We start from the raw sequence: 230,686 nt of genomic DNA on the forward strand, positions 1-230,686 counted from the left end.
GTATCTCCTGCAGCCACGTCCAACCTCTCTTAAAAGCAGTGTGTGACGCCCAGTGCTGTGGCTCTGGGCGTGTACAGACACTCTAGACCGCAGTGGCGCCCTGTGCGTAGCCTTGACCGTTGCATGAACACGCCGGAAGGCACTTGAATCGTGGACTCTGGGGAACCGTGCACAAAGTGAGTAAGGTAAATCACAATATCCGTCAGGGTCTTTGAGTCCGCCGGCCGCTGGTACTGCGTTAAGTGGAGGCAATGCGGGCTCACCCCCTAGACTGGGGTTATTGACCAACAAACCAGCGTGCAAGCGCTGACCGCAGGAGGAAAAACGTGAGTGAGGCCGACGCCGGCACTGTTGCCAAGGTGGCAGGCAATTTAGGGTTCAAGGATGGAGATCTCATCCAGGAACTCGGATACGACGACGACGTTGATTTTGATCTACGCGAGAGCATTGAGGCCCTCATTGGGTCCGAAATGTTTGACGAGCATGATCATGACGTAGTGGATTCAGTCATTTTTTGGTGGCGAGAAGACGATGGTGACCTCGTGGATTCCCTCGTTGATTCACTGACAACCTTGGATGAAGGTGGGGTGGTGTGGATCATGACACCCAAGCAGGGGCGCGATGGTTACGTCCCGCCGTCGGACATTCAGGAAGCTGCTCCCACGGCAGGACTGCATGTCACCACCACTGCGGGGGTTTCTGCTGACTGGGCCGCAACGCGCCTAGCGCCGCGCAAACGCCAGTAAGGCTGGCTGGCCACAGATGGATGCCGCCAGGCAACCGTGCTTGAGCATTGGGGACCTTGCCCCAGATTTCACTCTGTCTAATCAGTTTGGTGAGCCTATTGCGCTTGCTGAATTGCGTGGCACCCCGGTGGCCTTAGTGTTCTACCCCTTCGCGCACTCCGGTATTTGCACGGGGGAGTTGGGCGTGCTGCGCGATAACCTCGGTGACTTCCAGGCCGCGGGGGTGCGCATCCTGGCGGTGTCCGTGGATGCGAAGTACACGCTTCGCGCCTATGCCCAGGCTCAGGGTTACGCTTTTGACCTGCTGGCCGATTTCTGGCCGCACGGCGCAGTGGCGCAACGTTACGGGGTTTTTGATCCGGTGCGTGGCATGGCAGGGCGAAGTACTTTTTTGATTACGGCCGGAGGCGTCATTGCCGATCTCTTTAGTACGCCTTCCGGGCAGGCGCGGCCGCTGGCCCGTTACCGGCAGGCGTTGGGGTTGTTGTAGCAATGGACAACGTGCGCCCTGGTATTGGGCAGACGGGTTTTGTGCAGCAAAGATCGGGGCTGGGTGCGGCCAATAATGCTGCCTCGGTGCTGAACGAAACGGAGCTAGACACCTTGGACGGTGTTGCTGCGTTGCTGGGTGAGAAGAAATTTGCGCTACTCACCGGGGCTGGAATCAGTACCGATTCCGGCATCCCGGACTATCGGGGACCGCAAGCTGTCCCGCGAACCCCGCTGACCTACCAGGAATTTATGGGCGATGTCCGGCTTCGCCAGCGTTATTGGGCCAGAAATCATGTGGGCTGGTCACATCTGAGCGCCGCCAAGCCAAATACTGGGCACTTTGCCACGGTTGCTCTGGAGCGCAGCGGGATTCTGACGGGGATTGTGACCCAAAACGTCGACAGGCTCCATGAAGAAGCTGGGGCCGAAAATGTGGTGGATCTACATGGCAGGTTCGATCAGGTCCTCTGCATGGACTGCGGCAATCACTACTCACGGGCTTTTCTCGCCACTATCTTGAATGAACTCAATCCAGGATTCCTTGATGCCATCTCGGCAGCTGGCGGGGCACCTCAGGCGCCAGACGCGGACGCTGACGTGGTGGCTGAGAGCCTCATATCCACCTTCAATGTTGCCAAGTGTCCGCTATGTGGTGGTCTCATGAAGCCGGATTTCGTCTTCTTCGGTGAAAATGTTCCCAAGGACAGGGTTCTCCGATCCTTCGCTATGGTTGACGCGGGAGCAGCCCTCTTGGTGGCAGGGTCTTCGTTGACTGTCCTGTCCGGTCTGCGGTTCGTCAAAAAGGCCGCCAAGGATGGCAAGCCCGTCATCATCATTAACAAGGGCCAAACCCGCGGGGATTCCTTGGCAACCATCAAGGCCGAAATAGGAGTTGGGGAAGCTATGAGCTATCTCACACACGTATTGACTCCCCGATTGGCGCAATAGGCAAAACATCGTGTACAGTAGTTTCTCGTTGGTCAGCCCAACAAGCGCAATGCTTGAAGAGCTGGTTAGCGAATGGGTCTTTAGCTCAGCTGGTAGAGCGCCACGTTTACACCGTGGATGTCATCGGTTCGATCCCGGTAGGACCCACCACAGAAGAACCCCGCCATTCCGGCGCCAAACGGCTACGGACAGGCGGGGTTCTTTGCGTTGACGCATGGTTTGACGCCCACTTGCGCTCCCATCCTCGAATGCGCGCCGCTATGAAGTTTCTGCTGTGGTTTGAACCATAGCGAGAACGTCAAAGTACAGCTCAAGCGGCTCCGGATGGGAAGATGGTCCGATGCCTGGGGCGGCCTTGGGGTATGGAACTGCACCAGATGCACGCAATAACTTGCACAGAATAAGACGGGGACGCCATGGATGGTATTTCATTTACCGCGATCGATTTTGAAACAGCCAATAACTACCGCGCCTCCGCGTGCGCAGTGGGGTTGACCAAGGTCAAATCCGGTCAGGTGGTGGAGCAGGTTTCATGGCTCATGAAGCCGCTGCCAGGCTATGCGGACTTTCTTCCCATAAACGTGGGTATCCATGGCATTACGGCCGCGCACGTGCGCAACATGCCGGACTGGCGTGGCATTCACGGCCCCATGATGGACTTCATTGGCGGCGACGCCCTAGTGGGCCACAACGTCAGCTTTGAAAAATCAGTCATATCCAAGGCCAATGAGGCCAGTGGTTTGCCCGCCACCAACTTGGACTTTCACTGCACCTTGACCCTTGCCCGCAAGCACCTGCAACTGGACCACTACACGCTTTCAGATGTGGTGGGTGCCTTGGAGTTGCCCGCCTTCAACCATCATGACGCCGGCGACGACGCCCGTGCCAGCGCCCTCATTGCGATTGAACTGGCCAGGCGCAGCGGAGCGGCCACACTTTCAGCCCTATGGCCAGAAGCGAAGAACGAAGCGGCTAAGCTGCCTAGCTACTACGCGGTAGGCTACACGCGTAAGCTGGCGGACTTGCCACCGCCCAACCCCCAGGCGAACCCCTATGGGCCCCTCTTTGGCCAGACAATCGTCTTTAGCGGGGATCTTGCCGCCATGCCCAGGGTTCAGGCACAGGATGCGGCTGCGGCCAAGGGTGCAACTATTGCCAACAGCACAACTAAGAAGGTGACCATGGTAGTCAGCGCAGAGGTCCTGGGAGGCGGGCGCCCTAGCGCCAAGGTCAAACGAGCTGCGGAACTGGCCTCGGCCGGTCAGGATATCCGAATCATCAGTGAGTTACAGTTCCTGCGGTTGCTGGCCTTCAAGTAACTCTGCGGCCACCTTCAAGCGTGGGGCTGTGCCGGGCTCAAAGGTGGGCAAACTAAAAAGGTTCCCCGCCACAGCTATTGGGGGACGCTGTGGTGGGGAACCAGTAATAAAAATATATCCTGCGACGGTGCAAGATGCAAACTGACACTGAACATTTTCAGATCGCTCCCCAGCCTGGCGCGGTAGCCACGGAAAGTAGTGCCGTGGCAGCCAATTTAGAGCCGGGGAGTTGGCGGGAAAGTCCTTAAAATGGATGATCCTCCACTGTGGCTATTGGGGGACGCCACAGTGGAGGATCTGGATTTAATATACAGTCTCTGCGCCCAAAGCACAATGGCGGGACGTTCTACCTCTCAATCTGGGGTACTTGGGGTTTGCGTTTGGCAATGCGGGCGCCAAGTTGCAAGTCATTTATGACAGGCTGCGAGTGCCCAAATCTTGGAAGCTGCTGCGGAACGGGTCCCAACACGGATAAGCTTGAGGAAACCCGATATTTTCTCTGGAGGTACTATGTCTGCACAAATTGGAACAGCACAGATTGGCGTCACCGGCCTGGCCGTCATGGGCGCAAACCTGGCCCGCAACCTGGCTCGCAACGGATACACCGTGGCGCTGCACAACCGCTCGGTCGAAAAGACTGACGCGCTGCTTAACGCACACGGCAGCGAGGGCGCTTTTGTTCGTACCGAGACCCTGGCCGAGCTCGTGGAGTCCTTGGAGAAGCCGCGCCGCGTGCTCATCATGGTCAAGGCTGGCGGTCCCGTTGACTCCGTTATCGATCAGCTCGTCCCGCTGATGGAAGCTGGCGATATCATCATCGACGGCGGTAACTCCAACTTTCAGGACACCCGACGCCGTGAAGCGGATCTGGCCAAGAAGGATCTCCACTTCGTAGGCGTCGGCGTCTCCGGTGGTGAGGAAGGTGCCCTGCTGGGTCCGTCCATCATGCCCGGTGGTTCCAAGGAATCCTACGATGCCCTGGGCCCACTGTTGGAGAAAATTTCTGCCAAGGTCGACGGCGAGCCCTGCTGTGCATGGATCGGCACCGATGGCGCTGGTCACTTTGTGAAGATGGTCCACAACGGGATCGAATACGCCGACATGCAGGTCATCGGTGAGGCTTACGATCTCCTCCGCAGCGCTGCTGGCATTGAGCCGGCAGAGCAGGCAGAGATCTTCGGTAAGTGGAACGAAGGCCAGTTGGCCTCCTTCCTGATTGAAATCACCGCTGAAGTTCTTGGCCATGTCGACGCCAAGACCGGTAAGCCGCTGGTTGACGTCATTGTTGACTCGGCAGGCCAGAAGGGTACGGGCCGCTGGACCGTTCAGTCCGGTCTGGATCTGGGGTCACCCATCTCAGCCATCGCCGAGTCCGTGTTTGCGCGCGGCCTGTCCTCACAGCGCGATCAGCGTGCCATTGGCCAGGAAGTTCTGGCTGGCCACGAGGTTGCCGTTGAACTGGGCGCCGACTTCGTTGAGGACGTTCGCCAGGCGCTCTACGCATCCAAGCTCATCAGCTACGCGCAGGGCATCGACATGCTCACCAGCGCAGCCACCGAGTACAACTGGGATCTGAAGCTGGATGAGATCGCCTCGCTGTGGCGCGGCGGCTGCATCATCCGGGCCGAACTGCTCAAGGACATCACCAAGGCCTACGCCGCAGAGGACAAACCGGCAAACCTGCTGTTCGCCCCGGCCTTCGCAGCGGAAATCGCCGAGGTCCTCCCGGCCTGGCGCCGCGTGGTCTCCACTGCAGTCCAGCTGGGAATCCCCGTACCCGTATTCTCCTCCTCGCTGGCCTACTATGACGGCCTGCGCCGCAAGCGTCTGCCCGCAGCCCTGACCCAGGGCCTGCGCGATCTCTTCGGCGCCCACACGTACAACCGTGTTGACGAAGAAGGCACCTTCCACACCCAGTGGAGCGGCGACAAGACCGAGATCTCAGCGGTAGACACGCACTAGTCCCCGACTCCTCCCAAGGACCAGCCGCTAGCGCGTCTGCTCCTTGGGGCCCTCGGAGTCGTGGGCCCACCTACCCGCTCCCACTGCTCGCAAGCTCGCAGCGGGTCCCTCGCGGGCGTGGGCCCATCCACCCGGACCACCGCAAGCTCGCAGCGGGTCCCTCGCGGGCGTGGGCCCATCCACCCGGGCGTGGGCCCATCCACCCGGACCACCGCAAGCTCGCAGCGGGTCCCTCGCGGGCGTGGGCCCATCCACCCGGACCACCGCAAGCTCGCAGCGGGTCCCTCGCGGGCGTGGGCCCATCCACCCGCACCACGTGGGTATGAAGCACTACGGCGGCCGGCAACTTTCCATAAGAAAGTTGCCGGCCGCCGTCGTTTCTTAACAGTGCTTGTGCCTTTGAGTAGGGTCAGGCTGTGAGGATCTCCGGGCCATTTTTGGTGATGGCCACCGTGTGCTCGGTATGGGCTGTGCGGGCCCCGGTGGCGCTGCGCAGGGTCCAGCCGTCGGGGTCCATGACAAGTTTGGCGGTGTCCACCATGGCCCAGGGTTCGATCGCGAGCAGCAGTCCAGCCTTGAGCTTGTAGCCTTGCCCAGCCTTGCCGTTGTTGGCGATATGGGGTTCCTGGTGCATGGTGGAGCCCACCCCATGCCCGCCAAAATCGGTGTTGACGCTGTATCCGGCGGCCTTGAGAACCTTGCCAATAGCAGCAGAAATATTACCCACCCGTGCACCGGGCTTTGCGGCAGCAATGCCGGCCGCCAATGCGGCCCGGGTGGCATCGATAAGGCGCTGATCCTCGGGATCGCGCGGGGTGCCAACAATGAAACTGATGGCGGCGTCAGCCACAACACCGTTGAGGGACACGGCGAAGTCGAGGGTGAGCAAATCGCCGTCGGCAATAGTGTAATCGTGGGGGAGCCCGTGCAGCACGGCGTCGTTGACGGACGTGCAAATGACATGACCAAACGGGCCGCGGCCGAAGGCAGGCGCATAATCCACGTAGCAGGAGATAGCCCCTGCCTCGGCGATCATCTCTGCAGCCCAGGCATCAATTTCCAGCAGATTTGTGCCGACAACCACGCGTTCCTGAAGACTCTTAAGTACCTGGGCAACGAACGCCCCGCTCTTCTTAGCCAGTTCAAGCCGTGCAGGGGTGAGGATTTCGATCATGGGCTTCCTTTACATATTTCTAGTAACTGTCTCGGTATAACAATATCTTCGAGCCAGCCCCCTGGCGTGCGTCAAACGGGCCTAGATCCACATAGCGGGGTCAATATATTCGGCCGGATCCACAGCAGGGGCCATTTCCCGGCGCGCATCTCGGTGCCGAGATTTGGCGGGGATACCGGTGAGGATGGACTCGGCCGGCGCATCCTTAACCACGACCGCGTTGGCCCCTACCGCTGAATCGTCACCAATGTAGATGGGGCCCAGGATCTTTGCACCAGCGCCGATGGTGACCCGGTTGCCGATGGTGGGGTGGCGTTTGGTTTTTGCCAGCGAACGGCCGCCGAGCGTGACGCCGTGGTAAATCATGACGTCATCACCGATCTCGGCGGTTTCACCAATGACAACGCCCATGCCGTGGTCAATGAAAAACCGTCTGCCAATAGTGGCGCCTGGGTGTATCTCAATACCGGTGGCAAAACGGGTCAGTTGTGAAAGTACCCGGGCCGGGAAACGCAGGGCAGGCGTAGCCCACATCTTGTGTGTCAGCCGGTGCACCCAGATGGCGTGCAGGCCGGAGTACACAAAAAGATTCTCCATGGAACCCCGTGCTGCGGGGTCATGCGAGCGTGCCGATTCGAGGTCTTCACGTATTCTGCTGAAAAATCCCACAGACTTCTTTCAGTTGATCGCCACAAACGCATTGTGGCGCAGGTTTTAGGGTGCCGGTCCCACATACCAGAAGACCCGCACCACTGACACAGCGTCAGTGATGCGGGAAATATTCCGGTTTAACAGGTCCTCACATAGGGTATGGGCTTAGCCGCGGATATCGTCGTAGAGCACAGTTGAAATGTAGCGCTCACCAAAATCGCAAACAATTGCGACGATGAGCTTGCCAGCGTTTTCCGGGCGCTTGGCCAATTCAAGGGCTGCCCAAACAATGGCGCCGGAGGAAATGCCACCCAAAATTCCTTCGCGCATACCCAGATCGCGCGCTACACGGACAGAGTCCTCCAGCGTGGCGTCCATGACTTCGTCGTAGATTTTCTGGTCAAGAATCTCGGGAATGAAGTTTGCCCCCAGGCCCTGAATCTTATGGGGGCCGGGGGCTCCACCGTTAAGAATGGCGGAGTCAATGGGCTCGACGGCCACAATTTGTACCCCTGGTTTGCGATCCTTCAGGACCTGGCCCACGCCGGTGACCGTACCGCCGGTACCAACGCCGGCAACAAAAATATCCACAGCGCCGTCGGTGTCATTCCAAATTTCTTCGGCCGTGGTGAGTCGGTGGATGGCCGGGTTAGCCTCATTGGCGAACTGCTGGGCCCAGATGGCGTTCTCGGTGTTGGCCACAATTTCCTTGGCCTTCTCCACTGCCCCACGCATGCCCTCAGAACCCGGGGTCAGAATAATTTCAGCACCATAGGCGCGCAGCATGACACGGCGTTCGGTGGACATGGTCTCCGGCATGGTCAAGATGACCTTGTAACCGCGGGCGGCACCCACCATGGCCAAGGCGATGCCTGTGTTACCGGAGGTGCCTTCAACAATGGTTCCACCAGGCTTGAGTTCACCGGAGGCTTCGGCGGCATCAACAATGGCCACGCCAATCCGGTCCTTCACGCTGTTAGCCGGGTTGTAGAACTCCAACTTCACAGCGACGGTGGCGTTCAGGCCTTCAGTCAGGTGGTTCAGGCGCACCAAAGGGGTGCCGCCAACCAGCTGTGTGACATTGTCATAGATACGTGCCATGGGTGGTCCTTCGTCGTTCTAATGGGTGTTGGTAGCGGGAGTTCACGCAAGGGAACTTCATACTGTGCTTTGTGGCCAGCGTAGTCAGTACCAAGACGTGGTTCTAGGCGGTCAGCCACTTCGCGTAATGTTTTCTAACTTTCGCAATTTTTGGGTTGATAATGACCCGGCAGTAGCCCACCTCGGGACGCTGCGCATAGAAATCTTGGTGATAATTCTCTGCCTCATAGATGGTCCCTAGCCTGGTGACTTCCGTGACTATGGGGTCTTTCCACAGCGGCTGATTGCGCACAATTGCTGCACGGAATTCTGCTTCTTCACTCTCATCACGGTAGAACATGGAAGAGCGGTACTGGGTGCCGGTGTCATAACCCTGACGGTTCAAAGTAGTGGGATCGTGCTGAACAAAAAACATGTCCAAAATGGTCTCAGAAGGGATGATGTTCTCGTCAAAAGTGACTTGAACAATTTCTGCGTGACCTGTCATGCCCGTGCAAATTTGATCATAACTGGGGTTGGGTAGAGCGCCGCCGGTATAACCGGACACTACCGATTGAACGCCCCGGGTCATCTGATACACGGCGTCGAGGCACCAAAAGCAACCACCGCCCAATACAAAAGTCTTCATGTTCATTTATAAGTCATTTCTGTGCCAGATGATTCCCAACCCTCACAAAGTGTGCTCGGCACCTGCCGCCCGCAAGTAAGGTAGGAACATGAGCGAGGAACCAACTTTCCCCCCGTCAGAGACCGGATCTGATGAAGTTGCCCCGAGGGGCGATACCCCGGAGCTGTCCGAGGATGCTAGCGATATGGCTGAAGCCGATGTGTTGGACAGCCAACAAAACGGCATCGCGGAAGAATCACCGGAGCATGACGGGGCCGGCAACGCTGAGGACACAGCGCACGATGCCCCTGAGCCCCCCGTCCTCTCTGATGTTCTGCTCGCTGCGGAAGAACTCTGGCCAGAATCTCTCGCCGAGGAATGGGACCGTGTGGGCTTGGTAGTGGGCCGCCCCGAAGCCGAGGTGGACAGGATCATGTTTGCCGTGGACCCTACCTTGGAAGTGATTGAGGAAGCCCTGGAATGGGGCGCCCAATTACTGATCACCCACCACCCGCTGCTGTTGAAAGGGGTCAACTCTGTGGCCGCCACAACAGGGAAAGGGAGGGCCATCCACCGGCTCATTGAGGGTGGCTGCGCTCTCCTGACGGTTCACACCAATGGCGACAGCGCCGTTGGCGGTGTCTCAGACGTCTTGGCGGACATCTTAAAACTCGGTGACGTGCAGCCACTCATGCCAGCCGTCAACGGACTCGTGGAAGAAGGCATTGGGCGCGTAGGTTTCTTGCCAGCTCCGGAAAAACTTGGTGACCTGGCCGCAAAGGTGTTCCTCACCCTGCCCGCCGTAGCCGGGGGAGTGCGGGTCTCTGGTGAGCGGGATGCTCTAGTGCGCAAGGTAGCTGTATGTGGCGGAGCTGGTGACTCTCTCTTTGACGCCGTACGGGCAAGCGACGCCGATGTGTTTGTCACGGCAGACCTCCGCCACCACCCAGCCTCCGAAGCCCGCGAGGCGCGACTGGACGGGCGGCCCTACCTCATTGATCTTTCACACTTTGCCAGCGAATGGCTGTGGCTACCCAACGCCATGGTGGCTCTGGGAAACGTGCTTGCCGATCAGGGATTTGCCGCAGAATTGGCATTGAGCCAGACCAACACGGACCCGTGGGACTTTATTCTGACTCCCGGGAACTAGGCTTGTTCTAAGAACTATTGTCATCACGTGATGCAGCAGGAGGAGTTACATGGCTAAGGCAGCACCGGCCGAGCAAATGCGTTTGCTGGATATTGCGGTATTGGACGGAAAATTGCGCGGACTTGATGTCCAGGCAAAGGCGTTGAAGGAAGATCCCAGGCTGCCAGATCTGCATGCCGGGGTCACCGTGGCGAAGAGCGATCTGGTTGTCCTTGACACGGCTGTCAGCGATTGCCACCGGGCCTTGACCAAGGCAGAGGACGATGTTGCCGCCGTCGTAGCGCGGATTGAACGTGATGAGGCCAAGCTCAATAGTGGCACGGGGCTCTCTAAAGATCTCATGGCACTGCAGAGTGAAATTGAATCACTGACCAAGCGCCGTAGTGACCTTGAAGATACAGAACTTGAAGCCATGGAGGCGTTCGAGGCGGCAACATCTGACCAGGCTGCCCAGCAAGGGCTCGTAGCGCAGATGCAGTCAGTGCTGGATGAGGTCCTTGATGAGGTGCGGAGCAAGTTGGTCGGGTTGAAGCTTGAGCGCGATGCCACGCTAGGCGAGCGCACCGAACTGACGGCCACCTTCGATCCGGCACTGCTGGCCATCTACGACCGTTCGCTGGCTAAATATGGGGTGGGTGCGGCACGGCTCTTCCACGGCAAGTCAGAAGGTTCGGGCATGCAGCTTAGCGCCGGTGACTTGGTAGATATTAAAAAAGCTCCGGCTGACACCATTGTCTTCTGCCCGGACTCCGGCGCCATTTTGGTCCGCTCGGAGGAGTGGGGCTAAACCGCTCCCTGATCTCATTCCTCGAATGAGCCCCTTACGTGGGCCCCATTCGAGGAATGAAAAGTAAAAAGCTGGTGATCAGTCCGTCAGAATGATGTTCAGCGCGTGCGCCTTGCGAGCCGTTCCTGGGACCAGCTCCACAACCCACCGTTCCGCAGCAACGTGTGCCAGCTGGGCGGGTGTTTCGGGGGTTTTGCCTCGGCGGGTGAGCAAGTGCCTAGCCAGTTCCCCTCGAGTATGTTTGGCGAAGTGGGAGACAACCTTGCGGGCGCCGTCGCGCTCGGTGAAAACATTCACGGCCACAGTGCGTTCCGGGTCAGGCACCCAGGCAGCCGCGTAACTACTGGAGCGGCAATCCACCAGAAGGTGGCCCTCCGCATGCTCCGCCAGCGCCTGCGCCAGTTGCGGTTTCCAGAAACTGGCCAGCTTTCCCAGTCCGGGCAGGCCCACCGACATGGAGAGCCGGTACGCGGGAATGCTGTCGGCGAATCCCACTGCACCCCATAGCCCGGAGATAACCACGACGGCGGCATCGGCCTTGCGCTTCTGCGTTGCCGTCATGCTGTTGTAGCCAAGGGCATCGAAGAGCACGCCCGTGTAAATACTGTGGGCGGGGGCTGCCGGCTCTTGGTCCAGGCGGGTATTGCGGTGCACTTCATGCCCCAAGGAGGCACCCACACCCAATTGATTGAGGGCATCATCCTGGCCGGAGACTAAAGCCAAAGCGGTGGACACGGCCTGCCTTGCTGTGGTGAGTGAGGGGAAACTCAAGGTGGCCAGATCAACGGGGGATCCGGAATCGGCGGGGGTCTTGCCTTCAGAAGGCGGCAACAGAATCAGCACCCTAGGAGCTTATCGCCTCAAAGCTGCGCCGCTTTCAAGCGCACCGCATTCCAAAGTGCTGCTAAGGCACGTGCTTGGAGGACAGACAGCGGAATTAACTCTACGTTCGGCAGGAGAAGTAGGGGCGAGTAGCTGCCAGGTGACCAGGGGCTAGACCGGTCTAGTGAAGTGGTTCACGTAACTCGCGGGTAAACACGGAGCGCTGTCACACTGGGAGCAGGCTTAAACCAAGGGTGTTTTGGGCCAGGAAAGGTAGTTTGACGTGACGATCAACCAGGCTCCGACACACACGGATGCCGCATTACAAACCTGGATCCAACGCGAGAGTATGGCCGAGGCCATGATTCCGCTGATCGGACGCCTGTACCGTGAGAACAATGTTATTGCTAATGTTCACGGGCGCTCACTGATCAACAAGTCCCCCTATGACATCCTCAAGGCACACCGCTTTGCCCGGCACATTGACAGCTGCGAACTGCCCCTAGAGCAGACGCTGCCCCTCATTGAAGTCTTGGACAAGCTCGAGCTGGGTCCGGCATCCCTGGATGTTGCCCGCCTCAACGCTGCTTTCAAGGCCTCCGGCGAGGCTGATCTGGAAACGTTCCTGCGCACTGAGTTGGCCTCTATTGTTGGCCGCCGCGGAGAAGACGGACGCACCAGCACCGATGTGGTGTTGTACGGTTTTGGCCGGATTGGGCGCCTGCTGGCCCGCATCCTCATCGAACACAATGGCGGTGGCCACGGCTTGCGTCTGCGTGCCATTGTGGTCCGCAAGGGTGGCGAGACAGATTTGGCCAAGCGGGCCAGCCTGCTGCGCCGCGACTCCGTGCATGGCCCCTTCGACGGCACCATCACCATAGACACCGAAAATAACATCATCCAGGCCAATGGCACATCCATCCAGGTGATTTACTCGGATAGCCCCTCAACCATTGACTACACCGCGTTTGGTATTACGAACGCGATCATTGTGGATAACACGGGCCGCTGGCGCGATGAAGAAGGCCTGTCCCAACACCTGTTGTCCAAGGGTGCTGCCCGCGTCCTGCTGACAGCCCCGGGCAAGGGCGCCCTGAAGAACATTGTGTACGGTATCAACCACCACATGATCGAGGCCGGGGACAAGATTGTCACCGCTGCCTCCTGCACCACTAACGCCATCACGCCCGTGCTGAAGGTCCTCAATGACAAATACGGGATTGTGCACGGACATGTGGAGACGGTGCACTCGTTCACCAATGATCAGAATCTCACTGATAACTTCCATAAGGGTGACCGGCGCGGCCGTTCTGCCGCCCTGAACATGGTCATTGCCGAGACCGGTGCTGCCAAGGCCGTGGCCAAGGCGTTGCCCGAGTTGGAAGGCAAACTGACGGGCAACTCCATCCGCGTACCAACCCCCAACGTGTCCATGGCTATTTTGAACCTGACACTGGAAAACGGGACCACCAAGGATGAGGTCAACGCGTTTTTGCGGGACATGTCACTGAACTCTGACTTCCGTAAACAGATCGATTACATTGATTCACCCGAGGTGGTCTCCTCGGACTTCGTGGGCTACCGGCGCGCCGGGATTGTTGACGGCCTGGCAACCATCAGCACCGATAAAAACCTTGTCCTCTACGTCTGGTATGACAACGAGTTTGGCTACAGCTGCCAGGTAGTGCGTGTCATGGAGGAAATGGCCGGCGTGCACCCCCTCCAATTCCCGGCGCTCGAGTCAAGTGCCGCATTGATCAGCTAGGTACCCCAGGTGCGTACCGGCGTCGTGCTTAAACGTACGACGCCGCTACGCACCTTTGCGCACCTTGCCCTGTACACTTAGTAGCTGGATAGGGCAGTTGGGCAACCGCGCGTCACGTAAGTGGCTCGAGGAACGTCCGGGCTCCGCAGAACGGGGTGGTGGGTAACGCCCACTCGGGGTAACCCGCAGGAAAGTGCCACAGAAAGTAGACCGCCGGCACGGTTCGCAAGGACTGTTGCCGGTAAGGGTGAAACGGTGGTGTAAGAGACCACCAGTTCCCCAGGTGACTGGGGAAGCTCGGTAAACCCCACCCGGAGCAAGGCCAGACAGGGCATGATTGAGGGCTGTTCGCCCGAGTGCCTGGGTAGGCTGCTAGAGGGCGTCGGCAACGGCGTCCGTAGATGGATGGTTGCCTCTTCGCCGCAGGTAACTGCGGCGGACGACAAAACCCGGCGTACAGACTGCCCTATCCACTTTTTGCATTTTTATGGTGCGTTTCGCCCGTTTTTTCAAGGGGAAACGTGCCATATTTATTTGGTTTGCGGGCACCTTCGGTGCATGCTCAGAGGTCTGGCCCCAACACCGCGGGCAGACGGGGCAAATACGGAATCTTGGCGAGATAGAAAACTGCCCAACAACCAGTGCGTACCCCACTACATCTCCTTCACTCCATCTGCATCGCCTACTGAACAGATCCTCGACGCAGAAGGGAAGCGCTGGCTAAGAAGAGGTGCGGGCATGAAAAAGGCCGGCCGCTTGAAGCGACCGGCCCAACTCTCGATTACTTGTTTAGCGCGTTACGCCGTACCCAACCAACCGCAGCCGTAACCACGAACAATACAACGCCAATAATGGCCAGCCACAATAGCCCCTTGACTACAAAGCCCAGGACAGCAAGGACTAGCCAGATGATAAGAAGAACAGCAATGATTTGTACCATTCATCAAATCTACGCTACCCACTTTGCTGAGTAAAATTCGGCACCATGATCACAGCCATAGAAATCCGGGCGGCACTTCTGAGGAGAATAATTGATGTGTAGTTGTTCGGTTTGCGGCAGCAACGCACGTTTCTTTGGATCGTGGTCCTGCCCAAGGGCTCCCGGTGGGCGCTCTTCCTGTGGACAACCCCGCTGTGGACAACCCCGGACGCGCTGGCAGCCAAACTCCTAGACTTAAGGCAACTGGTCAAAGGGGTGTTTATGGCACGGCATGCACGCCTGCTGCCGCGGCGCACACAGCTCCGGGGCCGGCAGCGCCGGGACACCCTGCACCCGGAGCCCCGAGCTCCCACGCGCACCATGGCGGTTTTTGTGATCATTGTGCTGGCGCTGCTGACTGGGTGGCTGCACAGCTCCGGGAGGTGGCCCTTTGAGCCGGATCCGGGACCGCCACCGGCCGTTGCCACCCCGCCGGCTGCCTTGGGGCAACCCGTGCTGGTGGTGGGCTCTGCCTCCGCGCTGGCAATTCTTCAAACGCTGCCGGTCAAAGGTAAGGCGGCACGCAACAATTATGACCGCAGCGCCTTTGGAGAGGCGTGGATGGACGCGGACTCCAATGGCTGCGATACCCGCAACGACATCCTGCGCAGGGATATGACGGCTGTGAAATTCACGGCCGGGTCCCGGTGTCTTGTCGCATCGGGAACGCTCGCCGAGCATTACACCGGTAAGGAGGTTGCCTTCAAACGGGGCAAAGACACCAGCGGTGCGGTGCAGATCGATCATGTGGTGGCCCTCGGTAATGCCTGGCAGACAGGGGCCCAGGTGCTGACCACTGTCCAGCGCCAAAGCCTGGCCAATGATCCGTTGAACCTCCTTGCAGCAGACGGGCCCGCCAATCAAGAGAAGTCAGATGGCGATGCGGCCACTTGGCTCCCACCAGATAAGAAGTTCCGTTGCCACTATGTGGCCCGCCAAATTTCTGTGAAGGCCGCCTACCGGTTGTGGGTCACCCCGGCAGAGAAGGCCGCCATGCAACGGGTGTTAGGGCTGTGCCCGAAACAACAAAGCCTGCCCTCCGGCTATCTCCCCTGAAGGGAAAATACCGGAAGGGCAGGCTTTGTCTGCGGGCTGGCCAGACTACTTTTGCATCGAGGTGCCGATTTCACTCAACGGCAGATCCGGATGGTTCTTTTCCACGCGGCGCATGGCCCAAATATCGTTGAACAGAGCCAGGAACTCTCCGTCACTGCGCTCGAGGACCTCAGCGCCATGAACGTTGGCCAACACGGCCGTTGCATCAGCCGTGGTCAATCTGGCCAAGGAGTAGGGGAGTCGTTCTAAACGCATGGGCGCGTTGAAGTCGTGGTGCATGCGGTCCTCAACCACCTCAAATTGCATGGGGCCCACGGCGGCGAGCACAGGTGCCTGGTCGCCGCGCAGGTCAGAGCGCAGCACCTGGATGACGCCTTCGTGCTCGAGCTGCTCAATGCCACGGCGGAACTGCTTGTACTTACTGGGGTCCTTGGAGCGTGCCACCTGGAAGTGTTCAGGCGCGAACAGCGGGATGGCCGGGTACTCCACGGATTCTTCCACGAACAAGGAGTCGCCCACGCGCAAGGATGAGGCGTTGACCAAACCCACCACGTCACCCGGGAATGCGGTGTCAATGACTTCGCGTTCGCGGCCAAACACCTGCTGGGCGTACTTGGTGGCGAAGGACTTGCCCGTGCGTGATTGAGTGACCACCATGCCGCGCTCAAACATGCCCGAGCAAACCCGCACAAAGGCCACATGATCGCGGTGGGCCTGGTTCATACCGGCCTGGACCTTGAAGACGAACCCGGAGAAGGGAGCGTCAACGGGGCGCTCGGTGCCTTCTATATCCGCACGGGGCGTGGCCGGAGGGGCAAAGTCCACCAGGGTGTCCAAGATCTGCTTCACACCGAAGTTCAAGGCGGCAGAGGAGAACAGCAGGGGAGTGGCCTTGCCCGCGTAGAAAGCGTCCAAGTCCAACGGGTTGGCCTCATCCACCACCAGGGAGGCCTCGTCAGTGGAATCCGTCCAGGCATCGCCTTCGGAGATGGCGGCCTGTTCCGGGGTGAGGTACTCAGTCAGCGCAATCTGGGCACCGGAACTATTGCGGGCAAACTTCGCGAACTCATTGCGGCGGATGTCCCACACTCCGCGGAAGTCTCCGGCAATGCCAATGGCCCACGTCAACGGCATAGGGGTCAGGCCCGTGCGCTCGGTGATCTCATCCATGAGTTCCAACGGATCAAGACCCGGACGGTCCCATTTGTTGATGACAGTGATGATGGGAAGGTTGCGCTGGCGGCACACCTCAAAGAGTTTCATGGTCTGGGTTTCCAGGCCCTTACCGGCGTCTACCAGCATGACGGCACAGTCCACGGCGGCCAGCACCCGGTAAGTGTCTTCGGAGAAGTCGGCGTGGCCGGGGGTGTCCAGCAAGTTGATGACAGTATCTCGGTAGGAGAACTGCAGCGCCGCAGAGCTGATGGAAATACCGCGGTCCTTCTCCATCTGCTGCCAGTCAGAGATGGTGTCCCTGCGGTTGGATTTGCCGTTTGTAGCCCCTGCCGTACCAATCACCTTTGCGTGCAAGGCCAACGCCTCGGTCAGTGTGGATTTTCCGGCATCGGGGTGTGAGATGACGGCGAAGGTTCGCCGACGCTCCGCCTGGCCGGAAATTTCGGTGGCGAGGGCGGGGGACTGAGCCGGAGAGGACACGAGACTACTTTCTAGCGGTAAAGACTTAGTTTATGCATGGGCAGGGCGCAACTATCAAGTTTAGCGCAGGGTGCAGGTGGGCGCTTCCGTGTGCTCCATCACTCGCGGCAGGGAAGGGATAGATATCCAAAACCCAACTGCCAAGTACCTCCGGCATCGATCCGGTTCAAGACGGTCTGTTGCAACGCCGTGGTGCGGGGCAGCGCCCCCAGATTGTCCATGCTGCGGGTGCGGAAGGTGAAGTACACGGCGTCCGTGGGTTCGTTGCGCGGCTCACCATAGGGGGTGAAGAGTCCCGCGAAGGCAGCAATGTTGGACGCCGGGTCCAGATGTGTGCTCAGGTACGGGTCCAGAAGCCATGATTCACAATTGCCGGTACGTACGGGCTTCTCCGGAAAATACTCGGCAAAGAATGCTGCTGCCAAGGCCAGGCTTTCCTGGACGGCCGCGGTACCCAGACCGCCGCCTTCGGGGATATGGATGCCCAGAATCCATTCCTCGGCTTCCACGCCTGGGATGCTGGCCACAGGTTGGTGGATCAGGTATTGCAACCGGCCCAGCTGGTAAATGCGGCCGGAGCAAACGTGATTGAGCCACTTGTAAGTATCCATACCGAAGCGGTTGTGGACGCGGCGGTTGATGAGCATATTGCGGCCAAAGTCTGCCAAGGTGGCATTGGAGACTGCCTCGGGGATGTTCTTGGCCCTGTGCCACTGAAGGAGTTCGGGGGAGAAGCGCAGCATGGCGCTGAGCCAGTCGAACTCGGTCACGGGGGCTTCGGCGGTGCCAAGTTCCGGGACGGAATCATCGGAACTGCCCAGCCGGGACCTCAGGTGGGCCAAGACTTTTTCAACGGCGGGAGTTGCCGGCCCCTCGAGTAGCGCAATAGATTCCGCACGGTCTTCGGGAGCAATGCCCAGGACGTCCAGGGTCTGTTTAGGGTTCAAGGCGGTGCGAGAGGTCATGGAACCAGTTTAGCGAATCAGTGGCTGCTGGTGATCCGGCGGTTATGCGCCTTGCCACGGTGCTGGCGGTGCGTAGGGCGAAAGTGACATAACTCGTGCAACGCCGTGGAGTTCAGCGTGGCGCCAGTGCGTCAGTGGCGCCGCGTTAGCCCCTGACGGGACGCATACGGAAAGTCTGTGCGGAGGCAGATGGAATACCAGGCGCCGCAGCGGTCAGTGACCGAAAGGGTCCGGGTCCACGCCGGGCATCCAGGTCAGCCCGGGCACGCCCCAGCCGTTGTTCTTGGCCGCACGCTTGGATTTCTTGGAGTAGCGGGCGTTGAGCCGGTCCACGTAAAGTTTTCCATCAAGGTGATCGAACTCGTGCTGCATGCAGCGGGCAAACCAGCCGGTTGCTTCAAAGTCCAGGGCGTTGCCGTCCACGTCGAAGCCACGCACACGCACCCATTCGGCCCGTTTGAGCGGGAAGTCGATGCCAGGAACTGACAGGCACCCTTCCACCTCGTCATCCACGCTGGGAGGGTTGCCGGAAATTTTCCCCACAGTCAGCGTGGGGTTGATGAGCACGCCCCGGGCGGGGACGTCGTCGTCGTTCTCCAGCTGGTAGGTGAAAATACGCAGACCCACCCCAATCTGAGGTGCTGCCAAGCCAACGCCGTGGGCGGCATCCATGGTCTGGTACATATCAGCCACTAGGTCCTTGAGGTCCTGATCGAAGGCAAGAACCTCATCGGCGCGGCGGTGAAGTACTGGCTCACCCAAGATGGTCACGGGACGGATGGTCATGACTGATTCCTTTTCAGGCTCGAAACAATGCCAAGTTTTAGCGCATTCAGGCAATGAAAAACACCCCGATCAATTGACCGGGGTGTTTAGTGATTCGTAATGAACCACACATGGGGTGAGATACGGGGGTTGAACCCGCGACCTCCTGGACCACAACCAGGCGCTCTGCCAACTGAGCTAATCCCACCATGTCCGCCGCTGCGTAGCATGACATCTTGCGATGCCCTGCGCGCTTTTGGCAACGACAAATAGTCTACCCGAAATAAAAGGGGGTCAAGACCAAAGTGGTCTCTTTTGCCCTATTTGTGATTCAAGTCGCATTATTGCAGCGGTTCAAGTGCGTCAAGTCGCGGAAGTTATCCCGTATTTATCCGGAATTTATCCGGAATATTTGGCCGAAATCTTCTTGGCGGTGGCTGTGTCGGGCCCCGGAGCGGGCACAAAAACGGCCTCTCGGTAGTACTTAAGCTCATTGATGCTGTCAATGATGTCCCCCAGCGCGCGGTGGCCCCCGGTCTTGGCCGGCGACTGGAAGTAGGCGCGCGGGAACCAGCGCCGGGAAAGCTCCTTGATGGTGGAGACATCAATGACCCGGTAGTGCAGGTGCTCCACGAGCTCGGGCATGTCACGGGAGAGGAACACCTTGTCGGTGCCAATCGAGTTCCCAGCCAGGGGGGCCTTGTTAGCCACGGGCACATGCTTGCGAATGTAGGCCAGCACCTGCTCCTGGGCGTCCTCGATGGTGGTGCCACCGGCCAGCTCATCCAACAGTTTGGACGTGGTGTGCATGTTGCGCACAAAATCACTCATCTGCGCTAATGCCTCGTCGCTGGGCTTGATCACCACATCAACGCCCTCACCCAGAATGTTCAATTCGGAGTCGGTTACCAGCGACGCCACCTCAATCAAGGCGTCATTGACGGCATCCAAGCCGGTCATTTCACAGTCAATCCACACAATGCGTTCATTAGTAATAGCCACCGCTCCAATGTACCGTGAACCCTGCGCTCACCGCCGCCTGAGCTAAAATTGGGTCTTCGGGACCGTGGTGCGGTCCTGGGAACCTAAATGGACGACGACGGCCGGAGACTTTCAATGACAGCGTTGGAGCCCGCTGTGCCTGAGCATGGAACGGCCGACCGGCGCCCTTGGATTGCTGTGGTGCAGGGCTTTATTGGCTCAACCATGATCCTTTTTGGCTCCTTTGGCGTGGGCTGGATAGCCAATGGCTCGCCCATGGTCCGCAATCCGATGGTTATTGCACTGCGCACCGAGGGCGCAGGTGTGCTCATTTCAACTACCCTGCTGACCCTTGGCGCAATGCTCCTGCTGCGCTCCTGGCTGAGACTGGGCCAGCATCTCCGCAACTGGGAGGCCGGCTCCTTGGGCACCGTTGTGGCGGCGGTGGCTGCCTGGGGTGCGCCGCTTTTTGTTGCTGTACCCATCTTTTCCCGTGATGTTTACGCCTACGCTGGTCAAGGCCGGCTCATGGCTGAAGGGTTGAACCCTTACACCACGGGAATCTCGGCGTTGAGTAACTGGTTCATGCTTGGCACGGACCCGTCCTGGGCTGAAAACCGTACCCCGTATGGGCCGCTATTCCTCTGGCTGAGCCGCGGTGTTGTTGCCGTGACGGGAGGTCAACCCGATGTTTCGGTGCTGTTTTTCCGGGGCCTTGCGTGCGTTGGTGTGGTGCTTTGCGTGATCTATGTACCCAAGCTGGCAGCCCTGCACGGCGTTGACGGCGCCCGGGCGCTCTGGATTTCCGTGGCAAATCCGTTGTTCCTCATCTCCTTCATTGCTAGCGCCCACAATGATGCGCTCATGCTGGGACTGGCCGTGGCGGGTACGTATTTTGCTGCGACCCGGCGGGGGTTGCTGGGTGTTGTACTGGTCACCGCATCCATCGCCGTCAAACCCATCACCATAGTGCTGCTGCCCTTTATTGGGCTTTTGTGGGCCGGCACGTCAGCTGGCTGGGGCCGGCGGTTCCTGTTCTGGGCTGGCACGGGATCCTTGAGCCTGCTGTTGTTGTGGCTCATGGGCATTGGGCACCAGCTGGGCCTTGGCTGGACGTGGGCGCTTACCGATACCACCCCGGGCTACACCGGCTATTCGCCTTCTGGGTTCGGTGGCCAGATGGTGGAGTTGGCGGCTAACGCCGTGGGCCTGGACGGTCTGGCGGTCAGCGGGGGATTCAGGACCGTGTTGACGGCAGTCAGCATACTGATAGCGGCCTGGTTGGTACTCTTCGGTGACCGCAGCAAGGTGGTGCGCCGGATGGGGTTGGCGTTTGCCGCCGTGGTGCTTCTGGCCCCCATCATCCAGCCCTGGTACATCCTGTGGTTCTTGCCCTTTTTGGCCGTGACGGGAATGCGCAACAACTGGCAGATTAAGGCCTGCTACGTAGCGGTTGCCTTCTTTGTGGTGTTCGGCGCCCAAGACCAGCTCTTTGTCTGGAACTTTGTGCAACTACCGGTTCAAACCCGGGTGCTGTCAACGGCCGTGGCGTTGGCCGGGGTGGTGTATTTGCTGGTGTTGGATGTGCACACCCGCAAGCTATTGAACAGCCGCGAGAGTGACTTTGCGCCTGTTACGTTGAGGTAGCGGCTCTGCACCGAGGTGGTGCCTACTTCGCAGAGCGAGCGGGGATGGCAGAGCGGCCCAGTTCAACTGTTCGGCGCACAGCCCACACCAGCAGTGTCACAAGGAGCACGTTCCGGGCGGTCAGCACAGCCGCCATGATCGGGTTCGCGTGAATCAGTGGCGTGTAGAACAGCGGATAGATGATGAAGGTCATGAAGGCGATCCCCATGAGCAGAGTTGCCGGTACCTTCCAACGGTTCCAGTCATGAACCAACCCGGCCACCACCACTGGCAGCAGCCAGATGATGAATTGCGGGGAGCCCACCTTGTTGAACACGATGAACGCGGTGACCATCAGCAATGAGCCTTCTAGCAGGAGTTCTTGACGCTCGGCGCCGCGGCGCAGGGCCCACACCATCAGCAGTGCCCCCGCCAATGCGGCAACAATGAGCAGCGGCTGCATCAAGAAGGCTGCCACCTCGGCGCCGGGACCATAAACTTCGGTGGAGTTAATGGCCACGTTGTCTGCAATCTTGGAACCACCTATGTTGAACACGCTGAGCCAGACCCACGGGGTGGAGAAGGTGGCCTCAAGTTGCATGCCACGGTCACCCTGGTTGATGGCAAAATCAAGCAGGTGCGAGCCAGCCCCCGTCAATACCGCAAACGCGGCAACGCCAGCGCTGACCACCACGCCCGTGAGAAACACGTGGAAACGCCGCGCGCTGGCAATGAGCAGGGGAGCAATAACAGCGGCCGGCCAGACCTTGATCCACGTAGCCAAAGAGAGCAGCAGTCCCGCCACCACAGGGCGTTCGGAAGCGTAGAGCAGAGCCACCAATACGAATGAGGTGGTGATCCCTTCCACCCGGGCAAAGCTGAGGAAACCCATGAAAATGGTGAAAAAAAGCCAGAACCAGGCCGGGGCAATACCCGTCTGGGACCGTGTGCCGCGCACTAGGAACGCCATGCCCACAGCATTCAAGGCCGTGATGATCAATGTCCAGCCCAGCAAATACAGGGATGGTCCAAACATATTGGCAGCGAAAATGGGCAGCTGTGCCAGCAAGGGGTAGACCCACGGGCTGATCGCATCGCCTAGAACTGCTGGGTTGTAGCCTAGTTGCGCCCATTGCCGGTATTGCTCGGTGTCACTGAAAGTCTCGCCGTGGATGATGAAGCTCATCATCCACGCCAGGAAAAAGCCGTGGACTGCGGCGAATCCCCACCACACGCTGGCAGGGGTCCGGAACCAGGCAATAGCCGAAGGAGACAGGAGGCGGCCGCGCACTGCCACCGCCCGTTCCAGAACTGTGTCAAACAAGGGAGCTGAAATCTTAGGACTCCTCGGTCACAGCGGCCGGGCCCGTGTGTGCGGCGCTATCCGGAGCAGCGCCACTATCCACGGCCGCGGCGGTGTCCGGGCCAGCCAGTGCGGTAGCTTCGGTGGCGGCGGGGGAGGTGACGGCGTCGTGCCTGGGAATAGCTTGGGGGTTGCGGCCCATGATGACCAACTGACGTACGCTCCACACAAACAGGATCACCAAGAGGGCATTGCGGGCCGTTAGGACACCTGCCATGAGGGGGTTGTTGTGGGAGAGGGCGTCGTAGAAGAGGGGGTAGACCAGGAACGTCAGGACGGCCACGCCAATGAGCATGGTGGCGGGGACTCGCCACGCCTTCCACTGATGGGCCAAACCGACGGCAACTGCCGGGGCAAGCCAGACCATGAACTGGGGGGAGCCCACCTTGTTGAAGACCACGAAGGCGGTGACCAGGGCGAGTGAGCCAAAGAGCAGCAGCGCCGTCCTGTCGGCACCGCCATTGCGCTTGCCCGTGTGAAGCGCCCAGAAAATGAGCGCCGCCACCAACAGTGCGGCGGCGATGAGTAGGGGTTGCATCAAAAAGCTCATGAACTCCGAGCCCGGACCGTCCACTTGCATGGAGTTGATATCCCGGTTCATGTACATGCGCGCCCCGCCAATGCCCAGCACGCTCATCCACAGCCACGGGGTGGTGAAGGTGGCCTCAAGCTGCATGCCGCGATCGCCCTGTTCTAGGAGGAAGTTCAGCAGCAGCGGCATGGCGTTCATGCTTAACGCCAGCGCCACCACGAACGCCGTCACCAGCACACCGGCCAGAACCACCTGCACCCGCTTTTTCACCACGGTGAAGAGCGCCAGCACCACGGCAGCCGGCCACACCTTGGTCCAGGTGGCCACGCTCAGGATGAACGAGGTCAGGAACGGGCTGGCCACGCCCAGAGACAGTGCGATCAAAACCACGGGTGCGGTGAGCCCGTCAACGCGGGCAAAGCCCAGCCAGGCCAGCAAGGTGGTGAAGGCGATCCACCACAGTGCCGCCGGAATAGCCTTGGTGTTGCGGCCCCAGCTGGTGAGTTTGCCCAAGGCCAAGGTGTTCAATCCGGCAATCATCAAAACCCACAGGAACAAGAACGGTGCCGGGCCAAAAATGTAGGCCACAGACATGGGAACCAGCGCCAGAATCGGATACACCCAGGGGCTGGGACCCAGAACGCGGTCGCCGTTGAAGTCCACTGAAGCCCAGATGCGGTAAATGAACGTGTCGCTAAAAGCCTCCCCGCGGAGCGAGAGCACGCCCGCCAAGACAAGGAAAACAAGGTGCACGCCAGCGAAGACCAGCCACATACCGCGAGGGGTTTTTAGCCAGTTCTGGGTCTTCGCGGGCAGCAACGCATCCCGGGTTCGGCTGAGAGCGGCAAAGAATTTGTCCGTGGAGATGGTCCGGTCCTTCTCGAGAGTGGGGTGGTCCGGGCCGGGCCCGGGCCAGAGCAGCTGCAGCAAGATCACACCAATTCGATGGCGTTGCTCCTGCCGACTGCCCAGATGAAGTGGGTAGAATGCCAAGAACGGGGTCCGCAGCTGCTTATATGTTAGCGCAGCGCCACCAAATTGCCCGGGCTGGTCAGAGCGAGATCATGCCAGCCGCAGCCGCCACCACCGGCGGAAACGATCAGGAGTTAGTTGTTGACCAGCACGCACAGCGCCCGGCCGGAGGTGTCAAACAAGGTGTCAAGCAAATCCTTGCGGAAGCTTCCGTTCCGCACGGGAACAGCCGATTCGGCGCTCTGGCAAGGTTTCGCAGGATCCGTGATGCTGCTACTGGGCTCCTTCGGGGTGGGGTGGCTGGCCAGCAGTTCGGTGTTGATCCGGAATCCGTTGTTCATTCTGGCCAGAACCACGCCTGTGGCTGTTATCACCGCAACCGTGCTGCTGTGTGTTGGTGCGGTATTGATGTTGCGGGCCTGGTTGCGGTTGCGTGCGCATTTGGCCGGTTGGGATGCCAGCAGCCGCCCTATCCTCATCAAGGCTTTGATCCTGTGGGTTGCGCCCATGATGCTGGCGCTGCCCTTGTTCAGCCGAGATTCCTACGCCTACATTGGGCAGGGCCGGCTCATGCTGGAGGGGTTGAACCCTTACACGGACGGCATCTCCTCACTCAATAACTACTACTTGCTGGGCCCGGACACGCTCTGGACCGAAGCGCCCACACCCTATGGCCCGCTGTGGTTATGGCTGGAACAAATTGCCGTGCTGCTGCCTTCACACAGCCCCGAAATTGCTCTCATCCCGTTCCGGCTCGCCTGCCTGGCCGGGGTTATTCTCTTGGCCATCTACGTGCCCAAGCTTGCCGCCCGCCACGGATTCAACCCGCAGCAGGCCCTGTGGCTGGTGGTGCTGAACCCTGTTGTTCTGATCAATTTCATTGCCAGCGTTCACAATGATGCGCTCATGCTGGGGCTGGTGGTGGCGGGTATTTATTACGCCTCGGCGAAACGTCCGGTACTGGGCATCTTGCTGGTCACGGCCTCGATTGCGATTAAACCCATCACCTTGATCGCCCTGCCGTTTGTGGGCTTGTTGTGGGCCGGCTCGCAGGCCGGCTGGGTGCGCAAGTTTGGTCTGTGGGCAGCCACCCTTGGCATCTCCACCGCCATCATGGCCTTCATGGGTGCCATCAACGGGCTTGGCTTCGGCTGGCTCGCGGCACTGCAAACGCCCGGCACGGTCTGGATTTGGTACGCCCCCGTGGGGTTGTTCTCCAACGTGGTGGGCTTTGTGGTGGGATTCTTTGGCAGTGCCGGCCCTGCTGTCACCGATGTCATTCAAAACATGGGACAGATCGCCTCGATTCTGCTCGTCATGGCGTTGGCATTCCTGCCGGTCAAGGCCGCAGCGGCACCTTTTACTGAAAAGTTCGACGCCGGCACCCCCGTCCTGGAGGAAGCGCAGCGTTACAGCCAAGCAGTTCTGCGACGCATGGCGTGGGCCTTCGCCGCCGTGGTTCTCATGGCTCCCATGATCCAGCCCTGGTACATGCTCTGGTTGTTGGCGTTCTTCGCCGTGACGGGGATTGCCGAAGGGTGGCAGTTGCGCACGGCGCTGTACCTCACGGCGTTCTTCACCATGATCGCCCTAACGGACCAGCTCAGCGTCTTCCCGTGGATTCCGGTGGTGCTGATCCGTGCCGTGGCCATTGTGGTGGGCTTGGCGGGCGTGCTCTACATCATGTTCTGGGACACGAAGACGCGGGGGCTCTTCGTGCCCAGGCGCGGACTCGTCGGGGCCGGGGAAGCTCCCCAGAACTAGCCAGTGTTCCCACCCTTAGCCAAGGTGTTTGAGGGCCTCACGGCGGGAGAGCGGGCTAAGGTTTTCATGCGCCGCCACGTAGCCGCGCACCCAGTCCGGGTCGCTCCGTGCGTACTGGCGCAGCGCCCAGCCTATGGCTTTGCGGATGAAAAAATCCTTATCCGCAGTATTGACAGCGATGACGTCGCTGAGCAATTGCGTGTCCGTGGCGTTCTTTGCCGGAAGTTGGGAAATGATGGCGGCCCGGCGGAACCACAAGTTATTGTGCTGGCTCCACTGGCGCAGGAGCGGTTCCATGAGTGTGCGGTCCTTTTGCAAAAGCTCGAAGATGCGCGGGGCCACGGCGTCCACGAAATCCCACCATTGCCCCGTTTCAATGACCAGCGTGTAGAACGGCAGCAAGGCTTGTTCACCGCGGCCCAGCCGGGAGTCGGTGAGCATGATGGCGGCGTAGCGTTCTTCCCGATGTGCGGCGTCATTCCAAAGCGTCATGCAGGTGCCTGCCAGCTCGGCGAGACTGTTGAAGGGATGTGTTTTGGCCAGTTCCCGCACGCTCTGGCGAACCATGGGGGAGGGCACCCCCTTGAAGGGCATCGATGATTTCATGTAAGCGGCCATGCCCTCAGCCTTCTCCGGGATGGCGGCTAGATCCAGCGCCGGGCGCAGGGCAGCAAGAAAGCCCTCATTGGGTGGCATTGCTGAATTTCTCATGCCCATAGCGTAGTGGCAGGACTATCATGTGGTTGGTATGGGGCAAAGCACACGGCTGAAGAGGGCGGAGATTGTTGCTGCGCTGTGCGCCGCCGGATGTGTCTACGCTGAAGAAGAAGCCGCGATCTTGGATGTGAGTGCTGCCACGGCCCAGGAACTTGCTCACATGCTTGCCCGCAGGGTGGAGGGCTATCCCTTGGAACACATTGTGGGCTGGGCCCTGTTTTGCGGGCTGCACATTGCGGTGGACCCGGGGGTATTCGTCCCTCGGCGGCGCAGCGAGTATTTGGTGGAACGAGCCTTGGCGGTACTCGGTTCGCACAGCGGGGGAGGGACTCTGCCACGCATCCTTGACCTGTGCTGCGGAAGCGGCGCAGTGGGAACCGCAATCGCCACGGCTCTGGTGTTCGACGCCGGTGCCGCTCGCGTCATGGCTTGTGAGGTGCACGCGGCGGATGTAGACCGGGCCGCCGTGGTGTGTGCCACCAAAAACCTGGCACCATTTGGTTCTCACGTTTATTGGGGGGACTTATTTGCCCCCATTCCGGCCCTGTTGCGCACAAGATTCGATCTCATTGTGGCCAACGCCCCTTACGTTCCATCGGCTGCCATTGCGTTCATGCCGCCGGAAGCCCGGATCCATGAGCCGGACGCAGCCCTGAACGGAGGCCGCGACGGGTTGGAACTGCACCGGCGCATTGCTGCAACAGCCCCGGACTGGTTGCGGCCAGGAGGATCCCTGCTCCTTGAAAGCAGTCTCAGGCAGGCGCCCGTCAGCGCAGCGATTCTGGCGGCACACGGATTCAGCACCAGCATTTCTAGAAGTGCCGAACTTGCCGGCACCGTGGTGACCGGTACTCTGCCTTGATGCTCCGGACGCTGATGCTCCGGACGCTGAGCCGCCACGTGGCGAGCCTCTTCATTTTGGCTGCGGAACTGGCTAGCCTCGGTGTATCCGTACCATCCGCGGTTTAGCAGGGAGCAGCATGAGTTTGCACAGGCACCACAGCAATCGCGATGCAACAATCCAGGACGCAGCCTTCGATGGGGGTCTTGGCTCCATTCCCCGTCACAAACTGCCGCAGCGTACCTCCGATGCCAATGCTGCCCTGGAATTTGTGCGCGATGAGCTCATGCTCGACGGCAATGCGCGGCAGAACCTGGCCACCTTTGTCACCACGTGGATGGAGCCACAGGCTGTGGAGCTGATCCAGGAGTCGCTGGAGAAGAACATCATCGACAAGGATGAATACCCGCAATCGGCCGAGATTGAGCGGCGCTGCGTGAATATTCTGGCGAACCTGTGGCACGCCCCTGAGCCCACTGGGGGAGCCGACGCCGTGGGTTGTTCCACCACGGGTTCTTCCGAGGCTGCAATGCTGGCCGGGATGGCGTTGAAGTGGCGCTGGCGTGCACGCCGGGCGGCTGCCGGGCTGGATGCCACCGAACCCAATCTGGTCATGGGCGCCAATGTGCAGGTGTGTTGGGAAAAGTTTGCACGCTACTGGGATGTTGAGGCACGGCTTATCCCGCTCGACGGGGCAACTCACCTCACCCCGGCGCAGGCCGCTGCGGCGTGTGATGAGAACACCATTGGGGTGGTGGCCGTGCTGGGCTCAACATTTGATGGTTCCTATGAACCCGTAGCGCAGATCGCGGCAGCGCTTGATGCGCTCGCGGCCAGCACCGGTCTGGATGTGCCACTGCATGTGGATGCAGCCTCTGGCGGGTTCATTGCCCCCTTCCTTGACCAAGACTTGTTATGGGACTTCCGCCTCGATCGGGTGAAGTCCATCAACTCTTCAGGCCACAAATACGGGCTCGTGTATCCGGGCGTGGGCTGGGTGCTGTGGCGCAGCGCGGAGGACCTGCCGGCGGACTTGATCTTCAGCGTGGACTATCTGGGCGGCTCCATGCCCACCTTCGCCCTGAACTTCTCCCGCCCGGCGGCCCAGGTGATTGCCCAGTACTACACCCTGGTCAGATACGGGTTTGAGGGGTACCGCAGCATCCAGCAGCGCTCGCGGGACATTGCCGGAGCCATCGCCAAGGGCGTCGCGGACTTTGGACTGTTTACTTTGCTCAGCCGGGGAGAGGAGTTGCCGGTGCTTGCCTTTAGTGTGAGCGCCCCGGATGGCTGGAGCGTCTATGACCTCTCACACGAGCTGCGCAGCTTTGGCTGGATTGTGCCCGCCTACCCCATGCCCGAGGGCATGGCTGAGATAGACGTGCTGCGTGTGGTGGTGCGTAATGGCTTCACTTTTGATCTGGCAGGGATGTTCTTGGCGGACCTTGACAAGTCAGTGGAAAGGCTCAACGGTAAGGTGCCGGACAAGGTGGCTTTCCACCACTGAGCTGGACCGGTATAGCTGTTGCGGGCCCTCTTAATGGCTGGGAGCCAGGCCCTAGGTAGTGTGGTGGGCGCTAGGCGTCCCGGACGCTGTTGGGGAGCCTCAGGTGCGGTCCGCACAGAAAAGGACCAGACTAAGGGTTATGGAGAATATTGTGCAACGCTGGCGCAGGGAGTTGCGCGGCACTTTCAGTAACAACTCGGCCACCATCCCCCAGTGGGAACTGGACCTGGAAAAGGGTGAAGACGGCGGCTACTTTGGGCCTGACTCTGCCGCATGGGCGGTGCACGGGTCAATGACAACCCTGGTTGCCGGCATCCAGTCCCTACTGATTCAGGCCCTGCATCCGGGTGCGCTGGCCGGCGTCCACGATCACTCCAGCTACCGCAGCGATCCTTTGGGCAGACTGGCAGGGACCATCCAATGGATCTTTACCATCAGTTATGGTGACACGCAGGCTGCCCGGACGGCCTCCAACAAGGTGCTGCGCATCCATGAGTACATCACCGGCAGCTACACCGCCAACAACGGGGAGGTGCGTCCCTATACGGCGAACGACCCCGATCTGTTGCGCTGGGTACATTTGGCCTTCACCCAGGCATTTTTGGCAACCCATGAAGCGTATGGGGCCCCCATTGCAGCAGGCGCGGATGCTTATGTGGCTGACTGGGCTGTGGCAGGGACCCTCATGAGGGTGGCGAGCCCGCCCACCACCGTGGCTGAACTGCAGGCGCAGCTGGCCGCGTTCAGCCCCGAGCTGCGCTATGACGAGCGTGTTGAAGAAATTGTTGCCTTCATCAAGAACCCACCGCTGCCGCGCTCGCAGCAGGCGGGGTACAAAGTTCTTTTCGCCGCCGCGGTGGCCTCCTTGCCGCCGGCCTACCAGGAGATGCTCAAACTGCGTGCGCCGGCACTTGGCCCGCTCCCGTTACCGGTGACGGTACCCACCAAGGCTGTGCTCGCCGTCGTGGGGTGGAGTTTGGGATCAACCGCGCCCAGCGAAGCCTCGGCGCGGGCCCGCAGGAAGCGGCTGGGTGTGCAGGATCCTCCCAGAAATCACCGCTAGTCTGGACATGGCATTTTGCCGACACTCTGTCACCCACGATTCCTAGGACTGTATTCAGCCCATGTCTCCACGCACTTTCTACCGCACCCTTGCCATTGCCGAGGCCATCACCTGGACGCTGCTGATTGCCGCAATGATCATGAAATACGTGTTCAAAGTGGGCGATTGGCCCGTCACGGTGGGCGGTTTTGCGCACGGGCTGGTGTTCATCGCCTATGTGACTACGGCGGTTTTGGTGGGCTTGAACCAACGCTGGCCTGTGCGGCTGATCCTTGGCGCGGCAGCCACGGCCGTGGTCCCGTACCTGACCATCCCCTTTGATAGGTGGCTGGAGAAGAAGAACAGGCTCGACGGCGAATGGCGCACGCAAGCCACGGCGCACCCGCACGACGGGCATTGGGTTCAGGTGGTGCTGCGCTGGATGCTCAACCGCCCGGTGCTGTTGAGCGTGGTGTTTGTGGTGTTTGTTGGCGGCATCATGTCCACCATGATGTTCGTTGGTCCTCCCGGCGGCCGCGCCTAAGCTGATCCGGGCGCTTGTTTAGCCGTCCCGCCGGTTGTTCGCCTGCCCTCAGGTTCAATCGTCCTCAGGGTTAACAGCGTCGCTGAGCCGGACTGAGAAGATATCCAAATCCGGGTGGGCGAAGAGATCCTTCAAGCACGGCCCACTGACGCCCAACAAAACGCTGCGGGCGTAAATGTCCTGCCCCATGCACCAGGCTCTGTCCTGCGGCCACCAATACAGTGGGCGCCGGCCCCCGTGTGCGCCGCTGGGGTGTTCCATGCCGGAGCTGCCGGGACTGCCCGTGGGCTGTGCGCCGTCGCTGAGCGGGCCGGCCAGGATTTTCATCTCCCGATCCGGGGGAAATGTCACCAAGCCGTTGTTGCCCGTAACCGGCGCATAGCCGTCCCACTGGGCAAAAAAGCACTCCTCCGGTGTCCTGGTATGTTGTTCCAACACCTCAACGAGGGCGCGGGCTCTCACCTGGTCCAGATCGCCCATGGCGGGAGATGTCCACTCCCGGGGGAGGGCGCCGCCGGCAGCAAGAACCGTCTCGTGCCACTGCATCCAGGGGTAGACGGGCGCACCCACGCTCGCTGCAGCCTCGCTCCACGCCAGCCGCCGTGGCTCTGAGCCGAAGCCTTCAACGCCCACAGGGTTCAGAATCCGGGCATAAAACGGGTACCCGACAGGGACGAATCCGGCAACGGTGTGGCCCTCTGGATCCAGCGTGTCGCGGAGCCAAAATCCAGGTGTTGCATCCGGGGTGGGCGTTGCCATGAGAGTCCTCTCGCAGTGTTTGCCCCAGCCTAGCGGGAGCCGCAACAGCGTAGTGGCACCCGCAACGCCTCGCTCGGAAAAAGGTGGCAGGACGTTCATCAGATTCCGGTTGACCCAACTATTAAGCGGATGCCCCTGTGCCCGCTTCAGTGTGCCTTTGTAGACTGGAGGAACACTGTCCAATTTGTTGGGCGCGGGATGGGAGTCAACGGTGGCCACTTTTCTAGAGCTGCACCACACGGGGGTGCCACTGCTGCTGCCCAACGCGTGGGACGTTGGCTCTGCACTGGCCTTTGCGGCGGCAGGTTTCCTCGCCGTGGGAACCACCAGTTTTGGTATCGCGGCAAGCGCTGGCATGCCCGACGGCGGCCGGGCCAGCAAGGCGGCAACCGCAGCACTCGCCTCGCAGCTGTGCCGCCTGCCAGTGCACATCACGGCGGACATTGAAGACGGCTACTGCGACGATCCCCCCGAGGTTGCACAGTTTGTGGCTCTGCTGGTGGCGGAGGGAGTTGCTGGCATCAATATTGAGGACAGCCGGGACGGGCGCCTGGTAGATCCAGCCTTAGCAGCCTCTAAGATTTCTGCCATTAAGGAAAGCAGCCCGGCCGTATTTATCAATGCCCGGGTGGACAACTTCTGGTTTGGCGAGGAGGCAACCGTGGATGCTGTTCTACGCCGTGCCCGCAGTTACGCAGAGGCCGGGGCTGATGGCATTTTTGTCCCCGGGCTTGTGGTCCCGGAAGATATCCGGAGCATCACTGCCGGGATTGAACTGCCTGTGAACGTGCTGGCACATCCCTCGCTGAGCGTTGCAGAGCTGGGCGAACTGGGGGTCCGGCGGGTGAGCTCCGGCTCCCTGCCGTACCGGGCAGCCGTGGACGCGGCGGTCAACGTTCTCAACGCCCTGCGCGAGGGGAAACCAGTTCCGCCGGCCACACCCTACGGGGAAATGCAGGAGCGTCTCCAGAGATTCAACCGAGGCGATGAAGGCTGAAGCGGACTAGAACAGCACGTTTCAACAAGCGTGCCGTACTGGTCTCTGCCAACGGCAGTTCCGGTGAAACGGCCTCGGATTTCCGCTATGAAAAGAAGCGCCAGATTCCCAAAATCGGTGCAGGGAATTTATCTGATCCCCACACCGAGGACGGACCCTCCCCGTAGGGAAGTCAAAGAGAAACATAGATCTGCGCGGATTGAACGAGCTTGATATGTCCCACAGGAACCACTTTCAGTTCAGTATTCTCCGGGTATTCAGAGCTGCGGCAGGCTCGCCCACTACCTCACTCACACCCACATGGTGCCGTTTAGTCTTCGTCAGCAGCGTACGGGTTCACCGCGCGGCCGTTGAAGGGGGTGAACCACGCGGACAGGTTCAGATCTGCTATTCCAAGCGATTCGTTTAGGGGGCTGGAACTGATGCCGTCCATGGCCGGATCATACAGTAGCTCGTGGTCCAGATCCTCATAGAGGGTGTCCTCCGCCATGCCGCGCCAATCCTGGGCCAGTGCCATGTTTGGCAGCATGGATTCAAGTGCCTCTACCTGATCGAGAACTAGTTTCAACGCCAATTCCTGTGCCACGCAGGACGGTGCCGCAAACTCTGTTGCCAGGGCCGAGCCTAGTTCAATGGCAACGGTCAGGAACTGCTGGGCAAAAAGCGGTCCATAGCTGGCAGCGTGCAGGGGAGGGAGGTTGGCGATTTGCTGGGTCTCGGCTGCACTTTCGGTGCTCTCGCGCAGAAGTGAGAGGTCCTCAAAGAGCTCATCGATCAAGCTCACATAGGCCCAATTGATGGCGCCGCGCAACATGGTGGCTTCGCGAAGCTGGCTGCCACGCCTGTCCGGGTTGCTCTCTTCCGGGTCATAGCCCAGGCGCACCAGATCGAGTCCGGGCAGCTTGGCTCCATCGCTGAAAATCTTCTCCAGCCACTCATCTTCGCTGTCTTCATCCTCTTCGCCGTCTTCGCTCTCGAGGGCTCCGCTCCCGTGCGCGTGGGGCGTGCTGAGTGTGAAGTCGTCCTCGTCGGCCAATGTGCTATCTGTGCCCTCTGCGTCCTCGTCCTCTTCGCTCTCGTCCTCGGTTCCTTGCACCCACATGGTTGCGCCAAGGGCCTGAACACCAGGAATGCCGGCTACCACCTCAGAGGGCTCCACCAGCATCATGAGGGCCGATTCGGCACCCTCGCCAACCTGCTCCACCATCCCGGCCAGGGTCTGCGCATTCTCTCCGGCGTTATCCCGAGCCCAGGCAAGGGCGTGAGCCTGTACCGCGCCGGGATTGGTGAATTCAAGGTCAAGTTCAAGGTGCAGCCGTGCTGTGTGAGAGGTTTCCATGCACGAAATCCTATCTCGGCACGGAGCCCCGCCCGTCCGTGGTGGGAGGGCCTGAACGTTATTCGTTCCAGACGGCGTGCAAGACCCGGACGGCGTCGTCAAGGCTCACGCCGGCGTGCTTGCCGGCCTGGGCCAGTTCAATGGCTGCCTTGAGGACATCCCGGGGTGTGGCACAAGCCTGGGCGCTGACTCGGGTGCCGCTGCCGATCCGGGTGAGTAGAAAGCCTTCAGCCTCGAGAGACCTATAGGCTTTTGCTACCGTTCCGGGGGCCACGCCAAGGTCACCCGCCAGTTGGCGCACCGAGGGGAGCCGCTGATCGGCAGCAAGGAGGCCTGTAGTGATGAGTCCGCGAATCTGGTCCCCGATCTGCTTGACCAGCGGAGCTCCGGACTTGGTGAGTGTGATGATCATGCCGGCACTGACGGAATCAGCTGACGCGTACGGGCCGGCAGGGTCCGTAAAAGAACGGAGAACCACAGGGCCAGGCCGAGAATGAGCGTCAGGAGGGCAGCCAAGGAGAGGGCGGGGCCCAGTGCGGCGAAGGACGTGCCCTGATCCACCCAGCCGGCCGCTCCTGCAGTGAAGCCGGAGCGCAGAGAAGACGTGCTGGCCAATGATTCCAGGATGGAGCTGAGGTGGAGAAGGAGCCCACCAGTGGTTGCAGCCAAAATGTTGCGAACACGTGCTGCTCTCAGTGCGGTATCTGCGCCACCATCAAGGGCAAGTGCCGGGCGGGACATGACAGAGAGGCCCGCAAACGTCAACGCCGCGAGCAACACTAAGAAGAGCGCCGGCGGCAAAGCCCACCCATCCTTGGGATGCGAAGGTCACAAGCGAGCGTGGAGCCAGAGCTGCGGTTCCGCCTGGCCCCGGTGACGGCGCCGGCAGGATCAGGAACACTAGCGCCAGAATGCTCAGCGCTAGGGGTAGGCCGTACCGGATCAGCTGAATCACCAAGAAGCTATTGCTGTCAAAGGTTGGAAACCACCAGGGGGATATAGTCCAGCTCTGGTAGGTAATCATGGTGCCAAGAGCTCGAACCATGCCAATGGCCGTGAGGCTACGCTCACATGGAGGCAGGCTCGGCCGGAGAGCTTCCCGCGCTCGCCGTCGGAGCAAGGGGGCGGCGGCCAGGAGAAGTGCAAGCAACACCGGGACGGTCAGGTAAAGAAAAACAATCATCGTCAAGAACCCCCATAATGTGTCAATGCAGTGGTACATAGTGCGCCATGGGTAGGGAACACAGTGATGCCCTGAATCCGGCTCCACACAGTTCCCTACCTTGTGATGAGAATAAGTTTCCACATATTCCGAACAGACTTGGGGACTAGTCAGCGATCATCACCGGTAGGCCGTGACTAGCCAGGGACTGGGTGCTTACACTAGGCAAAGGAGAGGGGTACTCATGTCCAAGAAGTTCGCTGTAGGGGATCACGTTTCATGGAATTCTGAGGCAGGGCGGGTAACAGGTCACATCACCAAGGTTCATACGTTTGATTTTGACTACAAGGGGCATACTCATAGAGCCTCGGAGGAAGATCCGCAGTACACAATAAAGAGCGATAAAACCGACCACATTGCCGCGCACAAGGGTGGTGTTCTACGCCTCATCAAAGAGAAGTCCGGCAAGTGACTTAGCCCTCCTAGGAAGCATGCCGCCGTTTTGTGGGCGGGGTGCAGGTCGGCGACCTTGGTGGCATAGACGAAGCCAGCGCAGACCGAGACGTACGTACAATCCGTGCCCCCTACCTGGTTCGGTGCCGGTAGCTCTAAGTTGCGGTTGAGCAGGTTAGAACCTCGACGTGTATCTTCAAGGTGCGCAGGGCCGGCATTTAGCTGTGATTAGATCAGCCAGCGGCGCAGCGGCTCGAGCCAACTCCGAGCTTCGGAGCCACCAACCGAGAAGAGCCACATACACACTGCACGGCCACAAACTCTCGGGGGAGAATTCTTGGCCCTAATCACCACCCTTTTCAATAAAAGACAGCTGCATCAAACTGGAACGGTTCAGTGTGGGGCGAGCTTTCCGTGAGAAGCAACCCAAGCCTTTGAGGCCGTGAAACACTGCAGCGAGCGGGACGCTCAAAAGTCGGCAAATACGCCTGTTTGACACAGTAAGGGCTTGGGAAGCAAAATAATTTGCCTCCCAAGCCCTTACCTTGAACGAACCTGATCTGAGGATCAGGCCCGCCATTTTCCTACGTCAAGAAGACGTACTAAATCGCTGAGACGATCCAGATGATCAAGGCGACTGCCAGGAGTACTCCGACTATTGTCCATACAAGACTGCTTCCGCGCATGTTGGTCATTTCCGTTCTCTCGAGTGGGAATTACTTATCGCTTTTTATGCGACAAGTGAATAACTATAGCGGAACATTCCTCATGCGTTTGCCAAGGAAATGCCAATGTGACGTCCAGTCGAATGTTAGAGTTTGGCCCCAGAGTAGGCAACAGTGCGCTACATTTGATACAAAACCGGGGCACGCCCAGCATGCACGGCAGTAGAAGTGGATAACTCTACCGTTGTGGGTGTCAGGGTTCGCCTCCCACACTTTGAGGAGATAAACATAATGAGTATTGGTTCTGGAATATTTCTGGTCGTCATCGGCGCAGTCTTGAGATTTGCGCTCAACATGGAGCTCAGCTGGATTGACCTTGACCTTGTTGGCAATATCCTTATGGGCGCGGGCGTGGTGGTGTTCGTCTTGGGTTTGGTATTCATGTTCCGCAAACGACGTTCGGTTTCAACACGGCGCACCGTTGTAAACCCTCAAGAAGGAGTAAACGAAGTTCGCCGCACCGACAGGATTGATGACACTCAGCTCTAAGGTTGTGCGCCGAGCCGGTTGTGTGCCGCGCCGGTTGTGTGCCGAGCCGGGCAAGACCCTCTGGTTCGGGTCCACCTGACTACGCTCCAGGGGCATCCATGGGGACGGTCTCGATGAGGATCATCGGGACCGTCCCCATCGCTTTCGCTCTGGCGCCGGATAGCAAGCGAAACCCATGACCGGCCTTACAGGTTGTGGCTGCTCAGTTTTCAGAGGACAGAAGCAGCTGCGGGCTGGTGTGGCTCTGGCGCCCGCTCACTTCGGATTCACTCTTTTTCTCTGATGAGGCACTCATCTTGATGGTCAGTGCCAATGGATCAACACTTACCAAGAGGTGAGATACCAAGCCCACAGGGTCGCCGTCGATCTGGAATTCTTGCGGGCTGCTCAGGGTGATCTCTGCTCTCTTGCCCGCAAGGGACCGTACCGCGCGGCTCTTTCCTCGGCCCAAGACCCCGGCCACTACGCCTAGCCACCCAAATTTTTGCTGCGGAGAGAATGTCATGAGATCCAGAATTCCATCTGTTGGAACCGCGCCCTGGAAAATTTCTAGGCCACCCATAACTTTTCCACAATTACCCACCATGACACCTCGAACCTTGTGATGCGTCTCTGACTTTCCGTCCATGGAAATATGGGCAGTGACAGGCTCCCCCCGCAGGTTCCGGATGCCCGATTCTACATAAGCGAGCCAGCCCACGCGGTCCTTGAGGCCTTCCATGGTGTTGGACATGATGGCCGCATCGTAACCGAGTCCGGCTGCGACCAAGAACGTCAGTTCTTTCGCACCATGGTCAAGCGCTGCCACGATGACGTCGATCTTGCTCTCGGCCCCTTCCAACACTCCCAGCACTGCTTTCGCCGGGTCCTCGATATCAATCCCCAGGTTGCGCGCTAGTAGGTTCCCTGTCCCCAAGGGCAGCAATCCCATGGGGGTGTCCTGACCGGCAAGAACCTCGGCCACAGCGCGAATAGTGCCGTCCCCGCCGCCGGCAATTACGACGTCGACCCCGGCCTCCAGCGCTTCTGCGGCCTGGCCACGTCCTGGATCGTCCTGGGTAGTTTCCAGCCAGAGTGGTTCATCCCATCCTGCGTTGATGCACAGTTCCGTGATGGTTGCCTGGAAATGTTCGTCGGGGGACTTCATGGGATTGATAACCACGGCGGCTCGCTTGCCCTGCTGCGGGTTGTTCTTTGTCATCGGGGCCTCATGTTTTCGGGGAATCGAGCGGTGAACTTAATTATTAGCCTAGCTGGAGCCCGGAGGTGTCCGCTTGACGGTCAGGAACAGGCGATGTGCCGTGATGACCATGACCAGCCACACGGTACCGAGAGTCCAAGCCACGAGAACATCCGTGAACCAGTGGTGCCCCAGATAGATGCGGCTCAATCCCACTGTGAAAGCAAAGGCTCCAGCCGCGAGCACTGCAACGATTCGGCCCCGACGGCTTTCTAAACGCAGGATGATCAGGTAGGCCACAACACCGGCGATCACAGTTGCATTCAACGTGTGTCCGCTCGGGAACGATGGCGAGTATTCGTAGGGCGGGATGGCGTCAGCCAGTGGCGGGCGTGCCCTACCAAAAAGATGCTTGCCAACAATGGTCATCAGCAGCGATCCCGCGGCTGCGGTGAGAAGAAGAATCACCGGAGTCCACGAGCGGCGTTTGAGCGCTAATACAACCATGATGGTGGCAGCCACGATGGGCATACCGATGGTTCCGGCGATGTCGGTGTAACCCGTCGCGATCGCATCCATCCAGGGCGAGCGTACGCTCTTGGCGGCCTCCAGCAACGGATGATCCAGCGCTGCAACTCCATCTGCCTCAGCGACAGCCTCGTAAACTTCTGCGGAAACGTAAGTCAAAGCTGCCGCAATTACTGCGCCGGCGGTGAGCGTGAGAATCAGCGAGGCGTGTGGGCCTAGCCGGGCGCTGAGCCACCGCACAACACCGACGAGCCAGCGTCCCAGGGGTGCCCGCCAACTGGTGAGGTCAGTCTGCCCAACAAAACGGTCGCTATCCAGTTCACCGGAACTGCCGGACTGCGGGTCCCTGGATTCGGGGTGTGGTGGTTTCTTCATACTTTAGCCTTCCCGTTTCTGGTTGCACCGAAAAAAGTGCATTATGTGCGGCATCAGAGAAAACCAAGGTCCTGCAACTGTTGGGCGAGTCCGGCCCCGTCAGGAGCAGATACCCATGCAGCCTCGCCGCGGAGGAACTCTGATCTGGGCTCGTGGGCACGGCCTCCAGCTAATAATGCTTCCCCGGGGGAGAGCTCTCGGATGGCAACCGCGGCTGTCTGTGCGGCGTGAGAACGTGCAAAGTCAGCATAGATTTCCGGGTCATGTTGACCGTCGTCGCCCACTAGCAACCACTGGATGTTGGGGAATTCCTTGGCCAACCGTTTCAAATTATTGTTTTTGTGTTCTTGTCCGCTGCGGAACCAGCGTTGACGGGTGGGCCCCCAATCGGTGAGCAGCAGCACGCCTTTTGGATAGAGGTTCCGCTCCAGGAATCGCACCAGCGCCGGGGCTACGTTCCACGGTCCGGTCGAGAGATACAGGACAGGAGCGCAGGGGTGTTTATCTATGAGCCTATCCAGCAGAACGGCCATGCCCGGAGTGGGTGTGCGCGCCTTTTCGCTCAGAACAAGGGTGTTCCACAATGCGAGGAAGGGCCTGGGCAGTGCCGTGACCATGACGGTGTCATCAATGTCGGAGACGATCCCGAAGGTAGTCTCCGGAGCAACAATGAGGATGTGCGCCTCCGCAGGGGGCGCCTCTTTGCTGCGCAGGATGATGGTGTGCCATCCAGGATCCAAGGAAGCTTCTACTACTACGTCCACAAGCCCGCCGGAATCGGCGTGCACAGTGTGGATAGCGCCGTCGATCTCCACCTCTACTTGGCTGTTGCGGACGTGCACGCTGGTGAACGCCCGCCAACCCCGGAGCTTGCCGTTGGTTGCAGGGGGCTTAGATTTTAGGACCACGCGCGCTAGAACACGCACCCACGTTGTAGTGCCGTAGCCGGGGTAGGCGACGATGGTGGGAGTGAAACCAGTGGCGCGGGCCACCCGTGTTCGTAGTCCGTGGAGAACATCCGCCGTCTGCATCACCAGCCCGAGCACCGCTGGCGCTGCGGGGGTAGTGTCCTGATCCTGCTCTTGTTCGGAGGAAGTTTGTTGCGCTGATTGGTCTGAAGCTGAGGCCATGGTTCTACTTTGCCATGTAGTGGGCCAAGAGACGTACTAGCACGAGCCTAGGAGGGCGTGAAAATTTTTGCGCAGCTTACTTCTACAGACTGCTGGGCATGATCTGGAATGTCCTAGGGCGCACGAACCTATGAAGAACACACGAGCGTGGCCGCTAGGCTGTCCAGCGGTCCGGGAACGAGTGAGTAGTAGGCCCAGACGCCACGCTTTTCGCGATTGAGCAGGCCTGCGTCCACCAGGATCTTCAGGTGGTGCGAGACAGTGGGCTGGCCCAGCCCCAGCGGTTCGGAAAGGTCACACACGCAGGTTTCCGCATCCGGGGATGAAGAAATAATAGAGAGGATGCGCAGCCGGTTGGGATCGGCCACGGCTTTGAAGCGCGTGGCGAGGGATTCGGCGTCGGAGACGCGCAACAATTCTTTTCCGAGGGAAGGGGTGCAGCACACAGCTTGCGATTCCGCGGCAGAAGCCGGCGCCTGTACCTTGTCTAGTACCGGGAGAACTTGTACCGGGACAACAGGTGAGCTCACGTGGTGTGCCTGGCTTTCTCAGCATTGAAGCTCGGGACATCTTGGGAGATTGACAATCATCGATGTACGTCACCATATTCGAGATATTGATGTTCATCGATGTCTGATTTTTCTGCAGACCGTGCCGTGACGCTTGCCGCCGCACCTGTACAGACGGGGCCGCTCAGCGCCAAGCGTTCTCCCGTGGACCGCTTCTTTGCGGTGTGGGTTTGGCTCCGTCTTTTATGGTGATGCTGGCCTATGTTGCCCTCTGGTCTCGCAAGTACTTCACCACCGTCACCCCATAGAAGGTCAGCGCATGAATACTTCACCCAAGCCGTCCGTCCTGTTTGTCTGCATTCACAACGCCGGACGCTCGCAAATGGCGGCTGCCTTCCTGCATCACCTCTCGGGCGGGCAAATTGAGGTCCGCTCCGCGGGTTCAGCCCCGGCTGACATGGTTAACCCCGCCGCAGTGGCGGCGATGAAAGAGGTAGGCATTGACATATCCGCCGAAACTCCCAAAATCCTGACCACTGAGGCTGCCAGGGAATCCGACGTCGTCATCACCATGGGATGCGGGGACACCTGCCCCATCTTCCCGGGTAAACGCTACGAAGACTGGGAGCTCGAGGACCCCGCGGGACAAGGCGTGGATGCTGTGCGCTCTATCAGGGATGACATCCATGCGCGCATCGAAACCCTCATTTCAGAGCCTCTGCCCGCCACCAAATAGCACCCCTGCCGCCCCAGGAGGAGACGAGAATGAAGCAGATATACCCCGTAGTCATCATCGGAGCAGGTGCTGCCATCCGGGAGTGGGGGCATATCAAGCTTTTCTCTACATGGCGGTATAACATCGATGCCGCGGCACGCAGGCTGCTGGAAACTTCTGCCGGGAACTATGCAGGTGGCTGGGAAACACCGAGGGAAACCCGTCTGCCCACCGGTGCGGAACTGGTCCCTGAATACCTCCAGCCTCTGGCCAACCACCCGGTACTGGCTCCCGTGATCAGCTACGGCCACCGCGTCATTCACATCACCCGTGTCAGTGAGGATGGCAAGGGCGTGGACAAAACACGCACCCAAGGCCGGGAGGATTCGCTCTTTCTGATCCGCACGGAAACCGAAGCCAAGGATGCAGGATTCATCACCTCACCGTTGCCGGATCCACTGAGCGTGGACCGAGACCAGTTCTCAGGAAAAACCATCCTGGTATTGGGGGCGGGGCATTCGGCGGCGAACACGCTGATCAACCTCGGCCGGCTGCGCCATCAGAGCCCCGGATCCACCATTTTGTGGGGACTGCGCGGGACAGCAAACCCGGTACGCCTCTACGGCGGCGGAGCAGTAGACCAGTTGCCAGCCCGTGGGCAACTGGGCACGTCTCTGCGCCGCTTTGTTGACAATGGTGACATCACCATCGTGGAAAATGCCTCCGTAGCCTCATGGTTGACCTGCTGGTTCCTGCCACGGGGTTCCGCCCCAACCTGGCCATGCTTTCCGGGCTCCGCCTGGGCCTTGATCAGATTGTCGAAGCCCCTGTGCCCTGGGGCCGCTCATTGACCCCGAATGCCATAGCAGCGGCACGGTCACCGCGCATGGAGAACGCATCCTGGCACACCCAGAACCCGGCTTCCACATTGTTGGCATGAAGAGCTACGGTCGCGCCCCTACCTTCCTTCTGGCTACCGGATACGAGCAGGTCCGCTCCATCGCAGCAGCCTTGGCCGGGGACCGGACGGGCGCCTGCACTGTCAAATTGCAGCTACCCGAAAGCGGTGTCTGCTCCACCGATCTGGGAAACACCTGCGATGCGCCGGCAACGAGCGGCTACACACCGGAGGCCGATTCCTGCGCCGGCACCTCCGAGCCAGTTTCACCTGCGCTCAGGTGCTCCGCAGTCAGGCGAGGTGGCTTCGCAGTCATAGTGATCGGGCTACTAGTTCCTTCATGATCTCGTTGGTGCCACCGTAGATCTTTTGAACGCGCGCCGCCGCATACCGGCGCGCAATGGGGTACTCGGTCATGTAGCCGTAGCCGCCGAAGATCTGAAGGCAACGGTCAGTGACCTTGTTCTGCATGTCGGTGGACCAGAACTTTGCCAGAGAAGCAGTGGCTGCATCGAGGTCCCCGGCCATGTGCTCCGAGATGCAGTGGTCCACGAGTGTTCGGGTGGCTAGGGTGTCCGCAACACACTCTGCGAGTACGAACCTGGTGTTTTGGAATGACATCAGGTTCGCACCGAAGGCATCCCTGTCAAGGGCATACGCTGAGGCTTCGCGCACGGCGGCCTCGCACTCGGCCGCGGCCGCGACGGCGATCGCAAGCCGCTCCTGGGGGAGCTGCTGCATGAGCTGGACAAAGCCCTGGCCTTCAACGCCGCCCAGCATATTCTCTGCCGGAACCCGCATGTCCACGAAGGCGAGCTCACGAGTGTCTTGCCCGTGCATACCGATTTTCTCCAGAACGCGGCCACGTTCAAACCCTGCCAGGCCCGCAGTCTCGGCCACAATGAGCGATAAACCCTTGCCACCCTTTTCATCGCCGGTACGTGCCACGATGATCAGGAGGTCGCAATGGGTTCCGTTGGTGATGAACGTCTTCGAACCATTGATCACGTAGCTCTCACCATCGAGGGTGGCTCGAGTGCGGATACTCTGGAGGTCTGAACCTGTTGAGGGCTCGGTCATGGCAATAGCGCCGACCAGTTCGCCGGAGGCCATGCCGGGGAGCCAGCGCTGTTTCTGCTCTTCGGTACCACATGCGGCAATGTAGTGGGCCACGATGGCACTATGAACAACATTGGCCCAGGCGGAGTCGGCAATGCGGGCCTGCTCCTCCATGATGACCGCTTCGTGGGCAAAAGTGCCGCCACCGCCGCCATATTCCTCCGAGATGCTGATGCAGAGCAGCCCGGCCTCGCCAGCTTGGCGCCAGAAGTCCCTGTCCACACAGTGTTGCTCGGCCCAGCGCGCATGATGCGGCAGGGATTCCTTGTTCAGGAATGTGCGGGCCATGTCCCGCAGATCGTCGAGTTCCTCGGTCAGCCAAGGTGAACGGTAATTATCCAAGATCATGTGCGTGCTCCTATTTTCCCAAGAAGTGCGGCGTGCGCCGTTCGGTGATTGGTACGCGGCCCGTGCGGAAGCGGTGGCAAGGGTTTGCGGGAGCTTCTGCTTGCGGGAAGTACGGGGCGGAAAGTGCGGATCTCAGCCACGAACTTGATCCCGCAGGTGATGCTTGAGTATTTTTCCGGAAGGGTTGCGTGGAATCTCGGCGATGACGAGCTCGCGCGGCAGCTTGTAGGCGGAGATTTTATCGCTGGCATACTCGCGCAGTTCCTCGAGGGTGACGGTGTGATTTTCCCGTGGGGTGATCACGGCCACCACGGTCTCACCGTAGATCTCGTGCAGGCGGCCCACGACGGCGACGTCGGCCACCGCCGGGTGGCCGGAAATGGCACTTTCAACTTCGGCGGAGTAGACGTTGTGCCCGCCTGCGATGATCATGTCCTTCATCCGGTCAACAATGGTGATGTAGCCGTCGGCGTCTATTTGTGCCAGATCACCGGTGTGGACCCAACCGTCCCGGATGGTTGCCGCGGTTGCTTCAGGGTTGCGCCAGTACCCCTTCATCATGGTTTCCCCGCGCATGATCATCTCGCCTACCGTTCCCGGTTCGGCGTCGTTCCCGTCCGGGTCAACAATGCGCACCTCGGTGTTCGCGATGGGGAAGCGGCCGCTGGCCGAAGGGCGCTCCAGCACCTCTTCATGCGTGAGCAGGATCCCACCGGGCCCGCCTTCGGTCTGCCCACAGGCTTGGACGATCCACGCATTGGGCAGGGCAGCAACAATTTGCTGTGCCAGTCCTGAGGGCATGGGTGCGGCGCCGTACATGCAGATGCGCAGGCTGGAGAGATCCCGCGTAGCCAGGCTGGGGGTCCGCATGAGGAATGCGTACATGGTAGGCACCCCGAAGAAGAATCCGATCCGCTCCTTCTCGATGGTTTCCAGTACCTTTTCTGGGTCGAAGGAGGGCAGGATGACGTGTGTGGCACCGAGCATCATGCCCGGAATCAGCACCAGGTTAAGGTCCGCGGAATGGAACAGCGGCGCCACATGCAGGAGTTTCTCGCCCACTCGCAAGCCAAAGCCGGCCATCGAGTTGATGCTGACCCAGATGATGCGGTGGTGATCGAACAGGGCTCCCTTGGGTTTTCCTGTGGTGCCGGAAGTGTAGATGATGAGCGCGTCGTCATCCTCGGCAACCTCGACGGCGGGTGGTTCACTTGGCTGTTGGGCGGCGCAGGCCAGAACATCCTCATAGCCGGTTGCGCTGCCGAGGGCCAGCACCGGCACCTCCACTTGATGAGCATCGGATGATTGCCAGGCTGAAATTACTCCGGCAACCTCGGTCCCAAAGACCAGCAGTTTTGCCTGCGTATCGTTGAGGAAGTACTCAATCTCCGGCGGAGCGGACCGCGGGTTCACAGGCACCACAATGGCCCCGGCGCGGAGGCCCGCATAGAGGGCAATCACGAATGCGTCGCTGTTCCCCGAAACAATCAGGAGCCGGTCTCCCTTGGCCAGGCCGCGGGTGATAAATTCGTTGGCGAGTTGACTGACCCGCCTATCCAGCTCGGCATAGCTGTGCGTCACCGCGCCAAAGCTAAGTGCCGTTCGGTCTGGGCAACCCCGGGCGGTGCGGGCAAGAATTCCTGCAAGATTGGGCATCATGACTCCAATGAGGTTGTGCCGGCGGTATTGACGGTGTTGGCGGTGTTGGCGGAATGCTGGTGGGCAAAGACTGGTTCGGCAACTGCTCTGTGTGGTTCGCGGACGGCCACGAGCGGGATGTCGTACTCGATTCCCAAGGCTGTCCAGTGAGAGGTGGTCTGTGCGGCGAATGCGCGTGTCAGGTCCTCGCGGGTGGAACCCACCTGCGCGGCGAGACGGGCAGCAAAATGTGGTTCGATCGCGGCGACGGCAACGTATCCGTCTGAGGAGGCATAGAGGCCGTATTGCGCTATTGCCCCGCCAAGGGGGGATCCGGGGGCGGTGAGACCATGCCGGACAGCGGCCGCGGCTGCGTGGGCTGCCTCGTCCAAAACTACTCTCTCGTGCACGTACCCAAGGCCTTGGTCCCGCTGGCGCAGCGCCGCAAAGGTGGCCACTACTGCGCGTTCGGAGCCGAGCAGATCTGCAACGGGTACAAGGGGCATAGCCGGGGCCAGTATGGTTCCATGGACGGCCTGGTAGGTCAGATCGTGGCCAGCCTGCTCAGCCTCGGCGCCGTCGTGGCCAACAATCTCAACGAGTGCGATTCCCTTGTCCCTGAGGGTTCCTTCAAGGTTCATTCTTGCCAGTGCTGAGGGGCGCATCGAGGTCAGTAGTACCTGTGCACCAGCGAGCAGGCCCTCAAGCTGGGTCCGTCCGGTTGCTTCCTTCAAGTCCAAGGAGATGACTTCCTGGCCTTGCGTCAGTTCGGCATACCAACCCGGCGCCACGCTTTTGAGCGGGTCGCCGTGGGGTGGCTCCACTTTGATGACACGGGCACCCAGCTCGGTCAGCCGCGAGGCAGCGAGTGGTCCGGGAAGGTTGATGGCAAGGCTGACTATGGTGGTGCCAGCCAGTGGGTGGGACATAGGTGCTCCTGACGACGGTGTCTCCAAGCTCTCTGTACAGTTGTACAGTATGCGTTACGTTAGTTCAATAGTTTGTGGTCTAACATTGCAGTGTGAGTAAAGAGAGTGTGAACAAAGAGTTTGAAGCAAGCCCTGAAGCTGCCCCGAAGGCTTGGCTTGCCGGAGACCTGACCGCCAAGGCGCGCATTCGTAATGCCGCGCTCAGTCTGTTCGCTCAGCATGGTGAGGACGGGACATCCATGCGCGCTATCGCGGCGGCGGCGGATGTCACAGTGGGGCTCGTAGTCCATCATTACCGGACCAAGGACGGGTTGCGTGAGGCAGTGGACACGCTCATCGTTGAGCTCTTCGCCACTACTCTGAGCTCCACACCAACCACCGGCGCTGCGCGGGAGGTTGTGGGACTCCGCGATGCCGCTGTGGAGCAGATGCTCCGCGAGAACCCAGCCATTGTGGACTATTTGCGTCGGGCACTTTTAACGGGACCGGGCTACCCCGGGGATGTACTGAGCCGGCTTGCGGCGCTCACAGCTGATCAAGTCAGGGACCTGCGCGGGACAGGATTGGCCTCGACGGATCGCAGCGTGACAGAACAAACCGTCACCACCTTGGTCCGCCAGTTTGGGCGGTTGCTGCTGCAGCCACTTGTGGTCCGGATTGTGGAGGAGTTCGGGGAACCAGGTGAGCATGCGCCAGAGCTGGTTGTGGGCGTAAAAAGCCCAGAATGACCCGGCACGGGATGAACAAGATCAACTGAAACCTGAAAATTAATGGTTGACTGCAGTTTCTGCCGACGTTCTACTGACCTCTTACTGATCTTTTACTGACGTTCCGGTGACGGGCTCTAGCCCTACCTCACGGCCACAAGCGCTGCTTTTCCCACGCAGAATCGGTCCGTAGATAGCGCAGGCGTTGGTGGTTGCGGTGAGGATCGCCCTGCCAAAATTCCACGGATTTAGGTACAACAGTCCATGCCGCCCACTGGGGAGAAACAATCTCCGGATCGAGCTCCATGGCGGCTTGAGCTTGTTTGATGAGTTCCTCGCGTGCGGCATCTGTTGCAAAGGTGGAGCTCTGTGGAGCAGCCAAAGCATTGACTCTGGTTTGCGGGTGTCGTGTCAAGAAGTCAGCGGCTGATTCTGCTGCGGTAGCCCGGTGCGCGGTTCCGCGGATTCGCACAACGCGGTTGAGCGTACTCCAGTAGAACGTCAGAGCGCACTTTGGATTTGCCAATAGTTGGGCCCCTTTTGTCGAGTCGTCACCCGTTGCGATCCTGAAACCACAATCGCCGTTCACGTCCTTGACGGTTAGCACCCTGGCATCGGGCATCCCGTCCGCATCGACAGTGGAAAGTATCGCTGCGTACGCCTCAGTCAAACCGGCATGGATCGCGTCCTGACGCCAGCGCAGGAAGAGCTCATGAGGGAGGTCCGGGGCTGACGCCACAGCGAAACCTGGCTCCTGCCCAACAGTTGGTGGAACCGCTCCGAACCCATCGCCACGTGTCTGCATGCTCTCATTCTCCACAACAGCACACCATTGGGAAAGCCCGAAGCGGCTGATGGCAGAGCGGCCTACGGCTGTTCGCGATTGGATATTCCGGCGGTGAGCGGCGGTGAAGGCATCGAGAAATCTTGGATAAGCTCGTAGCATTCCTCGATGCCCGGCAACCGGGCATCGAGAAAATCCAAACAAACTGTGTGATCTGAGGAGTATGAAATGGCTGTAGTGATTGCCGGCTGTGGTGACCTCGGAACTGAAGTTGGACTCCGGTTCGCTTCTCTGGGCCACCGGGTAATAGGGCTTCGGCGCTCGGCTGCGAAGCTGCCAGCCGAAATCGAGGGACAGGCTGTTGATCTGTCCGCAGAGGTGCCGAAGCTACCAGCGGAGACCACCATCGTGGTGATTGCCATGAGCCCCGATGAGCGCAGCGTGGAAGGCTACAGGTCCGCCTACGTAGAAAGCGTCCTGCGCGTTGCCGAGGCAATCCGTGAAGACTGCGCTGCTCCACCGCGCGTGCTGTACGTGTCATCAACAGCGGTGTACGGCGTTGACGATGGATCTTGGGTTGACGAGACAACGCTTGCCCAACCCACCTCGCCTACTGCAGTGGTGCTGCTAGAAGCAGAGGAGACCTTGCTCAAGCTGATTCCCGAGGCGGTTATCCTGCGCCTTGGAGGAATTTACGGGCCAGGCCGTACTCGGGAAATTGATCGTGTACGTCAGGGGATCACGACTATCTCCTCTGAGCCAGAATTCAGCAGTCGGATTCATCGTGACGATGCGGCAGCCGCAGTCATCCACCTCATGACCCGCCAGGATTGGCCTGAGAGTGTCTATATCGGCGTTGACGATCACCCGGTTGATCGTCGCGAAGTTGTTGAATTCTTGGCACGCAGCCTTGATTTGCCCGCGCCGGAAGTCACCAACAATTCCTCGAGCGGGCAGGGGAGTCACGGCAAACGATGCCGCAACAACAAGCTACGGGAAACTGGATTCGTGTTTTCCTACCCCTCATATCGGGAAGGCTACGCGGCCGTTCTTGACGGGGCCGGAGTCCGCCACGCCTAAGGGATCCGGTGCTCGGATGGGTCCGAAAGGCTGTATCAGTCACATCACGTTCTGGGATTTGAGATGCGGTATCTTGGGGAGAGGTTTGCCGCCGAAAAACTACCACGAGGACACTCATGCCTGCCCTGCCGCATATTGACCATCTGGCGCTGACGGTGACGGACATAACCGTCAGTACAAGCTTCTATTCTCGACTATGGGAAACCGAACCTACGGGGTATATGGATGATGGTCCGTTCATACGCCGCATCTTCACGCTCGCCGGCGGACTCACCTTGGGGCTGACCCAGCACACCATCAGTTCGGCAAAGGACTTCGATGAAAAAAATCCCGGCCTCGATCACATCGGATTCGCGGTGAAGGGTAGAGCAGGGTTGCTCGAGTGGCACGACCATCTCGAAAAACTTGGTGTCGAGCACAGCGGGTTGGTTGAGGCATCCTACGGAACAGCCCTCAGTTTCAAGGATCCGGACGGAATAGCTCTGGAATTCTTCTTAGCGGCAGACTAGCCGCATTCACGAGGGTGCAGCTCACCTCACCCTCGTTGCCTCAATCGTGGCGACAAGATTCGACTTTTGGATTGCAGAACAGCCGGATGCGTGCAGTGATCTTGTGGGTAAACTGTGACACCCCGTTTGGCATATTTGACCTGTCAGTGATTATTATCATTGTTGTAGGTAAGTTGCTATCCTGGCGAGAAACTATCCATGAAGAGGTAAACGCGTGAGGGTTCAGAACTGTCTTGACGCCTTGAAGCATGCTGATCGTCTCGTTGATGCCTTGCGGCTAGCAGACGATCTGGCAGTACAAGCGAGCCAAAACGGTGGTGTGCGAAACATCCGCATCCTCCGCAACGCCATCAGTTCCAAGGACCAGATTGTTGCGATTGCAGCAACGCATGCATTGGGACAGATGGTGGATGAGGAGGCCGACAGTGTTCTTTCTGACCTCCTCTCCAGCGAACACGGTTTCATTCGTGAGCATGCGGCGTGGGCACACCGTTCCCGCTCTCCCCATCTAGAATCCATGGGCAGGCTTGTTGGGCTCGTTGCTTCTGGCGGATTTGCGGGGATGTTATCCCAGCGGACTCTTGAAGCGTGGGGTACTTCCGTCCCTGAAATGGTTTCCGTTTCCCTGGAAAGTGCACTACTGGGTGTAGCTAGAGTTGAAAGCCGCTACCGGTTGGTGGAGACGCTGGGTTTGGTGCAACACGCCATCTCCACGACGCTGCTGTTGCGCCTGGCCAATGACCCTGGCGAGGACATGTCCGTACGCAGTGCGGCTGTTGCAGCCTTGGGGCAAAGAAGGGGACAGCCTAAAGTAGTAGAACTGCTGACACTTCTCGTTGAGGGAGGAGGCCATCTCGCGGAGGTTGCCAGACTCTCTCTCATGGACCTCGATGTCCACGACGTTCCAGATATTGACCTGGACATGCCGCAACAAGGTTCAAATCTGACAGTTGCCCAACTTTTTCTGAACGCTGATATCGATGCGCACCTAAGCCATTCCGGAAGCGGTGACAATGGCGGCATTGCCACGTTGTTGGTGCGTCTTGGCGACGCCCTCGTGGCTGGTCAGCAACGCAATCCAGATGACGTTCGGGTGGGCGGGGGCCGTAACCTGCAGGTTGACCGTGTGCTCACCCTTTCTCGAGGAAAAGCGGAAGCTGCATCACAGAGCATGGCAGCATTGGGCAACATCGAGCAAGGCCACGTCTACGGCCATATACCGTTGCTGCAGGACCCCAAACAATCAGCGAATCCCTGGACTTTTTGGGTCGCTGCCCGGCGTGGCATCAGCCGCCTACTCAGGGCTGCCGGGAACGTTGACGTGCTTCACTTGCGAATGGCAGATGTAGGCAGCCTTGCCGCCTTCGACGTTGCCCGGGCCCTCGATATCCCGGTGGTGTTCACGGTGGCACCGGATCCGCACGCAGTCATCAACTCCATGGATCTTGCTGGCACTCTCAACCGGGAAAACTTTGGAACCACTGACGAGATTGAACATTTTTGGTTCCGCGCCCGCCTTGTTCAACGACTCGCCGCCAATTCAGCCCATACCGTTTTTTTCCCCCGGCCTAATCTTCGGCACGACATCAACGAGCTGATTGGAATTGATATTGGCAAGGAACCACAGCGGCACACCATTGTTCCTGAGGGCATTGATCTGGGCGTGATTGACCAGGCTGTTCTTGAAGCCGAGTCCCTCGTCTCCGGGGGTCCAGCTAGCCCGGCGCTGCTGGAACTTCGGGACCTTCTCAACGCTCTTCCCGCCGAACGGCGCGCGCTGCCGCTACTGACAAGTGTGGGCCGGTTGCACCGGGTCAAGGGGATGTCAACGATAGTTGAAGCCTGGGCAGGTTCTGATCTGCGTCACCGGACCAACCTTTTGATCATTGGCGGGAATCTCCAAGATCCTTCAGCGGATGAACGCGAACAGCTCCAGCTCATCAACGGAACTCTCAGTCCTGAGGTGCAAAGCCAGGAAGGGCTGTTGATTGTCGGTCATCGCCCGAACGACACAGTTGCCCGATGGATCGCAGCAACCCGCACTGGAATTCCTGGTTTTGCCGGTCCCAATGGTGTGTATGTTTGCGGGAGCCTAAAGGAAGAGTTTGGCATTGCGCTTTTGGAGGCCATGGCAACAGGCTTACTGGTGGTTGCCCCGGATGCTGGTGGCCCCGCGACGTATGTGGAACAAGAGCGGACTGGATTTCTTACCACCACTTGGGACACTGCGTTGCTGGCTGGGGCCATTAATGATGCGCTGGTGTGTGCGGCTAATGAAGTAACAGACACACGGGCGCTCTACTCCCGCAGTGTTGTCCAAGATCGCTTCACTATAGAGGCGATGGCCCACACACTGAACCAGGTGTACAGCAACGTGCACCAAAACGATGTTCAATTGCGACGAGAATTGATGGCCAGCGCATGACACTTTTGATCATTAGCCCAGACTACGCCTCACACCTTTATCCTCTGGCGGCCTTGGGAACTAGCTGGTTGGCTGCTGGCGAGAGGGTTGTGGTTGCGACCGGGCCTGCCACAGCATCCATCGTGGAGTCCTTTGGCTTTGAACACACACCCCTGCAACTTAGCCGTGGCTCAAACCCAGGTGTTATCCGTGCCGAGGAACAGCCTCAAGGTGAGGATGATGCACTGCGGGGCTTCTTCTCAGCCACGCGCAACGGGATGATAGACACCCTGACCTTCCAGGCTGAGGCCCGCATGAACGATCTGATGTGGGAGCCTGTCAGCACAGCTAGGGCGGTGCAGGCCATCATTGAGGAGATCCAACCACACACAATCATTGTGGATCATTTGGCGTTCAGCGCGCGTCTTGCCATGGTTGCTGCAGGGGTCCATCACATCGACGTGGTCCTGGGCCATCCCACGGCATTGCCCTTGCCCCTGGCCGCGGAAGTCTATGGGTATCCTCCGGCATGGCCGGCTGCATTCTCTCCTGACGAGAGCGAACTGCAAGAGCTGAAGAACTTGTGTTTGCAGGTCAGTGAATCATTCACCACCGAGTGGAACCAAGCGTTGGCCGAGTTGGCTCCCCACCTCCCACCTTCACCTGACGCCTTCGCCGAGCACGGGGACCTACTCGTTTTTAACTACCCTGAGGAGTTGGTGCCAATGGAAAGGAAGGAGCTGCTGCAACAACACTTGTTCCTGGGCTCCTCCGTGCGTGCTGAGCCAACCGATCCGCGCGTCTCACAGTGGATTGCCTCCACCAATGAACCCTATGTATACGTCAGCTTCGGCAGCTTTCTTTCCGTGCGTTCGGACGTCCTGATCAAAGTTGTCGCGGCACTACGTGAATCTGGGATTAGAGCTGCTATCGCCTATGGTTCTACGGAATTGGAGTCCCTCGGTGAAATTCCGGACCATTGGTTGGTGGGTGAATTCCTGCCGCAAGTTACCTTGCTGGAGTCTGCTGCCGTAGGTGTTACCCATGGGGGCAACAACAGTGTCACTGAATCAATGACGTTTGGTGTGCCGTTGGTGGTTTTACCCTTCTCCACTGACCAGTTCGCCGGCGCCGCTGCTCTTGAATCCACCGGCTTTGGTGCAGCCCTCGCACCAAACACAGCCACCGTGGAAGAGATCAAACGTGCTCTTGAAACCATGTTGGCACTGCCAATGGATAAGCGCACGGCGTTGCATGAGCTCGGGCAAACACTGCGCCAAGGAGATGGGCCGAACCGGATACGTTCTGCTCGGAATGCCTAGTTTCTGACCCCTGCTTTGGCTCGTTATGGGGTTAACGCAGCAGAGAACTTGGCATCGAAAATGTTTGGATTCCTCAGTTGGGGGAATTGTAATGGTTGAGGCTCGTGGCGCCATTGCCGCTGAGCCCGGGAAACGGATCGAAAAGCAGCGGCCGGGTGGCCTCTGATGCTTTTCGTTCCCTGAAGGAGACAACCATGGGTATCGCAGACAAGTTTGAGAATAAGGCCGAAGAGCTCAAGGGCAAGGCCAAGGAGCACATCGGTTCAGCCACGAATGATCAGGGCCTTGAAGCGGAGGGCCAAGCGGACCAGGCCAAGGCCGGTGTCAAGCAGGCTGGTGAGCACATCAAAGATGCTGCCAAGGACGTCACTGACCGCTAACGGTTGCGCCGTCACCTGGGTGAACCCACATTGGGCACGCCCCTCGATCTGAGAAGTTGAACTAAAAGGAGTTATTTCATGGGTTTTATTGCGTTCCTGATACTGGGACTCATTGTTGGTGCGATAGCAAAAGCTATCCTCCCCGGCCGCCAAAGTGGCGGCATCCTGATCACCATGCTTTTAGGAGTGGTGGGGGCCTTGCTCGGGGGATGGATCGGTAGTGCGATCTTCGGCGTCGGGCTTGAGAATTTTTGGAGCCTGCAAACCTGGCTGGTCGCTATTGTAGGTTCACTGGTGGTCTTGGGCATCTATGGCGCCATTGTGGGGCGCAAGGCCTGAGATTAGGGTGAGCCTGTCCGCCATCCTCTACGGAGGATGGCGGACAGGCTCACTTCAAGCTATTTACAGCGTTTTCGTCTACTTATCCGCGGGATCGGTCAGCCGACGCCCGAGGCGGTCGAGTAACCGTTGGAGGCGTCGGGAAATTTGCATTTGACTGACCCCGAATTCCTGAGCAATCTGCCCTTGCGAGAACTCAAGCACGAAGCGCAAATGAAGTAGGCGCCTATCTTCCTCGCTCGTGTCCCGCAAAGCCGCTTCAAGCGTTAGCTTTTGCTCAACTCGTTCATATCCGGGGTCCTCCGTCGCCAGACAGGCGGCATGGACTTGGCCCTCGTAGCTTGTTGGCGCGTCATTTTGTTCAATCGGCTGGGCCACCATTGCCATCTCCGCTAACAAGGCCAGTGTGGTTTCCGCCACTGATAAGCCAGCTGCCACACTCAGGTCGGCAGTTGAGGGAGCCTTGCCTAGATGCTGCGTCAGCTCGGGGCGCACCTGCCTGATCTTGAGCCTGGCTTCCTGGATGGGCCTAGGCGGCCGCACCACCCAAGAATGATCCCTGAGATACCGTTTGAGCTCCCCAGTGATGGTGGGCACGGCAAAGGCCATGAACCCATGATTTCCGGATTCGCGATACCTTCTGGCAGCCTTTACGAGTCCAAGCCTGGCTACCTGCTGCAAGTCTTCGGCCTCACACCCGGGCGCACTATAGCGGCGCGAGAGAGCATCGGCTAGACCCATGAACTGCAGCACCAATTGAGCCGCGCCCGCCCCGGACTCTGAAATCGCTGCGTGTGGGGAGAGGGGAAGGTCAACAGGCGAGGGTCCTAGTGAAAAAGTGCGAGAGGCTGACTCCTGCAAAGCACTTCCCGGTTTGGAATCACGGGACAAGGGAGAAATGCTGACTTGTTGATAAACAGTGGGCATTCTCTGCTCCGGACGTACGCTCTCTTGAAGTCTGGACCGCTGAGTTTGCGAGAACAGCATGCTGCACACTTCCGCCGCGGTCAGTGCGCTGCCGGACGTAGGGCAGCGAGTTTCTCGAAAGGGATCGGGTATCCGTCCCAGGCGTGGCCGAATCCTGACAGGAAAACGTTATCGGCCGAGAAAGTACGCTGACGGTGCCGGCCGGATGCTACAGCCCACACAATAGAAACGTGGTTCCCCTCGCGTGCAACCGCATATCCGTGAATCTCGATGCCGGCATCCCTAACCACCACCCTTACGGCGGTTGCTTGCAGGTTTTTCGATGATCGAATATACGGATACTCCTTCTGACTCGGAGTTAGCCGTTTCTTGGTCTCTGCTGACACTATTTACCCACTAGGTTTTCAGCGGAGAAATCTGTTGACAGACCAAGTTTGTGTGGGCTGACCAGGGTTGTGATCCCCAGTCCATTTCTTTGTAACGCCCCGATGATTGCTTGTTCGCGCCGGGTCAGTGCAGCGATCTTCCTGGGGTTTGCGGTGTTTCGATGCTCATCCTCGGCTAGGGCCAACTGAACAATAAGTTCCCGAACGCTCGCCTGGCCGAGATCGTCGTCCTCAGGCGTGCTTTGGTTCTGGGTTTGTGCTGAATTCATCCCTAAAGCCTAATTTTCGGATGGGGTAACGTCTTCACCCTAAGGGGTGGACTCTTGCGCCCCCTGCTGCTCTACAGTGGAAGAATGGTAAACCTTCGCGTCGCTCTGGTAGATGACTATGAAATCGTGCTTCGAGGGCTGGAGATGATGCTTCGGTCTTATGGGGATACCGTGGAGGTGGTTGAACTGGACCTCAACCGAAATGTGGCCAAGACTGCCGATATCACGCTTTATGATACGTTCGCGGCTTTGCCGGGAGACGGTGTGGATGTGCATGAGTTGGCAAGCAATCCGCTGGCAGGCAAGGTGGTTGTCTATTCGTGGGACCTTGATGAAACACGGATCAAGGCGGCACTGGCCAACGGCGCAAGTGGGTACTTATCCAAAGGCCTTCCCGCTGCCCGCCTTGTTAGTGCTCTTCACGATATCCACCGTGGTGTAAGTCAGGTTTTCCACGGACCCAGTGGACAGTCGAAATCGAGCCTCGGTGATTGGCCTGGCCGCGAAGAAGGCCTGACTCAACGCGAGGCTGAAGTCCTTGCCCTCATCACCCAAGGCCTCAGTAACGCGGAAATAGCCGAACGAGCCAGGTTATCCATCAATACCGTCAAGACCTTCATCCGAAGCTGTTACCGCCGTATCGGCGTAACGGACCGCTCCAACGCCATCCTCTGGGGACTCGAGCATGGATTCTTCCCAGACCACAAACGCGTCCGGCCACGACCGTCACCTGCACAGAAGCCCGGGGACTAGCTAGTTCAAGGCCCAGCGGGTTGGCTCCACTACATCCCGTCTCTAGCAATCTCATTACTGACCGATACCGCTGGAGACTATTCTGCCGGGCCGTCGTTTTCTTCATAGGGGGGATAGGTGATTTTTTCTCGTTCTACGCGGGCAAAAGGGCGGAGCACATGCTCTGTTGCGCGCTTTTCGGTCATAATGTCAAGGACTCTCACGCCGCGGACCACAAGAGCATCACCGATCATTGACCGGTGACAACGCCACGGCACCGCTTCAGCACACATGATGGCAAGATCGTTGTGCTGGGCGCGTTGGATGAGATTCTCCAAGGCCTCACGAAACTCATCAGTTTGCATGTAGTCGGCGTAGCCTTGAAATGACTTGTTGCGCCAGCCACCATTGGGACTATCCGGCTTGACATGGCGCAAACCACCCAAGGAAGCAACCCGCCGATACGTCAACCCTGCCGCCCGCAGGCTGGCCGCTAGGGAATGCTCCATGAACTGGGGGTTGTGTCGGGACTTGGGTATGGTGCGTACGTCAACAACCTTCTTCACCCCGTGAGCCTTCAAGAGGGCAATGAATTCATCCATCGAGTGGGTGGAGTGTCCAATGGTGAAGAGTGTGATGTCCGCCATTAACCTACCGTATCGGGTGGAGGCCGGAGGTTCCAAACTTCGGCGCAGTCACAGCAAACCCAAGGTGCAAATGTCCTTGATAACGCAGGGGAGTCTCTTTACCATCACGGACTAAGTTATGTCAGGCCTGTGCTGCAGTTCTAGTTACCTGTGGTCGCGGTGGTGCTGTGGTGTCACATTTTAACGAATCTGGCCTTGGCAATTTGGTAGAGCCCGTAACAGATTAGGCCTGCGCCAATGAGGGTCAGGAGATAGACCCCATACGGTTGCTCCCGCACGGCTTTTAGCGCACCATCTAATCCGGTGGACTCCTGGGGCCGTGCCTGGAGGGTGGCAATGATGAAGAGCAGTCCCACCAAAAACAACGCGATACCTTTTGCAATGTATCCAATGAGCCCTAGGCCGGTGATGATTGCTCGTAAAGCGTCTGAGGAGGGTAAGGAAAGGTTCTTCTTAAAAGTGGTGCGGATACCCCTGACAGCGAAGACCACCCCTGTCACGATGAGGCCAACACCAACGCAGATCAACAGCAGCGGTCCCAATGGTAACTTCATAATCTCGGCTGTGGAGTCGCTTGTGGACCGTCCACTATTTTTTCCGTTACCAACAGCGAACGAGCTAAAAGCTATGGCCATAGCCAAAAAAACTACCGCCTGCCCTGCTGCGGCAAGCTTTTTCCACAGCTTTGATTTGGGTTCACGTTCGCGATACCCAAAAACAACTTCACTGAGTTGCCATAAGGCCAGTGCCGCACAGGCCGTGAAACCAAGCCAAAGCAGGAACGCACCGGCGGTTCCTTGGGCAAGTTGGGCCATGGCACCACCTTGGTCTGCCTGTGCGGCTTTACCGAAGGCTAACTGTATGGCGATCAAGCCGATCAAGACATGCAAGGCACCACTGACGGCAAAGCCTGTTCGGGCGGTGATGACAAAGATCCGAGAGTTCGCGGCGTTCTCGGCGGCACCTGCAGCGTCCTTCAAATCTTTTTTAATGGTGTTGCCTTTCATCGAGTGGCCACATGACACCGTGCTGTGTCATGTTACCTATTTTGTCACTGGCAGTCACTGGCAGTCACTGGCAGGTAGGGGAATGCTGAGCCTTTTCACGCCAGCTGAGCGTAGCGCAGACCGCATCACTCAAGCGGTGTTGCCATGCTGGCCCTAGGGGCGAGTAGCTAATGCGGTACCTGTTGGTGGCGGGTAATCCACCCTTGGACTGAACGGGCAACGGCCGCCCTTCAAGGGAAGGACGGCCGTTGCCTGAAGGTGCTTGTAGCGTTAGTGCTCAGTATCCGCCGCAGCAGCTGCAGCAGCCGCCTTCTCGGCGTCCTTCTTTGCACGTAGAGCTTGTGCTTCCTGCTCTAGCACAGCTTTTTCTTGGTGGATTACCTCGGCAAAGAGCTTCTCCATCTCCTTTGCCACCCCCGCGGCTGAGGCTGGGTTCTGTCCGGTTACCAGCCGGTCATCAACCACAACTTTTTCCTCGAAGACGTCGGCAAAGACGTGGGTTGCACCCTTCTCCTCCAGGCGGTCCGCCAGGAAGAAGGGGATAACTTTGTCCTTGCCCGCGGCTACCTCTTCGTCATTGGTGAAGGCAGCGACCTTCCGTCCATTGACGAGGTGTATCCCGTTCGCCAGCTCCACGTTCACCAAGCCAGCTGGGCCGTGGCAGACCGCGCCCACCACGTTGCCCGCGTTGTAAACACTGGCTACCAGTTGCTGAAGGCCCTTGCTTTCCGGGAAATCCCACATGGTTCCGTGGCCGCCTACCAGATAGACGGCGTCGTACTGCTCTGGATCTACGACGTCGACGCGGGCTGTGTTGTAGAGGCCGGCGCGCGTAGCCTCGTCCTGGGTGAAGGCCACCTGGATGGGATCGTCGGTGTCCACCTCGTCCTGCGGGGGCTGACCTCCTTGGATAGAGGCGAAGTCAACGAAATGGCCGGAATCCTTGAAGACCTTCCAAGGATGAGCGGCTTCGGCCACGTTGTAGCCAGTCTTCTCGCCCGTACCGGGAATCTCTGAAACGCTGGTCAGTACCATGAGGATTTTCTTCATGAAATGTTCCTTTCGTCCTTGCCCACCCTAGGCGAATCGAGGACGAAGTGCATAGACCATGCCGAGTCAGGACAGATTTGACACTGCTATTTTTGGCCTCAGCTGGTCCGGGATCAGTGTTGGTTTGCGCCGTCCAAGGCTTGCTGGGCGAGAACATCCTTCACCGTGGTCCAAGGATGTTTGCCATAGCGGTTGTTCTCAACATGGCGCAACTGTGATTGGCCAGAGAACGTGCTCATGCAGTACTGCATTCCCTGCCAAGCGGGAAACGTGGCGAGCGGATCCTTCCAGAAGCGTTGGGCAACCTTGCTGATGGCTGAGAGCACATTCGTGGTGCCAGCCCACAGCAAATTGTACGGAGTTCCGCTCAGATCGGACATGGTGCGGGCGATGTCGGGGGCAGTGACCCGGTCGCCGAAGAGATCACCGTCTCAACGCCTAAATGGGCGGCAGATAGGGCTGACCGATCGGAGTAATGTACCTCGACGATCTCCATGCGGTTGTTATTGCCGTACATTGCTTGTGCTTTTCCACTGCCCGGACGGGTGAGAACCCTCATGTGGGTATCCCTCAGCAGAAGTTCGCGCATGATCCGGCTCCCAAGATCAACGGTAGCACCGGCAACGAGGACCTGAGTTGTCATAGTCAGATCATACTCAAACACGCCCCGCAGGATGGGTGCATTTGTTCAGGGTGGTTCACGCTCCTCATGCAGTCCGGGTCCGCTAACCGGCGCGGCTAGGGCAACTTAGCTTGCCAGTTGAATGCCGCGCAAGAAAGCACTCACTGCAGCGGCCATTCGGGGCTGTACTTGGGGGACATTGCATAGCTTTTCTTGATACTAGTATTGCCATAGTTGTGGGATTTGGTACCTCGATCATGTTGGCCGTCGGCTCACTTGCTGGCGGGCTCTTGCCCTAATTCTGTGTGTAGTTGCCGACCATTACGGACCTTTTGGCAAAGCTTTAGAAGAAGAGGAACAGGCTGTTTATGTCCACTAAGCGTCGGGTAATTCTGATGGTCAACCCCAACACGAACCCAACAACTACAGCAATGATGCAAGATTTAGCAACGCTTGAACTGCGCGGTAGCGGCTTAGCAGCTGTGGGCATTACAGCGTTTCATGGGCCCAGAATGATCATCGATCCAGCAAGTCTCGAGGCTGCAGCAACCCATGTTCTCGACGTGGTGCGAACCTACTTAGCCGGTCCTGACGGGCCGGATGTAGTGGCAATCATGGTTGCTGCCATTGGTGATCCTGGGCGTCAAGAACTTAGCGAAGAGGTGACGGTCCCGGTAGTGGGAATAGGTGAAGCCTCGATCTTGGCCGCGTCTGAGGGCGGCAGAACTTTCGGTATGGCAACCAGTACCCCGTTGCTAGTGCCCTCGCTGAGGCATCTGGTTATGAATCATGACCGAGCCGAGTATTTCCGCGGGGTCAAGCTGACAACCAGCGGACCGTTGGCACTCGCTGCAGATCCGCAACAGCAATTACTTGAGCTGCGTCAAGCTGTAGGGGAATCGGTTGCTAGTGGCGCTCAGGCGGTAATAATTGCTGGTGGGCCGCTCAGTGAAACGGCCCGCAGGCTCTCTGCTGAAAACATTGCGGTCATCATTGAGCCCATCCCCAGCGCCTGCCGGCTTGTTCTGACGAGGTTGGGTACTGATCTGTTTACAGCGGACTGATCTTTCTTATTCGTCCAACAATGGTGTGGTGCGGACGTGATTCCCTGAGTAATGCATTGCTGTGCCCAGGCGGAATATCACGGTGTTGGCAGAGTAAAATTGCTCCGGAGTAGTGGCGTTGGAGTCACTGCTGAAGGCAGGCTCATTTGCCTTTCCATACAATTTTTCAGACGCAAGCAAATTCTCCTCCGTAGACATCAAGGACCCTGAGATGACACTAATTTTGACAGCTTCCGAACTCGATTCCTTAGTTGATATGCCGCGCACCATCGAGGCTGTGGAACGAGCATTCGCAGAGATTTCCGATGGGTTAGCCCACCAGCCAGCCCCGGGATCGCTTCACCTGCCTGCTTCTGACTCACGGTTCCTTCCGATGGCGGCGGTTTCGGGCCCTAGCGGCCTAGCTTCAGTGAAGTTACTTTCCGATATCCCCGGAAACGTGGAGCGCAGCTTGCCAACACAGCGTTCAACCCTTTTGTTGGTTTCCCAAACTACAGGGGAGACTCTAGCTATCCTGGACGGACGTATCCCCACACGCATCCGCACGGCAGCGGCCAGCGCTGTGGCCAGCAAAGCCCTCGCGAGAGCTGAGAGTTCCGTTCTCGGGCTTGTTGGTGCTGGAGCTTTGGCTGTGGCGCATGTTGAGGCAATGCTTGCTGTTCTTCCAATACGGACGGTGGTGGTTTGGTCCCGGAAAGCTTCAACCATCGAAGCATTCCAGCGTCAGATCGCACATTTGGAGCTTAACGTGGTTATTGCTCCGTCTGCCCAATTTGTTGTGGAGTCCGCGGACATTCTGTGCACACTCACACCGGCTTCTGAACCGCTCGTTTTTGGCAAATGGTTTCAGTCTGGTCTGCATGTCAACGCTGTAGGTGCAAGGCCCCGGCCTGACGAGCGTGAAATAGATTCTGAAGGAATGATCCGTTCCCGGGTATTTGTGGATAGCTTGTCAACAGCGCTCACAAAGTCCGGAGACCTGCTGATTCCGATCAACGAAAAGGTCATGACAGCGGAGCAGGTCCAAGGCGAACTTGGGGACGTCATCACAGGGAAAACGCCAGGGCGTACAGATTCAGATGACATCACCTTGTTCAACTCCGTGGGAATCGGAATGCTAGACCTCGCCATCGGACGAATTCTCTATGACCGTGCGCTCCAGCAATCCGTGGGCCTCGAAGTGGACCTTAGCAGTTAACTTCTCCTCCACCTCGGCATTGGCCGTACCTATTAACATGGCAGGGTAGGCCTGGTGATCACCGGCGCCTGTGTCGTCATTCACCATGAAACCGGGGAAATCATTGCCGAATTCCCCCTGGATGATGCCAAGGACTACCAAGTAAAAAAAGAAAAAACCCGGTCCTAGGAACGGGGTGAGGCGTTGAGGATTCTGAGAGGGATGTAATCGTTCGGCAAGCCACTAGGCTCTTGTGTTTACCAAGGATTTTGCTGTTTCAGGCTCGTTGGATGAGTTGAGTTCCGCTGATCCGGGGCTTGTTGCTAAGACGGCTTGACACCGCCGTGTCGTATTCACTGCTATCGGGCTATCGACACGGCCAGCGGAATCAAGCGGCGAAAGCGTTGGCGGATTCCGGGCCATAGGATCAGAATGATCGCGTGGTGTGGCCTCACCCCGGTTGCTGGGCACCGGATTGAGGCCAAGAGGGTGCATAATTTAGGGCATGGAGATGGTTGGAGCGGGTCGGGTTGCGCGAGTGCTGGAGCAGTGAGGCGGTGGAGTGCGGGTACACGATCCGGGTCGAGGAAAGTGTTGACGTCTGAGGTAAGCCCATATGGCAAGGCGGTCAGCGCAGTCCGGGCTGGTGAGCTCGATGCGGATGAGGCTGCGGATCAGCTGATCGACAGGATGACTGATCGGGAGCTCCTTGGACTGCTTGACGGCGACTCTCCCAAGCAGCTGCTGCCGCTCATCCCGGTGCTGCTGGATCGGCGGCCTTTCGTGGCCGGGGCGGTCCCGCGGCTCGGCATCCCGGGAATCCGGTTTAGCGACGGCCCCCGCGGCGTTGTGATTGGCACCTCCACTGCCTTCCCTGTGACGATGGCGCGCGCCGCGACGTGGGACCCGTCTCTGGAGGAGCGGGTAGGTCACGCTATCGGGTTGGAGACCAGGGCACGGGGCGCCAACTACTCCGCCTCCGTGTGTGTCAACCTGCTTCGCCACCCCGCGTGGGGCCGGGCGCAGGAGTGTTACGGGGAGGATCCGGTGCTTACCGGCCGGATGGGGTCGGCCCTGACCCGAGGCGTACGTGTGAACGTGATGGCGTGTGTGAAGCACTTCGCGCTTAACTCGGTGGAGAACGAGCGCTTCGAGGTCGATGTCTCGGTCGGCGAGCACGCCCTCCACGAGGTGTACCTGCCGCACTTCAAGGCCGTTGTGGATGCGGGCGTCGATTCCGTGATGAGTGCCTACAACAGGGTGCGGGGCGAGTATATGGACGTCAATCGTCCACTGCTCACCGATGTGTTGCGGGACGAGTGGGGCTTCTCGGGGTTCGTGACGAGCGACTGGGTGTTCGGTACCCATGATGCGGTCCTGAGCCTTCAGGCGGGGATGGACGTGGAGATGCCGCTGCGGTTGGTGCGAGCCCGCGATCTGCCGGCCGCGCTCCACCGGGGTGAGGTGGCCCGTGCGACCGTGCTGCGCTCAGCGCGCCGGATCCTGCGCACCAGCGTGCTGCATGCCGCGACGCGCGAGGAGGCGGTGCCGAGCCCGGCCCTCATTGCCTCGCCGGCGCATCGGAAGCTGGCCTACCAGGTAGCCGCAGAGTCGATCGTATTGCTGAAGAACGAGATCACCGGCACTGCGCCGTTGCTACCATTGGCTCCCACGACCGGGCACCTCGCGGTGATCGGGCGCCTCGCGGGGCAGGCGAACCTAGGTGATCACGGTTCCTCACGCGTTCGGCCCCCCTCCACGGTCTCGCCGCTGCAGGGGCTAAGGGACGCGCTTCCCCAAGTACGGATCACGAGCACCTCCGGTAAAAACTTACGTGCCGCAGTCGCTGCGGCGGCCGCAGCGGAAACGGTCATCGTCGTCGTCGGCCTGGACCAGCACGATGAGGGCGAGTCGGTCGTCACCGCTGGTGTGGACGTGGGCGTGCTCGGCCGGGCATTTGGCTCGGGTCGACTCCAAGGGCCGCTCATTGCCCTGGCACACTTTGCGTCACGGTTCGTCCGTGGTGGTGACCGCGACTCGCTCGATCTGCGCCCCTCCGATGTGCGCCTTATTCGCGCAGTCGCAGCAGTAAATTCACGGACCGTCGTCGTGCTGATCGGAGGCAGCGCGATCTTGACGGAGAAATGGCGAGACCGCGTGCCGGCGCTCCTCCTCGCCTGGTACGGAGGGATGGAGGGCGGCCATGCGCTAGCGAGCGTGCTCACCGGCGCCGCGGAGCCCGGTGGACGGCTGCCGTTTGTGCTGCCGACGGACGCCGCACATCTCCCGCCGTTCGACAGCGCTGCGAAGTCCGTCATCTACGACGACAAGTGGGGTCAACGCATGCTCGACGGTGATGGGCACGCGCCAGCATTCCCGTTCGGGTTCGGCCTGGGCTACACGACAATCGAGCACCGGCTCCTCGACCACAAGTTCGACGACACGGGAGGCAGCGCTGACGTTCTCGTGACGAATACCGGTGATCGCGAGGGATCGACCGTCGTGCAGGTCTACGCCGCGGACACCTCCCTCCCCAGGCCGGTAGCGCAGCTGCTGGGCTTCCAGAAGGTCACGCTGCAGCCAGGGGCGGAGTCGACCGTCCGGGTCACATTGGATGCGGGACCCACTCTGCAGCGCGATCCGGCGACACAGCGCTGGGCTCCCCGCGCCGGCGACTGGGGTTTGCTTGCTGCCCAGCACAGCCCCAACAGCTGGGAGCACGCGCGCCGATTACGGTTCCCTGGGGCCTTGATCGAGAAAATCGGCGTCGTGGACGGTCAGCCGACCTGAGGTCGGTACGGGTCGCGCCCGGTCACCCGGGGAAGGTGCGAGGGTGTGCCGACAGTGCCTCAACGCGGACGGGGAGCACGTCGTCGCCTTTGAGCATGGCGCGGAGCAACCGCCGCGCTTCCCACCGAAGTGAGAGCGGTGCGACGTCACGCCGCAGTAACAGCCCCCCGTCCGGAGCCGCGTACCGCTTCTGCAGATCGCCCAGTTCCTCCGATCGCAGCAGCGCCACCGTACTGCCTGTGGCCTGCTCGACCAGCCGGACCAGCGAGGATGGACCCGTGAGGTCAGTCGCGACGAAGTGATCCCCGCTAGATGTAAGGATCGTTTTTTGCGCCGCGCGGGTGACCACCAGGGGACGGAACGGCCCGTCGAGCAAGCCGTTCAGTACGTCAGCCGCCGCGTCAGGGCGGCCGATTCCCTGCGCTGCCGCTTGCATTCGTTGTAGACGGCCCGGCTCGCGCAGCAACTCGTCGATCTTCCAGCCGATGGTGGCAGTATTGTTGCAGCGGACAGCCGCCCCCTGTTCCATCAGATAATCACCGTTGCGGACCTCCTGCCCCGGGATGGGGTTGACCAGCACCATGGGCAGCCCTGCAGCCATGCACTCCGATGCCGTCAACCCGCCCGGTTTTCCCACGAAAAGGTCTGCGCGGCGCAGCAGCGCCGGCATTTCCGTTGTGAAGCCGAGGACACGGTAGCGGTCACCGGCGGAGGCTACGAGCGCCTCGATGCGCTGCCTCAGCGCGTCGTTGTAACCACACACAATTGTGGCCGTGAAGGGGGAGCGCATATGCAGCATCTGCCGCACCACCGCGACGGCATAGTCACCTCCTTTCGCACCTGCCGAGATCAACAGCATCGGGGGCTCACTGACATCGCGCACGGGGGCAACATCCGGCATAGCCGCGATCGGGATCCCCGTGGCCGCGACGCGGTCAGGAGGCAGACCGAGCGCCGTCAGCTCCACGTGCCCCTCCTCCCTGGCCACGAAGAGCATGTGGAATGCGCTCGTAAGCCACAGGCCCTGGAAGTCGTAGTCGGTGGTGACCACAGCAGTTCTAGCCTCGATCACGCCGCGAAGAAGAAGTGATGCCATCAGCTGGGCTGGCAAGAAGTGCGTGCACACGATAGCGGTGGGTCGGAATCGTTTGATCGCACGGATGACCGGAACCGCATTCACCCGTGTCCAGGGGTCGATTGGACCGCGGCGTCCGAACGGCGGATCACTGGCGTCATAGCCCCACTCGACCAGCCACGGCAACTCCCTGACCAAGACGAAGTAACCTTTCCCGAGCACGTCGCGGTAGAGTGCGCTACTGACCTGCAGCACATCCAGCACCAACACCTCGACGATGTCCGCGCGTGTGGCGCACGCCTGTTGGACCGCCGCTGCAGCGCTGTTGTGCCCCGATCCCACTCCGGCGGAGAGGATCATGACGCGCTCCCCACTGCCGCTGCTTGAGCTCCGCGCTGATGGCCCACGCATGAAGACATTTTTCATGTTCATTCCCCCAACTGCTCATCGAAAACCAAAACAGCCTCTATTTAGAGTATTGCAAATAAGGCAAACTCCACGGTTGGCGGTGTCAAGCCGTCTTAGCAACATCCTCGTTGAGTAGCTTGGTGAATACTTCCCTTGGTGTGAGGAATCCCAAGACTGCCCGGGGGCGGGCGGTGAGCTCGCCGGTGATGGAGTCCAGATAGCGCGGGTGATTGTTGAGCTCGATGCCCTTGGGTAAGTACTCCACTGATCCGGGAATGCCTTCCCAAGGGCACAGACGTGAGCATTCACAGGGCCGAAGACCTCGACTGGGCGCGGCCGAACTCAACGACCGGCTGAAGGCCATGGAGTTTCTTATACTGGATTCGGGATGGGCAAGGAACATTCCCATCAAGTAACCGTGCTGCTTATGGTTGGGAGTTGAGACGTATCTCCTCATGGTGTGATCAGGGGGTTGAGATAATTTTTGGGTGAAATCGCGTTACATCGTTTTTCTGATGCCCAGTGGGCTATGAGTACGCCGTTCAGGCCCCAGAAGGCGGGCAAGTCCGCGAGGGACGCGCCACCGCCGCCAAAGCCTGAACGGGATCTGGAAACGGCACTGACGGCTTTGCTGACCGGCGCCTACGTGGCCTGCCCCACAGGGGAAACTGCAGAATCTCAGAAATCTGCTGACTGAGCCTGTTGATCACGCGATTGGCCGCTCCCACGGCGCGGACTGGCCGCCCGTTAGGACAAAGTTAGGACAAACTTGCACTCAGCTACCGCGCAGCAGCAGTCCTGCAGGCAGTTTTCATCTGGAGCGCCCCATGAGAAGGCACCCCATGAGAAGGCACCTCCCATGAGAAGACACCCCCGTGAGGACACCTGCCTTAGCGCAGCGCGAAGATGGTGCGGTGCCAGTCCTTCTCGGCGGCGCCGGTCAGTTCGAACATGACGTGCTTGACCTGTGTGTATTCCTCGAGGGAGTACGCGCTCATGTCCTTGCCGAAGCCCGATTGTTTGAAGCCGCCATGGGGCATCTCGGAGATGATGGGGATGTGGTCATTGACCCACACACAACCGGCATGAATTTCGCGGGTGGCGCGCAGTGCCTTCTGCAGATTGCTTGTCCAGGCCGATGCGGCCAGCCCGTAGACGGTGTCATTGGCAAGGCGGATGGCCTCGTCGTCGTCGTCGAACGGCAGGACAACCAGTACGGGCCCAAAAACTTCGTCCTTGACGATCTCGCTCTCGGGTGCCGCATCGATAACGAGAGTCGCCGGGTAGAAAGCGCCCTGAGCGAGAGCTCCGTCGGTGGGGATGTCCCCGCCGGCAATGACCTTCGCATAGCATCGGGCCCGCTCGACCATCCCGGCCACGTGGTCGCGGTGCTTGAAGGAAACCAGCGATCCGATGTCCGCGCCGTCGTCCTCCTGCATGCCCAGACGGATGTCCCTGAAGCGCTGAGCCAGCTTGTCGGTGAACTCCTGGTAGACGGAGCGGTGCACAATCGCGCGGGTTGCGGCGGTGCAATCCTGACCTGAATTGATCAGGCTTCCTGCAACGGCGCCATGGACTGCCGCGTCAACATCGGCATCCTCAAACACCACGAACGGCGCCTTGCCGCCTAGCTCAAGGTGGACCCGCTTGGTGTTGGCTGCCGCGGCCTCCATGACAGTGCGGCCCACCGCCGTGGATCCGGTAAAGGAGACCATGTCCACGTCCCCGTGTGCCATAAGTGCCGCACCCACCTCAGTGCCAGTGCCCACCAAGACATTGACGACGCCGGGCGGCAGCCCCGCATCATGGAGCGCCTGGGCGAACATCACCGAGGTCAGGGGAGTGATCTCGGCCGGCTTGAGCACAATCGTGTTGCCCGCAGCAATGGCTGGCAGGATTTTCCATCCGGCCATCTGCAGTGGGTAGTTCCACGGCGTGATGGAGCCGATAACACCGATGGCCTCACGGCGAATGCTTGAGGTGTGCTCGGGCGAATATTCGCCCGTGGCCTTGCCTTCAAGGTGGCGGGCGGCGCCGGCGAAGAACTCCACATTGTCGATGGTGCCCGGCACGTCAAAATTCCGTGTCAGCCGCAGCGGCTTGCCTGTTTGGCTGCTCTCGATCTGGGCGAATTCCTCCGCGCGTTCGCTCAGGATTGCAGCAAAGCGGTGCAGGATGGCCGAGCGCTCGCCAGGTGGCGTGCGCGCCCACGCGGGGAACGCGGCGCGGGCGGCGGCCACGGCACTGTCGACGTCGTCCTCGTTGGCGAGGTCCACGGTAGCGACGATGGCGCCCGTGGCCGGATTGACGACGTCGTGCGTCTGGGCCGATGAGCCCTGCCGGATGCTGCCGTTGATGAACTGGTACATCATGCTCCCTTGGGATGGGTGGGGTAAGGCCGTGGCGCGGCGTCCTGCCGCGCCCCGTGGTCTAGCGGGTACCGTCGCGCTCCACCGAATCGAGAATGGCGCCCAGGCCTGCCTGGAAAACGCTGATGCCGTCGAGGTCAAGAAGGCGCTGGCGATGTTCCTGGATCAGCGGGAAACCGGTGACTGAGGCCACGGCAATTGCCTCCAGCCAGGGTTCGTGGCCATCGGAGTTTGGTTTCGCCAGTACTTCCTGGGCCAGTCCTGAGCCATGGCCCAGCGTGAAGCTTTCCAGCGCGCCGTAATAATGCACTATGCGCTCACCGGACAGGCCGGCATCCTTGAGGCACAAAAGGACAAATTCGATGGCGTGCAGCTCGCCCTGGCCAAAGGTGTCCGTAGCGAAGGAGTCGCAGCCAATGGACGGGTATTTGATGAAGACATCGACTACGGCATTGAGGTAGCACTCAAGCCGAGGGCGCCATTCTTTAGGAGCCTGAGCCGTCGTGGCTTCCTCAAGCGCCATGGTGAACAACCTGTCCAGCGCTGCCTGCAGGATTGCGTCACGATTGCGGAAGTGGCGGTACATGGCGGTTGGGTTGGCACCAAGAGCCTCGCCGAGGCTCTTGAAAGTGAAACGCGACTGTGGTTCGTCGCGGGCAAGTTCCAGTACGGCGTCGATGATGGTGTCTGCATCGAGCCGCACACGCCGTTCGGGGTGGAGTTCATTCGCTAGAACGGGGCTGGGGATAGCCATGTAGCACCGCCTCTTCCAAAAATTGATTGATTTGCTTCTTTGATTCCACGCTACATGAGAATCGCTGACCACAGTCAACGCTAATGTCAATGCCATTGTCAACGTCATTGACATTCTCAATTTTGCCGCATAACGTGACGTGCAACACAACGTTCTATCGAGGGGTACACGATGACAGTCGCGTCAACGATTTTTGGCAATGGCTTGGTCTACACAGGTTTGGAGCAGGGCCCCCGCCCTGCAGCCGTGGCCATCGGGGAAGGCCGCGTGCTGGCCATTGGGAGCCTTGATGAGCTTTCAGCCTTTGTAACCAGGGATACACACCATGTTGCCCTGCGTGGACGTCTCCTTATTCCGGGCTTTCAAGATGCGCACGTGCATCCCATCATGACGGGCGTTGAACACCTGCAGTGCGATCTCAATGAGGCAACCACCGCAGATGAAGCAGTCGCCGCTGTTCGTGACTATGCACAGAGCCACCCGGATGAGCCCTGGATCATTGGCGCAGGCTGGGCCATGGATCTGTTTCCGGGCGGAACGCCTACACGCCAGATGCTTGACGCAGTGGTCTCGGACCGCCCCGTCTTGATTCAGAACCGCGACCATCACGGAGCCTGGGCCAACACCAAGGCCTTTGAAGTGGCCGGTATTGACGCCTCAACCCATGACCCCGCCAGCGGCCGTCTTGAGCGTGAGGCTGATGGCTATCCTGCCGGAACCGTTCATGAAGGCGCCATGGGGCTCTTTGACCATGTGCACCCGGGCATTGCCCCCGGCCAGGCCCGTGAGGGGTTGCTGTGGGCCCAAGAGCTCATGGTTTCCTACGGAATTACCGCCTGGCAAGACGCCTGGGTGGGTGCCTCCGAGGAAGGTTTCGGTGACACCCTGGCGGTCTACCGCCAGGCGCTTGAGGATAAGGAACTGAAGGTTCGCGTCCGCGCAGCCCAGTGGTGGGACCGGGCCGCTGGCCCTGAGCAGATCGAGGCAATCCTGGCACGGCGCGATCAAATCGCGGCCTCCTGCGACCCGCTGCGGCTTTCGGCGGGAACGGTAAAGGTCATGGTTGACGGCGTAGCCGAAAACTTCACCGCAGCCATGCACGCCCCCTACCGTGACAATCACGGACACGCTACTGACAACCACGGGATTGAATTCTTTGAACCCGGCCAGATGCGCCAGTTCGTCACAGATCTGGACGCCAACGGCATGCAGGTCCATTTTCACGCTTTGGGGGACCGTGCAGTCACTGACGCCCTTGACGCCATCGAACATGCCCTTACCGTCAATGGTCCCAGCGGCAACCGGCACCACCTGGCGCACCTTCAGGTGGTGCGCAGTGAGGACGCGCCGCGTTTCGCAGCCATCGGCGCAACAGCCAACATCCAAGCACTCTGGGCGTGCCACGAAGAACAGCTTGACGAACTGACCTTACCGTTCATGGAGGACGGCGCCGTCCAGCGCCACTATCCCTTCGGTGAACTTGCTGCCGCAGGTGCCCATCTGGCCGCCGGCAGTGACTGGGCAGTCTCTTCTCCCAACCCGATTTTGGCCATTCACGTGGCGGTGAACCGGGTGGAGCCGGGTGGCTCGCTGCCCGCGTTGGGACCTAAGCAGCACAAGCTCACGCTTAAAGCGATCCTCGATGCCTACACTCAGGGCACTGCATGGGTCAATCACCTCGATGCGGCCACCGGCACCATCCGTCCCGGCGCCCTCGCCGACCTGGCAATTCTTGATAAAAACCTCTTTGACATCCCCCCGCAGGATTTGCACACGGTCCAAGTGGACCAAACCTGGATTGCCGGCGAGCTTGTCTTTGCCCGGGGCGTGAGCCAGTGAATTCCCCAGCACAAGTCACTATTTGTGGAGGAAACCCATGACCCGATTTAGCACCTGGCTGAGACGGATTGGCCCTGGAATGGCCGGGTGTTCGGCTGTTGCCCTCATGCTCACCGGCTGCGGACCCGCCGCGATTGGCAACGACGACGGCGCCCCTAAGTTCGAGCTCAGCGCCACAACACCCAAGCCCAGCAAGGAAATCGATAGTTTCAGCTGGGCGCTCTACGCAGAGCCGTTCTCACTGGACTACGCCTATGCCTTCGATTATTCGGATAACCTGGTGCTCTCTAACATGTGTGAATCCCTCTTTCGCTGGAACGCGGACCTCACGACATCTCCTGGGCTGGCCACGAAGTTTGAACAACTTGATGACCTGACCTGGGTGTACACCATCCGTCAGGGCGTGCACTTCCATGATGGCTCACTCATGAGCGCCGACGACGTTGTGGCCTCGCTCCAACGCCACCAGAGCGAAGAAGTTGGCTCGTTCTGGGCTTCCTCTTTTGATCGTGTAGCTTCCATTGAAAAGACCGGCGACTATGAGGTCACCATCACCACAACAACCCCGGACTACGGCCTGAACTCAGCTCTTGTGGGTGCGCCGGGCGTCATCGAATCGGCCAAGACCCTCGCCGAGGCAGGTACCGATTACGGTAATTCTTCAACCGGTGTGAACTGCACGGGCCCCTTCATGTTTGATAACTGGGCACCGGGTGAAAGCATCAGCCTGAAGCGCTTTGATAACTATTGGGATCCGGAGGCCAAGGCCAAGGCGAAGGAGATGTCCTTCCAAATCCTTCCCGATGCCACCGCACGCACCAATGCACTACAGACCGGTGAGATCGACGGGAGCTGGCAGGTTCCCTCAAATGCCATTGACATTTTGAAGGCAAATACTGACGCCGGGAACATGTACTTCGGTACCGACACTTCGGTGCAAAGCCTTGTCACCTCCAATCTTGAGGGGGTCTTCGCAGACGTCCGCGTCCGCAAGGCCCTCATGATGGCGATCAACCGAGAGGCGTTGCTGCGGGCCGCAGAGCAGGGCTACGGGAGCGTGACTAATGGGCTGACAACCAAAAACGTCTGGATCGGGGCCAAACCCGCTACCGTCGATGCAGCCTTCGGCGAGCTACAAACCCTTGACTACGATCTCGAAGAAGCCAAACGCCTCGTTAAGGAAGCCGGCGCAACAGGGAAGAAGTTCGTCTACGCGACGGCGTCCATCACGGCCGCCTTTGACATCGCCTCCCGGGCCGTCGCCTCGGCCGCCAAGGAAATTGGCCTGGAGCCCGAAATTCTGACCATGTCCAATGACAAATACACCACGTTGTTCTCGGACCCGGAAGCCCGCAAGGGGATCGATATCTTTGAGACGTCCTGGTACCTCTCAAGTGCCGAACCGCTTGAAATGTACACGGTGCTACGCACAGGGGACTTCAGCAATTATGGGGGCTGGTCAAACACCGAGTTCGATGACCTGGTCAACGAGGCAATCGGAACCAAGGATCCCGATGCCAAAGCCCAACTGACGGCGCAGGCCGCCAAGATCGCCAGCGATGAGGTGGTGTGGTCCCCGCTCTATGAAACAGTCACCTCCGTGTGGATGGGCAAGCGCATTACCGGTGTGGCCCCGTCAATCAACTACATGTACTTCCCGTGGGCAGCAACGATCGGAGGCCGGTAACCATGGCTGTAACTGACATAGTGGCGGCTCCGGCCCCGTCAACGCGTGGCACAAAGAAGAAGCTGAAGGCATCGCCGGTGATCTTTGTGATTCGCAAGGTGGCAACCCTGCTCATCACCTTGTTCTTCGCCTCGCTGATCGTCTTCTTCTCGCGATTCATCCTCCCGGGGGACCCCGCACGGTTCCTCTTGCGTGGCCGCAGCCCCAACCCCGCGGCACTGGCTGCTATCACCAAGCAATATGGTCTGGACAAGCCGCCCGTAGAGCAATACCTTTCCTGGGTGGGCGGAATTCTCCATAGAGATTGGGGCCGCTCCCTTGCCTACCGCCAGGATGTCAGCGAGGTGCTGCTGGCCCGGCTTCCCGTGACACTTGAACTCGTAGCACTGGCCGCAGTCTTCATCACCGTCCTTGGATTAGCGGCCGGAATCTTGGCCAGCTTGAACAAGGGTGGCTGGGACCGTTTCATCCTGATCTCAGTCACGGCCGCTGGCGCCATTCCGCCCTTCGTTGCAGCGATTGCCCTGACGGCACTGTTCTCCGTCCAGCTCGGCTGGTTCCCCTCCTTTGGCAGTGGAAGCGGCGGATTGGACAGGCTCTGGCATCTAACCCTGCCGTCATTGGCCCTTGGCGTCACCTACATTGCCTTCATGGCCAGGGTTACTCGGTCCTCCATGAATGAGCAGCTGACCCGTGAACACGTTGAGGTGGCCACCAGCCGCGGTCTGAAACCCAGCGCAGTAGTTTTCAGGCACGTACTCCGCAACGCCATGGCCCCCATCTTGACCGTGAGCGGCGTTCTGATTGCCGGACTTCTGGTCTCAAGCGCCATCGTGGAGCAAACCTTCGGCCTAGCCGGAATTGGCGGGCTGCTGGTGCAGTCAATCGACCGCCTCGACTTCTCCGTGGTGCAGGCAATCGTCATGATCGTCGTCACCGCCTTCGTTGTGGCCAACACCATCGTTGATCTGATCCAGCCCCTCCTTGACCCTCGAATCGCAGCAGGAACGGAGTCCCGATGACTCTCACAGCAACGCTTCTTCCCGGCCTATCAAAACGCCGCTATGGAAGCATGTTCTCAACGGTTGGCTGGGCAGCAGTGGTGGTGGCGCTCACCGTTGTCCTCCTCTCAGTCCTTGCCCCCTTCATTGCACCGCACGATCCGAACTATGTGGACCTTGAGAGTGTTCTGAGCGGCCCCAGCCTGGCCCACTGGCTTGGCACTGACGCCATGGGCCGTGACCTACTGAGCCGGCTCATGTTTGGCGGGCGTACCTCACTGGTTGGTCCGTTGATTGTGGTTGTGGCATCTACTATCTTTGGTCTGCTGCTGGGCCTGGCTGCGGGGTGGAGCGATGGCTGGATCAGCGCACTGCTGAGCCGCATCTTCGACCTCGTCTTTGCCTTCCCCGCACTCCTACTCTCCATGCTGGCGATTGCACTGTTCGGAAAGGGACTCGTGGCGCCAATCATCGCCATGACCATCAGCTACATTCCCTACGTTGCCCGTTTGACCCAGCAGCTTGTCATATCCGAGCGCTCCCGGCCCTACGTTCAGGCCTACCGCGTGCTTGGTTTCAGGACCTCCTGGGTGGTGCTTGGCCGCGTGCTGCCAAACCTGGTCCCCACTGTGGGCGCCCAGTCCACCCTGAATTTTGGTTACGTCCTGGCCGATCTTGCCGCACTGTCCTTCATTGGCCTTGGCATTCAACCACCAACTTCTGACTGGGGAGCCATGATCGAGGAGGCCCGCGGGGCTTTGCTTAGCGGAAGTCTCATGCCCGCTCTGCTGCCGGCACTGGTGGTGGTCCTTATTGTTGTCTCAATCAACGTGATCGGTGAGGAACTTTCCGATCGGATTGGCGGAAACCTCTCATGAGTAAACTCCTTGAAATTGAACAGTTCTCCATGGCCTTTCCTGGCCGCGGGAACCTGCTCAGTGATGTGAGCCTGCACGTGGACGAAGGCGAGGCCGTGGCCTTGGTGGGTGAGTCTGGTTCAGGAAAGTCACTGACCACACGGGCGGCGTTGGGCCTCTTCCCCGAGACCTCACGCCTGAGCGGTTCGGTGAAGGTTCGCGGACTTGACACCACCACAGCCTCCGGAACCAAGCTGCTGGAGCTGCGCCGCAACCGCGCCTCGATGATCTTCCAGGACCCGCGCGCCGGCATCAACCCGGTGCGGACCGTAGGCGATTTTGTCACAGAGACGCTGGTGCGCTGGCGCGGACTTAGCCGGCAAGAGGCCGCGGCCCAGCTGGAGCAGGTGGGCCTGCGCCGCGCCAAGGAAATGATGCGCCAGTACCCGCATCAGCTCTCCGGCGGCATGCTCCAAAGGGTCATGATTGCGGCGGCGCTGCTTGACTCGCCCGAGTTGTTGCTGTGCGATGAGCCAACAACAGCCCTTGATGTCACCACCCAGGCTGGGATTGTCACGCTGCTGCGCGAACAGCAGCAGGCCCGCGGCATGGGCATGCTCTTTATTACTCATGACCTGAACCTCGCGGGCTCGCTGTGTGACAGGGTCTACGTATTGCGCAAGGGCGAGGTTGTTGAGCACGGCGGGTCGCGCCAGGTCTTCACCAGCCCGCAGGCGGACTACACGCGCCAGCTCATCGCGGCAACGCCAAGCATCGACATTGACAAGGTTCCTGCAGTTCCTGTCCAAAACGATCAGAGCCCGCTATTGCGGGTTGAGGGACTGTGCCGGCGCTACACGCTGCCCGGAGGGGAGATCCTCAACGCGCTGAACAATGCAAGCTTCAAGCTGGCCAAGGGCGGTTCGCTGGGTGTTGTGGGTGAGTCGGGTTCGGGGAAATCCACCCTGGCTCGTATGATCGTTGCCCTTGAAACGCCCGAGGCCGGGGAGCTGGAAGTTAGTGGCCGGCCCCGGGCTCACCGTGCTCTGAAGGCCGGTGAGCGCAAGCTTTTGGCCAAGGACGTACAGATCGTTTTCCAGGATCCGTACCTCTCCCTTGATCCCCGGATTCCCGTGGGCAAGGCCGTGGCCGATGTTTTCCGGCTCCATCAAGGGCAGACTCGCAGCGCGGCCTTACAAAGCGCCAGGGAACTCCTTGACCGGGTGGGCATTGGTCCGGAACGGTTCGAATCCAAGCCCCGTGCGCTCTCAGGTGGTCAGCGCCAGCGTGTTGCCATCGCCAAGGCTTTGGCCGCCAGGCCCAAGCTGCTGGTCCTGGATGAAGCCACCAGCGCCCTGGACGTTTCGGTTCAGGCTCAGGTGCTGGAACTTGTGGAAGAACTCAGGGATCAATTGGGTCTGACAATCCTCTTCGTCACCCATGACCTTGCCGTGGTCTCACGGCTTTGCTCGGAACTGTTGGTGTTGCGGGACGGGGTGATCGTTGAACAAGGTTCAACCGCGCAGATCCTGGGCGCCCCTGCCAGCGAGTACACCCGGACACTCATCAACTCCCGTCCCCAACTTCTCTGGCAGGACCAGCCAGTCTAAATTCGTTACTCAAGGCTGTCCCGCCACCAAGGTTTCCGGTGCCGGGACGGCCGCCCAAGTAGGAGAGATTTAAGTGCATACCACCGTATTTGAACGGAAATTCCCCAGCTCAGCCGTTGTGGAAGCATCATTGTCAGGAACTGTTCCCCGTCCGTTTTGGATCGATGATCTAGGGCCGGACGTGATTCGCTACCCTCGCCTTGAGGGGAAGTTGCAGGCCGATCTGGTGATAGTCGGTGGTGGCTACACCGGGCTGTGGACCGCATTGCGGGCCAAGGAGCGCAACCCTAGCCTGGACGTCGTCGTGGTTGAGGCGCAGCGTCTTGGCTGGGCTGCTTCCGGGCGCAACGGCGGCTTCTGCGAGGCAAGCCTCACGCACGGCTATGAAAACGGTAAGAATCGCTGGCCCAAGGAACTGGAGCAGCTGGAACGCCTTGGCATGGAAAATCTTGACGGTATCGCCGAAACAGTCGAACGTTACTCGATGGACTGCGAATTCGAGCGGACCGGGCAGCTGAACGTAGCAGTGGAACCGCATCAGGTTCCCTGGCTGGAGGGCGATGAAGAAGGTGGCGAGTTCTTCGACCAGGACGGCGTACGTTCGCTGGTGAACTCACCGACGTACCTTGCCGGGCGGTGGTTCAAGGACGATACAGCCATGGTCCATCCCGCGAAGCTGGTTGCCGAGTTGGCACGTGTTGTGAGCGAGCTAGGTGTCCGCATCTTTGAGCAGACACCTGTTACCAGCTTGGAGGATCAGGCTCATGGCGTGCGCGTTGAGTCAATCTCGGGTGGTGTCACTAGCAGTGTTACGGGCAAGCAGGTGGCCCTCGGCACCAACGTGTTCCCCTCACTGCTCAAACGCAACAGCCTCATGACTGTCCCTGTCTACGACTATGCACTCATGACCGAGCCGCTCTCGGCCGAGCAACTCGCTTCGATTGGCTGGGAGAACCGCCACGGCATCGGCGACATGGCCAACCAATTCCACTACTACCGTCTGAGCAAGGACAACCGCATCCTCTTCGGAGGGTATGACGCCGTTTATTATCCGGGCCGGAAGGTCATGGAAGAATATGAGTTGCGGGAGGAGTCCTTCGCGAAGCTGGCCAGCCACTTTTTTACCACCTTCCCGCAGCTTGAAGGCCTGAAGTTCTCCCACAAGTGGGGTGGTGGCATCGATTCAAGCACCCAGTTCTGCGCGTTCTTCGGCACGGCCCGCAAGGGGCGGGTGGCCTACGCGGCAGGATTCACCGGGCTGGGGGTGGGGGCAACCAGGTTTGCCGCCGATGTCATGCTGGACCTGCTCTCAGGCAAGGACACCGAGCGGACCCGTCTTGAGATGGTCAGCAAACGGCCGTTGCCGTTCCCGCCTGAGCCGCTCGCGTCCATAGGCATCAATCTGACCCGCTGGTCCATGGACCGCGCGGACCACAACGAGGGCAAACGCAACGTGATCCTGAAGACGCTCGACGCCGTCGGGCTTGGTTTCGACTCTTAAACCACGGCGGGTGCCGCATAAGCCGCGGCACCCGCAATCCACTTTTCAACAAAGGAACACACCAATGAGTGTCAAGACTGCCGAATGGTTTTCGGCGCCCGGACTTGAGCTGGAGCACCAGCGGATCCCCGCCGAGGACGTGCTGGCGGGAAACCCCAGTACCGCGATTCACGAGCTTGAAGGCTTGGATGGCGTCAGCGTGGGCATTTGGGAAATGACGCCCGGGACCGCAACCGACACCGAGGCCGAGGAGGTCTTCGTTGTGCTCGCCGGCAGGGCCCGCATCGAATTCCTCGGTACAGGACACGCGCTGGACATCGCCGCAGGGGACGTTGTCCGCCTCCGCGCCGGCCAACGCACAGCCTGGACCGTCACCGAGACGTTGCGCAAGGTGTACTTCGCCAGCGAATAACGCGCCGTTGAGGTGCCGGACCGTTGAGGTAACGCGCCGTTGAGGCACCGGCAGGCTACTGGCCGCGAAGCCTGTGCAGCATCAGTGCCACGTGCAGTGACGTCCGCGATTCAGGGTCGTCTAGGTCAACCTCCAGAAGCTGTTCCAACTTGGCGAGGCGGGCATACAGGGTTGGCCGGCTCAGGTATCCGCTGCGGGCCATGGCCGCCTTGTTGCCTCCGGCATCGAGATAGCGGCCCAGTAGCTCCAAGTATCCCTGTGCGCCTTGGGCCTCGGCCGCCAAAACGGTTTCCAGCTCGGACTCGGCAAATTGCTGCACGCGCGGATCGTTGCGAATCAGGGCCAACAGGCCGCCCAGCCTGATGTCCGTGGCCCGGTAGTAAGCCCTGTCTTGTTTGCGCAACGTTGCCGCTGTGTCTGCCACGTGCGTAGCTTCGTCAATGCCTGCGGCCGCCTCAAGTAGCGTTGGGCGGTAGCGGCCGACGCCGATGATCCAGCGGGCGGCTAAGTCACCTTCGCCGTGGCCCACCTGGGTGGAGAGTGCAGCCGCCAGGCGCTGAAGGGTGTGGTCTTCGAGTTCCTTGGCCGCAAGGCCAAGGAGCATGCCCACTGAACCCGACTCGATGCTGGCCGTGAGAGCATTGCCCGCCGTGGATTTCAAGGCCGTGCCCAGGAGTTCAAGCAGCGCCCTTTCTTGCTGCTGGTTGGCTAGGGGATCGCCCGGGGATGAGTCCTGATGGAGGCTGCGAAACACCAGGGGAAGGTAGAAGGGTGAGCGTTTCAGGCCCAGGGACCCGGAGCGAGCCAGCGCCTCGGCCTCGGTCAGTCCGCGTGGTTGGCGCAGGGCGCTGAGCAGGCCTGCTTGGGCTTGTTCGGAGAGCCCGCGCTGATCCCTCTCGGCCAGCCGGTTGATAGCAAGCGTCTGGGCCGCGCGCTCAAGGACCATAACCGCAGCCTCGTCCTCGTGGACGCTGTCCGGTGGCAGCGGCACCACCAAGCGTCCCCACAGCTGAGCTTTAATGCCAACCGGAACCTGCAGCCAGCCATCCGGACCGCTACGAGCCACGGTGTTAGCTCTTGCCGTTGAATCGGCGGCGGGCCGGGCCGGAGGAGTTGTGCGGGAGCGCCGCTCCCAATCGTGGAGTAATTCTGTGGCGGGTAAGCCCTGCGCCGAAAAGGCCAGGGCGTGGTGTTGGAGGTCCTCAAGCACCACGGGTGCCCCGATCATCGCCGCGGCCTGTTCCACCACCTGCGCGGTCCCGGCGCTTTCAAGGCTCAAGACGGTGAACGCCTCATGGACATCCCTTGCGTGTTCCACTTTCTCCAGCTGTTCGGCAACGATCATCCTGTGCACGATCTCGGTGATTTCAACGAACCTGACACGGCGGTGCACCACGGCGATCGGCATTCCTGCCGCCTTGGCTGCATCCTTGAGTGCCGCTGTGGTACTTTCCTTCGGTGCTGTGCGCTCGATGATCAGCCCGGCTGCGCCCGCGGTTTCAAGGGAGCGGATGTACGCAGCGGTGCGGCCCGGGTCCTTATCCAGCTCAAGGCCGGTAGTGAGGACCAACTCGCCACCAGAGAGCAGCCCGGCCAAATCCAGCAACTCACTGACGTGGACCCACCGGACGGGAGTATCAAGGCCACCGTCCCCGCCCAAACTGCCGTCTCCGCCCAGGATTTCGGGATCGGCAGCGCGGACCACAGGCAGGTTCAGGATAGAGCGCAATGTTGGCAGCATTTACACAGTGTAATGGATCGCGCTAAATTCTTTACACATGGCTCCTATCGTCTGTGTTTGAACCGCGGCAGACTGGAGTCAACGCCGGGGAGAACTCCTCGCATTGGAATTCATCAACAGGAGATAACGTGAACACCATCGAGCATTGGATCAACGGCAGCCCGGTCAAGGCAGGAGAGCGCACCTCAGAGGTCACCAACCCAGCCACGGGTAAGGTCACAGGAAACGTGGTGTTGGCCCGCGCCGAAGATGTTGATGTAGCCGTCGCTGCGGCCAAGGCCGCCTTCCCGGCATGGCGTGATGCGTCCCTTGCCCGCCGCACCCAGATCCTCTTCGCATTCCGTGAACTGCTCAACGCACGCAAGGGTGAACTGGCCGCGATCATCACGGCCGAACATGGCAAGGTGCTCGATGACGCACTCGGGGAAGTTTCCCGCGGCCAGGAAGTGGTTGAGTTCGCCTGTGGCATCGCGCACCTGATCAAGGGCTCCTACACGGAGAACGCCTCAACCAAGGTTGACATCCACTCCGTCCGCCAGGCCCTGGGCCCGGTCGCGATCATCAGCCCTTTCAACTTCCCGGCCATGGTGCCCATGTGGTTCTTCCCGCTGGCCATTGCCGCGGGCAATACCGTGATCCTCAAGCCCAGCGAAAAGGTTCCCACAGCAGCCATCTGGATGGCGGAATTGTGGAAAGAAGCTGGCCTGCCTGACGGCGTGTTCAACGTGGTGCAGGGCGACAAGGTTGCCGTTGACTCGTTGTTGACCCACCCCGACATTATGGCTGTATCCTTTGTTGGTTCCACTCCCATCGCCCAGTACGTGTACAAGACGGCAACAGCCAACGGCAAGCGGGTCCAGGCGCTCGGTGGGGCCAAGAACCACATGATCGTCCTGCCCGACGCGGATCTGGACCTAGCCGCCGATGCCGCCATCAACGCCGGCTTCGGCTCGGCGGGGGAACGTTGCATGGCGATCTCTGCCTTGGTTGCCGTGGGTGGCATAGCTGATGAACTGGTCGGAAAGATTGCCCAGCGCGCCGGTGAGCTGCGCACAGGCGACGGGCTGCGCGGTTCTGACATGGGACCGCTTGTTTCAGCGGCCCACCTGGAAAAAGTTTCCGGCTATGTTGATGCCGGAGAGGCCGCTGGGGCAACCCTTGTGGTGGATGGCCGGAACGTGGCGCCCGATGCCGAAGGCAGCGGATTCTTCCTAGGCCCCACCCTCTTCGACAACGTCAGCACGGACATGAGCATCTACACGGATGAAATCTTTGGCCCGGTTCTGTCGGTTTTGCGCGTGGACAGCTTTGACGAAGCACTGGCGCTGGTCAACGGCAGTCCCTACGGCAACGGCACCGCTATTTTCACCAGCGACGGCGGTGCCGCCCGCCGCTTCGAAAATGAGGTGCAGGTGGGCATGGTGGGCATCAACATCCCCGTCCCCGTTCCGATGGCCTACTATTCCTTCGGCGGCTGGAAGAACTCCCTCTTCGGCGACACCCATGCGCACGGAACAGAGGGTGTGAACTTCTTCACCCGAGGCAAAGCCGTCACCACCCGCTGGTCGGACCCGAGCAACCGTGGCATCAACCTCGGCTTCCCCCAGAACGTCTAACCTGCCAACCGCAGAGAACTTCGCAGAGAACTAAAGGAGAAAATAATGACGTCCATCGTTGAAAGCGGCACCGGGCCTCAGACCGGCATCACCGAAGATGCCCACCGCACCTGGGAGCTAGACCGCAAGCATGTGTTTCATTCGTGGTCGGCACAGGATTCGATCAATCCCATGGTTGTCACCGCCGCCCAAGGCTCCTACCTGTGGGCTGGGGAGGGGAAGAAGTACCTCGACTTTTCCTCCCAGCTGGTCAACACCAACATTGGCCACCAACATCCGGCCGTGGTGGCGGCCATTGCGGCGCAGGCCACCACCTTGTGCACCATCGCCCCCAGCTACGCCAATGCTGCCCGTTCCGAGGCTGCCCGCCTGATTGCCGAGCGCACACCGGGTGAGCTGGATCGAATCTTCTTCACCAACGGCGGGGCCGACGCCAACGAACACGCCGTGCGGATGGCGCGCTTGCACACGGGCAAGCACAAAGTGCTTTCCGCCTACCGTTCCTACCACGGTGGAACTCAGCTTGCCATCAACATGACAGGCGATCCCCGCAGGTGGCCCAGCGACAACGCCAGCACGGGTACCGTGCATTTCTTCCCGCCGTACCTGTACCGCACGGCCTTCCACGCCACCACCGAGGAAGAGGAATGTCAGCGTGCGTTGGAGCACCTCGATCAGCTGATCGCCCTTGAGGGGCCCGCCACGATTGCCGCGCTGATCCTGGAGAGCATCCCGGGAACCGCCGGCATCCAGGTCCCGCCGCCCGGATACCTGCAGGGCGTGCGTGAACTGTGCACCAAGTATGGGATCGTGTTCATTGCCGATGAGGTCATGGCAGGTTTTGGGCGTACCGGAAAATGGTTTGCCGTTGACCACTTTGACGTTGTGCCCGATCTGTTGACCTTTGCCAAGGGTGTGAACTCCGGGTACGTGCCGCTGGGCGGCGTTGCCATCAGCCCGGCCATCGCGGCGACTTTTGGCTCGCGCGTCTACCCGGGCGGCCTCACATACTCAGGCCACCCGCTGGCAACTGCGGCGGCCGTCGCAACCATCAATGCCATGGAGGATGAGGGCATAGTGGGGCACGCGGCCACCTTGGGTGAGAGCGTCATCGGCCCAGCGTTGCGCGGCTTCGCCGAGCGTCACCGCTCCGTGGGTGAGGTCCGTGGGACTGGTGTGTTCTGGGCCATTGAACTTGTCAAGGACCGCCAAACACGTGAGCCCTTGGCCCCGTACGGTGGCTCATCACCGGAAATGGGCCAGATCGTGGCGGCGGCCAAGGAGAAGGGCCTGATTACCTTCACCAACTTCAACCGCATCCACGTAGTGCCCCCTTGCAACATCAGCGTGGAGGATGCAAGCCTGGGCCTAGGGATTCTCGATGACGTCCTGGCGATCGCCGATGCGCTGGTTGCCTAAGCCGTGATCCACCGGCCTGCCTCTGAGCGCTGCTTATTACGGCCGGTGGGAGCGGTTTCGTTTTTGGGCGTGGCGGGGTGGTTGGCGAATCTGCGGATTGGCGACGATAATCTGGTTGCCGCCTTGCTGCCACATTCTGCTCGCTTCGATGCCATGCCTCACCGGGAGTGCAGGGACAGGGGGCCAATTCTTGGCAGTCAGTTTTTCAAGGTTTCCAGGTCAGTTCAGTGTTTCTTGCTAGTGCTTGCTTTTGACCGGAGTGGGGGCGGCTATAGATGCTGGTCGGGCATTTGGAGGCGGGCAACTGCGCATCAAAGTTTGTGGAGCACGGCATGGGGATCCAGAACGTGGTCCCTGGGACCGGTATAAGGAGCGGAAAGAAAAAAGATACGCTCCGGTCCGAAGTCCGAGGTGTAACCCTTTGCGTTCCCACATCAAGGCGGAACCGTGTCCCGCGACATAGTGGCAACTATGGCCCGAGACATCACATTGGTGCCCCGGGCGGGAATTGAACCCACGACCAAGAGAAACTCATCATCTGGATTTGCCTGTTGTCGTTGACTGCCAAAATCCGCGTGTTTCCGCGCTACTTCATGGGTTCCAAAGGCTATGGCGTGTCGTGGACTGCCGTCGTTCTTGGTTGAAAAAGGGGAATAAAAGGGGAGTGCCACTGGATGGGCCGGTGACCCTGTCCGGATTCAGGTTCAACTTCTGGGCAGAGTGTGCCATGTGTGAGGTGCCCGCTCACCTGGAGGTCGCTGTCATTGGTGATTATCTTACGCCGGGGCTCGGTGCAAGGTAATAGTAGGTTCGTCGAGACTTGGTTGCGAACATTGGCAACGGGTCGACGAAATCTGGGCAACCAAACCGACACCATTTGTTTTGGCATGACATGGTCGCCTACTGCCGGAATTCCTTGTCGATCAATTGGTCTGGCTCGCGAGGCTTGAGTGCCTATTCCTTGCGCTGGTTGGACCAGTGTTCCATCAACAACTCTTGACCTTGCTGTTCGGTCAGGTTGAAGATTTCTTCCGGGGCAAGGTTGAGTTGATCGCGGAGGGCGGTCTGAAGCCAGCTCGGAAGAGTGGATTCCCTGTTGGATTCTGTGGCAGCTTCAACGGATTCGTAGAGGCGGCCCATTTGGGTGATGACGTCTTCTAGCCTCGAGATTTCATGGCCGGTGTGACCTGACTCCGTAATTAAAGCCTGAAAGGTGCTCTGACGTGGGAAAATGTAGTTACCAGACCATATTTTCTTGACACATCAGGAGCACCCTGCAGGTGAACTACTTTACCGGTTTTTACCCCTCTGTCCGAGTTGATGCCACCGGTGAGGGTGTCGTGTCCCAAGCCGGTGGTGCTCTGTTGACCTCGATGGTCAAAGCCTCGGGGATCACGGCTGGTTTGTCGCAGGCTCTGGAGCCGTGGCGCAAACCCTTCGCTTCCCATGATCCAGGGAAGATCCTGACTGATCTGGCGTTGTCGTTGGCCACCGGTGGTGACTTCGCCTCGGATGTGGACCGCCTCCGCAATCAGTCTCAGGTCTATGGGATGGTGGCGTCGGATGCGACGATCAGCAGATTCTTCACCACCTTCTCACGGGTGAGACCAGCGAAGGCTTTGGCTGCCATCAACAAGGCCCGTGCTACGGCGAGGGCCCATGTGTGGGAGCAGGCAGGGAAGGACTCGCCCCTGCACGGTGTCAGTGCGGAGAACCCTTTGGTCACCGACTTGGACGCCTCCTTGCTGAATTCGCACTCGGAAAAGGAAGACGCCCGCCCGACTTGGAAGAAGGGGTTTGGCTTTCACCCGTTGTGTTCCTTCGTTGACCACGGCCTCCTGGGCACAGGGGAACCCTTGGCAATACTGCTGCGTCCTGGCAATGCCGGCTCGAACACGGCTGCTGACCATATCCAAGTCGTTAAAGACTCAGTGAAGCAACTTCCCAAGGGGTACCGGTCGGGCCGGAAGGTCATGATCCGCACCGACTCCGCCGGCGGCACACACGGGTTCCTGGACTGGCTCACCGCCAAAGGACGCAATTTCTCATACTCCGTGGGGTTCCCTACCACGGTGCAGTGGCTGAGGTTCTCCCGTTGGTCCCGAAGAAAGGGTGGACCAAAGCGTACGACAGTAACGGTACTGAGCGCGACGGGGCCTGGGTTGCTGACATCACCGGGATGCTGGATTTGAAGTCCTGGCCGGACGGGATGCGAGTCATCGTGCGTAAGGAAATCCCGCACGTCGGTGCGCAGTTGCGGATTACTGGCATTGACGGGAACCGGTACACGGCTATCGCGACGAACTAGGAAAAGGGGCAACTGGCTGCTCTGGAAGTCCGTCACCGTTTACGGGCACGGTGTGAGGATCGTATCCGTAATGCCAAGGACACCGGATTGGCGAGCCTGCCGCTGAAAGCCTTCGCTGGCAATGAGCTCTGGTGTCATGTGGTCATGCTCGCCGCTGAGATCATGGCCTGGACCCAAAGGAAAAGCCTTCGCCGGCAAGAAGCGCCGGCGTTGGGAACCCAAGAAGCTCCGGGCCAGGCTCTTTGAAATTGGCGGGAAGATCGCCACCCACGCCCGCCAAGTCACCCTGCATCTGGCCTCCACCGCACCAGAGGTGCAACTCCTGATCAAAGGCTTGCAGCGGATCACGGCGCTGAGCCCACCATAGGCAAAACCGCCATCTCTCCGCACTCAAACAGAAAACAAAACCAGCACCACCGTGACCGGTGTGGAACCCGTCACCGACAACCGCCACACGGTCATCGGTCGCAATGTCACACCCACATGCCAAAATCAGAACCATCAGGCAGACAGTCAGCCCTGATCCACCAGAATCCCGGCCTCATGCAAGATCGAGGTTAGTCCCGGCATCAAACCTCAATGCATCCCGCAACACTACTGGCTGGTAAATCGAATATCAAACCGAGAACTCACAATCAACTCTCGATGAATAAGAAAACAATGCGCGCCGTGCCACCTGAGGACAATGAATTCCTCTGTGAAATTACGCACGGGCCCAACAGCACTAAATTTTGAGAGGCAACCCATGATAATGGGTAGACGATTGGCACAGGCCGGCAACGGCGATTCTTAGCACTTCAGGGCCCAGAGTGTAGTGGGGCGTTGTTATCCGTCCACGGTCTGCGGAGGTCATTCTCAACAATCTGAGTTGTCATCTGGTCGAGTCCATTCGGAGTCGCCACAACGTGAACCAAGATAGTGGCCAGCCCAACGTCGAAGCTGGCGAGGATCCAGGGCTGTTCCATCAGCACGTCTCCCTTGAACGCCTCAGCCAGGGGCTGTCACTCGCTGCTTACTTCGGGACGATAATCCGATCCTGCACTATCTCCTCTGGCTTTGGAACCAGATTCACATCCCATAAGATGCTGCATGGAGCATGCGATGAGCATTCAAGGGTTCCATGACCATTTACCCATGAACACCTAATCCTATTCGGTATCCACACCGACACTTGAGCCCTCGTATAGACGACGATTCGCCCTTCACGGTTCCGGCCACAACACTTGCAGGCTTGTCCGAAGAAGAAACTTCTCCAGAAATTTCCTCCATTGGCTCACCACAATGAATATGAAGATCACCGAAATGCAGAACCCCTTGCACCATGGCATCCGCTGGGAGTAGTTGGGCGGCCTGCTGGATGCTGGCAGTATGCGCGTAAAAAGTCTCGCAGGCGGCACAGGAGTATTCAATGGAGATATAACCTATAGCCGGTGGGATCACGAGCTGGATGGACTCCATCATCAAATCCTCAGCGCTATTGCATACCGTGCAGACCAGAGGTGGAAGTGCCGCAATCTTGCTTTCCACGGGATGACTCTCAATTGGTAATGTGCTCATGAAAAATCTCTCCGATCGCGACTCAAAAGAGTGCCGAATAATCTTATTAAAGTTCCATCACGCCGTAAAGCGCAACCCTTTTTTGACGAGTCAGACTAAGGGCTGGTGAACGCGACCTCTGGATCCCCATCTAACTGGGATTGGACACTCAACCAGCAGGAAGCATTAGGTACTTGGTCATGCATTCATCTTCTGCAGCGTTGCGATGCAATGCCGTTCCCGCGCGTCCTCATATTCGACGAGAAGTTCCAGTCGTTCTGGAGTAATCTTGGCTGCTGCTGCTGCTGCTGCTGCTCCTCGCCGACCAGCTTCAACGCGATAAAAATTTCCCGAAGGATCGCCTAATCGAGATCTGCTGTTAATTATCAGGGTCCGTGCTTGATGACTAATGAGTCCACGTTTTAACACTATTGGAGCGGGGGGGGGGGTGGAGTGCTTCACCCCTGGGGGTGAATACGTAGGCCCTGCAGGGAGGGGATGGATAAACTACCCATGGCATTAGTCAATGACTATGGTTATGTGGAAGCCCCTTCAAATACAGCTTCTCTTGTGGCATAGTCGGATTGCACCAATAATTTCTATAGTGGAGACAGCTATCATGATCGAAATGTTGCATAATGCCGGCGTCAAGAGTGAGTACGCATACGCAGGGGGATTCGCGTCCATTGCGCTTTCCCTGAGCTCCTGGCTGGTCAGCCGTGCGAAGTCCGACCATTCCAAAGCACAATCAGACCGGTGGGGAATTTTCGTTGGGCATTGGGCGCCAACGTTCTTCGCTCTGGGTGTCGCTCTGAAACTCGAGGAAAAAGAAATAACCACAAATCCCACCAGCCGGGAGTGCCCTGAAGGTAGCACTGTTCAGAATTAGCTAGGTGAGCCAAGACCTTTCGGAGTCAGGAACAAAATGCATGTATCTATTCAAAACACAGCAGCTTACTGGGGCACCCGGACTGAATAAGAATATTTACGATGGGCTGGCCACAGGACACTTGAAGCCGGGCATTGCGGACCAACGCCGAAGCTTAGACAACTCCCTCCTTCGGGTCGCCGACCAGAAGGAGGGAAGGGTATTCCGCTCTCAATACCTTTCATTACTCCTCACGAGTCTGTGTTCCACTCGGTCAAGCGGTGTCAGTCAGCGGTAATTCGTTCTGGTTAAAGTGCCGCGAACTTGAACGTTGAGGCTTCGATGTAGCGATATACTCTCATCTCACTTTTTGGATATTCTTAGAAAATTCCTGGAACACAGTGGGCCTCAGTGGTCCTTTCGCTCCATAGTCTGCGAAGAACAATGTCTGCCTTGCAGACTAGAATATTCTATGAAGCAATGGCTGGGATTGTTCAAAGGAAGCCGGTGTCAGCTTCTAGCAGGTTGTACTGATCTGTGTCATAGGGGTCTCCTGGCCTGTGTTTTATTTGCATAACAAGGCCTAGGGCTCTTCTCCAGCGACATAGCTTCAACCGAGGGATTCTGCCTCTGGGAGCTAATGATCGATTCATCTCGACTATCAAATGCTACCAGTGGGGTTGGTGCAACCAGTTTGGTTGCGATCGACTGCGTGGTCCAGACCAAGATGCTGAATTGGTGATGGTAGTGAGTGCGTGAACACAGAGGTGGCGCCGCACTTAAAGTACGACGCCACCGGATGGAAGCTTATGCAGCTTTCATGGGGAACCTACTTGTCGAAGACATCTTTCGCTGCATCTTTGAGGTGTTCGCCGGCCTGCTTGGCCTTTGCCTCGCCCTGATCGGCGGCTCCTTCTGCTTGGAGTTTCTCGTTGTCCGTGGCGTCGCCTACAGATTCTTTGGCCTTGCCAGTGGCTTCTTGTGCTTTGTTGCCGATTTTGTCGCCGAGACCCATTAGGTACTCCTTCATTAATCTATCCAACAGTTACCTCTTCAATTCTAGCCACGATCGAGGGGCGGTGTCATACCCTCGAAGCAACAAGTTGGTTGAGTAGAGGAGTTGCTGGTGGGTCGTAGGGCGTTGTCGTTTTTGGATCGCGCGGATATCGCTGTAGGTATACTGGCTGGCAAGACGGATCGGCAGATCGGCGCGGATCTTGGCCGGGACCACACGATTATTTGGCGCGAACGCCACTGGAATTCGACGAAGACCCGTGACTACCGTCCGGTGAGTGCCGACTGTGCTGCCGAGCGCCGGCGAAGCCGTCCGTAGGCACGGAAAATCGATACAGATGTGGTTCTTGCAACCCGGCTGAAGGTGGATCTGGCCAGGTCCAGGACGCCGCGGCAGATCGTAAGGCCGTTTGCGTTTAGAAGCCACAGACGCCAGCGTTGAGACCATGACGAAATCACCCGACGCCGAAGGCCACACTGTCTCCCACGAAGCGATCTACCGATGGATCTACGCCCTGACTAAGGGCGAGCTTGCCAAGTCCGGAATCCTACTGCAATCCAAGCGTACGAAGCGTAAATCCGTGAAGCCGCTGGGTGAACACAACGGTGGACGGATCATTGGCATGGTCAGCATTGATGACCGTCCCGAAGAAGCCTCAGACCGCCGTGTACCCGGTGCCTGGGAGGGCGATTTGGTGGTCGGCAAGGGCGGCAAGAGCGCTATCGCGACACTGGTCGAGAGGCACAGCAGATTCTTGATCATGCTGGGCCTGCCCGAAGGTAAGAAGGCCGACGGACTCGCCGACGTGCTGATCAACCGGGTCAATGACCTGCCGGCACTGATGCGTGGTTCCTTGACCTGGGATCAGGGCACCGAGATGGCCCGCCACGCCCAGCTGACACTGGCCACGGATCTGCCGGTGTACTTCGCCCACCCCCACTCACCGTGGGAACGCCCGTCGAATGAGAATACAAACGGGCTGATCAGGGAGTACCTGCCCAAGGGCATCGAGCTGACCAGTCATCAGCCCTACCTGGACTCCATCGCTGATGAGCTCAACGACCGGCCCCGCGCCGTCTTGGGATTCCTCACACCACGAGAAGTATTCACCAAGCTACTCAACGACAATGTTGCTAAGACGGCTTGACACCGCCAGGGCCTTTTCATAGAGGACGATCCCGTGTGATTACCGAATAATCCCCTCTCGGGGAGCGCTGCTGTTGCGGTAAATATGCAGCGCCCCCACAAGTGTGCACAACGAATCCTCATCAGTGAATGGCTAGAGCCCGCATTGATACGGATCGCTTGAAAACACAAATCTGGTAGTTTTCTTCGCCTCCCAGGGTTCCAGAGCTCCTCTTGGGTGTGGGAATGTTTTTTTGGTGTGGCTTGAGGGGCTGCTTTCGATAAGTGGGACGTAGGTATCTACCGCAACCAGTCCGCCTGCAATGGCCAGAATCCATGAGCTCAGAATTAAAGGCTGCATCGTTCCAGATCCGGAGAAAAAACCGCCATTCCAGTCTTCAATAGTGGCCCCGACCACATTCAGAATGAAGTTGGCGAACTAGCCGTATTTACCTCAGTCGGACATGCCGGCCTCGAGGATGGCGCCGCGGTGGAGAGAACAGGAAAGAGGTCCGTGGATTGTTTGAACACAGAGGGTCATCTTCGGCCTATTCAGGATGGTTGTCGTTGTGTCGTTGACGGAGTTCGCGGCCGCGGTGAACGTCTTCTTCCTCCTGGGCTTGGAGTTTGTCGCTCTTTTTGGTGTCTCGTGGAGGGAGCTGGATGGTTTCCTCTGCTTTGATGCCAGCTTGGAGCTGGCGTCCGCGTTCGATTTCAGCGTCACACTCTGCCCCGAACAGCAATGACATGTTCAGTATCCACAACCAGAGTAGCGCGATGATGATCCCTCCGATCGCACCGTAGGTTTTGTTGTAACTGCTGAAGTTGGTCACATAGAGTCCGAACCCGAGGGATGCGAGGAGGAATACGATCAGGGCGATGGCCGAGCCCATGCTCATCCACCTGAACTTGGGCTGTTTCACGTTGGGTGTGGCGTAGTAGAGAACAGCAATCCCCACGATCACCAGCACCAGCATGACCGGCCATTTGGCGATGTTCCACACCGCCAAGAAAGCCTCCCCGAGTCCAAGGGTGTTACCGACGGCCTCCGCGATCGGGCCGCTGAGCACGAGCATCGCAGCCAGAAGGATGACGATGAGGAGATTGATAATGGTGACCGCCAGCATGGTGGCACGAAATTTTATGAAGGCCCTGCCTTCATCAATCTCGTATACATGGTTCATGGCCCTGCCAAAGGCTGCGACATATCCGGAAGCGGACCAGAGGGCTATCACAACGCCCACAACCAGCGTCAGGCCCGCGCTCGAGGAGCTCGCGAGGCCCTCAATGACGGGGCGAATGGTCTCCACGGTCTGGGCTGGGGCAATGCCCTGGACAATATCGAGCACGGCTGAGGTGGTCTTCTCCGCTTGGCCGAAAATCCCCAGCAGAGACACTAAGGCCAGAAGCGCCGGGAAAATGGACAGAACCGCGTGATAGGTCAGAGCCGCTGCCAAGTCCGGGCACTGGTCTTTGGAAAACTCCCGGAACGTTTTCTTCCCGATGTATTTCCAGGAGGGTTTAGTCAGGTCCGTGGGACTGTCTGGTTTGCGTGCATCGTCCGGTTCAGGGGCTGTCCGCGCTTTGACGGTGCTGCTTCGACGGGTTTCTGCCTCATGTGCTGCCATGGGTTAATCCTTCGGTCTTAAGCGCAGCGACCGCCTAGTCTCTGACACTCAAGGCCGGCCGCTGCACCGTGTTCAGGCTTGCTGAACGTTGTCTTTAGCGTCGACGGCCCGGTCCTTGACGTCAGCAACAGCGTCGCGGCCCTCAATTTGAACGTGTTCGGTGGCGTCGGCGACGGCATTCTTAACGTTTTCCGCTGCTTCTTGGGCGGGGTCTCTGAGTCCTTCAGCGACGTGCTTGGCCACCTCACTCAGCTCCTGCGTGAGTGGTTCGGCAGCTACTTTGAGGGCCTCGGCTGCTTCTCGTTCCTGCTCACTGGCCGGGATTAAGGAAGCCACCAGCAATCCTGCACCGAAAGCGATGAGGCCGGCAGCGAGAGGGTTTCCTCGTGCCTTAGCCTTCACCTGGGCTGGAGCATCACCGATCGCCGCGCCGACCTCGTTAAGGTTTTCTCCGCCATGGCCCGTTGCTCCCATGACTTTGTCTTTCACCCCAAAAACAGCGTCTTTGACTTTGTCAGCCTGTCTCTGCACGATATGGGACGGGGTGACTTTGTCCGCCACTGCATCAACGTTGGTGCCCAGGCGTGCACGGGTGGCTTCGATATCTGCTCGGATGTCATCGGGTTTTTCACTCATCGTTTTTCCTCACTGATCTAAGAGTTGGGTTTGAGGGTGGGCGGGATTTGCTGCAAAGTTTCTCCGGTCTGGGGCAGGCCCTTAATGGTTTTGAGTTCTTTTCGGCCCAAAGCAGCCAGTACGGCTGCAATAATTCCCCACAACACCGCAACGGCCACCCCGGACCAGCCCAACCCCCACAGGGTCCCGAGCGCCCACCAGAGAGCGAGCGACAAAAAGATGAGCACGAAATGGCCTGCGATTCCGGCTCCTGCGAGCATTCCGCTGCCCTTCCCGGCTCGTACGGCGGAATCCTTGAGTTCAACTTTGGCCAGTTCCACTTCCTGACGCATCAATGTGGACATGTCACGGGTAACCTCCCCCAAAAGTTCTCCCAGAGAGGCGGACTCAGCCTTGGCGTGGGCATCCGTGGCGGGCAGTTCGGCGCTCATCGACGGCCACCGTCAAAGGGATCATCGTGCAGCGGGTCAAACTCCGGCAGCGGTTCGACCACGACAGGCTCAGCGCGCCATAGCTCCGGCCGACCCGGTCCTGTTTGCGCGTCCGTTCCGGACTTCTCCACAGGATAGGTTCCGGTCTCTCCCATTGGGGGTGATGGGTACGTAACTGGGAATTCCTTGCTGGAGGCTTCCCAGTCCGGGGGGTCCGCTGGTGCAGGCGGGGCCGTCACCGCCGTGTCCGCTGCCGGGGTCAGCGGGGCCACGGTGTCCTGGGTGCGGGGGTGGGCTGCCGGCCCTGTAGGTTCAGGGGCGCCAGCACTCAGACTGCGGCTGAGTCTTCCAACCACAATTCCTGCCCCGGCTGCCAGAAGCAAAAAGGTGCCAGGTTTTGCCCGGGCAAAAGACTTCACCTCAGCCAGCACCGAGCCGGGATCCCGTTCCTCCAGCCACACTGCCACGGCCGCCGATCGTTCAGCGGCCTGTCGCACGAGGTCGGTGGCCATACCGGAATGCTCCGAGGCAGAAACCATGGCGTGCAGTTCTGTCGACACTGAATGCAGTCCCTCCGCGACTTTCTGCTGTTGGGTTGCGGCCTGCTCAGTGAGGTCCGATATCGTCTGCCCCAAGAGATCGCGTGCGTTGGTCTTGACCTCTGCCACGACATTGACTGCTTCTTCCTTGACCGTATCGCTCACGTGGTGCGCAGCCCCGGCAGCCTGACGAGCGACCTCCCCTGCTTCGGCCTTGGCCATATCCGATGTCAATTTTCCGCTCTGGGAAGAATCCGCAGTATTGGGGTCCGCAGCTGGTGGGACCGACAGTGCTTGGGGCTGAGAAACCTGCTGGCCAAGGTCGGGGATCGCGAGGCTCTCATCATGGGCCCATGAATTCTCTGTCATCGTCGCTCTCTTTCAGGAAAGCTCCGCCGGAAACAGTATCCCGCGGAACGAATGAAAATACTCAGCACGGTTACGCAATAGAGCATAAACACCTTCTCCCAAGCACACAAGAGGTTCTAGGAAAAAGCTGATCAAGGCACAAATTAACCTCGTGACCCCTCCAAAAGGGAAGCGGTGCTTCTGAGCAAACACAGGCGCACACCCCGGCCCCAGCTCAACACCGCGATCCGTCTTCGCGGGCTGCCACGCCCCTTTATCCGTTAGTCATCCAACAGCACAATCACCGCGTGTCAGTTCCGCATCCCCCTGAAGACTGACCAGTGTTTCCTCTGGCAGCGGATGAGAGTATGCCTCGCACCATGTTTGGACATGGATATGGACGATGCCGTCTGCGTCGGACTCCACCGCACACCGCACCTGGATAGATTTCTACATACGTTCAGATTACGTAAACAGCAGCAACACAGTCGCCAACCAGGCTAAGTGGATCCTCTTCGGCCTGAGATTCGCGGGTTAGTACGTCGGTCAATATTTGCACCATGTCGTTTCATAGGAGTAACCTCCTGTGGGATGGATCAATTTGAGCAAACGTGCACTAAAAGTTCAGTGTTTTCTTGTCGGAAAATGGGGACTGGGGTCTACCTCTAAACGTGAAGACGTAGACCCGGGGTCCGTGTTTAGTAAGTACTGACTCTCACGTCACGAGTCTTCGGCTCGCCACCCTCTGTCCAGGTCAAGTGGGATGTTCCGGAGTCTGTACAAGGTGCCTATACCCGGGCGATTTAGTCCGTTGGCTGTCGGCATGGGGACGCCACATAATGATGGTGCTTAGGTAGTTGTGGTCTGGATTCTTGAGTTTTTCTCTGGCCTTCCCGTAGGAAACAGCTTTACCGCTCAAACAGTGGTCGCTATGGCATTTCTTTCCCACCATTCGGCAAGGTGGGGACTTTGTAACGAAACATGGAGAGTGAACGAATGGTACTCGGGTCACGTGGGTGTTTTCCGTGGTGAAGCAGACTTGGAAGCGGTTCTTAGTTTGGGCGAAATCGAGCTTGGCAGGACAGAGGCTGCTGTTGGCCGCGAAAACGTCACTGGCTGTGGGAGTGGCATGGATTCTAGCTCGTTACATGCCAGGAGTGGCGGATAAATATCCGTATTACGCTCCGCTGGGCGCTTTGGTTAGCATGTATCCGACATTGATGGGGTCGGTGCGTGCAGGATTGCAAACGTTGGCTGGACTTTTTATAGGCATTTTACTGGCCGCGGGGGTTCTTTTAGCAGGTACTCCGAATATTCTCAGTATTTCCTTGGCGGTAGGACTGGGTGTTTTGGTAGCAGGTGACCCTCGTTTGGGGGTGGGCAAAGATTATGTGCCCGTGGCTGTTCTCTTTGTTTTGATCGTTGGTGGGCAGGATGCGGATTCGTACTCGGTTGGTTACGCGCTGCAGATGGCCCTTGGGGTCACCGTAGGATTGGTCGTGAATCTGCTGATCTTCCCGCCTTTGGCCATAGATGCCGCTCGATTGCTGGTTTCTCGCGGTAGGAATCTGTTGGTCGGTCAGCTAGAGGACATCGCTCGTGCTTTGGTGGAGAGTTGGCCGCCGGAACGTGAAGATTGGTCTCAACGCTCAGGGCTTATTAACACTACTGTGAGTGAGATTAGGGGAGCGGCCTACCACGCGGATGAAAGCCGTAAAGGTAACCCCCGTGCCTACCTGCATTCCCGTCACCAGCTAGTCACTGAGAGCTTTGAAGATCTGAATACTTTGGAATCCGTTGCCTTTAATGTTCGTGATATTACAGAGGTTCTTTCCACTGTTATTTGGGGCAACGACTCTAACAATCGACTTCATCCAAATACTTGTAAGCCCATGAGCGAGTGTTTGCAATCGGTAGGATCTCTGATGAGTTCTTGGGATGAGGGAACGGCCGAGCAACTACATTTTGATCAAGCTCGGGAGGCACTTAATCTGCTTGATTCTGAACTGAAACTTTCGGCGCGTCAGGAGGACTTGTCGTTGACCCCAGGTGCTGCAGTAGCTTTCGATTGCGAGCGGATCTTAAACTGCCTGCACCAACGAATTATAAAAGATAGGGCAGAAGAACCGGTTTAGAATGAAAAGTTCATAGTACTCACCGTACCTAAAGTATTCTTTTTACCTTTCGTCTTAGGTGGTTACCGCAAGGTCAGCGTACGAGTTGTGGCTGGCGGTTTAGAAGCGAGGTATGCACTTCTTCGGGCAGTGTCTCGATGGGGACGAGGACGATGTCGTCCACTTTCCCGTTAATTTGGAGGCATTTTTACGGGCTTCAGCGAGTCTAGTTAGAGTAGGAGCGTGGCCCCATTACGCGGAACAACAATGACTCGATTTGTAACACGTGTCCTTGGTCCGGTATTCAAGACCCTACCTCGTCAACCTAAGGTAGCTCTTGTCGGCACTCAATATAGAAGTCCAGCACCGACATGTTCAAAGGTGTCCGCAACAAGAAATAGAGGGTGATTATGACAGGTGAGCAAACCTGGACAGTAGGTGATTTTTCAGTGCTCGTTTTAGTGCATGGTAGGGCGGACCATCTACGGCGTTTGTTGGCTGGTGTGAATGCCTCCAAGCTGCGTCCTACTGAGGTGGTGATCGTTTATATGGACGATTCCTGTCCGGCTCCGTTACGTTGTGATGTTCCTTTGCGCATCATCCACATTTCTTCCTCCCAGTCTCATTCGGGTTTGCCGTTGTCGCAAGCGCGGAATAGGGCTGCCGCGGCTGCCCGAACACCAAACCTTATTTTCCTGGATGTGGATTCTATTCCATCGTCGGACTTGTTCGGCACTTTCACGCAGGTGTTGAGCGAGGAGACTGTCCTGGCCATGGCAGAGCCACGATATTTGACGAAGCCGTTGGAGTCCACACTGGTAGTGGAGGATAACTCTTTACTCGCCGCCTCCATCAGGCATCACACCCGTGAGGGACTCCCCATGGAATCAAACATGTCCGGACATGCAATGTTCTGGTCTTTGGGTTTCGCAATCCACGCTACTGTCTTTGCCGAAGTGGGTGGGTTCGACGAGAGGTATACCGGCTACGGCGGAGAGGATACTGATTTCGCGTTTCGAATCCGGGAGGCAAAAATCCCGGTGAAGTTCATAGAAGCACCAGTGTTCCATCAGCATCATGGGGTCTATAACCCGCCGTTGAACCACTTCTTGGAGATTGTTGAGAATGCTCGTTTGTTTCACTCCCGCTGGAGTGTATGGCCCATGGAAGGTTGGTTGAGGGCTTTTGCCCGTTTGGGCTTGATTTCTTGGATACCGTCTAGGGCTTCCCTCACTGTGCGGCGTATTCCCACGGCTGAAGAAATTCAAGCAGCTCATATCTCTGCGGCTTACTAGAAAATGACGGAGGTCTGGGCGTCTGTTGCCGTTGCATGCAAGAGATCGAGCAGTCTTTCATTGAAATTGGCCGGCTGAATAAAGAGAGTTTTTGCTAGCGCGTGTGGGTCACTGATTGCGGCCTGTTCTAGTATCCGTGGCCAATTTACCGATGTAGACCAGTTTTCGACCATCTCGAGACCAGCACGTTTGTGCAGAGCCACTGCAAAGGTCAGTTGCTCCGCATACGGGCGATCTTCGGGCACTAACAGAACGGGTCTGTGGCAGTTCGCAGCAGCGACCACAGCGTTGTGTCCAGCAGAACTGATGATCACTGTAGCCGAGCGCATGATGGGTATTGGATCCGAAAGAATACCGTGGAGTCTCAAATTTGAAGGAAGCGGTGTGGCATCTGCTTCCACGGAACCCACAACGTCCCAGTCCCATTCTGGCGAAGCAGCGGCGGCTCGTGCCAGGTGCTCTAAGGGAATCGCGGATGCTAAGGATGTTTGCACTACCACTTTCTGCTGTCCCGGCGTGTAGGAAGTGTCATGACCCGGGGAAAACGAAGAATCCTTTGGCTCTGCCACCGAAAGGTAGTGAGTCTTGTAACCAAATTTCTCCAGATGCGTGGGATCTTCCAAACTGACAGGAAAGTAGCCGAAAATGGTGTCCGCCAACGAGTACGCCAGTTGGTGTGCCGGGTCGTTCCGATTACCTGGCATTCGACGGAAAGCAACCCGATAGCCACTCAATCGAGCGAAGAGTGCGACTTCTACGGAAACATCGACCATCACTACATCCGGAGCGAATTGTTTCCACGCCCTGTTGAGTTCCGCAAAACGTTGTTGAATGAGCTCGCCTGTGGGGGCGTAGTGCAAGAAAGATCCGGGCGGCAATGCTGGTTCAGGAATAGCAGCAATCACATCTGGAACTAGGCTCACATATTCCAAGTTGCCCTTCAGCAGAGCGTTGTTACGAGGACCTGTGCTGGTGACTTGAAGATCGAACAAATTGCTGGCCGCAATTTTTTGAGCATGACGCAGATGGCCAGTACCAAAATGATGGGCGTAGTAAGAAACCTTGTATCGGTTCATGACCCCTCTGAGGCTTTGGAGAAGGAACGATGAACCATAGAGTGAAGTATCCGCTCATAACCTTCGATCATTCCAGCCAGAGCGAACCTGCTGGCTCGTGCCTGAACCTGCTTACGGTCCATGTCTTTGGCTCGGGTCGCTGCCACCGATAGTGACTTACTGTCGCGGCTGTCAGCGACAACGCCTCCGGTCGTGCCAATGAGTTCAGCCATAGCACCGGCAGGTAGCGCAGCCACCGGGGTTCCACAGGCCATAGCTTCGAGCGTGGTGAGTCCGAACGGTTCCTCCCAGAGAGGAGAGGAGAGAAATACTTGGGACGAAGCGATCAAGCGCTGTAATTTTTGTTGATTTAGGTGTCCCAAATACATGATGTCATCATCGAGTTGCGGCTCAATCTGACTCCGGAAGTACTCTTGGTCGTGGATGGGACCGGCAATACGCAATTTCAGGGACGCTTCACGTGCTGCGGCAATTGCCACGTGGGTACCTTTCTCCGCTGCGATACGTCCTGTCCAAGCCGCTACTGAGTGTTTCGGCTGGGCCCACTCGTCCCAGTGCGACAAATCGATGCCATTGTGAACGATTTCAATGGTCGGTAGCCATTCTCGCCAAGGACATGCATTGGCTTCGGAGACAGTAACGTAACGGTGCCACTGCTGCAGCGCTGTGGCCGGATCCCTCAATATCTCGATCAATCGGGGTAGCGGCGGAGTATGCAGAACATGAAGGGTAGGTAACTGCATCAAAAGACGGTGGGGTACAGGGCTTAATGAATTATTCACCACCGCGTCGAAACAACCTGCCTGAATGAGTTTCACCGCTCGCTCCATGGCTCCGTCGAGGACCTCATGCTGTTCGTTAGTCCTCTCGTCCTCCGGGTACCCACGCACTACGAACCCAGCGTCAAGAACAGGGACCAGAGGGCAGCCAACAACACTGCCGCCTTTAGCGAAGAGTGTTACCTCATGACCTTGAGCAACCAATCCAGTAACCAGGTGCGCAGTGTGGGACTCCATACCCCCTGCGAATGGTGAGGTGATCGGATGGTGAAGATGGGCTAGGACGGCAATGCGCAAAGGGCTGGACCCTATAGGTACCTGGGATTTCATAGCAGCATCGACATGGCCAGCAGGCTCCCTTAATTTTTTATTGCCTCAAGACGCGGACGGGGATCAATTCAGATTTCGTTACTATTTGATAACACAAGGACGTCACAAATACCAATTCACTCTTCCTAGCGGACAGAGTAGGTGTGAGTAGTCTTAACCATCGACCAGTTCCTAGTAGAGCCAGAGTGACCTGCGGAGGGCCGGCGGTGTCATACTCTCGAAGCAACAAGTTGGTTGAGTAGAGGAGTTGCTGGTGGGTCGTAGGGCGTTGTGGTTTTCGGATCGCGCGGATATCGCTGTAGGTATACTGGCTGGCAAGACGGATCGGCAGATCGTCGCGGATCTTGGCCGGGACTACACGATTATTTGGCGCGAACGCCACTGGAATTCGACGAAGACCCGTGACTACCGTCCGGTGTGTGCCGACTGTGCTGCCGAGAGCCTGCGCAGCCGTCCGTAGGCACGGAAAATCGATACAGATGTGGTTCTTGCAACCCGGGTGAAGGTGGATCTGGCCAGGTCGAGGGCGCCGCGGCAGATTGCGGGTCGTTTGCGTTTAGAAGCCACAGACGCCAGCGTTGAGACCATGACGAAATCACCCGACGCCGAAGGCCACACCGTCTCCCACGAAGCGATCTACCGATGGATCTACGCCCTGACTAAGGGCGAGCTGACCAAGTCAGGAATCCTGCTGCAATCCAAGCGTACGAAGCGTAAATCCGTGAAGCCGCTGGGTGAACACAACGGTGGACGGATCATTGGCATGGTCAGCATTGATGACCGTTCCGAGGAAGCCTCAGATCGCCGTGTTCCCAGCGCGTGGGAGGGTGATTTGGTGGTCGATAAAATCAGAAAGAGTGCCATCGCAACCCTCGTTGAGAGGAACAGCAGGTTCCTGATCATGCTGGGCCTGCCCGAAGGTAGGAAGGCCGACGGACTCGCCGATGTCCTCATCGATCGGGTCAATGACCTGCCGGTGTTGATGCGCGGGTCCTTGACGTGGGACCAAGGAACCGAGATGGCCCGCCACGCCCAACTCACGCTGGCTACGGACTTGCCGGTGTATTTCGCGCACCCCCACTCGGCGTGGTAACGCCCGTCGAATGAGAACACGAATGGGCTGATCAGGGACCTGCCCAAGGGTATCGAGCTGACCAGCCACCAGCCCTATCTAGACTCCATCGCGGACGAGCGCAACGACCGCCCCCCCCCGCGCCGTCCTGGGATTCCTGACACCCCGAGAAGTATTCACCAAGATGCTCAACGACGATGTTGCTAAGACCGCTGGACACCGCCCACCGCTGCTCGGGTTCTTGCATATCTATTCAAATTTCAGCAAACGTACGGTTGTTTACGACCTGATGATGGGTGGACGAGTTCAAACGTTCAAGGTGTGAGAGTGATCAGCCAGCACTGAAGGACTCGTCGCCGTCTTCTTGGCCATGCTCGGAACCTGCACCTTCTCGGTTTGTTCCAGAGCCATCAGGGAGGGTATCCGGATTATTTTTATCGTCTCGTTGGGCGTTTTCGCTATCTGGTTTTTCGTGGGTGGACCCCTTGTGGTCTTTCCCTTCGAGATTTTCTTCGTTGGTTGATGCTTGCTTTCGCGTTTCCATGGTGACAGCCTCAACACCTGGGGGCATTTCTTGCTCCGGAGTGGGTGTGCCGTAGCCGCCTTCGGTTGGTTCTGGTTGTTGCGTCGGGTATTCACTGGTGCTCATAGTGTTCTCCTTCGTTGGTATCAAGGGTATAACAGTTCAATCTACTGTGGATATATCCAATAGTGTTGGGACTTACCGCGAATACAGTTGTTCTTATTCTGTGTTCATCGCTGATGCCACTGTTAGATAGTTCTTATTGAGTGTCTTGTTCGGTGGGGAGGGCTTCGTGGTGGGGTAGACCGTGTGTACGCCGGCCCTCTTTCATCTCTGCTTCAAAGAGATGACGTTTCCCTTCGACTAGTTCATGCCTGGCCATAGACTCGGCTTCTTTAAACGCGGAGTAATACCCATCGTCGTAATCCTCTACTATCTGGAACGTCCAACGACCATTGATGACGTTCCTACCGACTAGCTCTTGCTCCAGCTGTTCGGCCATTGCCTCAGCACCGGATTCTCGCAGAAGCTCAACAGCTTCACCGAGCGCTAAATCTGCTTTACCTGTTAAGCGATGGAATCCATAGAGATATCCGCGGGCGTGCTCCACCACCTCTAAAGCTTCCGAGAGTTTCCCCAGTGCCTTGACGGTTGCATCACTAACCCTTGCGTCCCGCCGGTGGTCATCATCAGGTCCGTCGTCGCTCTTGAGAGTTCTCATGATTAGTAGCATAAGTCTTCTTATTCCAGAGGTCAGCCCCGGCGATGATCTACTGACTCGCATTGTAAGACGCGGCTATAGGCGTTCCCATCAATGGATTTGAAGCCATGCGGCGGATGCTGCCTGAAGGCGTTCGGCTGACTAGTGTCCGTGTCGAACGTTAGGTTTTGAACGGCTTCACACCTAGGTATGGGGCGCGAATATGGGAACGGTAGAGCATTCACAAAGTGTTGGGCGCCTCAAGATGTGGCTAGTCATTTGGATGCCATTTAACTGGATGCAGTGCTGGTGTGCAGGAGCGGCATCCGGACGCTACCCGACGCCGTAGGCAAAGGAAGTCGGGGGCTGGAGCCACGACACTAGCCGGCGGCGCGGATGCCTGGAATGCTGGTGATAGACGATGAAAATGGTTGAGCTTTCGCTCAAAAACGCGAGCAGAAATTGAACCCATTTCCGTCTCCAAGCATGCCAAAAACGTGACCGACTTTTCGTTCAAAAACGTGAGTAAAACGTGTGTTGGCCCGTTTTTTGCCTCAAACGGCTCTGACCTGCGGAACGTAACCACTGGTCAGAGCCACTTTTTGGTGCCCCGGGCGGGAATTGAACCCACGACCAAGAGAATCTCGCCACCTAGGTGTTATGGTGTGTCGCTGACTCTCATAAACGTTGAGTTTTAGGGACTTTTGGGCGGATTCGGAGGCGATGGCATGTCGTAGATTGTGGTTGTTTTTGGTTGAAAAGGGGGAGTAAAAGGGGAGTGCTTCGTCGCGAGCTGGCGGTGGCGTCTAAATGCGGGTTCAATCTCCCGGCAGAGTGGGCCACGTGAGTGGTGCCCAGTCGCGTGGAGGTTGCTGTCCATGGTGGCCATTTTACGCCGGGCTCGGGCCAAGGTAATAGTAGGTTCGTTGAGATTAGGTTGCGAACATTGGCGACGGGCCGACAACATCTGGGCAACCAAACCGGAACCATTTGTTTTGGCATGGCATGGCATGGCATGGCATGGCATGGCATGGTCGCCGAATGCCGGAAATCGTTGTCGATCAATTGGTCTGGCTCGCGAGGCTTGAGGGCTTATTCCTTGCGCTGGTTGGACCAGTGTTCCATCAGCAGTTCTTGTCCTTGCTGTTCGGTCAGGTTGGAGATGTCTTCCGGGGCAAGGTTGAGTTGATCGCGGAGGGCGGTCTGAAGCCAGTCCGGCAGGGAGGACTTCCTGGTGGGTTCTGTGGCAGCTTCAGCGGATTCGTAGAGGCGTCCCATTTGGGTGATGACGTCTTTTAGCGGTTGAAGCTTGGGGTCATCTCCTATCCGTGCGATGCGTGCTTTGAGTTCTTCGTAGATTTCGCTGTCCGACCTAACGCCCACGGCCCATATTTCGGAGATGTCAAGGATTGGTGTGCCATCTGTGTCTGCGGTGACTCTCCAAACTATGCGCCAATCACGGTCACCTACAACGAGTTTACGGAAACCAATCAAGGCGCCCAACAGGGGCTCTCCGGCATTTGTCGAGCGCTCCAAGAGCAGCATCTTCTTGAAGACGGTACGAACTGCATGGGGGTCTTTCTTACTGAGCCGGTGAAGGTCGGCAATGGCATCTTCGGTGAGTCGAACGACGCAGATGCGCTGCGGGTGTGGGCTCACGCTCGCCCTGCGGCGATATCGGAGGCAATCTCGGCCTCCAGTTCAGCACGGGTGAAGCCTAAGAATTCCATGGCCTGGTCCAGATCGGTGCGGACGCCGCTGTCGGTGGCGAAACGAGCCATGACGAGAGCTGCATCGCGCAGAGTGTCACGGTCCCGCCGAAGGCTGGAGATTTCCTCAGCGGAAACAACCTCAGCGACGACCCGGCCATGTCGGGAAAGTGGCACGTCGTTTCCCGCTTCAGCCGAGGCAACTAGAGAGGACAAGCCGGCACGTGATGCTTCTGTGATGGTCATGGTGGTCATATAAGAACTATACAGATTTCTATGTAGATTCTCAATCGGTCGCGTGCACCGCGATTACCGTGGCGTCAACGCCGATCGGGAATGGGTTAGGTCCGCTTTCCGCGTTGGCCGTAATGGTCAATGGATCACAACGGCTTTGATGTCCCGTATGGGGAACGGCGAATTCAATCGGTCGTTGCACCACCCCCTTTGTTGTGAGGTGTTGTACATGCATTCGAAGACGGAGCGGATTGTTAAGGAAGCCCAGTTTTGGGTGCTGATGGCCCAGGGCTCGACGCTGATTGCGGCGTGCAACGCTGTAGGAGTGGATCGAAGAACCGGGCGGCGTTGGCGGCAAGCAACTGGCGGGTTGATCCCGCGGAAGAAACCGGAGCCCTCAGGCCGGTACCTGTCGTTGGATGAGCGGCTGAGGATCGCTGATCTGCACCTTACTGGAGCCAGCGCACGGTCAATTGGGGTGCAGATGGATCGATCTGCCTCGACGTTCAGCAGGGAGCTACGCCGTAACGGCGCCCAGAGGAGTAGGCGGGGCTGTGGGGCGTATGCGCCGTATGCGGCGCAGAAGAAGGCCGAGTTGCGTGGCTGCCGGCCCAAAGGAAGTAAGTTCGACGGCGTGGAACTGGCCGATCTGGTGCAGGCCAAGTTGTGTGTGAAGTGGAGTCTGGTGCAGATCAGCGACCACCTCACCGCAATGTTCCCAGACCGGGCCGGGATGCGAGTGTGTCCTGAAACGATCTATCAGGCGCTGTATGCGCGGGGGCGCGGATATTTGCGTGCTGACCTGCATCAACACCTGAGGACTGGCCGTGGCGTCAGGCGACCCAGGCGATCCGCTGGTAATCGGCCTGGCAAGATTCCGGACATGGTCTTGATCAGTGAACGACCTGTAGAGGTCGATGACCGGGCCGTGCCGAGGCATTGGGAGGGGACTTGGTGCTGGGGTCAAACTGTCGTTCAGCGATCGCCACGTTGGTGGAGCGGCAAAGTAGGTACACGGTGCTGGTCCACCTGCCCAACGATCACGGTGCCATCGCCGTACGGGAGGGGCTGGTGAAGACCATCAACGCCTTGCCGGAGCATCTGCGCAAGTCGCTGACCTGGGGCCAAGGAACCGAATTGGCACAGCATCGACGAATCACTCTGGCAACGAAAATGGATATCTATTTCTGCGAACCGCATTCACCTTGGCAGCGCGGAACCAACGAGAATACCAATGGACTCCTGCGCCAGTATTTTCCCAAAGGCACAGATTTGTCTGTGCATTCACCGAATCGGCTGCTGGAAGTCGCCACCGAGCTCAACGACCGACTCCGCAGGATCCTCGGTGGCAGGACCCCCGCACAGGCCATGGAACAGCTACTATCGGAACCAGAGAAACCCCTTGGTGCGACGACAGATTGAATTCGCCGGTCCGCCACCGGACACATCAGCCACTCAACCTGCTGCTTTGCATATGTGTTGTTTTCAACGCTAAATGGTGCACTTTTTTGCAGTGGTAAGTGTCGCATCCCCAAGCGTGTGATTGTTGACTCCGTTTGGCGGCTGAATCGCAGCTTCGATTGTCGGTGACGTTGATGGCGAAGAATTCCCCGACGTCCACGGTGTTAGGGCGTAGCCGGGCCAAACGTGGCCCCGCCGTCGGAAGAGCTTTGGACGCCTGTGGCCGTGGACACCCAGATTGCCGGCTTGCAACTGTCCCCTGCCAGGGCGGTCAAGGCCTGAACTTCGCTTTCAACCCTCCCGGTGGGTGTCCATGTCAGGCCCGCGTCGGTGGAGATGTGGACGCTGCCATCCGGGGCAATCCCTACGGCGTCGGTGGGGGCCTTCTCAGGCGAAGGTGCAAAGGCCACGAACTGCATCAACGGGGCGTCTGGGACAGCGCCCCAAGTCTTTCCACTGTTGATGGAGCGTTGCAATCCCTGCTGCGTGGTGGCCAGAACCACCGAGGTGGCTGGATTTCCAGCCAAAACGGCAGGGCTGAAGCTAGCCGATGATTTCTCCCATGTGATGCCATCGGCACTGGTGCTCAACTTCCCGTCAAAGGCGACCAAGCCATGATCGGTGGCGCTGAGAGCATGGAAGTCTGATTTACCCTGGCGAGAGAGGCGCTCCCATGTTTTGCCGGCGTCCGTGGAGCGGATGAGCCCGACTGGGTTCGGCAGTGCTGATCCGGGTCCGGGGTGTCCGGAGCCATAGAACACTTCAGGATCGGCTGTGGGCGTGAATCCCATCAGGTCAATGGTGTCGGTGCTGACCTTGACGGGGGTTTTGCTGGTGGCATCGTAGAGGCCCTCGTGGGTTGCGAGCAGGACCTTCGAGGACACCTGGTCCACGTATATCCCATGGACATGTTGCGAGGTGGCTGCCGGTGCCGTTGCGGGTGTCGTTTCCGGGGCTGATGTGGTTGCTGATGTGCAACCAGCCAATGCCAGCGGAAGGGCAAGGGTCGCACCGGCAATCGAGAAACGAGTGTTCTTGCGGAGAAAGATGTTGCGGGGGGTCACTGAGATCTCCAAGAGGGAAGAAAGGGGCAAGATGGCCGGTGGCGGCCAGAACTGGACCGGGCCGCCACCGATGGTTCAGTGGGTGCTGGCTAGAGAGTTGCCAACAACGCTTTCATTTCCTTGATTTCAGCTTCTTGGCTGGAAACAATCGATTTCGCCAGCGTGACGGCTTCCGTGTTCTTTCCGTCTGCGACCTCAGATTTAGCCATCTCTAGGGCACCCTCGTGATGGGCGGTCATCTGGGTCAGGAACAATTTGGCGGCCTCGGTTCCTTGGGCGGCCTTGAGCTTGTCCAGGTCCGCGCTGGTCATCATGCCCGCCATGGCGTGATCTCCCGTCATGGTGGTCGACTCGCCCCAGGCGCTCAGGTAGTTGGTCATAGTGCTGATCTCCGGGGCCTGGGCAGCCTTGATCTCCTTGGCCAGGGCGATGATTTTTGCGTCCATGTCGGGCTTTGCCAGCATGATGTCGCTCATCTCCACTGCCTGGGAGTGATGGGGCAGCATCATTTGGGCGAACATCGTATCTGCTGCATTGTGATCAGCGCCGATAGCGGGGGGTTGCGCGGTGGACATGGCCGAGCTGCCATGGTCCATGCCTTCCATAGAGCCTGCATCGGGGCTGGTGGAACAACCGGACAGAGCAATAACGGCGGCTAGTGCGGCGGCGGAAGCGGTTAGAATTTTTTTCACAGTAAACAGTCCTCAACTCAAAATTTTCACTACAGATGGACGTCACCCCTCGGCGGGGTGCGTTAACGAGGACCCGTCACACGGTGACAGGTCAGAATCGAACGTTTTACGTCCGGCTGATGGAGAGTTGAGTTAAGGAAGGAGGGTCAGGGATGCGCCCTACACGTTTGTATCCCTCATGGCCCGATACGGTGGGCCCGGCGGCAGGGTCGGGCACGAGACCCGGTTGCGGGGCCGCTGGTGTAGCCGCCCCGGCGGAGGGTATGCAAGCTCCGTGGCTGGCCATGGGCATCTCACATCCTAAGGGTGAACACCCACACACATTCATGTTTCCGTGGGGGGAGGCCACCGCCGCAACTTCGTCATGGTCGGCGACTGACATGGTTAGTGATGCTGCGGGGTGTGCACGAGCAGGAGCCCCAGCCACGTCGGCAGCAGCGGTGCTGATGTGCACGGACGCCATCGGCGCAGCCTGTGCGCTGCCGATGACGTGCATGCCCAGAAGGCCGCCCACAATAGCGGCCGCCAGCGTGATTAGGCCCACCCAACGCAGCAACGATCCCCGCAGTCGCAGCGTGCTTGACGCGTTCATGGCGGGATCCTTTCTGCTGGCTTGGCAGTGACGGTCGTTGTGTAGTGTACCGGAGCGTACTGGGTGGTTCCGGTGGTCGGGGGATTAGCTCACTTCGGCAGGGTTGAGCTTGAGACGGCGCAGCAGTTGGGCGTTCAGGGCCACAACGATGGTGGACAAGGACATGAGCACAGCCCCGGCCGCTGGTGAGAGCACGAAGCCGACGCCGGCGAGCACTCCGGCAGCCAGTGGGACGGAGATGATGTTGTAGCCGGTGGCCCAGATCAGGTTTTGCCACATCTTGCGGTAGCTGGCTTTGGAGAGGTCCACGGCGGAAAGTACGGCACGAGGGTCACTGCCGGCCAAGATCACCCCGGCCGATTCCATGGCGACGTCCGTTCCGGCGCCAATCGCGATGCCAACTTCTGCTCTGGCCAGGGCGGGTGCGTCATTGACGCCGTCACCGACCATGGCCACCTTCATGCCGCGGCCTTGGAGTTCAGTCACTTTCTGGTCCTTGTCTTGGGGCAGGACTTCGGCAAAGACCTCATCGATGCCCAGCTCCGCGGCCCGGTGTCGGCAACCTGCTGGGCGTCACCGGTGATCATGGCAACCTTGATGCCGCGGGATTGCAGGGCATGGACGGCCTGGCGGGATTCCTCACGGACTTCATCTTCCAGTGCGAGAGCACCGATCACGGCACCATCTTTGATGACGTGCAGAATCGAGGCCCCCCGATCCATCCACCGCGTTGTTGCGGTCTTGATCCGCTCCGGTTCGGCCAGGGCAAGTTCCTTCAGCATTGCCGGACCGCCGACGGCAACAGTGGCACCGTCAATGGTGGCCTGGACCCCGCGGCCGGTCACGACTGGAAACCGGTGGCTACCATGGCTGGTGCGTCGGTCTTGTTCGCGGCTGCAATTATGGCGCGGGCCACGGGGTGTTCACTGTCGGATTCCACAGCGGCGGCCAGTGCCAGCAATTCATCCGTGCTCAGTCCTTCAACGGCCGCAACGTCGGTCAGGGCAGGCTCGCCATTGGTCAGGGTTCCGGTCTTGTCGAAGAGGACGACGTCGATGGTGCGCATCCGCTCCAGTGCCATCCTGTCCTTGATCAACACACCGGCGCGGGCTGCACGCTCCGTGGAGATGGCAATGACCAATGGAATTGCAAGGCCCAGGGCGTGGGGGCAGGCAATGACGAGCACTGTCACCGTGCGGGTCACGGCATCGGGAATGCTGCCCAGCAGTGACCAAACGATGAAGGTGATGACGCCGGACCCGGCGGCGAAGTAGAACAAGAACGCTGCGGCGCGGTCGGCCAGGGCTTGGGCCCGGGACGTGGAGGATTGTGCCTGGGCCACCAGCCGCTGGATTCCGGCCAACGCTGTGTCATCGCCGACGGCGGTCACTTTTACCCGCAGGGAATTATCGGTTGCAACGGTGCCTGCCACCACGGGGTCCCCGACCGTTCTGGGGATGGTCTTGGATTCGCCGGTGATCATGGACTCGTCCACTTCCGCGGTCCCGTCGGTGATTTCGCCGTCGGCCGGCAACCGGGCTCCGGGGCGGACCAGAACAATGTCGCCGGGGTTCAGTTCTGCGATGCTGATGGTTTCAGTGCCGCTGTCGGATACCCGTTCGGCCTCGTCGGGCAATAGCGCGGCGAGGGCGTCAAGGGCACCTCGGGCCGAGCCCAATGCCCGCATTTCGATCCAGTGCCCCAGCAGCATGATGGCCACCAGCAGGGCCAGTTCCCACCAAAAGTCCAAGTCGAAGCCGCCAATGCCAAGGCTCGTCACCCAGGACGCAATGAACGCCACCGTGATGGCCATGGAGATCAGCAGCATCATGGCCGGCTGGCGGGACTTGATTTCCTGCCACCCACCCTTGAGGAACGGCTGGCCGCCGTAGAAGAAGATCACGGTGCCCAACAATGGCGGGATCCACCTCGAACCCGGGAACTGGGGCACCGTGTAGCCAAGGAGGTGCCCAAACATGGGGCTGAAGAACACGACAGGGATGGACAGAATTAAGGTCAGCCAGAAGCGGTTCTTGAACATGGCAGTGCTATGCCCGGCATGTTGGCCCTCACTGTGCACGGCATGGTCATCATGATCCATGCCGGCATGTTCCATCGAGGAGTGATCCATCATGGAGGGACTTGTGCCGGAGTGGCCATTGGTCATGCCCAGTTCCGGTTCAGTATTGGTCGTTTAATGGCCAGTGGGGTTGTTGTGCTTGTCCATCTCACTCCTAGCTCGGCAGTGCGGAAACAATCGGCAGGGGGTTAGTTTCGGGTTAAGGAATAGCCGGCGTTTTCGACGGCGGTCTGCACCGATTCCCGGCTGGCCCCACCGATGACGGACAGTGTAGAGATGCCGACAGTCACCAGTTCAACGGTGGCCGATTCCACTCCCGGTACGGCTGAGATGACCCTTTCGACGGTTTTCACGCAATGCCCGCATGTCAGGCCCTCCAAGCCGTAAATCGTCCCGGCAGCTTCGCTCGGAACTGCAGGACCTGACACTACGGCTGTTGGGTCGGAAGAGCAGCACGTACAGCCGGTATCAGCAGTGGGGGTCAGGTTGAGATCTTTGCGGGTATCGGTTCCACACATGTCAGTTGATTCCTTCGCACGAGAATGAATAATGTGTTGGGGTTGAACGGCAGTGGCGGCTGGAATGCTTCTCAGCCGAGACAAACTACTTCACTGACAACAAACCCAATATACCCCCTAGGGGTATATTGGTCAAGGTGATAGGAGGCTTTTTGTGTGACTGTCCCCTACATACGCAGACAGGAATGGGGAGGGATGAGGGCATGGCAGCCGGTCCGTGGGTTTGACGGTGCAAAGTCTTTGCGAGGTTGGCACAATGAGCCGGGGTACGGGGTCTTTTGGTATGGCGCGATGACGAATTTTCGGTCTACCGTTCTGCTGAGGTCCTGGATAGATCATGGCCAATGGCCTCTCAGTACTCCTCGCTGGCAAATGCTGTGGCTCCGACCCAGGAGGTGGTGGAGTTGCACTCGTCCATCTCATAGCTGTGTCGTTGATCCGGAGTCTGGGGAGTGTCGGTGCTGGCTTGGTCACGGGGCGCATAACCAGCCGCTGCGTGACGACGCTGACCGTGGCCACCGTGGCGGTGATGACCACGGTGAACGAATCCGAGTATGCTCTGAGAGTACGAGGAATGGAACCAGCGCGGTGACGTCGAGCGCGATCGCGACCCAGGGGATCCATCTTTTGGCGTGGACCTCGCTGAGCACATACCGGATTATTCCCCAGTGGATCCCGATGTCCCTTACCAGGGAGAATACGGCTCCCAGCACGGCAATCTGGGATAGGTCTACGAAGGCACTATGACGATGGCCATGCCAGCGACAATGAACAATGACTGGTGTTCTTATTTCCCTTCAACCTCGGAACCTGTCCCATCTCATGGAGCATGGTGTAGAGATTGAAGACAGCGAAAAGGCTGGCCACCATGCCCGAAAGTGTGGCGATCACGATTGATCCGGGCCAGGCGGGCCCGTGGTTCGAGGGGCGTGGTTTTGGTGGCTGGGGTGGTGGTCCATGGGGTGGCCGTCGTTGGAGTGGTCCTCTCCGGTGTGATCGTGTCCGGAGTCGGGTGAGCCGCCCATCATTTTGAGCATGCTGCCGGAGCCGGTGCGGAAGAATACCACGAGCAAAGCCAGCCCAATGAGGATGAAGGTGATGTTCAGCCAGGTGGTGTAGTTCCAGCTGATGCCGGCGTCGATGATGGAGAGGTGCCGGTTGGTAGGGACCAGATGGAGGGGGGTGAAGATCAGCTCGACAATATACCCGGCGAGCACCATGGCCGCGTAGAAGATCGCGGTGATGCGTAGTGCCGCTTTCGTGCCGTAGTACTTCCGGTAGATGAGGATGATCGGGATGATGATCAGGTCAGCGAAAATGAAGCTGATGACGCCTCCGAAGCTGATCCCGCCATTCCACAGGACTGCGGCCAGGGGCACGTTTCCTACCGAGCAGACAAAGCTGACCACCGCGATGAGCGGTCCGATCAGGGGACCGAGGATGAACGCCAGGGCTGGGTCATGGACGAAGAAGATCGCTTGCAGCCAGGGTTTGGGCACCCACGCTGCAAACGCTCCTGCAATGAGCAAACCGATCAGGATGTCCCGGAGCACGGCCGCCCAATCCATCACGAAGTACCGCGAGACTGACGTGATGCCAGCGCGGGAGAACAGCCTCTTCCAGAAGCTACCTTCTGCAGTGATGGACATGTCCATCGCTGCGTGGCCCTCCATGGAGCCGGCCAAGCCCTTCTCGGCTTGGTTCCGGGCGGCCTCCACGATCTTCCCTCGCATCCACATCCGGAATCCGAGGGCGACGAACACGATGATGAACGGGCCGCCGACGAACTCAGCCAGGGTGAACTGCCAGCCCATCACGAACGCCAGAATGAGCCCGAGCTCGAGCACCAGGTTCGTGGAGGCGATCTCGAACGCCATCGCGGCAGTGAAATTGGCGCCCTTGCGAATCAACGCACGCGCGAGTGCGACGGCCGCGTAGGAGCACGACGAGGACGCAGCGCCGAGGCCAGCTGCGATCGAGAGGGAACGGGGAGAGTCATCATGCATGAGGGCAACGATTCGTTCCTTACGAACGATCGCTTGAATCACCCCTGACAGGGTGAATCCGAGCACGAGTGGCCAGAGGATCTGCCATGCCATTGAACCCGCGATGGCCAGGGCATGGCCGAGTGCTTCCAGGATGAACATGCAAATCCTCCTTCACGTTCTATGTAAAGTGTCCACCTGCTGGGGCATTTGTGGTGAGGAATGTTTTGAAAGATCAACCAGGGTGACCGGGCATGGACGGGCCTGTGCGCATCTTAACGGGCCCCATTGGAAGTGCGGCACGCCCCGGGCAGGTCAGCTCGCTTGAAAGGGACCTATGGCCCTATTTCCCCAGCGGGAGGCGCGCTATCTTTCAAGTAAACGGAGGTTTGACCATGTACGGATACGGTGGCGACAGTTGGGGAATGACTGGCTGGATTGCAATGGCAGTGCTGATGGTTTTGTTCTGGGGCGGGGTGGTCGCCGTCCTCGTGGTCCTTCTTCGACGCCCGCACCCCGGCCAGGGAACGCCCGACATGCGCCCCTCACACTATGAGGCCGAGCGTATCCTGCACGATCGTTTCGCCCGCGGGGAGATCGATGAAAGCGAATACCTCGCCCGCCATGCCGCTCTTCGGCGACCGGAATGACGGCCGTTGGAGCGTGGTCGTCCCGTGCATGGGTGATCCTTGGGATTCTGGCAACGTTGCTTCTCGCCGGGTTGTCCCTGGTGACGATAGGCGCGCTGGGAGGCGGGTTCACCGTGGGCGGGCCGGGATCACCAGGGCGGGCATGCACGGTGCCGAGTCTTTCTGGAACGGTAGTGAACGTCACCCTGACGAACATGGGCGGGCCCATGATGGGCGGCGGTGGCGGACCGATGTCTGGAGGCGCCATGGGCTTGCAAGCAGACCAGGCCACCGTTGCACACGGGGCTGTGTCCTTCCTCGTGACGAACCGGGGGAGCATCACCCACGAAATGGTCGTTCTTCCCCTTCCTGAATCTCAGCTTGTGGGCACACGCCCGATCGGCGGTGACGCGAAGATCGAGGAAACAGGCACCCTGGGGGAGGCCTCCAACACCTGCGCTGAAGGCGCTGGCCAGGGTATCGTGCCCGGAGGCGCAAGCTGGGTGAGTATCACTTTGAAACCGGGCCGGTATGAGTTGCTCTGCAATCTCCCCGGCCATTACGCCGCCGGCATGTACACCCAGCTCACCGTCACCTGATCAGGAACCACTGAGGCATGAATTGAATCCTTTCAGCAGAAAGAAGACGGCATCAGACTCCCGAAGGCTTCAGGTGACCCACACTTTCGGATTGGGGGTGTTGCCCGGGGCGAGGCTTACACCAAAAGGATTTGCTGAGGACGGGGAAACAAGTTGTAGACCGCTATGGGTGGGCACTTGACTCGACGGTACATCTCAAGAGCGATGGTGATTCTGCCAGCGAGAGTGAGCGAAGCTACAAAAACGAGGATACTGGCGGCGAAGCTGATGCCCACCAACGACAAGTCAGTCCCACCTGACGATCGGACGTGCGTGCTTGCCCCCGTTTGGCGCGGCGCTTAGCATCAGAGGAAGAAACGGGTGAAAAATGGGCCACGGACACGGCGACCACGTTCAGCACGGCGGAAGGGTTCAGAACGCCCGACGGGGTGATGATCCGGTGCTCCAGGCTTCGGGTATCACGAAGTCGTATCACCGAGGTCCGTGGCCCTTCGGCCAGACCCGCGATGTTCTCTCTGGTGTCGATCTGGCTCTGCATCGTGGGGAGGTCGTGGGCCTTACAGGCGAGAATGGCTCCGGTAAATCGACTCTGATGAAAATCCTGGTCGGTGAGATGCGAGCTGATCAGGGAACAATTTCCCGGAGCGGTCGGCTGGGCTATTGCCCGCAGGCGCCACTGGTCTACGAGCGCTTGACCTGCGACGAGCATTTCGACCTGTTCGCTAGGGCTTGCGGAATGACCGGACAGGCAATGGCAGTATCACGAGAGTCGATTTACGAAGAGCTGGGATTCAAACGATACGCGCGCACTCGTGCCGATCAGCTATCCGGAGGAACACTGGCCAAGCTCAACCTCGGTCTCGCTCTGCTCGCGGACCCTGATGTGCTCCTCCTGGATGAACCCTCGGCCGGTTTCGATTGGGATACGTACCAGAAATTCTGGATTCTCGTCGCGGGGCGCCGCGCGGCCGGACGGACGGTACTGATCATCAGCCATATTGTGGTTGACGAGGACCGTTTCGACCGTATTCTCGACATCCGTGATGGAGGCGTGGTCGCCCGATGACGACCTTGGTGTTTGTCCAACGTTTCCTGAACGACTTCGTGCGCAATCCGGTCAACCTACTCTTACTTGTTGTTGTGCCCATAGTCTTCGTGATCTGCGCGAGCGGTCAACTGGCGTCCTTTGCAAAGTTGTTTGGCGGCCCAGCGGGCCCGGCGGTCGAGTTGGCGACCGCCGGGTGGGCTGCCGGATTCATTGCTGGTGTCGCCATGTATTTTCAAATGGCCGCGACGCGCGGCACCGATCGAAGAGTGGTCATCGCTGGCCTCCCCGCTGCGCGGCTCTCCCTCGCCCGTCTGGTCACCGGCGGATGCCTCGCCGTGTTGGCGGCCACGGCAGCTTTGCTCGCCCTCATTGTCCGTACCGGGGTCGATGACCCTTGGCGGGCCTTCGCCGGGACCCTCATGTTCGCTGGAATCTATGTCGCCATCGGTGCCGCGGTCGGGGTGGTGGTGCGCAATCCGCTCAACGGCAGCGTCATCGTTTTGTTCGTGTGGATCGTGGATGTGTTCTTTGGCCCGGCGATGGGTGCCACCGACAACGTCGCGACCCGGCTTTTGCCGACTCACTACGTCACCTTGTGGATGATTGACCTGCCCTCGGGCCTAGGCGGTCCCATTGGTGATCTCGGCTGGGCCCTGGTCTGGACGGTATCCGCGGTTGGCGCAGCTTGGGCCCTCATCGTCGCCCGGACCCGCACTGGCCACGGGCACATTCGTCTGCCAGAAGCGGGATCGTTCCGTTCCCAAACCTCCGCCGCGCTGCGGGCCGCTTGGTGGGACACTCGACGCAATCCCACCCTGTGGGCTCTTCTCGTGATTGTGCCTGTGGTGTTCATCCTCGGCGTCTATGTCATCACACCGGATAAACCCATCTCGATTGTCCTGCCTGAGAACGGCGCGAGCATCACCCGCACACTGTCTCTTATCGATCTGCACGGAGCAACGATGGCGCCCGTAGCTGTCGCGTCACTCGCGGCGCTCATTGGCCTTTTCGGCGTGCTGCAGAGTCGGGATGGCGACCGGAGGGCGGCTCTGGCTGGAATGCGAACCAGCGCACTGTTGTCCGCACGGCTGGGGGTCCTGACCGTTTCCGCGCTCGTCGCGACCGGGGTGGCCCTAGCCACCAGCGCGCTGGTCTTCAGCCCGGTCCAGTGGGCAGGTTATGCCGGCGCCAACATACTCATCGCGCTGACTTACGGGCTCATCGGGGCGCTTCTTGGGCCGATCTTCGGATCCGTCAGCGGAGTGTTTATCGCCTTCCTCATCGCGTTCCTGGATATCGGCATTGTCCAGAATCCGATGTTGCAGTCGGAGCCGGTCTTTTGGTCTCGTTTACTGCCCGGATACGGTGGATCGCAGGTCCTCATCGATGAGGCGTTTACCCGGAGTTTCGACGAAGTCGTACCGCTCCTAGTCGGGTTGGGATGGTTCGTTGCACTGGCCGTGGCCGTGCTCTTTACCTACCACCGCGCCACACGCCCGGTGAGCTGAGCCTGACTACTCAGCAGCGAAAAGGCACAGAGCCCGAGCCGCTTGGCCGTGGAATGACAGGTCCGGCGACAATACCCTCTCAGATCAACAAGTGACAGGGCAGGACTGTCTTACCGAACCTGGATGACCAAACCCCGGGATACAATCTCGATAGCCGCGGTCGGCATGAAGGCTTGTATCCCGGGGGTCAGGCCAAATTCCAGGCAGACACGTGCGCTGGTCGTTCCTATCAGCCGTACCGGATGGTTCACGACCTGCTGGTCGGTTGGGTTCTCTCCGCGTTGCGTCTCCGGTGGACACTTGGCTTTGTCCCTGCAGCATCCTCACTGCTAGGTCCTAGACCTTCACCGTGATCTCCTGGCGCCGATGAGATAGGCCGGACCAGGAGTTCCCGAAGCGACCTAAAAACTGTCGATGGGTGCGCACCACACCTTGCCTAGGTTTCCTTGATGGGAAAAGGCAGTGATCGAAGAGGTATAACTACACCGATTCCTTGCCTACACCTCCCACTTCACCCACCTGTCCATGAGTTCAGCTGCCGCCAGCATCAACCAGATCACCCGAAACCAGGCTCCGAACGGGCATACCGTGTTTCGGGTGACGGCTTCTCCGTAGGACAGCCCGACGGTGATGGTGTGTGGGTAGCTCATCGTTATGCTTCTTCAGCGATCTTCTTAACCAGGCCAAGGCTGCGAGCTGTATAGACGAGGCTTTCGGTAGCACGTGTGGGTCGATCCGGTAGCGCCCGCGGGCGGATCGGATAGCGCTTTTGGTCGCGCCGGCTGGAGATTGCTTTCGTCCGCGAGATTGGGGCCGTGGACGGTGAGGGGAATCGGCTGTATAGGCTGGCTGCCGACACATCGTGTCCTTGCTGGTGCGAGGATGCCCATATTGGCAGGTTGAGGCCCTGGTGGCACCGCCACACCCACACCAGATCAGAAGGGGCAACCACCCCAGCTAAAACCAATGCCGCGGCCCACGGCCAAGGTGCTATCCGATCCGCCTACGCGCGCTACCGGATCGACCCATGCCCGCTACCGAAAGCCTCGACTAAACAGCGAGCCGTCAAGCACCGGGTGCGCGAGAGCGTTGCGGTCATGCAAGGCTTGGGTCCAGCATGAAAAAAGGGACCTATGACCCTAAAAACTGTCCCTCTTAGACCATATATTTATTAGATGCGTTTATGTCGGCGTATCAATACGTGAGCGGGGATGGCTTCATGAATCGGACAGTGCACTTCTTGCCTACCGTCTCTGACCACATTCGCCCCTATGGACGACGCAGTCTCGTAGGTATTCTTGTGGTTTTCTTGAGTCTCACTATGGTCGGCCAGCCCGCATGGGCGCACGGCGGACAATCCCCCACCGAGGGTTACGTCATGGTGCAGCAGGCGCTCAGCTACCTAGTCACCGACCCCTCCCCAGCTGGCACCGCCCAGGCGTTGACGAAGGTGAATGACGCCCTCGCGGCTAAAGATCAGGACGGGGTGGCTGTCGCAGAAGTCAAACAGGCCAAAGCGGACCTCATGAATGGAGATACCAACTCTGGCCGAGCCCTTCTTCAAGGATCCATCAAAGAAGCGATAGCGGCCCTGAAGCCGGCGGTGGGGGAAGAGACGGGAACCACGATCGTGGTGGCCCCGTTTGTTCCGCCGGCGACACTCACGGTCACAGCTTGGGTCTTCCTTGCGCTCTCGGTCCTTGTCGCCATCGGTGGCACCATTCTCGCAATACGGTTTCGTCCGTCTGAGGGCATGCGGGATTTGCGTCGCGACATCCTCGGAGCTAAGGGCCTCCGTCATCAATCTTCGCATCGTGAATCGACTGGACGTGACAAAGATGCCTTCTGAATTCGCCGACTCAGCCCCCGTTTCGGCAACCCCGGAACCTCGCACGTGGATCCGAAAGGCCTGGGGCGCAATCGATGAGCGCATGGGAATCTCCGCATTGGCCTACCCTGTGCCCGAGCACGCCAACCGGTTCGCGTGGACCCTCGGTGGGATTACCGCCATAAGCTTTGTGCTGCTCATCGTAAGCGGAATTGTGCTCGCCCAGTTCTACGCTCCCGTGCCGGAATTGGCGAATCAGTCAATTCGTGACGTCCAGTCAAACGACTGGGGCGGTTTAGTCCGAGGGGTTCATTTCTGGGCGGCGCAGGCGATGTATGTCAGTGCTCTCCTCCACCTCATCCGCGTCTTTTTTACCGGTTCCTATAAGAAACCTCGTGAAGGGAACTGGCTCGTTGGGGTTGCGATGTTCGCGCTGGTGACTTTCGCTATCTTTACCGGGACGGTCTTGAAATGGGATCAGGAAGGGTTCGAAGCTCTCGGTCACAACATCGAAATCGGCAACCTGCTGGGCGGCCTGGGGTTCTGGTTCTCGCCCAACTTCTCCGGCCAGATCCCCATCCTGCTACGGCTCTATGGTGCCCACGTTGTGATTATTCCCGGAATCATTCTGGTGCTCGTCATCTTGCATTTCCTTCTTGTCAAACGTCACCATATGTCCCCTCACCCCAGCTTGCCGGTTGGAGATCTCATCGAGTAGGCCGCCGCCGCCGAGCCCACGCAGCCGTTCACACGACACCTTCGCCGCCTGGTCGCCTTCGGAATTGCTCTAACCGGTATTCTCGGTATCCTCGCAGTGCTTCTTCCCCCATCCATCGGCTCGTCTCCGGTGGCCGGGATTGAAATTACCCGACCGCTGTGGATGTTCTGGTGGCCATTCACGCTGGAAAACTGGTTCGGACTGCCCGCCATCGCGTGGGGGGAAGGGGCATTCTTCCTCATCTTGGCGGCGTTGCCATTCATCGACCGTAACAAGAAACGACACTGGCGGCAGCGACCCGTGGCCATAACGCTTGCCTCCGTGCTTCTGGTTGCCCTCATTGCTCTGAGTATCATCATGATCCTGACGCCAGCCAAGAACCACTTGGGCATGTGATGGCCTTCCGGAGCGGTCGATCCCAGAGCGGTCGTGCGTACCGCTGGCTCGTGTTTCTGATCGCGATTATGGTCGTGACAGCCGGAGCAATCACCGCAGCTGTCACAGCGCCGCCAGGCCCCCTTGCTGGTCTCAGTTTTGGGTTTAGCTCACTCATTTTCGTGATCGCCCTCATCCTCGCAGGACGAGTGACGATTGCGCTTGAAAACGCCCGCCGCAGGACCCTTCCACCGCCGCCGGAGACCAATCCCTTCCCCATAGTCAGCAAACTGCTCAGGCGCAAATAGACGACTCCAGCATCGAACAACGGGTCACGGGCCACCACTGCACTAGCGACTGACGCAGAGTGTCGAAGGCTTCCATCGCAGGCGGTGATGGTCATCCAGTAACCATCTCCCCTCCGAACCATGACTCTATTGGCCTCATGGGGGTGGGTCGGCGATGGAGGCTTCGAGCCACTGACATGGCCTCGGGAAGATGAAGGAGTGAACACGGTGCTTGATGGGATTATGGTGCTCTGGTTCGTAGAAGTGGCTGCCTCGGTGGTCTTTGTTGCGATAGACATTCTTCGAACACCCGAATCGCCAGTACTGAAGTGGGGATTCGTCGTCGTCGTCCTTTTCACAGGCCCCATCGGGCTGGTGCTTTATGTCCTCTCATGCCGAGAACCCTTGCCCGGTCTTCACGCCGACTATGTCCGTGCACGATGGCGTCAGGTTGTCGGATCCACCATGCACTGCGTCGCCGGAGACGGGATCGGCATTCTGGTCGCCGCCGCCGTCCTCGCACCGCTTCGGCTGCCGGCGTGGGTTGACGTCCTAGGCGAATACGGACTTGGTTTCCTCTTCGGCTGGACAATTTTCCAAGCACTCTTCATGCGGGGCATGGCGGGGGGCAACTACGCTCTCAGCCTTCGAATGACGTTTCTGCCCGAGTTCGTCTCGATGAACGGACTGATGGGGGGAATGATCGCCTTGAGCGTCCCGTGGCGCCAAGCAGCCGGGATGCTGGCAACCCCAACCCATTCCCAATTCTGGTTTATCTTCTCCATGTCCCTCACACTCGGGTTCGCCGTGACCTACCCGTTGAACTGGTGGCTTGTCTCAGCAGGCCTCAAACACGGAATGATGACGATTCACCCCGATGGAAAACCAGTTCCGATCGCTGCGGGTTTAGCCCTTGCCGGTGTTGCTCTCAGCGCTAACGGTAACGGGCCCGCGAACGCGCGCCACAATGCCGTGCCGGGTCTCAGCAGGGTATCCAAAGAAAGTCCCGCCGATCAAGGAAGGACAACGGTGAAGGCGGCTCGAATCGAGAAGTCTTGGATGATGATCGTCAGCCTCGTGCTCCTCAGCCTCGGTGTATTCATTGCCGGAACATATGGATCCCTCACCGGTCGGTAGCCGGAAGCGGCCCGGCAGACCGCCACCGCTTCACGCCCTGGGCAGCGGCCGCGACCTGGCCATTACCCGTTGTGGTCCGCGCCCCCTTCAATCCGTACCGTACGCTGCGAATACCTGACGCCGGATACTTCTGCGAATGCGTCCTGCAACGGAGGCACTGACGGACCAGGGAAGGAGGTTTGAGGTGCCCATCAGATGAATTACGTCTCGAACGCTAGGAACACCGTCGCACGCAGTATAGACATTAACGACGGAACCACGTCGTTTTTCAACCATGATGAGGAAACCAAAAATGATCAATGAATTCACGAAGAACAATCTAGATAAGCAAGGATTTGGGAATCTTGATGAGGACGCCAAGTCTTGCTATGCGTGGCCCCTGAGATTCTCGCCTGGAGTGGGCACCGTCCTAATTATCGTCGGATTGGCTTTGCAGTCGCCCACTTTTCTTGGGATAGGGGCAATCGTCCCACTTAGCGGAGCACTGTTTCCTCGCGGAATGATTCTTGATCTGGTTTACAATTTGGGCGTCCGACGTCTATTTCATGGGCCAGCGCTTCCTCCGACGCCGACGCCACGACGGTTCTCGTACTTGCTGTCCACCGTGCTGCTGACGGGCTCGGCCTTGTCCTTCCACTACGGGCTATCAACGTTGGGAATCCTCCTCGGGGGAGCAGTCGCTCTAGGGGGACTAATGCTCACCACAACCCATTGGTGTCTCGGGTCGTGGATCTACAGATTATTTTTCCGACATTCCGTGGCGAGGTCATAACTACAGGAGCATCAACGCGGCGCGGTATCTTCACCATTACTGCCAGGTGGCACCGGCATAACTATGGGGAAGGACATTTCTCATCATTGGTGTTGTCTCAGCGTGTCGGGTATGCCCTGGGTGCTTTTCCGTGGTGTGATCCTCGCCGACGTTGCCATGCCGGGGTAGGGTGAGTCACCCATCAATGTGAGCAGACCGCCAGAGCCGGCGCGGCCGAACACCACGAGCAAGGTATGCCTAATCAGAGACTAGAAACCCTCACTGATGCGATGACCGCTTGAACTTGCCGAACGCGCTGCGGAACAGTGCAAAGTAGGCAGAAGAGCGCCACTGAATTGCGGGGACTGGTCTTCCTCGGACTCTAGATGAATTTTCCAAAGGGTCCGGCAGCATCGGACGGAATCTGCTCTCGTCTAATGGAAATAGAGATGGCCAGAAGTACGATCCCAACCATCAGAACAAGAACAGCAACACCAAGGAGTCCTTGATCACTTCCGGTGGCTGGGCAGCCCGCAGAACTGTCGTCAATCTCAGGGCAGCTCCTCCAGGGTTGTAAAAACATTACAAAACCGCCGGCTAGTCCTGCGAGAGTGAGCACGGTTCCTAATGTCGCGTACACGGTCTTTCTGGAAGACCTCATGCTTCATCAAAACACGGCCACAGTCGTCTCTCCATGCCCCCTTAGGTGGAACGCTCAACGGGCCGTATTTCGACCTGATCCGAGAAGCGGAATTGAGGTCGATTGCGCCTACGTCGGCGCGAGCTGTGACTGTCCCACGGGTCCCGTCACAGGTTTCCTCGACAGCACCTCTTGTCAATGACAAAACAAGCGTTTAGTATATTGAATATGAGTTTAATGCCGGATGCACGTGATCTGACCGCCCGCTCGAACATCCGTAACGCCGCGCTGCGGATGTTCGCAGAGCGCGGGCACGATGCGGTGACGGTTCGTGAGATCGCTACCGGCGCGGGGGTGTCGCCGGGTCTCGTGGTGCACCATTTCGGCAGCAAGGACGGTTTACGGGCCGCCGTGGACGCACACGCGACGGAGTCCTTCGATGCGGTCTTCGCCGAATTTGGGGCTGAGGATCTTGCCCAGGTGCTCGCCAGCGGCGAAACTACGACCTCGGTCGCGGAGGCATTCGCCCGGGCTTTCCCGCCCGGGTCCCCTCTGCCGGCATACTTGCGCCGCCTGCTGCTGACCAACGACCCGGCGGGGGCTGCGATCTTTGGCCGGTGGTACGCCGTCACCCGGCGGGTGTTGGACGCCATGGTTGAGCTGGGGGCCGCAGCACCCGGCGAGGACCCGGCCGTCCAAGCGGCGTTTCTGCTGGTCAACGACCTCGCCGTGATCCTGCTGCGTGACCAGATCGCCACCGCGATCGGCGAGGACCCGCTGGCGCCTGCGGGTATCGAACGGTGGACCAGAACCGCTGCCGCTGTCTATGCCAACGGCGCGTTCCCGCCACCTTCGAAGGAGCCCCCGTCATGACCGATACCACCCCAGTAATCTGCCTCGAGGGGCTCACCAAGCACTTCGGGCGGGTCCGCGCCCTTGACGGCCTGGACCTAGCGGTTCTTCCAGGTGAGGTGCACGGCTTCCTCGGGCCCAACGGTGCGGGCAAGTCCACCACGATCCGTGTCCTGCTTGGACTCATGAGGGCCACCTCGGGCCACGCCGAGCTGTTCGGCGGCGACCCTTGGCACGACGCACCGCGGCTGCACCGCCGGCTGGCCTACGTCGCTGGCGACGTCGCCCTCTGGCCGGGGCTGACTGGGGGCCAGTGCCTCGACGTGCTGGGCTCCACCCATGGCTCCGTCGACGAACGCCGTCGTGCCGACCTCGTGGAGCAGTTCCAGCTTGATCCCACCAAGAGGGTCCGGGACTACTCCAAGGGCAACCACCAGAAAGTGGCCCTCATCGCGGCACTGGCGGCCGACGCCGAGCTGTTGGTGCTCGATGAGCCTACCTCGGGTCTCGACCCGCTCATGGAACAGGCGTTCCAACAGTGCGTTCGCGACCGGCGTGAGCACGGCGTGACCGTGCTGCTGTCCAGTCACATCATGGGCGAGGTGGAGGCCCTAGCGGACCGGGTGAGCATCATCCGGCGCGGGCGCACCGTCACCTGCGGCACACTTGCGGACTTGCGCCGGCACGCCCTGACTGCCGTTCACGCCGTCACCGTGGCCGACCCCGGAGCGCTGACCGATATCGAGGGCCTCGCGGACCCGCAGCGCGAGCGGCTCGACGAGCTCACGGACTCCCGGTTCACCATCGATCCCGACCATCTCGACGCGGCCATCGGACGGCTACACGCGGCGGGCATCCACACGCTCACGGTCACTCCTCCCAGTCTCGGCGCCCTGTTCCTGCAGAGCTACGGCGAGACCCTGGATCCCGACGAGAGCGCTGACGAAGAGAACGTTACGGAGGCCGCGCCGTGAACGGAAGGCACCTGGCCGCTAACGACCGCCCGCGTGGTTTGGGAACAATGCTGCGCATCGCCGCCCGCCTTCAGCGGCGCACCGCCGTGTTGTGGGTTTTGGCGCTGGTCGCGGGCATGGTCGGCACCGCAGCCGGAGTTGCTGCGCTCTACGACACCGCTGCCAAGATCCACACCTACGCCTCGGCCGTCACCACCGGCAGCGCCCTGGTCGCGATCAACGGGAAGGTGGAGGGCATCGACTCCCTCGGCGGGGTGATACAGGATGAGTTCGGCTTCATGGTCGCCTTCTTGATGCCGCTGCTCGGTATTAGCTTGGTGGCCAGGGCGACACGAGGTGAAGAGGAGTCGGGCAGGCTTGAACTGCTGCTCGGTGGCCGTATTGCCCGCCACCAGCCCCTGGTGGCGGCGATCCTGACGACGACCGTCACGATCGCCGCCTCTGCAGTGCTGTTTGCCGTCGGGCTGGCGGTCTTCGGCGTCCCGCTAGCCGGCGCGGTCCTCTACGCCCTCTCTCTGGGTGCTCTTGCTTTTGTCTTCGCTGGTTTGGCGGCACTGCTGGCCCAATTCACCCCGCACACCCGAGGAGTTTACACCTGGAGTCTGATCCTCCTCGCTGTGTCCTACGCCCTGCGCGGCATAGGTGACGTGACCAAGACTTGGGTGAGCTGGCTCTCCCCTCTGGGCTGGACGGAAAAGGCGGCGCCGTTCGGCGACCAGCGTTGGTGGGTCTTGGCCATCCCCCTCGTGGTCGGCCTTTCCTTGGCCGCCGCGGCGACGTGGCTGGCCGACCGCCGCGATCTGGGAAGCGCCCTGGCCCGGGGCGGTGCCGGCCCTGACCATGCCACCAGGTGGTTGCGCAGCCCGATCGGGTTCGCGCTCTGGATCCACCGGCCTGCCATCGTTGGCTGGTTGACCGGGGGCGTGCTGCTTGCCGGGATGATGGGTGCCCTGTCTCACCAGTTCCTCGACGCGATGGCGGGCAACCCTGCTCTTGGCCTGGCCCTCGGCATCGGCCAAGGCAGGCCCGTGGACGGCTTCGTCGCGGCCACCCAGCTCTATCTGGCCGTCATCGCGGCCGGATACCTCATCCAGACCATTGGCACGCTCCGATCCGAGGAGAGCAACGGCCGACTGGAGACCCGTCTCTCCGGGACGCTCTCCCGCCGCCGCTGGTTGGTTTCGCACGCAGTGGTGCTGCTGGGAGGCCTTATCACGATCGTGCTCGGCTCCTCGCTCGTTCTGGGCCTGGCGACTTCGCTGTCCACTGGCGAGATGACTGAGTTCGGCCCAGCGCTGATGTCTGGACTGGCCTACTTGCCAGCCGAGCTGGTGCTCGCTGGGCTGGCTCTGGCGGTCTACGGGATGCATCCGCGGCTGTTCGGCATCGCCTGGGCCGCTTATGCTGCGATGACGTTCATCGCGTTCCTCGGTCCTGGTCTGAAGTTCAGCCAGTGGGTGCTAGATCTCTCGCCGACCACCCACGTGGGCAACCCGCCAATGGGCGCGGTCCAGACCGGAGCGCTCATCGTGATGTCCGCGGTCGCAGCGGTCCTCGTCGCGGTCGGGTTCACTGCCTTCCGGGAGCGAGGTGTGCCCCAGAGCTGAGGAGTTGGTGACCTAATGAGCACCAAGCGGCATTTCCGGTGCTCGCCAAAGCGTGAACGAAGCCAGATTTCGAGCTGGACCAAGCGACCGTAAGAGGGTCCTTGACCGGTCTCACATGCTCCGGCCCTGCGTCATTGTAAAGTCCAGCCCGCCACCGTTCCGTATGACCCGTCCAGTGAAGTGACCGGTGATGATGCCCTAAGTGCAACACCCTAAAGTCTCAGGACTTCAGGGCAACTACGCGTTTCGTCGACCGGCCGGCGGCAGCGGAGCCGAATACGTACTTCGACCGCCTGAGCGGCCCGGCAATCGTCTGGGATGACGCCGCAAATGCCTGTCTTGGAGCGAAAAAGGGGAGCTAGTCATTTTGAAAAGGGGGAGTGGAACTTGAAGAAGATTTTGACGAATTGGGGGAGTAAAAGGGGAGTTGGCCCCAAATGGCTCTGACCTGCGAGGTATAACCGCAGGTCAGAGGCCCGTTGTGCCCCGGGCCGGACTCGAACCGGCGGCCAAGAGATTACATGGCAGAGGGTTCAGAGGGCGCGGGCAATGTTGTCCCCCTCTGGGGCCAGCGCCCCGCTGAGCCTGACTTTGAAGATTACGAGTGGGCGGTGGCGGCAGCATGATGCGCCAGCTGTTTACTCGACTGCGCCGGGCCTTCCCGCGCTCCACATACCACCACCGAGCCAATGGGCCCGTGGTCACCAATCATGGCGAACCCGCTAACGTCTACGTCTGGGGAACCAAATGCCCGTCATGACCGCACCTGAACGCCACGCGCTGGAAGCCGCCTACAGCGCAGCGAAGGACGCCGCCGAGCAGGCACAGGCCGAAGTCACTACTGCCCGGCAAATGGGCGCACAGCGAGCCGTCGTGAATGTCCTGAGGGATGCGTACTGGGAAGCCAACGACGCCGCCAATGAGGCGCTCGACTACTGGGCCGCTGCGGTGGACGAGTGGGCCACTAACTAACACACCCGTTTTAACTCATAAACCCGGCCAGTGCTACTAACACTGTCCGGGTGAGGCAATCAGCCATGCGAAACACCTGATTGCGTATCCAGTCTAACTGGCCACGTTCTTTCCGGCTACCCATATGTCTGCATTGCCTCCTCGACATACGTATCGAGGCGGTAAGGCAACCCCGCCTGGTCCACTGTGACCACACAACACGCTAAGCCCGCACTGGGGCTGCTTACTGGGTCAGAGCCAGATCTTTATCGAGCGTACGGGCAGGGGCGATAAAGCGTGCAGTAAAGACGTGAATGCGAAGAAGTGCCAAGTCCGACCGTGAAGCCTTTCTAAGGGGCTCTCACCAGATCCGTACGCATTTGCCGCCACTGCTCTGGAGTAATGCCCAGAGTGCTGATACGACACGACCGATGACCGACGCGACCGACGCGGTGACCATTGATCCTGACTTCAGTTCTGTAAGTCCCCTCCCTAACCAATTGTTACGGAGCGGGGCGAAGCAGGCTGAAGTCTCTCCTCCCAACTCCCTCTACTCCCTCTGCGGTGGCAGCAAAACAAGGAAACAAGCAGAAAAGAAAAAAGAAAAACAAGCAACCAGCACGAACACTGTTCACTAACCTAAAGGACAGGTCAAAAAGTTCCAGTTCATCACTGAAAAACGGTCTCTGATTTCAGCTATAAATTAGCAACCAAACCCGCACGCCCCACTACCGGGGCCCTGATTACCCTGGGGGGTAACAGCATGCAAACAGACAAAACACTGAGCTACTGGGCGGCCTGCATGAAAGCAGAAGACCTCACCGAACGCAGCATCCGAGAACGCATGATCTTTTTCCGCCGCCTCGCCCGCGAACTCGGAGACTTCAACACCATCACCAGGACAGAACTCATCCACTGGCTCGCCAGCAAAGACTGGGCCACCGCCACCCGCGTCAACTACCGCTCCACACTCCACATCTTCTTCACCTGGCTACAAGACGAAGGCCTACGGCAGGACAACCCCGCAGCCCGGCTCCCCAAGGTCAAGACCCGCACCAAGGAACCCAACCCCTTCACCATCGACGAGATTCAAACACTCCTAGACTCAGGGATCTACGCGAGCACGAGAACGATGGTCGGGCTTCACTACTACCTCGGCCTCAGAGTCTCCGAGATAGCCCGCGTCCACGGCCACGACATCAACTGGGACAGACGCACCATCACCACCCTAGGCAAAGGTCGCAAGGAAGTCACCCTGCCCGTCCCAGCAGCAGCCTGGATGATGTTCCTCTCCATGCCCCGCAACGGCTACTGGTTCCCCAACCGGGCCGCGAACAAACACTTCGGCGCGGGGGAGGGCCACATCCTAGGAGGGTCAGTATCCACACTGCTCTGCGACGCCATCAAAAGAGCCGGCCTCAACCACCGAGCCCACGACCTCCGCGCCGCCACCGCCACAGAAATGAACCGCGCCCAGGTCACTGCCTTCGTTGTCCAAAAAGGAATGCGACACACCAACATGGACACCACCACTAGGTACATGGGCATCGACATCGAACAAATCAGGGATGGCCTTGAACAGCTGCCTGCTCTACGGATGCCCGAGCACTCCGGCCGGCGCCTCGCAGCCTAGCCGCAGACACACAAAAGCGGGGCCAGCCATGAGGCTGGCCCCGCTTCGTAATGTGGTGCCCCCGGAGGGATTCGAACCCCCGACTGTCGGATTAGAAGGCCGCTACTCTATCCCCTGAGTTACGAGGGCAAGCACCGCGAATAAGCTTAGCAGGGGCAAAGCTGCTGAGGCGAATGGAAAAGAGAATGGCCTCAATGCCGTTGCTCTGAGACCATTCGTAGCTTTGTGTTGGCTAGCAGCTGGCAAGCTCGACCGTGCGACCGGTGAAATACCGTGAGTGCGTCTGATGAACAGTGTCCAGCGAATCACTGTTCAGTGATACGACTTCCCATTGGGCGCTAGGACGATTCCGCTCCCGCTCAAGCCGAAATTTTAGAGCATCCCGGTGGCCCTCAGCCCCAGGGAACTCGGTGACCTGATGATCACCCGTTGCTCTGTTGTACTCAATCACGAATCCAGGCATTTTAGTTCCTCCCGTTGCTTCGCATGCTATCAAACATTTCTTGGGTACTGCGCATCAATGTACCAAGTTCTGATTCCATGTCCCCAACGTCTTTGATCATCGCCAAGAACCACTTCTCTTCTTTCTCAAAGCTCTTACGCCGCCGCCTCTTCTGCCCGCGGGGGAGATTTTTGTACCCGGCCCTAAGCTGGTTGAGCCGTTCCTCGCCCGCGGGAAAAGTGTTTTTGAGGGTCTCGAGCCTCCTGATGTTGCCCGTAGATAAATTCTGGACAGTTTGAACAAATACCCTTGATTCCGGGTCATGGGGGAGTTCACCGTATCTAATATCACGACCGTAGACGTCTGCCGCCGATTCGTACATATTCGCCCAGGCGCTTTGCAAATGCGTCCGCACCTGCACCTCAACACGGGTGGGAAGGCGTAGCCAAATGTGCACGGCACGATACCCGCTGTGCGGTTCCAGCCTTAGGTCCCTGACGCATGTAGTTGGGTCATGATCAAAGAGACCCGCAATGGCATTGACCACCGCGTCCTGTTCGTCCAAGGTCATCTCTGCTTCGAACCGGACGCCAGCTACGTCTTGGATATTTTGCAAGCCAACGGCGGGATCACGTTGCAGTTTCTGTCGGAGTGTGTCAATGGTCTTCGGCCGGGAAGTTACCTCATACCGTCGGCCACCCAGCAGAGACTCCCAGTCAAGCCCGTCGATCAGGCGTTGGGTTTCCGCAGCAACGTCGTTGTAGAAAACCATCACATCGTCATATCTGGGAACAGCCGCTGGCGCATCCTCTCCTTTGAGAATGCACTTACCGAGTTTCTTCAGTTTTTCGTTTGACCAGGGCGCTTTGTACATACTCAATTCTTACAGCTATTTGGGGTGGACTCGGTGTCGTCTCCTGCTGAAAGATGGCCTGTGACCATGGTCCGGAAAGCATGTAAGGTGTCTCACCTCGGCGGTAACGCGGGTTCGAATCCCGCTGGGGTCACAAGCAAGGCCGGAAACCTAAGGGTTTCCGGCCTTTTTGCTGTGTTATTGGAAGGACCCTTTTTGGGGAAGTAACCATTAAGTCGCCAGTTAATCCGGTAGGTACCGATAAGTTCCGCTCAACCCAAAAGCAAAAAAGCGCCCCACCCGGTCAAGGGTGGGGCGCTTTTTATGTGGTCAGGCTCGGTGATCGGGGCCGCCGTCGTCGTCCGTGAGCTGGCCGCGTTGTTCGAGGATGGTGGCCCACCATCGCATGATAGTGGTGTATGCGAGTTGCTGGGCCCCGTAGACCATCAGGATAGTCGTGATGACGTCTCCGCCCTGGGTAATGCTGCCAGTGATGTACAGGTACGCAATGGCGAGGGTAGCGGCTACGAGGATCGGAACGGCAACCTTGGCAGTCTTAGTCCATGCCTCATTCTTAGCGCGGGAGATCGCCAGTGGGGAGGCGATGGTGAGTAATGCCAGGATGACGGTGGAGAGAGTTTCCATTCAAAGACTCCTTGAAAATAGATCGAGCATGAAGGCGGCGATGGACACAAGGCCGAGACAGGCCAGCCAAAGAGCAAGCCATGCTGCGGCGGCCGAGGCCACAAGGACCCCGACCGCAACGACCATGCTGGGCTTGGTCCTCACCAGAGCCGGATCTTCTGCTGGGGATGAATCACGTACGGGGCCGGGATGCCGTTGAGCTTGGCGATGTTCTGCCACGACACCCCGAACTGCTTACCAATTGAAGAGAGCGTGTCGCCCGGGGAAGCCCAGCAGTACTGCGGCACGGCCGGCTTGTTGGTAACAGGAATGTTTAGCTTCTGGCCGACCGCTATGGCGTTGGGTTTGGGTAATTTGTTGAGCGCCTGGATGGCTGTCACGGTGGTGCCGAACTGTGTAGCTATAGACGTGAGCGTGTCACCCCTGTTGACAGTGGCCACGAACGATGATGCAGGGGCAGGCTTGGCGGTTGCCGGTTTGGATGGGGTGGGGGCGGGCTTTGTCGGAGCCTTTGACCATGCAGCGATTTGCGCATTGATCGAGTTACGCAGCCCGTCCATTCCACCGGGCCAGCCTGCCGGATCGATCTTGCCAGCATCGGAGTACTCGAAGTGACCCATCTGCAGCCGCTGCGAAGCAGGCAGGCTGGCCATGTACGCCATCTCAAGTGCAGCACCAAGCTTGGGCGCCGCGGCCAATTGTGCGGCTGTCCAGTCCCATGGGGCTGTTCCGCTGGATTCCATCTCAACGCCGAGCATGTGCCAGTTGCCAGCGTTAACCGGGATCCCCGGCGCCGAGCCAGTGCCCGCATGGTTTGCGAGCCCACCGGCAACCACGTACACAGTGCCGTCACGTCCCAGCCCAAGCTGTGACAGTGGCCCGGCAAGGTTCTCATGCCCATTGGCGAGGACGTTCAGCGTCGGCATGTTTCCATTCGCTGGGTTGCGGGCACCAGGGGTTGCTGTGTGGTGCCACAACACGCCCCGGAAGTCCACCAGCTTGTTGCCTTTATAGCCACGAGGCTTCCAGCCGGACACCTCCACCACCTTGAGGCCACGAGCGCGGAGCACATCCGCCAGGTTGTTCAGATTCAGAGTCATGCCGTTCCCCTTTCAAAGGGCAAAAGAAAAGCCACCAGGTTAGGTGGCTTAGTCGGTTGTACGTGGGCGATCGGGCGGATGATCTTGGGCTCGGTGGTGTTCCCACCGTGCGGAGAGATCGTCCCATGCTTCGGTGAAGATTTGCAGGGCACGTCGCAGATGGCTGATGGTGCGGTCTTGTTCCCTGATACGTGTCTCTAATGACTCGACGCGGCCGGTGAGCTGCTGCCGTGCCTCCCGCTCGATGTCCATATCAGCCCGCAGACGGTCGGAGTTCTCTTGAGCGGCCACGGCTATGATCATTGCCATCTGCTGGGACTTCTCTGCAACAGCTAGATCCGCGTCACGCTGACGGACCGGCGCGTCACTACGTGATTGTCGGTACGTCCAGAAACCGCCACCACCAAGGATGCCCAGCACACCAATGATGATTGCGACGATTCCGGCTTCACTCACTGGTCCCTACCCTTCACTTCGGCAATGGTGCGGCGCGTACTTTTCTCAATGAGAACAATCGACCAGCACCGCAAAGCGGCACCAGCTCCCAGCGAAAGGGGAACTCCCCAGGAGAAAACGGATGCGGGGTAATGCCAAGAAACGGATAGGGCATAGGTTATGAATCCGCCGGCAGCCAGTAACCATCCGAGCCGTTCAAGAGCCCAGCCCTTGGAGACGTTGTCACCTGCCCAGTTCAGGCCGATCAAAGCCAGCAACCCGCCTGTACCGAGGAACCCCGAGACAAGAATGACCACCGCCCACGGCATTTTGTCCATGGACTTAGAGGGGATGAACTCGGGAACAAGAATGGACAGGGCCACCAGGACCGCGAACACGATCGCGACCAGGGCCACCGTCGTGTCCATCGGGTGCACAAGAAGCCGGTCACGCCATGAAGGCGGATTCCTCAGCGGCTGGTAAACATGGGTGGGCATTGGGGCACCTTTCTGTAGGCATGACAAAGGCCCCCCTGCCTGATGCTGAGGGGCCTTACTGGGAGGGGAACATAACCGGATTTATTGAACCCTTACCGGCTGCGTTCAAGTAGGTGCGGATGGCGGCCGGTGAAGAGGCTGGCACCGGCTATTCAGTTTCTATACAGTTGCTGTTCAGCCGCCATTCAGTTGCCACGCATCCGACAGATCTAGAGTCTGGGTATGAGACAACTAGGTGAAGCCACGCGCCGCTTCGTAGCAAGACATATTGTTGCCGATGACCCCTATCCCGAGCTGTCCCGTCTTGACCTGATGGATAGAGTCTTCCTTGAAGTTGACGCGCCAAGCCGCTTTGGCCCTTGCTGGATTTATTGAGCCCTTGGGGGTCGGTATGATTCGGCTATGACTTCTACTTTTCAGACTCCTGTTGGCCCTGCCGAAAACCTGCAGATGAAACTAGTCCAGGCGCAGAAGCTTCCTGGGGTTGGACCGCTCGTTCGGATGGTGCTGAAGCTCCGTGGCGTGCAAATTCCGCCGCATACTTTTACCCAGCGTCCCCATCTTCCTCATGTCGGCCCCATCGTGGTGCACGAAAAGACTCGTTTCGGAAAGAATGTGACGCTTTTTCATAACGTAACCATCGGGCGTGGCAACGTCTGGGAGGAGCCTCATCCTGATTTTGAAGGATTCCAGATCAATGACCACGCTGTGCTGTGCGCTGGTGCCGTCATCGTGGGGACCAAAGGCACCGTCACTGTGGGCGAGGGAACCGTAGTCGGGGCTAACGCTGTACTGACCCAGTCCACGGGTGACTGGGAAGTATGGGCTGGCTCCCCGGCCCGCAAGGTCGGGGAGCGCAGCCGTCCGGTTAGCTGATGACGAGGTTTTTGAACATACCAACACCGTCAGCGGTGGAGAACCGGGTCAAGCGAATGTAGCTACCCCGGCATGTTGCGTCCGTGACGGTGGCAACGGCTGAGCTGGTGTCGGTGCGTTGGACTGTGAATCCGGTAGGGGTCACAGTGATGCGCAAGTGCGCGAAGTTCCCTGCCACGAATGCTGGGGTGGACAGGTTCCCCGTCATCGGTCCGGTAGAGCCAGTTGCTTTGGTTACCCGATAGATTTCGATGCTGCCGTTAGCCCTAACGTGGGCTTGGTAGCATTCGGGGTAACCGTCCGGGTTGTTGGTGCGTTGGAAGTCGTAGTTCCGGTCACTGTCAATGGCGAAGTTCACTTGTAGGGCCTTGGCCATGTCTGTTGGTAGGGTTTTCCACCCCAGGTCAAGGTCGATGGTGTACGTTCCTGCTGCTGCGGCGATCGGCAGCACTTCGCCGGGGGTGATGATCTCTATTGCCCCGGCGCTCTGGTCAAGTACGAGCGCACCGTTTTCGATCTTCGGACGCACGGTGCGATTCGTATTCAGACCATGCCCCCAGACGCCTTGAATCCACGAGTCACGCTTACGCATTGCCTTGGTTGCTTTGACGTATACAGGGTTGTCGCTGCTGATTCCTTGCACGCCCATCGCGAGTACCCTATCGCGCTCTGATCTGCGCTCTACTGCGTAGACGGTCACAGACTTTCCGGTTGCTACCAGTGTAGATATGTCGGCGTCTGTTGCACCGGCTGATACTGCCAGGTAGTTCACACCGGCCGCAACTACGGAAGCAACGGATGGGCTTGCGATTGAGATGTTCCAGAAAAACCAAACCTCATAACCACGAGCCACGGCAGCTTGTGCGACAGCGAGGTTGTTCGTCTCAATCTGGACACTGTTCTCCACATGGGCAGTTTCGGCGGCGTCAAGCATGGCGTCAAGCGTCCCTGCATCTTTCGGTTCAATCTGCAAAACCCGTTGTGGGCCGAACTCTGCCAACATCTGCTGCAAAGTTGCGGGCGGAGAAACGTTCTTCCACGGGATCTTTGCCGCCGCGTTCAGGGACAAGAACGCGGGAAGAGTGTAGTCGGATACAAGTCCCGTGCCGTCCGTTGTGCGGTTCACCGTGTCATCGTGCATGGCCACGAGTGCGCCGTCAGCGGTGCGCTGAATGTCAGCTTCCAGAATGTCAATGCCAGTAGCTGCGGCAATCCTGAACCCCTCCATGCTCTGCTCTGGGGCCATGTTCGCCCCGCCTCGGTGTGCGATGTAATACGGGATTGGGAGCTTCGCCAGCAGGTCTGGTGATGACTGCTGATAACGGGCATCACCTTGGGATTGGGTGATCTTGTCAGCCGTGGCCTGCCCAATAGTGGCAATAAGTGCCCTGCCGGTAGCCGTTTCCGGATTGCCCACCAACGCCGCCGTGATCACATCTGCCGGCGCCCCAACCAGGGCAGCCGACGCGGCCGCAGCAGCCGCTGCGGCTTGGGCATCACCCACAGCACCGGCAAGAGCCTCAGTAACCGTGGCAGTCGCTTCAGCCGCGGCGGTTTCGGCGCTTTGAGCTGACGCCTGGGCTGCGGCACGGGCGGCTACAGCTTCTTCCTTCATTCCCTGGTAAGACTCGAAGGTGCCGCTGAAGCCGCCTCCTTCCCATGCGACCTGGTCGAGGGTGGCATGGGCGAAGGTGGAGCCGAAGCCGTTGGCGTTGGTGGGGGTGGGGTTGGCCAAGATGAGGCCGGTGCTGGCGTCGGTGATGATCAGTGGGGTCATGGACGCGTCGCCTGGTGCGAAGATCAGGATTGATGCGTTCGTGGCGACGTTGGACGTGTTGGCTGGGTCGGCAGCGAAAATCTGCTTGAAAATGTATGGTCCGGGCATGTGTGCCTCCTGGCATGAGAAAGGCCGCCAGTGTGTGGCGGCCGAGAGGATTGGGTGTTGGGGTTACCAGCCCACGACCGTGACGCACAGCCCTATCACGCCATAGCCGTTGGCCCAGTTGTCTGAGGCTTGCCTGCGGGCACGGAACTTGACTCGAGCCAGAGAGATCCCCGCGATGGTGGGGACATGTGCAAACTGGATAGCGCCGGCTTCGCCTGATAGCTGCACGGAGTAGATGCCGTCAAAGTTGGGGACGCCGCCATAACCGAACCAAATTCCCCCCACCCCGTTGGCATCCGTGGCGGGCGATGCGGTGCGGTTCTCCCCTCCAGCCCCGGAGGATACAGCTAGGTAGCCGGTCCATGTTCGCACTGGAGAGCCCGCCGGGCGTGATCCTCCAACGATGGAATTTGAGACTTCAATAGCTAGGGTCTCTCGCTCCCAGCCCCAAGAACCGTTTCTGGTGGGCTGATACCTCCATGTCACGCCATTGATCATGACGTCGGCCCCTGGACGGGCGAGGTAATCCATGGCAAGGGAGCTGGCAGCGATCATCCCGCCATTACCTGCCCAACACCGAAGATCAATGATCTCTTGGACAACAGTCTGCCCGGCTTGCACTCTGCACAAGGCGAGCGGCTGGTCAGATTCCACACCTGGCGTATTGGAACGCTCAGGGAGTGCCGTCGTTGCCGAGCCGGGAATAACGATCGGAGCTGTCGTTGCCGGCGCGGACCAGTTCCGGCGCCGCGCCACCAAAAACCACTGAGAGCCCGACTCAACCAGGGGAAGCGCCATGGTCTCGTACTCTGCGGTTATGTCCATGACGCCATCGCCGCAGCCGGTACCAGCATTGATGCGAATACCGCGGTCCAGACCGCCTTGGACCGAAACCCGCCAGTCTTCAACACCGGCCACAGAGAATCGAGCAGCCGCCGCGGCAGGCAACCAAAACGCGAGCGCTGCTGCGTTGACGGATCCTGGGTATCCGTAGCTCGTGGGAGGGGTGGCCATTAGGTTCCTGCTTTCAGGTCGTGGACGCCTCGTGCGAGGGTCGTTATTGCTTTCATGAGTTGGTCCATGGGGTCATCCTTGGGGCCGATGGTGGATGAGAGTTTAAGGCCGCCAGCACGGTTCCAGGAGAACGTCATTTCCTGTAGGACGTCGGTTACGGTAATGCCGGTTCCGACGCGGGCGGTGACAAGGTCGCCGACGTGGACTCCTTTGGGCCCGCCGTAGCGAAAACGTTCTGTTTCAGCCAGCTCCACGGTGAGTGTGCCTCGAGGTGCTGTTTCATCGAGAGTTTCTTGCCCACGCATGAGGTAGGTCGTTCCGTCTGCCGTGTCGCGGGCATCTCGGAACACTTCGATGATGTCTCCCCACGCCGTTTCCAGTGGGGTGTCCTTGACTGTCTCGAATACTCGAAGGTCTCCTTGCCCTTGACCGCCTATGACTACTCTGGTGGCGTCGGGGCCTGTTCCACTGAATGACCATTTCTGGATGACCCGTGACTGTTCTGTGAGGACGTTCGGGTAGATGCTGGGCACGTAGGCGTCCAATACCAGCCTGCCGGCGGTCATGGCCACGCTGACCCCTATCCCGGCTGTGTCTACAGCGGGGAATAGGCGGTCGTAGAGCGGGTGCATGCGGAAGGATGCTTCGATGTTGGCGCCGCGACCCAGATCAGGAGCGATCGTGAGAGGGAACCCAAGACGGGCGACGGCGTTCTTAGCCACCACGTCTTTGAGTACTGTCTCGGCCGGGCGCCTACCGATCGAGTAGTACGTTCCATCGTCACCTTGCTGCGTGATCAGCTTCCCTGGGGCTGGCCAGCCTAGAACGTTGTGCAGTATCCGAAAATCTGATTGCATCTCATAGACCAGGTCTCCGGTCATCCCGGGCCCGGCGCCGGATGGTGCCCGGATGGGGCCGGTCATGAGGGGCTCGCCCCTGAACTTGATCCCGAGTCGTGCCCCGGTGCCACCCAGCAAAGCGGCGCGTTTATGATTCGCGGCCACTGTGAGCGTGGCCTCGGAGATGGCATTATGCCGGACTGTGCCCGCGATCGACTTCAAGTCACCAAGCGGCGCTTTCCACTTGCAGTCCTTATCGTAAATATCGACCCTGAACGGGACAGCCACTTCATACCCCCATCAGGTAGTACGTCGGGAATTTCGCCTCAACGCTGCCAGTGCCATCTAGTGCCAGATTGAGCTGCACATCCTCGCCGGGTGGCAGTGCCGGGTAATTGAACTCCGTCAGCTGCTCCATGACGTCCACACCATCGAGCTCGGCGGTGAGACGGCGTGGGTCCGTGTCAATGACTAGCCTCGAGCCAGCCGCGATAGGGAACGGCACCGTCGTCGTATCTTCACCAATACCGACGACGGCGGTTGTCGATGGTCCATTGATTGTCCAAGTAACAAAAGTGTCAACATCTCCCGGATTCGTCACCGTAGCCGTTGATAGCTGAGCCGATGACGAGATGAAGAAATCAGGGCCGAATCCTGTTGGGCCGAAGAAATCCACCTGTTCGCCAACATCCCACGACCGAACAACACTCACTCCTTCCCAGAATGGCTGTTCCGGGAATAGTTCGATCCCGTAAGCTTCCCAGCCACGCTTCGCCGGATCGGTGGCATAGGAGTGTCCACCGTCTGATACGAACCTCAAGCGCAACGAGAACTTCTCCCCGGTGGGTAGCTCTACAGTCCACACGCCCGTGGTGCCTGGACGCATCGTCTTCCAGAACGCCTTGTGCCGGGCCAACCACGCTTTGGTGCTCGGCTGATCATCGGCGGCAGAGCCTGAATAGATGATGAAATGCCAATAGACCTTCCTGCCCGTTGCCAACCATCCGTCCCACTCCGACCCGTGCACCACTGGAGAATCATGGGTGTAGTTGAGGATGTCCGGCATGCCCAGCCCCTCCAACCCATCGGCCAAAAGAGCTGCTCCGGATCGGGGATCACTAATCGGCCAGATGGACCCGTCCCATCCCGTCCATGTGTGCTTGATTCCCTGCCACGGAATAAAGACATCGGGAATAGGTGGGGCGTACGGGGCTCCATAAGCAAAATTCACGCTCATACCGCCACCGCCACCCTCCGCAAGTTAGCCAACGACGACGAGCGCCTGATCTTCGTATACAACTCGTCCCCCACCTTTTCTGGATCCCAACCAACATTCCCGATGATCTGAACCAGCGGACCTGCGAGCCCAGCATCACGCTGGGTGCTCGTCTGGGTGCCGGCGGTACCTGTACTTGATGTTGGTGTGCTCGTTATCCCGGCGCGGATCGTTGCTGAGACATCCCCGAGTGTGGACTTCAAGTCAGGAATCCCTGCTCTGAGGGACTTATTGAGTCCCCCCATGATCCAGCCGCCGGCAGGGACTAAGAGCGCCCTGTCATAGGCTTCTGGGCCCTTGTGGTCGGCAATCCATTTGCCAATGCCGCCGACGAAGTTCTTCACGCTCTCAAATCCGGCAGTTAACCCATTCAAGAAACCTTGAATGATGTTTCTACCGGCTTCAGAGAGCAAACTTCCGACACTGCCGAGAGCTGAAACGATCCGGCCCGGTAGGCCAGTCACCCATGACACCAGCTCGAGGAACTTGGACACGGCCGCGTCCTTGACGGAGCCAATCCACTGCCCCATCCGGATGTGAAGCTGGGCGATGGCGATGATTCCATTGAGGACTCGGCCGGGTATGCCGGAGATCCACGAGACGATGCTGTTCCACACCGACATGACCGTGTCCCGTACAGAGTTCCAACCGCCAGAGAGGAGCGCCTTTACCTGGGCCATCGCCACAGTGAAGATAGCAGTCAACGTTGCCCAGGCATTGCCCACAATCGCGCCGATAGCGGCAAACGCACCCGTGAAATAGCCCTTGATCTTTTCCCATGCTGAAGCAATGAGGCCGCCTATGGCCCCAAAGTTTCCAGTGAAGACAGCAATCAGAATCGCGAGTGCCGTGGCGACAATGGTTTGGATGATGTTCCAAGCGGTGGAGAACACCACTTGAATCACTGCCCAGACGGTTTGAATGACCGTCAACACCATGCCGATGTATGTCGTTACGACTGTGACGATCACTGCCCAGGCGATCTGAATAATTTGCTGGATCGCCGCCCACACAGGGGTAATGAATCCGAGGAAGCCCTGCCAGACTCCATCCCACCAGCCCAAGAATCCGGCCATGACGCCTTGGAACCAAGAAACGAAGCCCTGCCAAATAGTCTTGAGGAATCCGGTAACGGCACCCCAGTTCTTGACCAGCAGGATAATCCCGGCAATCAGCGCCACAATGGCCAGCACCACCAGTGCGATTGGGTTCGCGCTCATGACGGCGTTGAATAATCCAGTGGCAGCTGTAGCGACTCCCGTAGCCGCCGCGCCCGCCAGCGTTGCTATCCTTCCGGCAACGATGGCAGCCTTCTGCCGGGCCATTGTGACCACGTTGAGGTTGAGCGCCGTCGTCGTTGTTCCAATGGCACGGGCGTGCTGGTTCTCCAACGTCACAGCGATAATTCGGGCTGCGTTATTGGCCAGATTCACTGGAGTCATGAGAACTTGAGCGGCTGTCAACGCAAGATGTGCTTGGCCAAGTGCGCTGCTGGCGATCTTCCAGGCAATGTATCCGGCCACGATTGCTGGCATCCACGCGATGATCGTGTCAACGTGCTTGGCCAAGAACGCCAGCGAGGTTGTGAGGATGTTGAGGCTGACCCCACCGAGCTTGACCAAAGCAGCCCCGATATTTGGCAGCTGCTCCCCAAATGATTTGAAAGCTGGCAACAGAGTTTGGATCGAGTCACCAATACTGCCCAACGATTTACCAGCGTTACCGCCAGCGCCACTCAGCGAAGCGGTAAAGGCGCTGAAGCTTGAGAAATCCAAAGCCTTGAACGCATCCACCACGGGCCGGGTCGCGTTAGCTACCCGCTCCATGAAGCCGGGAAAACCGGAGGAGGTCACATCGCCGTCGTTCGCGGCCCACGCAGCCTGAAACGCCCAGATCCCGCCACGCATTTCAATGAACGCAGACTTAGTGATGAAAGCCAGCCGCTCCATGAATCCGGGGAACCCGGACGAGGTCACATCACCATCAAAAGCTTCCCAGGATGCCTGAAAGGCCCAGATTCCGCCGCGCATTTCCTTGAAGACATTCCCGGCGATTTCCCCGAAGCGCTGGACCCTTCCCATCGCTCCGGATGCTTCAACATTGGACATACCCTGCTGGAACCCTGCAACAAACAGCGCCACTCGGGTATACAGCGAATTGAAGGCTGCGAGCGCTTTGGTTGAGAATCCTTCGATGGCTGGCCCGGCTTTGCCTTGGAACCATTTGCCGAAGGCCTCTGCTGCGGGCTTGATCTTGTCGTTCATGCCGTCAAGGGTTGCTGTGACCTGGTTGAATACGCCTTTGAAGAGGGGGAAGAAGCCGCTGGACATGGTGACACCCACGCGGGAGAGAGCAGCGCCCATGTTCGCAAATGCGCCCTTGGTGGTGTCGCCTGATTTCTTGGCTGCTCCACCGAGGTTCTCTGTCAGGACCTTCTCGAAGGTGGCGGCGTCAACTTTGCCTTTGGAGACCATGGAGGTCATTTCCTCGGCCGTCACACCGTATTCTTTGGCGAGCATCTGCAGGACACCGACGCCGCGGTCACCGAACTGGTTCAACACGTCGTTGGTCACCTTGCCGGTGTTGGTGACCTTGCCCATGATCTGGCCCATCTCACCCATGCCGGTTCCGGCAATGGTTGCCGCGTCAGCGACCAGAGAGAGATATTCAGACATCCGCTTGCCTGGCTCAATGCCAGATGCGAGCGCGGTGGAAGCTACCGTGGCCGCCTCGCCCATGCCGAAGGCTGTTCCCTTGACAGAGGTCATGGCCGAGTCCATGGCGGACTTCACGGTTTCCGTGGAGTTTCCTAAGCCGGACATCTTTGCTGTTGCGTCTTCGATCTGTAGCTGGCGGCTAATACCGCCTTTGACCGCGATAGCGGCAATACCAGCAGCAAGGCCGCCAGCTACAGCGAGGGACTTTCCAACGAACGCGCCCAGACCTTTGATGCCGTTGCCAAATGCAGCAGCGAAGCGGTTACTCGAGGACTTGCCCGTGGTCTCTACTTCACTATCGACCGTGGAGCGGAACCCGCCCATGACGGGGACAATCTCAACTTCACCCTGACCGGCTTTTGTCATCGATGTCGCCTCGCTTTCTTACTGTGGACGCACCTGCCCGAAAGCTGAGTGAGCGTTGAGGGTCGATTTCGCCACTGACAACTCTTCGTCGGTGACTTCTTGCGGTGTATCCGGGGTATCCCACGGCCATGGCATCGTGATGGGTTTCTCACCTTCGCCGAGAACCGCGTTCTGCACCGTCACGTAGAGGGCGCCGGCAAACATCGTGTCCATGGACATGGGGTACTGCCACCCATTTACTGAGGCATGTACATGGGTGCCTTGCTCGTTCAAAAGCCCGCTTACCAGGCTGATGGCCCGGCCCCACGCAATGGTGGTGCCGATACCAGCAGCGTCGAGTGTGAACCGTGTTTGAAAGTCGTACGTGACGGCGTCTTTGTGCTCCTCTACGAACCGGAGGAGCCACCCAATTTTCCCAACGACGCACCGAACCGCTCGCCCACGGCCTCAATCCACTGCATGATCAATTCCATGGACTCAGCACCGTCACGCAACGCCATGATGGGATCACGAACATCTGCGTGCATGATCTCGTTGCGGATATACGGCAATGACTCTTTCTCCGTCATGTCTTCTAACTCAGAGAGCTTTTCGAACTTCTCAAGAGGCAGACGCAGATCCAAGGACACTTCGCCCTCGCTGGTCTGGCACTTGAGGGAATGCTCTACTACGGCGAACTTCGGCTTAGCACCAGCGGGCTTGGACTTGGCGTTCGCACGCTTGGGCGTCGGGGTGCCCTTAGGCGCGGTTGGGGTCTTTGCTGCAGCCTTGGCGGCAACGAGGTTCTTGGAACTGCCGGTGGGTACGGTCTGCTCGGTGGTGGTCATGATGATGCTCCTTCAACGATGGGTGGGAGATGGGTTGGTGCTGGTCCCGGCGCCCACCCATCAAAGGGACGCCGGGACCAGGTCAAAGGGGGCGGCTACTTAGCCGCGGGTGTAAGGGAAAGTTGCCGTGCCGGAAGGGGTTGTGACGGTGATCTGCGCCGACCCTGCCGACCCGGCAGGCATAACAGCGGTCAACGAAGTGTTTGAAACCGCCACGAACGAGGTGGCATTCGCGGCACCGAACTTCACCGCAGTGGCGCCAGTGAACCCAGAGCCAGTGATCGTCACAGTGGCCGCAGCGGCAGCAGCGGCAGGAGTCGCCCCCGAGATGGAAACAACCACGGCTCCCGGCATGATCAGCCACTCACCAAAGTGCCGGCCACCGACCAGATCAGAACGGTTGATCTTGTAAGTAGTCTCGTAGCCCATAACATCGCCACGCTTGGACTTCACTTCCTTCACGGAAAGAACATTCACATCCGGAGCCCAACGACGCCGGATCGTGCCGTTCTTGAAGATTTCCTCCGAAAACATCGAGTACTTCGTATCGGTGCCGCCGGCATCGATCGTCATGTACCCGTTCTCATCAGCAACCTGGCCACGGATGATCGAGCGGACCGTCTCGTCCGTCTGGGCGTAAGTCTGAGAAACCTCAGCCTTAGCCAGCCCCGACGGCAGCGTGTATCCCTCCTGCCAAAACTCCACAGGGTCACCGTCGGCCTCGAGCGTCCACTCAGGGCCGCCGTCATCGGTCAGCAGCCCCGGCACCAGATAAGCCGGGTCAAGAGTGAACCCGACGACGGAGCCCTCGACAGGGCTCGGACCAGCGGTTCCCTCAGGGGCAAATCCCATGCGGCCCGTTACTGGAATACCTACGGCTGATACATCATTACCTTTGGCATCTTTTGCCATAACTTTTCCTCCAAACTAGGAAAGCCACCCACGGCGTGGATGGCTTGAAGTGAACTGGGTGTGGCGGTGATGCTATTCGAAAGGCTGACCAACAACAGCCAGCTCAAACGTCAAGTAGTAGCTCGGCTGGCCGCTTTCCTCCCGGATCCGGTACGGGCCACCGGCACGCAGCACGGCAGCAACCGGATTGCTCGGATCAACCCGGGCAGAATCAGAGATGATCATCTTCACCAGGAGCGCCAGCGCTTTCGCCTCCGAACCCTGACTAGGATCATCCCCAGCAAGGACCGTGACCCCGATCTGAGTCTGAGACGTAATGATCGACGTCGACGGGCCGCCATTGTCCATCACCACAACCGTCTTCGCCCGGGCCGGAGAAGGGAACGCGTTCGAGATAAACACGCCCTGAGTGATCGGTGTCCCAATAAGCGCCAGTTCCTGACGAATGAATCCCGTCAGGAACAGTTCAACGTCGGCATCGAGAACACGGCTACCCACCGCCGGTCACCTGCCCCAACGCCCGGGCAAGGTTGCCTGTCCTTGACTCAACGAGCATTGAATGCGGGCTTGAGGCAACCACGGCGGCCACCGTTCGCTTGCCCCGGCGTTTGACCACGACATGAATACTGTCCCGGTAAGCACCCGAATCAACAGGCGCCGTGGCCTTCGATGTGCCGGCCACATTGTTGGCAATCCCGGTAACAATGTTGACGACCTCCGCAGAGTTGAGGATCTCGGGAAAGAAGTTCTCATTCCACTTCATCACCCCACCACTTTCTTGACCGGGAGTTCATCGCCTGGGCGCCACCCGGTGAAGGGATTCTTCCAAGCAGCGGTCTCCCCAGTGACTTCCCAGAGTCCTTGGCTGTCCCTGATCCGGTCTGCTGGTAGAACATCCATCCCCGGCGGACCGTAAACACTCATTGATGTGATGACTGTCTGCCGGTTCGAGGTCTGTTGCTCCGTCGTGGAGGACGGAGCAACAGATGCACCTTCGATAGCAAGCTCATCAGGGTCAGCCCAGCTACCCTGTGTCATCTCACCGGAGTATGGATCTTGAACAAGCTTGCGGCGCATTCTCGTGATCGTCTCACCGTGTGGCAAAGGGAACATGGACCACATGGGCGCTCACTTCCTCTCCTCGGGCCAAAGGGAGATACTTTCGTACCTCCCGGATGGCGGAAAGTCACCGACCGGAATCGGTGCAGACGTTCCTCCGGAGTCTTCGAATACCTCAACCATCCAGTCTTCGAATTCGAAAAGACCGCGAACCCCAGACTGCAGAGTTACTTGCTGGCTGTATGGACCCGCGCCCTGTGACCAAGACTTCGCATTGTGGACTGGTGGGGCATCGAGTTTAGGAAGCACAAGATCTACTACAACGTCCTTGACGTCGTCTTCACCAAGCTCACCAGTGGCAATGCGCGCGTCGACGGTCTTCCACCGACGCCGAATCTTTCGTGAAGCCACACCCAAGTAATACTCGGCCCGCGTCTTCTCCGCAGCTTTGAGAGGACGCCAGGCAGCTTCCAAATCTTCGACTAATGCGAGCGGTGTTGATACTGCCATGGCGTCCCCTCCTTCCTACTTGGCTGCGGCCTTCGCGGCTGCAGCCTTGTCGGCGGTCGCCTTCGCGGTGGCTGCGTCTGCCTTTTCCTTGGCTGCTGCAGCCGCCACAGCTTCAGTCGCGGCCTCGGCCTTTTCAGCTGCGGAGTCATCCTCTACGGGCTTGACGAGTCCGATCAAGCCACGCTGGGCCAGCGCGTCCAAGGTTGCCTGTTCGACGCCCTCCGGAATGATGCCACCAGCACGGATCAGCCGCGCCACACGGTTGCCATCAGCTGGGCCGATAGATACCTTGACGACGTTCGCTTTCGCGACATATGAATCAGTCATGGTTACGCTCCTGTTCCGGTGAGGAAGATGCCAGCGAGGGGGTTGGTAACCACCGGCACGTGAGGGTTACGTGCCTGAAGGCGGGTCTTGTCCGCCTTCGGATCACGAATGGATGCGATCTCCACACCGGTATCGCCGCCCACCGGGCGGTACTCCGGGGAGGGGATGGTTTCGCGAGCAATACCGCCCAGGCGGCGGCTGTCCACGAACAACGGATCGCTGATCTCGTCATCGTCACTGGCAATCCAGGTCAGACCGTTGATCGTGGGCCAATTGCCGGTGATCGCAGAAGTATCCGAGCTTGGCAGGAGATCCGTCAGTTCCGGAATGACTTCGGCGTACTGAATGCTGTTGAGCACTACCGTGTCGATGGAGTAGCCCAGCTTCAGGCGACGAACAGTAGCCTGCGCCCGAAGAGCGTCCTTGAGGATCTGCTTACCAGTTGTCCACGCGGCGCCTGCAAGGGTCTGCGTGACAGATGACGTGATGACACCCAATGCCAGTTCATTGGCGTTGAATACCAGCTCCGTCTGCAGGAGCAGCATGGCCTCATCGACGGGCTGACGAAGGCTACGGCCAACCGCCTCGTCCGTGATCTCCGTGGCAATACCTTCTTTAGACCCGGTGTAGATCTCGTACTGCTCAGCGCTCAACGGCGTGAGCTTGTACTCAGCGCCAGGAGCTACCGGCTCTGCCTTGCGGTCGGTACGGATCTTCTCATTCGAAGGGACCGCAATAGCGCCGCCTTGAAGGGTAAACCGACCTTGCAGGAGGGCGTTACCGATGAACTGCTGCGCCGTAAGGATCTCTCCCATGCGGCGTGCCAACAGAGTGGGTGACTTGATGAACGCGAGCAAGTCCGTTGCGCTGGCCGCGGCGAGCTGGCTCGGGGTGTAGGGGTAAGTTTTCATGCCGTATTCCTTTCTTAGTGCTGGAGGACCTGGACGGATGCGCCATCGGCAGCCGTGGTGAGCGCCAAACCAATGACGGTGCCGGTAGTTGCGGTGCGAATCTTGCCGCTACCAGCGGCCTCGACCTTTGCTCCGCGGGCCACAGCTCCGAGGGCAACCAGCAAGTGGATCGGCTTGCCAACCTCAACGGTGACCTTGTCGCCAACAGCTGCGTCATGGCCTGCTACACCCACATAGGTGACTGATGCGGCTGCGGCCGGAGCGACGGAACGGTCTGCGGCACCGAGCTGGACGGGGTGACCACCGGTTACAGCGGTGGTCACATCAAAGGTGACGGTGTCACCTGGACGGAATGCGGGCAGGTACTGGCCCATGGTCAGGACTCCTTCGCGGTGTTGAAGATCTTGCTGTAGGTGGAGTTCTCATCCGAGGACTCATCGACGCCGCCTGTGTAGCCGGCAGCAGTGAGAGGGACGAGGCCCTTGGCCATCCCGGCCAAGGTTGATTCCATGCCGGGATCAGCTTCAAGCGTGTTGACCCAGTGCTCACGACGTGACGGGGGAATCCGGCCATCCTGGACAGCGGCATTGACAAGGCTCGTGCGAGCCGTGGCCAGTTGCTCCTGACGTGCGGCGCTACCTTCGGCCGCCTTCGCCTGAAGCTCCTTGTAGGCTGCTTCGTCCAGAACTACAGTTCCTGCAGCCTGTGCTGCCGGGACAGGCGTAGTGCCTTCTGCCTGCTCTGCGAGCGCCTCATCCAGTGCGGCGAGAATATCGCTGTCTGTGAGGGTTGCTGCGGTGGGGATGCCGAGCCGCTCGCGGAGCCCCTTGATTACTTCTGCTGACATGTCGTCAGTTCCTTTCTCTGGGGTATTGCTGACCGGCTGCGGCGCAGTCGGCTTGTGGGGCTCGTCGGCGAGTGCTGCGACGAGCTTTTCCGTGCCGGGCGGGAACCCTGCACGAGACTTGGTGGTGTTGAGCCAGTCGGCCGCTTCTTTGACGACGGCGCTGACCGGCATGAGAGTGGCGCTGGCGGCCGCGTGTTGTCCGGGTGGCATCCACGGTGCCGGGGCGTTGCCTCGGCCTGCGTGGACGAACCTGGCGACTTCGGTGAATGCATCCACCGAGTCCACAGACTCTTTGTCGGAGTCTCCGGTGACGCTGTCAGCCAGCCCGGCAGCGACTGCTTCTTTAGCGGAGTACCAGGACTCGGCTTTCATGGCCTCGCGCCACTGCTCGGTGGTGCCTCCTGCTCTGCTGGCGTACAGGCTGGCGATGGAGTTGGAGATCCTGTCCAAGTGCGCTGACTCTTCAACAAGTTCATCGGCGTTGCCCATGGTGTACGCCCAGGCGTCGTGGATCATCACTTCCGCGCCGGGGCCGATCTGAATCTCGTCGGCGGCCATGATGATGAAGGAGGCTGCGCTGGCGGCGATTCCATCGATGGATGCGACTACTTTGGCCTTGTGTCGCTTGAGTGCGTTCATGATGGCCACGCCGTCGTACACGGAGCCTCCGGGGGAGTTGACCCGTAGCTGGATCTCTTGAACGTCGAGGGTGGCGAGTTCTTGGACGAACTGTGTGGCGTCCACGCCGAACCATCCACCAATGGAACCGTAGATGAAGACCTCTGCCGAGTTGCCGGTGCTGGCGGCTTCCATCCGATACCACTGCACGGGTTCCGCGGCTACAGGCCGAACTGTTTGAGTTGCTGTCATGCCGTTTGTCCTTCCTTGGGAGTGTTCGCTGGTTTTGCCGGTGCGGCAGCGCGGGTCTTCGCCCGTTCTACGGGATCTAGCCCCGGGAGCCCGTAGATGGTGCGGAGGTGGGTTTCTAGCCCCTCATCAGCGGACAGGGCGCCGCAGTCCACCAAGGCTTTGATCGCCTCGGCTGTGGCGGGGTGTCGTGAGCCGATTTCGTCAAAGACAAGACGCGGGGCTGGCTCGTTCGGGCCCCAGTTCAGATCCACCAGGTCTTCGATGATGTGCTGGGTGACGGTGTCAGCGATCTGCATGGCCACGGTCTGCAAAGACAGGGTGAAGAAGTCCGCGAACGTGGAGCCAAGCGCCCAGGAACCCGTCTCGGTTCCAAGGTTCAGGAAGTGGGCCAGAACGGCGCGGGCTATCTGCTCGTCGTAGTAGCGGATAGGGACATCCGCGTCCGGTAGATCGCCTTCAACGCCTTTCATGGTGAGCTTTGCCGAGTTGGGAATCGCGGCGCCGGCGTTGTCTCCGGAGCGCAGCCCACGGGCCAACTTCAAGCCCGCGTTTACTTCGTCCTGCTCCCGGGTTGTCCGGTCCTCGCCCGTTACAGAGTCCGGGAGCTTAGAGCCCTCATACACGGGGATGCCAAGGCCGTTACGGTCTACCGTCTGGGCCTGAACACGCAGCAGCCGGTCCTTGAGCAGCCAGTACTTGTACGCCGGTCGGAGGAGAGACTGGCCAAGCCAGTTCCCGCCTTCTCGGTCGTTGACGTAGACCACCAGCTGATCTACCCCCATACGGGGTGCAGTCTTTGTTGTGCCTCCCATGGCCCCATGCTGATGAACGGCAACCAGTCCGCCATCGGCAGCGACGTCGATGCGGGAAATGGTCTTGGGTGGGCGCCATGCGAGCTTCCGCAACCGGGCCTTGCCAGAATCATCGATCCTGTAGACCTGTTCAAACACCGAGTGCCCAAAAGGCAGCATCAGCAGTGAGAGTCGCAAGTGCTCTGACCAGGAGAACCGATCCCGGGTTCGGACGACCTTGCGATTTGGATCATCCCCTACAAGATCCAGCCCAAGATCATCAGCAACTTGCTGTGCAACCTCGGGGCTGGCCCCGTTCGGATCAATCCGCCATGCTGTGCGCCGAATAGGCAGCGTCACCGCACGAAGAACAGAAATGACCTGGGCATCTTGCCGGCGCATCCGGTCGTAGACGCTCACATTCTTGGGCCACTGCAGCTCCGGTGTTTCTTCTTCGTCCAGCGCTGTCCACCAGCCACCGGACGTATCCGCATAGCCTTTTTCCGATGTCGGAACAGTCATGCATCGCTCCTTTCATCAGAAACCCATGTGGGCCACATTGTCAGCATCAGGAATGCGCTCTTCTGAAGCGCGTACCGCCTCCGGTTTTGGTGGAGGCGGCGGGGGAAGTACTTCACGGCGCCCCAGCAGCCATTTGGCAGCCGTGAACGCCATCAGTGGGGCAATATCTGCGGGGGAGGCCCTATGGTCTGGGATGGAAGCGCCGCCGCCGAACACTTTGATGACGGCAGTTGCCGCCGCAACGTCCAAGACAGGCTGGGCGTTGTGACGAACCGTCGTGTCTCTCACGGAGTCATAGACGTCTGCCCAGCCCGCGGTCAGATCGCCGCCTGACCATTCAATGACTGGGATCGTGAACTCTTCATCTGCATCCAGAGACTCCATAAGGGGGGATATGGGGGCGCCCTTGGACTGGCCAGCAACGGAAAGAATGCGGTCCCGGCGCTTCTCGTCCATCAGGTAGTCCTTGACCCAGTCCGAACCATAACGGCCGGCCCAAATCTCAACCTGGGCGACCCCATCAGCCCGGTACCCGGAGACGGCCACATACGTCATGGAACGGTCCGGAGACTGATCAACACCAGCCCGAACCGGGCCTACAAGCCGGTCAGCGTCAGCAACCCGCGGCTTACCGTCCGGCCCCATCTCCGGCTCGTTCTTGCCCTTGTCCCATGCGCCGGGAGGGAACGGGCCAGTGAGTGTGCCAGCAGACCACTGACACAAGACCTCCGTGCGGAAAACCCACTCAGGATCGGTCTTGCACGCCGCCGCAATGGTGCGCTGCGTGAAGCCAGGATTCCAACCCACCGAAGGATTGGCCTGCGCCCACCCTGCCCGGTCCCACTTATTACAGCCGGGTGCCGCCGACCACTCAAAGAGACCCAGGGTGTCTTCGTCCTGCTCAAAGTCGTCCAGATCTTCATCATCAAACTCCTCGTCATCCTCTTGCAGGGCTTCAATATCGAGCAACGTTGGACCAGCCGCAGTGAGTTCTTCGCAAATGCCGTCAGGATCACCCAACGACTCATGCGCCATCTTCCTCAAATAGCTCAGAACCACAGACGTCAAGTCCCCAGCATTGGACAAGGCCAACACCAAGGCCTCAATCTGGGCCATGGTCGTCTTGGTGATCGCGCCCCAAGCTTCCCAGTTCTGATGCTCACGCAACTCATCGAGCATGATCAGGTTCCCGGTGAAACCACGGCCAGCACGACGGTTAGCGGCCTTGACCTTGTACCTAGCGCCGGAATGCAGCTCCAACGCCTTCTTGCCGTTGACCTTGACCACACGCTTGAGGAGCTTAGATAGCTCGTCATCTTCCTCCACGAGATCGACGGCGCCCTGCCAGACCTCCTCGGCCGTCTCCAAATCCTGAGCGGTACCCATGACCAAGGGCCAGCCCCACACCATCATGAACCACAACGCCAGCACCTGAGAGAGCGTTGATTTGCCGTTCTGACGGGCAATCAACACCACCACAGTGCGGAACCGCAGCCCACCATCAGAGAGCAGCTCCAACATGTGAATCAGGAGCCACTTCTGCCATGGGAACAACTTCAGGTGAAGGACGTCTTCGGCGAAGTCAATGACGTCATAGCCCAGCGTCCGCGCTTCCGTCTCCGGCGAGCGCGGTTCCAACGGTTGAAGTGGAGGTGTGAAAATGCGGGGCTTTTCTTCCCCGAAGAGTTCAGGCCGTTTAGCGCGCTTAGCCTGCACGGCGCTGCGCTGCACGTTCTTGCAAGCTGCTTACTCCGGAAGCCGGTTTCTCCACAGGGGCATCTGCTACCGCCGTAGGGATTGATGCTGGGGTGATCTGTAGCTCTGTGCAGGCTTTGAGGTAGTTGGGAACGGTGGTGGTCATGGCTTTTTGTAGAGCTTCCATGCTTTCGCGCTGGGCTTCATCGATCATCCAGGCGAGAGTTTTGAGGGCCGCAATGGGGCCGGCGTACTTTGCTGCACTGAGGTGAACAGCATTGGTAATGGAGGTTGCCGTGGCGTCGGCCATGTAACCGCGCTTGCGGACTGGCTTCACCAGCGGGGCGAAGCGATCGCCCCACGCCCGGATCTGCTCCGCCGTCTGACGCTCGACGGCGAGCGCCGGGTGAGGGATGACACGGCCTCGGGGGTCTTTGACCACCATGCCTTCATCCTCTACTCGTTTACGAGCTTCACGGAGCCGAGCCATGAGAGTGCAGAACGCTTCCAACGCGGAGCGGTCCACGGTTCCGGCCAGATCGTTGCTTTCCATGATCTCGCGCCAGATGACAGTGGCCGTTTCGGGCAAGTCGGCGGGCGGTTCCGTGTTCCTGGCAGAAGTGTTGCTTTGGCGTTTGCTCACCACTGCACCTCCTGAACTGTCAGCGTGCCGCACTCGATGTTCTGGGCGGCCAGCGTGCCCGCTCTGAGCGTCACGTCAGCGCGTGCGTCAAGGCCCGGGGATGAATCCCGGTAGATGGGCCGCAACCGCGCCACAAGGTCAGAGAGCGTCCGGCGAGAGTGCCGCCAATCGATCAACACAGCAACGTCAGCAACCACCATGTCCGGATAGTCAGCTAAGACATCCCGAACGGCCGGCTCCGCATCCTCGCTGGCAGATGGCCTGTAATAGTGATCCTTGGAGCCCGGTCGCAGCGCTCTCCTGACAGCGTTCCGTGAAGCCCCCACGTCCCGAGCAATGCCACGAATCGGTGAACCGTCATCATGCAGCAGCCGCATAGCTGGGCGGTCATGCATGATGATCGCCTCCCGCCATCAGTAGCCGGTGATCAAGCCAACTTCGCTTGTGGCCAGGGCGGGGGCGAGATCAGCGAGGAATTCCGGGGCGGTTCCAATCGGGACAAATACCTGATCGTAGACCGCCGCCCTGCGCCGACGTTCGTTGAGGTGGGCAAAACGAATTCCGCCACCTGTAACCAAATCGATCCGCTCACCGCCATTCGTCCGGTTAATGCTTTGGAGCAGGCCCGGCTGCAACCCGTCGAAGGCTTCGACCAGGCGCTTGAAAATGATCTGTTTCTCATCTGCCGTGGCAGCTACTACAAGGACGTGCTCACCTTCCGCGGCGGCAATCAAGGCGGCTGAGATATGAGCTTCATGCATGAGACCCTCCCAGGCCCTGCCACGCTTCAGCATGTTGGACCGTGACGAGTCGGGGCATTTCACGCAGACCGAGCATGTTCATGAGGATGGGTACGGTCTCATCAATGCCGTACTCCACACCTTTGCGAGCTTTGCCGTTGAGTAGCGTCCGGTACGAGATCACTCTGGGACCCCCAACGGGTAATCCGAGGTCTTGCTTGATCGACTTGGCCATATAGTCGTCTCGGGTAATCAGGACCCGCTGGATGCCTTCCGGGGAGTCCATGAGCCACTTCACGGCCAGAGTGGTCTTACCCTCCTGCCGACCGCCAATGATGACGTGCTCCGGACCGTCCAGAAGCGTCGGAGAGTCCATGTGAGCGCTCCGAAGCTTGCGTTCGGTCAGACGTGCTGCAAAATCAGGATTCCCGGAAATGTCCAACGCTGAGCCAATCATCTTTCCAGCACCAGAGCCAGCCATATCAAACCAACTTTCAGACGATCACGTAATGGGTCCATTTTCCCCGCCAATTCAACGTTTTTTCGGGGTTTTGTTGGGGAAATACTAGGGGGGAGAGGAAAAAAAATGCGGGGATCTCCCCGTGATTCAACATGCTGGATTTTATTGGAGTCCAACAGCGTGAGGGGATACAGATCAGTCCTCCGACGTCACTCCCATTCCCGTATCAGCTGTGTAGCTTGCCGATTTATTACAGTCCAGGTGAGCGGGTTCCCAGTTCCCTCGATCCCACCGCAAGTGTGGATACATCTTCTGAGACTTCACATGCTGCACACTGCAGGTCTGCGGATGAGGATACTCAAGCGAGTAGTCAATGGGCTGACGGCAGATGCAACACGGCGAGTCCAGCTTGCGACCTTGCGCCTTGACCCAGAGCAGCGCGTTAGTAGCGCGACGTCCAGACCACGGCGGATTGTAAACACCCGAAGCAGTCAACTCACTCACCACCTCGGGCATGACGAAGGCCCCGACCAAATGGTCAGGGCCTTGAATTCGTGGGTGGGTATTAAGAACCACTACACCACGAATTTAGCACACGTCTGTCAAGTCCGCCATCACGTGAACTTCTTGATCAGGTGGGCCTTGGTACGGTCGGACTGCTTGGCCTTCGTGCCTCGCACCATTAGCCACACATCGAAAGGGATCGCATGCTCCGGGTCAGCGTCACACCGAGCTACGGCCTTGCCTCCGCCGGCAGGCTGGACAGCCATGACCATCCCCTCGCACGCGTGGAGCAACGGTTTACCCTTCGGCCACTCCATCCATTGCTTCCGGCAGTGTGACTCGGTGTCCACCTCAGCCGCCGTGTGGTCACTGGCCCCAGCTTTGCCCACACGCTGAGCCAGTAACCACGCCTCCCGAAGCACTGACCAGGCATGACCCGGGCGGGGGTGGTCCGCCACGTACTCGGCCTTCCACTTGGACAGATGATCAGCCAGCACGTCAGTGGTCGCGGCTGCCGGCATCTTCCAGTCAGGGCAATCCTCGATCAGCCCATTGACTACCGAGCCAACTGAGTCCCTGATGTCCCGAAGTAGATCAGACACTGAGACGTTGATAGGTAGCGGAGGATGGACCGAGCCACCACCCACCCGTTCACTGTTGCCGAACTGCTGAGACGGGTGGACCATGTCCTGGAGCAGGGGCCATGCACCGGCCATGGTCGCCCACGAATCCCGGAGTAGATCCACACACTCAGGGCAAAGGTTGGAATCACGAGCCGCCGGCACCGGGACCTTCACGTCCAGATGCCAGTCGGACACACACCACTCCGGGTACCTGGTGAACTTCTTTGCCACCGAGTACGGCATCAACTCTGGGGATCCCTCGACGGAGTACTTCCGCTCAAGCTCAATATTGCTGACCACTACTTGACTCCTGGGAACTGGAAAGGCTGGACATGGACGGTGCACTGGACAAAGGTGGCCAGCGGAAGATCGAGCAGCTCCATGCCGAAGGGGCCGGCCATCCCGAAGCCGAGCTGATGGATCATCACGATCGTCTCCTTTTGGGCCTCGGCGTGGAGCTGGGCCATGGGTACTGACTCGTCCTCGATAGGGAACTGGGCAACGAACTTCAGATCAGGCATTGGTGTCCTCGCATTTCCGGCATGGCTGCTCGAGCTGGTGAATGGTGCAAGTGGTCTCAGTGACATCGGATGGGTTGCCTGACCACCCATGCCAGGCTGAACCGAATCGGGCCGGCGTCGGAACTAGAGGAGCATCGCCAGCATCATGAGGATTGGTCACAGGAGCGGGGGAAGGAGCCACACGTTGGGGAAGATTGGTTGCGCCCGGGTTTGATTTTCCTTTACCTCTACGTCTGCGGGATCTGTTGGGAGCGGGGCTGGCAACACCGCCACTACCCTCTGTTAACCCTTTCCCTACCCCACCCTGCCCTGCCCTGCCAGCGCCCGCGCGATCGCCCGCGCACACGGGGATACTTTTTCGCTGCGTTCCCGGTGCTGGTCGTGCACTGGTACCGGCGCTGGTCGGTGCGCTGGTCGGCCTTGGGGGAGCCTCGGGAGCCTTCTGGGCCATTGGCTTCAATGCGGCGCTCACAACGTCCGTCACGGTGGTTCCTGGAACTGACTCAGCGGCGGCATTACCCGGCGAGACTGCTACTACAGGATCGACACTGCGTGAATGGGCGGGAGCTGGCTGCAGAACCAGACCAGCGGCTTCCGGGGTCTTCCCGGCCTTCTTGCGGTTGCAGGACCCGCAGGCCAGTACGACGTTACGAACGCCTGCTGCCTTCGTTGGGTCTACATGGTCCATCTCTGGGCCATCAGCACCGCGGGTGTCCTTCTTGTGGAGCTGTTTGGAACAGTACCGGCAGGCGCCGATGTTCGGGTTGGCCGGGTCAATGCAGTCCCGGGCCCAGACAGCATTGATCAGATGCCGGCTCTTGAGTTCCTTGGACTTGTCCCGCTTGACCCGGACGTCTGAGCCACGATCGTAGTTGAGGGCGAACCAATCATGGAAAAGGAATGTATCAACCGCCACTGCGGGGCATCGCTCACAGGAATGTCCCGGTGCGTGCCACAGCCCAGCGGCGACCAAGCGGTCGGCGAGCTGCTGCGAGATGGTGGGATTCAACGTCTTCGCTACGATCTCCACGAACGGCACGACGCCGTCAGTTAGTGCTGCTTGGCAGTGGGAACCCATCAGAGTCCACACACCGAGGGAGGCCAGCCCCCAGATGTCCTCGGTCATGGCAGAGCGGGCCAAAGTAATGGCCTTCGGGTTGACCTGGAATTGGTCATCGACCTGGAAGAACATGTGTTCGGTGACCTGCTTTCATTGCTTAGATGCGTACTTGGTGTTGCGTTCTTTGCCGCGCCAGCTACTGGACGACGGCGGGCCCTTGGTCCGCGCTGCCTTGGCGGCGAGCGCGTTCCTTCTAAGGCCTGTGGTGGCGTGTGGCGTGATCGGGGCGTTGTGGATGTTGTACTGGTCGATGAATTGGAACTGCCAGGGTTGGAGGTTGGTGTTTTCGTCCAACCATGCGGCTAGGTGGCACGTGCAGCTGCAGCGTGCCGGGCCATCTGTTGTCTCGTCCCATCCGTCTCCGGAGCAGCTGCGGTGTTTGCCGTCGCGGCAGTCGGGGTTCATTGGGTGACTTGCCGGAGGTGGTCTTCGAAGACTGCAGGGTCATCCTCTGTGCCGGCGGACATTACCCCGCAGGAGCAGAAGAACGAGTGTGGCATGGGGGAGTACTCCTGGACGTGGCCAGTGGCGTTCGGGGCTGGGTGGCCTAGGACTGGTTGGTTCCAGTCCCACAAGCCCAGCTGGCCCTTTGCTGGGACGGGTGTGTTGAGGGGCTGTGGGTGGGTTAGTGGCCAGTGCCACATGCCGTCTTGTGCCCAGGGTGAGCAGAGGTCTCCGTGCTGGTCGCGGCATTGGTCGGCGTGGTGGACAGGGTTGATGTCTACTAGGCCGATGATGTTGCCGAGCTGCTCGAGGTCAGCGCGGGGGATCAGTTGTCCCGGGATAACTGGGGCGGTGTTGCACTCATCGATGGCGGTTTGGATCAGGTCAGAGTGCATGGCTTCGGTATCCACGGATTTGGAGGTGTGGACGGCCACGGTGCCTGTGTAGTTGGTGCGGACGGATCGGTTCTCGACGTCCTTGCCGCCGTAGATGATCGCCCACGCCCACGGGTTGCGAACTGTCAGCGCCTTCACTGGGCCACATACTCGGAGAAGCACAGCTCTTGGTCTTCGCCTAGCCAGACCGTCCAGACTCCGTCAGAGATACTACTGACGCCGTGGGCTGCGGTGGCGCGGGTCAGTATGCAGTCCAGCAGGTTAGGTCGGCACTCGGCCGGGTGCTGCAACGTCCACTGGAAACCGGAGATCTCCACCCGGTGGCCGGGCTGGCGCAGCGGATCCACCGCGTCAGCAGCCGCGAGCGCGGCCACAGCGTCCGCTTCAAACACCTGCCACGTCACGTCGTCAAACTTCTCGGCCATACCCTCTGGCAAGTCTCTTTTCGACGCCTCGAGGAGTGCTTGGGCTGCGGCTTTGATTCTGGGATTGGGTTGTTCTACTCCAACGATTTTTGTTTGGAGTGGGTTTGGAGTAGTTGGCATGGGGTTCTCCTGGTTAGCAAGTTCGAGTAGGACATCGGCATGGCACGGCTGATCGAGCGGGCACCAGCACGAAAGATTCTTACCGGATAGCGCGGCTTTCAACTCGGCAACATCGGCCAGAGGCAGCCAGTGGATCAGGTAAAGATCGACTGCCTTTTTGGCGGCGGGTTTCCCATGGAGCGCATAGTCAGATACATCGTCATAGAAGAACGTGTGCAGACGGTCAATTTCTGGTTCGTACACTTTGAAGGCGGCGTCGCTAAGACCGTCACGGAACTTTTCTACCTTGTACGGGTTACCCCAAGCCGTGCCGCGTCCGACATAAACGGTGTTCGCAGGCATACGCCAGCCAGCAATGCGCTTGCGCTGGATACGCTTCAGAGCCGTCATGACGCGGGCTCCCATGATGTAATCTGTCGGGCCACGAGCGATGCAACGTCTCCGGCTTCGGTCAAGTAGGCCACCGCGGCACGCGCGTCTAGTTCTGATGGTGCGGCCTCGATGCCCTGAACTTCGGTTCCCTGGACACCCCACTCGGTGGTGGTATCTGAGGACGTCTCCTCGCGTTGAACCAGAGACTGGTTGTAAAGACGAACATCAATTCCGGATTCCTGAAGCTCCAGCATGTCCTGATTTCGCACTCGACCACTCATAGCCATTTTGGAGAAAACTTTGGCTTGCTGTGTGGTCATGCCTGCTGCCAGGACCATTTCTAACATTTGGACCTTCGAGGCACGGTCCTCTGGCGTTGTCAACCGTTGAAGTTGATCGAAGATTAGTGTCTCTGCCAGTTGGTCCGGCTGACGGTGCGGGTCCACTGCATCAGCGGCCGCGAGAATGACTTTTGCCTGATCAGTATGGGTTTCCCAGATCGCGGTGTGTCCCCAGCCAGACTTAAGCTCTGCGTATGCACGCGCTGCTGCTTCGATTCTGGGGTCGCTGATCATGAGCTGGCTTCTTCCAAGGCGGCGAGCGCCTGTGCGAGTTGGTTGGCGGGGTACAGGACGCCTCGGGCTTTGGAGCCGTCGGCGGGGCCGACGATGCCGGCTGTTTCGAGGCGGTCCATGATCTGGCCTGCTTTGGTGAAGCCGATGCGGAGCTTGCGTTGGAGCATGGATGCGGAGCCGAATTGGGTGGTGACGATGAGTTCGACGGCTTGGGCTTGGAGGGCTTTGTCTCCGCCTATTTCTGCGATGGCTTGGGTAAGTGCGTCTAGGACGTCGGCTTCGATGGTGGCTTCGGCGTCCCCGCTGACTATGGTCAGGGTTGTCTTGCCGCGTTTCTTGGCCCGAGCTTCGTCTTGGTGCTCATGGCCACGTGCGAGGTCATGAAGGCGGTTGAACCATCCTTCGCGCCACGTCTTGGCTTGGCTGGCTTCCTCAGTGTCGTCACCAATGTCTCGCGGCATCAACAGTCCGATGAACGACTCTCCACAGGAGACCAGGAGAGCGGATCGGGCGCCAGTGGGCTCGATGATCAGAGCGTCTCCGTAAACCTTTGTGGCGGTGACAAATAGGCCTAACAAAGTGCCAGCCGCAGCGAGCCGCGGGGCTTCCTTCCGGTCACCCACAATCGTTTGGCGGATCAGGCGGGGGATATTTGGGAATGGTGCGTCAATCTTGGTCCGGGGGATGGCGTATGTCTTGCCAGGGAACAACCCTGAGATGTCAGTGAAGATGAGTTCCTCTTCCTTGACTTCGATCCGCAGGGCTGAGCCAATTTCACCACCGGGGTTGCTTTTGTCCTTGAACAGCATCAGGACTTCCTTGACCAAAGCTGGCGTCAGGTCGAACTGGTCATCTTCGTAGGAGCCGGTCAGGCCGTCTACCTCGTACACGTTGGCGATCGCACAGCCCACGCTGTGCCGGTTCGTGGCCGAGACATACAGCATGTGAGGTGTGACCGCGAAGTTCACACGGTGAATGGACACAATGTCCGCTTCCTTCTCAGCGTGCGGCGTCACTGCTTGGACTGCCTGGCGGAAGTCTGAGGTTTCAACGTCAATGATCATGGGCGCACCGGGCTCGGGTTATGGCCAACCAGTTTGACTTCTTTGGCCCCGCCAGCAGCTACAGCGCGGGCCGTGCGTGATGCCAGGTACCCGCCAGTCACTGCCCCGCTGGTTGGGATTTGAAGATCGCTTGCATCGGCAGGAGCCGGATCCTTTACCGGGACGCCGTCCTTGGTGGTGACAGGCGTAGTCTTACCAGCCGTCGTTGGTGCCGGCGGTTGGGGAGACGCTACGGCCGCGGGTGTGGCGGAGGCGCCAGGCATCGTCTCGGCTGATCGTTCCGGCCAGCGGGCGTAGATATCATATCGCTTCGGGGTTCCCTCGACCGGGTGGACCTCGGTCTGGAAGCCAGCCTTACGCCAGGCTGAACTTGCCGTGGAGGACGCCATGTTCTTCTTGACACGGGCCCACCGGCCTGCGTGATGCTTCAGGATGGTTTGGAGCTTAGCTTCCCCGCTCAACGGCGGCTCGCGCCAATCAATTTCCAGTTCCATGAGTCAGATCCTTTCTAGCTACAGCGACATTCAGCGCTGTGCGGGTCAATGGGGGCATTGCAGGAATTGCAGCGCTCCGGGGGTTTTGGCATCGTGGTGCGGAGGCTGCCGACATTCGGGTTCTCGGTACTCATACAGACACCCGCCTGGCCATGCCGCGGAGGTAGACCTGCCCCGCCGGGTGCTCCCTCGCCCTAGCTGCATGGACTTCACGCTGGGCGGCATGGAACGCGCCCAGCGGGGATGAATGAGTGAGTGGCTCCTCGTCTACACGGACGACGCCTGGCGTGTACCAGATCTGCAGGAGCCACTTCCCGTCAGGCATCTTCCTGACACCAGCCCTGGGGTAGGCCAGATCATTCTCGATCACCGTTTTTGTGCGGAGTATGAACGCTGCGTAAGGATGCCTAGCCGGGGCCGACATCGCGGCGAGTAGTTCCTTGTGACGGGCACCAGGTGAGCGAGTCGTGGTCTTAACCATCGTGGATCACCACATCATCCACGACTGTCTCGTACGCCTCGGTGTTCATGTTCCATCGGGTCCTGTCGCCGCCCTTGGCCTTGAAGAATGCAAGGGTCTCTCGCTCTGCTTTATACAGGCGGATACCGAAATGGGTTTGAATCTTATTGAGCCATCCCGCGCGGGCACGCCATTCCTGCTGGCTGCGATCGAAGTTCTTCGTGAACCGCAGTTGCCTGTCCGTGTCCTGGTGCTTGGCATACACGGCGGCCCGGGCTAACTGACGCCACGACAACCGGCCAACAGCAGCCTCGACCTTCTCCAACCACGCCCGACGCTCGGGGCTGTAGTCAGAGACGCCCTCTGGCTTATGGATGCTCGTGAGCGCTCCTAACGTCTCGTCGTTGAAGCGTTGGATCTCCGGCCACAGCACCTCAAGGAGCATCTCCTTGTCCACGGCTTCGCTGACGCCGTCCTTGGACTGGACAGCGACCACGAGTTCCTGGACACGGACAGCATGAGAGACCTGCAGGCCGGCGTTCAGCTCACGCAGTGTCGCCTTCTCTTCGCGTTCCTTGTCGGAGAGCTTGGGCTTAGGCTTGGAGAGCTTCACGAACCAGAGTGGCTCGACCTGATCAGTGCCGACATAAAATAAGTGGCCAGCAGCGACATGCTCCTCGTCCGTCATCTCCGGGGCAGCATCAAAGTTCTCATCTCGTTGGTCCTCACGCTGGACGCCACCCAATGCCGTCAGCACGGAGATGGAATCAGCTACAGCTTGCTGCTTCTCAGCCCGCGCGATCGTGTGCTCCACGTTATCGATGCGCCAACCAGCGCTGGTCCTGAAATCGTGGTTCTCCAGCACCTTATCCAGCACCTCCGACTGACCAGCAGCCTGCAAGTCCGTGAGCTTCTTCAGCTGCAGCAGATCAATCCTGCCCTTGCTGTAGGCATCCTTGACTTTATCCGGCGCTTTCGTAACCCTGCCCAGAGTTACCACTTCTGACTTCGGGCGGTTAGACCGCTTGCCAATCGTCGATTCATTCAGACCGAGATCCAGCAGCCGCTGGAATCCCTTCGCCTCTTCCATCTTCGTATTCAGCTTGGCCGTGGAGCCCGTGGTGATCATCGTCTCGATGTCTTCCAGAGCGCCCCGAGCAGAAGCTTCCTCGACCACGACCGGGACCACGAGCAGACCAGCAATGACCGCGCCCTTCAACCGACGATGGCCATCACGGAGCATGAAGTCACCATCAAGCTCCGGGTGCGGATACACCACCAGCGGAGACCTGACACCATTGGTTTTGATCTCTTTAGCCAACCGCTCAAGATCACCCATGTCCTCACGGATATGCTCAGGGTTCGCCCGAATCCGGGCCACCTCAACCTCTTCAAACCTGCTCATGCCTAGTCTTCTTTCGTGTGTCGTTGAACAGCAGTGGCCAGCTGCATAATTGAGGCCGTCAATGAATAAAGGACACTGCCCTTATCAGAGTCGCCACCGCCGCTCTTAGCACCGGCCTTCACACTGAGCGCTTCACCAGCCAGCATCAACAGCGCGAACGGATCAGAAGGCCGCTGGGCGTGGGCCGGGGCTAGGGATACCTGCCCTGCTGACCACGCATCAGACGCACGGTCAGCTTCCATCCCTGCCAGTACCCGGGACGCGGACGCGTAGTCTTCCTCGAGCCAGTCAGTGGCCATCGAGGACAGTTCAGCGATGGGCTGGTCACGCCACTGGGAAACGATCTTCCACACCGCCTGATCAGGCGTCGCCTCCGTCCAGAGGATCCGTTCCTGGTTGTCCTCGGTCATCACTTCTCTACCTCACGCACGAAGCCCAGCAACCCAGCCAGCATCAAGACGACACCGGCCACGTCGAGGGAATTGAACACAGTGATCATCGGGCCGCCGACAACGGATGCCAGGACGCCGAGGACAAGCAAAGGTGCCCACACGAAGGTGCAGCGGCGGGTGGTGGCCACGCGTGCCGAGGGGCTTACAACGGTGCTCATCAGAACATCTCCTTCGTGCCGTCCACAGGAGCGGAGCTGCGGGGTGTCAAACTAATGTGGGCGAGGACTTCACCATCACGGAGCAGCTCTGCCCGGTAGTGAGGATTGCGAAGGTCCGGCTTGAAAACATCCACGGCAAGGCCGGTCGCGGACTGGTACTGGCCACGGGCCCACTTCAAGATGTCCTGCTTGCACTTGGACACCGTGCGGAAACTTGTCTGGAAGGAAGCCTTCACTAGCTTCTTCCGCTCACCAGGCAACGGATTCTTGAACACCACGTAGGCGTCGAGCTCGACCAGGTCCCGGCTCATGCTGGACCACCGAGGGCGAAGTCAGACTGGGCCCCTTCATCAGTGATCGCCTCGATTACCTTGGCAATGCACGCTTCTATGGTTTCGGTGACTTCGCAGACAAGGCCAGCAAGGACCAAGAACAAGCGGTTGAAGCGCCCCGGCTCTTCCTCTGCGTACTGCTGGCGCTCCTGCTCCACCAGCGCCAAGGCCTTTCGCATGTAGAGGGAAGCCATGCCCGGCTGATCCGTAGCGAGGAAGTGCTTCACCTCCCGCAGCAGCTGCTGCACTGAGAGGCCCACTATGCCCGGCCCCGGGGGAGCTTGGTGTTCCTGATGCTCATGGCCTCAGGCGATGAGCGCGGGAAGTGAATGTCGGTGGGCTTGACAGTGACCGTGACTGCACCATCGTCAAGAGGGCCACCGAGGCGCTGCAGCTCCGTAGCCAACGCAGCCACAGCAGCCGGGCCATCACAAGCGCCAGCTTGAGGCCCTGTGGCTGGTGGACTTATCACCTTGGAATAAGCCTTCAAGATGTCCGCACGTAGCTGATGGGCTTTCGCTGCGAAGTCCTCAGCTAAGAAGTCCAGTAACTCTGCTGGGCCATCACCGAAGCCGTACTGATCGGCATCAATCGTGGCTTGGATAGTGCGCCCGATCTGGGCAAGACGATGACGCAGCTCTGACGCCTGCTCCTGCCGCGCACGGACAACAGCGAACCGAGCCGGGGTCGGTGGAGCACTGGAAGGGTCCTGCTTGAACTTGCAGTCAAGCCCTTTGAAAAAAGCTCCATCGGGGATAAGACCGTGCGTGACGGCCGTTTTTGAGACAGGAGTATCCACAGCTTGTTATCCTTTGATCGATGACAGAACCAGCCCCGCACTTGCGGGACCTGGGGAAGTTGTTGGTGAAGCGGTCCAGTGATTTTCTTGGCGGAATGGAACTGGACCGCTTTTTTATGCCCTAAATAATGTGCGGAGGTGACGCGGCCCGCTTGGGGGAAGAGACCGCGTCACCACCTCTTACTGAGGCAGCAGCAATTGGGGGGACTGCTGCCCCGTCCTGCAAACCACCAACACGCGACGCGGTGAAGGTCCCCGCGCTTGCGTCAGTGGTATCTCCTACAGTTGGCCTTGGCACGTCCTGACCATGCAGGGTCTGGACGGCACCAATCGAAGGAGAATTATTATGGCCCAGGTCATCATCAACGGACAATGGTTCGCCGTGTACGACGGCAAGATCAGCCGCCATGCGTTGGCGCAGGAGTTGGAGAGCACTCTCGCAGGCGGCCAAACCCGTGTTTACAAGAACGCGACCATGGGCTCCGAGGGGAACGACGTCCCCGGGACACTGATCATCAGCGAGACACAGACAGCCTTCGTCATCAACAACGACCGACCCGCTTAGGACGCCTTCAAGGAACTGGGCCGTCTTCGCCGCAATGGTGAGTACGGCCCGTTCCCCGGCCCCCATGCGGGTCAGCATCGGAAGCTGTTTCACGATGCTGTCAACTTCATGCACGAAGTCAGCGCGCGGCGGAACCCGGTTGAACCTGATTGGGAATTCGATGTCCCGGCTCATGCTGTGGCCTTCCCCTGGGTAAACACACCATCTGCGAGCGCCGGCGTTTTGTTGGCGTCGGGGATGAGCGAGGCGAAGGACACGCCGAAGGATTCTGCCAGGTTGTGAATTTCGTCGACGTCGAAGGGAGTCTCGCCGGACATACGTCGGCTTACGGACTGCTGGCTCGTGCCGAGGGCTGCTGCTATTGATCGTTGGGGGACTCGTCTGCGGGCAGCTTCTGCACGGACCGCTTCAGCTACGCGCTGCGTGAATGATGTGCTCATAAATAGAAGTCTTACCTATTATTGGGTAGATAGCAAGCGCGGCGGGTAACCGTATTGTGATGTGGTTCATAAAATAAATGACAGGAATTATCGTCCAGGGCCTTGCCTACCCGCTTAGCGCGTATATAGTTGCAAACATGAGTACACAGCTAAGCCTCGTAAATGGAGGCAAATCAGAGCCGCTATCATCGAAGGTCGCACGCCGACTGCGGGGCCAGCTTGCCGAGTTGAGGATTTCCGGGTCTTCGCTTGCTCGTATCACGGGGCTTACGCAGTCGAAGGTTTCGCGGCGCCTTAATGGCGACGCCCCCCTGGAGCTTGATGAGCTGCAGATGATTGAAGAAGCGACTGGGATTTCCGTGGCTTATCTGCTTGGCTTCTCGGATGTTTCCCGCACTGGTGGACCTGGTCCCGATGGTGGGGTTCCCGCCGGAGGTAGCGCCAACCCGCGGGCTTCAGATTAGAAGGCTCCTGCTCTATCCGCTGAGCTACCGAGGCGTTGACCCAAACATGGGCCGCATCTAAATTATCAGGTTTATTCAGGGATCTCTTCCTCCACAGGCCCACTAGGGCTTGATTCAGTTCACATTTGGGCTTCTTCCACTGGTTGATGACCCGGGAAAGGCGTTGGCTGGAACCCAAGCAAACACTGCCGCAGCTGCGGCCCATCGAAAGGTAGGGTAATGGGAAATCACATCAGTCTCCGGGGGTTTGTCAGTTCTGAGATCGTCATGAACACCACGGACAGTGGCTTGGTCATCGGAAAGTTCCGCATGGGTTCCAACATGCGCAGACTCGATCCCATCACCAACAAGTGGGTGGACGGTCCCACTAACTGGTTTCGGGTCAATGTTTTCAAGGCACTTGCCTCCAACACCATGGTCAGCATCCACAAAGGGGACCGGATCTTGATTGTGGGCAAGCTGAAGGTGACCTCCTACCTCCGTAAGGACGGAAGTCACGCAACCGGTGTTGAGATCGACGCAGACAGCATTGGTCCTGACCTCCAGTTTGGAACGGCAAACTATCGCCGCAAGACCAGCGCGCGCCTTGCCGGCTCCGGAGACGGCGAGATTGGTCATGATCCCGGTGGTTGGGGCGGCTCTCAAGACGTCGAGGAAGGAGAGATCCCCGATGATGAGCCAACTAATGCAGATCAGCCACACGAAGGGACCGAAGGCGGGGGCGATGTTGATGGCAGCGAGGGCGATGAGGACCTAGATGCGGCCGCAGCAGCGTATGACCCCGCAAAGGCTGAAGGGATCCAGCCGCATGAGCACGCTGATCATGAGACGGGGGAGATCCTGGCAGAGGCAGCCCCCTTCTGAGCTGTTGGCCAAGCTATTGGTTCGCCGTGGTGGAGCTCAATTACCGGGTACGCATGGCACAATGGCGGGGTGACTTTGGAAAAGATGACATCTCGCCACCAGCCCACTCCGCGCAAGCGCGGCCTCAGGGCTGTTGGAGTATCTGTTCTGTTAGTGGCTTCCATGGCATTGAGCGGTTGCTCACTGCTACCAGGCGAGGTGCCAGCTACCGATGCTGCACCGGCCGCTACTTCGAAAGCCCCGGTCAAGGATGGTGCCAAGACCCCCGAATCAAAGGCCCCCGAAGAGAAGCCGGCTGTAAAGGTTTCGGCGGCTGAAGAGATGTCCGGGAAACTGAAAGCCACACTCACCACACTGGCCTCCACCACTAAGGCGCCCAACAGGGAGCAAATGATGGCAGCCATGCTTGAAGCCGGCGCCGTCAAGGAAAAGGTGGAGGTGTCCATTGACATCACACCTACGGGACTTGCCGTGGATGCCATTGAATCTGCCACGCTGGTTGGAGAAGAGTGCGTCATCGGTCAGGTACGTGGCGGAAACGTTGCAGTGACCACCCTTCCGGCCTTGGCGTCAGGGCGCTGCTTCGTCGGAGACGTTCACTAGGTGCCAGCACCCCTGACCAGCCACATTCTGCCGTGTTGCTCACTTAGCCGGACGCGAATGTGAGATATATGCCTGCACCCACTAACCTTGAGGGTATGGCGGAATTTATTTATACAATGTCCAATGCCCGCAAGGCTGTTGGCGAAAAACTCATTCTTGACAACGTAAGCATGTCTTTCTACCCCGGTGCCAAAATTGGCGTTGTGGGTCCTAACGGTGCCGGTAAGTCCACCATTTTGAAGATTATGGCTGGATTGGACACCCCCTCCAACGGTGAGGCTCGTTTGAGCCCCGGCTACACTGTGGGCATTTTGCTCCAGGAGCCGCCGCTGAACGAGGAAAAAACCGTTCTGGGCAACGTCCAGGAAGGCGTGGGGGAGATCTACGCAAAGATCACCCGCTACAACGAGATCTCCGAGGAAATGGCCAGCCCCGACGCTGACTTCGACACCCTTCTCGAAGAGATGGGCAAGTTGCAGGAAGCCATTGACACTGCCGATGCTTGGGATATTGACTCTCAGCTGGAGCAGGCAATGGACGCACTGCAGTGTCCCCCGGGAGATTCCGATGTCACACTTCTCTCCGGTGGTGAACGCCGCCGTGTTGCCTTGTGCAAACTCCTTCTGCAGAAGCCTGACCTGTTGCTCCTGGATGAGCCCACTAACCACTTGGACGCCGAGTCCGTAAACTGGTTGGAACAGCATCTCAAGAGCTACGCCGGCGCCGTCCTGGCCGTCACCCACGATAGGTACTTCCTTGACCATGTTGCCGAATGGATTGCAGAAGTAGACCGCGGTCACCTGTACCCCTACGAAGGCAACTACTCCACTTACCTAGAGAAGAAGCGCGCCCGCCTGGAAGTTCAGGGCAAGAAGGACGCCAAGCAGGCCAAGCGCCTCACGGAGGAACTCGAATGGGTTCGCTCCAATGCCAAGGGACGTCAGACCAAGTCCAAGGCCCGTTTGGCCCGCTACGAGGAAATGGCTGCCGAGGCTGACCGCACGCGCAAGCTTGACTTCGAAGAGATTCAGATTCCACCGGGCCCGCGCCTTGGTGGCATTGTGCTCGAGGCGGACAAGCTGAAGAAGGGCTACGGGGACCGTGTCCTGATCGACGGCCTCACCTTCACCTTGCCCCGCAACGGCATTGTTGGCGTCATTGGGCCCAACGGTGTGGGTAAGTCAACCCTGTTCAAGACCATTGTTGGTCTTGAAGAGCTCGACGGCGGCAACCTCAAGGTGGGTGACTCGGTCAAGATCTCCTACGCCGACCAGAGCCGCGGCGGCATTGATCCCGATAAGACCCTCTGGGAGGTTGTCTCCGACGGACTCGACTTCATCCAGGTGGGCCAGGTTGAAATGCCTTCCCGTGCCTATGTGGCAGCCTTTGGTTTCAAGGGTCCGGACCAGCAAAAGAAGGCAGGAGTGCTCTCCGGTGGTGAGCGCAACCGTCTGAACCTGGCCTTGACCCTTAAGCAGGGTGGAAACTTGTTGCTCTTGGATGAGCCCACTAACGATCTTGACGTGGAAACTCTCAGCAGCCTTGAAAACGCTTTGCTGGAATTCCCCGGCTGCGCCGTTGTGGTCTCTCACGATCGCTGGTTCCTTGACCGCATCGCCACCCACATCCTCGCCTACGAAGGCACCGATGAGAACCCGGCCAACTGGCACTGGTTTGAAGGTAACTTTGACGCCTACGAGGAAAACAAGGTTGAGCGCCTTGGTGCAGACGCAGCACGTCCGCACCGCGTGACTCACCGCCGCCTCACCCGCGACTAGTCCCCACGCCCTCCCAATAATCAACCGCTGGCGCGTTTGATTGTTGGGTCCCTCGGGCGCGTGGGCCCATCCACGCACTCCCAACGCTCAACCGCTGGCGCGTTTGATTATTGGGTCCCTCGGGCGCGTGGGCCCATAAAATGGTCAGCTCCTTGTGAGCTGGCCATTTTTTATGCACAAAACAGGGTACATTCAGCGCGGATGGATCTAGGCTGGGGAAATGTCAGTGACTCAATCCAAGCCTCCAGTCCATCGCTGGGTTTTTTGGCCAGCAGCCTCCATAGTTTTAGTATTCGCAGCGTTCGCCATGATTGCGCCGCAAACTGCCGAGGCGCTCTTCTCCAGCATTCAAAGCGCCATTGTGGGCTACTTCAACTGGTACTACGTACTGCTGGCCACCGCTTTGGTGATCTTCAGCCTGTGGGTGGGGTTCAGCAAATTTGGCGATATCAAGCTGGGCAAAGATGACGACGAGCCTGAATTCTCGCTGGGCTCATGGTTTTCGTTGCTGTTCGCCGCCGGTATGGGCATTGGCCTAGTGTTCTACGGTGTCAGCGAACCACTGAGTCACTTTGCGTCCCCGAAGCCTGGCACCACTGGTAACCCCGGTGAACTTGCCCAGCATGCGCTGTCTCAGACATTCCTGCACTGGGGTGTACATGCCTGGTCAATCTATGTGGTGATTGGATTGGCCCTGGCCTACGCCATCCATCGTCGCGGGCGTCCCGTTTCCATCCGATGGACGCTGGAACCCTTGCTCGGGAAGAAAAGGGTGAGCGGTGGCCTGGGAAACCTGATTGACGTGGTGGCCCTGGTTGGCACCATTTTCGGTGTTGCCACATCACTGGGACTAGGTGTTTTGCAGATCAGTGCCGGTCTGGAACACGCCGGGCTGATCACCTCCTCAATGTTCATAGATCTGGTCATCATTGTGGTGGTCACCTGTCTGGTGTTGCTCTCCGTGCTCTCTGGAGTGGGCAAGGGCATGAAATGGCTCTCCAACACCAACCTGATTCTGGCCGGCATTTTTGTACTCTTCTTGCTGGTGGTGGGTCCTACCCAGTTCCTGTTGCGTAACTTTGTGCAGTCAACTGGCAACTATCTGCAGAGTTTTGTGGGTATGGCTTTCAACGTCAGTGCCTTCTCCGGTGCGGAGGGCGAAGTCTGGCAGTCAACGTGGACCACCTTCTACTGGGGTTGGTGGATATCCTGGGCACCCTTTGTGGGTATCTTCATTGCCCGGATTTCCAAAGGCCGCACCGTGCGCCAATTTGTGGCAGGGGTAATCCTAGTCCCCACCGTGGTCACCTTACTGTGGTTCAGCGTGCTCGGTGGTACCGCACTGTATTCCGAGCTTAACGGCCCCGGCGGGCTGGTGGGTCCGGATGGAACAGTGGATTCCGCCGGAGCCCTCTTTGCCACACTCGCTCAGATTCCCGCAGGCGGGGTGCTGACCATCGGAGCGATCATCATGATCGTCATTTTCTTTGTCACCTCGGCAGATTCAGGTGCGCTGGTCATGGGAATGATTGCCAGTGGGGGAGATGTGGAACCCCGAAACTGGATCCGTATCTTCTTCGCCCTAGCCACATCATTGTTGGCCAGCGCGCTGTTGCTATCCGGCGGGTTGGAAGCACTGAAAACGGCAGCCATCATCATCGCACTGCCTTTTAGCCTGGTGTTGATCCTGATCTGTTTCTCCACATACCAGGCTTTTGCCCGTGAGACCCGTGCGTATGAGAAGGCCAAACGTCAGGCCTTTGTTGGCCATATTGGGGACTTTTACGGGTTGGAGGTGGATGGTCCGCAGCAGATCTCTCCGTTGGTGACCTTGCGGCTCCTCACGGCCAGATTGCGGGGGCAAGTTCCGCCAGCACGGCGCCCACGCATTGATCCGTTCGGCCACGCCCGCCCCGGATCAGGATTCCTTGAAGGCGCGAACGCGGGTCCCGAATCCGGCGGCACTACGGAGACTGCCACCTCCGCCCCGGTTGAGGCGCCCACCGACAAACCGGAACCGTAGCCGGCACACGTCACGCCCCAGCCTTAGCCCGCAGGCTTAGTCCGCAGCAGTACCGTCTGGAATACGCATCATGCCCTCTTGCGCCACGGAGGCCACCAGCACGCCGTCGCGGTTGTAGAAGCGGCCCAGGTTCAGGCCGCGGGCCTCTGAAGCACTGGGCGATTCGGCAACGTACAGCAGCCAATCATCCACCGCCAGGGGCCGGTGCCACCACATGGCATGGTCAAGGCTGGCCACACTGATGCCGGGGGTTGCCCAGCTGATGCCGTGGCGTCGCAGTGAAGGCTCCAGCAACGTGTAATCACTGGCGTAGGCCAGAGCCGCGCGGTGCAAGTTCTGGTCCTCAGGCATGGGGCCCAAAGTTTTCAGCCACACAGCCGTGTGCGCCACATGCTCACCCTTGACATCAAAATAGATATCATTCTCTACATGCCGAATGTCAAAGGGGCGTTCGTAAGCCCACGCCCGGGCCACAGGGTGATCGATCCCACCTAGGAGTTGGGCCGACGTGGGAAGTGTCTCTGGCGCAGGAATGCCCTGCGGCATGGGCTCTTGATGCTCAATCCCACTGTCAGGTTTCTGGAATGAGGAAATCATGGACAGGATGGGTACACCGCCCTGGTAGGCATGGGTGCGTCGCGCTGAGAAGGAACGCCCATCGCGCAGGCGCTGCACGCCAAACGTCAGGGAGGAGGCCGCCTCGCCTGGGCGCAGGAAATAGCCGTGCATGGAGTGCACCAGATGGTCCCCGCCCACGGTGCGCGCAGCTGCCACGAGCGATTGTGCCAGAACCTGTCCACCAAAAAGCCGGGCCCGGGGCGCTTTTGCATCACCGAGACCTACAAAAATATCCTCGTCAGTTTGAGCACCTCCTGCATCGGAGAGCTCCAAGATGCGTAGGAGGGATTCCATAGGGTCAAAGTCCGTTGGTGTGACATTCATAAACGTGACTCTATGTGTCCAGAGGAGGCTGCGACAAATGGGGAGTCCGGTATGAATCCGGCCCTACGCCTGGCTTTTGCTGTGACGTTGGGGACTTTGATTGGTGGCACCAACGCCGCTTTGACATGATGAAGGCATGGCACCTGGCTTTCAGCTCACCCAACAAATCCGTTTCGGCGACATTGATGCGTACAATCACGTCAACAATGTGGCCTATTTGCAGTATCTTGAGGACGCGCGAGTCCAATTGTTCTATGCCGAACTGCCCGGTGGCAGCACTCTCCGCGGCCTGCTTGGCCCGGAACTCTTCACTCTTGTGGGACGTCATGAGATTGAATATCTAGCCCCCATCAGCTTCCGGACCGATCCCATCTATGTGAATACTTGGGTCACCCATGTGGGCGGTTCCAGCTTTGAACTCGGCTACACCGTCACGGAAGCTGACACCTCCATTATTTACGCCCAGGCGGCAACCTCCATGGTGGTGGTCTCGCGCGACACGGGACGCCCGGTCCGCCTCACGGAGGCCCAGAAAAGCGCCTTAAATCCATGGCGCGGTGACCCGGTGCCCTTCCGGCGCGCACCCGCCCGTCCCGTTCTGAGCCCAGCACAAGGAGCACACTGATGGACACCACCACCCACACCAACGAGTTAGTCCTTGAGGATGCCGGAACCCTTGCGGATCTGCGCACCTTTGTTAGCCGTGCCCGTACCGCGGACGACGGCGCCATCCGGCTTCAGGGGGACGGTCACGTTCTCGCGGCGTATGTGTGCGTCATGCGCGGGAAGCTTCTGGGCGAAGGTACCCCCACGATTCTGGGACTACGCACCATGGCCCTGGCGGCACCCGCGGACCTTGATGTCACGGTGTCCCTGTCCGCGGTGGCGGACCGCCTGGCCCGTATGGGAGACGGCGAGCTCCGCCTGCCCGTGCCTCCCATGAGTGTCCACGAATCGTGGGCCGGGATCGGTGCCCCGCGCGCGGCATGGCAGGAAATTGCTACGGTTCCTGCGGAGACACTGATCGAGGTGGCGAAGACCGGCGTGCAGGAAATTGGCCAGATTATCCCCGTCAATCCCGGCGCTCTTTTAGTCAATAACGTTAGGGCTTCCGTCTGGGGGCGCACCATGGCGGATGTGCCGGGTCAGATCCCCGGTGGGGCCGCCTTCGCAGCATACGCGCTGGGCTTTGTGGCACCCACCGAGACTGCCACTATTTTTCTCTCGCACCGGTGGCTGCGGATCAGCACCAACCGGGGCCACATTCTGGTGAAGCCGGCGTCGCTGCTTTAACGTGAGCCGCCCGGGCAAACTAGCCCGGGCAAACCGGCCCGAGCCCTCCCCACTCAGCTGGCCTTTTAGAGTGCCTGTGATGGAACCGACGCTGCGTTCACTAACGACGCCGCGGCCCGTTCCATGTAGTCCCACAGGGTGGCCTCGTGCATGGGGGAGAGCTCCACGGAATCGACTCCCTTGCGCATGGCCACCAGCCAGCGGTCTCGGGCCTCGGGGGTCACGGCGAATGGCATATGACGCATGCGCAGCCGCGGGTGTCCGCGTTCTTCAAGATAGGTGCGCGGCCCGCCCCAGTACTGCTCAATGAACATCAGCATGCGGTGTTCAGCCGGGCCCAGATCTTCCTCGGCGTACATGGCGCGCAGCACTGGATCAGCAGCGATGCCCTGGTAGAACACATGAATCATTTTCTTGAAGGTTTCATGCCCGCCCACCTGGCCGTAAAACGTGTCCGAGTAATCCTCTGCTTCATCCGGGGTAAGCCCCGATGTGGACGGCAACGGTTTGCCCACGGTGGGAATTGGCAGGAGCGTGGCCAGCGGTTCGCCAAAGCGGGACGGGATAGGGGTCCCCTCCGCTGCATCGTTAGCGGCGGGGCCGTTCGCAAAGGGAGATGTGGGATTGTGCTGGGAACTCATAGTCTGTTCAGTGCTTTCTGGTGTTCTTACTCTGATGTTCTTTACTCAGAGGTCTCGTTCAACTCCGACGCCGGGACTTGCCCGGGTGCCGGTGCGGGGGCTGTTGCCGGGGTGCTTGAGGTGACCGGCGTTTGCGTTGAGGTGGGTGAGCCTGCTTCAGCTGGGGGATGGTAGCTGCCCTTGGAACGGTTGCCCAGGCGCAGGATCTCGCCATTGCGCAGGTACCAGAGTGTGCCGTCTTCGCCAAGGACCCGGGTGATCCGCAAGCTGACGTATTCAACCGTGCCAATCACCTCGCTGGTTTGGATGACGTCACCAATGCCGAACTGGTCCTCAATGGCAATAAAAATGCCTGCCAAAAAGTCACGGATCAGTTGTTGGCAGCCAAAACCAATGGCAATACCGAGTACGCCCACGCTTGCCAGCAGCGGAGCAATGTCTATCTTGAAGGCAATGAGAACGTAGAACCCGCTCACCACGGCCACCACTATTGTCACCACGGAGTTCAATAAGGTGCCGATGGTACGGGCCCGCTGGACTCGGCGTTCATTATCAAGAGCACGCGCCACAGGGTCAATGGTGCGCAGCATGGGTGCTGCCCAACGCATGCTCCGGTGCTCCATTAACGTATTCTCGGCCTTAGCGCGCTTGACCACTATGCGGATGAAGTAGTGCAGCACCAGCCACACCACCAGACCCACTGCCACAGTGATGCCGGCCTGGGCAAGGTTCTCGAAGAAGCCTTCAGTGGGTTCACCCAATAAGTTGGTTAGCTGCACGCGCGATTTACCTTAAAGTCCGTTCCAGTGGGGCAGGGATGATTGTTAACAACCCTAACGCGCGGTGGACACGGTTTAGTCCTGAGTAGTTGGCCCTGGGTGCCTAGTCCTGCGTGGCAGCCAATAGACCCGGCTGGTGGTGCACGGGAAAGTTCACGCTGCGGGCAATGAAGCACGCAGCCGCTGCTTCGGCATGTAGGGAGAGGGCAAGTGATTCGGTGGCTGGATCTGCCACATAAATTTTGGGGTGCAGGGTGGCTGATTCAAATTGTCCGCTGCCATCAGGGTTAAGCACCAGCGTGGCCGTGGCGGTGTCCTCATATTTGGTGATTACCACCCCGTGTTTGACGGCTACATGCAGATAAGAAAGCATGTGGCACTGGGCCAGGGCTGTCAACAGTAACTGCTCCGGATTCCACCGGTCCCGGTCCCCATGGAAGGTCTTATCCGCTGAGCCCAGGAGTGCCGGCAGGCCCTGCGCCGTGATGGCATGATCGCGGCCATACGATTTATAGCTGGATGTACCGGGCCCTCGGTTACCTGTCCAGTGGACGTTGATCTCATAAGAGTGCTTAGTCAGGCTCATGCAGCCAAGCATAGGGGATTCTCACACCCCGGGGATATTGCCTGACCCGGGGTGTGAGAATCACTCTGTGGGAGGAGCTTTAGAGGAAGTACTTCAGGGCTGCTGCGTACCCGTACTGGTAGCCGGCAGCATTTGGATGGAACGCGTACGGGTTAGGCCCGCCCGGGTAGTTCAGCCAAGGGTTGGCTGAGGGGACGGCGTGTCCGCTAAAGAGATAAGCCACCGGGACAAATGCCACCCGGTTGGACAGAGCGCTATAAGCGAGCGTGCCATTGAGCAGATCAGCGGCGGCGTTCAAGGCCTGGGTTCCCGAGATCTGAGTTGGGGTGTATCCCAGAGCGGCCATGTTCTGCGGTTCAAAGAGCCGCGGATAGCCCAGGTACAAAACCTTTGCGCCCGGAGCCTTGGCCTTGACTGCCTTGAGCATGGAGGTTACAGATTTTGGCAACTTGCTCATGAGATGGATGGAGTTCGCCACGGCACCTTGGCACATGGTGGCAGTTGATGTTGGCGCAAGGCAGGCCGTGATGGCGGCGGTCCAGGCAACATCGTTACCACCGGCCGTCAACGTGATGACCTTTGTGCCCGATTGCAGATACGGCACTTCCAGGGTGCGCACTTGATCGGTGGTAAAACCGGCGCAGGCCAGATTCTCCAGGTGGGTGCCAAGTTTAGCGGCCACCCAGGGGCCATAGCCGTTGGGGCTCTGGCCACAGGCGCCAACCTCGCCGCCACCACCGGAGCCTGCCGAATAAGAGTCTCCCAGAACCGTGTAGATACTGCTTGTTCCAGTGGTGTGGGTGGTTTGTGTCTGGGCCAGGGCCGGTGTTCCGGCGAAGCCCACAATCATCCCGGCGGAAAGGAGCGTAACAGCTCCTACGCGGGCAGCAATTGACTTTAAATGATGTGTGAACATGCCCTGAAGCTACTCCGAAAAGCCGGGGAGGACTAGACTTTTTAGCAATACTTGAGGGAAAGTCCGCAGCACCCGCGGCGGGTAGATAAACACAGTAAAAACTGCCCGGGCTGCAACAAAATATGCTGCAGCCCGGGCAATGTCACGGCCGGGGTGCCTAGCGGTCCGCGGCCTGGGCGCGCAGTGCTCGCACCACGGTATCGCGGCTTTCCACGAGCAGGCGGCGCAAGGCCGGCACCTCGGTGCCCAAGGTGGCCAGGAACGCATCCGTAGCATCGAGGGTGGCCTGTGAAACCAGCTTGACCGGGTACAAGCCGGTGATGATGGTGGACGCCGTCTCATAGGACTTGCTCTCCCACACCTCCCGGAGCGCACCGAAGTACTTGGCCACAAAGGGCTCCAGCAGTGCCGTGTCCCAACCCTTCGTAAACCCGTCAATCGCCGCGCGCTGGATTGCATTGGCCCCGTCCCCGCGGACGACGACGGACTCCCACGTCTCAGCCTTGTTCTCGGCTGTGGGAATGGCTGCGTGGGCGGTGGCTGCCGCAAGTTGACCGTTTTGGGTGTTGTCCAACGCCAGGGCCGCCTCAATGGCAGCGGCATCCGCCCGGCCACCGGCGGCGAGGGCAATCAGGAACTCCCACTTCATATCGGTGTCCAGGACCAGCTTGTTCAGCATCTTCTCACCGTCAAGGAGTGCTTGCACACGATCCAGCTGGGCAGGGGACTGGGCCAGGGCGGCGAACGCTTTGACAAACTGCAATTGCGCATCAGTTCCTGCTGCGGCATTGCGTGTCAGCTCCCACAGAGAATCGGCGGCGGCAATGGCCGTGGCCTGCTGGTGTTCGGGGGCAACATAGAAGCTCAAGGCGGTGCTTAGCTGGCGCAGTAGCACCATGATGACTGTTGAATCGCTTTCGTAGCCAATGGTGGCCAGCACAAAGTCAACGTACTCGCGGGCGGGGGTTTCGCCGTCGCGCGTGGCATCCCAGGCCGAGGCTGACACCAGGGTGCGCGGCAGCGAATCCCGGAAGTCCTTTAGGTGCTCCTTGGCTGTCTGCAGCGAGTGCGGATCGAGGCGGATCTTGGCGTATGCCAAGTCGTCGTCATTGAGCAGAATCAGTGCCGGGCGCTCCAGGCCCACCAGCTCGGGAACCTCCGTCACGGCACCGTCAACGTCTAGTTCCACCCGGTGGGTGCGGACCAGTTTGCCGGCGTCCTCACCGGTGGCGGCCAGGTTGTAGAAGCCAATGGCCGCGCGGTGCGGGCGCAGGGTTGGGTGCTCTGCCACAGCGGACTGGAGGATCGCGAATGAGGTGATGACGCCGCCGTCTGTCACTTCCAGGGCTGGCTTGAAGGTGTTCACCCCTGCCGTCTCTAGCCACTTTTGTGTCCAGAGCGAGAGGTCCCGGCCGCTGGCAGCTTCCAACTCCACCATGAGGTCCGGCAGTTCCGTGTTCCCCCAGGCGTGCTTGGCGAAGTAGGCGCGCACGCCGGCCATGAACTCCTCCTGCCCCACCCAGGCCACGAGTTGGCGCAAAACGGAGGCGCCCTTGGCGTAGGTGATGCCGTCAAAGTTGACCAGCACGTCTTCGAGATCGTTGATCTCGGCCTTGATGGGGTGGGTGGAGGGCAACTGGTCCTGGCGGTACGCCCAGCTTTTCTCCAGCGAGGAGAACGTGGTCCATGAGTCCACATACTTGGTGTTTTCGGCGGCGGCCAGAGTGGACATGAACTCCGCGAAGGATTCGTTCAACCACAGGTCATTCCACCAGCGCATCGTGACGAGATCGCCGAACCACATGTGCGCGAGCTCGTGCAAAATGGTGATGGCGCGGCGTTCCACAGTGGCATCCGCCACTTTGGAGCGGAATACGTAGCTCTCTAAGAACGTCACGGCGCCGGCGTTTTCCATGGCTCCGGCGTTGAATTCAGGGACGAACAGTTGATCATACTTGGGGAAGGGGTAGGGGACGCCGAACTGCGCCTCGAAGAATTCAAAGCCCTGGCGGGTCAGCTCAAAAACGTTCTCTGCATCCAGGTACTCCATCAGGGATTTCCTGGCAAACACACCCAGGGGCACAATGCGGCCGTTGGAGCTGGTCAATTCGCTGCGCACACACTGGTAAGGCCCGGCAATCAGGGCCGTGATGTAGCTGGATATTGTCAGGGTTGGCTCAAAATGCCAGGTGGATTTGCCCTCGCCAGCGGCTTCCGGCACGGGGGTGGGGGAGTTGGAGATGACGTCCCAGTGATCCGGTGCCGTGATGTGGAAGGTGAAGGTGGCTTTCTGGTCCGGCTGCTCAAACACGGCGAACATGCGGCGCGAATCCGGCACCTCGAACTGGCTGTACAGGTACACCTCGCCATCCACGGGGTCCACGAACCGGTGTAGGCCCTCACCGGTATTCATAAAGAACGCCTGCGCCTCCACTCTCAGCACGTTCTCGGCGGCGAGGTGTGGCAGCTGGATGCGGACGCCGTCGGAAACCTGCGCCGGATCAAGTTCCTGTCCGTTCAAAGTGACACGGCTGACGCTTTCCGTTACCGCGTCAATGAACGAGGACGCTCCCTCTGTGGCATTGAATTTCACCGTGGTGGTGGAGGCGAAGGTGCGTTCCGAGGTGGTCAAGTCAAGGCTCACGTCATAACTTGTGACGGTCAAAGTGGCTGTGCGCTCAATGGCTTCGGCGCGGGTGAGGTTCATGCCAGGCAAAGTGATGCCTTCCGTTCGGGTGCGGATGGAACATTGCTGCCAGCGCAGAGGAGCGCCAGCGATTGAAATGATTCTTCCACCCTAACCCCGCACCGATTTCATCTGAACGAAATTTTCATAGCCATGTTGCCACCCAGGTGGCAGTCTACGTTCCAGCGGAGAAGCGCTAGGGCGCAAATGGGGCCCGCGGCGGCGGTTTGCCCGGGGGTGTGGCGTGGGGCAGGGTTGGAGGAGAATGGTTGAAAAGGACGAGCAGCGGGGTTTTTAGTGGGGGAGCAAGTGCGCGGTGCAGCGGCGGAACGCCAATACAACAAGCGGTGGTTGATTGGACTGCTCAGTGGGATGCTGCTCCTGGGGGTCCTGGCCGCGGTCTGGATGTTTACCATTTCCGCCCGGCTGCCGCAGGAACTGGCCATTCATTGGAACTCCAAGAACGAGGTGGATGGCTGGTCCTCGTTGTGGGGCGTGGCGCTCACCACGGTCCTGACCATGCTTGGAGTGGGTGGCATCATGGCAGCCCTTGCCGTGCTCGCTCGCGGACAGAACGCCTTGCTTGCCCGGATTGGTGCCGGTGTGGCTGTGGGGTTGGGGATGGGTGTGGGGGCACTGATGGTTGCCGTGGTGGCCGGCCAGATAGGGCTCTCGGAATCTTCGCAGGCTGAAATTTCGAATCCCGTTATGGGCGCGGGCTTGGCGCTGGCAGCGGCAGGAGGTGCCTTGGTGATGTGGCTGTACAAGCCCGGCGAGGTGGACAGGAGCCCCAGCCCCGAGGTGCTGGTTGCCAACAACGAGGCCACCGCAGGGGACTCAAGCCTTGCTGCGGCGGCGAAGGAACGTGTGGCCAGAGGCGAAACCATGGCCATTAAGGTCTCCATGGGCCCCTGGGCGTGGCTGTTGAGCGCAGGCGTTGGCGGTGTTGTGGCAGTGAGCACCTATTTCATTTTCCCTGCCTTGGCCCTGCTCGGCGTTGTGGTGGGAGGCTTCATTTGGGTGTTCACCCGCGGCACCGCGGTGATCAGCGCCGAAGGCGTGAAGGTCCTGGCCTCCGGATTCTTTAAGATCATGCCGTTGAAATGGGAAGAAATCCACAACGCCACAGTGGCGGACATCAAAGCCATGGACTACGGCGGCTGGGGATACCGGATGAGCGGCGGAGCTGTGGGCTTCATCATGGCCAACGGGCCCGCCGTGGCCATTGAAGCAGGCTTCCACCAGAGGTTTCTCATCTCCATGCCCAGCACGCTCAAGGCTGCCGAGGCGGCCGCGCTCATTAACGCTTACGTCCGCAACACGAAAGTGAAAAACTAGCATCATGACCTTTGACGGCAGCCATGACGTACCCAGCGCCCGGCACCTTGACGCCCGGGCGCTGCGGTTCGCCCTGATCTTTCCCGGATTACTGGCTATAGGGCTGGTGATTGGCGGGCTGCTAGTGGGTGGCGATCTTCCTGACGGAGTGGAACTGCCGTGGGGCGGGGGCGCGGTTTCTCTGCCTGTATTCCTGAGCGTGGGAGTGGGGACAATACTGGTGCTGGGCGCCGGAATTGGCGGGTGGGGAGCGCGCACCACCTTGCCAGGCACCGGCCGCCGAGTTCTCTTAGGCACAGCCATGGCCCTCCAACTGGCCAGTTGCACCTTGTTTGCCGCGGCACTGTTGGGCCAATCCAGTCAAGGCCCGCTGCCTGCGGTGCGAGTGGATGGCTACGTGATGCTCATGGGCTCCGGATTGGCAGTCGCCATGGGCGTGGTCCTGGCCTTGACGTTCAAACCCGATGAGCAGTGGACCCGAGCCGATGATGCCGCCTTGGCAGGGATCCTTGATAGTGCCCACGATCCCGCGGCGGCGCACGATCAGCTGGCCTACTTCCTCCATCCGCGCGGATCCGTGACCATGATGATCCTGTTGTTGGCGGTGCTTCCCGGCTCTTTGTTGGCACTGATTTCCCCGTGGATACTGCTGGGACTGCTGGCGGCGGCCCTGCTGCTCGTGGCCATGCTGTGTGCCACCGTTCACGTGGACCGCCAGGGGCTCACCGTCAAGATTCTGGGTTTCATCCCCGCTCTGGTGGCACCTTGCGAAGAGATTGCCGCAGCAGTTTCTTTAGACATTGTTGCCAAAGACTACGGGGGTTGGGGCCTGCGCAAGCACAGCGGCAACGCAACCTTTTTGAGCTACTCGGGTGCCGCCGTGGTCCTTCGAATGAACGACGGCGCAAAGGTAGCCGTCAGTGCCCCCAACCTTGACACGGCCGATGAACTCTCCGAAATCCTCAACCGCCGGGCCGGAAAACCGCCAACACAGCGCTGAGCAGGGCCGGGCGGGTAGCAAGTGGCAGCGGCCAAAGCATGCCCCGGCCATAGGTAGGCTTGTGGCGGTACTCAATCCCAAAACGAAGGAATCCTCATGCGCGTTCACATCGCAACCGACCACGCCGGCATGGAGCTCAGCGCCCACCTCATCACCGCTCTGGCAGCCAAGGGCTACGAGATGGTTGACCACGGCCCGCAGGCATACGACGCCGAGGACGACTACCCCTCCTTCTGCATCAACGCAGCCCTCGCCGTGGTGGCGGACCAGTCCGCAGGCGTAGACGCGCTTGGGATTGTGCTGGGAGGCTCCGGCAATGGCGAGCAGATCGCGGCAAACAAGGTCAAGGGCGTCCGTGCAGCACTGGCCTGGAACCTCTCCACCGCCCAGCTGGCCCGCGAGCACAACAACGCCAATGTTGTGGCTGTGGGCGGACGCCAGCACAGCGTTGAGGAGGCCACCGAAATCATTGAGGCCTTCCTAGCCGAGCCCTTCAGCGATGCCGAACGCCACGTGCGCCGCATCGGCAAGATCGCCACGTACGAGACCACCGGAGATGTTGTCGAGTAAATGCCTGAGGGACATTCGGTGCACCGCCTGGCGCGGCAGTTCAACGACGTGTTTGCTGGCTCAGTCCTGGCCGTATCCAGCCCGCAGGGCAAGTTTGCAGCTGGCGCGCGGCTGATTGACGGGCAGGCGCTGGAGCGGGCAGAGGCCCACGGCAAACAAATGTTCCTCACCTTCTCGCATGAGCTGATCCTGCGGGTCCATCTTGGGCTCTACGGTGCCTGGGACTTTGGCGGAGATTCCACCTTTACGGGAGCCTCCAGTATTGGTGCGCCCCGGCGGATCGGAGAACAGGAAATCGCTGCGGATTCCGGCGGGTGGGGCCACGGTGGACCGCCGGAGCCCAAGGGTGCCGTGCGGGTTCGGCTGGTCTCCGCCCACGGCTGGGCCGATCTTCGCGGGCCAACTGCCTGCGAGGTTCTCACGCCTGCCGCGGCCGCTGTGGTGCGCCGAAAGCTGGGTCCGGATCCGCTGAACAACCTGCCCGGTGACGGTGAAGAATTTGGCCGGCGGATCCGCAAAAGCATCACCTCCATCGCCCTGCAACTGATGAAGCAAGAAGTGCTGGCCGGGGTCGGAAATGTGTACCGCGCGGAGGTGCTGTTCCGTCTGAGCTTGGATCCGATGCGGCCAGGCAAGAGTCTGCAAGTGGAAGAGGCACGGGCGCTCTGGGCGGACATTGCCAAGATTATGGCCGACGGCGTCCGTGACGGGCGCATCATCACCACTGAATTGGGGGACCGGCCTTCAGGGCTGGGCGCAGCTGTGGGCCACGGGCTCGAAGATGCTCTGCTCGGAAGCCGCCCCAATAAGGATGTCCCGGTGCAAGACGCGCATTATGTGTACAAACGTGTTGGTCAGCCCTGCCGGCATTGCGGGACCGTGATCGCCATGGCTGAGCTCGGTGGCCGAAAGCTCTATTGGTGCCCGCACTGCCAGAGCGGAAAGGCCTAAATGCCGGAGAATCAACGCACTTTTGAGTTCCTTCGAGCCCCGATTTGCGAGACTGGCAAAGTGGTTGATAGTGTTACGGAGTTGTTCCGGCGAAAGCCCACAACAGCCCCGAAATACGGGGGCGTAGCTTAATGGTAAAGCCTCAGTTTTCCAAACTGATGACGCGGGTTCGATTCCCGTCGCCCCCTCCATGCAGTAACGAGTCCCTGGCCATCTGGCCGGGGACTTTTGCGTTCCCGGCTGCGACTGGGCCAGCGGTCGGAGAACGTAAGGGAACAGCGGCGGGTGAGTGCCCGGCGTCGTGCCTCAAAAGCCGCTTCTTTCCAGCGGCGCAGTACGCGCCACGGGCCGTGAAAAGCACCCCGTAAACCCCCGATTGTGCATCTGGGTACTTTTGCCCGTAGACTGTTCCGGGCAACTACGGGGCGTAGCGTAGTGGCTAGCGCGCCTGCTTTGGGAGCAGGAGACCGCAGGTTCGAGTCCTGTCGCCCCGACTTCAGCATTATTCGGTTCACGGTTGGTCAGTGACTGCCCATGTGCTGGGCCTAAATATCCATCAACAGACCATCAGGAGTACCACGCTGTGAAGAGCGCTGTCGAAAACCTCACACCCACTCGTGTAAAGCTTGACGTTGAGGTTTCCTTTGAGGAATTGAAGCCCAGCATCACCGAGGCCTACAAGACGATTGCCACACAGGTACAGGTACCTGGCTTCCGCAAGGGCAAGGTCCCCAACAAGCTGATCGATCAGCGCGTTGGCCGTGGCTACGTTCTGGAAACCGCCATCAACTCCGGCCTCAATGGCTGGTACCAGGATGCTGTGGTCGAGAACAAGCTCATCCCGTTGAGCCGTCCCGAGGTTGAAATCACCGAGGTTCCTGACCCCACCGCAACCGACGGCGTTGTCAAGTTCCACGTTGAGCTGGATATCCGCCCCGAGATTGAGCTGCCCAGCTACGAAGGCATCGAGGTTGAGGTTGCTGCTGTTGAGGCTTCCGAAGAAGATAACGTCAAGGCTCTGGATGAGCTGCGCGCCCGCTTCGGCACCCTGGTTGCTGTTGACCGCCCGGCCGTTGACGGTGACTTCCTGACCATCAACATCGCTGCCAAGATCGACGACGTCGAGGTTGACGCCGCATCGGATCTCTCCTACCAGATTGGCGCAGGCAACATGCTCGACGGCCTGGATGAGGCCGCAACCGGCCTGTCCGCTGGCGAGGAAGCCATCTTCAACACCAAGCTTGCCGGCGGCGAGCACGCTGGTGAAGAAGCTCAGGTCACGCTCAAGGTGACCTCAGTGAAGGAACGCGAACTGCCCGAGGCAAACGATGACTTCGCTCAGCTGGCTTCTGAGTTCGACACCATTGACGAACTCAAGGAAGACCTGGCCCAGCAGGCCGCCGAGTCCAAGACCGTAGAGCAGGGTGTTGAGGCCCGCGACAAGGTTCTTGAGAAGCTCGTAGAGCTCGTTGAGGTGCCCGTTCCGGATTCGGTGGTTGCCGATCAGCTCGAGCAGCACTTCAAGGCAGAGAACGCTCACGGCCCCGAAGAGCACGACACCGAAGAGCACCGCGCCGAGGTCAAGGAAAACACCGAGAAGGCCTTCCGTAACGAGATCATCCTCGATGCCATCGCTGAGAAGGAAGAGATCGGCGTCAGCCAGGCTGAACTGATCGATTACATCGTCTCCTCGGCCAGCCAGTACGGCATGGACCCGAACCAGTTCGCACAGATGCTCGATTCCTCCGGCCAGGTCAACATGATTGTTGGCGAAGTACGCCGCCGCAAGGCTCTTGCCGTTGTCTTGGGCAAGGCCACCGTGACGGATTCCGAAGGTGCCGTAGTGGATCTGACCGACTTCGTCTCAGTTGCTTCTGAAGAAGAAGACATTGCTGGCGAGGACGAGGTCATCGAGGCCTCAGCGGTTTCCGATCCGGGCGAAGTCCGCATCTAATGCTGCTTGCCCCATGACAGGGCAACAAAGATTGAACGCCGTTGCCGGTTCTCCCAGGAGAGCCGGCAACGGCTTTTTTATGCCCACGAAGCAACGCCCGTGGGAGCGCTTTCATTCCCCTACGCGTAGGGCGAACGGGGATCGTGCGCCGACAGCGAACAGCACCGCCACGGGCCCCAAAGGCTTGTGAAAAAGGGCTACTGTCCAAGTAGTGAACATTAGTGATGGTTCCGCCGGGCACGCTCGGCAGGCCACACGAAGGAGAGGTAAACCCACCATGGCACAGCAAACCACCCCCACGATGGCCAGCGCGGACTCAAACGGTCAAGACCAGTACATTTTCAACCGCCTGCTGAAGGAACGCATCATCTGGTTGGGCTCGGAAGTTCGCGACGACAACGCGAATGTCATCTGCTCGCAGCTGTTGCTGCTCTCGGCCGAGGACCCTGACAAGGACATCTTCTTGTACATCAACTCACCCGGCGGCTCAGTGACAGCCGGCATGGCGATCTATGACACCATGCAGTACATCCCGAATGACGTTGTCACGGTCGCCACCGGGCTGGCAGCCTCCATGGGCCAGTTCCTGCTCTCCTCGGGCACCAAGGGCAAGCGCTACGCAACTCCCAACGCACGCATCCTCATGCACCAGCCATCAGGCGGCATTGGAGGAACGGCGTCGGACATCAAGATTCAGGCTGAGCTGATCCTGCACATGAAGAAGGTCATGGCTGAACTGACGGCAGAGCAGACTGGCCAGAGCATCGAGAAGATCCTCGTGGACAATGACCGCGATAAGTGGTTCACCGCAGAGCAGGGCTTGGAATACGGCTTCTTCGATAAGATTGCCCGCCACGCCGGCTCCGTTGCCGGTGGCGGCGGAACCAACGCCAAGTAATTCGCCAAAGCACAAGATTTCAGGAGCAACAAGACATGACTTACAACTTTGGCAGCACAGCATTTGGCAACACTGCCGGCAACCTACCCACCAGCCGCTACGTGCTCCCTCAGTTCGAGGAGCGCACACCCTACGGCTTCAAGCGCCAGGACCCGTACACCAAGCTCTTTGAAGACCGCATCATCTTCTTGGGCGTCCAGGTTGATGACGCATCAGCCGACGATGTCATGGCCCAGCTGCTGGTGCTGGAAGCTGATGACACGGACCGCGACATCACCTTGTACATCAACTCTCCCGGTGGATCATTCACGGCCATGACGGCCATCTATGACACCATGCAATTCATTCGCCCCGAGATTCAGACCGTATGCCTGGGCCAGGCCGCCTCCGCAGCCGCCGTGCTGCTCGCCGCCGGTGCGCCCGGTAAGCGTTTGGCCCTGCCGAACGCACGCGTGCTCATCCACCAGCCGGCACTCTCCGGCGGTCAGGGTGGACAGGCCTCCGACCTGGAAATCCAGGCTAACGAGGTCATGCGTATGCGTGAATGGCTGGAAAACACGCTGGCTGACCTTTCCGGCCGCACGCCTGAGCAGGTCAGCAATGACATTGAGCGTGACAACATCCTCACGGCCGCCCAGGCCAAGGAGTACGGTTTGATCGATGAGGTACTGGCGCCGCGCAAGATGAAGCCGGCGGCCATCACTCGCTAAAGTACTTGCGATTGCCGGAACAAGGGAGGAAATCCCTTGTTCCGGCGTTGGCATACCAGCCAATGTCAGTGCCGTGGCTTAGAGTGGAATGTAATTGGTAGGACGTTCTCGGCACCAGCTGTGGAATGAAGAAGTAGTAGAAGTAACTGCGCCGTCGGCGGGTTATTCGCGGAAGGACACATCAATGGCCAGGATGGGCGAAAGCACAGATCTGCTGAAGTGTTCTTTCTGCGGAAAGAGTCAAAAACAAGTTCGCAAGCTTATTGCCGGACCCGGCGTCTACATCTGTGACGAGTGCATTGAATTGTGCAACGAGATCATTGATGAAGAACTCGCTGAGGTGGCAGATCTTGACGCCTTTGAGCTCCCCAAGCCCCGCGAGATCTTTGATTTTCTGCAGGAATATGTGATTGGTCAGGAACCGGCAAAGCGCTCTTTGGCTGTGGCCGTGTACAACCACTACAAACGTATCCAGTCCGGCCATGCGGTTAAATCCAACACCATTTCCGGCGGTGTTCACGATGAGGTGGAGATTGCCAAGTCAAATATCCTGCTGGTGGGTCCCACCGGTTGCGGCAAGACGTATTTGGCGCAGACCTTGGCCCGCCGTCTCAATGTCCCCTTTGCCGTTGCAGACGCAACAGCTCTCACTGAGGCCGGGTACGTGGGCGAGGATGTAGAAAACATCTTGCTCAAGCTCATACAGGCAGCCGACTTTGATATTAAGAAGGCAGAGCAGGGCATTATCTACATTGACGAGATTGATAAAATCTCGCGTAAATCTGAGAACCCCTCCATTACCCGCGACGTGTCCGGGGAAGGTGTGCAGCAAGCGCTGCTGAAAATTCTTGAAGGAACCGTAGCGTCAGTACCGCCGCAGGGCGGGCGCAAACATCCGCATCAAGAGTTCATTCAGATCGACACCACCAATGTTCTATTTATTGTGGCCGGGGCGTTTGCTGGGCTGGAAGAAATTATTGGTTCCCGCGCGGGCAAGAAGGGCATCGGCTTTGGTGCCCCGCTCAGTGCCCTCAAGCAGTCCGAGGCAAGCTACGCGGACGTTATGCCTGAGGACTTACTGAAGTTTGGTCTGATCCCTGAATTCATTGGCCGCCTGCCCGTTATTACCACTGTTACTCAGCTGGACCGCACGGCCCTGATTCAGATCCTCACGGAACCCAAAAATGCGTTAGTCAAGCAGTACCAAAAAATGTTCACCCTGGACGGGGTCGATCTTGAATTCGATGAAGACGCCATGAGCGCCATTGCTGATCTGGCCTTGGCCCGGGGCACTGGCGCCCGCGGATTGCGTGCCATCTTAGAAGAAGTTCTACAGCCTGTCATGTTCGATCTTCCCAGCCGCGAAGACATTGCCACAGTGGTGATTACTGCCGATGTGGTGGCCAAGAAGTCTGAACCCACGTTGATTCCCCACGAAGTGGTTGCTAAGCGCAGGAACAAATCGGCTTAGGCCACCCCTTTCGCATCTGTGTACATGCTGACGGAATAGTTGGGTAGCTGCCGCCGTTGCACCAAATGGTGAAGTGGTTTTAGCTGCTTCGCACCCCGCACTACTAAGGAGATTCTACGTGTCTGAGAGTAATGTCGGCGCCACTGAAAAGGCCGATTTTTGGTTTGATCCCACCTGTCCCTTTGCATGGGCCACATCGCGCTGGATCGCTGAAGTGGAGCAGGTACGTAACATCAAGGTGGACTGGCACGTCATGAGCTTGGGCGTTCTGAACGAGAACAACACTGAATTACCTGCTGAGTACCAGGAGCACGTGAAGAAGGCGTGGGGACCCGTCCGCGTCATCATGGCCGCCGTCGCAGCTCATGGACAAGACGTCATCAAGCCGCTCTACGACGCCATGGGAACAGAGATCCACAACAACGGCAATAAGGACTTAGGCGATGTCATTGCCAAGTCCCTGGCCGAGGTGGGTCTGCCGGCCGAACTGGCAGCGGCAGCCACCACAGATGCCCATGACGTGGCGTTGCGGGCAAGCCACGCTGAAGGAATCAACAAGGTGGGCGAGGACGTGGGAACGCCCATCGTGGCATTCAACGGCACCGCCTTCTTTGGCCCCGTCGTCACCCGTATCCCACGCGGTGAAGAGGCAGGCAAGCTCTGGGACGCCACCGTCACACTGGCTAGCTTCCCGTACTTCTTTGAGATCAAGCGCAGCCGCACGGAATACCCCCAGTTCGACTAACACCCTTGATACGGCGCTCATGTAGAGCGTGATACTTCCGGCCGGGTTGAAAAAGTCTAACTTTTTCCACCCGGCCGTTGTTTTTGCCCCAGCAGAAGCGCATACTCTTTAATACCCGATCCGCCAAGGAAAGGGCTAGTACGAACCATAAATTCAGTGACTGAACCATCTTGATCAATGAGCACCGCCTCGGCGGGACGCTCGAATAGGTTCCTTGACACCGGTGATGCGGTGAATTGTCCTGAACTCCATGGCAAGCGCTAGACCGTTAGCATCACATGACGGCATGAAAGTCGAAGCCCCACCGACGGCACTCTGGCCGATGGGGCTTCCCCTTTGTCCAAAAAACGTTCACCCACTCTTCACCGGTTCGTTTGCTCCGCAGCCCGCAGCGCCAACCTGGGCACGCCATGGTTAAACCGTGAAACTTGCAATCATTGCTGAATCGTTTCTGCCCGAGATGAACGGGGTCACCCATTCACTGCTCAAGATCCTGCAACACCTGGATGCGCGAGGCGACGAGGTGCTGGTGATTGCCCCGTCCGCTGCCGGCAAGGAGCCGCGCGTGGTGGAAGGGGCAAGAGTCAGGCGGCTGCCCGCCATTGCCCTGGCGCGATATCCGAACATCCGGATTGCCGCCGGCGGGGTTTGGCGGGTGAAAACGCTGCTCACCGAATTCCAGCCCGATGTGGTGCACCTGGCCTCACCCTTCGTGCTCGGTTGGCGGGCTGTGCGGGCCGCGGAGGCGCTGGGGATTCCCACGGTGGCCGTCTACCAGACGGACGTGCCGGGTTACGCCGCACGCTACGGATTGCCCTTTCTGGAGAACTGGGCCTGGCGGCGTCTGGAAAACATCCACACCACCGCCACCCGGACCCTAGCGCCGTCCACCGACTCCCTCGAGGAGCTGCGCGGGCACGGCATTCCCCGCGTGGAACTGTGGCGCCGCGGGGTGGATACCGAACGTTTCCACCCCACAAAGCGTAGCGCCGCCTTTCGCAGGAAGCATGCGGCTCCGGGGCAGAAGATCATTGGCTACGTGGGGCGCTTGGCCCTCGAGAAGCAGGTCCAGGACCTGGCCGTACTGGCGGACATACCCAACACCCAACTGGTCATTGTGGGCGCTGGTCCACAGCGGGCGGCATTGGAAGCCGCACTGCCGCATGCCCAGTTCACGGGTTTTCTCGGGGGAGGGGAGCTGGCGGAGGCCATGGCCTCCTTTGACGTCTTTGTTCATCCGGGCGAGCTGGAAACATTCTGCCAGACCATTCAGGAGGCCATGGCTTCGGGTGTCCCCGTGGTGTCCACCGGCAAGGGCGGCCCCGTTGACTTGGTGGATTCCTCGCATACGGGCTGGCTTTATGCTCCCGGAAACTTGGCTCAGCTGCGCAGTCAGGTAAGTGACCTCATCGGCGACGACGCCAAGCGTGCAGCCTTTGCGGCTGCGGCGTTCAAGCAAGTCCAAGGCCGCAGCTGGTTTGTGCTCTGCGAACAACTCATGGAAATCTATCAGCGAGCCATAGTGGAGAAGTCACAGCGTCCGGCCATACCGAGAGGAGCCAAATGAAGGTTTCAGTCATTGGTACCGGATATTTGGGCACAGTCCACGCAGCGCCCGTGCCAGTTGGGGACATGAGGTAGTGGGGCTGGACACTGACGCGGCGCGGATAGCCCAATTGGCCCAGGGTGTGGCACCCTTCCACGAACAAGGTCTGAGTGATCTGGGCTTCCTCTTCTCGGCCGTGGAGGCACTCCTGCCTAGTTTGGGAACCGGTTCGGTAGTGGTCGCCAAGTCTAGCGTGCCCGTAGGAACTGCTGTGGGGACCGCAGCCCTCGATGCTGTCTATGGGCCGCTGCTTGAACAGGGCACCCCGCGCATCGTCATCAACTTCGCAACGGTGGAACTAGTCAAGGTGGCCGCCAGCTCATTTCTCGCCGTGAAGCTCTCCTACAGCAATGCTGTGGCGCAGGATTCGGCGGCGGATGCCTGCCCAAGGACCTGCGTTCATTCCGTGCGCAGGCGCAGGCGCTCAGTGTGGAGTCACTTGGGAAGTTGTTGGACCTGGCCGAGGAGGTCAATCTCGATGCGAGGGACAGGCTGGCAGAGACGGCAACGCAACTGTTGGACGGTTCCGTGTGAGGTGGCCCGGCAGGGGGCCGAGCTGGTCCTGCTGGGACTACACCGGAGTGGGCAAGGGGACGCCGGTACGGGCGCGGCCCCAGAGCGGTACGTAACGGTCAATGATTGTTGGGGGAACCGACCGTTACCTCGCACTGGGGGACTCCTTCACGGAAGGGGTGGGTGATGATAAGAAGCACTGGCCAAATGGAGTCAAGGGCTGGGCCGACTGGGTTGCGGAAGGGCTCGCCCGGGACGCTCCGGGCTGGGAATATGCCAACCTCGCGGTACGCAGTAAAAGGCTGCGTCACGTGGCGGCCGAGCAACTCGAAGCAGCCATGGATCCAAAACCCACACTGGTCACCTTGTATGCAGGCGGCAACGACGTCATGGACGTGGGCACGTCGATGGCCCGGATCCTGCAGGAGTACGAATCACTCGTGGCCCGGCTGGCCCAGTCAGGGGCAGCCCCGCTGTTGTTCACCGGATACGATGTGGAGGTTTCGCCACCGCTGGCTCCACTGCGCAGCAAGAACCATGCGTACAACGACGGCATCAGAACCATCGCTGCGAAGTATGGTGCCACGGTGGTGGACTACGCGTCTTGGACGGCTTACGAGAACCCCGCCATGTGGTGCTCGGACCGGCTGCACATGTCCAAGCGCGGGCACAAATACCTGGCTGGACGGGTCCTGGACCTGCTGGAGGTACCCCATGGCATCAGCCTCAAGGACAAAAGCCACCCTCCAACTACCTGGAAACAGCGCGGTTATGGGCATTACCGGTGGTACATGGAGTGGGTGGTGCCGCTGATCGGCCGGAAAATGCGGCGCACAACCCTCGGCGATTCGTTGGGTCCACGCTGGCCAGAGCCGGTCCGGGTGCCACCCAAGAAGGGTCTGCCCAAGCTTGTCCGGGCGAGCCTGCAAGCTACCCGCTGAGCCCTGCAGCATAGCCCCGCTGAGCCCTGCCGGGTGATACAGAAAAGGGAACGCCGCACCGTGTGGTGCGGCGTTCCCCAGTAGCGTCCTCCAGAAATGTTCTCCGCAGGAGCGTTGACGCTGCGGAGTGATCCGAAGAGCAGCGGCGGCTAGGCCTGTGCGGGCTCCTGAACCGGCTCCAGCACAACATTGGAGACGGTGATCTGGCCCTCACCCACGGATACCGTGATCTCCACGGCATTCGCAGCAGCCTTCAAGTCTGACAACCCAGCGCCCAACTGTGCGGCTTCCACCTCGCCCGCAGTCACGGTGGCCGAGAGTACCTGGGTGCGCTGCTTGACCTTGGCCTCAGACTTGGCCTTGCGGATGCCAGAGAGGGCGTCGCCCACGCTCGAGAGCAAGGTGGTGTCGCCGTCGTCCACGCCAACAGCGGTGGGCCACGGTGCGCGGTGAACAGACTCTGTACGCCACCAGCTCCATACTTCCTCCGTGGCAAACGGCAGGAACGGGGCGAACAAGCGCAGCAGTGAATCCAGCGTGGTGGCCAGAGCAGCCAGCACGGATGCCTGGCCTTCCTCGCCGGATGCACCGTAGGCGCGGTCCTTGACGAGCTCCACGTAGTCGTCCGTGAAGTGCCAGAAGAAGCTCTCGGTCAGCTGCAGAGCGCGGGCGTAGTCATACTTTTCAAACGCAGCCGTGGCGGCCGTGACTACTTCGGATAGCTGGGCCAGTAGGCCACGGTCCAGAGGGTTGCTCAGCACGGCGCTGTCAGCAGAAAGCACATTGGCCTCTGTGGCGCCCAGGTTCAGCACAAACTTGGAAGCGTTGAGCAGCTTGATGGCCAGGCGGCGGCCAATTTTCATCTGCGCAATCTCATACGCCGTATCGGCACCGAGCTTGGCGGAGGCTGCCCAGTAGCGGACGGCGTCGGCACCGAAGTCGTTGAGCACGTCGGTGGGGACCACCACGTTGCCCTTGGACTTGGACATCTTCTTGCGGTCCGGGTCAAGGATCCAGCCGGAGATGGCGGCGTGCTTCCACGGGGCGCTGCCCTGCAGAGCATCGGCGCGCACAGCAGAGGAGAACAGCCAGGTGCGGATGATGTCGTGGCCCTGGGGACGAAGGTCGAAGGGGTAGACGTTGGAGAACAGTGTCTCGTCAACGCCCCAGCCGCCCACAATCTGCGGGGTTAGGGAGGAGGTGGCCCAGGTGTCCAGCACATCGGCGTCGCCAACAAAGCCGCCAGCAACGTTGCGCTGCTCCTCGGTGTAGCCGGGCGCCGCATCGGCCGCGGGGTCAACCGGCAGCATCTCGGTGGTGGGCAGGATGGGGTGATCGTAATCCGGGTTGCCGTCGGCATCCAGCGGGTACCAGACGGGAACCGGCACGCCGAAGAAGCGCTGGCGGGATACCAGCCAGTCACCGTTTAGCCCGGAGATCCAGTTGTCATAGCGTGAGCGCATGAACGCCGGGTGGAACTCAATGTCCTTGCCACGGTTGATCAGCTTCTCGCGGCGGTCCTCGTCGCGGCCACCGTTACGGATGTACCACTGGCGTGAGGAGACGATCTCCAGGGGCTTGTCACCCTTTTCAAAGAAGTTCACGGGGTGCATGATCTTCTTGATTTCGCCGTCCAGCAGCTCAGCCCCAGTAAGCATCTCAACAACGCCTTCCTTGGCACTGAAGACAGTCTTTCCAGCGATCTTCGCGTAGTTTTCGCGGCCCTCCTCGGAGGTGATCCAGTCAGGGGTATCGCCGAGGACGCGCCCGTCACGGCCTACGATGGCGCGGGTGGGCAGCTGCAGTTCGCGCCACCAGATGACGTCAGTCAGGTCGCCGAAGGTGCAAACCATGGCGATGCCGGAACCCTTATCGGCCTTGGCCAATGCGTGCGGTCGGACTTCAACCTCAACGCCAAACAGCGGCGAGGTGACCTTCTTACCGAACAGCGGCTTGTAGCGCTCGTCATCCGGGTTGGCCACCAGGGCGGAGCAGGCTGCAAGCAGCTCAGGGCGTGTGGTCTCAATGTAAATCTTGGTGCCGTCTTCGGCGAAGAACGGGTAGCGGTAGTACGCGCCCGGCATTTCGCGGTCTTCCAACTCGGCCTGGGCCACGGCGGTGCGGAAGGTGACATCCCACAGGGTGGGGGCCTCGGCCATGTAGGCGTCGCCGGCACTCAGGTTTTCTAAGAAGCCGCGCTGGGAGACTGCACGGGAGTGGTCATCGATGGTGCGGTACGTCAGCTCCCAGTCAACGGAGAGGCCCAGCGTCTGGAACAGGTGCTCAAAGACTTTCTCGTCCTCAACCGCCAGCTCTTCACACAGCTCAATGAAGTTCTTGCGCGAGATGACATCGAAATCACGCTGGTTCTTGGCGGGCTGCGCGGGAGGGCGGTAGTCGGCGTCGTAGGTGATCTTCGGATCGCAACGCACACCGTAATAGTTCTGCACGCGGCGCTCGGTGGGCAGGCCGTTGTCATCCCAGCCCATAGGGTAGAAGACGTTCTTGCCGCGCATACGCTGGAACCGGGCCAGTACGTCGGTCTGCGTGTAGGAGAACATGTGCCCCACGTGCAGCGATCCGGACGCGGTGGGCGGGGGAGTGTCAATGGAGTACACCTGCTCCCGCGTGGTTTCACGGTTAAACTTGTAGGTGCCCTCTTCCAGCCAGCGCTTGGTCAGGGACTCTTCAAGACCCTCCAAAACGGGCTTGTCGGGGACGTTGCTTGAGGTGGGTGCGGGCGTGTCTGTGCCCGGAATGATTTCAGCCATGCACCAATTCTTCCACGAGTTGGCGCCGAACCTAGATTCAGGGGATTTTAGATGCAGAACACAGGCAATCTATGGGAACGCTGGGGTGTCACCTGGGCTGATGTGGTGCCGGAGCAAGAGAGCGCCGAGTACTGTGCTCACACGCTGACCTTAGGTGGGCGGGCCGCTATTTTCCGCCGCGCGAAGACCACACCCACCAAGGTTGGCCAGTTTGTGACCCTGTGGCAGCGTTCTGCCGCGGGCCCTATCCGTCCCTTTGACATGCACGACGGCGTTGCCCTGTTCGTTGTTGAGGCTGGCGTGGGTGCGGGGCTGGGCCAGTTTGTGTTCCCCCTTTCCGTGTTGGCCCACCGTGGGGTGATCTCCGTCTCCGGGGTGGGCGGGAAACGGGCCATGCGTGTTTACACCCCTGATGTGCAGACCACCAGCGCACAGGCCAGGCGCACCCAAAAGTGGCAGTGCGAATGGTTTCTGCCCGCCGAGGCAAAGCCGGAGAGCGCTGCTCGGTTGTTTACAGCCTGACTTCCGCTGGTACGCCATTCACTATGCGCTTTTTGAAAATTCCTCCACGGCGCATGGGCAATGCTCGTCATGAGCCGGGCCGGATCCGACAGCTTCCGCGCACGGTTATGGGCCAATGGTGCGCAGAAACAGGAGCTGCGCACCATTGCAAGAAAACGGTGCGCAGTTGCATATGTGCCACCGGAGCAAACACCGGGGTTATGATGCAAATATGGGCACAATCAGGATTTTGCGTGTTTATGAAGAGCCGGAGCCGGGGGAGTACCGGGTACTGGTGGACAGGCTGTGGCCGCGTGGGGTCAAAAAGGACAAAATTGACCTCTGGCTCAAGGACGTGGCCCCCAGCACGGAGGTCCGCAACGCGTTTGGTCACGTCCCCGAGCACTTTGAAACCTTTGTCCGCGACTACACCGCAGAACTCAACAAGAACCCGGCAGTGACAGACTTGCGCGAGATCTTGGCTGGACATGAACAGGTGCTGCTGTACGGCGCCAAGGACCACGAGCAAAACCAAGCGGCTGTGCTGCTTAGCTTTTTGAATGCATCGTCCTGACTGCAGCTTTGTGACCGCATCCCGGAGATGCAACACGATACATTTGAAGCATGTCTGAAAACACTTCAAAGAATGCAGTTGTCACCGGTGCTAGTTCAGGAATCGGTGCCGCCACGGTCCGCAAACTCCGCGCCGACGGCTGGAACGTCATTGCCGTGGCCCGCCGCGAGGACCGACTGGTGCAGTTGGCACAGGAAACCGGCTCCGTTCCCTTTGCCGCGGATGTCACCTCGAGCGATGACGTTCAGCGGCTGCGTGATTTTGTCACGGACACCTTCAGCGAGCCAGGGGTGGACACGCTCATCAACATTGCCGGCGGCGCCCGCGGTGTGGACAGTGTGGCCACCTCGCAGGTGGATGATTGGGAATGGATGTTCCAGGTCAACGTCCTGGGAACCCTGAAGGTGACGAAGGCGCTGCTGCCTGCGCTGCGTGAGCACGGCTTCGGCACCGTCTTGAACCTGACTTCCACCGCAGCGTACACAGCCTACGAGGGTGGCTCCGGCTACAACGCAGCCAAGTTTGGCCAACACGCACTCACCGGTGCCCTCCGCTTAGAAGAAGCGGAGCACAATGTGCGCGTCATTGAGGTAGCTCCGGGATTGGTTCACACGGAGGAGTTTGCGCTCAACCGTCTCTCCGGGAATCAGGAAGCCGCCGAGGCGGTCTATCAGGGTGTTGAAAAACCACTCACCCCGGAGGACGTGGCGGATGTGGTGAGTTACGCCGTCGGGCTTCCCCACCATGTCAACCTGGACCAAATCATCATGCGCCCAGTGGCACAGGCGGCCGCTCACAAACTCATCCGCAAGTAGCAAACCAGGCTCCGCATCGGCTGTAGTTTGGAAGCGGCGAAATTGACCCGTGAGATAAGGCGCTTCTGGCAGGCTCAAAGCAGCCATATCTCACGGGTCGATTCTCGCAGGTCGATGAGGTTGCGGTGCCCCCGATGGTCCGAGCGCTGACCACCAGCCGCGGACCGAAGAAGCAGTACGGCCACCGTGGAAGTATCCGGTAAGATAAGGAACAAAGCACAGACCCGGCCATCACCGGTGAGCTTCCGGAAGAACGCCCCAGTCACCCTGAGAAGGAAAGCTGGCGTCAGTAGAACCGGGCGGGTAAGCCCGTTACAGCAGTCAACAAGCGGCCGGGCCCGGTGAAAATCAGGTGCGGCAAGCGAGGTGGTACCGCGGCGCAAGCCGTCCTTGCATCCTGAAAAAGTTCGCCCACCACCAGGATGATGTGATGACCCACTTCCCGAAGGCCTCAGCCGCCGCCGGCCTCCACGCCGAATCCAACCATGTTCCCTCCTCCGTGAATTTTCCGAAGGTGGAAGAACTGGTCCTGAAGTACTGGGATCAGGACGGCACCTTCCAGGCCAGCATTGACGCCCGCGACGCAGGTGTTGACGGGTCCAACGAGTTCGTCTTCTATGACGGCCCGCCCTTCGCCAACGGCCTGCCGCACTACGGGCACCTGCTCACCGGCTACGCCAAGGACCTGGTGGCCCGCTACCAGACCCAGCGCGGGCGCCGGGTGGAGCGCCGCTTCGGCTGGGACACGCACGGATTGCCTGCCGAGCTGGAAGCCATGAAGCAGCTGGGCATGACGGACAAGGCCCAGATCGAGGCCATGGGCATTGACAAGTTCAATGAGGCCTGCCGCTCCTCCGTCATGAAGTACGCTGGCGAATGGCAGGAGTACGTCACCCGCCAGGCCCGCTGGGTGGACTTCGAGAACGACTATAAAACGCTCAACGTTGAGTACATGGAGTCGGTGCTGTGGGCGTTCAAGCAGCTCCATTCCAAGGGGCTCACCTACAACGGCTACCGCGTGCTGCCTTACTGCTGGAAGGATGAGACCCCCCTCTCCAACCATGAGCTGCGCATGGATGAGGACGTTTACAAGGACCGTCAGGATGGCACAGTCACCGTCACGTTCCCGATCCTGCCCGGCGAATCCGCCCTCTCGCAGGAACTGGCCGGTGTGGCCGCGATCGCCTGGACCACCACGCCCTGGACCCTGCCCACCAACCAGGCCCTCGCTGTTGGTCCCGCCGTGAGCTACGCCGTGGTCCCTGTTGGGCCCAACGGGATCGCTACTGCCTCCACCACAGGTGCCGCTACCGCCGAGCGTTTCCTGCTGGCCGCTGACTTGGTGGGCGCGTACGCCAAGGATTTGGGGTACGACGACGGCGCTGCCGCAACGGCCGCCGTCTCCGCTTCCTATACGGGCACCGAGCTTGAGGGACTTAAATACGAGCCACTGTGGGACTACTTTGCCGACGATGAAAAGTACGGCACCGCCAAGTCCTGGCAGTTCCTGGTAGCCGATTATGTCACCACCACGGACGGTACCGGTATTGTCCACCAGGCACCCGCCTACGGTGAAGAGGATCAAAAGGTGTGTGAGGCGTACGGCATCCCCGTGGTTCTCTCCATCGATGAGGGCGCCAACTTCCTGCCGCTCTTCGCTGAAGGACCGCTGGCCGAGATTGCCGGTGTTCAGGTCTTTGACGCCAACAAGACCATCACCCGTGTGGTCAAGAATGCCGGGCGCCTGGTCCGCCAGGCCAGCTATGTGCACAGCTACCCGCACTGCTGGCGCTGCCGCACACCTCTGATCTACCGCGCCATCTCCTCCTGGTACGTGGAAGTCACCGCGTTCAAGGACCGCATGGTGGAACTAAACCAGGACATCAACTGGATCCCCGGCAACGTCAAGGACGGCCAGTTTGGCAAATGGCTGGCCAACGCCCGCGACTGGTCCATCTCCCGCAACCGCTACTGGGGCTCGCCCATCCCAGTCTGGCAGTCCGACGACGAAGAGTACCCGCGCACCGACGTGTACGGCTCCCTCGCCGAAATGCAGGCCGACTTTGGCCGCCTGCCACTGAACAATGAGGGCGAGGTGGATCTGCACCGCCCGTTCATTGATGAGCTCACCCGCCCCAACCCGGATGACCCGCGCACCCCCGAAGAAGGCCAGTCCACCATGCGCCGCGTGGAGGACGTGCTGGATGTTTGGTTCGATTCCGGCTCCATGCCCTACGGCCAGGTCCACTACCCGTTTGAGAACGAGGACTGGTTCAACACCCACAACCCGGCCGACTTCATCGTGGAATACATTGGTCAGACGCGTGGCTGGTTCTACATGCTGCACATCCTCTCCACGGCGCTCTTTGACCGCCCGGCGTTCCGCAACGTCATCAGCCACGGCATTGTGCTGGGCTCCGACGGCCAAAAAATGTCCAAGTCGCTGCGCAACTACCCGGATGTCTCAGAGGTCCTGGACCGTGACGGCTCCGACGCCATGCGCTGGTTCCTGATGTCCAGCCCCATCCTGCGCGGTGGCAACCTGGTAGTCACCGAACAAGGCATCCGCGACGGCGTCCGCCAGGTCATCCTGCCCCTGTGGAACGTGTACAGCTTCTTCACCCTGTACGCCAATACGGCCAACCAGGGCAAGGGTTACGACGCGAAGCTGCGCTACGACGGCTACTCCGATCCCATGGACCAATACCTGCTGGCCAACACCGGCGATCTGGTCCGCGCGATCACGGCCAAGCTGGATGGCTACGATGTCTCCGGCGCTTGCGATTCCCTGCGCAGCTACTTCGACATGCTCACCAACTGGTATGTGCGCCGCAGCCGCAACCGATTCTTCGACGAAAACGAAGACGCGTTTGACGCGCTCTACACCGCTCTGGAAACCGTGTGCCGGGTGGCTGCCTCGCTGCTGCCTCTGCTCACCGAGGAAATCTGGCGCGGGCTCACGGGCGGGCGCTCCGTGCACCTGACCGACTGGCCCAACGCCGATCTTTTCCTACCTGACGCCGCCTTGGTTGAAGGTATGGACCGAGTGCGCCAGATTTGTTCCACAGGTTCGAGCCTGCGCAAGGCTGCTAACTTGCGGGTGCGTCAGCCCTTGCAAGAATTGACCGTGGTCACGTCCAACTTTGATCTGAAGGTGGCTGCTGACATCGTCAAGGATGAACTGAATATCCGCAATGTTCGCTTCGTTGATGCCGTTGTCGCCTCCCCGGAGGAATTCGGCATCAGCCAGAAGCTGGTAGTCAACGCCCGTGCGGCAGGACCGCGCCTGGGCAAGAACGTCCAGCTCGCCATCAAGGGCTCCAAGTCCGGGGACTGGTCCGTCGCTGACGGTGTGGTCACCGCCGGTGGCCTGGCTCTGGAACCCTCCGAATATACGCTGGAGACCGTGGTGGCAGACGCGGCCGACGGCGGTAAGAGTGCCGTTGCAATGTTGCCCACGGGCGGCTTTGTGGTGCTCAACACCGAGCTGAACCCCGAACTTGAGGCTGAGGGCACCGCACGGGACATGATCCGCGCCGTTCAGCAGGCCCGCAAGGACACCGGCCTGCAGGTCAGCGACAGGATCCGCACCATCATCAGCGCCCCTCAAGAGACAATCGACGCACTGCACGCCAACGCGGAGCTGCTGAAGTCCGAGACTCTCACGCTCAAGCTTGAACTCATCCCCGGTGACGTTGAAACCACCATCACAGTTGAACGGAGTGCCGTCTAAATGAGCGCCCAGCACGATGAATTTTCGGTGGAAAGCGTTTACGCCGAGCTTTTGGGCCGTGCGCCCGAAAACAAGATGGAGCCGCGCCTGGCTCCGCTCTTTCGCGCCATGGAAATTCTGGGTGAGCCCAACAAGGCTTTCCCCATCATTCACATCACCGGCACCAACGGAAAAACATCCACAGCGCGGATGATCGAGGCGGGGCTGATAGCCCACGATCTGCGCACCGGCCGGTACACCAGCCCGCACCTGACAAAGGTCACCGAACGCATCAGCATTGACGGGGCGCCGGTCAGTGATGGGACGTTCGTAAGGATTTGGGATGAGATCCGCCCTTATCTGGACATTGTGGACGCCGAACTCACGGCAGCCGGTGAAACTCGCCTGACCTACTTCGAGGCGCTGACCATCTTGGCTTTCGCCATCTTCGCTGACGAGCCTGTTGATGTGGCCGTCATGGAGGTAGGGCTGGGCGGGATCACCGACGCCACCAATGTGGGAGACGGCCAGGTTGCCGTGATCACCCCCATCTCCTTGGATCACACCGAACTGCTCGGAGACACTACAGGGCTTATTGCACAGGAGAAGGCCGGCATCATCAAGGAGGGTGCGTTTGTCATCAGCGCCGCCCAGCCTACTGACGCCGCCCAGGTCATCCTGGATGCGGCCCGGGAAAAGCATGCCGATTTCCGCTTTGAAGGCGTGGAGTTCGGTGTTGAGTCACGCACGGTTGCCGTGGGCGGGCAGCAACTGGACCTGCAGGGACTGGCCGGGCGTTACCCGGGCATCCTGCTCCCGCTGCACGGTGCCCACCAAGCCCAGAATGCCGCCGTCGCACTTGCCGCGCTGGAAGCTTTCCTAGGCGGGGGAGAGAGGGAACTGAACCACGAACTCGTGCAGGAGGGCTTTGGCGCCGTCACCTCGCCGGGACGTCTGGAAGTCATGCGCACCTCACCCACCATTGTGGTGGATGCGGCCCACAACCCGGCAGGTATTGCGGCCAGTGCGGCTGCCTTGCAGGAGTCCTTCGCGTTCAGCAAGCTTGTGGTGGTGCTGGGCGTGCTGGCGGAAAAGGATGCGCAAGAAATCCTGAACTCGCTCAAGGAAGCCTATGGTGATGAGGCGCAGGAGCTGTGCCTGACACAGTCGAACTCCCCGCGCGCCATCCCGGCAGCGGAATTGGCTGAGCTTGCCGTTGACCTTGGCTGGAATGAGGAAGACGTCCACATTGCGGAGAAGCTTGATGACGCCATTGAGTGGGCGGTGGAACGTGCCGAAGCCAATAACGATCTCGCCGGCGGCGTACTGATCACCGGCTCCATCACCGTGGTGGGTGAGGCCCGGATACTGCTGGGCCGCCCCGGCGAAAAGGCAGGCGCCTAAGCCATGGCAAAATTGACAAAGGCGCAGCGCGAATGGAAGCCCAACACGCCGAAGAAGCCACGCTCCACACGGCTGATGTTCGCCTCCGTGGTGCTGTTTCTTGAAGCTTTCGTGGCCCTGTTCCTGGCCCTGGCACTCTTTGGCCTGAAGGACAAAAATCCGGCCTATCTCATTGCCGGCGGCGTGCTGGCCGTGGTGCTGATCCTGACGTGCGGGGTGATCCGCAAACCCTGGGGCCCGGCGTTGGGGTGGATTTTGCAGATTGTGCTGATCGCGGGTGGCTTCTGGGAACCGTCCATGTTCGTGGTGGGTGTGTTGTTCGCGGTGGCCTGGTGGTATGCCCTGTATGCCGGAGCCCGGATTGACCGTGAGAACGCCCAACGCGCCAGGGTTCAGGCGCAATGGGATGCAGCGCACCCCGAGGAATCGGCTACAGAGGAATCGGCGCCTGAGGAACCGGCCGAGTAAGCTAAGAGTGAATGTCCTTTTTATCTATTTATTGGAGTTATTGTGAGCACTGAGCGCACCCTTGTCCTTGTGAAGCCCGACGGCGTGGCCCGCAACCTCACCGGCGCCATCCTGGCTCGCGTTGAAGCTAAGGGTTACACCTTGGTTCAGCTCGAAATGGTCAACGCGACCCGTCAGGTCCTCGAGGCTCACTATGAAGAGCACGTGGGCAAGCCGTTCTACGAGCCGCTGGTTGACTTCATGCTCTCAGGGCCCATGGTGGCGGCCATCTTTGAAGGGGACAGCGTTATTGCCGGGTTCCGTTCACTGGCCGGCGCTACCGATCCCACGGTGGCTGCCCCGGGCACCATCCGCGGCGACTTTGGCCGTGACTGGGGCCTGAAGGTTCAGCAGAACCTGGTCCACGGTTCCGATTCCGTGCTCTCAGCAGAGCGCGAGATCGGTATCTGGTTCGACTAGTCCCCACGCCCTCCCGCAGCTCGCAAGCTCGTTGCGGGTCCCTCGGGCGCGTGGGCCCATCCACGCCCTCCCGCAGCTCGCAAGCTCGTTGCGGGTCCCTCGGGCGCGTGGGCCCATCCACGCCCTCCCGCAGCTCGCAAGCTCGTTGCGGGTCCCTCGGGCGCGTGGGCCCATCCACGGAAGTTCGACGGCGGGGGCTCACCTTATGGTGAGCCCCCGCCGTCGTTTTTAACCCCGCGGCCACTTCCAACGCTCGGTTGGTAGTTAACCGAGCGTTGGAAGGCTAGGCGTTGGAGGGGATGATCAGGTGAATGAACCGGAAGAAGATTGATGCCAGGGTGGCCAGGTAGATCAGTCCCACAATGGTCCAGGACCAATCGTTGAGGAACTTTCTCAGCGCAGCGGGTGCGGGGATGATGCCGTGATTGATGTTCCGCAGCGTTGTCCACACGAAGAGGGGGATCATCATGGCCCACACCACCATGCAGTACGGGCACAAGATCGCCAAGGTGTACAACGCTGTGAACCAGAACCAGGACACCAGGGCCATGCCTGCGGTGATGCCAATCTGCAGGCCGATCCAGTACCAGCGGCTCATTTTTGCCCCCGCCAGCAGGACCATGCCTGTGGTGATCACCACGGCAAATGCGGCCACGCCAATGAAGGGATTCGGGAAGCCAAGCAGGGCTGCCTCGGGCGTCTTCATGACGTCGCTGCAGGATATCCAAGCGTTGACGTCGCAGCTGGCAATGGCGTTCGGATTCTTATAAAGCTCTAGCCTCTCCAGCACCAAGGTGAAGGATGCAATCCAGGCGATGGCGCCGGTAATGACCAACAGCCAGCCAAAGGGTTTGGCGCGCGCCAGGGCAGGTTTGTCCAGATCAGCTGGCTCAATGGGGGAAACTGTGGTGCGTGGCATGGCGTCCTATTCATCGAGACCGGTGATTGTGTCCTGATTGTAGCGTGCCAATCATGGCGCGCCCTGCGCGAAATCGCAGGTAGGACAAGTGCGTGTGAGACAATATAAAAGGCTGGGCGGCGATCCACATGCGCCTTTCGGTCCTATGGCACGCCTACTGGCTGCTGGAGAAGACGTTGCCTGTGTGTGCAACCATCCACCAGCTCAGTATTTGGCAAACCATTGGCTTTTCAGAGCTTGCGCACCCGGAAGTTGGTGCCGCCTGGAAAGTAATTAGACGACTTCCGTCAACGCCCGAGGGTGTTGGCACATCAGCCGACTTTGGCGCCCGATGTGGAGGTGCCAAATCGGTGCGAAGGCACTGCCCACAATGGAAAATGAACAGCCCACACTAGAGAACACAGAAGTTGCTCCGGCCGCAGCTCCAAAGACTCGCACCACGCGGTCCCGCCGAGCCACCTCAGCCGTCACCAGCCCTGGGACAGCCGCCGCAGCACCGGCCGAGGCTGAAACGCCAGCCAAGAAAGCTCCCGTGCGTCGCAGCCGCGCCAAAAAGAGCGATTCCCCGTTGAGTAGCTCCGCAGCGGAAGCAGAGGCGCCGTCCGTCAGCGATGCTGGCTTGTCGCTGCTCGACGCCAACTCTGAGAAAACCGGCTCTGAAGCCGCAGCCAATGACGTGGCCGCCCCCGCCAAGAAGGCCCCCCGTCGCCGTGCCAGCGCCCCCGTCACTGCTCCCGTTTCGGGCGAAGTTGCCGGCCAGGGTGAACTGATCCTGACAGGCGGCGCCCCAGCTACAGTTGTGCCTGAAGAAGATGCTCCTGCACGCAAGGCTCCGGTCAGGCGCAGCCGTGCAGCAAAAGCTCCCGTCACCAAGGTTGCAGCAGAGCAGCACGCAGACACGGGCGTTGTCGAAGTGCAAGCGACGGCTGAGGTTGCCACCGAGAAGGCAGACGCTCCCAAGGCCGCCACTTCCCGCACCCGATCAACCTCACGCCGTGCCTCTGCGAAAGCGGCAGATGTAGCCGCGCCGGAGGCCGCCCAGGTAGCCGACCAGGAGAGCGTCAGTGAGGTAGGGGCTGCCACCGAAGAAGCGCCCGTGCAGGTTGCTGCTGCAGCAGCGCCCAAGGCAACGCGCAGCCGCCGCCGGAGCTCAGCCCCCACGTCTACCCCCGCATCCGCAGCCTCGGCCGTAACCGCAGCTCCCGCCGAGGCTGCCGTACCTACCGTGACCGGTGCGCCTGCCGAAGGAACCGGTGCGAATTCCGAAGAAGCTGCCCAAGAACCCGTTGAAGCACCGCAGGCCATTGATGCGCCCGAACAAGCCGAACCCGCTGTGACGGACTCCTTGTTCCATGCTCCGGATTCCGGCATCTCGGCACTGTTCTTGGCGCCGGATCTGAGCCTAGTGGTACCCGTTGCTACCACGCAGGGCGGGAACCCTGAGGAGAACACGCAGGACGGAGCGGATGCCGATCAGCGTGGCCGCTCACGCAACCGTAACCGCCGGCCACGCGCAGCCGATACGCAGCCGGTGGATGAGAGCCAAGATGTCGACGTCGCTGAGAGCGATTCTGATGACAGCGACGACGGCGTGACCTCCCGCCGCCGCCGCCGTCGCCGCCGTGGCGATACGGATCTGGAGTTGACCGGCGGCAGCGATGAAGATCCGCCCAACACGGTGACCCGTGTGCGGGCCCCCCGCGTTCCTGCCGAGCCCACGGCAAGCGTCTCTAACCGTGTTACGAGCCTGCGCGGCTCTACCCGTCTGGAAGCGAAGAAGCAGCGCCGCCGCGACTCCCGCGATTCCGGCCGCCGCCGCACAGTCATCACAGAAGCCGAGTTCCTGGCCCGCCGCGAATCCGTGGACCGCGTCATGGTGGTCCGCCAGGCCGATGACCGCATCCAGATTGGTGTTCTCGAAGACGGCATCCTGGCCGAGCACTTTGTTTCCAAGACGCAGCAGGATTCCCTGATCGGCAACGTCTACGTGGGCAAGGTCCAAAACGTGCTGCCCAGCATGGAAGCGGCCTTCGTGGATATTGGCCGCGGCCGCAATGCGGTTCTTTACGCTGGCGAAGTTGATTGGGACGCAGCGGACCTCAACGGCCAGCCGCGCCGCATTGAAAACGCGCTGAAGTCCGGCGATTCGGTTCTGGTCCAGGTCTCCAAGGACCCTGTTGGACACAAGGGTGCCCGCCTGACCAGCCAGATTTCCCTGCCCGGACGCTACCTGGTGTTTGTGCCCGGCGGCTCCATGACAGGGATCTCACGTAAGCTGCCCGACGTCGAACGGAACCGTCTCAAGCGGGTCCTGAAGGACCACCTGCCCGAGAACGCCGGGGTCATTGTGCGCACAGCAGCCGAGGGTGCCAGTGAGGAAGAGCTCACCAATGACATCAACCGTTTGCGCGCCCAGTGGGAAGGCATCAACAACCGTGCCGCCTCCTCCAAGACGCTGGCACCGGAAATGCTCTACGGCGAGCCGGATCTGACCATCAAGGTGGTCCGTGACGTCTTCAATGAGGACTTCTCCAAGCTCATCGTCTCCGGTGAAGACGCCTGGGACACCATTGAGGCCTATGTGACCTACGTGGCTCCGGATCTGTTGGACCGTCTGGAGAAGTGGACCAACCCCGAAGACATTTTTAGTGCACACCGCATTGACGAGCAGATCAACAAGGCCCTCGAACGTAAGGTGTTCCTGCCTTCCGGTGGTTCACTGGTCATTGACCGCACGGAAGCCATGACAGTGGTTGATGTGAACACGGGCAAGTTCACCGGATCCGGCGGCAACTTGGAAGAGACCGTCACCAAGAACAACTTAGAAGCTGCCGAGGAAGTGGTGCGCCAGCTGCGGCTGCGCGACATTGGCGGCATCATTGTCATTGACTTCATTGACATGGTTTTGGAATCCAACCGCGATCTGGTGCTGCGCCGCCTGGTTGAGTGCCTGGGACGTGACCGGACCAAGCACCAGGTGGCCGAGGTGACGAGTTTGGGTCTGATTCAGATGACCCGCAAGCGTATGGGCACCGGCCTGCTTGAGGTCTTCGGTGAGCAGTGTGGCACCTGCGCCGGCCGCGGCATGGTCACCCACGAAATTCCCGTGGAGCACCGCCGCCCGCACACTCCCGGCGTGGAAGGCGCCCAGGTTCAGGCTCAGGTTCACGCACCCACCGTGGAGCAGCGCGAGCCGGAACGCACCGCTAACCGCTCAACCCGAAGCGAGCGGAAGCGCAACCGCAACCGTACGCAGGGGAACGAGGCGGAGCAGCATCAGGAAACCCCCGTGACGCCGCTGTCCGATGAGGCTGCCGAGGCCCTTGAAGCCGCGAAGGTGCAGAAGGCTCACGAAGCCCGTGCCGCGCTGGCGAATATTGCTGCCGCAGCTGCTGCCACGCATCACGAGCATTCCCCAGCGCAGGGGCACCACCAGGCTGCGGATGCTTCGGAGCAGCATGTAATGCACGACGCCGGAATCCTCACCTTGGGTGGGGAGGCCATTGAGTTGCCGCGTGGGCATCGCAGTGAAAGCGGTGGCATGGTTGCGCACAACAATGCTGATCAGGCAGCCGCTCTGGCGGGGCTGACTCAGGCGCTGGACCAGCTCTCAGCCCCCGGGGCAGAGCACTCTGCACCCGAGCCATCTGCACCCGAGCCCTCTACGCACGAGCACAAGGTAGCGGAGGCGGAAGAGTCCGGCAGTAACCGTTCCCGAGCACGCCGTGGCCGCCGCAACCGCAGCGCACGCAGTGCTCAAGGTGGTGCTGATATGACGGTAGAAACGTCAGAGGCGCCTGTTACAAGCCAAGGTTCAGCTCCCCACAGCAGCGCTCAGGTGCGCATCTCTACACCGGCGCCGGTAGTCCACAAGAGTGCCGAGCCCATCATTTTGGGTGTAGGGGTTCCGGCTTCCGAGCTGTAACCGCCTAGGCCTTCTCTCAATGGCCCGCAGCGACGCTTGAAGAAACGCAAATGTGCGTCACTTTACAGGCATTGCTGCGGGCTATTTTTTGTTGGCCTGCTAGCAGGGTTAGGGTGGAAACAGACACGGGGTGCCAGGCCATCAGGGCCGGCTGAGACAATACCCGTTGAACCTGCCCGGTTAGCACCGGCGAAGGGATGTCCCCATGGATACAACTGCACTAGTTTCTTCTGATCAAGACGCGCTACCCCTAGCCTCAACAGTCCAAGCCTCAACCGTCCAAGCCTCAACAGTCCACGCCTCGCTTGTTGCAGGCTCGCCAGCTGCGGCACTGCCAGCGCCACAGCTCCCGGGAACACGGCACCCACGGGTTTTGAGTATTGCCGGTTCCGACCCTTCGGGAGGGGCCGGTATCCAAGCCGATATCAAAGCAATCAGCGCCCATGGCGGTTACGCAATGGCCGCCATCACGGCATTGACGGCCCAAAATACGCGAGGCGTCCGCGAGATTCACGTGCCGGACGTTGGATTCCTTAGGGCACAGCTGGAAGCCATCTCCGAAGACATCAGCATTGATGCGGTGAAGATCGGCATGCTGGGCACGGCCGAGGTGATGAGCGCGGTAGGGCAATGGCTGGCGGCAACCCGGCCTCCCGTCGTCGTGCTTGACCCGGTCATGGTGGCTACCAGCGGTGACACGCTCATGGCTCCGGAGGCCCGCAACGCCATGCTCTCTCTGCTTTCCCTGGCGCACCTGGTCACCCCCAATATTCCCGAGCTTGGTGTCCTGCTGGGCAAGCCCGCGGCCTCAAGCTGGGACGAGGCGGTGCAACAGGGCAAGGAACTGGCAGCCGAACACCAGATCCGGGTGCTGGTCAAAGGTGGGCATCTTGCGTCTCGGAAATGTCCGGACGCCCTGGTTTCCGCGGACGGCACAGTGCATGAATTCATGGGGACACGCATTGACACCCCGAACACTCATGGCACCGGCTGCTCACTTTCGGCGGCTCTGGCAACTCTTATGCCCCAGCTCAATGATTGGCCCCGCAGCGTGGCCCGTGCCAAGGCGTGGCTGGCTCGTGCCTTGGAAACATCTGCTGAACTGGCGGTGGGTCACGGTTCGGGGCCCGTCAATCACCTGAGCGAACTGTGGGCAACTGCTGCTCCTCACGCAGATAGCTTCAGCCAAGAGCTCTGGGCGGACTGCGCTGAGCAACGTGCCGCGATTGCTTCCCTTGATTTCATTAGCGAACTTGCCGCGGGAACACTCGCCCGCAGGCACTTTGCCTACTATCTGGCCCAGGACGCACTCTACTTAGGCACGTACTCGCGGGTGCTCGCGAGGGCCAGTGCGCTGGCGCCGACCGAAGTGGAACAGAAGTTTTGGGCCGGCGGGGCACAGAACTGCCTCGAGGTGGAAGTCTCATTGCACCGAGATTGGCTAAGTCAGTATCCGTTGGAGCGGGAACACGATGCGGCGGGGCTGTTGGAGGGCGGTCACGGTGCCGGGCTGATGCAAGGACCTGTCACCAAACACTATGTGGATCACCTGCAAGGTGTGGCCTTCTCGGGAAGCTACGGCGAAGTAGTGGCCGCAGTGCTGCCCTGCTACTGGCTGTATGCGGAAGTGGGCCGCATGCTGCACACCGAGTATCTAGCGTTTGAGGGTGAGCACCCCTACGGGGCCTGGTTGCAAACGTACGCCTCCGAAGAATTTGCCAAAGCCACGGAAACGGCAATTGCCATCCTGGACAACGCAGCACGGAGCGGTTCAGTGCGTGAGCGGGCCGGCATGAAGGCAGCCTTTGCCCACTCCGCCGCGTACGAGGTGGACTTCTTTGCGGCCCCGCACCTGCACGCTCCTGCGCCCCAAGATACCCAGAGTGATTAACACCACGCCGGATAAAGCAAAAAATGCGGCGAGTCACGCCCGGAAATGCCTTTTTCTGATCTGAGTCGCGCTAAAGTTGCCTAGTACGGTTTCGGGGATCGCCGCAGCCATCGGATGAAAATATTCACTTGTCCGAGGATGCGCAGGATACGAAATCAGTCTCATTTGCTCCCGGAGCCAGAATTAGCGTATTCTTGATCTTCGGTGCTTACGCCAACACCTAGGGCAACCACTCCATGGCAGAACTCCATTGAGGTCCACGGCGTTGAGGCACATAGTATGCATACCGTGTCTGTTCAATCTTGAACTGCGGCGCATACGGTTAGCATGGTCAATTATGATTCATGTTGGCATAAAAACTTTGTAATAACGTCGAGAGAAGTGAGTTCCCCAGTGGTGTACGCGATTGTCCGCGCAGGCGGCCGTCAAGAAAAGGTTTCCGTAGGAGACCACGTGACCATGAACCGCGTCCCCGGTGGAGTCGGTAGCACATTTGAGCTGCCCGCTTTGCTCTTGGTTGATGGTGACAAGCTCACCACAGCCGCGAAGGACCTGGCTAATGTGAAGGTTACGGCTGAGAAGTTGGAGGATCTTCGTGGACCGAAGATCGTCATCCAGAAGTTCAAGAACAAGACCGGCTACAAGAAGCGTCAGGGTCACCGTCAGGAACTGTCCAAGGTCAAGATCACCTCAATCGCTTAATAAGCGCACTGAGCGTTAGATCCACTTAGATACTTTTAGTAAAAAGGCAGGCATTTTCAAATGGCACATAAAAAGGGTGCGAGTTCCACTCGCAACGGTCGTGACTCCAACGCTCAGTACCTGGGCGTAAAGCGCTTCGGCGGTCAGGTTGTCAAGGCTGGCGAAATCATCGTTCGCCAGCGCGGCACTCACTTCCACCCCGGCGTTAGCGTCGGCCGTGGCAAGGACGACACGCTGTTCGCATTGGACGCAGGCGCAGTCGAGTTCGGCACACGTCGTGGACGTCGTGTTGTAAACATCGTTGCAGCTACGGTCTAATACCAAAGCTTTTCCAGTGGAGCGGGCCGCATGGCTCGCTCCACTGGCTTTTAACACAGGCAGTTTTAACATCAGATTTTATTACCATCAGCAGCGCCAACCGATATCGGTGTGCAGCTGTGCAGCGGACTAGAATTAGTACGCAGTAGCACGTTCTATTCAAGGAGATTTCAGTGGCCAGCTTTGTTGACCGGGTTGTTCTGCACGTATCCGGCGGGACTGGCGGCCATGGCTGCGTCTCAGTTCACAGCGAAAAATTCAAGCCGTTGGGCGGGCCCGACGGCGGCAAGGGCGGCGACGGTGGCAGCGTCACCTTCCGCGTCAGTGACCAAACCACCACCTTGCTTGACTTCCACCACGCACCCCACCGCCGCGGCGGCAACGGCCAGCCCGGCATGGGTGACTGGCGGGACGGCAAGGACGGGGCATCCCTGATCCTAGAAGTACCCGATGGCACCGTTATCAAGGACCGAGACGGCAATGTTTTGGCCGATCTGGTGGGCATCGGTACCGAATATATTGCTGCCGCCGGTGGCCAAGGCGGACTTGGCAACAATGCTCTGTCCTCACTCAAGCGCAAGGCTCCGGGCTTCGCGCTGTTGGGTATTGCGGGCTCAGAGGCTGACATTGTCCTTGAGTTGAAGTCCATCGCTGACATTGCCCTGGTGGGCTTCCCATCCGCCGGTAAGTCCAGCCTCATCGCTGCCATGTCTGCGGCCCGGCCCAAAATTGCTGACTACCCCTTCACCACGTTGATCCCCAACTTGGGTGTGGTCCAAGCCGGTGACGTACGTTTCACCATGGCTGATGTGCCCGGCCTCATTGAAGGTGCCAGCGAAGGCAAGGGCCTGGGCCACAACTTCTTGCGTCACGTAGAACGCTGTGCCGCCATTGTGCATGTCTTGGACTGTGCCGCCCTTGAAGCTGACCGCGACCCCATCAGTGACCTCGCCATCATCGAGCGCGAACTTGACCGGTACGACGTTGACATGAGTTTCGCAGGAGCCGACGGTGACGTGGTGCCTTTGAACGCCCGCCCCCGCCTGATCGCCCTGAACAAGGTTGATTCTCCTGATGGCCGTGACATGGCTGGTTTTGTCCGTGCCGACCTGGAATCACGCGGCTACCGCGTCTTCGAAGTCTCCGCCGCAAGCCACGAAGGTTTGAAGGCACTCGGCTTTGCCATGGCTGAAATTGTCATGGCGGCGCGCAAGGCCCAAGCGGACATGGCCGTTAAGGTTGCGCCCGTTGTGCTGCGCCCCCGTGCAGTCAATGAATCGTCCTTCACCATCCATCGTGAAGAGCGCAATATGCTTCCGCTATTCCGTGTTCGCGGGGAAAAGCCCGAGCGTTGGGTTGAGCAGACTGACTTCCAGAACGAGGAAGCCATTGGCTACTTAGCAGACCGGCTGGCGAAGGCGGGAGTCGAGAAGGAACTCTTCCGCATCGGTGCCACACCTGGGGATACCGTGGTCATTGGCGGGGACAACGGCATGATCTTCGACTGGGAACCGACCATGATGGGTGGCGCCGAGCACCTGGCCGCACCCCGTGGCACCGACCTGCGCCTGCTGGATCTGGGTGATCGCCCCACACGTTCTCAGAAGCGCCAGGAACAGCAGGATCGCCGCGACGCAAAGTCCGCTGCACGCGCCGAAATGGCTGCCGAGCGCGAGGCCGGTATCTGGACCGAGCTCAGTGATGACCGCACCACCAGCAAGGCGCACAGTACCGCCGCGGATCTTGCTGCCGAAGGCTCATCCGACGCCACAGGTGCAGCTCAGGACTAATGGCAATGACGGGGCAGGATCAGGCGGGTTCAGGTACATCGCGTAGCCATATAGCGACTGCGGCGCGAATCGTGGTGAAGGTAGGCTCGTCGTCGTTGACGTCAGTTGCCGGTGGTATTTCCGAGGAGGCGCTACGGGCGCTGGTAGCTGTTGTGGCGCAGCGTCAGCGCGCCGGCACAGAGGTCATCTTGGTCTCCTCCGGAGCCATCTCCGCCGGCCTGCTCCCACTGGGCCTGTCCAAGCGACCCAAGGATCTTGCCACTCAGCAGGCAGCTGCCAGTGTGGGGCAGGGCCTTTTGATGGCGCACTACAACCAGGCGTTCGCCTCTCACGGGGTGACAGCCTCCCAGGTCCTGTTGACCGCTGAGGACCTCACGCGCCGTCACCAATATGTCAATGCTCACCGGGCCCTGGAGCGTCTGCTGCATCTGGGCGTGGTCCCTATTGTCAATGAAAATGACACCGTGGCCACCCATGAAATCCGGTTTGGTGACAATGACAGGTTGGCTGCTCTGGTGGCCCATCTTGTTAAGGCTGATGCGCTGGTCCTGCTCTCCGACGTCGACTCCCTCTACGACGGTCCGCCCGCGGAAGGTGCCACGCGCATCAGCAATGTGGACTCACCCGAGGACCTCGAAGGCATTGTGATAGGCAGTTCGGGCAAGGCCGGGATTGGTACAGGCGGTATGGCCACCAAGGTTCAGGCTGCCCTGATTGCCGCCGAAACAGGCATCCCGGCACTTGTCACCTCCACGGAGCAGGCAGCGCAGGCTCTGGCTGGTGAAGACGTGGGCACCTGGTTTGGGATCAACGGAAATAAGCGCCCCGTCCGCATGCTCTGGCTGGCGCATTTGGCCGATATTCGTGGTCGGTTGGTGTTGGACGACGGCGCCGTCCGGGCCGTGGGGGAGCGGCACAAATCGCTGCTGCCCGCCGGTATCACGGCCGTCACCGGTGATTTTGACCCTGGCGATGCGGTGGAAATTTGTGATTCCGCAGGAAATGTTTTTGCCCGGGGATTAGTCAATTACAGGTACTCGGATCTACCCCAAATGTTGGGCCGCTCAACCAAGGCGTTGGCCAAGGAACTGGGCCGCGAATTTGAACGTGAGGTTATCCACGTCGATGACCTGGTGCTCCTGAACCCCTAAGTAGATTGCCCGGCAGTTTACAGGGGTGGCACAGCCGGGACGCTCTGAGGGATACGCCACAGCATCTCATTCGCAGGTACCTTAGACTTGGTGACATGACCGAGCAGATTGTAGAACTAGATATTGCCGCCGAAGTTCGGGCGATCACCGACCGCGCCCGCCGGGCAGCCCGCCGCATGGCCGGGGCCAACCGTGCATGGAAAGACAAGGGCTTGCGAGCCATTGCAAAGGCACTCCTGGAGAATCAGGACACCATCCTGAGCGCCAACGCAAAAGATGTGGCCAATGGCGCTCAGAACGGCACCTCCGTGCCCATGCTGGATCGGCTTACCCTCACCAAGCCACGCATCAAAGGACTCGCAGATGCACTTGAGAACCTTGCAACCCTGCCGGATCCTGTAGGGAATGTGGTGCGTGGTCAGACACTTCCCAACGGTCTGCGCATGCGTCAGATCAACGTACCCATGGGCGTTGTGGCCGCCATTTACGAGGCCCGCCCCAACGTGACAGTTGATATTGCCGGCTTGGCGCTCAAGAGCGGCAACGCCGTCATCCTGCGTGGCGGCACTGCCGCAGCGAACACCAACAAGGCGCTCCTGAGTATCCTCCGTGATGCCCTCGATTCCGTTGGCCTGCCTTCGGACGCAGTCCAGTCAGTTGATCAGTTTGGCCGCGAAGGTGCCAACCTGATCATGAAGGCCCGCGGCGCCGTGGACGTCCTTATTCCCCGTGGTGGACGCGAACTGATCCAAACCATCGTGAACAACGCCTCCGTCCCTGTCATTGAGACTGGTGAAGGCAATGTGCACATCTTCATTGACGCCAGCGCCAAAGAAGAGATGAGCGTAGATATTTTGCTCAATGCCAAAACCCAGCGTCCCAGCGTGTGCAACACCGTAGAAACACTCCTGGTGCACAAGGATGCCAAAGTACTTGGCCCCGTCCTTTCCGCCTTGGCCAAGGCAGGGGTTCGGCTCCATGTTGACGAGCGGGTGCAGGCGGTGCTGCCCGCAGGGCTCACAGCGGATCTTGCCACTGACCAGGACTGGGCCACTGAATACATGGACCTGGACCTGGCAGTGAAAATGGTTGACTCGATGGATGAGGCGATCAAGCATATTCGCAGATGGAGTACCGGTCACACAGAAGCCATCCTGACCAACGACCTATCCAACGCCGAAAAATTTGTGGCTGAGATAGATTCCGCGGCCGTCATTGTCAATGCCAGCACCCGGTTCACGGACGGTGGAGAACTGGGGCTGGGGGCTGAAGTTGGCATTTCGACCCAAAAGCTGCACGCTCGCGGGCCCATGGGACTGACCGAGCTGACTACCACCAAGTGGATTGTTCAGGGCGAAGGTCAGATCCGGGGCTAATCCCCAGGCCCTCCCACTACTCGCAAGCTCGCAGCGGGTCCCTCGGGCCTGGGGGCCCAGTGCGTTAGGTGTGCTCCCACTACTCGCAGGCTCGCGGCGGGTCCCTCGGGCCTGGGGGCCCAGTGCGTTAGGTGTGCTCCCACTACTCGCAAGCTCGCGGCGGGTCCCTCGGGCCTGGGGGCCCAGTGCGTTAGGTGTGCTCCCACTACTCGCAAGCTCGCGGCGGGTCCCTCGGGCCTGGGGCCTGGCTTGGAAATTAGCCACGTGTGGCCCACACGGCGCGGCCGGTGTCCCTGAGCATGCCGATTGCACGTACCATTAGAAGCAATACAAGCAACAATTGGCCTTGGTGCGGTGACATAACCGCCAGGCCACGTACCCAAGGGGAGAAATAATGCTGACCCAGCTTGCCGGCGTCGTACTGGCTGCCGCAGAAGAACACGATCTTGCGCCGCTGATTGCGCCGCCGTATGTGATTGGCGGTACTATGCTTGCTGCCCTGCTGCTGCTGATGTTTGTTACGGTCTCTTTCATGAATTTGGGCAACCGCCACAGTGTTGTTGAAGCAACTGAAGACCCGCACCGCCAGCACACCAACAAGCACCTGCACAACGATGGCCAGGCGTCTTCCCATCACTGAGGGAACCCCCCGGGTATCTTGCGCTAAAGGTACCCGGGACCGTCTCCGGGTTGGAGTCATGGGTGGCACGTTCGATCCGATCCACCATGGACACCTTGTTGCAGCCAGTGAAGTTGCGAGCGTCTTCAAGCTAGACGAAGTCATCTTTGTGCCCACCGGCCAGCCATGGCAAAAGTCAAAAGGCCAGGTCAGCGCCGCTGAACACCGCTACTTGATGACTGTCATTGCAACGGCTGCGAATCCGCAATTCACGGTGAGCCGTGTGGATATTGATAGGCCAGGGCTCACATACACCATTGACACATTGCGTGATTTGCGCAGGATGCGTCCTGAAGCGGACTTGTTCTTCATCACAGGTGCCGATGCCATGGCGCAGATCATGTCATGGAAAGACAATGAAGAACTCTGGGATTTGGCCCACTTTGTGGGTGTCACCCGGCCAGGGCATGTGCTCGATGACAGAGGGCGAACCGATGTAAGTTTGCTGGAAGTGCCTGCTATGGCAATATCTTCTAGCGACTGCCGCCAGCGAGTGGCAGAGCACAATCCCGTTTGGTACTTGGTTCCGGACGGTGTGGTGCAATATATTGCCAAGTACGGGCTGTACGTGCAACCCGTAACAGATGCCGGAGCAGGCATAGTGCCGGTGACTAAAGAGAACCGAATGAGTAAGTGATGAGCAAGGAAACAGAGCCGATTCGTAGTCGCAGAGAAATGCGCGAGCAATCTGCACACAGAACGGGTGCCCCGGAAGTCTCCGCGGTGCCTGAGATCATGGCGCCTGTTTCGCCTGCTAACCGGGCTCACGGGGCAACAGAAGTACCAACAGGCACCGCCGACGCCGGCAAGGAAGTCAGCGCCGCGGAGGCACCGTTACCTCGGGAACGTCAATCACAGACTCGGGCACGCGACAGGGCTGCCTTGCGTGCCTACAAGGACCTTGTCGATCCGGGCGAACTGAGCCCGCTGCCATCACGAAAGACGCTTCGTCAGGCTCAGCTTGATGCAGAACGGGCACCCATCACGGCAGTGAACCCTGTCATCTCCGTCACCTCACGGGCGGGAAAGGCGGGTGCTTCGCCTCAGACGAGTCAGAGCCCGGCTGTGGCGTTAACGGATACCCACGCTTCCCACACCACCAGCGAGGCCTCGACGGACAGCACCCGCGATGTCCCCGCGGACGCCACCGAGCAGTCTGCCTCTGCTGGTGCCCCTACGCCTGCTGGAAGTGCGGTTCCGGGCCTAACGCCTGTGCCGCGTACCAGGGCAGGGCGCCGTGCAGCCCCTGCTACCAGCCGGAGGCAAACCGGGACCAGTACCGCCTCTGCAGGTACTGATGATAAAAAGCTGCCCGGCGCATCGGCGCCTGAGGCTGTGACACCACTGGACGTGCCGCCGGCCGCCGTGAAAATGCCAAGCCCACCGACAGCTTTGCCTAGCAGTGCCGCCCCGTTCACCGTGGATCAGGCTGGCGCAGACCAAGCTAACGCGTCCATCTCAGCTGATGGCGAGGGTGCGCCAAGCCCGCAGACTGCCGCAACACCTGACGCCGCCGCTGCCGCGGAAGTTCAGGCGCAGACACCGCTTGAGAGTAAACTTGAGCGTAATTCTCCTCCCATGCCCGGACTTGTTCCCGGTGGGAGCTATTATCCGATCTCGGCGGGGCCGTCAGTTGCTCCCAGCACTGAAGAACTTCAAGTGCTGGCAGCCAAGCGGGCTGAATCGGAAAGGGCCGCTATTTTGGCCCAGCGCGCACAGGCCCGTGAACGGCTGGTTCAGGAAAATGCCAAGAATCGGCGTCCGCCGGCTGACCCCACGGCCACGAATAACTTGGCCATGGTTACGCCCATGGAGTTTATTGACGTACCCGGGATGGACCAGCGCGTTATGCGTCCGCCGGCCACTACCCATGTGCCAATTGTCACACGTTCCACTCCGCGGCAGGCGCCAGCCAAGGCACGGGCAGTGGTGCAGCCCAGCCGCGAAGCGTCAGAGGAAATCCCGGAATCCGGCCCCACCGTGCCCAACGTTAGTGCTGAGAGGTTCGATGCGGCGCTGGCAGCACGTGCCGTGCACCGCCCTGGTCCGGGAAACCGCCCTTTGACGGGTGGCAGGAGTAGCACCATCAAACGTGCTGAGGCCATGGCGAACGGGGAGCATGCTGCTACTGCTACTGCTACTGCTACTGCTGCTGATGTGTCAGGTCCTTATCCCTCACACGCCGCGACTGCAGCGGAGCCGGTGCAACGCTCACAAATGCCCCCCATGCCCGCAGACTACGCGCACGGGCTCGAGCCCCTGGATGCCATGACTGCCGGGCTGAGACGAACGCAACGCAACCTGCTGATTCAGTGGGGGAGTATTATTCTTGGCGGTGCGGCTCTTGTGGTCAGCGTCATCGTGATATTGACCAATACTCTTTAAACAAGATTTTTTCAACAATCAAAGGAACACCAGTGACAGCATCAGAAACGTCGATTGACTTGGCACGCGCGGCAGCGCGGGCAGCATCGGAAAAATTGGCTCAGGATGTGACAGCCATCGATGTCAGCGACCGCTTGGCTATTACGGACATCTTCTTCATCGCCTCCGCAGCAACTGAACGCCAGGTCAACGCCATTGTTGATGGCATCGAGGACGAACTGCACAAGTTTGGTCTGCGTCCGGTACGCCGCGAAGGCCGCTCGGGAGGCCGCTGGGTTCTTCTGGATTACGCCGACATTGTGGTCCATGTCCAGCATGAAGAGGACCGCGTTTTCTACGCACTCGAGCGTCTTTACGGGGAATGCCCCATCATTGACCTTCAGTTGGATGCGGCTGACCCCTCAGCTGCTGCCGTAACAGAGTAGTAGGAAAAAGAATCAGCACTGTGATTGTCCCTTTGGGGGACCTTGGATGGGACGGTGGCCATTGATAGCCAACCAAACACCGGGACGTTCAGTTCTGCAGCCCGCCGGCCCGCGCCGGCGGGTCATCTTTTGGCGCCATGGCCGCACATCATGGAATGCTGCCGGACGCTTTCAGGGTCAGAGCGATATTCCTCTGGACGAGGTGGGAGCATCTCAGGCTAGCCGGTCCGCGGCACTTCTAGCCGGCAAGCTCGGTTCTGCCGTCTCCGGTGGGCATCCGGTGCAGATACTTTCCTCCGATCTTTCCCGGGCTTTCTCCACTGCCCAAGAGCTGGCATCCCTCACTGGTGGTCCTATTCAGGTGGATCCACGCCTGCGTGAAACCTTTGGTGGTGAGTGGGAGGGGAGGACTTTCGATGAGATAATTGCGAGCTTTCCCGAGCAGATCAAACAGTGGCAACGTGATGAACCCGGTGTCCGGGCCGGTGGTGGGGAAACCCGGGTTGAAGTAGCCCAACGGATGGTTGATGCCGTTCTGGAAGGTGTCTCTGTACTGCCCGACGGCGGCACTCTGGTGGTCACCACCCACGGAGGAGCCACCAGGGTAGCCATGGCTAAGCTGTTGGGTCTGCCGGAGCCGTTGTGGCGCACCTTGTCCGGGCTCTCCAATTGTCATTGGTCTGTGGTTGAAGCTGCCCATTCCGCTGATTCAGGACCGGGAGTGGACCACTGGAGGCTACTTGAACACAATGTTGGGACGCTTCCGGAACCGTATGAATCACCCGAAGGTCTTGACCAGCCTGTAGAGGACTAGGCGCCCTGAACACGCCGATTTGGCACTACGGTAAAACGTGTTCTAGGATAGACAGGTTGCTTCAGCCAAGACCGCTAGGTCAAGGAAAGCGGCAAATAAATACAGTGTTTGGGGCTGTGGCGCAGCTGGTAGCGCACCTGCATGGCATGCAGGGGGTCAGGGGTTCGAGTCCCCTCAGCTCCACCAAACACGCTGAATGAGCTAAAGAAGTTATTCAGTGGGTTTACAACTAAATATCGTTAGTTTTGGGGCTGTGGCGCAGCTGGTAGCGCACCTGCATGGCATGCAGGGGGTCAGGGGTTCGAGTCCCCTCAGCTCCACCAAAACAAGGTCCGGCCATTCGTGAGAATGGCCGGATTTTTTCTTGCCCTCCGTGTGGGGGAGTTCCTCTGCCTGGGCGTGAAGCGTTGGCAACTGAGCCGGATTACGGATTTACTCCCACGCCTCGCTGCTTGCTCGCTCTGTGCCAAAAAACGGGTGCCGATTCACTCTCTGGCGGCACTGAATGCGAGAATGATCCAGTGCACGTCTCAGAACCCGATCCCACGCCTATTACCCGCAGCTACGAGGCGGTGCTGAACAGTATTGAAGCCGATCTTCGCGACGGCAAGATTAAAGTGGGCGATCAATTGCCGGGGGAGCGGGCCCTGGCGTTGAAACACGGTATTTCCCGCGCGTCCGTCCGCGATGCGATTCGTGTCTTGGACGTGATGGGAGTGGTCCGCACAGGAGTAGGCTCCGGACCGCAATCCGGTGCTGTGGTCATAGCCAATCCTCGAGCCGGACTGGCGGCAACACTTCGCCTACATATGGCAACGAGTCATTTTCCCGTTGCAGACATTGTCCAGACTCGCATCATGATGGAGACGTGGGCGGCTGTGGAAGCTGCCGGGAAGCCACGCACTGCCAGCCAAGAGGCCACCCTGCACCAACTTTTTGAAGCCATGGCAGCCCCCGGCCTGGACCGGGAGGAATTCCATGTCTTGGATGCCGCCTTCCACGTGCTGCTCAGCTCACTGGCAGGAAACGCGGTTGTCACGGCCATGATGGAATCCCTGCGCTTGGCCATCCAGAGCTATGTCAGCGAGGCCATTGACAGTGAAGCCAAGTGGGACTCCATGGTCCCATCCTTGCGTACCCAGCACGGTGAGATCCTTGCCGCAGTGCTAGCCAACGACGGCGTCCGGGCAGCCAAAGAACTCAAGAACCACATCGAATGGTTCCATGCACAAACCCACCCGCTCCAATAGATCCACTGAGCATTGAGGAACTAAGGACAAGAAAGGTGAGAACCATGACGACGGACACAATGCGCTGCCCCTGCCACAGTGGGGAACTGTTGGTCAATTGCTGCGGGCGCTACCTAGACAGCGCCAACACTGTGGCCCGGACGTTCCCGCCCACAGCAGAGGCGCTGATGCGCTCACGCTTCAGCGCCTTCGCCCTGGGCGATGCCAGCTACCTGCTGCGAACCTGGCACAGTGACACTCGCCCTGAGACTTTGGAATTGGACCCCGACCAGAAGTGGTATCTATTGGAAATCCTCGGAACTGAACGCGGCGGTCCCTTTGAGCGTGAGGGCGTGGTGACTTTCCGCGCACACTACCGCTCAGCGGCGAACCGTAAACTGCGGGACTCCTTCACGGAAACCAGTAGCTTTACCAAAGTTGGCAGCCAGTGGCTGTATGTCCAGGCCTTGGAGTGTCAGTAGTCTTCCTCTTCTTCGGCCGGACCCGGTTCCGTCTTATCCTGGTCAATGCGTGGCTTACCACTAGCAGCTGCCTCCTGATCCGCCAGTGCGCGGCGGGCATGCAGGATATCGCCAATGAACCAGTCGTAGAGCAGCACGCCTATGATGCCGCCAATGAGCGGACCTACAATAGGCACCCAGAAGTACCAACTGAATGCGCCAGGAACCCCCGTGATGGTGCCCGGCAAGGCAACATCACCCCAGCCTGCTAGCCACGCAAACACGCGAGGACCAAAGTCACGGGCGGGATTGATGGCGTAACCGGCGTTGGCGCCGAAGGACATCCCAATGGCCGCCACAGCGAAGCCGATCATCAGCGGTCCCAGATTGGCCTTAACAGCTGTGTTGCGCAAATCGATGATGGCCACAATGAAGATCACCAAAAATGCAGTACCAACAATCTGGTCAATCAGCGGGATGGTCAAATTGCCCTTGAAATACGGCGCAGGGAAGGTGGCGAAAATGGAGAACGTGGCTAAGCCGCCGGCTTGATCCCGTTGTGTTTTGGATGCGGCGTTGAAGGCGTCAATGGCGTTGAAATAGACTACGTAGAGCAGCGCCGCAGCCGCAAAAGCTCCCACAACCTGAGCCACCACGTAGGGAATAACCTTGTTCCATGGAAACTTTCTCCGGACGGCGAACGCCAACGTCACTGCGGGGTTCAGGTGTGCCCCGCTAACGCCACCGGCCACATAGACGCCTAACGCTACCGCCAACGCCCATCCCCACGTGATCAGTAGCCAGTCCCCGGCAGCCATGAAAATTGTTGTGTCAGTCGCGGCGCGGCCACTGCCAGGTAGCGCAGCTACGGCCATGGCTACAACACCGTCACCAAAACAAATCAGGACAAAGGTGCCGAGGAATTCAGCCAGGACCTCTCCCCACACACCTCCAACACGTTTGAGTCCGCTGCCATCACGGACGGTTCTGCGAAGTGGCGTAATTTGACTCATAATAATCATCCTTCGAGTCGTCGATGACGGCGACGTATCTGTGACTTAGGTGATTGCCTCAAGTATATATCCTGTGTGATTTTGGGCACCAAGGCAGGGGAAGAAACTTGGGCTGAAAATGCGGCGCGGTAGAGTTGGTCGGTGGAGGAAAACAGTGAACTTGAGGGCATGGTCTTTGATTTTGGGCACTTGCGGAGGTTCCCGGACATAGAGGCAGAGAACCTCTTCGCCCATGACGCCACAGACGAGCTGATCCTCCAGCAGGCCTATGCCGCGCTGGAGACCTCCGCCCCCGGATCCGTCACCGTGTTGGGGGACCGGTATGGAGCGCTGACCCTTGCCTCTGCAACGGTTCATGATCTGTCCGGACTGCGCGTGAGCCAGGATGGTATTTCAGGGGAATATGCGTTGGCATTCAACGCAGACCGCAGCGGACACGCCGATGTGTACACGTCCATGGCGTTGGGGCCGGAGCTCTTTACCGAGGCAGAGGTTGTGTTGTGGCAGTTGCCGCGCAGCCTCGACGAACTGGCAGAAGTGGCGGCCCTTATCAGCACCTACGCCTCGCCAACCGTGCAAGTTTTTGCTGGCGGCCGCATCAAGCACATGACCCTGGCCATGAATACAGTGCTGGCAGAATACTTTAGCTCAGTTGTTCCAGGGCGGGCCTGGCGAAAATCCCGCCCACTGCACCTCAGCGGCCCACGCAAGGAGGCAACGGCGCTGAGCTTTCCAAAAAAGGAGTTCCATGCGGAGCAAGGGCTCTGGATCTGCGCCCACGGGGCTACGTTTGGTGGCACAAAAATTGATGTCGGCACACGCTTCCTCCTCGACTATGTTCCCCAGATGCGCCCGGATGCGAGCCTGGCCATTGATTTGGGCTGTGGCAATGGCACCATTTCAGCGGCCCTGGCCAAGGCCCGTCCGGAGCTGAAGGTCATTGGCACGGATCAGTCTGCTGCGGCGGTGGCCTCAACAACAGCCACAGCGCTGGCCAACGCTCTGGCCGATCAAATTGAGGTGGTCCGTGATGATGCGCTGGCCGGGTTCGCCTCTGGCTCAGCGGAGTTGATAGTCCTGAACCCGCCCTTCCACGTGGGGGCCACCGTGCATGCCGGAATTGCACATAAATTGTTCGCAGCCACAGCACGTGTACTGGCGCCTGGGGGAGAGCTGTGGTGCGTTTATAACCGCCATCTGGACTACAAGGGTGCCTTGGCGAAAGCGGTGGGAACCACGCGCGTAGTAGCTCGTAACAGCAAATTTACTCTCACAGTTTCCACCAAGGCGGCATCCGGTACGGCCGAAGGCTCTAGTTCTTAACCTGAAGTTTCGCGCGCCCGCCGTGGCGTTCACGAGTCGCCACCTCCGCCGGGGTAATCTGGCAGCTGGGGAATGGGGCCGGCTTCATCCACGAGGCCGGCAATCAGCAGCTAATGATTTGTCAAGGAGATAATGTTGGGACTTCCCAATATGGTTGTGCCCCAGCGCCGCCGCGGCACAAACCTCCCTAAGATGGGGGATTTCAACCAGGCAGTGATCCTGGACTCCATTCGACGTTCCGCGGAAGGCCTTAGCCGGGTTGAACTGGCGGCTTCGGCCGGGTTGGCGGCACAGACAGTATCTAATATTTGCCGGCGCCTTCTGGATTCAGAGCTCATTGTGGAAGCCGGCAAGGAGACCTCGGGCCCGGGGAAGCCGCGCACCATTTTGCGGTTGAACCCCAAAGGCATGTACGCGATCGGGCTTCACATTGATCCGGCGACCACCAACTATGTGTTGTTGGACGCGGTAGGGACCGTGCTGGTCTCGGTGGATGAAGTCACTGATCTTGCCAGCCCGCCGGCACAGGCCGTTGCCGCCATGGGTTCTCAGATTCGCCGCATCATTGCCGAATCCGGTATTCCCGAGCACCGTATTGCCGGTGTGGGTGTTGCTACGCCGGGCCCTGTTGATGCGGGCAGTGGAACAGTGGTTGACCCGCCCCATATGACGGGCTGGAATAGGGTCCCTCTGCGAGACATCTTGCAGGGCTCAACCGGGTTGCCTGTGGTGATGGACAAAGACGTCACGGCCTCGGCAGTGGCCGAGCTGTGGGCCGGGGCCGAGAATAACGCCACGGATTTTGTGTTTGTGTACATTGGCACGGGTATAGGTGCCGGCTTGGTGCTGAATGATCAGGTAGTGAGGGGTTCCTCAGGTAACGTGGGAGAGATTGGGCATATCATTGCGGACCCCGACGGCCCGCCGTGTGATTGTGGGCGGCGCGGCTGCGTGAAGGTCACCTGCATGCCCGAAACCTTGGTAGCTCAAGCCCGTGCTGTTGGTGTTCTTCCCGCTGCGCCCGAGGGCGTGGAACCGTCACTTCCTGCGGACCTGGCGGCTCTTGCGGAGGCCGCTGCCCAGGGAAACAGGAAAGCCAAAGAGGTGTTGGCGCAATCGGCACGGCGTCTTGCTGGCGCTGTTTCGGTCCTGACCAACCTGCTCGATGTGGACAAGGTGGTGTTCGGCGGTCCCTTCTGGCCGGCTCTGGCAACCACCTATCTGGAGCTGATTCCGGAGCTTCTGAGGCAGCTAAGCGTCACCAGTTGTGTGCACTCGGTGGAAGTCACCGGCACCGTGGTGAACTCGGGTGAGGAAGCGTTTGGGGCGGCCTGCCTGGTCATGGAAAAAACGTTCAGCCCCAATGCCGCACAGTTGTTGCTGGACGCGAAGTTCTGATCAGTCCGGTCCTTCAATAATCTCGCCAAAGTGAATGGCAGGATCGGTGTGGGCCTGAAGGGCATGCGGGGTCACAACCACCCGCACCCCGTGGGTTTTCTCGGCCACTGACTGCTGCAGCACCGGGCGGACTGTGGCAATGAAGTTCTCATCCTTGCCTTGTAGGTACTCCTCATAGACAGCTGGCAACTGGTTCATGGGTTCACTCTAGTCCGCGCCGTGCACTCTGGACAGTGGGCATGGGAAGTTCTCCCCATTGTGGGAAAGCCACTAAATGTATGAACTTGTCTATAAGATCCACCCCGAAATTGTGTCCGAAATTGTGTCAGAAATTGTTTCAACGAAAGGCCCCCTTGACAGTGTTATCCACCAGCGTGAACCCGTCCCTCGATCAGGCGGAGCTGGCGCATGCGCAGCAGGTTCTGAACAAGATCTCGCGCAGCTTTGAACACAAGGTGGTGGGACAAACCCGGTTACGGGAAACCCTGCTGATCTCCCTGATGACCGGGGGCCACGTCCTGTTGGAATCCGTTCCGGGCTTGGCGAAGACCACGGCCGCACAGACCCTGGCAGAATCAGTCAGCGCACTGTTCCACCGGATCCAGTGCACCCCGGATCTTTTGCCCAGTGACATTGTTGGCACCCAGATTTACGACGCCGCCCAAGGCACCTTCGCCACGCAGCTGGGTCCCGTGCACGCCAACATTGTGCTGCTGGATGAGATCAACCGCTCCAGTGCCAAGACACAATCTGCCATGCTCGAAGCCATGCAGGAACGTCAAACCACCATTGCCGGCCAGGTACACCCGCTGCCACACCCGTTCATGGTCCTGGCCACCCAGAACCCCATTGAGCAGGAAGGCACCTACCAGCTCCCCGAAGCCCAGATGGACCGCTTCATGCTCAAGGATGTTCTGGATTATCCCAGCCCCGTGGAGGAAGCCGAAGTCATTCGGCGTATTGATTCCGGGGTGTTCCTAGCCGGGGCGGCGCCAGCTCCCGTGGCAGGGCTGGCCGATATCGTTGCCCTGCAGGACGCCGTCAAAAAGGTTTATCTGGACCCTGCTCTTATCAATTACATTGTGGGGCTGGTCTATGTAACCCGCCATGCCGGAGCGTACATTGACCCTGCGCTGGCCAAGCTTATTGAGTTTGGTGCCAGCCCCCGCGCCACCATCGCCTTCACCCAGGCATCGCGTGCTTTAGCCCTGCTGCAAGGACGGGACCACGTGATCCCCGAAGACATCAAGGCACTGGCGGAACGTGTTTTGCGGCACCGGATCATTCTGGGCTTTGAAGCCGTGGCGGAAAATATTCGGGTGGAAACCTTGATTGCCGCCATCCTTGACTCAGTTCAAACACCGTAGCCTGCCGTGAGTAGCCTCTTGACTGGCGTGAAAGCAAAGATGTACATCTTTGCGCACCGCCGGGCCCGCGGTGTCCTTGACGGAGAGTACGCTTCCATTTTCCGCGGCCGTAGCCTGGACTTCGATGATCTGCGCGATTATGTTCCGGGGGATGAAGTCCGGGACATCGATTGGAAAGCCACTGCCCGGGTGGGGACGCCGCTGATCAAACGCTACGTGGCTACCCGCCGCCAACAGGTACTTTTTGTGGCTGACACTGGCCGGAACATGGCTGCAACCTCTCGCGGCGGCCAGATCAAAAAGGATATTGCCGTCATGGTCATGGGGGTCATCGGCTTGCTGGCCTGCAGACACGGTGATTCCGTGGCCCTTATCCACGGAGACTCCAACGCAACCGCCGCACTGCCCGCCAAAGGCACCGAAAGTCATGTGGAGAATGTGTTGCGCCGCATGGATGCAGCCTCAGAGGACAGCGGGCGCAGTGAGCTGTGCACGCAGTTGGAGTATGCTGCCACCCACATCAAGGCCCGCACACTCCTGGTGGTTGTTGCGGATGAGCTCGCACCCAACGAGCGCCTCGCTAAGGTGCTTCGCCGGCTCAACGCCCAGCATGAAATCCTGTGGGTAGAAATTGCTGACGCCATCTTAGCCGGACCCGGTGCTGTCCACGGCTCTGCCGGAAGGTCAAGAGGCAGCCTGGACAAGGGCGCTACGGCATCTGCACACCTAGCATCCGGGTGGGCGGGCACCGAGGTTATGGCAACTGACGTTGAGGGGGAGCGGCAGGTCCTGCTGCTACTTGCCAATGATCCGGAACTTGCCCGCAGCTATGCCCAAGCTGCCGCCGAAAGGTCCCAGGGGCTGGCCGAGCTGCTGCGTACCCAGGGAATTGCCATGACCTGTGTGGGTGCCACAGAGCAGGTCATGACTGCTGTCTTCGCCTTGTTGGAGAGGCATCGACGTGCCCGCTGACACAACGTTTTATGCCCCCATTGGCTACTCGGCGTGGTGGCCGCTGCTGGGGGTGGCGCTGCTGATCCTGTGCGCCGCAGCGGTGGCCTGGATCTGGGTCGCCACCAAGCCGGCCGGCACCATCGGCGTCCCCAATTTTGTTCCGCCACGGCACCCGCAGGGCGTCAAAGCCAAATACCTGGCCCTCATTGATGGGCTGCAAAACCAGCACGACGCCGGACACTTGGCTACGCGCGCAGCCCACAGTGAGCTCAGCCTGGCTGTGCGCACCTTCGTCCATGAGATGACGGGGTTGCGGACTCAGCGCATGACACTCACCGAGTTGCGTGAGCACCGCCTGCCACTGGCTGAGGAGGCTGTGGAACTGTTTTATCCGGGGGAGTTTTCCCGCACAGGAGGAGACCGCTTAGTGTCCGACTCGGCTCAGGCGGCTAGGAATGTGGTGAGAGAATGGCGTTGAAATACTGGTGGTTGCTGCCTGTGGGGCTGGCCGTTCTTGGTACTGTCCTTGTACTGCTGTTCCGGCGTGGAACGGCGCCGGTGTGGCGCCTTCCGGTGGCCCATACCGAACGGCTCACGGCCCTACCCGCCTACCAAAACGCGCTGCGCCAGCGCCGCGCGTGGCTCACTGTGGCGGTTGCTGCCGTTGCGGTTTTGGCGCTCTCGCTGCTGGTGGCCGCGGCCCGGCCCGTCACGGAGCGGACAAGCATTCCTGAACAACTTAACCGGGACATCATCTTGTGTCTGGATGTCTCCGGTTCCATGTTGGATACCGATGAGGCCATTGTGAGTGTTTTTTCCACCTTGGTGGCGAACTTCAAGGGTGAACGGATTGGCTTGACCATCTTTGATTCAACGGCCGTCACAGTTTTTCCGCTCACGGACGACTATGAGTTTGTGGCGAATGAGCTCAAAATTGCGCAGAAGGCGCTGAACCCGGACGCGAGTTCCTTTGATTATTTCACTGGAACATATGAGGCGCCGGGCTCCTCTCTCATTGGCGACGGATTAGCCAGCTGCATCAACGGCTTTCCGGCAGCAGCCCAATCCCAACGATCCAGATCGGTCATCTTTGCCACCGACAACCTCTTGGCAGGAAAACCCTTGTTCAGCCTGGCGGAAGCCACCACGCTGGCTCAGAAGGACAAGATACGTATCTATTCCCTTAACCCCAACGACTTCGGCATGGAAACATTCTTGGGCAAGGCCGCACAAGGCCTCAAGACGACCTCCACCTCCACGGGCGGGGCCTACTTTGCGCTGGAGAGTGAATCTGCGGTTCCTGGAATTGTGCAAAAAGTGCAAGCCACTGAGGCGGCACTGCTCAAGGGCGCCCCGCAGCGCAGTGTGCTAGATCAACCAGGTTGGGCCTTGGGTATGGCGCTGCTTTCCCTGCTGATGCTGGGTGTAGCTGGTTGGCGGCTTCGGAGATGAGCCTACTGCCGATCCTGCCCCTGTGGCTGTACCTGGCTCTGTCTCTGATACTGCTAGCCGTTGCTGGCTTCCTTCTGCTCAAGGGGGCCACCGCCGCCCGTTGGCGCTACGCAGCCTTGGTTGTGCTGGTCTTGGTTGCTGGAGCCCGGCCCGGACTGGTGGGCGCGCCCGCACCAGTAGCGAACACCGAACTCAACGTGTACTTTGTGGTTGATGTGACACCCAGTTCAGCTGCCGAGGACTTCAATGGAAAATCTCCCCGGATTGAGGGAATGAAGGGGGACATTCAAGCCCTGGCCACCGAACTGGCTGGGGCCCGGTTCTCCCTGATCACCTTTGATAGCAAGGCCTCCGTCACGCTTCCGCTGACCACCGACGCAACAGCGCTGGCCACCATGACTGAGGTCATCTCACCCAAACCGGCCTACATCTCTCAAGGCAGCAGCATCAGCGTGGCCCATCAGCTGCTGGCCCAACGGCTGGCGGATTCTGCGAAGAACCACCCGGAGCGGCCGCGGCTGGTGTTTTACCTCGGTGACGGGGAACAAACTGCAGCTCAAGCACCCGAACCGTTCAAGGACAAGATGGAACTGATAGATGGTGGCGCTGTGTTGGGGTACGGGACAACTGCCGGAGGAAAAATGCGTGAGTACAGCTTCAGCAGTACCTCCTCCGGGCCCTACATTCTGGACAAAAGCGCCAACTATGCGCCAGCGATTTCCCGTATTGATGAGAAGGTGCTGGCTGGCATCGCCTCCCAGCTGGACGTGCCCTATGTTCACCGGGAGCAGCCGGGAAACATTGCTGCGGCGTTGGGCAAGTCTGCCCCCAAGGTTTCTTCCTCGCCGGGTGGAACAGAGGCCCGTGTTGGTGCCGGGCGCACTGAATTATATTGGCTCTTCGCTTTGGCCGCTTTTGGTGTGGCCACCGCAGAACTAGCCTCACTGAGCCGTGCCCGCCGTGTCTTGGCGGCGCCCCGAAAGGACCGCGCATGAATGCTTCTTCCTCGGCAGCGCAACCCGGGCCAGTTGCATCCAGTGGGACTGCATCCAGTGGGACTGCATCCAGTGGGACTGCACCCAGCGGGGCTGGCGACGCCCGGCAACGGCGGAAGAAACTGCTGCTCTGGAGCGCACATGCCATCCTTGTCGCCGCCGTTGTTGCACTGAAGTTGCTGAGCCTGCCACTCGCCGCAGGGCAGGCCGGCGCAGCCTACGGCAGCTCTAACGCGGACGGGACCGTGCACGCCGGGCAGGCCATGGGGGTACTGAACCTGGTTGAACGGTACAAGTCCCACTTTGCCGTGGGTGATGGATATGTGCTGCGCGGCGACTTTGAACGGGCCAGGAAGGAATTTGCCACGGCCTTGGAGCTGGTCCCCGCAAAGGAGTCATGCAAGGTTCGGGTTAATTTGGTACTTAGCCTAGAGAAGTTGGGTGAGGAGGGGCAGAAGGCGGGGGACACGGCGCGTGCCCTGGAGTTCTTTGCCCAGGGCAGCGCAACTGTAGAGCAAGCGCCGCGGGACTGCTTCACCCCTGATAGTGCCAATAACAGCGACGGTGAAGGTGATGCGCTGCGGGACGCTGCGCAGCGCCTGAAGGAGAAGGCGTCCGCCTCCCAAGATGGTGGCCAGGACGGCGAAGGCGGCGAGAGTGAGCCGGGGCAGGATACGCCGGCGCCACCCGCCAGCAAGCTGGACAAGCTCAAGGAATCCGGCCAGAAAGCGCAGCAGGAACGTAGCAAGGGCCAGAAGTTGGATGAACTGCTTGAGGAAGAGCCAGAGCAGCACCCCAAGCCGTGGTGACGTGTGCATCTTGGAGTACAGAGGGACTCTGACTGCTCACTTATTCGGTCAAGGTGCAGGATTCACTAGCTTCTCCGAATGTAATTGCTGAAATATTCCGTAAAGGCGCGTAGTAATTCGATCATGAATTTGCGCTGCATGTCACGGGGTGCTTATATTTGGTGCACGTTATCTCCTCAACGTGTGTCAGCGACCTTCGGATTAATCGAGGGTGTGGGTGCCCCCATGTGGGTCTGACATTTGCTCGCGGATCACGCCCGCTCGCTGTTGCTCTCTAGACAGCTCCGGGTGGTCTGCGCCGCTTTCTTCGAAAATGTGATTGTTGCTGCCTTCCGGTGTTCTAGACGCTTGGGGCAGCAGCGGCCAACCCATCCTCAAGGACCCAGCAAATGTCTCCACCGAGCCTGATACAGGTATCGGCGCCAGCTTCACAAAGTGCGCCGATAGCCCTCTCTTACGAACTCTTTCCACCCAAGAATGCGGCCGCGGAAGCCACGCTGTGGCAAACCATCCGTGAATTGGAAAGCACCAATCCGGACTACGTCTCCGTCACCTACGGTGCCAATGGCAGTAACCGCAACACAGCAGTGGAACTCTTGAACAGGCTCCTGACGGAAACCTCACTGAGACCGTTGGCACACCTGACCTGCGTGGGAAATACGGCTGATGAACTTGCCGAGATCATCTCTGAACTGCTCGACCATGGTGTGCGCGGCATCCTGGCCCTGCGCGGAGATCTGCCCCAGGACGGTCCCGCCGAACCACGGGCTGGATCCTTGGCCTACGCGCAGGACCTCATTGAGTTGATCCGCCGTGTGGAGCAGCGCCGTTCGGCGTTGCTCTGTGCCGGCAAGGTTGCTATTGGTGTGGCGGCCTACCCTGCGCGGCACCCGGAGTCACCCTCGATTGAACATGATGTGGAGGTCCTCCTGGCCAAGCAGCGCTCAGGAGCCGACTTTGCCATCACCCAAGTGTTCTTCCATGCGGACCAGTACCGCGACCTTGTGAGCCGGGCACGCCGCGCCGGGGTCAGCATACCCATCATCCCTGGTGTCATGCCGCTGACCAGCCTGCGCCGGGTCCAGCGTTTGGGTGATCTGACGGGTGTGGAACCCTGCCCCAAGCTGCTGGATAGTCTGGGCCGGGCCGACAACGCAGCACAGAGCCGCCGTGTGGGGGTCAAGGCCACAGTGGACTTGGCCCGGGCGGCCTTGGACGCTGGCGCACCCGGTATTCACCTCTACACCTTCAATGAACATGCCGCCGCCCTGGAGGTCCTGAATAAACTCGAACTACTGCGTCCGGGACGGCCCCAGCTGGGCTCCAGAAGTGCCGCATCAGCCTTGGCCTAACACCCGCCTTGGCCAAGCAATGGCCGCTGCATCTGACTTTTTTATCTTGAAATATTTGTCTTAAAAATCTAAGGAAATTCCATGTCAAAGAACACTGCATTCCCCTCCGCCTCCCTACTGGGCTACCCCCGCATTGGCCGCCGCCGCGAACTGAAGAAGGCCATCGAGGGTTTCTGGGCGAACAAGATCGACGCCACCGAGCTGGATGCTGCCGCCAAAGAAATCCAGTTGGGTACCGCCCGCCGCCTGACTGAGCTGGGACTGAACGAAGCGGCAGCCATTCCCGGCACGTTCTCTTACTACGATCAGGTGCTGGACGCCATCACCCACATCGGTGCCGTCCCGGCCCGCTTCGGTGAACTGCGCAACGCCGATGGCCAGCTTGACATCAACGCCTACTTCACTTTGGCTCGCGGCACGGTTGAGCAGCAGCCGCTGGAAATGACCAAGTGGTTCGATACCAACTACCACTACCTGGTGCCGGAGATTGGCCCGGAAACCACTTTCTCACTCACCTCAACCCGCGTGGTGGAGCAGTTCGAATACGCTCTGGCCAACGGCTTTGAGACCCGCCCGTACCTGGTTGGCCCTGTCACGTTCTTGCTGTTGAGCAAGGCCAGTGATGAAGCCCCGGCAGACTTCAACCCGCTCTCCCGCCTGGAAGAGGTACTGCCGGTCTACGCTGAACTGCTGAGCCGCCTCGGTGCCGCCGGCGCCTCCTGGATCCAGCTGGACGAGCCCGCCCTTGTTGCCGATCAGGATGTGCCCGTTGCCGAAATTCAGGCTGCCGTTGCACGCAGCTACGAGGTACTCGGAGCAGCTGCTGGCCGCCCGCAGATCCTTGTCTCCACCCCTTTCGGTGCACTCAGTGAACTGCTGCCCACCCTGGCTGGCGCCCCCATCGAGGCTCTGCACATTGACGCCTTCAAGGGTGCCGTTCCTTCCGCGGAAGAGCTGGCCCTGCTCGCAGGCAAGACCGTTGTTGCAGGTGTAGTGGATGGTCATAACATCTGGATCAACGATCTGGCCGAATCCGCTGCGCGGCTGGATATTTTGAAGGCTGCCGGTCTAGCGGTCACCGTCTCCACCTCTACCTCCACCCAGCACGTCCCGCATGACGTCACCGAGGAAACCCAGCTCTCTGAGGAACTACGCAGCTGGTTGGCGTTCGCAGACCAGAAGGTCACCGAAGTGGTGACGCTGGCAGCGCACCTGGTGGACCCGGCGTCGTCCGCGGTAGCCATTTGTGAAGCCTCTGCTGTCATCGCATCACGGGCAGTAGCCGCTGGGGTCAAGCGCCCCGAGGTCCGTGCCCGCTTGGCAGCCCTGACCCCGGCGGACTTCAACCGCTCCAACTTTGCCATCCGCGAAGCCGCCCAGGATGAGGCTCTGGCCTTGCCGCCACTGCCCACCACCACCATCGGCTCCTTCCCGCAGACCGGCGAAATCCGCTCCGCACGGGCCCGGGCAAACAAGGGCGCCATTACGGCGGATGAATACACCACCTTGATGAAGGAAGAGATCAAGCGCGTGGTGGAGCTGCAAGAAGAACTCGACTTTGACGTGCTGGTCCATGGCGAGCCCGAGCGTAACGACATGGTTCAGTACTTTGCCGAAAACCTCGAAGGCTTTAACGTTACGGTTCACGGCTGGGTCCAGTCCTACGGCAGCCGCTGCACCCGTCCTTCCATCTTGTGGGGGGATGTCACCCGTGAGAAGGCCATCACCGTTGAATGGGCGGAATATGCGCAGTCACTGACGAACAAGCCCATGAAGGGCATGCTCACGGGCCCTGTCACGATCCTGGCCTGGAGCTTTGTCCGTGACGATCAGCCCTTGGGTGACACCGCCAACCAGGTGGGCCTGGCCTTGCGTGATGAGATCGCGGATCTGGAAGCTGCCGGCATCAAGATCATCCAGGTGGATGAGCCTGCCCTGCGCGAGCTCCTCCCGCTGCGCCGTGCCGATCAGCCCGCCTACCTGGACTGGTCCGTGAATTCCTTCCGCCTCTCCACCGCCGGAGCTGCCGACGCCACTCAGATCCACACGCACCTGTGCTACTCCGAGTTCGGTGTCATCATTGATGCCATTGACGGTCTGGACGCAGATGTGACCTCGATCGAGGCTGCCCGTTCCCGCATGGAGGTTGTCAACGACCTCGAGAACCATGGCTTTGGCCGCGGTGTTGGCCCGGGCGTCTATGACATCCACAGCCCCCGCGTCCCCGGTGCGGCCGAGGTCTCCGAACTGCTCGGCACCGCCGTCAAGCACGTGCCGGCTCGCCAGCTCTGGGTCAACCCTGATTGTGGACTGAAGACCCGTGGCTACGCCGAGACTGAAGAGTCCCTGCGGAACCTGGTTCAGGCCACCAAGGAAGTCCGCGCCCAGCTCGTCTAACACGCCCGCTAGCTCCACCAGCGAAACCTGCTCCACCAGCGTCACCCTCAGCGCCTCTGGCCTCTCCTCACGGAAAGGCCAGGGGCGCTGTGCTTTTGGCCACTAGCGCACATTACCGGGGCACGTTACCAGCGGGTAACGTCCAGGTCCCGGGGAGAGGGTAGATTAAAGCCATGAGCGTACAAGAGAGTGTGGCAAGCGCCCGGGCAGTTTTCACCAGCGGCACCACGAAGCCCTTGGCGTGGCGTGTCAGTGCGTTGAAGGCCATGAATAGCATGCTCGTTGAGCACCGTGATGATTTTTCCGCAGCCCTGGCCGCAGATCTTGGCAAACACCCGGCCGAAGCCTGGCTGACAGAGATCGGCTTCCTCACCGCCGAGATTTCCCACACCTTGAAACATCTTGAGCAATGGCTCAAGCCACGCCCAGTGCCCGTACCCTTGGCGCTCCA

At 59.6% G+C, this 230,686-nt stretch carries 223 protein-coding genes, 7 tRNA genes, 1 other RNA gene, 3 pseudogenes and 1 riboswitch (1 of these 235 cut by a window edge); of the genes and pseudogenes, 124 read left to right on the forward strand and 110 right to left on the reverse strand.

What is annotated here, in order from left to right; all coding sequences use genetic code 11:
- Positions 1-326: 326 nt before the first annotated feature.
- The 6 genes from RY113_RS03070 to gndA all read left to right on the forward strand — a co-directional run bounded on the left by RY113_RS03070 (position 327) and on the right by gndA (position 5,467).
- Entirely contained in the window at positions 327-746 is a 420-nt protein-coding gene (locus RY113_RS03070; protein ID WP_110107618.1) for a DUF3052 domain-containing protein, read from the forward strand.
- A gap of 16 nt (positions 747-762) precedes the next feature.
- Complete coding sequence (locus RY113_RS03075; protein WP_396334200.1) at positions 763-1,236, forward strand: peroxiredoxin; 474 nt, start codon at positions 763-765, stop codon at positions 1,234-1,236.
- Between the two features lie 2 nt (positions 1,237-1,238).
- Positions 1,239-2,186 (forward strand): NAD-dependent protein deacetylase, encoded by a 948-nt coding sequence (locus RY113_RS03080; protein WP_315913401.1) that lies wholly within the window; start codon positions 1,239-1,241, stop codon positions 2,184-2,186.
- A gap of 74 nt (positions 2,187-2,260) precedes the next feature.
- Positions 2,261-2,336, forward strand: a tRNA-Val gene (locus tag RY113_RS03085).
- Positions 2,337-2,602: 266 nt separating this feature from the next.
- Positions 2,603-3,505, forward strand: coding sequence for an exonuclease domain-containing protein (locus tag RY113_RS03090; RefSeq protein WP_315913403.1), 903 nt, complete (start codon positions 2,603-2,605; stop codon positions 3,503-3,505).
- A gap of 510 nt (positions 3,506-4,015) precedes the next feature.
- Positions 4,016-5,467, forward strand: a complete 1,452-nt coding sequence (gndA, locus tag RY113_RS03095; protein ID WP_110107610.1) for an NADP-dependent phosphogluconate dehydrogenase — start codon at positions 4,016-4,018, stop codon at positions 5,465-5,467.
- Positions 5,468-5,876: 409 nt separating this feature from the next.
- On the opposite strand, the gene map is transcribed toward gndA, so the two are convergent.
- From map to msrA, 4 genes are all read right to left on the reverse strand, one after another.
- Positions 5,877-6,641, reverse strand: a complete 765-nt coding sequence (map, locus tag RY113_RS03100; protein ID WP_315913407.1) for a type I methionyl aminopeptidase — start codon at positions 6,639-6,641, stop codon at positions 5,877-5,879.
- An 81-nt stretch (positions 6,642-6,722) separates the two neighbouring features.
- Positions 6,723-7,310: a serine O-acetyltransferase EpsC gene (gene epsC / locus RY113_RS03105; protein ID WP_110107606.1), complete on the reverse strand. Its 588-nt coding sequence runs from the start codon at positions 7,308-7,310 to the stop codon at positions 6,723-6,725.
- A 147-nt stretch (positions 7,311-7,457) separates the two neighbouring features.
- Complete coding sequence (gene cysK / locus RY113_RS03110; RefSeq protein ID WP_110107604.1) at positions 7,458-8,393, reverse strand: cysteine synthase A; 936 nt, start codon at positions 8,391-8,393, stop codon at positions 7,458-7,460.
- 103 nt (positions 8,394-8,496) lie between these two features.
- On the reverse strand, positions 8,497-9,021 hold the full coding sequence (gene msrA / locus RY113_RS03115; protein ID WP_315913804.1) for a peptide-methionine (S)-S-oxide reductase MsrA: 525 nt from the start codon (positions 9,019-9,021) through the stop codon (positions 8,497-8,499).
- Positions 9,022-9,109: 88 nt separating this feature from the next.
- Between msrA and RY113_RS03120 the strand changes: the two genes are divergently transcribed.
- Both RY113_RS03120 and RY113_RS03125 read left to right on the forward strand, forming a co-directional pair.
- Positions 9,110-10,150: a Nif3-like dinuclear metal center hexameric protein gene (locus tag RY113_RS03120; protein ID WP_396334201.1), complete on the forward strand. Its 1,041-nt coding sequence runs from the start codon at positions 9,110-9,112 to the stop codon at positions 10,148-10,150.
- A gap of 49 nt (positions 10,151-10,199) precedes the next feature.
- Positions 10,200-10,937 carry a zinc ribbon domain-containing protein gene (locus RY113_RS03125; RefSeq protein WP_110107602.1) on the forward strand — a complete coding sequence of 246 codons (738 nt, stop codon included), beginning with the start codon at positions 10,200-10,202 and terminating at the stop codon, positions 10,935-10,937.
- A 78-nt stretch (positions 10,938-11,015) separates the two neighbouring features.
- Here RY113_RS03125 and RY113_RS03130 read toward each other — a convergent pair whose 3' ends face one another.
- Entirely contained in the window at positions 11,016-11,780 is a 765-nt protein-coding gene (locus RY113_RS03130; protein ID WP_315913411.1) for a peroxide stress protein YaaA, read from the reverse strand.
- 262 nt (positions 11,781-12,042) lie between these two features.
- Between RY113_RS03130 and RY113_RS03135 the strand changes: the two genes are divergently transcribed.
- Positions 12,043-13,524: a glyceraldehyde-3-phosphate dehydrogenase gene (locus RY113_RS03135; RefSeq protein ID WP_315913413.1), complete on the forward strand. Its 1,482-nt coding sequence runs from the start codon at positions 12,043-12,045 to the stop codon at positions 13,522-13,524.
- Between the two features lie 89 nt (positions 13,525-13,613).
- An RNA gene (rnpB, locus tag RY113_RS03140) (RNase P RNA component class A) lies at positions 13,614-13,997 on the forward strand.
- Between the two features lie 308 nt (positions 13,998-14,305).
- On the opposite strand, the gene RY113_RS03145 is transcribed toward rnpB, so the two are convergent.
- Positions 14,306-14,464, reverse strand: a complete 159-nt coding sequence (locus RY113_RS03145) for a hypothetical protein (RefSeq protein WP_170121021.1) — start codon at positions 14,462-14,464, stop codon at positions 14,306-14,308.
- 261 nt (positions 14,465-14,725) lie between these two features.
- Between RY113_RS03145 and RY113_RS03150 the strand changes: the two genes are divergently transcribed.
- Positions 14,726-15,559 (forward strand): HNH endonuclease family protein, encoded by an 834-nt coding sequence (locus tag RY113_RS03150; protein WP_315913416.1) that lies wholly within the window; start codon positions 14,726-14,728, stop codon positions 15,557-15,559.
- Positions 15,560-15,604: 45 nt separating this feature from the next.
- On the opposite strand, the gene RY113_RS03155 is transcribed toward RY113_RS03150, so the two are convergent.
- From RY113_RS03155 to orn, 5 genes are all read right to left on the reverse strand, one after another.
- Positions 15,605-17,215: a peptide chain release factor 3 gene (locus tag RY113_RS03155; RefSeq protein WP_110107599.1), complete on the reverse strand. Its 1,611-nt coding sequence runs from the start codon at positions 17,213-17,215 to the stop codon at positions 15,605-15,607.
- A 98-nt stretch (positions 17,216-17,313) separates the two neighbouring features.
- Entirely contained in the window at positions 17,314-18,180 is an 867-nt protein-coding gene (locus RY113_RS03160; protein WP_315913418.1) for an acyltransferase domain-containing protein, read from the reverse strand.
- A 213-nt stretch (positions 18,181-18,393) separates the two neighbouring features.
- A complete protein-coding gene (def, locus tag RY113_RS03165; RefSeq protein WP_110107595.1) occupies positions 18,394-18,966 on the reverse strand; it encodes a peptide deformylase in 573 nt (190 codons plus the stop codon).
- Between the two features lie 111 nt (positions 18,967-19,077).
- Positions 19,078-19,153, reverse strand: a tRNA-His gene (locus tag RY113_RS03170).
- 191 nt (positions 19,154-19,344) lie between these two features.
- Positions 19,345-19,947 (reverse strand): oligoribonuclease, encoded by a 603-nt coding sequence (gene orn / locus RY113_RS03175; protein ID WP_315913422.1) that lies wholly within the window; start codon positions 19,945-19,947, stop codon positions 19,345-19,347.
- 114 nt (positions 19,948-20,061) lie between these two features.
- On the opposite strand from orn, the gene mptB (RY113_RS03180) reads away from it, so the two are divergent.
- Positions 20,062-21,573, forward strand: coding sequence for a polyprenol phosphomannose-dependent alpha 1,6 mannosyltransferase MptB (gene mptB, locus RY113_RS03180; protein ID WP_315913423.1), 1,512 nt, complete (start codon positions 20,062-20,064; stop codon positions 21,571-21,573).
- Positions 21,574-21,595: 22 nt separating this feature from the next.
- Here mptB (RY113_RS03180) and RY113_RS03185 read toward each other — a convergent pair whose 3' ends face one another.
- Together RY113_RS03185 and RY113_RS03190 are read right to left on the reverse strand one after the other, a co-directional pair.
- On the reverse strand, positions 21,596-22,849 hold the full coding sequence (locus RY113_RS03185) for a glycosyltransferase 87 family protein (protein WP_315913806.1): 1,254 nt from the start codon (positions 22,847-22,849) through the stop codon (positions 21,596-21,598).
- 40 nt (positions 22,850-22,889) lie between these two features.
- Positions 22,890-24,383: a hypothetical protein gene (locus RY113_RS03190; RefSeq protein ID WP_396334202.1), complete on the reverse strand. Its 1,494-nt coding sequence runs from the start codon at positions 24,381-24,383 to the stop codon at positions 22,890-22,892.
- Between the two features lie 219 nt (positions 24,384-24,602).
- Between RY113_RS03190 and mptB (RY113_RS03195) the strand changes: the two genes are divergently transcribed.
- Positions 24,603-26,183, forward strand: a complete 1,581-nt coding sequence (mptB, locus tag RY113_RS03195) for a polyprenol phosphomannose-dependent alpha 1,6 mannosyltransferase MptB (RefSeq protein WP_315913424.1) — start codon at positions 24,603-24,605, stop codon at positions 26,181-26,183.
- Between the two features lie 15 nt (positions 26,184-26,198).
- Here mptB (RY113_RS03195) and RY113_RS03200 read toward each other — a convergent pair whose 3' ends face one another.
- Entirely contained in the window at positions 26,199-26,894 is a 696-nt protein-coding gene (locus tag RY113_RS03200) for a DNA alkylation repair protein (RefSeq protein WP_315913426.1), read from the reverse strand.
- 37 nt (positions 26,895-26,931) lie between these two features.
- Here RY113_RS03200 and RY113_RS03205 point away from each other — a divergent pair, with 37 nt between their 5' ends.
- From RY113_RS03205 to RY113_RS03220, 4 genes are all read left to right on the forward strand, one after another.
- Entirely contained in the window at positions 26,932-27,762 is an 831-nt protein-coding gene (locus tag RY113_RS03205; protein ID WP_315913428.1) for a putative protein N(5)-glutamine methyltransferase, read from the forward strand.
- A gap of 118 nt (positions 27,763-27,880) precedes the next feature.
- A complete protein-coding gene (locus RY113_RS03210) occupies positions 27,881-29,248 on the forward strand; it encodes a glutamate decarboxylase (protein WP_315913430.1) in 1,368 nt (455 codons plus the stop codon).
- 139 nt (positions 29,249-29,387) lie between these two features.
- The gene (locus tag RY113_RS03215) at positions 29,388-30,311 is read left to right on the forward strand and encodes an oxygenase MpaB family protein (RefSeq protein ID WP_315913432.1); all 924 of its coding nucleotides are present in this window, start codon (positions 29,388-29,390) and stop codon (positions 30,309-30,311) included.
- Between the two features lie 61 nt (positions 30,312-30,372).
- Complete coding sequence (locus RY113_RS03220) at positions 30,373-30,834, forward strand: DUF3817 domain-containing protein (protein ID WP_315913434.1); 462 nt, start codon at positions 30,373-30,375, stop codon at positions 30,832-30,834.
- 54 nt (positions 30,835-30,888) lie between these two features.
- On the opposite strand, the gene RY113_RS03225 is transcribed toward RY113_RS03220, so the two are convergent.
- Entirely contained in the window at positions 30,889-31,593 is a 705-nt protein-coding gene (locus RY113_RS03225) for a hypothetical protein (protein ID WP_315913436.1), read from the reverse strand.
- Positions 31,594-31,804: 211 nt separating this feature from the next.
- On the opposite strand from RY113_RS03225, the gene RY113_RS03230 reads away from it, so the two are divergent.
- A complete protein-coding gene (locus tag RY113_RS03230) occupies positions 31,805-32,590 on the forward strand; it encodes an isocitrate lyase/phosphoenolpyruvate mutase family protein (RefSeq protein WP_315913438.1) in 786 nt (261 codons plus the stop codon).
- A gap of 310 nt (positions 32,591-32,900) precedes the next feature.
- Here RY113_RS03230 and RY113_RS03235 read toward each other — a convergent pair whose 3' ends face one another.
- From RY113_RS03235 to RY113_RS03245, 3 genes are read right to left on the reverse strand one after another with little or no spacing between them, the layout of a single operon-like run.
- Entirely contained in the window at positions 32,901-33,929 is a 1,029-nt protein-coding gene (locus RY113_RS03235; RefSeq protein WP_315913440.1) for a hypothetical protein, read from the reverse strand.
- A gap of 58 nt (positions 33,930-33,987) precedes the next feature.
- Entirely contained in the window at positions 33,988-34,341 is a 354-nt protein-coding gene (locus RY113_RS03240; RefSeq protein WP_315913442.1) for a GntR family transcriptional regulator, read from the reverse strand.
- Positions 34,338-34,730 carry a hypothetical protein gene (locus RY113_RS03245; protein ID WP_315913444.1) on the reverse strand — a complete coding sequence of 131 codons (393 nt, stop codon included), beginning with the start codon at positions 34,728-34,730 and terminating at the stop codon, positions 34,338-34,340. Before RY113_RS03245 ends, RY113_RS03240 begins: the two co-directional genes overlap by 4 nt.
- A gap of 605 nt (positions 34,731-35,335) precedes the next feature.
- Here RY113_RS03245 and RY113_RS03250 point away from each other — a divergent pair.
- Together RY113_RS03250 and RY113_RS03255 are read left to right on the forward strand one after the other, a co-directional pair.
- Positions 35,336-35,563 carry a DUF2945 domain-containing protein gene (locus RY113_RS03250; protein ID WP_315913446.1) on the forward strand — a complete coding sequence of 76 codons (228 nt, stop codon included), beginning with the start codon at positions 35,336-35,338 and terminating at the stop codon, positions 35,561-35,563.
- 937 nt (positions 35,564-36,500) lie between these two features.
- Positions 36,501-36,758, forward strand: coding sequence for a DUF6458 family protein (locus tag RY113_RS03255; RefSeq protein WP_110107568.1), 258 nt, complete (start codon positions 36,501-36,503; stop codon positions 36,756-36,758).
- A 202-nt stretch (positions 36,759-36,960) separates the two neighbouring features.
- On the opposite strand, the gene RY113_RS03260 is transcribed toward RY113_RS03255, so the two are convergent.
- From RY113_RS03260 to RY113_RS03275, 4 genes are all read right to left on the reverse strand, one after another.
- The gene (locus RY113_RS03260; RefSeq protein ID WP_315913448.1) at positions 36,961-37,959 is read right to left on the reverse strand and encodes a diacylglycerol kinase family protein; all 999 of its coding nucleotides are present in this window, start codon (positions 37,957-37,959) and stop codon (positions 36,961-36,963) included.
- A 48-nt stretch (positions 37,960-38,007) separates the two neighbouring features.
- Entirely contained in the window at positions 38,008-38,841 is an 834-nt protein-coding gene (locus RY113_RS03265) for a phosphatase PAP2 family protein (RefSeq protein ID WP_315913450.1), read from the reverse strand.
- 53 nt (positions 38,842-38,894) lie between these two features.
- Positions 38,895-39,971 (reverse strand): App1 family protein, encoded by a 1,077-nt coding sequence (locus RY113_RS03270; protein WP_245932305.1) that lies wholly within the window; start codon positions 39,969-39,971, stop codon positions 38,895-38,897.
- Positions 39,972-40,099: 128 nt separating this feature from the next.
- A complete protein-coding gene (locus RY113_RS03275) occupies positions 40,100-40,501 on the reverse strand; it encodes an ArsR/SmtB family transcription factor (RefSeq protein WP_373366691.1) in 402 nt (133 codons plus the stop codon).
- Between the two features lie 99 nt (positions 40,502-40,600).
- On the opposite strand from RY113_RS03275, the gene RY113_RS03280 reads away from it, so the two are divergent.
- The 4 genes from RY113_RS03280 (at position 40,601) to RY113_RS18480 (ending at position 42,437) form a co-directional block, all read left to right on the forward strand.
- Positions 40,601-40,732: a hypothetical protein gene (locus RY113_RS03280; protein WP_315913453.1), complete on the forward strand. Its 132-nt coding sequence runs from the start codon at positions 40,601-40,603 to the stop codon at positions 40,730-40,732.
- A gap of 67 nt (positions 40,733-40,799) precedes the next feature.
- Positions 40,800-41,216: an arsenate reductase ArsC gene (locus RY113_RS03285; RefSeq protein WP_110107562.1), complete on the forward strand. Its 417-nt coding sequence runs from the start codon at positions 40,800-40,802 to the stop codon at positions 41,214-41,216.
- A gap of 29 nt (positions 41,217-41,245) precedes the next feature.
- Positions 41,246-42,046 carry a hypothetical protein gene (locus RY113_RS03290; RefSeq protein WP_396334205.1) on the forward strand — a complete coding sequence of 267 codons (801 nt, stop codon included), beginning with the start codon at positions 41,246-41,248 and terminating at the stop codon, positions 42,044-42,046.
- A gap of 85 nt (positions 42,047-42,131) precedes the next feature.
- Positions 42,132-42,437, forward strand: a complete 306-nt coding sequence (locus RY113_RS18480) for a hypothetical protein (protein WP_396334206.1) — start codon at positions 42,132-42,134, stop codon at positions 42,435-42,437.
- On the opposite strand, the gene RY113_RS03295 is transcribed toward RY113_RS18480, so the two are convergent.
- The 3 genes from RY113_RS03295 to RY113_RS03305 all read right to left on the reverse strand — a co-directional run bounded on the left by RY113_RS03295 (position 42,406) and on the right by RY113_RS03305 (position 46,127).
- Complete coding sequence (locus RY113_RS03295; RefSeq protein WP_315913455.1) at positions 42,406-43,560, reverse strand: acyl-CoA dehydrogenase family protein; 1,155 nt, start codon at positions 43,558-43,560, stop codon at positions 42,406-42,408. The genes RY113_RS18480 and RY113_RS03295 overlap by 32 nt on opposite strands.
- A 132-nt stretch (positions 43,561-43,692) precedes the next feature.
- Complete coding sequence (locus RY113_RS03300; protein ID WP_315913457.1) at positions 43,693-45,219, reverse strand: long-chain fatty acid--CoA ligase; 1,527 nt, start codon at positions 45,217-45,219, stop codon at positions 43,693-43,695.
- Positions 45,216-46,127, reverse strand: a complete 912-nt coding sequence (locus RY113_RS03305; RefSeq protein WP_315913459.1) for a CoA transferase — start codon at positions 46,125-46,127, stop codon at positions 45,216-45,218. Before RY113_RS03305 ends, RY113_RS03300 begins: the two co-directional genes overlap by 4 nt.
- Positions 46,128-46,219: 92 nt before the next feature.
- Here RY113_RS03305 and RY113_RS03310 point away from each other — a divergent pair, with 92 nt between their 5' ends.
- Entirely contained in the window at positions 46,220-46,855 is a 636-nt protein-coding gene (locus RY113_RS03310) for a TetR family transcriptional regulator (protein ID WP_315913461.1), read from the forward strand.
- 127 nt (positions 46,856-46,982) lie between these two features.
- Here the strand turns inward: RY113_RS03310 and RY113_RS03315 are convergent, their stop codons facing one another.
- Positions 46,983-47,639 carry a pyridoxal 5'-phosphate synthase gene (locus RY113_RS03315; protein WP_110106260.1) on the reverse strand — a complete coding sequence of 219 codons (657 nt, stop codon included), beginning with the start codon at positions 47,637-47,639 and terminating at the stop codon, positions 46,983-46,985.
- 207 nt (positions 47,640-47,846) lie between these two features.
- On the opposite strand from RY113_RS03315, the gene RY113_RS03320 reads away from it, so the two are divergent.
- From RY113_RS03320 to RY113_RS03345, 6 genes are all read left to right on the forward strand, one after another.
- The gene (locus tag RY113_RS03320; RefSeq protein WP_315913465.1) at positions 47,847-48,698 is read left to right on the forward strand and encodes an SDR family oxidoreductase; all 852 of its coding nucleotides are present in this window, start codon (positions 47,847-47,849) and stop codon (positions 48,696-48,698) included.
- A gap of 116 nt (positions 48,699-48,814) precedes the next feature.
- Entirely contained in the window at positions 48,815-49,207 is a 393-nt protein-coding gene (locus tag RY113_RS03325; RefSeq protein WP_315913467.1) for a VOC family protein, read from the forward strand.
- Between the two features lie 214 nt (positions 49,208-49,421).
- Positions 49,422-51,632, forward strand: coding sequence for a glycosyltransferase (locus RY113_RS03330; protein WP_315913469.1), 2,211 nt, complete (start codon positions 49,422-49,424; stop codon positions 51,630-51,632).
- A complete protein-coding gene (locus tag RY113_RS03335) occupies positions 51,629-52,933 on the forward strand; it encodes a glycosyltransferase (protein WP_315913471.1) in 1,305 nt (434 codons plus the stop codon). Before RY113_RS03330 ends, RY113_RS03335 begins: the two co-directional genes overlap by 4 nt.
- 194 nt (positions 52,934-53,127) lie before the next feature.
- Positions 53,128-53,313, forward strand: a complete 186-nt coding sequence (locus RY113_RS03340) for a CsbD family protein (RefSeq protein ID WP_110106265.1) — start codon at positions 53,128-53,130, stop codon at positions 53,311-53,313.
- 78 nt (positions 53,314-53,391) lie between these two features.
- Positions 53,392-53,652, forward strand: coding sequence for a GlsB/YeaQ/YmgE family stress response membrane protein (locus tag RY113_RS03345; protein WP_110106266.1), 261 nt, complete (start codon positions 53,392-53,394; stop codon positions 53,650-53,652).
- Positions 53,653-53,730: 78 nt separating this feature from the next.
- Here RY113_RS03345 and RY113_RS03350 read toward each other — a convergent pair whose 3' ends face one another.
- Together RY113_RS03350 and RY113_RS03355 are read right to left on the reverse strand one after the other, a co-directional pair.
- The gene (locus tag RY113_RS03350; RefSeq protein WP_315913475.1) at positions 53,731-54,639 is read right to left on the reverse strand and encodes a sigma-70 family RNA polymerase sigma factor; all 909 of its coding nucleotides are present in this window, start codon (positions 54,637-54,639) and stop codon (positions 53,731-53,733) included.
- Positions 54,640-54,964: 325 nt separating this feature from the next.
- Positions 54,965-55,234, reverse strand: coding sequence for a hypothetical protein (locus RY113_RS03355; RefSeq protein WP_315913477.1), 270 nt, complete (start codon positions 55,232-55,234; stop codon positions 54,965-54,967).
- A gap of 84 nt (positions 55,235-55,318) precedes the next feature.
- Between RY113_RS03355 and RY113_RS03360 the strand changes: the two genes are divergently transcribed.
- Positions 55,319-55,987, forward strand: a complete 669-nt coding sequence (locus RY113_RS03360; RefSeq protein WP_315913479.1) for a response regulator transcription factor — start codon at positions 55,319-55,321, stop codon at positions 55,985-55,987.
- 77 nt (positions 55,988-56,064) lie between these two features.
- Here the strand turns inward: RY113_RS03360 and RY113_RS03365 are convergent, their stop codons facing one another.
- From RY113_RS03365 to RY113_RS03380, 4 genes are all read right to left on the reverse strand, one after another.
- Positions 56,065-56,613 (reverse strand): DUF488 domain-containing protein, encoded by a 549-nt coding sequence (locus RY113_RS03365; protein ID WP_315913481.1) that lies wholly within the window; start codon positions 56,611-56,613, stop codon positions 56,065-56,067.
- A gap of 173 nt (positions 56,614-56,786) precedes the next feature.
- Positions 56,787-57,620 carry a DUF1206 domain-containing protein gene (locus RY113_RS03370; RefSeq protein ID WP_315913483.1) on the reverse strand — a complete coding sequence of 278 codons (834 nt, stop codon included), beginning with the start codon at positions 57,618-57,620 and terminating at the stop codon, positions 56,787-56,789.
- Between the two features lie 270 nt (positions 57,621-57,890).
- The gene (locus tag RY113_RS03375) at positions 57,891-58,670 is read right to left on the reverse strand and encodes a type 1 glutamine amidotransferase domain-containing protein (RefSeq protein ID WP_315913484.1); all 780 of its coding nucleotides are present in this window, start codon (positions 58,668-58,670) and stop codon (positions 57,891-57,893) included.
- Positions 58,671-58,783: 113 nt separating this feature from the next.
- The gene (locus RY113_RS03380) at positions 58,784-59,050 is read right to left on the reverse strand and encodes a hypothetical protein (RefSeq protein ID WP_315913485.1); all 267 of its coding nucleotides are present in this window, start codon (positions 59,048-59,050) and stop codon (positions 58,784-58,786) included.
- A 610-nt stretch (positions 59,051-59,660) separates the two neighbouring features.
- Between RY113_RS03380 and RY113_RS03385 the strand changes: the two genes are divergently transcribed.
- The 3 genes from RY113_RS03385 (at position 59,661) to RY113_RS03395 (ending at position 64,323) form a co-directional block, all read left to right on the forward strand.
- A complete protein-coding gene (locus RY113_RS03385; RefSeq protein WP_315913486.1) occupies positions 59,661-60,356 on the forward strand; it encodes an aspartate/glutamate racemase family protein in 696 nt (231 codons plus the stop codon).
- A 211-nt stretch (positions 60,357-60,567) separates the two neighbouring features.
- Positions 60,568-61,554 carry an ornithine cyclodeaminase family protein gene (locus RY113_RS03390; protein WP_315913487.1) on the forward strand — a complete coding sequence of 329 codons (987 nt, stop codon included), beginning with the start codon at positions 60,568-60,570 and terminating at the stop codon, positions 61,552-61,554.
- A gap of 573 nt (positions 61,555-62,127) precedes the next feature.
- Positions 62,128-64,323: a beta-glucosidase gene (locus RY113_RS03395; RefSeq protein ID WP_396334207.1), complete on the forward strand. Its 2,196-nt coding sequence runs from the start codon at positions 62,128-62,130 to the stop codon at positions 64,321-64,323.
- Positions 64,324-64,345: 22 nt separating this feature from the next.
- On the opposite strand, the gene RY113_RS03400 is transcribed toward RY113_RS03395, so the two are convergent.
- From RY113_RS03400 to RY113_RS03415, 4 genes are all read right to left on the reverse strand, one after another.
- Positions 64,346-65,758: an MGDG synthase family glycosyltransferase gene (locus RY113_RS03400; RefSeq protein ID WP_315913491.1), complete on the reverse strand. Its 1,413-nt coding sequence runs from the start codon at positions 65,756-65,758 to the stop codon at positions 64,346-64,348.
- A 151-nt stretch (positions 65,759-65,909) separates the two neighbouring features.
- A complete protein-coding gene (locus RY113_RS03405; RefSeq protein ID WP_315913493.1) occupies positions 65,910-66,071 on the reverse strand; it encodes a hypothetical protein in 162 nt (53 codons plus the stop codon).
- 625 nt (positions 66,072-66,696) lie between these two features.
- A complete protein-coding gene (locus RY113_RS03410; protein ID WP_315913808.1) occupies positions 66,697-68,175 on the reverse strand; it encodes a gamma-aminobutyraldehyde dehydrogenase in 1,479 nt (492 codons plus the stop codon).
- 61 nt (positions 68,176-68,236) lie between these two features.
- Complete coding sequence (locus RY113_RS03415) at positions 68,237-68,929, reverse strand: TetR/AcrR family transcriptional regulator (RefSeq protein ID WP_315913495.1); 693 nt, start codon at positions 68,927-68,929, stop codon at positions 68,237-68,239.
- Positions 68,930-69,100: 171 nt separating this feature from the next.
- On the opposite strand from RY113_RS03415, the gene RY113_RS03420 reads away from it, so the two are divergent.
- From RY113_RS03420 to RY113_RS03450, 7 genes are all read left to right on the forward strand, one after another.
- Positions 69,101-70,768 (forward strand): amidohydrolase, encoded by a 1,668-nt coding sequence (locus RY113_RS03420; protein ID WP_315913497.1) that lies wholly within the window; start codon positions 69,101-69,103, stop codon positions 70,766-70,768.
- 37 nt (positions 70,769-70,805) lie between these two features.
- Positions 70,806-72,455, forward strand: coding sequence for an ABC transporter substrate-binding protein (locus tag RY113_RS03425; protein ID WP_315913498.1), 1,650 nt, complete (start codon positions 70,806-70,808; stop codon positions 72,453-72,455).
- Positions 72,456-72,457: 2 nt separating this feature from the next.
- A complete protein-coding gene (locus tag RY113_RS03430; RefSeq protein ID WP_315913500.1) occupies positions 72,458-73,477 on the forward strand; it encodes an ABC transporter permease in 1,020 nt (339 codons plus the stop codon).
- Positions 73,474-74,334 (forward strand): ABC transporter permease, encoded by an 861-nt coding sequence (locus RY113_RS03435; RefSeq protein WP_315913502.1) that lies wholly within the window; start codon positions 73,474-73,476, stop codon positions 74,332-74,334. Before RY113_RS03430 ends, RY113_RS03435 begins: the two co-directional genes overlap by 4 nt.
- Positions 74,331-75,923 carry an ABC transporter ATP-binding protein gene (gene nikE, locus RY113_RS03440; RefSeq protein ID WP_315913504.1) on the forward strand — a complete coding sequence of 531 codons (1,593 nt, stop codon included), beginning with the start codon at positions 74,331-74,333 and terminating at the stop codon, positions 75,921-75,923. Before RY113_RS03435 ends, nikE begins: the two co-directional genes overlap by 4 nt.
- 73 nt (positions 75,924-75,996) lie before the next feature.
- Positions 75,997-77,424 carry an FAD-binding oxidoreductase gene (locus RY113_RS03445; RefSeq protein ID WP_315913506.1) on the forward strand — a complete coding sequence of 476 codons (1,428 nt, stop codon included), beginning with the start codon at positions 75,997-75,999 and terminating at the stop codon, positions 77,422-77,424.
- 64 nt (positions 77,425-77,488) lie between these two features.
- The gene (locus RY113_RS03450) at positions 77,489-77,836 is read left to right on the forward strand and encodes a cupin domain-containing protein (protein ID WP_315913508.1); all 348 of its coding nucleotides are present in this window, start codon (positions 77,489-77,491) and stop codon (positions 77,834-77,836) included.
- 55 nt (positions 77,837-77,891) lie between these two features.
- Here RY113_RS03450 and RY113_RS03455 read toward each other — a convergent pair whose 3' ends face one another.
- Entirely contained in the window at positions 77,892-79,577 is a 1,686-nt protein-coding gene (locus tag RY113_RS03455; protein WP_315913510.1) for a PucR family transcriptional regulator, read from the reverse strand.
- Between the two features lie 128 nt (positions 79,578-79,705).
- Here RY113_RS03455 and RY113_RS03460 point away from each other — a divergent pair, with 128 nt between their 5' ends.
- The gene (locus tag RY113_RS03460; protein ID WP_315913512.1) at positions 79,706-81,193 is read left to right on the forward strand and encodes a CoA-acylating methylmalonate-semialdehyde dehydrogenase; all 1,488 of its coding nucleotides are present in this window, start codon (positions 79,706-79,708) and stop codon (positions 81,191-81,193) included.
- A 45-nt stretch (positions 81,194-81,238) separates the two neighbouring features.
- Complete coding sequence (locus RY113_RS03465; protein ID WP_315913514.1) at positions 81,239-82,612, forward strand: aspartate aminotransferase family protein; 1,374 nt, start codon at positions 81,239-81,241, stop codon at positions 82,610-82,612.
- Positions 82,613-83,566: 954 nt separating this feature from the next.
- Here the strand turns inward: RY113_RS03465 and RY113_RS03470 are convergent.
- Positions 83,567-83,752 (reverse strand): hypothetical protein, encoded by a 186-nt coding sequence (locus RY113_RS03470; RefSeq protein ID WP_315913517.1) that lies wholly within the window; start codon positions 83,750-83,752, stop codon positions 83,567-83,569.
- A gap of 140 nt (positions 83,753-83,892) precedes the next feature.
- Between RY113_RS03470 and RY113_RS03475 the strand changes: the two are divergent.
- Positions 83,893-85,287 (forward strand): annotated as a pseudogene (locus tag RY113_RS03475) (IS1380 family transposase).
- A gap of 761 nt (positions 85,288-86,048) precedes the next feature.
- On the opposite strand, the gene RY113_RS03480 reads toward RY113_RS03475, so the two are convergent.
- Positions 86,049-86,477, reverse strand: coding sequence for a hypothetical protein (locus RY113_RS03480; protein ID WP_315913519.1), 429 nt, complete (start codon positions 86,475-86,477; stop codon positions 86,049-86,051).
- A gap of 598 nt (positions 86,478-87,075) precedes the next feature.
- Between RY113_RS03480 and RY113_RS03485 the strand changes: the two genes are divergently transcribed.
- Positions 87,076-87,345 carry a hypothetical protein gene (locus tag RY113_RS03485; protein WP_315913521.1) on the forward strand — a complete coding sequence of 90 codons (270 nt, stop codon included), beginning with the start codon at positions 87,076-87,078 and terminating at the stop codon, positions 87,343-87,345.
- 808 nt (positions 87,346-88,153) lie between these two features.
- Here RY113_RS03485 and RY113_RS03490 read toward each other — a convergent pair.
- Positions 88,154-88,339 (reverse strand): CsbD family protein, encoded by a 186-nt coding sequence (locus RY113_RS03490; RefSeq protein ID WP_315913523.1) that lies wholly within the window; start codon positions 88,337-88,339, stop codon positions 88,154-88,156.
- 111 nt (positions 88,340-88,450) lie between these two features.
- Here RY113_RS03490 and RY113_RS03495 point away from each other — a divergent pair, with 111 nt between their 5' ends.
- Positions 88,451-88,657 (forward strand): helix-turn-helix domain-containing protein, encoded by a 207-nt coding sequence (locus RY113_RS03495; RefSeq protein ID WP_315913524.1) that lies wholly within the window; start codon positions 88,451-88,453, stop codon positions 88,655-88,657.
- A 127-nt stretch (positions 88,658-88,784) separates the two neighbouring features.
- On the forward strand, positions 88,785-89,486 hold the full coding sequence (locus tag RY113_RS03500; protein WP_315913526.1) for an IS30 family transposase: 702 nt from the start codon (positions 88,785-88,787) through the stop codon (positions 89,484-89,486).
- Between the two features lie 526 nt (positions 89,487-90,012).
- Here RY113_RS03500 and RY113_RS03505 read toward each other — a convergent pair.
- From RY113_RS03505 to RY113_RS03520, 4 genes are all read right to left on the reverse strand, one after another.
- Complete coding sequence (locus RY113_RS03505; protein ID WP_315913528.1) at positions 90,013-91,092, reverse strand: YihY/virulence factor BrkB family protein; 1,080 nt, start codon at positions 91,090-91,092, stop codon at positions 90,013-90,015.
- Between the two features lie 72 nt (positions 91,093-91,164).
- Positions 91,165-91,728, reverse strand: coding sequence for a DUF3618 domain-containing protein (locus tag RY113_RS03510; RefSeq protein WP_315913530.1), 564 nt, complete (start codon positions 91,726-91,728; stop codon positions 91,165-91,167).
- A gap of 17 nt (positions 91,729-91,745) precedes the next feature.
- A complete protein-coding gene (locus RY113_RS03515; protein ID WP_315913532.1) occupies positions 91,746-92,159 on the reverse strand; it encodes a phage holin family protein in 414 nt (137 codons plus the stop codon).
- Entirely contained in the window at positions 92,156-93,067 is a 912-nt protein-coding gene (locus RY113_RS03520) for a hypothetical protein (protein WP_315913534.1), read from the reverse strand. Before RY113_RS03520 ends, RY113_RS03515 begins: the two co-directional genes overlap by 4 nt.
- A gap of 1,004 nt (positions 93,068-94,071) precedes the next feature.
- On the opposite strand from RY113_RS03520, the gene RY113_RS03525 reads away from it, so the two are divergent.
- Positions 94,072-95,181: an aromatic acid exporter family protein gene (locus RY113_RS03525; protein WP_315913536.1), complete on the forward strand. Its 1,110-nt coding sequence runs from the start codon at positions 94,072-94,074 to the stop codon at positions 95,179-95,181.
- Positions 95,182-95,570: 389 nt separating this feature from the next.
- Positions 95,571-96,455, forward strand: coding sequence for a galactosyltransferase-related protein (locus RY113_RS03530; RefSeq protein ID WP_315913538.1), 885 nt, complete (start codon positions 95,571-95,573; stop codon positions 96,453-96,455).
- On the opposite strand, the gene RY113_RS03535 is transcribed toward RY113_RS03530, so the two are convergent.
- Together RY113_RS03535 and RY113_RS03540 are read right to left on the reverse strand one after the other, a co-directional pair.
- Entirely contained in the window at positions 96,452-97,531 is a 1,080-nt protein-coding gene (locus RY113_RS03535) for a hypothetical protein (RefSeq protein ID WP_315913540.1), read from the reverse strand. The genes RY113_RS03530 and RY113_RS03535 overlap by 4 nt on opposite strands.
- The gene (locus tag RY113_RS03540) at positions 97,528-98,640 is read right to left on the reverse strand and encodes a glycosyltransferase (RefSeq protein ID WP_315913541.1); all 1,113 of its coding nucleotides are present in this window, start codon (positions 98,638-98,640) and stop codon (positions 97,528-97,530) included. Before RY113_RS03540 ends, RY113_RS03535 begins: the two co-directional genes overlap by 4 nt.
- Positions 98,641-98,893: 253 nt before the next feature.
- On the opposite strand from RY113_RS03540, the gene RY113_RS03545 reads away from it, so the two are divergent.
- Complete coding sequence (locus tag RY113_RS03545) at positions 98,894-99,100, forward strand: helix-turn-helix domain-containing protein (RefSeq protein WP_315913542.1); 207 nt, start codon at positions 98,894-98,896, stop codon at positions 99,098-99,100.
- Between the two features lie 45 nt (positions 99,101-99,145).
- A complete protein-coding gene (locus RY113_RS03550) occupies positions 99,146-99,733 on the forward strand; it encodes an IS30 family transposase (RefSeq protein WP_315913809.1) in 588 nt (195 codons plus the stop codon).
- A gap of 310 nt (positions 99,734-100,043) precedes the next feature.
- Here the strand turns inward: RY113_RS03550 and RY113_RS03555 are convergent, their stop codons facing one another.
- From RY113_RS03555 to RY113_RS03570, 4 genes are all read right to left on the reverse strand, one after another.
- The gene (locus RY113_RS03555) at positions 100,044-100,361 is read right to left on the reverse strand and encodes a hypothetical protein (RefSeq protein WP_315913543.1); all 318 of its coding nucleotides are present in this window, start codon (positions 100,359-100,361) and stop codon (positions 100,044-100,046) included.
- A 133-nt stretch (positions 100,362-100,494) separates the two neighbouring features.
- Positions 100,495-100,956, reverse strand: coding sequence for a hypothetical protein (locus RY113_RS03560; RefSeq protein WP_315913544.1), 462 nt, complete (start codon positions 100,954-100,956; stop codon positions 100,495-100,497).
- 1,071 nt (positions 100,957-102,027) lie between these two features.
- Entirely contained in the window at positions 102,028-102,594 is a 567-nt protein-coding gene (locus RY113_RS03565) for a hypothetical protein (protein WP_315913545.1), read from the reverse strand.
- Entirely contained in the window at positions 102,591-102,899 is a 309-nt protein-coding gene (locus RY113_RS03570) for a prevent-host-death family protein (RefSeq protein ID WP_315913546.1), read from the reverse strand. Before RY113_RS03570 ends, RY113_RS03565 begins: the two co-directional genes overlap by 4 nt.
- 349 nt (positions 102,900-103,248) lie before the next feature.
- Here RY113_RS03570 and RY113_RS03575 point away from each other — a divergent pair.
- Positions 103,249-104,300 (forward strand): annotated as a pseudogene (locus tag RY113_RS03575) (IS30 family transposase).
- A gap of 203 nt (positions 104,301-104,503) precedes the next feature.
- Here RY113_RS03575 and RY113_RS03580 read toward each other — a convergent pair.
- The 6 genes and pseudogenes from RY113_RS03580 to RY113_RS03605 form a co-directional block, all read right to left on the reverse strand.
- Positions 104,504-105,403: a F510_1955 family glycosylhydrolase gene (locus RY113_RS03580; RefSeq protein WP_315913547.1), complete on the reverse strand. Its 900-nt coding sequence runs from the start codon at positions 105,401-105,403 to the stop codon at positions 104,504-104,506.
- A gap of 89 nt (positions 105,404-105,492) precedes the next feature.
- Positions 105,493-106,095, reverse strand: a complete 603-nt coding sequence (locus RY113_RS03585) for a DUF305 domain-containing protein (protein WP_315913548.1) — start codon at positions 106,093-106,095, stop codon at positions 105,493-105,495.
- Positions 106,096-106,201: 106 nt separating this feature from the next.
- A complete protein-coding gene (locus RY113_RS03590) occupies positions 106,202-106,687 on the reverse strand; it encodes a hypothetical protein (protein ID WP_315913549.1) in 486 nt (161 codons plus the stop codon).
- Between the two features lie 84 nt (positions 106,688-106,771).
- Positions 106,772-108,821: pseudogene (locus tag RY113_RS03595) on the reverse strand (copper-translocating P-type ATPase).
- A gap of 134 nt (positions 108,822-108,955) precedes the next feature.
- Positions 108,956-109,285, reverse strand: a complete 330-nt coding sequence (locus RY113_RS03600) for a heavy metal-associated domain-containing protein (RefSeq protein WP_315913550.1) — start codon at positions 109,283-109,285, stop codon at positions 108,956-108,958.
- 887 nt (positions 109,286-110,172) lie between these two features.
- Entirely contained in the window at positions 110,173-111,432 is a 1,260-nt protein-coding gene (locus RY113_RS03605; protein WP_315913551.1) for a permease, read from the reverse strand.
- A 263-nt stretch (positions 111,433-111,695) separates the two neighbouring features.
- Here RY113_RS03605 and RY113_RS03610 point away from each other — a divergent pair, with 263 nt between their 5' ends.
- From RY113_RS03610 to RY113_RS03625, 4 genes are all read left to right on the forward strand, one after another.
- Positions 111,696-111,920 (forward strand): SHOCT domain-containing protein, encoded by a 225-nt coding sequence (locus RY113_RS03610; protein ID WP_315913552.1) that lies wholly within the window; start codon positions 111,696-111,698, stop codon positions 111,918-111,920.
- A 32-nt stretch (positions 111,921-111,952) separates the two neighbouring features.
- Positions 111,953-112,498 (forward strand): sulfocyanin-like copper-binding protein, encoded by a 546-nt coding sequence (locus tag RY113_RS03615; protein WP_315913553.1) that lies wholly within the window; start codon positions 111,953-111,955, stop codon positions 112,496-112,498.
- A gap of 367 nt (positions 112,499-112,865) precedes the next feature.
- Positions 112,866-113,564 carry an ABC transporter ATP-binding protein gene (locus RY113_RS03620; RefSeq protein ID WP_315913554.1) on the forward strand — a complete coding sequence of 233 codons (699 nt, stop codon included), beginning with the start codon at positions 112,866-112,868 and terminating at the stop codon, positions 113,562-113,564.
- A complete protein-coding gene (locus tag RY113_RS03625) occupies positions 113,561-115,054 on the forward strand; it encodes an ABC transporter permease (protein WP_315913555.1) in 1,494 nt (497 codons plus the stop codon). Before RY113_RS03620 ends, RY113_RS03625 begins: the two co-directional genes overlap by 4 nt.
- A 497-nt stretch (positions 115,055-115,551) precedes the next feature.
- On the opposite strand, the gene RY113_RS03630 is transcribed toward RY113_RS03625, so the two are convergent.
- A complete protein-coding gene (locus RY113_RS03630; RefSeq protein WP_315913556.1) occupies positions 115,552-115,704 on the reverse strand; it encodes a hypothetical protein in 153 nt (50 codons plus the stop codon).
- A gap of 569 nt (positions 115,705-116,273) precedes the next feature.
- On the opposite strand from RY113_RS03630, the gene RY113_RS03635 reads away from it, so the two are divergent.
- The 10 genes from RY113_RS03635 to RY113_RS03675 all read left to right on the forward strand — a co-directional run bounded on the left by RY113_RS03635 (position 116,274) and on the right by RY113_RS03675 (position 126,807).
- Positions 116,274-116,903, forward strand: coding sequence for a hypothetical protein (locus RY113_RS03635; protein ID WP_315913557.1), 630 nt, complete (start codon positions 116,274-116,276; stop codon positions 116,901-116,903).
- Positions 116,869-117,600 (forward strand): cytochrome b N-terminal domain-containing protein, encoded by a 732-nt coding sequence (locus tag RY113_RS03640; RefSeq protein WP_315913558.1) that lies wholly within the window; start codon positions 116,869-116,871, stop codon positions 117,598-117,600. The genes RY113_RS03635 and RY113_RS03640 overlap by 35 nt, the downstream gene beginning before the upstream one ends.
- A 96-nt stretch (positions 117,601-117,696) precedes the next feature.
- Entirely contained in the window at positions 117,697-117,996 is a 300-nt protein-coding gene (locus tag RY113_RS03645; RefSeq protein ID WP_315913559.1) for a hypothetical protein, read from the forward strand.
- A gap of 494 nt (positions 117,997-118,490) precedes the next feature.
- Entirely contained in the window at positions 118,491-119,399 is a 909-nt protein-coding gene (locus RY113_RS03650) for a DUF4396 domain-containing protein (protein WP_315913560.1), read from the forward strand.
- A 292-nt stretch (positions 119,400-119,691) separates the two neighbouring features.
- A complete protein-coding gene (locus tag RY113_RS18485) occupies positions 119,692-120,171 on the forward strand; it encodes a DUF4395 family protein (RefSeq protein ID WP_396334208.1) in 480 nt (159 codons plus the stop codon).
- Between the two features lie 847 nt (positions 120,172-121,018).
- Complete coding sequence (locus tag RY113_RS03655; RefSeq protein ID WP_315913561.1) at positions 121,019-121,663, forward strand: helix-turn-helix domain-containing protein; 645 nt, start codon at positions 121,019-121,021, stop codon at positions 121,661-121,663.
- The gene (locus tag RY113_RS03660; protein WP_315913562.1) at positions 121,660-122,616 is read left to right on the forward strand and encodes an ABC transporter ATP-binding protein; all 957 of its coding nucleotides are present in this window, start codon (positions 121,660-121,662) and stop codon (positions 122,614-122,616) included. The genes RY113_RS03655 and RY113_RS03660 overlap by 4 nt, the downstream gene beginning before the upstream one ends.
- A 47-nt stretch (positions 122,617-122,663) precedes the next feature.
- Positions 122,664-124,223 (forward strand): hypothetical protein, encoded by a 1,560-nt coding sequence (locus RY113_RS03665; protein ID WP_315913563.1) that lies wholly within the window; start codon positions 122,664-122,666, stop codon positions 124,221-124,223.
- Positions 124,224-124,979: 756 nt separating this feature from the next.
- A complete protein-coding gene (locus RY113_RS03670; protein WP_315913564.1) occupies positions 124,980-125,195 on the forward strand; it encodes a hypothetical protein in 216 nt (71 codons plus the stop codon).
- A gap of 742 nt (positions 125,196-125,937) precedes the next feature.
- The gene (locus tag RY113_RS03675; protein ID WP_315913565.1) at positions 125,938-126,807 is read left to right on the forward strand and encodes a tyrosine-type recombinase/integrase; all 870 of its coding nucleotides are present in this window, start codon (positions 125,938-125,940) and stop codon (positions 126,805-126,807) included.
- Between the two features lie 53 nt (positions 126,808-126,860).
- On the opposite strand, the gene RY113_RS03680 is transcribed toward RY113_RS03675, so the two are convergent.
- From RY113_RS03680 to RY113_RS03705, 6 genes are all read right to left on the reverse strand, one after another.
- A tRNA-Arg gene (locus tag RY113_RS03680) sits at positions 126,861-126,936 on the reverse strand.
- A gap of 335 nt (positions 126,937-127,271) precedes the next feature.
- Positions 127,272-128,123, reverse strand: coding sequence for a hypothetical protein (locus RY113_RS03685; protein ID WP_315913566.1), 852 nt, complete (start codon positions 128,121-128,123; stop codon positions 127,272-127,274).
- A gap of 309 nt (positions 128,124-128,432) precedes the next feature.
- Positions 128,433-128,747, reverse strand: a complete 315-nt coding sequence (locus RY113_RS03690) for a hypothetical protein (RefSeq protein WP_315913567.1) — start codon at positions 128,745-128,747, stop codon at positions 128,433-128,435.
- A gap of 140 nt (positions 128,748-128,887) precedes the next feature.
- The gene (locus RY113_RS03695) at positions 128,888-129,847 is read right to left on the reverse strand and encodes a LysM peptidoglycan-binding domain-containing protein (protein WP_315913568.1); all 960 of its coding nucleotides are present in this window, start codon (positions 129,845-129,847) and stop codon (positions 128,888-128,890) included.
- 48 nt (positions 129,848-129,895) lie between these two features.
- Entirely contained in the window at positions 129,896-130,303 is a 408-nt protein-coding gene (locus tag RY113_RS03700; protein WP_315913569.1) for a hypothetical protein, read from the reverse strand.
- Positions 130,300-130,779 (reverse strand): hypothetical protein, encoded by a 480-nt coding sequence (locus RY113_RS03705; RefSeq protein WP_315913570.1) that lies wholly within the window; start codon positions 130,777-130,779, stop codon positions 130,300-130,302. Before RY113_RS03705 ends, RY113_RS03700 begins: the two co-directional genes overlap by 4 nt.
- Positions 130,780-131,001: 222 nt before the next feature.
- Here RY113_RS03705 and RY113_RS03710 point away from each other — a divergent pair, with 222 nt between their 5' ends.
- Positions 131,002-131,154, forward strand: a complete 153-nt coding sequence (locus RY113_RS03710) for a hypothetical protein (protein ID WP_315913571.1) — start codon at positions 131,002-131,004, stop codon at positions 131,152-131,154.
- A 27-nt stretch (positions 131,155-131,181) separates the two neighbouring features.
- Complete coding sequence (locus RY113_RS03715) at positions 131,182-131,655, forward strand: hypothetical protein (protein ID WP_315913572.1); 474 nt, start codon at positions 131,182-131,184, stop codon at positions 131,653-131,655.
- On the opposite strand, the gene RY113_RS03720 is transcribed toward RY113_RS03715, so the two are convergent.
- From RY113_RS03720 to RY113_RS03895, 36 genes are all read right to left on the reverse strand, one after another.
- Positions 131,648-133,540, reverse strand: coding sequence for a glycerophosphodiester phosphodiesterase family protein (locus RY113_RS03720; RefSeq protein WP_315913573.1), 1,893 nt, complete (start codon positions 133,538-133,540; stop codon positions 131,648-131,650). The two genes, RY113_RS03715 and RY113_RS03720, sit on opposite strands and share 8 nt — an antisense overlap.
- 63 nt (positions 133,541-133,603) lie before the next feature.
- Positions 133,604-134,554, reverse strand: a complete 951-nt coding sequence (locus RY113_RS03725; protein WP_315913574.1) for a hypothetical protein — start codon at positions 134,552-134,554, stop codon at positions 133,604-133,606.
- Positions 134,554-135,681, reverse strand: coding sequence for a Gp37-like protein (locus tag RY113_RS03730; RefSeq protein WP_315913575.1), 1,128 nt, complete (start codon positions 135,679-135,681; stop codon positions 134,554-134,556). Before RY113_RS03730 ends, RY113_RS03725 begins: the two co-directional genes overlap by 1 nt.
- 1 nt (position 135,682) lies before the next feature.
- On the reverse strand, positions 135,683-136,630 hold the full coding sequence (locus tag RY113_RS03735) for a phage tail domain-containing protein (RefSeq protein ID WP_315913576.1): 948 nt from the start codon (positions 136,628-136,630) through the stop codon (positions 135,683-135,685).
- Positions 136,627-139,752, reverse strand: coding sequence for a tape measure protein (locus tag RY113_RS03740; RefSeq protein ID WP_315913577.1), 3,126 nt, complete (start codon positions 139,750-139,752; stop codon positions 136,627-136,629). Before RY113_RS03740 ends, RY113_RS03735 begins: the two co-directional genes overlap by 4 nt.
- Before the next feature lie 18 nt (positions 139,753-139,770).
- Complete coding sequence (locus tag RY113_RS03745; protein ID WP_315913578.1) at positions 139,771-139,971, reverse strand: hypothetical protein; 201 nt, start codon at positions 139,969-139,971, stop codon at positions 139,771-139,773.
- 167 nt (positions 139,972-140,138) lie between these two features.
- Positions 140,139-140,579: a hypothetical protein gene (locus tag RY113_RS03750; protein WP_315913579.1), complete on the reverse strand. Its 441-nt coding sequence runs from the start codon at positions 140,577-140,579 to the stop codon at positions 140,139-140,141.
- A 99-nt stretch (positions 140,580-140,678) separates the two neighbouring features.
- Entirely contained in the window at positions 140,679-141,491 is an 813-nt protein-coding gene (locus tag RY113_RS03755; RefSeq protein WP_315913580.1) for an IPT/TIG domain-containing protein, read from the reverse strand.
- A 72-nt stretch (positions 141,492-141,563) separates the two neighbouring features.
- Positions 141,564-141,989 carry a hypothetical protein gene (locus RY113_RS03760; RefSeq protein ID WP_315913581.1) on the reverse strand — a complete coding sequence of 142 codons (426 nt, stop codon included), beginning with the start codon at positions 141,987-141,989 and terminating at the stop codon, positions 141,564-141,566.
- The gene (locus RY113_RS03765; RefSeq protein ID WP_315913810.1) at positions 141,982-142,254 is read right to left on the reverse strand and encodes an HK97 gp10 family phage protein; all 273 of its coding nucleotides are present in this window, start codon (positions 142,252-142,254) and stop codon (positions 141,982-141,984) included. The genes RY113_RS03760 and RY113_RS03765 overlap by 8 nt, the downstream gene beginning before the upstream one ends.
- The gene (locus RY113_RS03770) at positions 142,254-142,568 is read right to left on the reverse strand and encodes a hypothetical protein (RefSeq protein ID WP_315913582.1); all 315 of its coding nucleotides are present in this window, start codon (positions 142,566-142,568) and stop codon (positions 142,254-142,256) included. The genes RY113_RS03765 and RY113_RS03770 overlap by 1 nt, the downstream gene beginning before the upstream one ends.
- A gap of 51 nt (positions 142,569-142,619) precedes the next feature.
- Complete coding sequence (locus RY113_RS03775) at positions 142,620-143,060, reverse strand: Gp19/Gp15/Gp42 family protein (RefSeq protein ID WP_315913583.1); 441 nt, start codon at positions 143,058-143,060, stop codon at positions 142,620-142,622.
- Positions 143,061-143,075: 15 nt separating this feature from the next.
- A complete protein-coding gene (locus RY113_RS03780) occupies positions 143,076-143,387 on the reverse strand; it encodes a hypothetical protein (RefSeq protein ID WP_315913584.1) in 312 nt (103 codons plus the stop codon).
- A gap of 2 nt (positions 143,388-143,389) precedes the next feature.
- Positions 143,390-144,298, reverse strand: coding sequence for a hypothetical protein (locus RY113_RS03785; RefSeq protein WP_315913585.1), 909 nt, complete (start codon positions 144,296-144,298; stop codon positions 143,390-143,392).
- A gap of 14 nt (positions 144,299-144,312) precedes the next feature.
- Complete coding sequence (locus tag RY113_RS03790; protein WP_315913586.1) at positions 144,313-144,672, reverse strand: capsid cement protein; 360 nt, start codon at positions 144,670-144,672, stop codon at positions 144,313-144,315.
- Positions 144,673-144,674: 2 nt separating this feature from the next.
- Entirely contained in the window at positions 144,675-146,015 is a 1,341-nt protein-coding gene (locus RY113_RS03795) for a head maturation protease, ClpP-related (RefSeq protein WP_315913587.1), read from the reverse strand.
- Entirely contained in the window at positions 146,012-147,328 is a 1,317-nt protein-coding gene (locus tag RY113_RS03800; protein WP_315913588.1) for a DUF935 family protein, read from the reverse strand. The genes RY113_RS03795 and RY113_RS03800 overlap by 4 nt, the downstream gene beginning before the upstream one ends.
- Positions 147,329-147,343: 15 nt before the next feature.
- A complete protein-coding gene (locus tag RY113_RS03805; RefSeq protein WP_315913589.1) occupies positions 147,344-148,966 on the reverse strand; it encodes a terminase large subunit domain-containing protein in 1,623 nt (540 codons plus the stop codon).
- 67 nt (positions 148,967-149,033) lie between these two features.
- Positions 149,034-149,666 (reverse strand): P27 family phage terminase small subunit, encoded by a 633-nt coding sequence (locus RY113_RS03810; protein WP_315913590.1) that lies wholly within the window; start codon positions 149,664-149,666, stop codon positions 149,034-149,036.
- On the reverse strand, positions 149,663-150,061 hold the full coding sequence (locus RY113_RS03815) for a hypothetical protein (protein ID WP_315913591.1): 399 nt from the start codon (positions 150,059-150,061) through the stop codon (positions 149,663-149,665). The genes RY113_RS03810 and RY113_RS03815 overlap by 4 nt, the downstream gene beginning before the upstream one ends.
- 18 nt (positions 150,062-150,079) lie before the next feature.
- Positions 150,080-150,427, reverse strand: a complete 348-nt coding sequence (locus tag RY113_RS03820) for a hypothetical protein (protein ID WP_315913592.1) — start codon at positions 150,425-150,427, stop codon at positions 150,080-150,082.
- Positions 150,420-150,887 carry a hypothetical protein gene (locus RY113_RS03825; RefSeq protein WP_315913593.1) on the reverse strand — a complete coding sequence of 156 codons (468 nt, stop codon included), beginning with the start codon at positions 150,885-150,887 and terminating at the stop codon, positions 150,420-150,422. The genes RY113_RS03820 and RY113_RS03825 overlap by 8 nt, the downstream gene beginning before the upstream one ends.
- A gap of 593 nt (positions 150,888-151,480) precedes the next feature.
- Positions 151,481-152,293 carry a hypothetical protein gene (locus RY113_RS03830; protein WP_315913594.1) on the reverse strand — a complete coding sequence of 271 codons (813 nt, stop codon included), beginning with the start codon at positions 152,291-152,293 and terminating at the stop codon, positions 151,481-151,483.
- Positions 152,293-152,514 (reverse strand): hypothetical protein, encoded by a 222-nt coding sequence (locus RY113_RS03835; RefSeq protein ID WP_315913595.1) that lies wholly within the window; start codon positions 152,512-152,514, stop codon positions 152,293-152,295. The genes RY113_RS03830 and RY113_RS03835 overlap by 1 nt, the downstream gene beginning before the upstream one ends.
- Positions 152,507-153,706 carry an HNH endonuclease gene (locus RY113_RS03840; protein ID WP_315913596.1) on the reverse strand — a complete coding sequence of 400 codons (1,200 nt, stop codon included), beginning with the start codon at positions 153,704-153,706 and terminating at the stop codon, positions 152,507-152,509. The genes RY113_RS03835 and RY113_RS03840 overlap by 8 nt, the downstream gene beginning before the upstream one ends.
- A gap of 329 nt (positions 153,707-154,035) precedes the next feature.
- On the reverse strand, positions 154,036-154,611 hold the full coding sequence (locus tag RY113_RS03845) for a hypothetical protein (RefSeq protein WP_315913597.1): 576 nt from the start codon (positions 154,609-154,611) through the stop codon (positions 154,036-154,038).
- Positions 154,608-155,408, reverse strand: a complete 801-nt coding sequence (locus RY113_RS03850; protein WP_315913598.1) for a DUF4326 domain-containing protein — start codon at positions 155,406-155,408, stop codon at positions 154,608-154,610. Before RY113_RS03850 ends, RY113_RS03845 begins: the two co-directional genes overlap by 4 nt.
- Entirely contained in the window at positions 155,405-155,965 is a 561-nt protein-coding gene (locus tag RY113_RS03855; RefSeq protein ID WP_315913599.1) for a hypothetical protein, read from the reverse strand. The genes RY113_RS03850 and RY113_RS03855 overlap by 4 nt, the downstream gene beginning before the upstream one ends.
- Positions 155,962-157,029 (reverse strand): DNA translocase FtsK, encoded by a 1,068-nt coding sequence (locus tag RY113_RS03860; RefSeq protein ID WP_315913600.1) that lies wholly within the window; start codon positions 157,027-157,029, stop codon positions 155,962-155,964. Before RY113_RS03860 ends, RY113_RS03855 begins: the two co-directional genes overlap by 4 nt.
- The gene (locus RY113_RS03865) at positions 157,026-157,523 is read right to left on the reverse strand and encodes a hypothetical protein (protein WP_315913601.1); all 498 of its coding nucleotides are present in this window, start codon (positions 157,521-157,523) and stop codon (positions 157,026-157,028) included. Before RY113_RS03865 ends, RY113_RS03860 begins: the two co-directional genes overlap by 4 nt.
- 473 nt (positions 157,524-157,996) lie before the next feature.
- Positions 157,997-159,388 carry a ParB N-terminal domain-containing protein gene (locus RY113_RS03870; RefSeq protein ID WP_315913602.1) on the reverse strand — a complete coding sequence of 464 codons (1,392 nt, stop codon included), beginning with the start codon at positions 159,386-159,388 and terminating at the stop codon, positions 157,997-157,999.
- 2 nt (positions 159,389-159,390) lie between these two features.
- Complete coding sequence (locus tag RY113_RS03875; RefSeq protein ID WP_315913603.1) at positions 159,391-159,798, reverse strand: hypothetical protein; 408 nt, start codon at positions 159,796-159,798, stop codon at positions 159,391-159,393.
- On the reverse strand, positions 159,798-159,998 hold the full coding sequence (locus RY113_RS03880) for a hypothetical protein (RefSeq protein ID WP_315913604.1): 201 nt from the start codon (positions 159,996-159,998) through the stop codon (positions 159,798-159,800). Before RY113_RS03880 ends, RY113_RS03875 begins: the two co-directional genes overlap by 1 nt.
- A complete protein-coding gene (locus RY113_RS03885; protein ID WP_315913605.1) occupies positions 159,998-160,309 on the reverse strand; it encodes a hypothetical protein in 312 nt (103 codons plus the stop codon). Before RY113_RS03885 ends, RY113_RS03880 begins: the two co-directional genes overlap by 1 nt.
- Positions 160,306-160,590: a hypothetical protein gene (locus RY113_RS03890; protein ID WP_315913606.1), complete on the reverse strand. Its 285-nt coding sequence runs from the start codon at positions 160,588-160,590 to the stop codon at positions 160,306-160,308. Before RY113_RS03890 ends, RY113_RS03885 begins: the two co-directional genes overlap by 4 nt.
- Positions 160,590-161,129, reverse strand: a complete 540-nt coding sequence (locus RY113_RS03895) for a hypothetical protein (protein ID WP_315913607.1) — start codon at positions 161,127-161,129, stop codon at positions 160,590-160,592. Before RY113_RS03895 ends, RY113_RS03890 begins: the two co-directional genes overlap by 1 nt.
- A gap of 346 nt (positions 161,130-161,475) precedes the next feature.
- On the opposite strand from RY113_RS03895, the gene RY113_RS03900 reads away from it, so the two are divergent.
- On the forward strand, positions 161,476-161,694 hold the full coding sequence (locus tag RY113_RS03900; protein ID WP_315913608.1) for a hypothetical protein: 219 nt from the start codon (positions 161,476-161,478) through the stop codon (positions 161,692-161,694).
- A 170-nt stretch (positions 161,695-161,864) separates the two neighbouring features.
- Here the strand turns inward: RY113_RS03900 and RY113_RS03905 are convergent, their stop codons facing one another.
- On the reverse strand, positions 161,865-162,134 hold the full coding sequence (locus tag RY113_RS03905) for a helix-turn-helix transcriptional regulator (RefSeq protein ID WP_315913609.1): 270 nt from the start codon (positions 162,132-162,134) through the stop codon (positions 161,865-161,867).
- A gap of 137 nt (positions 162,135-162,271) precedes the next feature.
- On the opposite strand from RY113_RS03905, the gene RY113_RS03910 reads away from it, so the two are divergent.
- The 5 genes from RY113_RS03910 to RY113_RS03930 all read left to right on the forward strand — a co-directional run bounded on the left by RY113_RS03910 (position 162,272) and on the right by RY113_RS03930 (position 167,866).
- Positions 162,272-162,598 (forward strand): helix-turn-helix domain-containing protein, encoded by a 327-nt coding sequence (locus tag RY113_RS03910; protein ID WP_315913610.1) that lies wholly within the window; start codon positions 162,272-162,274, stop codon positions 162,596-162,598.
- A 219-nt stretch (positions 162,599-162,817) separates the two neighbouring features.
- Positions 162,818-163,462, forward strand: a complete 645-nt coding sequence (locus tag RY113_RS03915) for a single-stranded DNA-binding protein (RefSeq protein ID WP_315913611.1) — start codon at positions 162,818-162,820, stop codon at positions 163,460-163,462.
- Between the two features lie 69 nt (positions 163,463-163,531).
- Positions 163,532-164,065, forward strand: coding sequence for a DUF6993 domain-containing protein (locus RY113_RS03920; RefSeq protein WP_315913612.1), 534 nt, complete (start codon positions 163,532-163,534; stop codon positions 164,063-164,065).
- A gap of 95 nt (positions 164,066-164,160) precedes the next feature.
- Positions 164,161-165,843 (forward strand): energy-dependent translational throttle protein EttA, encoded by a 1,683-nt coding sequence (gene ettA, locus RY113_RS03925; RefSeq protein ID WP_315913613.1) that lies wholly within the window; start codon positions 164,161-164,163, stop codon positions 165,841-165,843.
- A gap of 220 nt (positions 165,844-166,063) precedes the next feature.
- Positions 166,064-167,866, forward strand: a complete 1,803-nt coding sequence (locus RY113_RS03930) for a BCCT family transporter (protein WP_315913614.1) — start codon at positions 166,064-166,066, stop codon at positions 167,864-167,866.
- Between the two features lie 36 nt (positions 167,867-167,902).
- On the opposite strand, the gene RY113_RS03935 is transcribed toward RY113_RS03930, so the two are convergent.
- Complete coding sequence (locus tag RY113_RS03935) at positions 167,903-168,808, reverse strand: acyl-CoA thioesterase II (RefSeq protein ID WP_315913615.1); 906 nt, start codon at positions 168,806-168,808, stop codon at positions 167,903-167,905.
- 136 nt (positions 168,809-168,944) lie between these two features.
- On the opposite strand from RY113_RS03935, the gene RY113_RS03940 reads away from it, so the two are divergent.
- Together RY113_RS03940 and RY113_RS03945 are read left to right on the forward strand one after the other, a co-directional pair.
- A complete protein-coding gene (locus RY113_RS03940) occupies positions 168,945-169,433 on the forward strand; it encodes a thioesterase family protein (protein ID WP_315913616.1) in 489 nt (162 codons plus the stop codon).
- The gene (locus tag RY113_RS03945; RefSeq protein WP_315913617.1) at positions 169,433-170,101 is read left to right on the forward strand and encodes a hypothetical protein; all 669 of its coding nucleotides are present in this window, start codon (positions 169,433-169,435) and stop codon (positions 170,099-170,101) included. Before RY113_RS03940 ends, RY113_RS03945 begins: the two co-directional genes overlap by 1 nt.
- Positions 170,102-170,166: 65 nt before the next feature.
- On the opposite strand, the gene RY113_RS03950 is transcribed toward RY113_RS03945, so the two are convergent.
- The 5 genes from RY113_RS03950 to pepN form a co-directional block, all read right to left on the reverse strand.
- Complete coding sequence (locus RY113_RS03950; protein WP_315913618.1) at positions 170,167-170,742, reverse strand: globin; 576 nt, start codon at positions 170,740-170,742, stop codon at positions 170,167-170,169.
- Positions 170,743-170,783: 41 nt separating this feature from the next.
- Entirely contained in the window at positions 170,784-171,521 is a 738-nt protein-coding gene (locus RY113_RS03955) for a mechanosensitive ion channel domain-containing protein (RefSeq protein WP_315913619.1), read from the reverse strand.
- A 103-nt stretch (positions 171,522-171,624) separates the two neighbouring features.
- Positions 171,625-172,107 carry an OsmC family protein gene (locus RY113_RS03960; RefSeq protein ID WP_110106501.1) on the reverse strand — a complete coding sequence of 161 codons (483 nt, stop codon included), beginning with the start codon at positions 172,105-172,107 and terminating at the stop codon, positions 171,625-171,627.
- A 79-nt stretch (positions 172,108-172,186) separates the two neighbouring features.
- Positions 172,187-173,023, reverse strand: a complete 837-nt coding sequence (locus tag RY113_RS03965) for an SGNH/GDSL hydrolase family protein (RefSeq protein WP_315913620.1) — start codon at positions 173,021-173,023, stop codon at positions 172,187-172,189.
- Between the two features lie 157 nt (positions 173,024-173,180).
- On the reverse strand, positions 173,181-175,730 hold the full coding sequence (gene pepN / locus RY113_RS03970) for an aminopeptidase N (RefSeq protein WP_315913621.1): 2,550 nt from the start codon (positions 175,728-175,730) through the stop codon (positions 173,181-173,183).
- Positions 175,731-176,018: 288 nt separating this feature from the next.
- Here pepN and RY113_RS03975 point away from each other — a divergent pair, with 288 nt between their 5' ends.
- From RY113_RS03975 to RY113_RS04035, 13 genes are all read left to right on the forward strand, one after another.
- Positions 176,019-177,047, forward strand: coding sequence for a DUF1648 domain-containing protein (locus RY113_RS03975; RefSeq protein ID WP_315913622.1), 1,029 nt, complete (start codon positions 176,019-176,021; stop codon positions 177,045-177,047).
- A 4-nt stretch (positions 177,048-177,051) separates the two neighbouring features.
- Positions 177,052-178,047, forward strand: a complete 996-nt coding sequence (locus RY113_RS03980; protein WP_315913623.1) for a hypothetical protein — start codon at positions 177,052-177,054, stop codon at positions 178,045-178,047.
- A 96-nt stretch (positions 178,048-178,143) separates the two neighbouring features.
- The gene (locus tag RY113_RS03985) at positions 178,144-178,617 is read left to right on the forward strand and encodes a ribose-5-phosphate isomerase (protein ID WP_315913624.1); all 474 of its coding nucleotides are present in this window, start codon (positions 178,144-178,146) and stop codon (positions 178,615-178,617) included.
- Positions 178,618-179,568: a zinc finger domain-containing protein gene (locus RY113_RS03990; RefSeq protein ID WP_315913625.1), complete on the forward strand. Its 951-nt coding sequence runs from the start codon at positions 178,618-178,620 to the stop codon at positions 179,566-179,568. It begins immediately after the preceding gene.
- A 117-nt stretch (positions 179,569-179,685) separates the two neighbouring features.
- Positions 179,686-179,759: transfer RNA gene (locus RY113_RS03995), tRNA-Gly, on the forward strand.
- A gap of 230 nt (positions 179,760-179,989) precedes the next feature.
- Positions 179,990-180,062 (forward strand) — tRNA-Pro (locus RY113_RS04000).
- A gap of 89 nt (positions 180,063-180,151) precedes the next feature.
- Complete coding sequence (gene tig / locus RY113_RS04005) at positions 180,152-181,522, forward strand: trigger factor (protein WP_110106323.1); 1,371 nt, start codon at positions 180,152-180,154, stop codon at positions 181,520-181,522.
- Between the two features lie 277 nt (positions 181,523-181,799).
- Positions 181,800-182,420 (forward strand): ATP-dependent Clp protease proteolytic subunit, encoded by a 621-nt coding sequence (locus RY113_RS04010; RefSeq protein ID WP_110106324.1) that lies wholly within the window; start codon positions 181,800-181,802, stop codon positions 182,418-182,420.
- A 35-nt stretch (positions 182,421-182,455) separates the two neighbouring features.
- On the forward strand, positions 182,456-183,130 hold the full coding sequence (locus RY113_RS04015; RefSeq protein ID WP_110106325.1) for an ATP-dependent Clp protease proteolytic subunit: 675 nt from the start codon (positions 182,456-182,458) through the stop codon (positions 183,128-183,130).
- A gap of 184 nt (positions 183,131-183,314) precedes the next feature.
- Positions 183,315-184,601, forward strand: coding sequence for an ATP-dependent Clp protease ATP-binding subunit ClpX (gene clpX / locus RY113_RS04020; protein ID WP_315913626.1), 1,287 nt, complete (start codon positions 183,315-183,317; stop codon positions 184,599-184,601).
- A 118-nt stretch (positions 184,602-184,719) separates the two neighbouring features.
- Positions 184,720-185,346 carry a DsbA family protein gene (locus RY113_RS04025; protein ID WP_315913627.1) on the forward strand — a complete coding sequence of 209 codons (627 nt, stop codon included), beginning with the start codon at positions 184,720-184,722 and terminating at the stop codon, positions 185,344-185,346.
- 421 nt (positions 185,347-185,767) lie between these two features.
- Positions 185,768-186,913, forward strand: a complete 1,146-nt coding sequence (locus tag RY113_RS04030; protein ID WP_315913628.1) for a glycosyltransferase family 1 protein — start codon at positions 185,768-185,770, stop codon at positions 186,911-186,913.
- 674 nt (positions 186,914-187,587) lie between these two features.
- Complete coding sequence (locus RY113_RS04035) at positions 187,588-188,406, forward strand: SGNH/GDSL hydrolase family protein (protein ID WP_315913629.1); 819 nt, start codon at positions 187,588-187,590, stop codon at positions 188,404-188,406.
- A 149-nt stretch (positions 188,407-188,555) separates the two neighbouring features.
- Here the strand turns inward: RY113_RS04035 and valS are convergent, their stop codons facing one another.
- On the reverse strand, positions 188,556-191,177 hold the full coding sequence (gene valS / locus RY113_RS04040) for a valine--tRNA ligase (protein WP_315913630.1): 2,622 nt from the start codon (positions 191,175-191,177) through the stop codon (positions 188,556-188,558).
- Between the two features lie 51 nt (positions 191,178-191,228).
- Here valS and RY113_RS04045 point away from each other — a divergent pair, with 51 nt between their 5' ends.
- The 7 genes from RY113_RS04045 (at position 191,229) to ndk (ending at position 199,110) form a co-directional block, all read left to right on the forward strand.
- A complete protein-coding gene (locus RY113_RS04045) occupies positions 191,229-191,699 on the forward strand; it encodes a MepB family protein (protein ID WP_315913631.1) in 471 nt (156 codons plus the stop codon).
- A 211-nt stretch (positions 191,700-191,910) separates the two neighbouring features.
- Positions 191,911-192,252, forward strand: coding sequence for a DUF488 family protein (locus RY113_RS04050; protein WP_315913632.1), 342 nt, complete (start codon positions 191,911-191,913; stop codon positions 192,250-192,252).
- A 50-nt stretch (positions 192,253-192,302) separates the two neighbouring features.
- On the forward strand, positions 192,303-193,067 hold the full coding sequence (locus RY113_RS04055; protein WP_315913633.1) for an SDR family oxidoreductase: 765 nt from the start codon (positions 192,303-192,305) through the stop codon (positions 193,065-193,067).
- Positions 193,068-193,497: 430 nt separating this feature from the next.
- Positions 193,498-196,800 (forward strand): isoleucine--tRNA ligase, encoded by a 3,303-nt coding sequence (ileS, locus tag RY113_RS04060; RefSeq protein WP_315913634.1) that lies wholly within the window; start codon positions 193,498-193,500, stop codon positions 196,798-196,800.
- Entirely contained in the window at positions 196,801-198,183 is a 1,383-nt protein-coding gene (locus RY113_RS04065; protein WP_315913635.1) for a glutamate ligase domain-containing protein, read from the forward strand.
- 3 nt (positions 198,184-198,186) lie between these two features.
- Entirely contained in the window at positions 198,187-198,651 is a 465-nt protein-coding gene (locus tag RY113_RS04070; RefSeq protein WP_315913636.1) for a DUF4233 domain-containing protein, read from the forward strand.
- Between the two features lie 42 nt (positions 198,652-198,693).
- On the forward strand, positions 198,694-199,110 hold the full coding sequence (gene ndk, locus RY113_RS04075) for a nucleoside-diphosphate kinase (protein ID WP_110106336.1): 417 nt from the start codon (positions 198,694-198,696) through the stop codon (positions 199,108-199,110).
- A 283-nt stretch (positions 199,111-199,393) separates the two neighbouring features.
- On the opposite strand, the gene RY113_RS04080 is transcribed toward ndk, so the two are convergent.
- Positions 199,394-200,029 carry a vitamin K epoxide reductase family protein gene (locus RY113_RS04080; RefSeq protein ID WP_315913637.1) on the reverse strand — a complete coding sequence of 212 codons (636 nt, stop codon included), beginning with the start codon at positions 200,027-200,029 and terminating at the stop codon, positions 199,394-199,396.
- A gap of 370 nt (positions 200,030-200,399) precedes the next feature.
- Here RY113_RS04080 and RY113_RS04085 point away from each other — a divergent pair, with 370 nt between their 5' ends.
- The 16 genes from RY113_RS04085 to RY113_RS04160 all read left to right on the forward strand — a co-directional run bounded on the left by RY113_RS04085 (position 200,400) and on the right by RY113_RS04160 (position 217,196).
- Positions 200,400-203,954 carry an Rne/Rng family ribonuclease gene (locus RY113_RS04085; RefSeq protein WP_315913638.1) on the forward strand — a complete coding sequence of 1,185 codons (3,555 nt, stop codon included), beginning with the start codon at positions 200,400-200,402 and terminating at the stop codon, positions 203,952-203,954.
- Between the two features lie 116 nt (positions 203,955-204,070).
- Positions 204,071-204,169: riboswitch (TPP riboswitch) on the forward strand.
- Positions 204,160-205,845: a bifunctional hydroxymethylpyrimidine kinase/phosphomethylpyrimidine kinase gene (locus RY113_RS04090; RefSeq protein WP_315913639.1), complete on the forward strand. Its 1,686-nt coding sequence runs from the start codon at positions 204,160-204,162 to the stop codon at positions 205,843-205,845. It overlaps the preceding riboswitch by 10 nt.
- Before the next feature lie 393 nt (positions 205,846-206,238).
- Positions 206,239-206,547 (forward strand): 50S ribosomal protein L21, encoded by a 309-nt coding sequence (gene rplU, locus RY113_RS04095; protein ID WP_110106340.1) that lies wholly within the window; start codon positions 206,239-206,241, stop codon positions 206,545-206,547.
- Between the two features lie 60 nt (positions 206,548-206,607).
- Positions 206,608-206,865, forward strand: a complete 258-nt coding sequence (rpmA, locus tag RY113_RS04100; RefSeq protein WP_044573643.1) for a 50S ribosomal protein L27 — start codon at positions 206,608-206,610, stop codon at positions 206,863-206,865.
- Positions 206,866-207,038: 173 nt separating this feature from the next.
- Positions 207,039-208,655 carry a GTPase ObgE gene (obgE, locus tag RY113_RS04105; protein WP_315913640.1) on the forward strand — a complete coding sequence of 539 codons (1,617 nt, stop codon included), beginning with the start codon at positions 207,039-207,041 and terminating at the stop codon, positions 208,653-208,655.
- A 5-nt stretch (positions 208,656-208,660) separates the two neighbouring features.
- The gene (proB, locus tag RY113_RS04110) at positions 208,661-209,806 is read left to right on the forward strand and encodes a glutamate 5-kinase (RefSeq protein WP_315913641.1); all 1,146 of its coding nucleotides are present in this window, start codon (positions 208,661-208,663) and stop codon (positions 209,804-209,806) included.
- 95 nt (positions 209,807-209,901) lie between these two features.
- A complete protein-coding gene (locus RY113_RS04115) occupies positions 209,902-211,182 on the forward strand; it encodes a glutamate-5-semialdehyde dehydrogenase (RefSeq protein ID WP_315913642.1) in 1,281 nt (426 codons plus the stop codon).
- Positions 211,183-211,576: 394 nt separating this feature from the next.
- Positions 211,577-211,822: a hypothetical protein gene (locus RY113_RS04120; protein WP_110106343.1), complete on the forward strand. Its 246-nt coding sequence runs from the start codon at positions 211,577-211,579 to the stop codon at positions 211,820-211,822.
- Positions 211,797-212,498 (forward strand): nicotinate-nucleotide adenylyltransferase, encoded by a 702-nt coding sequence (nadD, locus tag RY113_RS04125; RefSeq protein ID WP_110106344.1) that lies wholly within the window; start codon positions 211,797-211,799, stop codon positions 212,496-212,498. Before RY113_RS04120 ends, nadD begins: the two co-directional genes overlap by 26 nt.
- Entirely contained in the window at positions 212,498-214,246 is a 1,749-nt protein-coding gene (locus RY113_RS04130; protein ID WP_315913643.1) for a hypothetical protein, read from the forward strand. Before nadD ends, RY113_RS04130 begins: the two co-directional genes overlap by 1 nt.
- A gap of 32 nt (positions 214,247-214,278) precedes the next feature.
- Positions 214,279-214,671, forward strand: coding sequence for a ribosome silencing factor (gene rsfS / locus RY113_RS04135; RefSeq protein WP_110106346.1), 393 nt, complete (start codon positions 214,279-214,281; stop codon positions 214,669-214,671).
- Positions 214,672-214,717: 46 nt separating this feature from the next.
- Positions 214,718-215,485: a histidine phosphatase family protein gene (locus tag RY113_RS04140; protein ID WP_315913644.1), complete on the forward strand. Its 768-nt coding sequence runs from the start codon at positions 214,718-214,720 to the stop codon at positions 215,483-215,485.
- Between the two features lie 110 nt (positions 215,486-215,595).
- Positions 215,596-215,671: transfer RNA gene (locus tag RY113_RS04145), tRNA-Ala, on the forward strand.
- Positions 215,672-215,732: 61 nt separating this feature from the next.
- A tRNA-Ala gene (locus tag RY113_RS04150) sits at positions 215,733-215,808 on the forward strand.
- 198 nt (positions 215,809-216,006) lie between these two features.
- Entirely contained in the window at positions 216,007-216,735 is a 729-nt protein-coding gene (locus RY113_RS04155; RefSeq protein WP_315913645.1) for an FCD domain-containing protein, read from the forward strand.
- A gap of 44 nt (positions 216,736-216,779) precedes the next feature.
- Complete coding sequence (locus RY113_RS04160; protein ID WP_315913646.1) at positions 216,780-217,196, forward strand: YchJ family metal-binding protein; 417 nt, start codon at positions 216,780-216,782, stop codon at positions 217,194-217,196.
- Here the strand turns inward: RY113_RS04160 and RY113_RS04165 are convergent.
- Positions 217,190-218,188, reverse strand: a complete 999-nt coding sequence (locus RY113_RS04165; RefSeq protein ID WP_110106350.1) for an MIP/aquaporin family protein — start codon at positions 218,186-218,188, stop codon at positions 217,190-217,192. The genes RY113_RS04160 and RY113_RS04165 overlap by 7 nt on opposite strands.
- Before the next feature lie 141 nt (positions 218,189-218,329).
- Between RY113_RS04165 and RY113_RS04170 the strand changes: the two genes are divergently transcribed.
- On the forward strand, positions 218,330-219,511 hold the full coding sequence (locus RY113_RS04170) for a methyltransferase (RefSeq protein WP_315913647.1): 1,182 nt from the start codon (positions 218,330-218,332) through the stop codon (positions 219,509-219,511).
- Positions 219,512-219,643: 132 nt separating this feature from the next.
- Positions 219,644-220,909, forward strand: a complete 1,266-nt coding sequence (locus RY113_RS04175) for an ROK family transcriptional regulator (protein ID WP_315913648.1) — start codon at positions 219,644-219,646, stop codon at positions 220,907-220,909.
- On the opposite strand, the gene RY113_RS04180 is transcribed toward RY113_RS04175, so the two are convergent.
- Positions 220,910-221,107 (reverse strand): hypothetical protein, encoded by a 198-nt coding sequence (locus tag RY113_RS04180; protein WP_315913649.1) that lies wholly within the window; start codon positions 221,105-221,107, stop codon positions 220,910-220,912. It abuts the gene before it with no gap.
- 161 nt (positions 221,108-221,268) lie between these two features.
- Between RY113_RS04180 and RY113_RS04185 the strand changes: the two genes are divergently transcribed.
- From RY113_RS04185 to RY113_RS04225, 9 genes are all read left to right on the forward strand, one after another.
- Positions 221,269-222,276, forward strand: a complete 1,008-nt coding sequence (locus RY113_RS04185; RefSeq protein WP_315913811.1) for a MoxR family ATPase — start codon at positions 221,269-221,271, stop codon at positions 222,274-222,276.
- Between the two features lie 27 nt (positions 222,277-222,303).
- A complete protein-coding gene (locus RY113_RS04190) occupies positions 222,304-223,248 on the forward strand; it encodes a DUF58 domain-containing protein (protein ID WP_308467740.1) in 945 nt (314 codons plus the stop codon).
- A complete protein-coding gene (locus RY113_RS04195; RefSeq protein ID WP_315913650.1) occupies positions 223,238-223,708 on the forward strand; it encodes a hypothetical protein in 471 nt (156 codons plus the stop codon). The genes RY113_RS04190 and RY113_RS04195 overlap by 11 nt, the downstream gene beginning before the upstream one ends.
- Entirely contained in the window at positions 223,699-224,682 is a 984-nt protein-coding gene (locus RY113_RS04200; protein WP_315913651.1) for a VWA domain-containing protein, read from the forward strand. The genes RY113_RS04195 and RY113_RS04200 overlap by 10 nt, the downstream gene beginning before the upstream one ends.
- Positions 224,679-225,677, forward strand: coding sequence for a vWA domain-containing protein (locus tag RY113_RS04205; RefSeq protein ID WP_315913652.1), 999 nt, complete (start codon positions 224,679-224,681; stop codon positions 225,675-225,677). Before RY113_RS04200 ends, RY113_RS04205 begins: the two co-directional genes overlap by 4 nt.
- Entirely contained in the window at positions 225,674-226,486 is an 813-nt protein-coding gene (locus RY113_RS04210; protein WP_315913653.1) for a hypothetical protein, read from the forward strand. The genes RY113_RS04205 and RY113_RS04210 overlap by 4 nt, the downstream gene beginning before the upstream one ends.
- 389 nt (positions 226,487-226,875) lie before the next feature.
- A complete protein-coding gene (locus tag RY113_RS04215) occupies positions 226,876-227,838 on the forward strand; it encodes a methylenetetrahydrofolate reductase (protein WP_315913654.1) in 963 nt (320 codons plus the stop codon).
- An 81-nt stretch (positions 227,839-227,919) separates the two neighbouring features.
- A complete protein-coding gene (metE, locus tag RY113_RS04220; protein WP_315913655.1) occupies positions 227,920-230,235 on the forward strand; it encodes a 5-methyltetrahydropteroyltriglutamate--homocysteine S-methyltransferase in 2,316 nt (771 codons plus the stop codon).
- Between the two features lie 173 nt (positions 230,236-230,408).
- Positions 230,409-230,686, forward strand: the start of a protein-coding gene (locus RY113_RS04225) for an aldehyde dehydrogenase family protein (RefSeq protein ID WP_315913656.1). The gene runs 1,135 nt beyond the window's last position; 278 of the gene's 1,413 nt are visible here — the first part of the coding sequence; its start codon is at positions 230,409-230,411; the stop codon falls past the right edge of the window.

It is taken from the genome of Arthrobacter sp. lap29 (genome assembly GCF_032458965.1).
GTDB classification, from domain to species: domain Bacteria; phylum Actinomycetota; class Actinomycetes; order Actinomycetales; family Micrococcaceae; genus Specibacter; species Specibacter psychrochitiniphilus.

Bases quoted from the DNA above. Each gene is read 5' to 3' on its own strand.
- RY113_RS03075 (WP_396334200.1), top strand. From the start codon at position 763: ATGGATGCCGCCAGGCAACCGTGCTTGAGCATTGGGGACCTTGCCCCA.
- RY113_RS03080 (WP_315913401.1), top strand. From the start codon at position 1,239: ATGGACAACGTGCGCCCTGGTATTGGGCAGACGGGTTTTGTGCAGCAA.
- RY113_RS03090 (WP_315913403.1), top strand. From the start codon at position 2,603: ATGGATGGTATTTCATTTACCGCGATCGATTTTGAAACAGCCAATAAC.
- gndA (WP_110107610.1), top strand. From the start codon at position 4,016: ATGTCTGCACAAATTGGAACAGCACAGATTGGCGTCACCGGCCTGGCC.
- map (WP_315913407.1), bottom strand. From the start codon at position 6,641: ATGATCGAAATCCTCACCCCTGCACGGCTTGAACTGGCTAAGAAGAGC.
- cysK (WP_110107604.1), bottom strand. From the start codon at position 8,393: ATGGCACGTATCTATGACAATGTCACACAGCTGGTTGGCGGCACCCCT.
- msrA (WP_315913804.1), bottom strand. From the start codon at position 9,021: ATGAAGACTTTTGTATTGGGCGGTGGTTGCTTTTGGTGCCTCGACGCC.
- RY113_RS03120 (WP_396334201.1), top strand. From the start codon at position 9,110: ATGAGCGAGGAACCAACTTTCCCCCCGTCAGAGACCGGATCTGATGAA.
- RY113_RS03125 (WP_110107602.1), top strand. From the start codon at position 10,200: ATGGCTAAGGCAGCACCGGCCGAGCAAATGCGTTTGCTGGATATTGCG.
- RY113_RS03145 (WP_170121021.1), bottom strand. From the start codon at position 14,464: ATGGTACAAATCATTGCTGTTCTTCTTATCATCTGGCTAGTCCTTGCT.
- RY113_RS03150 (WP_315913416.1), top strand. From the start codon at position 14,726: ATGGCACGGCATGCACGCCTGCTGCCGCGGCGCACACAGCTCCGGGGC.
- RY113_RS03160 (WP_315913418.1), bottom strand. From the start codon at position 18,180: ATGACCTCTCGCACCGCCTTGAACCCTAAACAGACCCTGGACGTCCTG.
- def (WP_110107595.1), bottom strand. From the start codon at position 18,966: ATGACCATCCGTCCCGTGACCATCTTGGGTGAGCCAGTACTTCACCGC.
- mptB (WP_315913423.1), top strand. From the start codon at position 20,062: ATGACAGCGTTGGAGCCCGCTGTGCCTGAGCATGGAACGGCCGACCGG.
- RY113_RS03200 (WP_315913426.1), bottom strand. From the start codon at position 26,894: ATGAGAAATTCAGCAATGCCACCCAATGAGGGCTTTCTTGCTGCCCTG.
- RY113_RS03205 (WP_315913428.1), top strand. From the start codon at position 26,932: ATGGGGCAAAGCACACGGCTGAAGAGGGCGGAGATTGTTGCTGCGCTG.
- RY113_RS03210 (WP_315913430.1), top strand. From the start codon at position 27,881: ATGAGTTTGCACAGGCACCACAGCAATCGCGATGCAACAATCCAGGAC.
- RY113_RS03215 (WP_315913432.1), top strand. From the start codon at position 29,388: ATGGAGAATATTGTGCAACGCTGGCGCAGGGAGTTGCGCGGCACTTTC.
- RY113_RS03220 (WP_315913434.1), top strand. From the start codon at position 30,373: ATGTCTCCACGCACTTTCTACCGCACCCTTGCCATTGCCGAGGCCATC.
- RY113_RS03225 (WP_315913436.1), bottom strand. From the start codon at position 31,593: ATGGCAACGCCCACCCCGGATGCAACACCTGGATTTTGGCTCCGCGAC.
- RY113_RS03235 (WP_315913440.1), bottom strand. From the start codon at position 33,929: ATGGAAACCTCTCACACAGCACGGCTGCACCTTGAACTTGACCTTGAA.
- RY113_RS03240 (WP_315913442.1), bottom strand. From the start codon at position 34,341: ATGATCATCACACTCACCAAGTCCGGAGCTCCGCTGGTCAAGCAGATC.
- RY113_RS03250 (WP_315913446.1), top strand. From the start codon at position 35,336: ATGTCCAAGAAGTTCGCTGTAGGGGATCACGTTTCATGGAATTCTGAG.
- RY113_RS03255 (WP_110107568.1), top strand. From the start codon at position 36,501: ATGAGTATTGGTTCTGGAATATTTCTGGTCGTCATCGGCGCAGTCTTG.
- RY113_RS03260 (WP_315913448.1), bottom strand. From the start codon at position 37,959: ATGACAAAGAACAACCCGCAGCAGGGCAAGCGAGCCGCCGTGGTTATC.
- RY113_RS03265 (WP_315913450.1), bottom strand. From the start codon at position 38,841: ATGAAGAAACCACCACACCCCGAATCCAGGGACCCGCAGTCCGGCAGT.
- RY113_RS03270 (WP_245932305.1), bottom strand. From the start codon at position 39,971: ATGGCCTCAGCTTCAGACCAATCAGCGCAACAAACTTCCTCCGAACAA.
- RY113_RS03280 (WP_315913453.1), top strand. From the start codon at position 40,601: ATGTCTGATTTTTCTGCAGACCGTGCCGTGACGCTTGCCGCCGCACCT.
- RY113_RS03285 (WP_110107562.1), top strand. From the start codon at position 40,800: ATGAATACTTCACCCAAGCCGTCCGTCCTGTTTGTCTGCATTCACAAC.
- RY113_RS03290 (WP_396334205.1), top strand. From the start codon at position 41,246: ATGAAGCAGATATACCCCGTAGTCATCATCGGAGCAGGTGCTGCCATC.
- RY113_RS18480 (WP_396334206.1), top strand. From the start codon at position 42,132: ATGAAGAGCTACGGTCGCGCCCCTACCTTCCTTCTGGCTACCGGATAC.
- RY113_RS03295 (WP_315913455.1), bottom strand. From the start codon at position 43,560: ATGATCTTGGATAATTACCGTTCACCTTGGCTGACCGAGGAACTCGAC.
- RY113_RS03300 (WP_315913457.1), bottom strand. From the start codon at position 45,219: ATGATGCCCAATCTTGCAGGAATTCTTGCCCGCACCGCCCGGGGTTGC.
- RY113_RS03305 (WP_315913459.1), bottom strand. From the start codon at position 46,127: ATGTCCCACCCACTGGCTGGCACCACCATAGTCAGCCTTGCCATCAAC.
- RY113_RS03315 (WP_110106260.1), bottom strand. From the start codon at position 47,639: ATGCAGACACGTGGCGATGGGTTCGGAGCGGTTCCACCAACTGTTGGG.
- RY113_RS03320 (WP_315913465.1), top strand. From the start codon at position 47,847: ATGGCTGTAGTGATTGCCGGCTGTGGTGACCTCGGAACTGAAGTTGGA.
- RY113_RS03325 (WP_315913467.1), top strand. From the start codon at position 48,815: ATGCCTGCCCTGCCGCATATTGACCATCTGGCGCTGACGGTGACGGAC.
- RY113_RS03335 (WP_315913471.1), top strand. From the start codon at position 51,629: ATGACACTTTTGATCATTAGCCCAGACTACGCCTCACACCTTTATCCT.
- RY113_RS03340 (WP_110106265.1), top strand. From the start codon at position 53,128: ATGGGTATCGCAGACAAGTTTGAGAATAAGGCCGAAGAGCTCAAGGGC.
- RY113_RS03345 (WP_110106266.1), top strand. From the start codon at position 53,392: ATGGGTTTTATTGCGTTCCTGATACTGGGACTCATTGTTGGTGCGATA.
- RY113_RS03350 (WP_315913475.1), bottom strand. From the start codon at position 54,639: ATGCTGTTCTCGCAAACTCAGCGGTCCAGACTTCAAGAGAGCGTACGT.
- RY113_RS03355 (WP_315913477.1), bottom strand. From the start codon at position 55,234: ATGAATTCAGCACAAACCCAGAACCAAAGCACGCCTGAGGACGACGAT.
- RY113_RS03360 (WP_315913479.1), top strand. From the start codon at position 55,319: ATGGTAAACCTTCGCGTCGCTCTGGTAGATGACTATGAAATCGTGCTT.
- RY113_RS03365 (WP_315913481.1), bottom strand. From the start codon at position 56,613: ATGGCGGACATCACACTCTTCACCATTGGACACTCCACCCACTCGATG.
- RY113_RS03370 (WP_315913483.1), bottom strand. From the start codon at position 57,620: ATGAAAGGCAACACCATTAAAAAAGATTTGAAGGACGCTGCAGGTGCC.
- RY113_RS03375 (WP_315913484.1), bottom strand. From the start codon at position 58,670: ATGAAGAAAATCCTCATGGTACTGACCAGCGTTTCAGAGATTCCCGGT.
- RY113_RS03380 (WP_315913485.1), bottom strand. From the start codon at position 59,050: ATGTCCGATCTGAGCGGAACTCCGTACAATTTGCTGTGGGCTGGCACC.
- RY113_RS03385 (WP_315913486.1), top strand. From the start codon at position 59,661: ATGTCCACTAAGCGTCGGGTAATTCTGATGGTCAACCCCAACACGAAC.
- RY113_RS03390 (WP_315913487.1), top strand. From the start codon at position 60,568: ATGACACTAATTTTGACAGCTTCCGAACTCGATTCCTTAGTTGATATG.
- RY113_RS03400 (WP_315913491.1), bottom strand. From the start codon at position 65,758: ATGATCCTCTCCGCCGGAGTGGGATCGGGGCACAACAGCGCTGCAGCG.
- RY113_RS03410 (WP_315913808.1), bottom strand. From the start codon at position 68,175: ATGTACCAGTTCATCAACGGCAGCATCCGGCAGGGCTCATCGGCCCAG.
- RY113_RS03415 (WP_315913495.1), bottom strand. From the start codon at position 68,929: ATGGCTATCCCCAGCCCCGTTCTAGCGAATGAACTCCACCCCGAACGG.
- RY113_RS03420 (WP_315913497.1), top strand. From the start codon at position 69,101: ATGACAGTCGCGTCAACGATTTTTGGCAATGGCTTGGTCTACACAGGT.
- RY113_RS03425 (WP_315913498.1), top strand. From the start codon at position 70,806: ATGACCCGATTTAGCACCTGGCTGAGACGGATTGGCCCTGGAATGGCC.
- RY113_RS03430 (WP_315913500.1), top strand. From the start codon at position 72,458: ATGGCTGTAACTGACATAGTGGCGGCTCCGGCCCCGTCAACGCGTGGC.
- RY113_RS03435 (WP_315913502.1), top strand. From the start codon at position 73,474: ATGACTCTCACAGCAACGCTTCTTCCCGGCCTATCAAAACGCCGCTAT.
- nikE (WP_315913504.1), top strand. From the start codon at position 74,331: ATGAGTAAACTCCTTGAAATTGAACAGTTCTCCATGGCCTTTCCTGGC.
- RY113_RS03450 (WP_315913508.1), top strand. From the start codon at position 77,489: ATGAGTGTCAAGACTGCCGAATGGTTTTCGGCGCCCGGACTTGAGCTG.
- RY113_RS03455 (WP_315913510.1), bottom strand. From the start codon at position 79,577: ATGCTGCCAACATTGCGCTCTATCCTGAACCTGCCTGTGGTCCGCGCT.
- RY113_RS03465 (WP_315913514.1), top strand. From the start codon at position 81,239: ATGACGTCCATCGTTGAAAGCGGCACCGGGCCTCAGACCGGCATCACC.
- RY113_RS03470 (WP_315913517.1), bottom strand. From the start codon at position 83,752: ATGGGCCGCCTCTACGAATCCGTTGAAGCTGCCACAGAATCCAACAGG.
- RY113_RS03480 (WP_315913519.1), bottom strand. From the start codon at position 86,477: ATGAGCACATTACCAATTGAGAGTCATCCCGTGGAAAGCAAGATTGCG.
- RY113_RS03485 (WP_315913521.1), top strand. From the start codon at position 87,076: ATGATCGAAATGTTGCATAATGCCGGCGTCAAGAGTGAGTACGCATAC.
- RY113_RS03490 (WP_315913523.1), bottom strand. From the start codon at position 88,339: ATGGGTCTCGGCGACAAAATCGGCAACAAAGCACAAGAAGCCACTGGC.
- RY113_RS03500 (WP_315913526.1), top strand. From the start codon at position 88,785: ATGACGAAATCACCCGACGCCGAAGGCCACACTGTCTCCCACGAAGCG.
- RY113_RS03505 (WP_315913528.1), bottom strand. From the start codon at position 91,092: ATGGCAGCACATGAGGCAGAAACCCGTCGAAGCAGCACCGTCAAAGCG.
- RY113_RS03510 (WP_315913530.1), bottom strand. From the start codon at position 91,728: ATGAGTGAAAAACCCGATGACATCCGAGCAGATATCGAAGCCACCCGT.
- RY113_RS03515 (WP_315913532.1), bottom strand. From the start codon at position 92,159: ATGAGCGCCGAACTGCCCGCCACGGATGCCCACGCCAAGGCTGAGTCC.
- RY113_RS03520 (WP_315913534.1), bottom strand. From the start codon at position 93,067: ATGACAGAGAATTCATGGGCCCATGATGAGAGCCTCGCGATCCCCGAC.
- RY113_RS03530 (WP_315913538.1), top strand. From the start codon at position 95,571: ATGACAGGTGAGCAAACCTGGACAGTAGGTGATTTTTCAGTGCTCGTT.
- RY113_RS03535 (WP_315913540.1), bottom strand. From the start codon at position 97,531: ATGAACCGATACAAGGTTTCTTACTACGCCCATCATTTTGGTACTGGC.
- RY113_RS03540 (WP_315913541.1), bottom strand. From the start codon at position 98,640: ATGAAATCCCAGGTACCTATAGGGTCCAGCCCTTTGCGCATTGCCGTC.
- RY113_RS03555 (WP_315913543.1), bottom strand. From the start codon at position 100,361: ATGAGCACCAGTGAATACCCGACGCAACAACCAGAACCAACCGAAGGC.
- RY113_RS03560 (WP_315913544.1), bottom strand. From the start codon at position 100,956: ATGAGAACTCTCAAGAGCGACGACGGACCTGATGATGACCACCGGCGG.
- RY113_RS03570 (WP_315913546.1), bottom strand. From the start codon at position 102,899: ATGACCACCATGACCATCACAGAAGCATCACGTGCCGGCTTGTCCTCT.
- RY113_RS03590 (WP_315913549.1), bottom strand. From the start codon at position 106,687: ATGAACGCGTCAAGCACGCTGCGACTGCGGGGATCGTTGCTGCGTTGG.
- RY113_RS03600 (WP_315913550.1), bottom strand. From the start codon at position 109,285: ATGTGTGGAACCGATACCCGCAAAGATCTCAACCTGACCCCCACTGCT.
- RY113_RS03605 (WP_315913551.1), bottom strand. From the start codon at position 111,432: ATGTTCATCCTGGAAGCACTCGGCCATGCCCTGGCCATCGCGGGTTCA.
- RY113_RS03610 (WP_315913552.1), top strand. From the start codon at position 111,696: ATGACTGGCTGGATTGCAATGGCAGTGCTGATGGTTTTGTTCTGGGGC.
- RY113_RS03620 (WP_315913554.1), top strand. From the start codon at position 112,866: ATGGGCCACGGACACGGCGACCACGTTCAGCACGGCGGAAGGGTTCAG.
- RY113_RS03625 (WP_315913555.1), top strand. From the start codon at position 113,561: ATGACGACCTTGGTGTTTGTCCAACGTTTCCTGAACGACTTCGTGCGC.
- RY113_RS03630 (WP_315913556.1), bottom strand. From the start codon at position 115,704: ATGAGCTACCCACACACCATCACCGTCGGGCTGTCCTACGGAGAAGCC.
- RY113_RS03635 (WP_315913557.1), top strand. From the start codon at position 116,274: ATGAATCGGACAGTGCACTTCTTGCCTACCGTCTCTGACCACATTCGC.
- RY113_RS18485 (WP_396334208.1), top strand. From the start codon at position 119,692: ATGATCAATGAATTCACGAAGAACAATCTAGATAAGCAAGGATTTGGG.
- RY113_RS03655 (WP_315913561.1), top strand. From the start codon at position 121,019: ATGAGTTTAATGCCGGATGCACGTGATCTGACCGCCCGCTCGAACATC.
- RY113_RS03660 (WP_315913562.1), top strand. From the start codon at position 121,660: ATGACCGATACCACCCCAGTAATCTGCCTCGAGGGGCTCACCAAGCAC.
- RY113_RS03665 (WP_315913563.1), top strand. From the start codon at position 122,664: ATGCTGCGCATCGCCGCCCGCCTTCAGCGGCGCACCGCCGTGTTGTGG.
- RY113_RS03670 (WP_315913564.1), top strand. From the start codon at position 124,980: ATGACCGCACCTGAACGCCACGCGCTGGAAGCCGCCTACAGCGCAGCG.
- RY113_RS03675 (WP_315913565.1), top strand. From the start codon at position 125,938: ATGCAAACAGACAAAACACTGAGCTACTGGGCGGCCTGCATGAAAGCA.
- RY113_RS03685 (WP_315913566.1), bottom strand. From the start codon at position 128,123: ATGTACAAAGCGCCCTGGTCAAACGAAAAACTGAAGAAACTCGGTAAG.
- RY113_RS03690 (WP_315913567.1), bottom strand. From the start codon at position 128,747: ATGGAAACTCTCTCCACCGTCATCCTGGCATTACTCACCATCGCCTCC.
- RY113_RS03695 (WP_315913568.1), bottom strand. From the start codon at position 129,847: ATGACTCTGAATCTGAACAACCTGGCGGATGTGCTCCGCGCTCGTGGC.
- RY113_RS03705 (WP_315913570.1), bottom strand. From the start codon at position 130,779: ATGCCCACCCATGTTTACCAGCCGCTGAGGAATCCGCCTTCATGGCGT.
- RY113_RS03710 (WP_315913571.1), top strand. From the start codon at position 131,002: ATGAGACAACTAGGTGAAGCCACGCGCCGCTTCGTAGCAAGACATATT.
- RY113_RS03715 (WP_315913572.1), top strand. From the start codon at position 131,182: ATGACTTCTACTTTTCAGACTCCTGTTGGCCCTGCCGAAAACCTGCAG.
- RY113_RS03720 (WP_315913573.1), bottom strand. From the start codon at position 133,540: ATGCCCGGACCATACATTTTCAAGCAGATTTTCGCTGCCGACCCAGCC.
- RY113_RS03725 (WP_315913574.1), bottom strand. From the start codon at position 134,554: ATGGCCACCCCTCCCACGAGCTACGGATACCCAGGATCCGTCAACGCA.
- RY113_RS03735 (WP_315913576.1), bottom strand. From the start codon at position 136,630: ATGAGCGTGAATTTTGCTTATGGAGCCCCGTACGCCCCACCTATTCCC.
- RY113_RS03740 (WP_315913577.1), bottom strand. From the start codon at position 139,752: ATGACAAAAGCCGGTCAGGGTGAAGTTGAGATTGTCCCCGTCATGGGC.
- RY113_RS03745 (WP_315913578.1), bottom strand. From the start codon at position 139,971: ATGTCCATGGACACGATGTTTGCCGGCGCCCTCTACGTGACGGTGCAG.
- RY113_RS03750 (WP_315913579.1), bottom strand. From the start codon at position 140,579: ATGACCACCACCGAGCAGACCGTACCCACCGGCAGTTCCAAGAACCTC.
- RY113_RS03755 (WP_315913580.1), bottom strand. From the start codon at position 141,491: ATGGCAAAAGATGCCAAAGGTAATGATGTATCAGCCGTAGGTATTCCA.
- RY113_RS03765 (WP_315913810.1), bottom strand. From the start codon at position 142,254: ATGAAGTGGAATGAGAACTTCTTTCCCGAGATCCTCAACTCTGCGGAG.
- RY113_RS03770 (WP_315913582.1), bottom strand. From the start codon at position 142,568: ATGCGCCGCAAGCTTGTTCAAGATCCATACTCCGGTGAGATGACACAG.
- RY113_RS03775 (WP_315913583.1), bottom strand. From the start codon at position 143,060: ATGGCAGTATCAACACCGCTCGCATTAGTCGAAGATTTGGAAGCTGCC.
- RY113_RS03780 (WP_315913584.1), bottom strand. From the start codon at position 143,387: ATGACTGATTCATATGTCGCGAAAGCGAACGTCGTCAAGGTATCTATC.
- RY113_RS03785 (WP_315913585.1), bottom strand. From the start codon at position 144,298: ATGAAAACTTACCCCTACACCCCGAGCCAGCTCGCCGCGGCCAGCGCA.
- RY113_RS03790 (WP_315913586.1), bottom strand. From the start codon at position 144,672: ATGGGCCAGTACCTGCCCGCATTCCGTCCAGGTGACACCGTCACCTTT.
- RY113_RS03795 (WP_315913587.1), bottom strand. From the start codon at position 146,015: ATGACAGCAACTCAAACAGTTCGGCCTGTAGCCGCGGAACCCGTGCAG.
- RY113_RS03800 (WP_315913588.1), bottom strand. From the start codon at position 147,328: ATGACTGTTCCGACATCGGAAAAAGGCTATGCGGATACGTCCGGTGGC.
- RY113_RS03815 (WP_315913591.1), bottom strand. From the start codon at position 150,061: ATGCATGACCGCCCAGCTATGCGGCTGCTGCATGATGACGGTTCACCG.
- RY113_RS03820 (WP_315913592.1), bottom strand. From the start codon at position 150,427: ATGCATGAAGCTCATATCTCAGCCGCCTTGATTGCCGCCGCGGAAGGT.
- RY113_RS03825 (WP_315913593.1), bottom strand. From the start codon at position 150,887: ATGGCTGGCTCTGGTGCTGGAAAGATGATTGGCTCAGCGTTGGACATT.
- RY113_RS03835 (WP_315913595.1), bottom strand. From the start codon at position 152,514: ATGCCTGATCTGAAGTTCGTTGCCCAGTTCCCTATCGAGGACGAGTCA.
- RY113_RS03840 (WP_315913596.1), bottom strand. From the start codon at position 153,706: ATGTTCTTCCAGGTCGATGACCAATTCCAGGTCAACCCGAAGGCCATT.
- RY113_RS03850 (WP_315913598.1), bottom strand. From the start codon at position 155,408: ATGACGGCTCTGAAGCGTATCCAGCGCAAGCGCATTGCTGGCTGGCGT.
- RY113_RS03855 (WP_315913599.1), bottom strand. From the start codon at position 155,965: ATGATCAGCGACCCCAGAATCGAAGCAGCAGCGCGTGCATACGCAGAG.
- RY113_RS03860 (WP_315913600.1), bottom strand. From the start codon at position 157,029: ATGATCATTGACGTTGAAACCTCAGACTTCCGCCAGGCAGTCCAAGCA.
- RY113_RS03865 (WP_315913601.1), bottom strand. From the start codon at position 157,523: ATGGAACTGGAAATTGATTGGCGCGAGCCGCCGTTGAGCGGGGAAGCT.
- RY113_RS03870 (WP_315913602.1), bottom strand. From the start codon at position 159,388: ATGAGCAGGTTTGAAGAGGTTGAGGTGGCCCGGATTCGGGCGAACCCT.
- RY113_RS03875 (WP_315913603.1), bottom strand. From the start codon at position 159,798: ATGACCGAGGACAACCAGGAACGGATCCTCTGGACGGAGGCGACGCCT.
- RY113_RS03880 (WP_315913604.1), bottom strand. From the start codon at position 159,998: ATGAGCACCGTTGTAAGCCCCTCGGCACGCGTGGCCACCACCCGCCGC.
- RY113_RS03885 (WP_315913605.1), bottom strand. From the start codon at position 160,309: ATGAGCCGGGACCTGGTCGAGCTCGACGCCTACGTGGTGTTCAAGAAT.
- RY113_RS03900 (WP_315913608.1), top strand. From the start codon at position 161,476: ATGGCCCAGGTCATCATCAACGGACAATGGTTCGCCGTGTACGACGGC.
- RY113_RS03905 (WP_315913609.1), bottom strand. From the start codon at position 162,134: ATGAGCACATCATTCACGCAGCGCGTAGCTGAAGCGGTCCGTGCAGAA.
- RY113_RS03910 (WP_315913610.1), top strand. From the start codon at position 162,272: ATGAGTACACAGCTAAGCCTCGTAAATGGAGGCAAATCAGAGCCGCTA.
- RY113_RS03915 (WP_315913611.1), top strand. From the start codon at position 162,818: ATGGGAAATCACATCAGTCTCCGGGGGTTTGTCAGTTCTGAGATCGTC.
- ettA (WP_315913613.1), top strand. From the start codon at position 164,161: ATGGCGGAATTTATTTATACAATGTCCAATGCCCGCAAGGCTGTTGGC.
- RY113_RS03930 (WP_315913614.1), top strand. From the start codon at position 166,064: ATGTCAGTGACTCAATCCAAGCCTCCAGTCCATCGCTGGGTTTTTTGG.
- RY113_RS03935 (WP_315913615.1), bottom strand. From the start codon at position 168,808: ATGAATGTCACACCAACGGACTTTGACCCTATGGAATCCCTCCTACGC.
- RY113_RS03940 (WP_315913616.1), top strand. From the start codon at position 168,945: ATGGCACCTGGCTTTCAGCTCACCCAACAAATCCGTTTCGGCGACATT.
- RY113_RS03945 (WP_315913617.1), top strand. From the start codon at position 169,433: ATGGACACCACCACCCACACCAACGAGTTAGTCCTTGAGGATGCCGGA.
- RY113_RS03950 (WP_315913618.1), bottom strand. From the start codon at position 170,742: ATGAGTTCCCAGCACAATCCCACATCTCCCTTTGCGAACGGCCCCGCC.
- RY113_RS03960 (WP_110106501.1), bottom strand. From the start codon at position 172,107: ATGAGCCTGACTAAGCACTCTTATGAGATCAACGTCCACTGGACAGGT.
- RY113_RS03965 (WP_315913620.1), bottom strand. From the start codon at position 173,023: ATGTTCACACATCATTTAAAGTCAATTGCTGCCCGCGTAGGAGCTGTT.
- pepN (WP_315913621.1), bottom strand. From the start codon at position 175,730: ATGAACCTCACCCGCGCCGAAGCCATTGAGCGCACAGCCACTTTGACC.
- RY113_RS03980 (WP_315913623.1), top strand. From the start codon at position 177,052: ATGACCTTTGACGGCAGCCATGACGTACCCAGCGCCCGGCACCTTGAC.
- RY113_RS03985 (WP_315913624.1), top strand. From the start codon at position 178,144: ATGCGCGTTCACATCGCAACCGACCACGCCGGCATGGAGCTCAGCGCC.
- RY113_RS03990 (WP_315913625.1), top strand. From the start codon at position 178,618: ATGCCTGAGGGACATTCGGTGCACCGCCTGGCGCGGCAGTTCAACGAC.
- RY113_RS04010 (WP_110106324.1), top strand. From the start codon at position 181,800: ATGGCACAGCAAACCACCCCCACGATGGCCAGCGCGGACTCAAACGGT.
- RY113_RS04015 (WP_110106325.1), top strand. From the start codon at position 182,456: ATGACTTACAACTTTGGCAGCACAGCATTTGGCAACACTGCCGGCAAC.
- clpX (WP_315913626.1), top strand. From the start codon at position 183,315: ATGGCCAGGATGGGCGAAAGCACAGATCTGCTGAAGTGTTCTTTCTGC.
- RY113_RS04035 (WP_315913629.1), top strand. From the start codon at position 187,588: ATGATTGTTGGGGGAACCGACCGTTACCTCGCACTGGGGGACTCCTTC.
- valS (WP_315913630.1), bottom strand. From the start codon at position 191,177: ATGGCTGAAATCATTCCGGGCACAGACACGCCCGCACCCACCTCAAGC.
- RY113_RS04045 (WP_315913631.1), top strand. From the start codon at position 191,229: ATGCAGAACACAGGCAATCTATGGGAACGCTGGGGTGTCACCTGGGCT.
- RY113_RS04050 (WP_315913632.1), top strand. From the start codon at position 191,911: ATGGGCACAATCAGGATTTTGCGTGTTTATGAAGAGCCGGAGCCGGGG.
- RY113_RS04055 (WP_315913633.1), top strand. From the start codon at position 192,303: ATGTCTGAAAACACTTCAAAGAATGCAGTTGTCACCGGTGCTAGTTCA.
- ileS (WP_315913634.1), top strand. From the start codon at position 193,498: ATGACCCACTTCCCGAAGGCCTCAGCCGCCGCCGGCCTCCACGCCGAA.
- RY113_RS04065 (WP_315913635.1), top strand. From the start codon at position 196,801: ATGAGCGCCCAGCACGATGAATTTTCGGTGGAAAGCGTTTACGCCGAG.
- RY113_RS04070 (WP_315913636.1), top strand. From the start codon at position 198,187: ATGGCAAAATTGACAAAGGCGCAGCGCGAATGGAAGCCCAACACGCCG.
- RY113_RS04080 (WP_315913637.1), bottom strand. From the start codon at position 200,029: ATGCCACGCACCACAGTTTCCCCCATTGAGCCAGCTGATCTGGACAAA.
- RY113_RS04085 (WP_315913638.1), top strand. From the start codon at position 200,400: ATGGAAAATGAACAGCCCACACTAGAGAACACAGAAGTTGCTCCGGCC.
- RY113_RS04090 (WP_315913639.1), top strand. From the start codon at position 204,160: ATGGATACAACTGCACTAGTTTCTTCTGATCAAGACGCGCTACCCCTA.
- rpmA (WP_044573643.1), top strand. From the start codon at position 206,608: ATGGCACATAAAAAGGGTGCGAGTTCCACTCGCAACGGTCGTGACTCC.
- proB (WP_315913641.1), top strand. From the start codon at position 208,661: ATGACGGGGCAGGATCAGGCGGGTTCAGGTACATCGCGTAGCCATATA.
- RY113_RS04115 (WP_315913642.1), top strand. From the start codon at position 209,902: ATGACCGAGCAGATTGTAGAACTAGATATTGCCGCCGAAGTTCGGGCG.
- RY113_RS04120 (WP_110106343.1), top strand. From the start codon at position 211,577: ATGCTGACCCAGCTTGCCGGCGTCGTACTGGCTGCCGCAGAAGAACAC.
- nadD (WP_110106344.1), top strand. From the start codon at position 211,797: ATGGCCAGGCGTCTTCCCATCACTGAGGGAACCCCCCGGGTATCTTGC.
- RY113_RS04130 (WP_315913643.1), top strand. From the start codon at position 212,498: ATGAGCAAGGAAACAGAGCCGATTCGTAGTCGCAGAGAAATGCGCGAG.
- RY113_RS04140 (WP_315913644.1), top strand. From the start codon at position 214,718: ATGGGACGGTGGCCATTGATAGCCAACCAAACACCGGGACGTTCAGTT.
- RY113_RS04160 (WP_315913646.1), top strand. From the start codon at position 216,780: ATGACGACGGACACAATGCGCTGCCCCTGCCACAGTGGGGAACTGTTG.
- RY113_RS04165 (WP_110106350.1), bottom strand. From the start codon at position 218,188: ATGAGTCAAATTACGCCACTTCGCAGAACCGTCCGTGATGGCAGCGGA.
- RY113_RS04175 (WP_315913648.1), top strand. From the start codon at position 219,644: ATGTTGGGACTTCCCAATATGGTTGTGCCCCAGCGCCGCCGCGGCACA.
- RY113_RS04180 (WP_315913649.1), bottom strand. From the start codon at position 221,107: ATGAACCAGTTGCCAGCTGTCTATGAGGAGTACCTACAAGGCAAGGAT.
- RY113_RS04200 (WP_315913651.1), top strand. From the start codon at position 223,699: ATGGCGTTGAAATACTGGTGGTTGCTGCCTGTGGGGCTGGCCGTTCTT.
- RY113_RS04205 (WP_315913652.1), top strand. From the start codon at position 224,679: ATGAGCCTACTGCCGATCCTGCCCCTGTGGCTGTACCTGGCTCTGTCT.
- RY113_RS04210 (WP_315913653.1), top strand. From the start codon at position 225,674: ATGAATGCTTCTTCCTCGGCAGCGCAACCCGGGCCAGTTGCATCCAGT.
- RY113_RS04215 (WP_315913654.1), top strand. From the start codon at position 226,876: ATGTCTCCACCGAGCCTGATACAGGTATCGGCGCCAGCTTCACAAAGT.
- metE (WP_315913655.1), top strand. From the start codon at position 227,920: ATGTCAAAGAACACTGCATTCCCCTCCGCCTCCCTACTGGGCTACCCC.